General features: G+C 60.7%; 191 protein-coding genes, 3 tRNA genes, 1 other RNA gene, 2 pseudogenes and 1 riboswitch (1 of these 198 running past the window's edge). Of the genes and pseudogenes, 83 read left to right on the plus strand and 114 right to left on the minus strand.

The features are described 5' to 3' along the window. On the plus strand, positions 1–3024 hold the 3' portion of the coding sequence (locus AC1Q9F_RS11725; protein ID WP_492619861.1) for a membrane-targeted effector domain-containing toxin. 1281 nt of this gene lie to the left of the window's left edge; only the last 3024 of its 4305 coding nucleotides appear in the window; the start codon falls outside the window, past its left edge; the stop codon is at positions 3022–3024. A 98-nt stretch (positions 3025–3122) separates the two neighbouring features. On the opposite strand, the gene guaA is transcribed toward AC1Q9F_RS11725, so the two are convergent. The 4 genes from guaA to AC1Q9F_RS11745 all read right to left on the minus strand — a co-directional run bounded on the left by guaA (position 3123) and on the right by AC1Q9F_RS11745 (position 7774). Continuing rightward, the gene (gene guaA, locus AC1Q9F_RS11730) at positions 3123–4700 is read right to left on the minus strand and encodes a glutamine-hydrolyzing GMP synthase (protein WP_492619860.1); all 1578 of its coding nucleotides are present in this window, start codon (positions 4698–4700) and stop codon (positions 3123–3125) included. A gap of 99 nt (positions 4701–4799) precedes the next feature. Next, a complete protein-coding gene (guaB, locus tag AC1Q9F_RS11735; RefSeq protein WP_011335798.1) occupies positions 4800–6269 on the minus strand; it encodes an IMP dehydrogenase in 1470 nt (489 codons plus the stop codon). 115 nt (positions 6270–6384) lie between these two features. Further along, a complete protein-coding gene (locus AC1Q9F_RS11740) occupies positions 6385–6933 on the minus strand; it encodes a hypothetical protein (protein WP_011335799.1) in 549 nt (182 codons plus the stop codon). Positions 6934–7006: 73 nt separating this feature from the next. Further along, positions 7007–7774, minus strand: a complete 768-nt coding sequence (locus tag AC1Q9F_RS11745; RefSeq protein ID WP_074691031.1) for a sulfite exporter TauE/SafE family protein — start codon at positions 7772–7774, stop codon at positions 7007–7009. 100 nt (positions 7775–7874) lie between these two features. On the opposite strand from AC1Q9F_RS11745, the gene AC1Q9F_RS11750 reads away from it, so the two are divergent. The 4 genes from AC1Q9F_RS11750 to leuA all read left to right on the plus strand — a co-directional run bounded on the left by AC1Q9F_RS11750 (position 7875) and on the right by leuA (position 13024). Then, entirely contained in the window at positions 7875–8762 is an 888-nt protein-coding gene (locus AC1Q9F_RS11750; RefSeq protein ID WP_492619859.1) for a LysR family transcriptional regulator, read from the plus strand. A gap of 10 nt (positions 8763–8772) precedes the next feature. Next, positions 8773–10152, plus strand: a complete 1380-nt coding sequence (gene xseA / locus AC1Q9F_RS11755) for an exodeoxyribonuclease VII large subunit (RefSeq protein ID WP_492619858.1) — start codon at positions 8773–8775, stop codon at positions 10150–10152. A 3-nt stretch (positions 10153–10155) separates the two neighbouring features. Further along, positions 10156–10977 (plus strand): peptidoglycan DD-metalloendopeptidase family protein, encoded by an 822-nt coding sequence (locus AC1Q9F_RS11760; protein WP_492619857.1) that lies wholly within the window; start codon positions 10156–10158, stop codon positions 10975–10977. A 367-nt stretch (positions 10978–11344) separates the two neighbouring features. Continuing rightward, entirely contained in the window at positions 11345–13024 is a 1680-nt protein-coding gene (gene leuA, locus AC1Q9F_RS11765) for a 2-isopropylmalate synthase (RefSeq protein WP_007956672.1), read from the plus strand. Positions 13025–13126: 102 nt separating this feature from the next. On the opposite strand, the gene AC1Q9F_RS11770 is transcribed toward leuA, so the two are convergent. From AC1Q9F_RS11770 to trmJ, 21 genes are all read right to left on the minus strand, one after another. After that, entirely contained in the window at positions 13127–13918 is a 792-nt protein-coding gene (locus AC1Q9F_RS11770) for an amidohydrolase (RefSeq protein ID WP_007956673.1), read from the minus strand. Next, positions 13906–15054 (minus strand): pyridoxal phosphate-dependent aminotransferase, encoded by a 1149-nt coding sequence (locus tag AC1Q9F_RS11775; protein WP_492619856.1) that lies wholly within the window; start codon positions 15052–15054, stop codon positions 13906–13908. Before AC1Q9F_RS11775 ends, AC1Q9F_RS11770 begins: the two co-directional genes overlap by 13 nt. 117 nt (positions 15055–15171) lie before the next feature. After that, positions 15172–16644: a ribosome biogenesis GTPase Der gene (der, locus tag AC1Q9F_RS11780; RefSeq protein ID WP_007956675.1), complete on the minus strand. Its 1473-nt coding sequence runs from the start codon at positions 16642–16644 to the stop codon at positions 15172–15174. A 136-nt stretch (positions 16645–16780) separates the two neighbouring features. Continuing rightward, positions 16781–17932, minus strand: a complete 1152-nt coding sequence (bamB, locus tag AC1Q9F_RS11785; protein ID WP_039765728.1) for an outer membrane protein assembly factor BamB — start codon at positions 17930–17932, stop codon at positions 16781–16783. Beyond that, a complete protein-coding gene (locus AC1Q9F_RS11790) occupies positions 17925–18566 on the minus strand; it encodes a tetratricopeptide repeat protein (protein WP_007956678.1) in 642 nt (213 codons plus the stop codon). Before AC1Q9F_RS11790 ends, bamB begins: the two co-directional genes overlap by 8 nt. Positions 18567–18607: 41 nt before the next feature. Continuing rightward, on the minus strand, positions 18608–19897 hold the full coding sequence (gene hisS / locus AC1Q9F_RS11795; RefSeq protein ID WP_492619855.1) for a histidine--tRNA ligase: 1290 nt from the start codon (positions 19895–19897) through the stop codon (positions 18608–18610). Positions 19898–19919: 22 nt separating this feature from the next. After that, positions 19920–21029, minus strand: coding sequence for a flavodoxin-dependent (E)-4-hydroxy-3-methylbut-2-enyl-diphosphate synthase (ispG, locus tag AC1Q9F_RS11800; RefSeq protein ID WP_007956680.1), 1110 nt, complete (start codon positions 21027–21029; stop codon positions 19920–19922). Positions 21030–21032: 3 nt separating this feature from the next. Continuing rightward, positions 21033–22091: a RodZ domain-containing protein gene (locus tag AC1Q9F_RS11805; protein ID WP_492619854.1), complete on the minus strand. Its 1059-nt coding sequence runs from the start codon at positions 22089–22091 to the stop codon at positions 21033–21035. Continuing rightward, positions 22091–22849 (minus strand): type IV pilus biogenesis/stability protein PilW, encoded by a 759-nt coding sequence (pilW, locus tag AC1Q9F_RS11810; RefSeq protein ID WP_007956682.1) that lies wholly within the window; start codon positions 22847–22849, stop codon positions 22091–22093. The genes AC1Q9F_RS11805 and pilW overlap by 1 nt, the downstream gene beginning before the upstream one ends. Positions 22850–22861: 12 nt before the next feature. Continuing rightward, on the minus strand, positions 22862–24010 hold the full coding sequence (rlmN, locus tag AC1Q9F_RS11815; RefSeq protein WP_007956683.1) for a dual-specificity RNA methyltransferase RlmN: 1149 nt from the start codon (positions 24008–24010) through the stop codon (positions 22862–22864). A 28-nt stretch (positions 24011–24038) separates the two neighbouring features. Then, positions 24039–24464, minus strand: coding sequence for a nucleoside-diphosphate kinase (gene ndk / locus AC1Q9F_RS11820; RefSeq protein ID WP_007916882.1), 426 nt, complete (start codon positions 24462–24464; stop codon positions 24039–24041). Between the two features lie 88 nt (positions 24465–24552). Then, positions 24553–24753 (minus strand): Fe-S cluster assembly protein IscX, encoded by a 201-nt coding sequence (iscX, locus tag AC1Q9F_RS11825; RefSeq protein ID WP_492619853.1) that lies wholly within the window; start codon positions 24751–24753, stop codon positions 24553–24555. Positions 24754–24767: 14 nt separating this feature from the next. After that, positions 24768–25109 carry an ISC system 2Fe-2S type ferredoxin gene (gene fdx / locus AC1Q9F_RS11830; protein ID WP_007956685.1) on the minus strand — a complete coding sequence of 114 codons (342 nt, stop codon included), beginning with the start codon at positions 25107–25109 and terminating at the stop codon, positions 24768–24770. Further along, positions 25109–26974 (minus strand): Fe-S protein assembly chaperone HscA, encoded by a 1866-nt coding sequence (hscA, locus tag AC1Q9F_RS11835; protein ID WP_492619852.1) that lies wholly within the window; start codon positions 26972–26974, stop codon positions 25109–25111. Before hscA ends, fdx begins: the two co-directional genes overlap by 1 nt. A 51-nt stretch (positions 26975–27025) precedes the next feature. Continuing rightward, positions 27026–27547: a co-chaperone HscB gene (gene hscB / locus AC1Q9F_RS11840; RefSeq protein ID WP_492619851.1), complete on the minus strand. Its 522-nt coding sequence runs from the start codon at positions 27545–27547 to the stop codon at positions 27026–27028. 8 nt (positions 27548–27555) lie between these two features. Next, positions 27556–27879 (minus strand): iron-sulfur cluster assembly protein IscA, encoded by a 324-nt coding sequence (iscA, locus tag AC1Q9F_RS11845; RefSeq protein ID WP_003227904.1) that lies wholly within the window; start codon positions 27877–27879, stop codon positions 27556–27558. A 28-nt stretch (positions 27880–27907) separates the two neighbouring features. Further along, a complete protein-coding gene (gene iscU / locus AC1Q9F_RS11850; RefSeq protein WP_003227907.1) occupies positions 27908–28294 on the minus strand; it encodes a Fe-S cluster assembly scaffold IscU in 387 nt (128 codons plus the stop codon). Between the two features lie 101 nt (positions 28295–28395). Continuing rightward, on the minus strand, positions 28396–29610 hold the full coding sequence (locus AC1Q9F_RS11855) for an IscS subfamily cysteine desulfurase (protein WP_007956689.1): 1215 nt from the start codon (positions 29608–29610) through the stop codon (positions 28396–28398). Between the two features lie 50 nt (positions 29611–29660). Beyond that, positions 29661–30152, minus strand: coding sequence for a Fe-S cluster assembly transcriptional regulator IscR (gene iscR / locus AC1Q9F_RS11860; RefSeq protein WP_007956690.1), 492 nt, complete (start codon positions 30150–30152; stop codon positions 29661–29663). 168 nt (positions 30153–30320) lie between these two features. Beyond that, positions 30321–31097, minus strand: a complete 777-nt coding sequence (gene cysE / locus AC1Q9F_RS11865) for a serine O-acetyltransferase (RefSeq protein ID WP_007956691.1) — start codon at positions 31095–31097, stop codon at positions 30321–30323. A 2-nt stretch (positions 31098–31099) separates the two neighbouring features. Next, on the minus strand, positions 31100–31870 hold the full coding sequence (trmJ, locus tag AC1Q9F_RS11870) for a tRNA (cytosine(32)/uridine(32)-2'-O)-methyltransferase TrmJ (RefSeq protein ID WP_007956692.1): 771 nt from the start codon (positions 31868–31870) through the stop codon (positions 31100–31102). A gap of 145 nt (positions 31871–32015) precedes the next feature. Between trmJ and suhB the strand changes: the two genes are divergently transcribed. Next, positions 32016–32834, plus strand: a complete 819-nt coding sequence (gene suhB / locus AC1Q9F_RS11875; RefSeq protein ID WP_007941397.1) for a type III secretion system regulator SuhB — start codon at positions 32016–32018, stop codon at positions 32832–32834. Between the two features lie 98 nt (positions 32835–32932). Here suhB and AC1Q9F_RS11880 read toward each other — a convergent pair whose 3' ends face one another. The 6 genes from AC1Q9F_RS11880 to queA form a co-directional block, all read right to left on the minus strand. Then, on the minus strand, positions 32933–33481 hold the full coding sequence (locus tag AC1Q9F_RS11880) for a glycine zipper 2TM domain-containing protein (protein ID WP_007956693.1): 549 nt from the start codon (positions 33479–33481) through the stop codon (positions 32933–32935). A 120-nt stretch (positions 33482–33601) separates the two neighbouring features. Beyond that, entirely contained in the window at positions 33602–34516 is a 915-nt protein-coding gene (secF, locus tag AC1Q9F_RS11885; RefSeq protein ID WP_007956694.1) for a protein translocase subunit SecF, read from the minus strand. A 9-nt stretch (positions 34517–34525) separates the two neighbouring features. Continuing rightward, a complete protein-coding gene (secD, locus tag AC1Q9F_RS11890) occupies positions 34526–36394 on the minus strand; it encodes a protein translocase subunit SecD (RefSeq protein ID WP_007956695.1) in 1869 nt (622 codons plus the stop codon). A gap of 64 nt (positions 36395–36458) precedes the next feature. Continuing rightward, positions 36459–36794, minus strand: coding sequence for a preprotein translocase subunit YajC (yajC, locus tag AC1Q9F_RS11895; RefSeq protein WP_007956696.1), 336 nt, complete (start codon positions 36792–36794; stop codon positions 36459–36461). A gap of 43 nt (positions 36795–36837) precedes the next feature. Continuing rightward, entirely contained in the window at positions 36838–37953 is a 1116-nt protein-coding gene (tgt, locus tag AC1Q9F_RS11900) for a tRNA guanosine(34) transglycosylase Tgt (protein ID WP_161794909.1), read from the minus strand. Positions 37954–37967: 14 nt separating this feature from the next. Then, entirely contained in the window at positions 37968–39017 is a 1050-nt protein-coding gene (queA, locus tag AC1Q9F_RS11905) for a tRNA preQ1(34) S-adenosylmethionine ribosyltransferase-isomerase QueA (RefSeq protein ID WP_492619850.1), read from the minus strand. 108 nt (positions 39018–39125) lie between these two features. Between queA and AC1Q9F_RS11910 the strand changes: the two genes are divergently transcribed. The 3 genes from AC1Q9F_RS11910 to AC1Q9F_RS11920 all read left to right on the plus strand — a co-directional run bounded on the left by AC1Q9F_RS11910 (position 39126) and on the right by AC1Q9F_RS11920 (position 40109). Continuing rightward, positions 39126–39210, plus strand: a tRNA-Leu gene (locus AC1Q9F_RS11910). 93 nt (positions 39211–39303) lie between these two features. After that, a complete protein-coding gene (locus tag AC1Q9F_RS11915) occupies positions 39304–39633 on the plus strand; it encodes a hypothetical protein (protein ID WP_007956700.1) in 330 nt (109 codons plus the stop codon). A 110-nt stretch (positions 39634–39743) separates the two neighbouring features. After that, the gene (locus AC1Q9F_RS11920) at positions 39744–40109 is read left to right on the plus strand and encodes a hypothetical protein (RefSeq protein WP_492619849.1); all 366 of its coding nucleotides are present in this window, start codon (positions 39744–39746) and stop codon (positions 40107–40109) included. A gap of 24 nt (positions 40110–40133) precedes the next feature. On the opposite strand, the gene AC1Q9F_RS11925 is transcribed toward AC1Q9F_RS11920, so the two are convergent. Next, a complete protein-coding gene (locus AC1Q9F_RS11925) occupies positions 40134–40883 on the minus strand; it encodes a hypothetical protein (protein ID WP_492619848.1) in 750 nt (249 codons plus the stop codon). A gap of 118 nt (positions 40884–41001) precedes the next feature. Between AC1Q9F_RS11925 and AC1Q9F_RS11930 the strand changes: the two genes are divergently transcribed. The 5 genes from AC1Q9F_RS11930 to AC1Q9F_RS11950 all read left to right on the plus strand — a co-directional run bounded on the left by AC1Q9F_RS11930 (position 41002) and on the right by AC1Q9F_RS11950 (position 44931). After that, on the plus strand, positions 41002–41355 hold the full coding sequence (locus tag AC1Q9F_RS11930) for a hypothetical protein (protein WP_064383933.1): 354 nt from the start codon (positions 41002–41004) through the stop codon (positions 41353–41355). Positions 41356–41488: 133 nt separating this feature from the next. Further along, positions 41489–42235, plus strand: coding sequence for a hypothetical protein (locus AC1Q9F_RS11935; protein ID WP_375747846.1), 747 nt, complete (start codon positions 41489–41491; stop codon positions 42233–42235). Between the two features lie 71 nt (positions 42236–42306). After that, positions 42307–44226 carry an alkaline phosphatase D family protein gene (locus AC1Q9F_RS11940; protein ID WP_492619847.1) on the plus strand — a complete coding sequence of 640 codons (1920 nt, stop codon included), beginning with the start codon at positions 42307–42309 and terminating at the stop codon, positions 44224–44226. Positions 44227–44425: 199 nt separating this feature from the next. Next, a complete protein-coding gene (locus AC1Q9F_RS11945; RefSeq protein WP_039765667.1) occupies positions 44426–44680 on the plus strand; it encodes a type II toxin-antitoxin system Phd/YefM family antitoxin in 255 nt (84 codons plus the stop codon). Then, positions 44677–44931: a Txe/YoeB family addiction module toxin gene (locus tag AC1Q9F_RS11950; RefSeq protein ID WP_492619846.1), complete on the plus strand. Its 255-nt coding sequence runs from the start codon at positions 44677–44679 to the stop codon at positions 44929–44931. Before AC1Q9F_RS11945 ends, AC1Q9F_RS11950 begins: the two co-directional genes overlap by 4 nt. 8 nt (positions 44932–44939) lie before the next feature. Here the strand turns inward: AC1Q9F_RS11950 and AC1Q9F_RS11955 are convergent, their stop codons facing one another. Beyond that, positions 44940–46112 (minus strand): aspartate aminotransferase family protein, encoded by a 1173-nt coding sequence (locus AC1Q9F_RS11955; RefSeq protein ID WP_492619845.1) that lies wholly within the window; start codon positions 46110–46112, stop codon positions 44940–44942. Between the two features lie 102 nt (positions 46113–46214). Here AC1Q9F_RS11955 and AC1Q9F_RS11960 point away from each other — a divergent pair, with 102 nt between their 5' ends. The 4 genes from AC1Q9F_RS11960 (at position 46215) to AC1Q9F_RS11975 (ending at position 49036) form a co-directional block, all read left to right on the plus strand. Further along, a complete protein-coding gene (locus AC1Q9F_RS11960; RefSeq protein ID WP_064599264.1) occupies positions 46215–47120 on the plus strand; it encodes a LysR family transcriptional regulator in 906 nt (301 codons plus the stop codon). Positions 47121–47165: 45 nt separating this feature from the next. Further along, on the plus strand, positions 47166–47570 hold the full coding sequence (locus AC1Q9F_RS11965) for a GNAT family N-acetyltransferase (RefSeq protein ID WP_492619844.1): 405 nt from the start codon (positions 47166–47168) through the stop codon (positions 47568–47570). A 63-nt stretch (positions 47571–47633) separates the two neighbouring features. Further along, positions 47634–48158, plus strand: coding sequence for a hypothetical protein (locus tag AC1Q9F_RS11970; RefSeq protein WP_492619843.1), 525 nt, complete (start codon positions 47634–47636; stop codon positions 48156–48158). A gap of 173 nt (positions 48159–48331) precedes the next feature. Next, a complete protein-coding gene (locus tag AC1Q9F_RS11975) occupies positions 48332–49036 on the plus strand; it encodes a hypothetical protein (RefSeq protein ID WP_492619842.1) in 705 nt (234 codons plus the stop codon). Positions 49037–49105: 69 nt separating this feature from the next. Here the strand turns inward: AC1Q9F_RS11975 and AC1Q9F_RS11980 are convergent, their stop codons facing one another. The 9 genes from AC1Q9F_RS11980 to hmpA form a co-directional block, all read right to left on the minus strand. Then, positions 49106–49597 (minus strand): RidA family protein, encoded by a 492-nt coding sequence (locus tag AC1Q9F_RS11980; RefSeq protein WP_007956714.1) that lies wholly within the window; start codon positions 49595–49597, stop codon positions 49106–49108. 230 nt (positions 49598–49827) lie between these two features. After that, positions 49828–50715 carry a heme o synthase gene (gene cyoE, locus AC1Q9F_RS11985; protein ID WP_007956716.1) on the minus strand — a complete coding sequence of 296 codons (888 nt, stop codon included), beginning with the start codon at positions 50713–50715 and terminating at the stop codon, positions 49828–49830. A gap of 10 nt (positions 50716–50725) precedes the next feature. After that, a complete protein-coding gene (gene cyoD, locus AC1Q9F_RS11990; protein WP_007956718.1) occupies positions 50726–51061 on the minus strand; it encodes a cytochrome o ubiquinol oxidase subunit IV in 336 nt (111 codons plus the stop codon). Then, positions 51061–51687 carry a cytochrome o ubiquinol oxidase subunit III gene (locus tag AC1Q9F_RS11995; RefSeq protein WP_007956720.1) on the minus strand — a complete coding sequence of 209 codons (627 nt, stop codon included), beginning with the start codon at positions 51685–51687 and terminating at the stop codon, positions 51061–51063. The genes cyoD and AC1Q9F_RS11995 overlap by 1 nt, the downstream gene beginning before the upstream one ends. A gap of 3 nt (positions 51688–51690) precedes the next feature. Then, the gene (gene cyoB, locus AC1Q9F_RS12000) at positions 51691–53721 is read right to left on the minus strand and encodes a cytochrome o ubiquinol oxidase subunit I (protein WP_007956721.1); all 2031 of its coding nucleotides are present in this window, start codon (positions 53719–53721) and stop codon (positions 51691–51693) included. Between the two features lie 3 nt (positions 53722–53724). After that, entirely contained in the window at positions 53725–54666 is a 942-nt protein-coding gene (gene cyoA / locus AC1Q9F_RS12005; RefSeq protein WP_085606895.1) for a ubiquinol oxidase subunit II, read from the minus strand. Positions 54667–55490: 824 nt separating this feature from the next. Beyond that, complete coding sequence (locus AC1Q9F_RS12010) at positions 55491–56000, minus strand: disulfide bond formation protein B (protein ID WP_025109264.1); 510 nt, start codon at positions 55998–56000, stop codon at positions 55491–55493. 25 nt (positions 56001–56025) lie between these two features. Further along, positions 56026–56586, minus strand: coding sequence for an ester cyclase (locus AC1Q9F_RS12015; RefSeq protein WP_492619841.1), 561 nt, complete (start codon positions 56584–56586; stop codon positions 56026–56028). A gap of 220 nt (positions 56587–56806) precedes the next feature. Next, the gene (gene hmpA, locus AC1Q9F_RS12020) at positions 56807–57988 is read right to left on the minus strand and encodes an NO-inducible flavohemoprotein (protein WP_221535354.1); all 1182 of its coding nucleotides are present in this window, start codon (positions 57986–57988) and stop codon (positions 56807–56809) included. 163 nt (positions 57989–58151) lie between these two features. Between hmpA and norR the strand changes: the two genes are divergently transcribed. The 5 genes from norR to AC1Q9F_RS12045 all read left to right on the plus strand — a co-directional run bounded on the left by norR (position 58152) and on the right by AC1Q9F_RS12045 (position 62434). Next, on the plus strand, positions 58152–59705 hold the full coding sequence (gene norR, locus AC1Q9F_RS12025) for a nitric oxide reductase transcriptional regulator NorR (protein ID WP_492619840.1): 1554 nt from the start codon (positions 58152–58154) through the stop codon (positions 59703–59705). A 124-nt stretch (positions 59706–59829) separates the two neighbouring features. Next, the gene (locus tag AC1Q9F_RS12030; protein ID WP_492619839.1) at positions 59830–60732 is read left to right on the plus strand and encodes a chemotaxis protein CheV; all 903 of its coding nucleotides are present in this window, start codon (positions 59830–59832) and stop codon (positions 60730–60732) included. Between the two features lie 27 nt (positions 60733–60759). Beyond that, positions 60760–61218 (plus strand): GNAT family N-acetyltransferase, encoded by a 459-nt coding sequence (locus AC1Q9F_RS12035; RefSeq protein WP_492620019.1) that lies wholly within the window; start codon positions 60760–60762, stop codon positions 61216–61218. 61 nt (positions 61219–61279) lie between these two features. Further along, positions 61280–61597, plus strand: coding sequence for a hypothetical protein (locus tag AC1Q9F_RS12040; protein ID WP_039765638.1), 318 nt, complete (start codon positions 61280–61282; stop codon positions 61595–61597). Positions 61598–61684: 87 nt separating this feature from the next. Then, complete coding sequence (locus AC1Q9F_RS12045; RefSeq protein ID WP_492619838.1) at positions 61685–62434, plus strand: YkgJ family cysteine cluster protein; 750 nt, start codon at positions 61685–61687, stop codon at positions 62432–62434. Here the strand turns inward: AC1Q9F_RS12045 and AC1Q9F_RS12050 are convergent. From AC1Q9F_RS12050 to AC1Q9F_RS12060, 3 genes and pseudogenes are all read right to left on the minus strand, one after another. Beyond that, a complete protein-coding gene (locus AC1Q9F_RS12050; protein ID WP_492620018.1) occupies positions 62431–63495 on the minus strand; it encodes a methyl-accepting chemotaxis protein in 1065 nt (354 codons plus the stop codon). The genes AC1Q9F_RS12045 and AC1Q9F_RS12050 overlap by 4 nt on opposite strands. Before the next feature lie 243 nt (positions 63496–63738). Beyond that, positions 63739–64020, minus strand: a pseudogene (locus AC1Q9F_RS12055) (PAS domain-containing protein); the annotation flags it as partial. A gap of 147 nt (positions 64021–64167) precedes the next feature. Continuing rightward, positions 64168–64395: a hypothetical protein gene (locus AC1Q9F_RS12060; RefSeq protein WP_039765632.1), complete on the minus strand. Its 228-nt coding sequence runs from the start codon at positions 64393–64395 to the stop codon at positions 64168–64170. Between the two features lie 725 nt (positions 64396–65120). On the opposite strand from AC1Q9F_RS12060, the gene AC1Q9F_RS12065 reads away from it, so the two are divergent. The 7 genes from AC1Q9F_RS12065 to AC1Q9F_RS12095 all read left to right on the plus strand — a co-directional run bounded on the left by AC1Q9F_RS12065 (position 65121) and on the right by AC1Q9F_RS12095 (position 75025). After that, positions 65121–66281 (plus strand): efflux RND transporter periplasmic adaptor subunit, encoded by a 1161-nt coding sequence (locus tag AC1Q9F_RS12065; protein WP_492619837.1) that lies wholly within the window; start codon positions 65121–65123, stop codon positions 66279–66281. Next, positions 66278–69379, plus strand: a complete 3102-nt coding sequence (locus AC1Q9F_RS12070; protein WP_492619836.1) for a multidrug efflux RND transporter permease subunit — start codon at positions 66278–66280, stop codon at positions 69377–69379. The genes AC1Q9F_RS12065 and AC1Q9F_RS12070 overlap by 4 nt, the downstream gene beginning before the upstream one ends. 8 nt (positions 69380–69387) lie before the next feature. Beyond that, positions 69388–70065, plus strand: coding sequence for a heavy metal response regulator transcription factor (locus tag AC1Q9F_RS12075; RefSeq protein WP_003228008.1), 678 nt, complete (start codon positions 69388–69390; stop codon positions 70063–70065). Continuing rightward, positions 70055–71419, plus strand: coding sequence for a heavy metal sensor histidine kinase (locus AC1Q9F_RS12080; protein WP_007956745.1), 1365 nt, complete (start codon positions 70055–70057; stop codon positions 71417–71419). Before AC1Q9F_RS12075 ends, AC1Q9F_RS12080 begins: the two co-directional genes overlap by 11 nt. A gap of 258 nt (positions 71420–71677) precedes the next feature. After that, on the plus strand, positions 71678–71899 hold the full coding sequence (locus tag AC1Q9F_RS12085) for a hypothetical protein (protein ID WP_127799824.1): 222 nt from the start codon (positions 71678–71680) through the stop codon (positions 71897–71899). 195 nt (positions 71900–72094) lie between these two features. Further along, positions 72095–73411: an OprD family porin gene (locus AC1Q9F_RS12090; protein WP_492619835.1), complete on the plus strand. Its 1317-nt coding sequence runs from the start codon at positions 72095–72097 to the stop codon at positions 73409–73411. A 108-nt stretch (positions 73412–73519) separates the two neighbouring features. Beyond that, the gene (locus AC1Q9F_RS12095; protein ID WP_492619834.1) at positions 73520–75025 is read left to right on the plus strand and encodes a sensor domain-containing diguanylate cyclase; all 1506 of its coding nucleotides are present in this window, start codon (positions 73520–73522) and stop codon (positions 75023–75025) included. Between the two features lie 61 nt (positions 75026–75086). Here AC1Q9F_RS12095 and lpxC read toward each other — a convergent pair whose 3' ends face one another. The 18 genes from lpxC to rsmI form a co-directional block, all read right to left on the minus strand. Next, positions 75087–75998, minus strand: coding sequence for a UDP-3-O-acyl-N-acetylglucosamine deacetylase (gene lpxC, locus AC1Q9F_RS12100; RefSeq protein ID WP_007956752.1), 912 nt, complete (start codon positions 75996–75998; stop codon positions 75087–75089). Between the two features lie 112 nt (positions 75999–76110). Further along, positions 76111–77307 carry a cell division protein FtsZ gene (gene ftsZ / locus AC1Q9F_RS12105; RefSeq protein WP_007956754.1) on the minus strand — a complete coding sequence of 399 codons (1197 nt, stop codon included), beginning with the start codon at positions 77305–77307 and terminating at the stop codon, positions 76111–76113. A gap of 67 nt (positions 77308–77374) precedes the next feature. Then, entirely contained in the window at positions 77375–78634 is a 1260-nt protein-coding gene (gene ftsA / locus AC1Q9F_RS12110) for a cell division protein FtsA (protein ID WP_127799830.1), read from the minus strand. Between the two features lie 15 nt (positions 78635–78649). Next, positions 78650–79516, minus strand: a complete 867-nt coding sequence (locus tag AC1Q9F_RS12115; RefSeq protein WP_007956757.1) for a cell division protein FtsQ/DivIB — start codon at positions 79514–79516, stop codon at positions 78650–78652. A 4-nt stretch (positions 79517–79520) separates the two neighbouring features. Then, positions 79521–80495: a D-alanine--D-alanine ligase gene (locus AC1Q9F_RS12120; RefSeq protein WP_492619833.1), complete on the minus strand. Its 975-nt coding sequence runs from the start codon at positions 80493–80495 to the stop codon at positions 79521–79523. Next, positions 80492–81952, minus strand: coding sequence for a UDP-N-acetylmuramate--L-alanine ligase (murC, locus tag AC1Q9F_RS12125; RefSeq protein WP_207983891.1), 1461 nt, complete (start codon positions 81950–81952; stop codon positions 80492–80494). Before murC ends, AC1Q9F_RS12120 begins: the two co-directional genes overlap by 4 nt. Then, complete coding sequence (gene murG, locus AC1Q9F_RS12130) at positions 81945–83015, minus strand: undecaprenyldiphospho-muramoylpentapeptide beta-N-acetylglucosaminyltransferase (RefSeq protein ID WP_492619832.1); 1071 nt, start codon at positions 83013–83015, stop codon at positions 81945–81947. Before murG ends, murC begins: the two co-directional genes overlap by 8 nt. Then, positions 83005–84222: a putative lipid II flippase FtsW gene (ftsW, locus tag AC1Q9F_RS12135; protein WP_007956765.1), complete on the minus strand. Its 1218-nt coding sequence runs from the start codon at positions 84220–84222 to the stop codon at positions 83005–83007. Before ftsW ends, murG begins: the two co-directional genes overlap by 11 nt. Next, entirely contained in the window at positions 84219–85565 is a 1347-nt protein-coding gene (gene murD, locus AC1Q9F_RS12140; protein ID WP_492619831.1) for a UDP-N-acetylmuramoyl-L-alanine--D-glutamate ligase, read from the minus strand. Before murD ends, ftsW begins: the two co-directional genes overlap by 4 nt. A gap of 5 nt (positions 85566–85570) precedes the next feature. Further along, the gene (gene mraY / locus AC1Q9F_RS12145; RefSeq protein ID WP_007956769.1) at positions 85571–86653 is read right to left on the minus strand and encodes a phospho-N-acetylmuramoyl-pentapeptide-transferase; all 1083 of its coding nucleotides are present in this window, start codon (positions 86651–86653) and stop codon (positions 85571–85573) included. Next, positions 86653–88020 carry a UDP-N-acetylmuramoyl-tripeptide--D-alanyl-D-alanine ligase gene (locus AC1Q9F_RS12150; protein ID WP_492619830.1) on the minus strand — a complete coding sequence of 456 codons (1368 nt, stop codon included), beginning with the start codon at positions 88018–88020 and terminating at the stop codon, positions 86653–86655. Before AC1Q9F_RS12150 ends, mraY begins: the two co-directional genes overlap by 1 nt. Beyond that, a complete protein-coding gene (locus tag AC1Q9F_RS12155) occupies positions 88013–89476 on the minus strand; it encodes a UDP-N-acetylmuramoyl-L-alanyl-D-glutamate--2,6-diaminopimelate ligase (protein ID WP_085701785.1) in 1464 nt (487 codons plus the stop codon). The genes AC1Q9F_RS12150 and AC1Q9F_RS12155 overlap by 8 nt, the downstream gene beginning before the upstream one ends. Then, on the minus strand, positions 89476–91215 hold the full coding sequence (locus AC1Q9F_RS12160; protein ID WP_170929382.1) for a peptidoglycan D,D-transpeptidase FtsI family protein: 1740 nt from the start codon (positions 91213–91215) through the stop codon (positions 89476–89478). The genes AC1Q9F_RS12155 and AC1Q9F_RS12160 overlap by 1 nt, the downstream gene beginning before the upstream one ends. Beyond that, positions 91215–91508 carry a cell division protein FtsL gene (gene ftsL, locus AC1Q9F_RS12165; RefSeq protein WP_007956777.1) on the minus strand — a complete coding sequence of 98 codons (294 nt, stop codon included), beginning with the start codon at positions 91506–91508 and terminating at the stop codon, positions 91215–91217. Before ftsL ends, AC1Q9F_RS12160 begins: the two co-directional genes overlap by 1 nt. After that, a complete protein-coding gene (gene rsmH, locus AC1Q9F_RS12170; protein WP_492619829.1) occupies positions 91505–92452 on the minus strand; it encodes a 16S rRNA (cytosine(1402)-N(4))-methyltransferase RsmH in 948 nt (315 codons plus the stop codon). Before rsmH ends, ftsL begins: the two co-directional genes overlap by 4 nt. After that, positions 92449–92904 carry a division/cell wall cluster transcriptional repressor MraZ gene (mraZ, locus tag AC1Q9F_RS12175; RefSeq protein ID WP_007917012.1) on the minus strand — a complete coding sequence of 152 codons (456 nt, stop codon included), beginning with the start codon at positions 92902–92904 and terminating at the stop codon, positions 92449–92451. Before mraZ ends, rsmH begins: the two co-directional genes overlap by 4 nt. Positions 92905–93307: 403 nt before the next feature. Continuing rightward, an RNA gene (gene rnpB / locus AC1Q9F_RS12180) (RNase P RNA component class A) lies at positions 93308–93661 on the minus strand. A gap of 73 nt (positions 93662–93734) precedes the next feature. Then, the gene (gene rsmI, locus AC1Q9F_RS12185; RefSeq protein WP_074690999.1) at positions 93735–94640 is read right to left on the minus strand and encodes a 16S rRNA (cytidine(1402)-2'-O)-methyltransferase; all 906 of its coding nucleotides are present in this window, start codon (positions 94638–94640) and stop codon (positions 93735–93737) included. A gap of 177 nt (positions 94641–94817) precedes the next feature. Here rsmI and AC1Q9F_RS12190 point away from each other — a divergent pair, with 177 nt between their 5' ends. From AC1Q9F_RS12190 to AC1Q9F_RS12205, 4 genes are all read left to right on the plus strand, one after another. After that, complete coding sequence (locus AC1Q9F_RS12190) at positions 94818–96629, plus strand: penicillin-binding protein activator (RefSeq protein ID WP_492619828.1); 1812 nt, start codon at positions 94818–94820, stop codon at positions 96627–96629. Continuing rightward, positions 96629–96991 (plus strand): YraN family protein, encoded by a 363-nt coding sequence (locus tag AC1Q9F_RS12195; protein ID WP_207983895.1) that lies wholly within the window; start codon positions 96629–96631, stop codon positions 96989–96991. The genes AC1Q9F_RS12190 and AC1Q9F_RS12195 overlap by 1 nt, the downstream gene beginning before the upstream one ends. A gap of 102 nt (positions 96992–97093) precedes the next feature. Beyond that, a complete protein-coding gene (locus AC1Q9F_RS12200) occupies positions 97094–97687 on the plus strand; it encodes a phosphoheptose isomerase (RefSeq protein ID WP_007928463.1) in 594 nt (197 codons plus the stop codon). Continuing rightward, positions 97684–98262, plus strand: coding sequence for a BON domain-containing protein (locus AC1Q9F_RS12205; protein ID WP_179693783.1), 579 nt, complete (start codon positions 97684–97686; stop codon positions 98260–98262). Before AC1Q9F_RS12200 ends, AC1Q9F_RS12205 begins: the two co-directional genes overlap by 4 nt. Before the next feature lie 51 nt (positions 98263–98313). Here AC1Q9F_RS12205 and AC1Q9F_RS12210 read toward each other — a convergent pair whose 3' ends face one another. The 7 genes from AC1Q9F_RS12210 to rplM form a co-directional block, all read right to left on the minus strand. Beyond that, positions 98314–98727: a ClpXP protease specificity-enhancing factor gene (locus tag AC1Q9F_RS12210; RefSeq protein WP_007956787.1), complete on the minus strand. Its 414-nt coding sequence runs from the start codon at positions 98725–98727 to the stop codon at positions 98314–98316. Between the two features lie 16 nt (positions 98728–98743). Next, a complete protein-coding gene (locus tag AC1Q9F_RS12215) occupies positions 98744–99361 on the minus strand; it encodes a glutathione S-transferase N-terminal domain-containing protein (RefSeq protein WP_011335872.1) in 618 nt (205 codons plus the stop codon). A 146-nt stretch (positions 99362–99507) separates the two neighbouring features. After that, complete coding sequence (locus tag AC1Q9F_RS12220; protein WP_007956790.1) at positions 99508–100290, minus strand: cytochrome c1; 783 nt, start codon at positions 100288–100290, stop codon at positions 99508–99510. Next, positions 100290–101501 (minus strand): cytochrome b, encoded by a 1212-nt coding sequence (locus tag AC1Q9F_RS12225; protein ID WP_007956792.1) that lies wholly within the window; start codon positions 101499–101501, stop codon positions 100290–100292. The genes AC1Q9F_RS12220 and AC1Q9F_RS12225 overlap by 1 nt, the downstream gene beginning before the upstream one ends. Next, a complete protein-coding gene (petA, locus tag AC1Q9F_RS12230) occupies positions 101501–102094 on the minus strand; it encodes a ubiquinol-cytochrome c reductase iron-sulfur subunit (protein ID WP_007917031.1) in 594 nt (197 codons plus the stop codon). The genes AC1Q9F_RS12225 and petA overlap by 1 nt, the downstream gene beginning before the upstream one ends. 268 nt (positions 102095–102362) lie before the next feature. Further along, positions 102363–102755 carry a 30S ribosomal protein S9 gene (rpsI, locus tag AC1Q9F_RS12235; protein WP_007956794.1) on the minus strand — a complete coding sequence of 131 codons (393 nt, stop codon included), beginning with the start codon at positions 102753–102755 and terminating at the stop codon, positions 102363–102365. A 14-nt stretch (positions 102756–102769) separates the two neighbouring features. Next, positions 102770–103198, minus strand: a complete 429-nt coding sequence (rplM, locus tag AC1Q9F_RS12240; protein WP_003228062.1) for a 50S ribosomal protein L13 — start codon at positions 103196–103198, stop codon at positions 102770–102772. 244 nt (positions 103199–103442) lie between these two features. Here rplM and AC1Q9F_RS12245 point away from each other — a divergent pair, with 244 nt between their 5' ends. Continuing rightward, positions 103443–104483, plus strand: coding sequence for an NADP(H)-dependent aldo-keto reductase (locus tag AC1Q9F_RS12245; protein ID WP_492619827.1), 1041 nt, complete (start codon positions 103443–103445; stop codon positions 104481–104483). 108 nt (positions 104484–104591) lie between these two features. Here AC1Q9F_RS12245 and AC1Q9F_RS12250 read toward each other — a convergent pair whose 3' ends face one another. Continuing rightward, on the minus strand, positions 104592–105728 hold the full coding sequence (locus AC1Q9F_RS12250) for an acyl-CoA dehydrogenase family protein (RefSeq protein WP_007956797.1): 1137 nt from the start codon (positions 105726–105728) through the stop codon (positions 104592–104594). Positions 105729–105974: 246 nt separating this feature from the next. On the opposite strand from AC1Q9F_RS12250, the gene AC1Q9F_RS12255 reads away from it, so the two are divergent. Then, complete coding sequence (locus AC1Q9F_RS12255) at positions 105975–106871, plus strand: GlxA family transcriptional regulator (protein ID WP_170929381.1); 897 nt, start codon at positions 105975–105977, stop codon at positions 106869–106871. Positions 106872–106933: 62 nt separating this feature from the next. Here AC1Q9F_RS12255 and zapE read toward each other — a convergent pair whose 3' ends face one another. The 3 genes from zapE to AC1Q9F_RS12270 form a co-directional block, all read right to left on the minus strand. Continuing rightward, positions 106934–108028 (minus strand): cell division protein ZapE, encoded by a 1095-nt coding sequence (zapE, locus tag AC1Q9F_RS12260; RefSeq protein WP_085606932.1) that lies wholly within the window; start codon positions 108026–108028, stop codon positions 106934–106936. 90 nt (positions 108029–108118) lie between these two features. Further along, positions 108119–109474: a tryptophan--tRNA ligase gene (locus tag AC1Q9F_RS12265; RefSeq protein ID WP_207983897.1), complete on the minus strand. Its 1356-nt coding sequence runs from the start codon at positions 109472–109474 to the stop codon at positions 108119–108121. Positions 109475–109498: 24 nt separating this feature from the next. Next, positions 109499–110128 carry an alpha/beta hydrolase gene (locus AC1Q9F_RS12270; RefSeq protein WP_492620017.1) on the minus strand — a complete coding sequence of 210 codons (630 nt, stop codon included), beginning with the start codon at positions 110126–110128 and terminating at the stop codon, positions 109499–109501. Between the two features lie 144 nt (positions 110129–110272). On the opposite strand from AC1Q9F_RS12270, the gene AC1Q9F_RS12275 reads away from it, so the two are divergent. Continuing rightward, on the plus strand, positions 110273–110707 hold the full coding sequence (locus tag AC1Q9F_RS12275; RefSeq protein ID WP_007956803.1) for a Z-ring associated ZapG family protein: 435 nt from the start codon (positions 110273–110275) through the stop codon (positions 110705–110707). 67 nt (positions 110708–110774) lie between these two features. Here AC1Q9F_RS12275 and AC1Q9F_RS12280 read toward each other — a convergent pair whose 3' ends face one another. From AC1Q9F_RS12280 to AC1Q9F_RS12310, 7 genes are all read right to left on the minus strand, one after another. Continuing rightward, positions 110775–111506 carry a YiaD family glycine zipper/OmpA-like lipoprotein gene (locus tag AC1Q9F_RS12280; protein ID WP_007956806.1) on the minus strand — a complete coding sequence of 244 codons (732 nt, stop codon included), beginning with the start codon at positions 111504–111506 and terminating at the stop codon, positions 110775–110777. A gap of 114 nt (positions 111507–111620) precedes the next feature. Next, positions 111621–112265, minus strand: a complete 645-nt coding sequence (locus AC1Q9F_RS12285) for an MBL fold metallo-hydrolase (protein WP_085745362.1) — start codon at positions 112263–112265, stop codon at positions 111621–111623. Positions 112266–112366: 101 nt separating this feature from the next. After that, positions 112367–115102 carry a winged helix-turn-helix domain-containing protein gene (locus tag AC1Q9F_RS12290; protein ID WP_492619826.1) on the minus strand — a complete coding sequence of 912 codons (2736 nt, stop codon included), beginning with the start codon at positions 115100–115102 and terminating at the stop codon, positions 112367–112369. A gap of 187 nt (positions 115103–115289) precedes the next feature. Next, positions 115290–116654 carry a DUF1329 domain-containing protein gene (locus tag AC1Q9F_RS12295; RefSeq protein WP_085606942.1) on the minus strand — a complete coding sequence of 455 codons (1365 nt, stop codon included), beginning with the start codon at positions 116652–116654 and terminating at the stop codon, positions 115290–115292. 26 nt (positions 116655–116680) lie between these two features. Further along, positions 116681–118570, minus strand: a complete 1890-nt coding sequence (locus AC1Q9F_RS12300) for a DUF1302 domain-containing protein (RefSeq protein WP_207983899.1) — start codon at positions 118568–118570, stop codon at positions 116681–116683. 336 nt (positions 118571–118906) lie between these two features. Continuing rightward, positions 118907–120589, minus strand: coding sequence for a fatty acid--CoA ligase (locus AC1Q9F_RS12305; RefSeq protein ID WP_085606947.1), 1683 nt, complete (start codon positions 120587–120589; stop codon positions 118907–118909). Between the two features lie 147 nt (positions 120590–120736). Further along, positions 120737–121921 (minus strand): MFS transporter, encoded by a 1185-nt coding sequence (locus tag AC1Q9F_RS12310; protein ID WP_492619825.1) that lies wholly within the window; start codon positions 121919–121921, stop codon positions 120737–120739. Between the two features lie 84 nt (positions 121922–122005). Here AC1Q9F_RS12310 and AC1Q9F_RS12315 point away from each other — a divergent pair, with 84 nt between their 5' ends. Then, positions 122006–122779, plus strand: a complete 774-nt coding sequence (locus AC1Q9F_RS12315) for an AraC family transcriptional regulator (RefSeq protein ID WP_492619824.1) — start codon at positions 122006–122008, stop codon at positions 122777–122779. Here the strand turns inward: AC1Q9F_RS12315 and AC1Q9F_RS12320 are convergent. Next, positions 122763–123392 carry a LysE family translocator gene (locus AC1Q9F_RS12320; RefSeq protein WP_492619823.1) on the minus strand — a complete coding sequence of 210 codons (630 nt, stop codon included), beginning with the start codon at positions 123390–123392 and terminating at the stop codon, positions 122763–122765. The two genes, AC1Q9F_RS12315 and AC1Q9F_RS12320, sit on opposite strands and share 17 nt — an antisense overlap. Positions 123393–123483: 91 nt before the next feature. On the opposite strand from AC1Q9F_RS12320, the gene AC1Q9F_RS12325 reads away from it, so the two are divergent. The 3 genes from AC1Q9F_RS12325 to AC1Q9F_RS12335 all read left to right on the plus strand — a co-directional run bounded on the left by AC1Q9F_RS12325 (position 123484) and on the right by AC1Q9F_RS12335 (position 126317). Further along, positions 123484–124449 (plus strand): 2-hydroxyacid dehydrogenase, encoded by a 966-nt coding sequence (locus AC1Q9F_RS12325; protein WP_207983903.1) that lies wholly within the window; start codon positions 123484–123486, stop codon positions 124447–124449. 33 nt (positions 124450–124482) lie between these two features. Beyond that, on the plus strand, positions 124483–125481 hold the full coding sequence (locus tag AC1Q9F_RS12330) for a methyltransferase (protein ID WP_207983904.1): 999 nt from the start codon (positions 124483–124485) through the stop codon (positions 125479–125481). A gap of 39 nt (positions 125482–125520) precedes the next feature. Then, a riboswitch (yybP-ykoY riboswitch) is annotated at positions 125521–125645 on the plus strand. Between the two features lie 87 nt (positions 125646–125732). Beyond that, positions 125733–126317 carry a TMEM165/GDT1 family protein gene (locus AC1Q9F_RS12335; RefSeq protein ID WP_007956837.1) on the plus strand — a complete coding sequence of 195 codons (585 nt, stop codon included), beginning with the start codon at positions 125733–125735 and terminating at the stop codon, positions 126315–126317. Between the two features lie 44 nt (positions 126318–126361). Here AC1Q9F_RS12335 and AC1Q9F_RS12340 read toward each other — a convergent pair whose 3' ends face one another. Next, positions 126362–127180: a M48 family metallopeptidase gene (locus tag AC1Q9F_RS12340; RefSeq protein WP_207983905.1), complete on the minus strand. Its 819-nt coding sequence runs from the start codon at positions 127178–127180 to the stop codon at positions 126362–126364. A 263-nt stretch (positions 127181–127443) separates the two neighbouring features. Here AC1Q9F_RS12340 and AC1Q9F_RS12345 point away from each other — a divergent pair, with 263 nt between their 5' ends. Beyond that, positions 127444–129585, plus strand: a complete 2142-nt coding sequence (locus AC1Q9F_RS12345; protein ID WP_492634781.1) for a methyl-accepting chemotaxis protein — start codon at positions 127444–127446, stop codon at positions 129583–129585. 4 nt (positions 129586–129589) lie between these two features. Here AC1Q9F_RS12345 and AC1Q9F_RS12350 read toward each other — a convergent pair whose 3' ends face one another. The 3 genes from AC1Q9F_RS12350 to AC1Q9F_RS12360 are packed head-to-tail and all read right to left on the minus strand — an operon-like array spanning position 129590 to position 130702. After that, on the minus strand, positions 129590–130213 hold the full coding sequence (locus AC1Q9F_RS12350; RefSeq protein ID WP_007951669.1) for an SOS response-associated peptidase: 624 nt from the start codon (positions 130211–130213) through the stop codon (positions 129590–129592). 36 nt (positions 130214–130249) lie between these two features. Continuing rightward, positions 130250–130510, minus strand: coding sequence for a putative signal transducing protein (locus tag AC1Q9F_RS12355; protein ID WP_011335895.1), 261 nt, complete (start codon positions 130508–130510; stop codon positions 130250–130252). A gap of 9 nt (positions 130511–130519) precedes the next feature. Next, entirely contained in the window at positions 130520–130702 is a 183-nt protein-coding gene (locus AC1Q9F_RS12360) for a CPXCG motif-containing cysteine-rich protein (RefSeq protein WP_007951671.1), read from the minus strand. A 142-nt stretch (positions 130703–130844) separates the two neighbouring features. Here AC1Q9F_RS12360 and AC1Q9F_RS12365 point away from each other — a divergent pair, with 142 nt between their 5' ends. Then, positions 130845–132008, plus strand: a complete 1164-nt coding sequence (locus tag AC1Q9F_RS12365; protein ID WP_492619822.1) for a 1-acyl-sn-glycerol-3-phosphate acyltransferase — start codon at positions 130845–130847, stop codon at positions 132006–132008. Positions 132009–132057: 49 nt separating this feature from the next. Here AC1Q9F_RS12365 and AC1Q9F_RS12370 read toward each other — a convergent pair whose 3' ends face one another. Continuing rightward, a complete protein-coding gene (locus AC1Q9F_RS12370; protein ID WP_085745372.1) occupies positions 132058–132336 on the minus strand; it encodes a hypothetical protein in 279 nt (92 codons plus the stop codon). Positions 132337–132530: 194 nt separating this feature from the next. Here AC1Q9F_RS12370 and AC1Q9F_RS12375 point away from each other — a divergent pair, with 194 nt between their 5' ends. After that, a complete protein-coding gene (locus AC1Q9F_RS12375) occupies positions 132531–132737 on the plus strand; it encodes a hypothetical protein (RefSeq protein ID WP_039766399.1) in 207 nt (68 codons plus the stop codon). Positions 132738–132793: 56 nt separating this feature from the next. Here AC1Q9F_RS12375 and AC1Q9F_RS12380 read toward each other — a convergent pair whose 3' ends face one another. Next, positions 132794–133378 (minus strand): YajG family lipoprotein, encoded by a 585-nt coding sequence (locus AC1Q9F_RS12380; protein ID WP_011335900.1) that lies wholly within the window; start codon positions 133376–133378, stop codon positions 132794–132796. Between the two features lie 190 nt (positions 133379–133568). Between AC1Q9F_RS12380 and AC1Q9F_RS12385 the strand changes: the two genes are divergently transcribed. Both AC1Q9F_RS12385 and mqo read left to right on the plus strand, forming a co-directional pair. Continuing rightward, positions 133569–133802, plus strand: coding sequence for a hypothetical protein (locus AC1Q9F_RS12385; RefSeq protein ID WP_039766297.1), 234 nt, complete (start codon positions 133569–133571; stop codon positions 133800–133802). 701 nt (positions 133803–134503) lie between these two features. Further along, positions 134504–136012, plus strand: a complete 1509-nt coding sequence (mqo, locus tag AC1Q9F_RS12390) for a malate dehydrogenase (quinone) (protein ID WP_115079176.1) — start codon at positions 134504–134506, stop codon at positions 136010–136012. Between the two features lie 75 nt (positions 136013–136087). Here the strand turns inward: mqo and AC1Q9F_RS12395 are convergent, their stop codons facing one another. From AC1Q9F_RS12395 to AC1Q9F_RS12410, 4 genes are all read right to left on the minus strand, one after another. Continuing rightward, complete coding sequence (locus tag AC1Q9F_RS12395; RefSeq protein ID WP_492619821.1) at positions 136088–136375, minus strand: PA4642 family protein; 288 nt, start codon at positions 136373–136375, stop codon at positions 136088–136090. Between the two features lie 63 nt (positions 136376–136438). Further along, entirely contained in the window at positions 136439–136918 is a 480-nt protein-coding gene (locus AC1Q9F_RS12400) for a hypothetical protein (RefSeq protein ID WP_207983908.1), read from the minus strand. A 116-nt stretch (positions 136919–137034) separates the two neighbouring features. After that, positions 137035–137508 carry a WbuC family cupin fold metalloprotein gene (locus tag AC1Q9F_RS12405; RefSeq protein ID WP_492619820.1) on the minus strand — a complete coding sequence of 158 codons (474 nt, stop codon included), beginning with the start codon at positions 137506–137508 and terminating at the stop codon, positions 137035–137037. A 3-nt stretch (positions 137509–137511) separates the two neighbouring features. Continuing rightward, the gene (locus AC1Q9F_RS12410) at positions 137512–138069 is read right to left on the minus strand and encodes a hypoxanthine-guanine phosphoribosyltransferase (RefSeq protein WP_007951681.1); all 558 of its coding nucleotides are present in this window, start codon (positions 138067–138069) and stop codon (positions 137512–137514) included. Positions 138070–138234: 165 nt separating this feature from the next. On the opposite strand from AC1Q9F_RS12410, the gene upp reads away from it, so the two are divergent. Together upp and AC1Q9F_RS12420 are read left to right on the plus strand one after the other, a co-directional pair. Then, positions 138235–138873, plus strand: a complete 639-nt coding sequence (upp, locus tag AC1Q9F_RS12415) for a uracil phosphoribosyltransferase (RefSeq protein WP_007951682.1) — start codon at positions 138235–138237, stop codon at positions 138871–138873. Positions 138874–138875: 2 nt separating this feature from the next. Beyond that, positions 138876–140150 (plus strand): uracil-xanthine permease family protein, encoded by a 1275-nt coding sequence (locus AC1Q9F_RS12420; protein ID WP_007951684.1) that lies wholly within the window; start codon positions 138876–138878, stop codon positions 140148–140150. Between the two features lie 158 nt (positions 140151–140308). On the opposite strand, the gene hemH is transcribed toward AC1Q9F_RS12420, so the two are convergent. Both hemH and AC1Q9F_RS12430 read right to left on the minus strand, forming a co-directional pair. Beyond that, positions 140309–141331: a ferrochelatase gene (gene hemH / locus AC1Q9F_RS12425; RefSeq protein WP_492619819.1), complete on the minus strand. Its 1023-nt coding sequence runs from the start codon at positions 141329–141331 to the stop codon at positions 140309–140311. 13 nt (positions 141332–141344) lie between these two features. Beyond that, a complete protein-coding gene (locus AC1Q9F_RS12430) occupies positions 141345–142247 on the minus strand; it encodes a TIGR01777 family oxidoreductase (RefSeq protein WP_492619818.1) in 903 nt (300 codons plus the stop codon). 197 nt (positions 142248–142444) lie between these two features. Here AC1Q9F_RS12430 and AC1Q9F_RS12435 point away from each other — a divergent pair, with 197 nt between their 5' ends. The 12 genes from AC1Q9F_RS12435 to AC1Q9F_RS12490 all read left to right on the plus strand — a co-directional run bounded on the left by AC1Q9F_RS12435 (position 142445) and on the right by AC1Q9F_RS12490 (position 152470). Next, positions 142445–143431, plus strand: a complete 987-nt coding sequence (locus AC1Q9F_RS12435) for an NAD(P)/FAD-dependent oxidoreductase (RefSeq protein WP_007951687.1) — start codon at positions 142445–142447, stop codon at positions 143429–143431. Continuing rightward, entirely contained in the window at positions 143428–143643 is a 216-nt protein-coding gene (locus AC1Q9F_RS12440; protein ID WP_207983913.1) for a TIGR02450 family Trp-rich protein, read from the plus strand. Before AC1Q9F_RS12435 ends, AC1Q9F_RS12440 begins: the two co-directional genes overlap by 4 nt. A 110-nt stretch (positions 143644–143753) precedes the next feature. Beyond that, positions 143754–144713: a YbgA family protein gene (locus AC1Q9F_RS12445; protein ID WP_492619817.1), complete on the plus strand. Its 960-nt coding sequence runs from the start codon at positions 143754–143756 to the stop codon at positions 144711–144713. After that, entirely contained in the window at positions 144713–145654 is a 942-nt protein-coding gene (locus tag AC1Q9F_RS12450; protein WP_492619816.1) for a MerR family transcriptional regulator, read from the plus strand. Before AC1Q9F_RS12445 ends, AC1Q9F_RS12450 begins: the two co-directional genes overlap by 1 nt. Positions 145655–145674: 20 nt before the next feature. Next, a complete protein-coding gene (gene phrB / locus AC1Q9F_RS12455) occupies positions 145675–147120 on the plus strand; it encodes a deoxyribodipyrimidine photo-lyase (RefSeq protein ID WP_492620016.1) in 1446 nt (481 codons plus the stop codon). Then, on the plus strand, positions 147113–147535 hold the full coding sequence (locus AC1Q9F_RS12460; RefSeq protein WP_492619815.1) for a nuclear transport factor 2 family protein: 423 nt from the start codon (positions 147113–147115) through the stop codon (positions 147533–147535). The genes phrB and AC1Q9F_RS12460 overlap by 8 nt, the downstream gene beginning before the upstream one ends. After that, positions 147532–148314 carry an SDR family NAD(P)-dependent oxidoreductase gene (locus AC1Q9F_RS12465; RefSeq protein ID WP_207983917.1) on the plus strand — a complete coding sequence of 261 codons (783 nt, stop codon included), beginning with the start codon at positions 147532–147534 and terminating at the stop codon, positions 148312–148314. The genes AC1Q9F_RS12460 and AC1Q9F_RS12465 overlap by 4 nt, the downstream gene beginning before the upstream one ends. Beyond that, complete coding sequence (locus tag AC1Q9F_RS12470) at positions 148311–149558, plus strand: NAD(P)/FAD-dependent oxidoreductase (RefSeq protein WP_492619814.1); 1248 nt, start codon at positions 148311–148313, stop codon at positions 149556–149558. Before AC1Q9F_RS12465 ends, AC1Q9F_RS12470 begins: the two co-directional genes overlap by 4 nt. Next, positions 149555–150370 (plus strand): DUF1365 domain-containing protein, encoded by an 816-nt coding sequence (locus tag AC1Q9F_RS12475; RefSeq protein WP_492619813.1) that lies wholly within the window; start codon positions 149555–149557, stop codon positions 150368–150370. The genes AC1Q9F_RS12470 and AC1Q9F_RS12475 overlap by 4 nt, the downstream gene beginning before the upstream one ends. Then, positions 150357–151628, plus strand: a complete 1272-nt coding sequence (locus AC1Q9F_RS12480; RefSeq protein ID WP_207983920.1) for an SAM-dependent methyltransferase — start codon at positions 150357–150359, stop codon at positions 151626–151628. Before AC1Q9F_RS12475 ends, AC1Q9F_RS12480 begins: the two co-directional genes overlap by 14 nt. Next, on the plus strand, positions 151621–152112 hold the full coding sequence (locus tag AC1Q9F_RS12485) for a DUF2878 domain-containing protein (RefSeq protein WP_207983921.1): 492 nt from the start codon (positions 151621–151623) through the stop codon (positions 152110–152112). Before AC1Q9F_RS12480 ends, AC1Q9F_RS12485 begins: the two co-directional genes overlap by 8 nt. Before the next feature lie 52 nt (positions 152113–152164). Beyond that, on the plus strand, positions 152165–152470 hold the full coding sequence (locus tag AC1Q9F_RS12490) for a YkgJ family cysteine cluster protein (RefSeq protein ID WP_492619812.1): 306 nt from the start codon (positions 152165–152167) through the stop codon (positions 152468–152470). Between the two features lie 40 nt (positions 152471–152510). Here AC1Q9F_RS12490 and AC1Q9F_RS12495 read toward each other — a convergent pair whose 3' ends face one another. The 6 genes from AC1Q9F_RS12495 to hemA all read right to left on the minus strand — a co-directional run bounded on the left by AC1Q9F_RS12495 (position 152511) and on the right by hemA (position 157871). Continuing rightward, positions 152511–153029, minus strand: coding sequence for an acyloxyacyl hydrolase (locus tag AC1Q9F_RS12495; RefSeq protein ID WP_492619811.1), 519 nt, complete (start codon positions 153027–153029; stop codon positions 152511–152513). 112 nt (positions 153030–153141) lie between these two features. Next, positions 153142–153933: a glutamate racemase gene (gene murI / locus AC1Q9F_RS12500; protein ID WP_492619810.1), complete on the minus strand. Its 792-nt coding sequence runs from the start codon at positions 153931–153933 to the stop codon at positions 153142–153144. Then, entirely contained in the window at positions 153926–154681 is a 756-nt protein-coding gene (locus tag AC1Q9F_RS12505) for a molybdopterin-synthase adenylyltransferase MoeB (RefSeq protein ID WP_492619809.1), read from the minus strand. Before AC1Q9F_RS12505 ends, murI begins: the two co-directional genes overlap by 8 nt. Then, positions 154675–155505 carry a peptide chain release factor N(5)-glutamine methyltransferase gene (gene prmC, locus AC1Q9F_RS12510; RefSeq protein WP_492619808.1) on the minus strand — a complete coding sequence of 277 codons (831 nt, stop codon included), beginning with the start codon at positions 155503–155505 and terminating at the stop codon, positions 154675–154677. Before prmC ends, AC1Q9F_RS12505 begins: the two co-directional genes overlap by 7 nt. Beyond that, complete coding sequence (gene prfA, locus AC1Q9F_RS12515; protein WP_007951714.1) at positions 155506–156588, minus strand: peptide chain release factor 1; 1083 nt, start codon at positions 156586–156588, stop codon at positions 155506–155508. Next, positions 156585–157871, minus strand: a complete 1287-nt coding sequence (gene hemA / locus AC1Q9F_RS12520; protein WP_007951716.1) for a glutamyl-tRNA reductase — start codon at positions 157869–157871, stop codon at positions 156585–156587. The genes prfA and hemA overlap by 4 nt, the downstream gene beginning before the upstream one ends. Before the next feature lie 182 nt (positions 157872–158053). On the opposite strand from hemA, the gene AC1Q9F_RS12525 reads away from it, so the two are divergent. From AC1Q9F_RS12525 to ychF, 8 genes are all read left to right on the plus strand, one after another. Next, complete coding sequence (locus AC1Q9F_RS12525; protein WP_007951720.1) at positions 158054–159778, plus strand: tetratricopeptide repeat protein; 1725 nt, start codon at positions 158054–158056, stop codon at positions 159776–159778. A 3-nt stretch (positions 159779–159781) separates the two neighbouring features. Further along, positions 159782–160399: a lipoprotein insertase outer membrane protein LolB gene (lolB, locus tag AC1Q9F_RS12530; protein ID WP_007951721.1), complete on the plus strand. Its 618-nt coding sequence runs from the start codon at positions 159782–159784 to the stop codon at positions 160397–160399. A gap of 3 nt (positions 160400–160402) precedes the next feature. After that, entirely contained in the window at positions 160403–161254 is an 852-nt protein-coding gene (ispE, locus tag AC1Q9F_RS12535) for a 4-(cytidine 5'-diphospho)-2-C-methyl-D-erythritol kinase (protein WP_492619807.1), read from the plus strand. A gap of 37 nt (positions 161255–161291) precedes the next feature. Continuing rightward, positions 161292–161366, plus strand: a tRNA-Gln gene (locus AC1Q9F_RS12540). 47 nt (positions 161367–161413) lie between these two features. Further along, positions 161414–162355, plus strand: a complete 942-nt coding sequence (locus AC1Q9F_RS12545; protein WP_003171603.1) for a ribose-phosphate pyrophosphokinase — start codon at positions 161414–161416, stop codon at positions 162353–162355. Positions 162356–162496: 141 nt separating this feature from the next. Beyond that, a complete protein-coding gene (locus AC1Q9F_RS12550; protein WP_007951725.1) occupies positions 162497–163099 on the plus strand; it encodes a 50S ribosomal protein L25/general stress protein Ctc in 603 nt (200 codons plus the stop codon). Between the two features lie 171 nt (positions 163100–163270). Beyond that, positions 163271–163855, plus strand: a complete 585-nt coding sequence (gene pth, locus AC1Q9F_RS12555; protein ID WP_207983928.1) for an aminoacyl-tRNA hydrolase — start codon at positions 163271–163273, stop codon at positions 163853–163855. Between the two features lie 22 nt (positions 163856–163877). After that, positions 163878–164978, plus strand: coding sequence for a redox-regulated ATPase YchF (ychF, locus tag AC1Q9F_RS12560; RefSeq protein WP_007951727.1), 1101 nt, complete (start codon positions 163878–163880; stop codon positions 164976–164978). Positions 164979–165041: 63 nt separating this feature from the next. Here the strand turns inward: ychF and AC1Q9F_RS12565 are convergent, their stop codons facing one another. Further along, positions 165042–166259: an MFS transporter gene (locus tag AC1Q9F_RS12565; RefSeq protein WP_221616184.1), complete on the minus strand. Its 1218-nt coding sequence runs from the start codon at positions 166257–166259 to the stop codon at positions 165042–165044. Between the two features lie 333 nt (positions 166260–166592). Between AC1Q9F_RS12565 and AC1Q9F_RS12570 the strand changes: the two genes are divergently transcribed. The 5 genes from AC1Q9F_RS12570 to AC1Q9F_RS12590 all read left to right on the plus strand — a co-directional run bounded on the left by AC1Q9F_RS12570 (position 166593) and on the right by AC1Q9F_RS12590 (position 170850). After that, complete coding sequence (locus AC1Q9F_RS12570; RefSeq protein ID WP_492619806.1) at positions 166593–168650, plus strand: methyl-accepting chemotaxis protein; 2058 nt, start codon at positions 166593–166595, stop codon at positions 168648–168650. A 115-nt stretch (positions 168651–168765) separates the two neighbouring features. Then, positions 168766–168842: transfer RNA gene (locus tag AC1Q9F_RS12575), tRNA-Met, on the plus strand. Between the two features lie 224 nt (positions 168843–169066). Next, positions 169067–170314 (plus strand): S-type pyocin domain-containing protein, encoded by a 1248-nt coding sequence (locus tag AC1Q9F_RS12580; RefSeq protein WP_492619805.1) that lies wholly within the window; start codon positions 169067–169069, stop codon positions 170312–170314. Positions 170315–170323: 9 nt separating this feature from the next. Beyond that, positions 170324–170593: a bacteriocin immunity protein gene (locus tag AC1Q9F_RS12585; protein ID WP_492619804.1), complete on the plus strand. Its 270-nt coding sequence runs from the start codon at positions 170324–170326 to the stop codon at positions 170591–170593. Then, a complete protein-coding gene (locus AC1Q9F_RS12590; protein ID WP_492619803.1) occupies positions 170590–170850 on the plus strand; it encodes a bacteriocin immunity protein in 261 nt (86 codons plus the stop codon). Before AC1Q9F_RS12585 ends, AC1Q9F_RS12590 begins: the two co-directional genes overlap by 4 nt. Before the next feature lie 78 nt (positions 170851–170928). On the opposite strand, the gene AC1Q9F_RS12595 is transcribed toward AC1Q9F_RS12590, so the two are convergent. Further along, positions 170929–172035 carry a DUF2817 domain-containing protein gene (locus AC1Q9F_RS12595; protein ID WP_492619802.1) on the minus strand — a complete coding sequence of 369 codons (1107 nt, stop codon included), beginning with the start codon at positions 172033–172035 and terminating at the stop codon, positions 170929–170931. A 155-nt stretch (positions 172036–172190) separates the two neighbouring features. Between AC1Q9F_RS12595 and ggt the strand changes: the two genes are divergently transcribed. Next, positions 172191–174023: a gamma-glutamyltransferase gene (gene ggt, locus AC1Q9F_RS12600; protein ID WP_492619801.1), complete on the plus strand. Its 1833-nt coding sequence runs from the start codon at positions 172191–172193 to the stop codon at positions 174021–174023. Positions 174024–174110: 87 nt separating this feature from the next. Here the strand turns inward: ggt and AC1Q9F_RS12605 are convergent, their stop codons facing one another. From AC1Q9F_RS12605 to AC1Q9F_RS12630, 6 genes and pseudogenes are all read right to left on the minus strand, one after another. Beyond that, positions 174111–174332 carry a helix-turn-helix domain-containing protein gene (locus AC1Q9F_RS12605; protein WP_207983932.1) on the minus strand — a complete coding sequence of 74 codons (222 nt, stop codon included), beginning with the start codon at positions 174330–174332 and terminating at the stop codon, positions 174111–174113. Positions 174333–174339: 7 nt separating this feature from the next. Continuing rightward, a complete protein-coding gene (locus AC1Q9F_RS12610) occupies positions 174340–174900 on the minus strand; it encodes a DUF2975 domain-containing protein (RefSeq protein WP_492619800.1) in 561 nt (186 codons plus the stop codon). A gap of 93 nt (positions 174901–174993) precedes the next feature. Then, a complete protein-coding gene (locus AC1Q9F_RS12615) occupies positions 174994–175593 on the minus strand; it encodes a flavin reductase family protein (protein WP_085609284.1) in 600 nt (199 codons plus the stop codon). Positions 175594–175680: 87 nt separating this feature from the next. After that, positions 175681–176112: a methyl-accepting chemotaxis protein gene (locus AC1Q9F_RS12620; protein ID WP_236676451.1), complete on the minus strand. Its 432-nt coding sequence runs from the start codon at positions 176110–176112 to the stop codon at positions 175681–175683. A gap of 156 nt (positions 176113–176268) precedes the next feature. Continuing rightward, positions 176269–176997: pseudogene (locus tag AC1Q9F_RS12625) on the minus strand (PAS domain-containing protein); the annotation flags it as partial. A 117-nt stretch (positions 176998–177114) separates the two neighbouring features. Beyond that, complete coding sequence (locus tag AC1Q9F_RS12630) at positions 177115–178428, minus strand: MFS transporter (protein WP_492619799.1); 1314 nt, start codon at positions 178426–178428, stop codon at positions 177115–177117. 199 nt (positions 178429–178627) lie between these two features. On the opposite strand from AC1Q9F_RS12630, the gene AC1Q9F_RS12635 reads away from it, so the two are divergent. From AC1Q9F_RS12635 to AC1Q9F_RS12655, 5 genes are all read left to right on the plus strand, one after another. Further along, on the plus strand, positions 178628–180046 hold the full coding sequence (locus tag AC1Q9F_RS12635) for a short-chain fatty acid transporter (protein WP_492619798.1): 1419 nt from the start codon (positions 178628–178630) through the stop codon (positions 180044–180046). A 211-nt stretch (positions 180047–180257) separates the two neighbouring features. Then, positions 180258–181955 (plus strand): molecular chaperone HscC, encoded by a 1698-nt coding sequence (locus AC1Q9F_RS12640; protein ID WP_492619797.1) that lies wholly within the window; start codon positions 180258–180260, stop codon positions 181953–181955. 11 nt (positions 181956–181966) lie between these two features. Then, positions 181967–183694, plus strand: a complete 1728-nt coding sequence (locus AC1Q9F_RS12645; protein WP_492619796.1) for a J domain-containing protein — start codon at positions 181967–181969, stop codon at positions 183692–183694. A gap of 61 nt (positions 183695–183755) precedes the next feature. After that, the gene (locus tag AC1Q9F_RS12650; RefSeq protein ID WP_492619795.1) at positions 183756–184928 is read left to right on the plus strand and encodes a hypothetical protein; all 1173 of its coding nucleotides are present in this window, start codon (positions 183756–183758) and stop codon (positions 184926–184928) included. Between the two features lie 180 nt (positions 184929–185108). Further along, complete coding sequence (locus AC1Q9F_RS12655; RefSeq protein WP_492619794.1) at positions 185109–185636, plus strand: SET domain-containing protein; 528 nt, start codon at positions 185109–185111, stop codon at positions 185634–185636. Between the two features lie 8 nt (positions 185637–185644). Here the strand turns inward: AC1Q9F_RS12655 and can are convergent, their stop codons facing one another. Continuing rightward, the gene (gene can / locus AC1Q9F_RS12660; protein ID WP_007951756.1) at positions 185645–186289 is read right to left on the minus strand and encodes a carbonate dehydratase; all 645 of its coding nucleotides are present in this window, start codon (positions 186287–186289) and stop codon (positions 185645–185647) included. A 142-nt stretch (positions 186290–186431) separates the two neighbouring features. On the opposite strand from can, the gene AC1Q9F_RS12665 reads away from it, so the two are divergent. Continuing rightward, positions 186432–186836 carry a serine kinase/phosphatase gene (locus AC1Q9F_RS12665; RefSeq protein WP_179693732.1) on the plus strand — a complete coding sequence of 135 codons (405 nt, stop codon included), beginning with the start codon at positions 186432–186434 and terminating at the stop codon, positions 186834–186836. 15 nt (positions 186837–186851) lie between these two features. On the opposite strand, the gene rimI is transcribed toward AC1Q9F_RS12665, so the two are convergent. Together rimI and AC1Q9F_RS12675 are read right to left on the minus strand one after the other, a co-directional pair. Further along, positions 186852–187304: a ribosomal protein S18-alanine N-acetyltransferase gene (gene rimI / locus AC1Q9F_RS12670; RefSeq protein WP_007951758.1), complete on the minus strand. Its 453-nt coding sequence runs from the start codon at positions 187302–187304 to the stop codon at positions 186852–186854. Further along, positions 187297–188043: an energy transducer TonB gene (locus AC1Q9F_RS12675; RefSeq protein ID WP_492620015.1), complete on the minus strand. Its 747-nt coding sequence runs from the start codon at positions 188041–188043 to the stop codon at positions 187297–187299. Before AC1Q9F_RS12675 ends, rimI begins: the two co-directional genes overlap by 8 nt. Positions 188044–188274: 231 nt before the next feature. Here AC1Q9F_RS12675 and mksB point away from each other — a divergent pair, with 231 nt between their 5' ends. From mksB to mksF, 3 genes are read left to right on the plus strand one after another with little or no spacing between them, the layout of a single operon-like run. Next, positions 188275–189555 carry an Mks condensin complex protein MksB gene (mksB, locus tag AC1Q9F_RS12680; protein WP_207983941.1) on the plus strand — a complete coding sequence of 427 codons (1281 nt, stop codon included), beginning with the start codon at positions 188275–188277 and terminating at the stop codon, positions 189553–189555. Beyond that, the gene (mksE, locus tag AC1Q9F_RS12685) at positions 189545–190246 is read left to right on the plus strand and encodes an Mks condensin complex protein MksE (RefSeq protein WP_007951764.1); all 702 of its coding nucleotides are present in this window, start codon (positions 189545–189547) and stop codon (positions 190244–190246) included. The genes mksB and mksE overlap by 11 nt, the downstream gene beginning before the upstream one ends. Beyond that, complete coding sequence (gene mksF / locus AC1Q9F_RS12690) at positions 190243–193083, plus strand: Mks condensin complex protein MksF (RefSeq protein ID WP_007951766.1); 2841 nt, start codon at positions 190243–190245, stop codon at positions 193081–193083. Before mksE ends, mksF begins: the two co-directional genes overlap by 4 nt. Positions 193084–193152: 69 nt before the next feature. On the opposite strand, the gene AC1Q9F_RS12695 is transcribed toward mksF, so the two are convergent. Genes AC1Q9F_RS12695 through AC1Q9F_RS12705 form a run of 3 tightly spaced genes read right to left on the minus strand, consistent with a single transcriptional unit; the run spans position 193153 to position 196718 of the window. Continuing rightward, positions 193153–195456, minus strand: coding sequence for a PqiB family protein (locus AC1Q9F_RS12695; RefSeq protein ID WP_207983943.1), 2304 nt, complete (start codon positions 195454–195456; stop codon positions 193153–193155). Next, positions 195449–196072, minus strand: coding sequence for a paraquat-inducible protein A (locus tag AC1Q9F_RS12700; RefSeq protein ID WP_492619793.1), 624 nt, complete (start codon positions 196070–196072; stop codon positions 195449–195451). The genes AC1Q9F_RS12695 and AC1Q9F_RS12700 overlap by 8 nt, the downstream gene beginning before the upstream one ends. Then, positions 196059–196718 carry a paraquat-inducible protein A gene (locus tag AC1Q9F_RS12705; RefSeq protein WP_492620014.1) on the minus strand — a complete coding sequence of 220 codons (660 nt, stop codon included), beginning with the start codon at positions 196716–196718 and terminating at the stop codon, positions 196059–196061. Before AC1Q9F_RS12705 ends, AC1Q9F_RS12700 begins: the two co-directional genes overlap by 14 nt. Between the last annotated feature and the right edge of the window lie 151 nt (positions 196719–196869).

The following is a 196869-nucleotide window of genomic DNA, read 5'->3' on the forward strand; positions in this document are numbered from 1 at the left end:
TTGCAGATTGATCAGGCGGTCAATGGCAAGACACCCGGTGAACGCAAGTCTGCAGTGACGGGCGCCATCTTCGCGACCATCGATACCCTTTTCAACGCCACCTTCCTCAAGGGCGGTGGCCGTCTGCCGGAAATAGCCGAGGCCAGCACGGTCTTCGCACCGGAAGAAAAACTCGCCGAAGCGGCGATTGCCCGCACCCCGCTGCCCCCGTTGGAGGAAATTGCCCCGACACGCATCCTGCCCGTGCAGCCCGAGGACTTCCTTGCTTCATTCAAGACTGAAATCACCGAAGGCACCCGCGTTGAAACCGGCGACCCCAAATTGCAGGAGATCATCCTGGCCGCTTCGGGCAAGCGTTACATTTACATGCGCCGCGCAGGAAGCGACGGCTTTTATCAGGTGCGTTATGTCGAGCAGTTACGCGGCTGGGTGATCATTGATCCGAGTAACCCTTTCTCGTATTACCGCAATGTCCCGATACGCTTGAACGAAGCGCTCAGGTGGGAACCGGTGGCCCGCCCCGGACTCAAGGGTGGCATGAAAATTTTCGGCAAGTGGCCCTTCGGACACACGGCCGACCCACTGCCAGAAGTGGAGATGCAACCACTGACGTACGATGTGCCGCAAGCATCGCGATCGGCGCTGCAACCCGTTGCCGAAGCTCAGGTCGATGATTTCCCGCTGGATCCACAGGACAGCAGCGACCGTTTCTATCAAGACTTCAAAACCCTGCGTCGCGGGCTCTACGACGATGCCATCAACGCCTATGCCGCCACCGAATTTCCCCCGCGTCCGGCCGTCCCACTCTTCAAACCCACGACGCCTTTTGCCGAAATGACCAAGCGCCTGTTCAAGGACGGCACCGGCCTGGGAATCGGTCAGGACAGTTCTGCCATCGGTGCTCGACAGGCCCTTGTCGACAATCTCAAAGCGCTGAACAAACAGAAGGTCAGAACCCTTTACCTGGATCACTTGCTCACGGATTTCCATCAAGCGGATCTGGATGTTTTTCACCAGAGCGGCAAGATGCCGCCGGCTCTGGAGCGGTACCTGAAGGCTTTGGATGCGCGGTTCAAAACCGACCCTGCCGGACCTTATTCCTACACCGAGCTGGTAAAAGGCGCACAGAAGAATCACATCCGCGTACAAGCGATCGACAGCATGGCGACCCGGCGCTTTCCACGGATGGAAGGTACTACCGAAGCCAGCAGCCGAAAAATGATGAATTACTACTCGGACACTGTGATTCAGGCCGACCAGGCCGCACGCGGTGTTCATCGCTGGATCGCACTGGTCGATGAGGCCCGCGCCAGCAGCTTCGACAAGGTTGCCGGGCTGAGTGAGCTGGAAGGTGCGGTGGCATTACGCGTCGATGAAAGTGCTGTGGGTCAGGCTCAGGGGCTTACAGCTGACCCGGGCAAAAAAGTCAAAGACATCTTGGGACGTCCCTTCGACGAATTGAAAAGCGATCTTCGCCTGCAACTGAGCGCACCGCCCGCGACGGCAACAGCTCGCTCGCTTGAAGAAGCGCTGCCCAGGCGCGGCATGTTCATGGTGCAGGAGCCCTCCACCCTTGTTCACCGCAGTGGCAATGGCAGTCTGGTGCGTACACCGATCCAGCAGGACAGCGCCGGTTTCTCCATCCTCCGGCCGAAATGGTCAGCCGTCAGCGGGCGTCACTTCGACAGCCTGCATGAACTGTTGCAAGCCATAGAACATGAAGGCCTCACGCAGGTACACGTGCGTATTGATCCCACCGCTACGCTCGGTCAACTGCCAGACATTCAGCCGTCCATCCCGGCGATTGAAGCGCCACCCGCCCCGGATTTGACGATCAAGGATCCACCCCGCTTCACCTCGCCGTATGAGATTGCGGTGCAGGCCCGGGCCGAACTGAAAAACGTGGCGCGTGGCAATGACGCCTCTCTGTTGAACGACTCCGTTGCGTCATGGGGCGGCAATTCGCCCCTCGATACATTCAAGATGCTGCGAAAACAACTGCATGAAGCGGCAGTGCGTTTCTATGCCGAACTGCACCTCCCCGTGCGCCCATCAATGGATTCGCTGACAGCAGGGCTGTCGGGACAAACATTCATCGAGCGGGTATTCACGGATTTTCGCGGTCTGGTCATTGGCGAAAGCCATGCCGACATCGGCAGCAAGCAGTGGCTGATCGACAATATGCAAACCCTGGCCAACAAGGGCGTGAAGACCCTCTACTCCGAACACTTGCTCACGGATTTCCACCAGCCCGCACTGGATAATTACGCCAGGACGTCGGTCATGCCGCGGGATCTGGAGAACTATCTGATTCAGCTAGACAGTGGTCACATGACCGATCCGCTGCAACGCTACACCTTTCTCAATCTGGTCAAGGAAGCCAATCGCAACGGGATACGCGTTCAGGCCATCGACTGCCTGGCCAGTTATCGGGTTGAAGGAATGAGAACGGCGGATCCGTCGGCACGCCAGAGAATCATGAACTACTACGCTCACACCGTGATCGAGGCTGACCAGGGGGCTCGCGGACCGCATAACTGGGTGGCACTGATGGGGAACTCCCACTCGAACACGTTCGAAGGCGTTGCCGGTGTCAGCGAGCTGGAAGGCGTCGTCGGTCTGCGCGCCGAAGATGTCGCTGAAGGTCAATCCGGCGGTATCGAAGCGGATCCCGGTAAAAGTCTTGCCGATCAAATGGGCAAGAACCAGGCATTCGTAAAAGGTGACCTGCGCCTGCAAGTCGAAACACCATGGTACGCCCGGACGACCTCGGAGATCGAACAGCTGCTTTCCCGACCGGGTCTGTACACCTTGAAAAAGGAACTGCGGGAAACCTTTCTGGTACATCGCAACCGCGCCAATGCGATTGTACGCACGGGTATCCACTTCGAATCCGACCGCGTTTTCATCGAACGCCCCGAATGGCCCAGCGTCCATGAAAAACGCTTCGCCAGTATCAAGGCGCTGCTCAAGGCGCTTGATGAGCGTGGGATGAAACTGGCGGGCTGGTCCAGACCTTTGTAAGCAGCCGTTGAACGCCAGAAACAGAAAAGCCGCGTGAAACATTGTTTCACGCGGCTTTTTGTTGGTTCAGACTTCAAGCCATCATGGCTTGCGCAGGATCACTCCCACTCAATGGTCGCCGGCGGCTTGCTCGACACGTCGTAAGTCACGCGCGAGATGCCTTCGATTTCATTGATGATGCGGCCGGAGACGGTTTCCAGCAGTTCATAAGGCAGGTGCGCCCAACGTGCGGTCATGAAGTCGATGGTTTCCACGGCACGCAGGGCCACGACCCAGGCGTAACGACGGCCGTCGCCGACCACGCCAACCGATTTCACTGGCTGGAACACTACGAAGGCCTGGCTGACCTTGTGGTACCAGTCGGCCTTGCGCAGTTCTTCGATGAAGATGTGGTCGGCGCGACGCAGCAGGTCGGCGTATTCCTTCTTCACTTCACCGAGGATCCGCACGCCCAGGCCCGGGCCCGGGAACGGGTGACGGTAGACCATGTCGTACGGCAGGCCCAGTTCCAGGCCCAGACGACGGACTTCGTCCTTGAACAGTTCGCGCAGTGGCTCGACCAGTTTCAGGTTCATCTCTTCCGGCAGGCCGCCTACATTGTGGTGCGACTTGATCACGTGGGCCTTGCCGCTTTTCGCGCCAGCCGATTCGATCACGTCCGGGTAGATGGTGCCCTGAGCCAGGTACTTGATGTTGTCCAGCTTGCAGGATTCGGCATCGAAGACGTCGATGAAGGTACGGCCGATGATCTTGCGCTTCTTCTCTGGATCGGCTTCGCCGGCCAGGTTGTTCAGGAACTGGTCTTCAGCGTTGGCGCGGATCACCTTGACGCCCATGTTCTCGGCGAACATGGCCATCACCTGCTCGCCTTCGTGCAGACGCAGCAGGCCGTTGTCGACGAAGACGCAGGTCAGCTGGTCGCCGATGGCCTTGTGCAGCAGTGCCGCAACCACCGAGGAGTCCACACCGCCGGACAGCCCCAGCAGCACGTTGTCGGTACCGACTTGTGCGCGGATGTTGGCGATGGCGTCTTCGGCGATCTTCGACGGAGTCCACAGGGCTTCGCAGCCGCAGATGTCGAGAACGAAACGCGACAGGATGCGACCGCCCTGCTTGGTGTGGGTCACTTCCGGGTGGAACTGCACGCCGTAGTAAGCGCGCTCGTCGTTGAACATGCCGGCAATCGGGCAGCTCGGAGTGCTGGCCAGGATGTGGAAGTCTTCCGGCATCCTGGTGACCTTGTCACCGTGGCTCATCCATACGTCGAGGCCGAACAGGCCGTCGGCGTCGATGTGGTCTTCGATGCCGTCGAGCAGACGGCTCTTGCCGACCACGTCAACGCGGGCATAACCGAACTCACGCAGTTCGGAGCCTTCAACCTTGCCGCCCAGTTGCTCGGCCATTGTCTGCATGCCGTAGCAGATACCGAAGACCGGTACGCCCAGGTCGAACACCGCTTGCGGGCAGCGCGGGCTGTTGGCTTCGTGCACGGACTCGGGACCGCCGGCGAGGATCACGCCTTTTGGCGCAAATTCGCGGATCGCATCTTCGTCCATGTCGAACGGGTGCAGTTCGCAGTACACACCGATCTCGCGCACGCGGCGGGCGATCAGTTGGGTGTATTGCGAACCGAAGTCGAGGATCAGGATGCGGTGAGCGTGAATGTCGAGGGCCATGATTCAGTCTCGTCTAAGTAATTCAGAAACAGTCTTGATTCAGAAACGACTCGGGGCTGAATAAAACAGCCCCGGTCATTTAACGTTTTGCTTGAAGCCTCAACCTACGCGGTAGTTTGGCGCTTCCTTGGTGATCTGCACGTCGTGAACGTGGGATTCGGCCATGCCGGCACCGGTGATCCGCACGAACTCAGGCTTGGTGCGCATTTCTTCGATGTTGGCGCTGCCGGTGTAACCCATCGAGGAACGCAGACCGCCCATCAACTGGTGAATGATCGCGCTCAGGGTGCCCTTGTAAGGAACACGGCCTTCGATGCCTTCCGGAACCAGTTTCTCGGCGCCTGCCGAGGAGTCCTGGAAGTAACGGTCGGAAGAACCTTGAGCCTGGGACATGGCGCCCAGCGAACCCATGCCGCGATAAGCCTTGTACGAACGGCCCTGGAACAGTTCGATCTCGCCCGGCGCTTCTTCGGTACCGGCAAACATCGAGCCCATCATCACGCAGGAAGCACCGGCAACGATGGCCTTGGACAGGTCACCGGAGAAACGGATGCCGCCGTCGGCGATCAACGGAACACCGGTGCCTTCGAGGGCAGCGGCGACGTTGGCGATGGCACTGATTTGCGGAACGCCGACACCGGCGACGATACGGGTGGTGCAGATCGAGCCAGGGCCGATACCGACCTTGACCGCGTCGGCGCCAGCTTCGGCCAGGGCCTTGGCGGCTGCGCCGGTGGCGATGTTGCCGCCGATCACCTGCACTTCAGGGAAATTCTCTTTGACCCAGCGAACGCGGTCGATCACGCCTTTGGAGTGACCGTGAGCGGTGTCGACCACCACCACGTCCACACCGGCATTGACCAGGGCTGCAACGCGGTCACCAGTGTCTTTACCGGTACCGACCGCAGCGCCGACGCGCAGACGACCTTGGTCGTCCTTGCTGGCCAGCGGGTAGGCCTTGGCTTTTTCGATGTCTTTGACGGTCATCATGCCTTTGAGGGCAAACTTGTCGTCGACGATCAGGACTTTTTCCAGGCGGTGCTTGTGCAGCAGCTCGCGGACTTCGTTCTTGTCGGCGCCTTCGCGAACAGTGACCAGACGCTCTTTCGGCGTCATCACTTCACGAACGGTGGCGTCCAGACGGGTTTCGAAACGCACGTCACGGGAGGTGACGATGCCGACCAGGTCGCCATCGTGCAGGACCGGAACGCCGGAAATGTTGTGCATGCGGGTCAGTTCGAACAGATCACGAACCGTGGCGTCAGCCTCGATGGTGATTGGGTCCTTGACCACACCGGCTTCGAACTTCTTGACCTTGCGAACTTCGGCAGCTTGCTGCTCGATGGTCATGTTCTTGTGGATAATGCCGATGCCACCTTCCTGAGCCATGGCGATTGCCAGACGGGCTTCGGTGACGGTGTCCATGGCGGCAGAAACCAGAGGAATGTTCAGCTCGATGCCACGGGTAAGGCGGGTCTTCAGACTGACTTCGTTAGGAAGCACCTCGGAATAACCGGGCACTAGGAGAATGTCGTCGAAGGTCAGAGCTTCTTGGCTGATACGCAGCATCGCGGGGGCTCCCGAGCGGGAAAATGGAAGCGCGCCATTATACTCAGACACCCTACCGGGCTCAATGTAAAACTTGTCTTATATCAATGTTGCTGATGTACGGGAAAAACGCCCCCTACAACTCGACCTTGACCCAGCTCACCGGTTGATCCAGCCAGTCGGCGAATTCGTCGATGAAACTCTGCTTGAACCCCGCCTCCAGCCAGTTGTTGAAGATGAAACCGAGGTTGGAAAACCCGCATTCCTGCAAATACAGAAAACCGTTGATGTCGTCTTCGTGCCCGCATTCAGGACAGGTGAAGTTGTCGGTGCGACCCGGCATCCAGTCTTCCAGACTTTCGAACAACGCTTCGCCGATCTCCTGACGGCATTCGGCACAACCGGCTTCTTCGAGAAAACCCTTGGCCGGGGTGTAGATGCAGCGCTTGGTGATGACCTCCAGCCCATTGATCGGCTCACCGAACGGCAGCGCCTCGGGGTGCAGCACCACTGCGCGGGCACCATCGGCGATGGCGTAGGCCATGCGATTGCCGGTACGTCCGCAGGTGCTCAGTTCTTCCTTGACGATGTTCTTGCGCACCAGCCAGCGCAGGATCGCCCGGGCCCGGGGCTCGTGCACCGGCAGGTTGGAGATTTTCGGGACGATGATGCTCTGGGAATTCATGGTGCAAGCCTGCTGCGTCAAAGGATGTTCTGCGACGAACGCGGCCGGCAGCTTAATCCCTGACAAAATCCGGTCAAGTGCTTAAATAGCGGCCGATCAGCGCAATCCCGCTTGCCAGCACCAGCCAGGTCACCAGCCGCACGAAGGCCTCGCGGGACAGGCGCATGGTCAAGCGCCGTCCGACCCACAAGCCCAGCGCCATCGCCGGCAACAGGCACAGTGCAAGCATCAACAAGGGTAGCTCGGCATACACCCCGGCGATGGCGAACAGGCTCAAACGCACCACTGTGCTGCAACTGATCAGCGCACTTTGCGTGGCCCGGGCTGCGTCCTTGGGCAGTCGGCTGTTGAGATAGATTGCATAAAGAAAGCCACCACTGCCGAACAACGCCCCGAACAGCCCGCCCACGGTGCCCATCGGTAACGCCCACCCGGCAGACAACTGCGCCGGCCGCGCCTTGATCCACAAGCTGTAGATCGCATAGGCACTGATGAACAAACCCATCAGCAGCAGCAAAAGATCGGACTTGAGGTTCAGCAGGAAAATCACCCCCAACGTGCACCCCACCGCCATGCACGGCAACAGCCGCAGCAATTCCGGTTTCGCCACATCCCGCCGCGACGGCAGCAGATTGCCGAACGCCGCGACGAAATCCAGCAGCACCAGCAACGGCACGATTTTCGACAGCGGCATGAACAGAATCAGAATCGGCCCCGCCACCAGCGCCGTACCGAAACCGGCAATCCCGAACACGATGTACGCCAGCGCGATGGCCAGCCCGATCACCACCCAGCCCTGCGCGCCCCACGACCATTCGCTCAACAACCCCGCCACACTCATTCGCCCGCTTCCTATATAAGCCTGCGATGACTTTAGCCAGCGCCGAGGGTTGCGACTAATATCATCGAAACCGCCAAGCCATCTCGAAAAGGCATGCCTCGTGCTTTCAACCCGTCAATTGCGTTACTTCGTCGAAATCGCCGAGAGCGGCAGCTTCAGCGCTGCGGCCGAACGCCTGTTCATTGCCCAGTCGGCGCTGAGCCGGCAGATCAAGGACATGGAAGCTCGCCTGCAAACGCCGTTGTTCGAACGCACCGCGCGCCAGCCCCGGCTCACCGCCGCTGGCGAAGCGTTCCTGCCCCGGGCGAGAAACCTGCTGAATGAATTGAACAAGGCCAGCACTTTGGCCACGGAAATCGGCCAGGGCCAGCGCGGTACTTTGCGCGTGTGTCACTCGAGTACCGTGCCGATCAGCGGCCGATTGTTACGCGACATGAGCGAGTACCTGGAGCAGCAACCCGGGGTTTCGCTGGACATCGGCACGCTCTCCTCGGAAGCACAACTTGAAGAACTGGCCGAGGGCCGCCTCGATATTGGCCTTCTGCGTCTGCCGGTACTGCGTCAACGCGAGGGTGTTCAGATTGTGCCGCTCTACACCGAACGTTTGCTGCTAGCAGTGCCGGCGGATCATCGACTGGCGTTGGCGGAGGCAGTCGATCTGGCGCAATTGAAGGACGAAGCGTTCATCTCCATCCCGCACCCGCAGCGCGGCGGGCTGAGTTATTTGTGCGCCGACCTGTGCATGCGTCACGGCTTTTTCCCTCAGGCTGCGCGGGTGATGTCGCGCAAAACCACGCAATTGCAGTTGATCCAGGCCGGATTCGGCATCGCTCTGCTGCCGGAATCAGTGCAGGACATCGCGCCCGCTGGTGTGAGATTTCTGCCGCTGACCGGCGATTGCCAGAGCACCGTCGCCCTCGCTTCTCGGCAAAATCCCACACCTCTGGTGCAACACTTCCTCCAGACATTCACCGGCGAATGCCTTTAAACTGCGCCCCATGATTAAAGATCCCTTTGCAAGACTCGGCCTGGACCGCGAAGTCCTGACCGTCAGCCAGCTCAACGGCCGCGCGCGGGTGTTGCTCGAAGACGTGTTCAGCAACATCTGGGTCGAAGGCGAAATCTCCAACCTCGCCCGCCCGGCGTCCGGCCACGTGTATTTCACGCTCAAGGACAGCGGGGCGCAGGTGCGTTGCGCGCTGTTCCGGCAGAATGCTGCGCGCGTGCGTCAGGCGCTGAAGGATGGCCTGGCGGTCAAGGTGCGCGGCAAGGTCTCGCTGTTCGAAGGGCGTGGCGACTATCAGCTGATCCTCGACACCGTGGAGCCTGCCGGTGACGGTGCCCTGCGCCTGGCCTTCGATGCCTTGAAGGAAAAGCTCAGCGCCGAAGGCCTGTTCAGTGCCGAGCACAAAGTGCCGCTGCCGGCGCACCCGCAGCGCATCGGCATCATCAGTTCGCCGACCGGCGCGGTGATCCGCGACATCATCAGCGTGTTCCGCCGCCGCGCGCCGCAGGTACAGCTGACGCTTATTCCGACCGCAGTTCAGGGCCGCGAAGCCACCGCGCAGATCGTCCGCGCCCTGAAACTGGCGGATGCCCGTGGTTTCGACGCGCTGATCCTGGCGCGCGGCGGCGGCTCGCTGGAAGACCTCTGGTGCTTCAACGAAGAGGCCGTGGCCCGTGCGGTGGATGCCTGCGTCACGCCAATTGTCAGCGCGGTCGGCCATGAAACCGATGTGTCGATCAGCGACTTCGTCGCTGACGTGCGCGCACCGACGCCGTCCGCCGCTGCTGAACTGCTTGCCCCGGATTCCAGCCACCTGATCCGGCAGGTCGAAAGCCTGCATCGCCGGTTGGTGATGCGCATGCGTGACCGACTGATGCGCGATCGCCTGCGCCTTGAAGGCATGACCCGCCGCCTGCGCCATCCTGGCGAGCGTCTGCGCCAGCAGGCACAGCGTCTGGATGATCTGGACATGCGCATGCGCCGCGCCTTCGAGCGCCAGCTCAATACCCGCCGCGAACGCCTGATTCGTCTGGAAACCCGCCTCGCAGGGCAACATCCGGGACGCCAGTTGGCCTTGTTGCGCCAGCGCCTCGACAGCCTCGCCGAACGCCTGCCACGCGCCATTAACGAAGGCCTGAAACGCCGCCGTTTACAACTGCAAAGCCAGATGCAGACCCTGCACGTGGTCAGCCCGCTGGCGACTCTCGGCCGTGGCTACAGCATTCTGCTGGATGAACGCGGCAACGCGATCCGCAACGCCGCGCAGACCCACACCGGCCAGCGCCTCAAGGCCAGACTGGGCGAAGGCGAACTGCAAGTGCGCGTCGAGGACAACCACCTGACGCCCGTCACCCTTTCTTTACTGGACTGATCCATGCCGCGTTTTCTTGCTCCATTGCTGTTGCTGTGCCTGACCTTCAACGCCCACGCCGACAGTTACATTACCCGTCTGCTGAACAAACCGGTGCCGGGCGGCGTGGCTGTCGTCGATCTGGGGACCGCTGTGCAAGCGCCGAAAGCCACTTATCAGGGCAAACCGGTGCTGGTGGTCAAGGAACAGAACAATTGGCTGGCGATTGTCGGCGTTCCGTTGACCGTCAAACCCGGCACCCAGCAGATCAGCAGTGGCGGCAAGAATCTGAACTTCACCGTCGGCAACAAGAAATACCCGGAACAGCACATCACCCTGAAGAACACGCAGCAGGTCAATCCAAACCCAGCAAACCTGAAGCGCATCGAGGGCGAACTGGCCGAACAGATCAAGGCCTATCGCAGCTTCAGCCCGAATACCCCGAGCAATCTGCTGCTGGACAAACCGGTCAACGGACCGCTGTCGAGCAAGTTCGGCGTGCGCCGTTTCTTCAACGGTGAAGAGCGCAATCCGCACGCAGGTCTGGACTTCGCGGTGCCGGCCGGCACGCCGATCAAGACTCCGGCGGCCGGCAAGGTAATCCTGATCGGCAACTACTTCTTCAATGGCAACACGGTGTTCGTCGACCACGGCCAGGGCTTCATCAGCATGTTCTGTCACATGTCGAAGATCGATGTGCAGAACGGCCAGCAACTGGCGCGCGGCGCGGTGGTTGGCAAGGTGGGGGCCACAGGTCGGGCGACCGGGCCGCACATGCACTGGAACGTCAGCCTGAACGACGCGCGGGTCGATCCGGCGATTTTCATTGGGGCTTTCCAGCCCTGATTTGCGAGTGAGGCGACTGGCCTCATCGCGAGCAAGCTCGCTCCCACAGAGATTGCGCACGACGAACGGACTGCGCAATCTCTGCAAACATTCACTTTGATTCAGAGAATAAAATCTCGGAAAAAACCGCTTTCCGGGTATTCCTCTCAATTTTTTTCGACTGCTTGCCATCCTCTCCCCCCGCGGTTAGGGTTGAAGGCATGAAAACCTCTCACACCCTCATTCAGCTTCGCCAGCACCGCAGCCTGTGCCTCGTCAGCGCACGACTGCCGGGCTGAATCGCTGCGCCTCGTCCCACGCTTTTCCAAGAACGTTCGTTCCACCGGCAGGCCGCCTCTTTTCGGCCCAGACAATAAGGAATTTCCCGATGAGCATGCTCAAAGACCCGTCTTCGAAATACCGCGCGTTTCCTGTGATCAATCTGCCGGATCGCACCTGGCCGTCGAAAACCATCGATGCCGCGCCGATCTGGTGCAGCTCCGACCTGCGTGACGGCAACCAGTCGTTGATCGAGCCGATGGACGCGGTGAAAAAGCTGCGCTTCTGGAAAACCCTGGTGCAAGTGGGCGTGAAGGAAATCGAGGCGTCGTTCCCGGCCGCCTCGCAAACCGACTTCGACTTCGTGCGTACCTTGATCGAGGACGGCCACATCCCGGACGACACCACCATTCAGGTGCTGACCCAGGGCCGTGAAGACCTGATCGAGCGCACCTTCGAATCCCTGCGCGGGGCGAAGAAAGCCATCGTTCACCTGTACAACGCCACCTCCCCTTCTTTCCGTCGCATCGTCTTCAATCAGGACAAGGACGGGATCAAGGCCATCGCCGTGAACGCCGCCAAGCTGTTCGTCAAATACGCCGCCATGCAGCCGGATACCGAGTGGACCTTCGAATACTCGCCGGAAACCTTCAGCGCCACCGAGCTGGAGTTCGCCAAGGAAGTCTGTGACGCGGTGATCGAGGTCTGGAACCCGACGCCTGAGCACAAGATCATCCTCAACCTGCCGGCCACCGTTGAATGCGCGACCCCGAACGTCTACGCCGACCAGATCGAGTGGTTCCACCGCAACATCAACCGTCGTGACAGCGTGATCATCAGCCTGCATACCCACAACGACCGTGGCACCGGCGTGGCCGCCACCGAGCTGGGCCTGATGGCCGGCGCCGACCGCGTCGAAGGTTGCCTGTTCGGCAACGGCGAGCGTACCGGCAACGTCGACCTCGTGACTGTGGCACTGAACATGTACACCCAAGGCCTCGACCCACAACTGGACTTCTCCGACATCGACGGCGTGCGCAAGGTCGTCGAAGAGTGCAACCAGATCCAGGTTCACCCGCGTCACCCGTACGTTGGCGACCTGGTGCACACCGCGTTCTCCGGCTCCCACCAGGACGCGATCCGCAAGGGCTTCGCCCAGCAGAAATCCGACGCACTGTGGGAAGTACCGTACTTGCCGATCGACCCGGCCGACATCGGCCGCAGCTACGAGGCGGTGATCCGCGTCAACAGCCAGTCGGGCAAGGGCGGCATCGCCTACTTGCTGGAACAGGAATACGGCATCAGCTTGCCACGTCGCATGCAGATCGAATTCAGCCAGGTCGTGCAGCGTGAAACCGACCGCCTGGGTCTGGAGATGACCGCGCAGCAAATCCACGCACTGCTGCACAGCGAATACCTGCAAGCCAACACCCCGTACGCGCTGGTCAGCCATCGCCTGCAAGAAGAAAACGGCAACAGCGCCGTTGAAGTGGAAGTGGCGAGCAAGGGTCAGGGCGAAACCAACCTGCACTGGCGCGGCAAGGGCAACGGCGCGCTGGAAGCGCTGGTGGCCGGTCTGCCGATTCCGGTGGAGATCATGGACTACAACGAACACGCCATCGGCGCGGGCACCAACGCCAAGGCGGCGGCCTACATCGAATTGCGTGTGAACGGCGAACGTGCGGTGCACGGCGTGGGCATCGATGAAAACATCACCACCGCCAGCTTCAAGGCCCTGTTTAGCGCGCTGAATCGTTCGCTGAGCCAGCCGGAAGCGAAAGCGGCGTAACTGACCGCTGCAATGCAAAAGGCCCCGAGGTTTGCACCTCGGGGCCTTTTTACTTTCTAGCTGATCGTTCCCGCGTGGGAACGATCTAGGTGATCTGGGCTATCAAGTGAACTCGAAGGTGTCCGCATCCAGATTCGCCGGGAACCGCTCGCGGTAAGCGGCCAGCGAAGCCGCTTCCAGAACCACCTTGAACACCCCGTCAGCCTCCCCCGCCGCCAGCAAACTCTCGCCCTGGAAATCCAGCACCTGACTGTCGCCGGTATACGCGAAACCTTTGCCATCAGTGCCAACGCGGTTGACCGCCGCCACATAGCACAGGTTTTCGATCGCCCGGGCCGGCAGCAACCGGTTCCAGTGCTGACGCCGCGCACCCGGCCAGTTGGCGGTGTACAGCAGCAGATCTGTGTCTTGGGCATCACGGCTCCACACCGGGAAGCGCAAGTCGTAGCAGATCAGCGGACGCACCCGCCAGCCTTTGAGCTCGAACTGCACCTGGCGCTCGCCGGGAGTGTAGTGGTTGTGCTCGCCGGCCATGCGGAACAGGTGACGCTTGTCGTAATGCAGCACTTCGCCGTCCGGCCGCGCCCACAGCAAGCGATTGCGGTGGCTGCCGTCGGCGGCCTGGATGATCACGCTGCCCGTGACGACAGCATTCAGCTTCGCCGCCTGGGCTCGCAGCCATTTGCTGGTCGGGCCGTTTTCTGCTTCGGCCAGGGTTTCGGACTCCATGGAGAATCCGGTGGTGAACATTTCCGGCAGGATGATCAGATCCGCACCGCGCGCCTGCTCCAGCAAGGCGTCGAAATGCTCCAGATTGGCCTGACGATCATGCCAGGCCAGGCTTGTCTGGATCAGCGCCAGATTGAGATCGGGCAACGCACTCAGATCTCGCATAGTTTGGCCGCCGCTTCCCGCAGCGTCTCCTCACGTTTGGCAAAGCACAGGCGCACCAGGCGCTGGCCTTCGGGTGGATTCTGGTAGAACACCGACACCGGAATACTCGCTACGCCATGCTCGCGGGTCATCCACATCGCCATCTCGACATCGTTAAGGTCGGGGCGAATCTGCGAGTAATCGACCAGCTGGAAATAGGTGCCGGTGACGCGGGTGAAACTGAATCGCGACGGCGCGAGCAAATCACAGAACAGATCGCGCTTGGCCTGATAGAAGCCCGGCAGCTCTTCGACATGTTCCGGATGCTCGGCCATGTAATCGGCCAAAGCGAACTGCAACGGCGTCACGCCACAGAAGCTGACGTATTGATGCACCTTGCGCAGCTCCGCCGTCAGGGCCGGCGGCGCCACGACGTAGCCGGTTTTCCAGCCGGTGACGTGATAGGTCTTGCCGAACGAGCTGACCACGAATGCGCGCTGATACAGCTCTTCATGGGCCAGCACGCTGACGTGCGGCACACCGTCGAACACCAAGTGTTCGTAGACTTCGTCGCTGATCACGTAGATGTCGCGGTCGCGAATCAACGCAGCCAACTGATCCAGCTCGGTACGGCTGATCAGCGCACCGCTCGGGTTGTGCGGGGTGTTGAGGATGATCATCCGCGTGCGCGGGCTCAGGGCTGCGCTGAGTTTGTCGAAGTCGATGGAGAAATCTTTCAGCCCAAGTTGCACATGCACGCAGCGTCCGCCGGCCAACTCTACTGCTGGCTCGTAGCTGTCGTAGGCCGGGTCGAACACGATGACTTCGTCGCCGCTGTGGATAACCGCCTGAATCGCACAGAAGATTGCCTGGGTCGCGCCCGGGGTCACTGTCACTTCAGTGTCTACATCGACGTTGGCGCCATAACTGCGGGCGATTTTCGCCGCGATCTGCTGGCGCAACGCCGGCAGGCCGGTCATGGGCGAATACTGGTTATGGCCGCTGGCGATGTGTCGACCGACCGCGTCGCGCAGTGCCTGCGGGCCGTCGAAATCGGGAAAACCCTGGGAAAGGTTGATCGCTCCGGTCTGCGCCGCGAGCTGAGACATCTGCGTGAAAATAGTGATGCCGACATTCGGCAGCTTGCTGGTGATCATCGGGGTTCCCTGCTCTGCCCCGGCTCTGACGACGGCGCGGGAGAGCCCGAGGATAGCCCATCCGGCGCCCATAAAAAAAGGGCGCCAAACGGCGCCCTTCTCTCTGTTCGCAACGACTTACTTCTTGTCGCGACGCTTCTTGCTGGCCTTCTTGTTGTGCGACATCAAACGACGCTTCTTGTTGACCTGGCGGTCGGTCAGCGTGTTCTTGTTGCCTTCGTACGGGTTCTCGCCGCCCTTGAACTCGATACGGATCGGCGTACCGACCAGTTTGAGCACACGGCGGTAAGTGTTTTCCAGATAGCGCACGTACGACTTCGGCACTTTCTCGATCTGGTTACCGTGGATCACGATGATCGGCGGGTTCGCACCACCCAGGTGAGCGTAGCGCAGCTTGATCCGGCGGCTGTTGACCATCGGCGGTTGGTGCTCGCTGACCGCGTCTTCGAGAATCTGCGTCAGGCGGCTGGTCGGCCAGCGGGTGACCGCGGACTTGAACGAGTTCTGCACCGAGGCGTAGAGGTTGCCCACGCCAGTACCGTGCAGTGCCGAGATGAAGTGGATATCGGCGAAGTCAACGAAGAACAACCGACGCTGCAACTCGACCTTCACGAAGTCGCGCTCGCTCGGCGTCATGCCGTCCCACTTGTTGATCGCGATGACCAACGCACGACCCGCCTCGAGGGCGAAGCCCAGCAGGTTGAGGTCGTGATCGACCACGCCTTCGCGGGCGTCCATCACGAAGATCACCACGTTGGCGTCTTTGATCGCCTGCAGGGTTTTGACCACGGAGAATTTTTCGACTTCTTCGTGGATCTTGCCGCGCTTGCGCACACCAGCGGTGTCGATCAGCGTGTACTTCTCGTCGTTACGCTCGAACGGGATGTAGATACTGTCGCGGGTGGTGCCGGGCTGGTCATAGACGATTACCCGGTCTTCACCGAGCATGCGGTTGACCAGGGTCGACTTGCCGACGTTCGGACGGCCGATGATGGCGATCTTGATCCCGTCTTTTTCGCTCGGGCCAGGAATGCGCTTGGCTTCCTCGCCTTCGGCGACCACTTCTTCCTCTTCACCTTCGGCCGGTTCGTCATCATCGCGCGGGAAATCGCTCAGTGCGGCTTCCAGCAATTGCGTGATGCCGCGACCGTGGGCGCCGGCGATCGGAATCGCGTGGCCCATGCCCAGCGGGGCGAATTCGGCGCGGGCCATTTCCGGGTCGATGTTGTCGACCTTGTTGGCCACCACGTGGGAACGCTTGTTACGTTTGCGCAAGTGTTCGGCGATCATCTGGTCGGCGGCGGTGAAACCGGCCTTGGCATCTACCAGGAACAGAACGACATCCGCTTCTTCGATGGCCAGCAGCGACTGCTCGGCCATTTTTTCGTCCATACCATGCTCGTCACCGGAGATACCGCCGGTGTCGATCAGAATGTAGGAACGCCCTTGCCACTTGGCCTCACCGTACTGGCGATCACGGGTCAGACCGGACAAGTCGCCGACGATGGCGTCGCGAGTCCTGGTCAGGCGGTTGAACAAGGTGGACTTGCCGACGTTCGGTCGGCCCACCAGGGCGATTACGGGAACCATGCGGCTCTCCACTTCGTTATTTCAGAAAATACAAAAGCCGCTGCGAGGCAGCGGCTGGTGCTCGGGGCAACACCCGTGGGTGCTGCAAACCCTGCAGAAGCAAGGCCGCCTGGGGAGTTAACCCCAAGCATAGTTGTTACTTGATGGTCAGGGCTTCCAGTTTGCCGCTGTTGCCATACACATAAATCGTGTCACCCACCACCAGCGGACGGGCACGCAGGCCGTCGCTGTCGATGCGCTCGCGGCCGACGAAACGACCGTCCACCTGACTCAGCAGGTGCAGGTAACCTTCCAGGTCACCGACTGCAACGTAGCTGGAGAACACTTCCGGCGCCGACAGTTGACGACGGGCCAGCGAGTCGTTGCTCCACAGTGCTGTGGTGGAACGCTCGTCGACGCCTTCAACGGTGCCCGACGACAGGCTTACGTAGACGTTGCCGAAACCCTGGGCAACACCGGCATAGCTCGACGCGTCGCGCTGCCAGAGTTGACGGCCGCTTTCCAGATCCAGTGCCGCAACGCGACCCTGATAGCTGGCAACGTACAAGGTACCGCCGGACAGCAGCAGACCGCCGTCAATGTCGACCACGCGCTCCAGTTCCGAACGACCTTGTGGAATCGCGATCCGCTGTTCCCAGACCGGCACGCCGTTGGAAATGTCGAGAGCGACCACTTTACCGGTCGACAGGCCTGCCACCGCGAGACGGTTGGTGACGATCGGTGCGCTGGTGCCGCGCAGGGTCAGTACGGCCGGAGTGCTGTCATACACCCAGCGCTGGTTGCCGGTGGACGCGTCCAGACCGATCAGACGATCGTCCTGAGTTTGTACCACCACCACGTCACCGTTGTTGGCCGGTGGCGCGAGGACTTCGCTGTTGACGCGCGAGCGCCACTTCTCTTCGCCGTTGATGGCGTCGAGGGCAACGACTTCACCGCGCAGGGTGCCGACCATGACCAGACCGTAACCCACGCCAACGGCGCCGGACACAGGCAGTTCGAGGTCTTTCTTCCATTTCACGTCGCCGTTGCCACGATCCAGGCCCATCACGATACCGGTCACGTCGGCCGCGTAGATGGTGTCACCGTCGATCGCCGGCACCAGCATGTTGTACGTTTCGCCCTGACCGTCACCGATCGAGCGGCTCCACTGCTTGTGCAGGACCACTTCTTCTTTGAAGTCGGTCAGCTCGGCCGGTGGCAGTTCTTTTTTGCTGTTGCTGCTGCAACCCGCGGCCAGAATGGCCAGAGCCAGCAATGCTGCATGCTTCCAACGGATCACGTCACGCATCCCCTTTGGCCAGGTCGTCCAGCTTGATTTGAAGGCCACCGACCGCCGCTTCATCCGACAGTGCCGCCTTGGCTTTTTGATACGCCGCGTTCGCTTCGTCGGTACGGCCCAGCTGTACCAGCAGGTCGCCCTTGAGTTCTTCGCGAGTGGCCAGGAACGACTTGTCGGCATCGCCTTCGAGCAGTTTCAGGGCTTCATCGGCCTTGTTCTGTGCGCCCAGTACCTGCGCCAGACGCTGACGGGCGATTTCGCCCAGCGCCGGGTTGGCCGGTTTGGCAACGATGGCCTTGAGTTCGGTTGCTGCGTCATCCAGCTTGCCGCTGTCGACCGCTACCTTGGCCACGAACAGGCTGCCGTACTGCGCGTAAGCAGAACCGCCGAATTCGCTGTTCAGCTTGCCGGCCAGATCCGCAACGCGCGCGGCGTCAGGCTTGCCATCCGGGGTCAGCGTGGTTTCCAGCAATTGCTGATAGAGCACCGAGGCGCCTTGCGACTGGTTGCTCTGATACTTGTGAAAAGCCTGCCAGCCGAACACGATGACCAGCGCCAACAGGCCGCCAGTGACCAGAGGTTTGCCGTTGCGTGTCCACCAGTCCTTCAAATCCGCCAACTGTTCGTCTTCGGTACTCGACACCCCAATACTCCTTAATCGCTAAATCGGCTGTTTAGACAGCTTCAACCCTGCACGACGCAGGTGGCCAGGTGTGCAGCGAGCGCATCCCAGGCAATGCTTTGTTGTTCGCCCTGGCCACGCAGGGGTTTGAAACCTATCACTTGCTGGGCCATTTCGTCGTCACCGAGGATCAGTGCGTACAGCGCACCGCTCTTGTCGGCTTTCTTGAACTGGCTCTTGAAGCTGCCGGCGCCGGCATTGACTTGCAGGCGCAGGTTGGGCAGTTGGTCGCGTACACGCTCGGCCAGGGCCAGACCGGCCAGCTCCGCTTCTTCGCCGAAGGCGCAGAGATAGACGTCGACCTGACGGGAGATTTCTTCCGGGATCTGCTCCAGGGTTTCCAGCAGCAGCACCAGACGCTCGATGCCCATGGCGAAACCGACGCCCGGGGTCGGCTTGCCGCCCATCTGCTCGACCAGACCGTCATAGCGCCCACCCGCGCAGACGGTGCCCTGGGCGCCAAGCTTGTCGGTGACCCATTCGAATACGGTTTTGCTGTAGTAATCCAGACCACGCACCAGTTTCGGGTTGAGCACGTAAGGAATGCCGACGGCATCCAGACGGGCCTTCAGGCCTTCGAAGTGGGCACGGGATTCATCATCCAGGTAGTCGGCCATCTTCGGCGCATCGACCAGCACGGCCTGGGTTTCGGCATTTTTGGTGTCGAGCACGCGCAGCGGGTTGGTTTTCAGGCGACGCTGGCTGTCTTCGTCCAGTTTGTCGTGGTGCGCCGAGAGGTACTCGACCAGCGCTTCACGATAACGGCCGCGAGACTCGCTGGTGCCGAGGCTGTTGAGTTCGAGCTTGACCGCATCGCGGATGCCCAGCTCGCCCCACAGGCGCCAGGTCAGCACGATCAGTTCGGCGTCGATGTCCGGACCGTCGAGGTTGAACACTTCCAGACCGATCTGGTGGAACTGGCGATAACGGCCTTTCTGTGGACGCTCGTGACGGAACATCGGGCCGATGTACCAGAGTTTCTGCACCTGGCCACCGCCGGTGATGCCGTGCTCGAGCACCGCACGCACGCACGCGGCCGTACCTTCCGGGCGCAGGGTCAGGGAGTCGCCGTTGCGGTCTTCGAAGGTGTACATCTCTTTTTCGACGATGTCGGTCACTTCACCGATCGAGCGCTTGAACAGCTCGGTGAACTCGACGATCGGCATGCGGATCTGCTTGTAACCGTAGTTATCCAGCAGACGCGAAACGGTGCCTTCGAAATAACGCCATACCGGCGTCTGTTCCGGCAGGATGTCGTTCATGCCACGAATGGCTTGCAGAGACTTGCTCACAGAAATTCCTTAATTCGTTCGATCAGCCGCGCGCGATAACCGCTGCGTCAGCTTCGACCTTCTCGGCCGCTTTCTCGCGGATCAGCTTTTCCAGCTCGTCCACCAGATTGTCATTCGTCAGTTTCTGCGACGGCTTGCCGTCGATGTAAATCAGGTTTGGCGTGCCGCCGGTCAAGCCGATATGGGCTTCCTTGGCTTCGCCGGGGCCGTTGACCACGCAACCGATCACCGCGACATCCAGCGGCACCAGCAGGTCTTCAAGGCGCCCTTCCAGTTCGTTCATGGTCTTGACCACATCGAAGTTCTGCCGCGAGCAGCTCGGGCAGGCGATGAAGTTGATGCCACGGGAACGCAGATGCAAAGACTTGAGAATGTCGTAACCGACCTTCACTTCCTCGACCGGGTCGGCCGCCAGCGAGATGCGGATAGTATCGCCAATCCCCTCGGCGAGCAGCATACCTAGGCCCACGGCGGATTTCACTGTACCGGAGCGCAATCCACCGGCTTCGGTGATGCCCAGGTGCAGCGGCTGGACGATTTCCTTGGCCAGCAGACGGTAGGCTTCAACGGCCATGAACACGTCGGAAGCCTTCACGCTGACCTTGAAGTCCTGGAAATTCAGGCGTTCGAGGTGTTCGACGTGACGCAGGGCGGACTCGACCAGCGCGGCCGGCGTCGGCTCGCCGTATTTCTTTTGCAGGTCTTTTTCCAGCGAGCCGGCGTTGACGCCGATACGGATCGGGATCCCGCGGTCACGGGCGGCATCGACCACCGCACGCACGCGGTCTTCGCGACCGATGTTGCCCGGGTTGATGCGCAGGCAGTCCACACCCAGTTCGGCCACGCGCAGAGCGATCTTGTAGTCGAAATGAATGTCGGCAACCAACGGCACCTTGACCAGTTGCTTGATCTTGCCGAACGCCTCGGCGGCGTCCATGTCCGGCACCGAAACGCGGACGATGTCGACGCCAGCGGCTTCCAGACGGTTGATCTGTGCGACGGTGGCAGCGACGTCATTGGTGTCGCTGTTGGTCATGCTCTGCACAGCGATAGGGGCATCGCCGCCCACGGGCACATTACCGACCCAGATCTTGCGCGATTCGCGACGTTTGATTGGAGATTCGCCGTGCATGACTTATTGACCCAACTTCAGGCGAGCGGTCTCGCCACTGGTGAACGGAGCGACATCGACCGGCTGGCCGTTGTAGCTGACCTGCGCGCCACGGGCAACGCCCAGACGCACGGCAAACGGAGGCTTGCCGACGACAGACAGGCTGTCGCCCTTACGCTTGAGGCCGCTGTACAGCACCTTGCCGCTGCCATCGGTCACTTGAGTCCAGCAATCGGCGATGAACTGCACCTGAACCTGGCCTTGACCTGCAACCGGAGTGACTGGCGTTGTCGGCGCGGGTGCAGCGACGGCCGGGGCTGCCGGGGCAGTGACGGTCGGAGCAGGCGTGGCCGGAGCGGCAGGTGCTGGAGTTGCAGGAGCAGCAACCACAGGCGCTGGCGTATGAGCCGGTGCAGCCGGAGTCGCGGCTGGCGCAGCAGGTGCCGGAGCAACCGGTGCGGTCGCTGGCGCTGTGGCCTCGGTCTCGGCACCGGTCGATTCAGCCGTAGTTTCCGATTGAGGCAGCGCCAGAGCGGTCGAGCCCTCGGCTTCACCTTCCGCGACGGCCTGGTCTTCCGGCTCGTCCAGCGGATGAATCTGGGTGGTGCCGTCGGCGCCTTCGACTTCGACGTGCTCCGGAGTCAGGCCAATCAGGTCCTTGGTACGCAGCGAGGTCTGATCCTGCCACCAGACGAAACCGCCGCCGATGACCGCGATCAGCAGCAACAGGCTGACGATCCGCAAAATGGTGTGGGAAACCCGTACCGGCTCTTCGATGCGGCCCAGTGCGTGGACGTTGCTGCCCTGGGAATCGGTGCCGGTGGACTGATCGAATTGCTGGACCAGAACGGTCTGATCCATGCCGAGCAATTTGGCGTACGCGCGAATGTAGCCGCGAGCGAAAGTATGCCCGGGCAACTTGTCGAATGCGCCGGCTTCAAGATTGCTCAGGGAAGTCACGGTGAGGTTGAGCTTGAGGGCCACTTCGGCCAGCGACCAGCCATTGCTTTCGCGGGCCTGGCGCAGGGTCTCACCGGGGTTAACGCGATTCGCTGCTACAACTTCGGGATGCGCCGCTTTCATCATTGCTCCGACAGGTATTGCTGATATTCCGGCGTACCGGGATAGAGTCGTTTTAATTGCAGGCCCGCACTGGCGGCCTTGTCGCGATCTTCAAATACTTTTGCCAACCGAACGGCGAGCAACAGACTACGTGCATTTTGCTCGGAGAGCTGGCTGAAACGGTCGTAATAGTCACGCGCGGGCACATAATGCCTGTCTTCGAATGACAACTCAGCCATTTCCAGCAATGCGCGTGGCTGCTGGCGGTTCAAACGCAGCGCCTTTTCCAGTTGCTGCTGCGCCAGATCACGCTGCCCGAGCTTCGCCGCCGTCATCCCGAGGTTCTCGAACACCCGCGAACGCTCAGGATACAGGGTATCGGCGGCCGCCTGTTCAAAACGCTCGTAGGCTTCCTTGTAACGCTGTTCTTCGTAGAGAAAACTGCCGTAGTTGTTGAGGATGCGCGCATCGGCGGGACGGGAGGACAAGGCTTTGCGGAAGTGTTCGTCAGCAAGCGCAGGTTCCATTTCGGCCTGGAATACCAGCCCCAGCGCGGCATTGGCGTCGGGATCCGAACCGTCCAGTTCCAGCGCCTTCTTCAGTGGAACCTTGGCCCGCTCGGTCATGCCCTGCTGCAAGTATCCCAGTCCCAGCTGCACGTAGGCAGCCCGCGCTTCGTCACGGCCCTTGCTGGTCTTCATCGGGTTGTAATCGCCCGACAGGACACAACCAGCACACAGGCTGGCCAACAGCAACAGCAGCGCAAAGCGCAGGGACATAGAGATCCTCTCTTAGTTAGTGTTCGCGGCGTTCTGCGCCAGATCGCTGTCGGCGCTCAATTCGCGCACGGCGATGTAACGTTCGCTGCGACGGGTGCGATCCAGCACCTGCCCTACCAATTGACCACAAGCCGCGTCGATGTCTTCACCACGGGTGGTGCGCACGGTGACGTTGAAACCGGCCTGGTGAAGCTGATCCTGGAACCGGCGGATGGCGTTGTTGCTCGGCCGCTCGTACCCGGAATGCGGGAACGGGTTGAACGGAATCAGGTTGATCTTGCATGGAATGTTCTTCAGCAACTCGATCATTTCCACGGCGTGCTCAAGCTTGTCGTTGACGTCCTTGAGCAAGGTGTACTCGATGGTCAGCACGCGCTTCTCGCCCAGTTCGGACATGTAGCGCTGGCACGACTCAAGCAGCATCTTAAGCGGATATTTCTTGTTGATCGGCACCAATTGGTTACGCAATGCGTCATTCGGTGCATGCAGGGACAACGCCAGGGATACGTCGATGTGCTTGGCCAGCTCATCGATCATCGGCACCACACCCGACGTGGACAGGGTCACGCGGCGCTTGGAGATCCCGTAGCCCAGGTCATCCATCATCAGATGCATGGCGGCCACGACGTTGTCGAAGTTCAGCAGCGGTTCGCCCATGCCCATCATCACCACGTTGGTGATGGCGCGATCGATGGTAGCCGGAACACTGCCGAAGGATTTGTTGGCAATCCACACCTGACCGATGACTTCGGCGGCGGTGAGGTTGCTGTTGAAGCCTTGCTTGCCGGTGGAGCAGAAACTGCAGTCCAGGGCACAGCCTGCCTGGGACGAAACGCACAGAGTGCCGCGTTTGCCCTGGGGAATGTAAACGGTCTCGACGCAGCTGCCGGACGCCACGCGCACCACCCACTTGCGGGTGCCGTCGCTGGAAATGTCCTCGCTGACCACTTCGGGACCACGGACCTCAGCAACAGCCTTGAGCTTTTCGCGCAAGGCCTTGCTGACGTTCGTCATGGCGTCGAAATCATCGACGCCAAAGTGGTGAATCCATTTCATTACCTGACCGGCACGGAAACGCTTCTCCCCGATTGAGTCGAAGAATTTTTCCATTTCCGGCTGGGTCAGACCCAGCAGGTTGGTTTTAACAGTCGATGTAGTCATGGATTCACCTTCACTCTTAAGCCAATGCTTAGCGAGTGGTTACTTCAGTAGCTGCGAAGAAGTACGAGATTTCACGAGCAGCAGCGGCTTCGGAGTCCGAACCGTGTACAGCGTTGGCGTCGATGGAATCAGCGAAGTCAGCACGGATGGTGCCGGCAGCAGCTTCTTTAGGGTTGGTAGCGCCCATCAGCTCACGGTTCAGAGCGATGGCGTTTTCGCCTTCCAGAACCTGAACAACAACAGGACCGGAGATCATGAAGGCAACCAGGTCGCCGAAGAAGCCACGAGCGCTGTGCTCAGCGTAGAAGCCTTCGGCTTCGGCTTTGGACAGTTGCTTCAGTTTCGAAGCTACAACGCGCAGGCCGGCTTTTTCGAAACGAGTGGTGATCTCGCCGATCACGTTTTTAGCAACGGCGTCAGGCTTGATGATGGAGAAAGTACGTTGAACAGCCATGGTGTAACTCCAGAAACGGTAATTTGCGAAAAATTAAACCCGCGAATTATACGCGGGTTCTTGGGTATTGCCTAACCTGCGAGGACGATCAGTCTACTTCTTCGATCCAGAGGGCCTGAACCGCTTCCAACACCTTCTCGCCAACACGGCCAGAGTTGTTATCAAAGTCGGGAAGTTCCATGATCCATCGCTGCAAGTCGACGAAATTGACAGAAAGCGGATCGACATCCGGCTTGGCTTCGGCCAGCTCTTCTGCAATACGTTGAACATCATTCCAACCGTAGCTCATGACAGTCTTACCAGTCAGTGCGGCGCTTCGGCCGCATGGTTAAGCGAATATTTCGGAATTTCGACGGTGATGTCTTCTTCACCGACGATCGCCTGGCAAGCCAGGCGCGACTGGGCTTCCAGACCCCAGGCACGATCAAGGAAATCTTCCTCCAACTCGTCGGCTTCTTCCAGCGAGTCAAAACCCTCGCGGATGATGCAGTGACAAGTGGTGCAGGCGCAGACGCCGCCGCAGGCGCTTTCCATCTCGATATGGTGTTCGTGAGCCAGTTCGAGGATCGACGTGCCGGGCGCAGCGTCAACGACCATGCCTTCAGGGCAGAACTTCTCGTGTGGCAGAAAAATGACCTGCGGCATCAGATATCCTCGATTTCATTCAGATTGCGCCCCGACAGAGCGGCTTTCACCGTCTGATCCATACGACGGGCTGCAAAAGCATCGGTCACTTGCGACAGACGCTTGGTCTGCTGCTCGATGGCATAACCATCAGTGCCTTTCATCAGTTCGGTCAGTTCCTGCACCTGCAGATCGATGACCATGCGCTCTTCGGCGTCGAGCAAACGCTCGCCATCCGCCTCAAGAGCGCCCTGCACCGCTTCGATCAGGCGCTGGGCATCGACTTGCTGCTCGCGAAGAACGCGGGCCACTTTGTCGTCATTGGCGTGCTGGAACGAATCTTTCAGCATCTTGGCGATTTCGCCGTCAGTCAGGCCATAGGACGGCTTGACCTGAATGCTGGCTTCAACGCCCGAACCCAGCTCACGGGCAGAGACGCTGAGCAGACCGTCGGCATCGACCTGAAAGGTCACACGAATTTTCGCCGCACCGGCCACCATCGCCGGGATGCCGCGCAATTCGAAGCGAGCCAGAGAGCGGCAATCGCTGATCAGCTCACGCTCGCCCTGCAATACGTGGATCGCCATGGCCGACTGGCCGTCTTTATAAGTGGTGAAGTCCTGGGCGCGAGCGACGGGGATGGTGGTGTTGCGCGGAATCACCTTCTCCATCAGACCGCCCATGGTTTCCAGCCCCAGGGACAGCGGAATCACGTCGAGCAGCAACAGTTCGCCGCCATCGCGCTTGTTGCCAGCCAGCGTATCGGCCTGGATCGCGGCACCGATGGCCACCACTTGATCCGGGTCGATTTCGGTCAGCGGCTGACGACCGAAGGCTTCGGCGACGGCTTCACGAACACGCGGAACGCGGGTGGAACCACCGACCATGACCACGGCGTGCACGTCTTCCAGCTCGACGCCGGAATCGCGGACGGCGCGGCGGCAGGCTTTCAGACTGCGGGCGACCATTGGTTCGATTAGCGTATCGAAGGCTTCGCGGGTCAGCTGTGCTTTCCAGTCGCCGTAGGCAACTTCAACACTGTCTGCATCTGTAAGGGCTTCTTTGGCGGCGCAGGCAGTTTGCAGCAGGCTGCGCTGTGCGCCTGGATCGAGGTCGGCGGACAAACCGGCGCTCTCGATGATCCAGCCGGCAATCGCGTGATCGAAGTCATCGCCACCCAACGCACTGTCGCCGCCAGTGGCCAAGACTTCGAAGACACCGCCAGTGAGGCGCAGAATCGAAATATCGAAGGTGCCGCCACCCAGATCGTAAATCGCGACCAGGCCTTCGGCATGTTGATCCAGACCGTATGCCACTGCCGCTGCCGTCGGCTCGTTGAGCAGACGCAACACATTCAGACCGGCAAGTTTCGCCGCGTCCTTCGTCGCCTGACGCTGAGCATCGTCGAAATACGCCGGAACAGTGATCACCGCGCCCACCAGCTCACCGCCAAGGGTGGCTTCAGCGCGTTGACGCAATACTTTCAGGATATCGGCGGAGACTTCGACCGGGCTTTTCGGCCCCTGCACGGTGTCGATGAACGGCATGTGCGATTCGCCGCCGACAAAGCGGTACGGCAACTGATCGCCCAATTGCTTGACGTCGGACAGACCACGACCCATCAGGCGCTTGACCGACAGCACGGTATTCAGGGGATCGGAGGACGCAGCCAGTTTGGCTGATTCGCCGACTTCGACGCGATCGGCGTGATAACGCACGGCGGAAGGCAGGATAACCCGCCCTTCGGCATCGGCCAGCGGCTCGGAAAGACCACTGCGCAACGCAGCGACCAGCGAATTGGTAGTACCCAAGTCAATCCCCACAGCCAGACGACGCTGGTGCGGTTGAGGACTTTGGCCGGGTTCGGCGATCTGCAGTAGGGCCATCGTGATCAGGACTTATCTGTATATCAGGCGTGCGACCGGAGCGGCACTGGGTTAATCGTCGAGGCGCTCTTCTAACTGGCGCACTTCGTAGGTGAGCTTGTCGAGGAACTGCATGCGCCGCATCAGGCGTTCGGCCTGCTCGCGTTGCGCTGCATCATCCCAACAGGCTGCGAAGCTTTCATTGAGCTCTTCCTGGGCGGTTTTCAGGCGACGCTTGAAAGCCGCGACACCCTCCAGGTCGGCACTGTCCTGCAGATCTTCGAGCTCTTCGCGCCATTGCATCTGTTGCAGAAGAAACTCGGGATCGTGGACGGTGACTTCCATCGGCACTTCATGCCCGCTGATGGTCAGCAGGTAGCGCGCACGCTGGGCCGGACTCTTGAGCGTCTGGTAGGCATCGTTGAGCCGCGCAGACTGCTCGAGCGCCGACCGCTGCTCGCGCTCGGAAGCATCGGCAAAGCGGTCAGGATGAACGCCGCGCGCCAGCTCGCGATAGCGCGTGGCCAACTGCTCGAGATCCAGACGGAAGCCCGGTTGCAGCTCGAATAAAGCGAAATGACAAGGAATACCCACGACAAGCCTCAGATGTTGAAGCTTTCGCCGCAGCCACATTCACCGCGTACGTTGGGGTTGTTGAACTTGAAGCCTTCGTTCAACCCTTCCTTGACGAAATCGAGCTCGGTGCCGTCGAGGTAGGCCAGGCTTTTCGGGTCGATGATCACTTTTTCGCCGTGACTCTCGAACACCTGATCTTCTGCAACCACCTCGTCGACAAACTCCAGCACGTAGGCAAGGCCGGAACAGCCCGTGGTGCGAACACCCAGACGAATCCCTTCACCCTTGCCGCGCCCGTCGAGGGAGCGTCGCACGTGTCGAGCAGCCGCTTCTGTCATGCTGATAGCCATCGTTGACTCCTTACTCGTCGCCCAATGCTTAGATCAAGCCTTTCTTCTGCTTGTAATCGCGAACGGCGGCCTTGATGGCGTCTTCAGCGAGAACCGAGCAGTGGATTTTCACTGGCGGCAGGGCCAGTTCTTCAGCCAGCTGAGTGTTCTTGATGGTTTCAGCTTCGTCCAGGGTCTTGCCCTTCATCCACTCGGTGGCGAGGGAGCTGGAGGCGATAGCCGAACCGCAGCCGTAGGTCTTGAACTTGGCGTCTTCGATAACGCCTTGATCGTTGACCTTGATTTGCAGACGCATTACGTCGCCGCACGCCGGAGCGCCGACCATGCCGGTGCCGACATCAGGATCTTCCGCGTTCATCTTGCCGACGTTGCGCGGGTTTTCGTAGTGGTCGATGACCTTTTCGCTGTAAGCCATGATTCTCAATCCTCACTCATCAGGGCCGCTCTTGAGACCCTGCAACTGCGCTGCGTAAACCGCCGCGTCGCTACAGGATCTGTATCCGGCGGCTTCTATATTTAGTGTGCCGCCCACTCGATCTTCGAGATATCGACGCCGTCTTTGTACATGTCCCACAGCGGCGACAGAGCGCGCAGCTTGGTAACGGCCTCGCAGACTTTCTGCGCGGCGTAGTCGATTTCTTCTTCGGTGGTGAAACGGCCGAAGGTGAAACGGATCGAGCTGTGTGCCAGTTCGTCGTTGCGGCCCAGGGCGCGCAGTACGTACGAAGGCTCAAGCGACGCCGAGGTGCAGGCCGAACCGGACGATACCGCCAGATCCTTGAGCGCCATGATCAGCGACTCGCCTTCAACGTAGTTGAAGCTCAGGTTCAGGTTGTGCGGAACGCGGGCGGTCAGGCTGCCGTTGACGTACAGCTCTTCCAGGTGCTCGACCTGCTTGTAGAAACGGTCGCTCAACGCCTTGATGCGGACGTTTTCGGCAGCCATGTCTTCCTTGGCCACACGGAACGCTTCGCCCATGCCGACGATTTGGTGAGTCGCCAGGGTGCCGGAACGCATGCCGCGCTCGTGACCGCCGCCGTGCATGGTCGCTTCGATGCGCACACGCGGCTTGCGGCTGACGTACAGCGCTCCGATGCCTTTAGGGCCGTAGGTCTTGTGGGCGGAGAACGACATCATGTCGACTTTCAGTTTCTGCAGGTCGATTTCGACCTTGCCGGTGGACTGAGCGGCGTCGACGTGGAACAGGATGCCCTTCGAACGAAGCAGCTCGCCGATGGCGGCGATGTCGTTGACGGTGCCGATTTCGTTGTTCACGTGCATTACCGACACCAGGATGGTGTCTTCGCGCAGCGCGGCTTCGATCATGGCCGGGGTGATCAGGCCATCTTCGGTAGGATCGAGGTAGGTGACTTCGAAACCTTCACGCTCCAGCTGGCGCATGGTGTCGAGGACAGCCTTGTGCTCGATCTTGGAGGTGATCAGGTGTTTGCCCTTGGAGGCGTAGAAATGTGCCGCACCCTTGATTGCCAGGTTGTCGGACTCGGTGGCACCGGAGGTCCAGACGATTTCACGCGGGTCGGCGTTGACCAGATCGGCCACCTGACGACGGGCGTTTTCGACGGACTCTTCGGCTTTCCAGCCGAACACGTGGGAACGGGACGCCGGGTTACCGAAGTTTCCGTCGACCAGCAGGCATTCACTCATTTTTTGCGCAACGCGCGGATCGACCGGGGTGGTCGCAGAGTAATCAAGGTAAATCGGCAATTTCATGGACTATCTCCTAAATCAGGCTGGCTGGCGTGCCGCTAGCTCTCTGGCTGTCATTCGACGGCGGACGCTTCAATCTTGTCCAGGCGCGGCGCCTTGCCATTGCAACGACGCTGATCCTGACGCTGGGCCACTTCCTGCACCTCACGGCGAGTTACGAGGTCGGCCAAGCTGATACCGCTGAGAAATTCGTGAATCTGCAGGCTCAGGTCGCACCACAGGTGATGGGTCAGGCAGGTGTCACCGGAGTGGCAGTCGCCTTGGCCCTGGCATTTTGTTGCATCGACCGATTCGTTCACCGCATCGATCACCTGAGCCACCTGGATGCCCTGCATGTCGCGGGACAACTGGTAGCCACCGCCCGGACCGCGAACACTGGAAACCAGGTTACTGCGGCGCAGCTTGGCGAAAAGCTGTTCGAGATAGGACAGGGAGATGCCTTGGCGCTCGGAGATATCGGCCAGGGACACCGGCCCGTGTTGCGCGTGCAACGCCAGGTCAAGCATGGCGGTCACGGCGTATCGGCCTTTTGTAGTCAGTCGCATGGACAATTACCACGGAGTTCGGAATGGGCGGGAGTATGCAATTCCCGAGCATTTAAGTCAACTATAAGACCTAGTGCTTTAGTCGGGTTTACCCGCAAAAGAGCGCGCGAATGATAGCAGGGTCTGCGGCCTAATGGCACACCGGTCGGCAGCAGCCCTGCAAGTACATCAATGGAGCTTGGATTCGTCCTTGCCCTTGACGCAGGCGAAGTCTTCTTCACGCAGCTCAGGCAGATCTTTCGCACAATAATTACTGCCCAGATCCTTCAGCGCGCCGCACATTCCCTCCAGACGTCCGTCCACCGCTTGCAGGTGATCGAGCAACTGGCCGATGGCGCGCGCCACCGGATCGGGCATGTCTTCGCTGACGCCGTAGGCGTCGAAGCCGATCTTCTCGGCCATCGCCTTGCGCTTGGCGTCGGCCTCATCATCGGACTTGACGATGATCCGGCCCGGAATCCCCACCACAGTGGCGCCCGGAGGCACTTCTTTGGTGACCACAGCATTGGAACCGACCTTGGCGCCGGCACCCACAGTGAACGGACCGAGCACTTTCGCGCCCGCCCCCACTACAACGCCATCGCCGAGGGTCGGGTGACGCTTGCCCTTGTTCCAGCTGGTACCACCCAGGGTCACGCCCTGATAGATCGTCACGTCATCGCCGATTTCTGCGGTTTCGCCGATCACGATGCCCATGCCGTGGTCGATGAAGAAGCGTCGACCGACCTTGGCGCCCGGATGAATCTCGATTCCGGTCAGCCAGCGACCGAAGTTCGACACCAGCCGCGCCAGCCATTTCAGATCATTGCGCCAGAGCATGCCGGCCAATCGATGAATCCAGATTGCATGCATGCCGGGGTAGCAGGTCAGGACTTCAAAAGCGTTACGCGCCGCCGGGTCTCGGTGGAATACGCTCTGGATATCTTCACGCAAACGCTCGAACATCATTAATCCTTCCGCTTAAGGAGCTCGCCACGGGCCGCTTTCTGGGTTTCCGTGAGGATGCCACGCAAAATATTCATTTCCGCCCGGCTGACCGAGCTGCGTCCGTACAACCGGCGCAGGCGCGCCATCAAGTGCCGCGGCTTTTCCGGATCAAGGAATTCGATGGCCACCAAGGTCTGCTCCAAGTGTTCATAGAACCGCTCCAGCTCATCCATGGTCGCAAGCTCTGCGCTTTTCACGGAGGCCACTTCTTCCTTCTCGATCTTGGTCGGCTGGCCTTGTGCAGCCAGCCACGCCATGCGCACTTCATAACTCAACACCTGCACCGCCGCCCCGAGGTTCAGCGAGCTGAACTCAGGATCGGAGGGGATGTGCACGTGATAGTGACATCGCTGCAGCTCGTCGTTGGTCAGGCCGGAATCTTCACGACCGAACACCAACGCGATTTCCGCGCCCTGCCCCGCCTCCTCGACCACTTTGGTCCCGCACTCGCGCGGGTCCAGCAATGGCCAGGGGATGCGTCGGTCACGGGCACTGGTGCCGAGCACCAGATTGCAACCGACCAGGGCGTCTTCCAAGGTGGCGACGACTTGCGCGTTTTCAAGGATGTCACCGGCACCGGAAGCACGGGCATCGGCTTCGTGATGCGGAAAGACTCGCGGATCAACCAGCACCAGACGCGACAGGCCCATGTTTTTCATGGCGCGCGCGGTCCCGCCGATGTTTCCCGGATGGCTGGTATTGACCAGGACGACACGAATATTTTGCAGCACGGCGGGCGCTCTCGGACTCGGCAAAGGGGTGCAAATCTTACAGAACAGCCTACCGTTAAGCTATGAAAGCGAACAGCGACCTTCACCTGAAGAAAAGTTCTGATAGAATGCGCGGCTTTCTTTAACAACCTTAGGTGACACATCCATGCAGCCCATGCTGAATATCGCGCTGCGCGCCGCCCGCAGCGCCAGTGAACTGATCTTCCGCTCCATCGAGCGCCTGGATACCATCAAGGTCGACGAAAAAGACGCCAAGGATTACGTATCCGAGGTTGATCGCGCCGCCGAACAGAAAATCATCGACGCCCTGCGCAAGGCTTACCCGAATCACTCGATCATGGGTGAAGAGACCGGCCTGCACGCCGGCACCGGCATCGAAGGCGAAGAATACCTGTGGATCATCGATCCGCTGGACGGCACCACCAACTTCCTGCGCGGCATTCCTCACTTCGCTGTCAGCATTGCCTGCAAATACCGTGGTCGCCTGGAACACGCCGTTGTTCTGGATCCGGTTCGCCAGGAAGAATTCACTGCCAGCCGTGGTCGCGGCGCTCAACTGAACGGTCGTCGCCTGCGTGTCAGCGGTCGTACCAGCCTGGACGGCGCTCTGCTCGGTACCGGTTTCCCGTTCCGTGACGACCAGATGGACAACCTCGACAACTACCTGGGCATGTTCCGCGCCCTGGTTGGCCAGACTGCCGGCATCCGTCGCGCCGGTTCGGCGAGCCTGGACTTGGCTTACGTGGCCGCTGGCCGTTTCGACGCGTTCTGGGAGTCGGGCCTGTCCGAGTGGGACATGGCTGCTGGCGCCCTGCTGATTCAGGAAGCAGGCGGTCTGGTGAGCGACTTCACCGGCGGTCACGACTTCCTTGAAAAAGGCCACGTCGTTGCCGGCAACACCAAATGCTTCAAGGCAGTTCTGACGGCGATCCAGCCGCACCTGCCGGCCTCGCTGAAGCGCTAAGCGTTTCGCGAAACCCAAAAAAAACACCCTTCGGGGTGTTTTTTTATGGGCATGAAAAAGCACCCCGAAGGGTGCTTTTCTTATAAGCCATCAACCAGTTACTGGCCTGGCTCGTTCTGCGACAGGATCAGCTTGCCTTCCTTGTCGACCGGAATCTGGTTGCCCGGATCACGATCCATCCGCACCTTGCCTTCCTTGCCGTCCAGCGAATACCGGACGTCATAGCCCACAACCTTGTCGCTGATGTCATTCACGGTGTTACAGCGAGTCTGGGTCGTGGTGTAGGTATCACGCTCCTGCATACCCTCCTGAACCTTGTTACCGGCGTAACCACCACCGACCGCACCGGCCACCGTGGCAATCTTCTTGCCGGTGCCGCCGCCGATCTGGTTACCCAGCAGACCACCTGCCAGCGCACCGACCACGGTGCCGGCGATCTGGTGTTGATCTTTCACCGGCGCCTGCCGGGTCACCGTCACATCCTTGCACACTTCACGTGGAGTCTTGATCTGTGTTTTGACCGGCTCTACGGCCAGCACTTGCGCATACTCAGGGCCGCTTTTAACCAGGCTGTAGGTGGCAACAGCACCCCCGGCAGTCACACCGACAGCACCCAATACCGCACCAACCAGCAACGACTTGTTCACATGAACCTCCTGACCATCACATGCGGGACGCGCCCGCGCTTCTCCCAGCCTTGGAGCAAAAAAAAAGACGCGAGTTCAACTCGCGTCTTTTTTGACTGACGGCCGGGGAAACGATGGCCGTTATGGACGGTCGTCGACTTCCTTCTCGGTGTTGACCGGCGGAATCAGGTCCTCGGTCGACAGGTTCAGCCAGATCAGCACCACGTTGGCGATGTAGATCGACGAGTAGGTACCCGCCAGAACACCCACCAGCAGCGCCAGGGAGAAGCCGTACAGGTTGTCACCGCCGAAGAACAGCAGCGCCGCGATCGCCAGCAAGGTCGAAACCGAGGTCGCGATGGTCCGCAGCAGGGTCTGCGTGGTCGAGATGTTGATGTTCTCGATCAGCGTCGCCTTGCGCAATACGCGGAAGTTCTCACGCACCCGGTCGAACACGACGATGGTGTCGTTCAACGAGTAACCGATGATCGCCAGTACCGCCGCCAGCACCGTCAGGTCGAAGGTGATCTGGAAGAACGAGAGGATACCCACGGTCACGATCACGTCGTGAATCAGCGACACGATGGCGCCGACCGCAAACTTCCACTGAAAGCGGAAAGCCAGGTAGATCAGGATGCCGCCGAGCGCCAGCAGCATGCCCATGCCGCCTTGGTCGCGCAGTTCTTCACCGACCTGCGGGCCGACGAACTCGACGCGCTTGACGGTCGCCGGGTTGTCGCCGCCGACCTTCTGCAGCGCTTCCGCCACCTGATGGCCCAGCTGCGGGTCTTCACCCGGCATGCGCACCAGCAGATCGGTGGTCGCGCCGAAGTTCTGCACGACGGCTTCGTGATAACCGGAAGAAACCAGTTGCTCGCGCACCTTGGTGACATCGGCCGGACGCTCGTAGGTCAGCTCGATGAGCGTACCGCCGGTGAAGTCCAGACCCCAGTTCATGCCCTTGTGGAACACACTGAAGATTGCCAGCAAGGTCAGGAATACAGTGACGCCGAACGCAAAGTTGCGGACGCCCATGAAGTTGATTGTACGTAACATGGCAGCCCCTTAAATCCACAACTTCTTGAAGTCACGACCGCCGAAGATCAGGTTGACCATCGCGCGGGTGACCATGATGGCCGTGAACATCGAGGTCAGAACCCCGAGGGACATGGTTACTGCGAAGCCCTTCACCGGGCCGGTGCCCATGGCGAAAAGGATGCCGCCGACCAGCAAGGTGGTCAGGTTGGCGTCGAGAATCGCAGTGAATGCCCGACCGAAGCCTTCGTTGATTGCACGCTGCACAGTCATGCCGGCGGCGATCTCTTCACGAATCCGCGAGAAGATCAGTACGTTGGCGTCGACCGCCATACCCATGGTCAACACGATACCGGCGATACCCGGCAGGGTGAGCGTTGCGCCCAGCAGCGACATCAGCGCCAGCAGCAGCACCATGTTCACCGCCAGAGCAACGGTGGCGATCAGGCCGAAGAAACGGTAGATGGCGATGATGAACAGCGAGACGAACAGCATGCCCCACAGCGATGCATCGATACCCTTGGTGATGTTGTCCGCACCCAGGCTCGGGCCGATGGTGCGTTCTTCAGCGAAGTACATCGGAGCAGCCAGACCACCGGCACGCAGCAGCAGCGCCAGTTCGGACGACTCGCCCTGGCCGTTCAGGCCGGTGATACGGAACTGAGCACCCAGCGGCGACTGAATGGTCGCCAGGCTGATGATCTTCTTCTCTTCCTTGAAGGTCTGCACCGCGACGTCTTTCTCGACGCCATCGACCACTTGCTTGGTGTAAGTGGTGACAGGGCGCTGCTCGATGAAGATCACCGCCATGCTGCGACCGACGTTGCTGCGGGTCGCGCGGCTCATCAGCTCGCCACCGTGGCCATCCAGACGGATGTTCACTTCAGGGGTGCCGTGCTCGCCGAAACCGGCCTTGGCGTCAGTCACCTGGTCACCGGTGATGATCAGGCCACGCTCGATTTGTGCAGGAGGACGCTTGCCTTCGCGGAATTCGAAGGTCTCGGAAGTGGCTTTCGAAGCGCCCGGCTCTGCAGCCAGACGGAACTCCAGGTTGGCCGTCTTGCCGAGGATACGCTTGGCTTCGGCAGTGTCCTGCACGCCCGGCAGCTCAACCACGATACGGTTGGCGCCCTGACGCTGGACGATCGGTTCGGCAACACCCAGCTCGTTGACGCGGTTACGTACCGTGGTCAGGTTCTGCTTGATGGAGTATTCACGGATTTCCGCCAGCTTGGCCGGGGTCATCGCCAGACGCAGCACCGGTTGACCGTTGAGGTCGGCCGGAACAATGTCGAAATCGTTGAAATTCTTGCGGATCAGCGCACGGGCCTGTTCGCGAGAGTCAGCATCGCTGAAGCCCAGCTGAATGGCGCCATTGAGTTGCGGCAGGCTGCGATAACGCAGTTTCTCTTTGCGCAACAGGCTCTTGACGTCGCCTTCGTAGACTTTCAGGCGAGCGTCGAGGGCTTTGTCCATGTCCACTTCCAGCAGGAAGTGCACACCACCGGACAAGTCCAGACCCAGCTTCATCGGGTGCGCGGCCACGCTGCGCAGCCATTGCGGGGTGGTTTGTGCCAGGTTCAGCGCGACGACGTAGTCATCACCCAATGCCTTGCGGACAACGTCCTTGGCCGGCAGCTGGTCTTCAGCCTTGGTCAGACGGATCAGACCGCCCTTGCCGTTCGCAGCCAGGCTCGAAGCCTTGACGTTGATCCCGGATTCCTTGAGCGCGGTGCTCACGCGATCCAGATCGGCCTGATTGACCTGCAGGGCCGTGCTGGCGCCGCTGATCTGAATGGCCGGGTCATCGGGGTATAGATTCGGAGCGGAATAAATCAGACCGATCGCCAGCACCGCCAGGATCAGAATGTATTTCCACAGAGGATATTTGTTCAGCATCACGCCGCCCGTTATGAACGCGGGGCGCCTTGCGCGCCCCGTCGATTGAGTAGAAGTTGGAACCTTAGATCGCTTTCAGCGTGCCTTTTGGCAGCGTGGCGGCGATGGCGCCCTTCTGGAACTTCATTTCCACGGTGTCGGAAACTTCCAGAACCACGAAGTCATCGGCCACTTTGGTGATCTTGCCGGCGATGCCGCCGGTGGTGACCACTTCGTCGCCCTTCTGCAGGCTGCTCAGCAGGTTCTTCTGCTCTTTGGCGCGCTTGGCCTGTGGACGCCAGATCATCAGGTAGAAGATGACCAGGAAACCGACCAGGAAAATCCACTCGAAGCCGCCGCCCATAGGCGCTGCAGCCGGTGCAGCCGCGTCAGCCATGGCATTAGAGATAAAAAAGCTCATTTAGCACTCCAGTTGCAAATGTTGAATCTTGGGGTCAGAAAACTCAGTCCAAAGGCGGAACGGGAAGCCCGCGTTTGGCGTAGAAGGCATCGACAAAGGCGGCCAATGTACCCTGTTGAATAGCCTCGCGCAAACCAGCCATCAGCACCTGATAATGGCGCAAATTGTGGATGGTATTGAGCATGCTGCCGAGCATTTCGCCGCACTTGTCCAGATGATGCAGATAAGCGCGGGAGAAGTTCTGGCAGGTATAGCAATCGCAGGTCGGATCCAGCGGCGAATCATCATGGCGATGGAACGCGTTACGGATCTTCAGCACGCCTGTATCAATGAACAGATGCCCGTTGCGGGCATTACGGGTTGGCATCACGCAATCGAACATGTCCACACCGCGGCGCACACCCTCAACCAGATCTTCCGGTTTGCCAACGCCCATAAGGTAACGAGGTTTGTCAGCCGGCATCATGCCCGGCAGGTAGTCCAGCACCTTGATCATTTCGTGCTTGGGCTCGCCCACCGACAGACCGCCGATGGCCAGGCCGTCGAAACCGATCTTGTCCAGGCCTTCCAGCGAGCGCATGCGCAGGTCCTGGTGCATGCCGCCCTGAACGATGCCGAACAGCGCCGCCGTGTTGTCGCCATGGGCATTCTTCGAACGCTGAGCCCAACGCAGCGACAGCTCCATGGATACACGGGCAACGTCTTCGTCAGCCGGGTACGGCGTGCATTCGTCGAAGATCATCACGATGTCCGAGCCCAGATCACGCTGGACCTGCATCGACTCTTCCGGGCCCATGAACACTTTCGAGCCGTCGACCGGGGAGGCGAAGGTCACGCCCTCCTCCTTGATCTTGCGCATGGCGCCGAGGCTGAACACCTGGAAACCGCCGGAGTCGGTCAGGATCGGGCCTTTCCACTGCATGAAATCGTGCAGGTCGCCGTGTTCCTTGATCACTTCGGTACCCGGGCGCAGCCACAGGTGGAAAGTGTTGCCCAGAATGATCTCCGCGCCCGTGGCGACGATGTCACGCGGCAACATGCCCTTGACCGTGCCGTAGGTGCCCACCGGCATGAAGGCCGGGGTCTCGACGGTGCCACGAGGGAAGGTCAGACGACCACGACGAGCCTTGCCATCGGTGGCAAGCAACTCGAAAGACATACGACAGGTGCGACTCATACGGATTCCTCTGGGCCGCGGGGAGCGGGATTACGGGTGATGAACATCGCATCACCGTAGCTGAAAAAGCGGTATCCGTTATCGACCGCGGCTTTATAGGCAGCCATGGTTTCCGGATAACCGGCGAATGCCGAAACCAGCATCAACAGCGTGGATTCAGGCAAATGGAAATTGGTGACCAAGGCATCGACCACATGGAACGGCCGGCCCGGGAAGATAAAGATGTCGGTGTCGCCGCTGAACGGCTTGAGCACGCCATCGCGGGCGGCGCTTTCCAGCGAGCGCACGCTGGTGGTGCCGACAGCAATCACTCGACCGCCGCGTTCACGGCAAGCGGCGACTGCATCGACCACGTCCTGACTGACTTCCAGCCACTCGCTGTGCATGTGGTGATCTTCGATCTTCTCGACGCGCACCGGCTGGAACGTGCCGGCGCCGACGTGCAGTGTGACGAACGCAGTCTCGACGCCCTTGGCGGCGATCGCTTCCATCAGCGTCTGATCGAAATGCAGGCCCGCGGTCGGTGCCGCCACCGCGCCGAGTTTCTCGGCATACACGGTCTGATAGCGCTCGCGATCCGAACCTTCGTCCGGGCGGTCTATATAAGGAGGCAACGGCATGTGCCCGACGCGATCGAGCAGCAGCAGCACTTCTTCGGCAAACCCCAGCTCGAACAGCGCATCGTGACGCGCCAGCATCTCGGCTTCGCCGCCGCCGTCGATCAGGATCTTCGAACCCGGTTTCGGCGACTTGCTGGAACGCACATGGGCCAGCACGCGGTGGGAATCCAGCACGCGTTCGATGAGGATTTCCAGCTTGCCGCCGGACTCTTTCTGCCCGAACAGGCGCGCCGGAATCACCCGGGTATTGTTGAACACCATCAGATCGCCGGGGCGCAAATGCTCCAGCAGATCAGTGAATTGACGGTGTGCCAGGGCGCCGCTGACCCCATCCAGGGTCAACAGGCGACTACCGCGACGCTCGGCCAAAGGATGGCGGGCAATCAGCGAATCAGGAAGCTCGAAGGTAAAGTCAGCAACGCGCATGATGGGGTTCGTCTAGCAGGGCCGGAAAGTCTAGCGGAAATATCGAAAATTGACCATGAAACGTGATTGACCAACGGTAGGCACCTCTCTATACTTCGCCGCCATTGAGCCCTGATGGCGGAATTGGTAGACGCGGCGGATTCAAAATCCGTTTTCGAAAGGAGTGGGAGTTCGAGTCTCCCTCGGGGCACCAAAATTAAGAAAGGTCTTGCTTAGCAAGGCCTTTTTTTTCGTCTGCCGGAAAGTGCCGCTGGCTCTCCGGCGAGATCTCACACAGGTTCACTCCATGGAAACGTCACTGGAAACCGTTGCCCTGTTCTCCCTCAAACTCGCGTACGAGGAAGAAGGCCTGAGCCCGATTCTGCGGGATGACATGGTCATGGGCGACTATCAGAAAGACGTGTTCGAATTGCTGGTGCGCCGGGGTGATGTCGAGACGATCCAGTTCAAAATGAACGAATGCCTGGCGCTGGCGATGGATGCGTTGGGTGGCGTCGAGAAACCGTTGGGGCGGGAACTGCACAAGTTGTCGACAGACTTCAGTCAGGCGCAGTCGCTGGAGCAGCTGGATCAGCCGCTCCTCGCGCTCAAGGGTTACTTGAAGGACATTCTTTAAGCTACGCAGATGAAGCAAGTGGCGCGCAGCTTCTATTTTGATATCTTGCCGTCCACTCGCTAGAGGCCTGTCAACCGCCTCTGTTATCGCGCACTCGGGAATAAACCAAAATGGATGCTGTGTTGTGCTTGCTGGTGATGGCTGGAACCTGGTTATGGGTGGTGAAGCAACGAGGTGAGTGGAACCTGCTGCTTGCCAACCTTGCCGGCGCCGGAAGTGGCGTGGTTACCGGCATTGTGTTCACGCTGATTTACGACGCAGTCATTGGTACGTCGATGGCGACATCCAATCTGAATCGCAGTCTGGTGGTGTTCATCACGAGCGCGGGCGTTCTGGCGGGGGTATGGCTGTGGATTGCCAATCGCCGTCAACCCGAACATCCGGTTGCACGTCAGTTGCTCGGCGCGGTGTGTGGCTTGGCCGCTGGCATGGCGACCCTGCTGTTTCTGGCGGTGAATTATTTCCCCCACTCGTGACTGGACGGCGTGACTGTTTGGCAGTCAGCGCCGAGCCTTCAACACCCGAATATCCGTCGCGAACCCATCGGCACCGACAATCTTCTTCCAGCCCACATACTGAAACTCGCCCCGCTCATCGATGTAATCGCCCTTCTCCACCGACCTGCCGCCGACAATCGCCACGCGCTTTTCCTCACCACACCCGCCATCCGACGGCCGAACGGTGTAGATCACATACGGCTTCACATATTGCGTGGCGCGAAAGTGTTGGCCGCAGACTTCATCGACGGTAATCAACATGGTTTTCAGGCGTGCTTCGCCGTCCATGTCTTCGTGAAGTTTGAGGAAGGAGATTTCGCCGACATCGCTGTAGCCGAGTGAACGGGCGCGTTGGTATTCGGGGGAGTTCTGGTGGGCGATGCGGCCTTGTTCGGCGGCCTGGTTCATTCTGTCGGCGAACTCGGCTTTGCCACGGGCGATCATCGCATCGGCCTCGGCCGCCACGTTTTCGCATTGAGCGAATTCCCCGGAGGCGAGGTATTGGGGAGGCAGGTTTGGGCGGTGCTCATTCATGCTCCCCTGGCTGTTCTCCAGATCGCCCGTCACCTCAAAGGCGCCAGGCACGCGACCGCTTTGGACGTCGGCCATTTTTTCCTGCATTCGCTGACAGTTGGCGAGGTAATACCTCCAGCTGTTTTCCGGGTGCTCTTTCCAGGCGGCGAATGCCGGCGTCATGGCGCAGGCGAAAGTGATTGCGCACAGCAGGCGTAGAGCAGGGGCGACTTTTGACATGAGTAGTCCATTACAGGAATCAGGAAAGTGGCGCGAAGCTACTATTTTGCTATCTTGCCGTCCACTGTCGGCCCGGGAGCCATGGGCCTGACGAAACTGATTCAAAAGGAGGGGTGCGATGGATGCAGCGTTTTGTCTTTTAGCCTGGGTGGCCATGTGGGTGTGGGTGGTCAAACATCGTGGCACCTGGAACCTGTTCCTCGCCAACCTGCTGGGCGCTGCCAGCGGCATGCTGGTAGGTCTGGTGGTCTCGGAGTTCTACATCGGTCTGTTCGGGTCGAGCCGACCGCACGTAACCGGTCTGACGACCACATTGCTGGAAATGATGACGACCGCCGCGGCGCTGGTCGGCGTATGGATGCTGGTCGCCCGACGCTCGCAAGTCGAGCCCCTGATTGCGCGGCAGCTGCTGGCAGGCCTTTGCGGCACAGTGGCCGGCATTACCGCTCTGGCGTTTTTTGCGCTCAAGTGATCTGTATCGACACGGCGTGTGAAGGTTCTTGTGGCGCCAGAAATCTATTTTGATATCTTGCCGCCCATCTTTCAGTGCTCGTCATCGGAACGGCGCTGATATCCGGCTTCAGCAGGTTTAAGGAAAGGATCGAATGGAGTTTCTGCGTTTTCTGGCATTTGTCGCGGCCTGGGGTTTCATGTGGCGCTGGGTGGTGAAAAACCGCGGCAGCTGGAATCTGTTTTACGCCAACCTGGTCGGTGTCGCGGGCGGTTTCATTGTTTCAATGGTGGTGCTGGCGATCACTTTTTCACTGTTCCCGTCGGCGCATCGCTACGAAGCCGCGCAGACTGAAAACGTCGTGGCGCAGCAGGAAGCCGAGCCGACCTCGCTGCTGCCGGAAGCCGAAGCGGTTGCAAGCCCTGCTGCGCTGAAAGACGCGCCGGTGTTCGCCGCTATCGAGCCGGACAACAAACCCTCTCCGGCGGATTCCGCGCTGCTGCCGAACTACGCCAGTCGTGCGCCGAAGACGATGTCGGTGCAAACCGTGATTGACCAGAGTGACGATGAGGGGCGCAAGGCCCTGACGGCGCTGAGCAAAAAACTGCGCGCCGACGCCCAGGGCGACAAGTCGATGCTCGCGTATGTCATGTGCAGCCCGTTCGTGACCAGCACTTTGCGCTTCCCTGCGTCTGCCCGGTTTGCCGACAGCAAAAGCCTGACGCCGCAACGCTTCAAGGATCAGGTCTACACCTTCAGCAACACCGTCACCGCGCGGAACATGAATGGCGACGATGTGACGTACCGCTTCGACTGCTCCGTACAGGAACAGCCAAGAGTCGACGCGACACCTGCCGAATGGCGCCTGTTGGCACTGAAGCTGGAAAAAGCGGGCTCTTAAGCCTGGTTTAAGGGTTCGAGGCGCCGGCTGCGCTATCATCGCCGGCCTGTGCGCCTTGAGCTTTTCCCCCGATGCCTCCGACACCTGATGACCCGAGCCCCTTGCCTGCTGTTCTGGCCGGGCCACTGCTGCGCCGACTGGAACCGACGCGCGTAGTGCTTTGGCTGATCGGCAGCCGCGAGCTGTCGTTGACCTTGCGCCTGCAAGGCGTAGGAGACATTCCACTGGATGCCGGGAAATGCACGGTCATCCCTGTGGGTATCCGGGCGTTTGTTCACCTGATCGATGTTCCGCTGGAAACCGCCCTGCCCTGCGACACCCGCATCGACTACGACCTGTTGATCGATGGCCAGCAGCCGATCGCCGATTGGGCGCCACACCTGCTCTACGACAACGCGACCAGCCCGAACTTCGTCCTGCGTTCGCGCATCGACCAGTTGCTCCACGGTTCCTGTCGCAAGCCCCATCATCCGGCCGCCGACGGCCTGCTCTGCGTTGAACGGTTGCTGGCCGCCGAAACCGACCCGCAGCAACGCCCCGCCCTGCTGATGATGAGCGGCGATCAGGTTTACGCCGACGACGTTGCCGGCCCGATGTTGCGGGCGATTCATGCCTTGATCGAGCGCCTCGGCCTGTTCGGTGAGCACCTCGAAGGCGCGGTGGTCAACGACAGCGCCAAGCTCTACGAACATCCGGCCAGCTACTACCATCGTGCGGATTTGCTGCCGGCACTCGAGAGCAACGAGACCCTGCGCGAGCGTTTCTTCGGCGGCGCACGCAAGCCGATTTTCACCAGCAGCAGCGCCGACAATCACCTTGTGACATTCGCCGAAGTCATGGCCATGTATTTGCTGGTGTGGTCACCAACCCCTTGGGCACTGGTCAATCCGCAGCCGCCGACACTGACGCCGGAACGCCTCAAGCGCTATGCCCTTGAACAAACCCGCATCGACGGTTTCAAGGCCGGCCTCGGCCAGGTGGCCCGGGCATTGGCGCACTTACCGAGCCTGATGATTTTCGATGACCACGACATCACCGACGACTGGAACCTGTCCGCGCAATGGGAGGAAACGGCCTACGGCCACCCGTTCTCCAAACGCATCATCGGCAACGCGCTGATCGCCTACATGTTGTGTCAGGGCTGGGGCAACAATCCGGATGCATTCAGCGCAGTGCTGGAGAAAACCCGAGGACTGAGCGCCAGCGGTGACGACCGCTATCTCGACGCTCCCGTGCAGGACGGATTGATTGAGGAACTGCTGCGCTTTCAGCAGTGGCATTTCGTATTGCCGACCAGCCCGGCGCTGGTGGTGCTCGACACCCGCACCCGACGCTGGCGCAGCGAAATGGCGCTCAAGCAACCGTCGGGTTTGCTGGACTGGGAAGCCTTGAGCGAACTGCAGCAGGAACTGCTCGACCACCCTTCGGCGATCATCGTTTCGCCGGCACCGATCTTCGGTGTGAAGCTGATCGAAACCGTGCAGCGAGTGTTCAGCTGGTGCGGTTATCCACTGCTGGTGGACGCGGAAAACTGGATGGCTCATCGCGGCGCAGCTCAGGTGATCCTGAACATTTTCCGACACTCGCGTACACCGGGCAGTTACGTGGTGCTGTCAGGCGACGTGCATTATTCCTTCGTCTACGAAGTCCTGATCCGACACCGCAAGGCCGGCCCGCGCATCTGGCAAATCACCAGCAGCGGCATCAAGAACGAGTTCCCGCCTACCCTGCTGGAATGGTTCGACCGCCTCAACCGCTGGCTCTATTCACCGCGCTCGCCGCTCAACTGGCTGACCAAACGCCGTCGCATGCGCATCGTCCCGTACGTGCCGGAACACGCCGAAGCGGGTGAACGGCTGTGGAATTCGGCGGGGATCGGTCAGGTGTTTTTCAATCAACAGGGGCAACCGAAAGACATCATCCAGCACAACTCGAACGGCGCACCGAAGACCCGGATGCTGGCGCCGGATTTGTCGGATTATCCTGATTAGAAAAATCTCACGTAGAGAGTGAGAGGGATGGCAGGCTCGTCGGAATCAGCTTACAGAAGACCCAGAAACGTCTCGACGAGACTTCGGTGATACTCAGCACACCGCAGGCAGCCCGTCTGTGGCACAACCACTGATAGGTATCGCCTTGTCATCCTGTACTCATTTCTGTACGTTCCTTGCATCAAGCGAGGACTACAACATGGACACTATCAACTACACCACAGCCCGTGCGCACTTGGCTGAAACCATGGATCGCGTGAATGAAGACTGCGCCCCACTTCTGGTAACCCGCCAAAAAGGCGAGCCTGTAGTGATGATGTCTCTGGCCGAATACAACGCGCTGGAAGAAACGGCCTATCTGCTGCGTTCTCCGGCCAATGCCGAGCGCTTGATCAAATCGATTGGCGAAATGCGCGCTGGAAAAGCCAAAGTCAGGCAACTGATTGAAGAATGAAAATCCAGTTCACGCCAACGGGCTGGGAAGACTACTTATGGTTTCAACAAAACGATAAGGCCGGTCTCAAACGAATCAATCTTCTGATCAAAGCGATCCAGCGCCAACCCTTTGAAGGCTTGGGTAAACCGGAGCCGCTCAAGCACAACATGAGCGGCTTCTGGTCGCGGCGGGTAACTGCCGAGCACCGCCTGGTCTATGCAATCGTAGACGGCGAAATCTGCGTCATAACTTGCAGATTTCACTATTGACCGAGGGATTAGACATGGCTCAGGAAACGGCCAACCCCCCTGACAATCATCCCCACCTCCCGCTCATCAATCGTCAGCGGCGGCAGCAGCCGGATCGTCTTGCCGCGAGTGACGTTGATCAGCAGTCCATGATCCCGCGCGGCAATCAGTGTCAGGTCGCGGATCGGCTGTTTGAGTTCAATGCCGATCATCAGCCCTTGCCCACGAATCTCCAGCACATTCGGATTGTCCGCCAGCTCTGCGCGCAAGCGGGTCAGCAGGCGCTCGCCCTGGACCCTGGCATTTTCCAGCAGGCCCTGTTCCTCGATGATCTCGAGCACGGTGCAACCCACCCGGCACGCCAGAGGATTGCCGCAGAAGGTGCTGCCGTGGCTGCCCGGGGTGAACAGATCCGCCGCCCGGCCCCGTGCCAGGCAGGCGCCGATCGGCACGCCGTTGCCCAGGCCCTTGGCGAGGGTCATGACGTCGGGAACGATGCCTTCGTGCTGAAACGCGAACCAGCGGCCGGTGCGACCGATGCCGGTCTGGATTTCGTCGAGCATCAGCAGCCAGGCGTGGCGGTTGCACAACTCACGCAGGGCCTTGAGGTAGCCGGGCGGTGCCAGTTGCACGCCGCTTTCACCCTGGATCGGCTCGACCAGAATCGCCACGATCCGCTGGCCATGCTTGCGCTGCACCTGCTCCAGCGCTTGAAGATCGCCGAACGGCACTTTGACGAAATCCCCCGGCAAGTCATTGAAACCCAGGCGCACCGCCGGGCCATCGCTGACGGACAAGGTGCCGAGGGTACGGCCATGAAACGCGTTGGCCATCACCACCACCAGCGGCTGTTCGATGCCTTTGCGCCAGCCGTACAGACGCGCCAGTTTCAGCGCGGTTTCGTTGGCCTCGGCACCGGAGTTGTTGAAGAATGCCCGCTCCATCCCCGCCAGCCGCGTCAGCTTCTGCGCCAGCGACTGTTGCCAGTCGATGCTGTAGAGATTGGAGGTGTGCAGCAACAATCCCGCCTGCTCGCTGATCGCCGACACGATGCGTGGGTGCGAATGACCGACATTGGTCACCGCCACGCCCGCCACCGCATCCAGGTATTCGCGGCCCGCCTGATCCCAGAGTCGGGTGCCCAGGCCTTTGATGAAGCTCAAGTCCAGCGGTTGGTAGGTGTTCATCAGGGCGGCGGTCATGTCGGCAAACTCCAGCGAGGTGAGAGGTGCTGGCAGTATGGTTATCCACCTGAACTGGATAAACTCGGCAAAACTTCAATCATTTAAAAGCCGGGCTTGATAATGGATTTGTTCCAGTCGATGAGCGTGTACGTCAAGGTTGTGGAGTCCGGCAGCATGACGGCGGCCGCGCTGCAGTGCGAAATGTCCACGACCATGGTGGGCAATCACCTGCGGGCACTGGAGCAACGGCTCGGTGTGCAACTGTTGCAACGCACCACCCGCCGCCAGCGATTGACCGAGTTCGGCAGCGTTTACTACCAGCGTTGCCTGGAAGTGTTAGGTCTGGTCGCCGATTCGGAACGCCTCGCCGAGCAAACGCTTGATGAACCGCGCGGCATCCTGCGGGTTACTGCGCCGCTGACCTTTGGCGTTGAACGTCTGGCCCCGGCGCTCAGTGAGTTTTCCCTGCAATGTCCGCAGGTCAAACTCGACGTGATCCTGACCAACCGCCGTCCGGATCTGCTGGAAAGCGGTCTCGACGTGGCCTTCCGACTGGGCCACTTCGACCAGTCCAACCTGATCGCCCGCCCGCTGATCGACTACACCCTGACCGTCTGCGCCTCCCCGGAATACGTGGCCCGACGCGGCATGCCGCTCACGCCTGAAGAGCTGCGTCAGCACGACTGCCTATCCTTCGCCTACCCCGCCGGTGACGACTGGCAATCGGTCGAAAAACAATGGCGCCTCAGCGGCCCGGACGGTGACATCATGGTCGACGTCAAAGGCCCGATGCTGATCAACAGCTCCGCCGGCCTGCATCAGGCCGCGCGCACCGGCATGGGCATCGTGATGCTGCCCGATGCACTGGTGGAACAGGACCTGCGCGACGGCCGACTGGTCGTCGTAATGCCGGACTACCAGCCGCCGAATCGCCCGATGCACCTGCTCTACGCGCCGGATCGCTATCGGCTGCCTAAACTGCGTCGCTTTGTCGAGTTCGCCATGCAGATGTGGGGCAGACCGTAGGCAACACGACTACTGTTGGAAATACACCAGGGACGGGATCAACGAATGAACAAAGACATTTCAATACGCGACCTCATGCCCACGGAAGTGGAGGCGGCAAGGCAGTTTCTGGAGGCGATCGGTTGGGGACATCGCACCGGCACCGCCGAACATTTCGCACAACTCATCCAGAACTCCCAACGCACTGCCGTTGCATTGAGCGGCCAGCAGATTGTCGGTTTCGCCCGTGGCATCACCGATGGTTTGTCCAACGGTTACCTGTCGATGGTCGTGGTCGACGGGCAACATCGGCGCGCGGGCATCGGGCGGGCGCTGGTCGAACATGTAATGGGCGACAACACCGACATTACCTGGGTCCTGCGTGCCGGGCGCGAAGGCGCGGAAGCATTCTTTGCCAGCCTGGGATTTGAAACATCGGTGATCGCGATGGAGCGTTTGCGGCTGAAATAGCCGACGGTTACTGTGACCCCGGCTATGCTCCACCCTCCTCCTTTTCAGCATGGATGCTGCGCAATGCTCACGATTCTGCAAAACACTCCGATCCGGGTTTACCTGATTTTTCTGCTGCTGGTTTATTTCGGCATCAAGGCGTTCTCTCCCCGCCGCGAAAGCCGTGCCTCGATGCTGATTACACCGCCGGCGTTTTTGGCGTGGTCGCTGTACTCCCTGAACCTGACGATCAACCCGGCCTTGTTTTTCAGCACCTGGTTCGGCGCGCTGTTGCTGGGAGGTCTCTCGGCCTGGCTGGTGTTTTCCCGCCGAGGCGTGGCGCTCGACGACTCCGCGACAGGGCTGATCATGCCGGGCACCGTGAAAATCCTGATCATGTACCTGATGTTCTTTTTCGCGAACTACTACTTCGGCTACCAGAATGACGTGAATCCGGAGCGTTCCGCGTCCCCGGACATGTTGCTGCTCAAGTCCGGCATTTCGGGTTTCATGTGCGGCCTGATCAGTACCCGTTCGTTGAAGCTCTACTGGACACTGCGTGGCCTAGCGTCCCGGCGGTTGCCGGTAAATGCCGTCGCCAATGAATAACGCAGGGCGCACGCGGTGCCTGGTTGCCCATCACAAATCATCCGGATAAATAATCGGCACCGCCGGCCCCTTGCTCCGTGACAACGCCGTCTCGCTCCCCTAAATTAGTCGGCCTGAAAAAGCCCCCAGCGCTTTCTCGTCTCATCTCAAGTTAAAAAAGTAGTGAAATTTCAATGTCCGATTTCAACACCGCTGAATCCGTAGTCACTCTGTCGTCCAAAGCGGAATACGAAAACTCCATCAATCTTTCACAACACATCCCACAGGCGAAGATCATCAGCGAGATGGTGCTGGACGCGTTCCAGTCGAGCCGCGAGAGCGATCAGATCCGCGAACTGCGCGCCGCGATCCGTCAGGCCCACGACCGCTTCGATGACGACCAGGCCTATGAGCTGATGGGCGAACTCAAGCGCCTGAAGGACGCCGAAGCCGCCGACATTGCCGCCCTCGAAGACCTCAGCAGCAAATTCCCGATCAGCCGCATCCTTTCCAGCTTCAAGGACGATCCGGCGTTCCAGGAAATCGTCTACGGCCTGGCCCTCAAGGTTCTGAACCAGACTCACCAAGCGATCAGCAGCCCGAGCGGCGGCAAGAGCAAGGCCGCACGCGCCAAGAAAGACGTCGAAGTGTTCAGCATCAGCAAGGACGGCATCAGCGTGACCCTGCCGCTGCGCACACCGCGTTCGCGCCTGAGCGTGGATCGCGAGGCGCTGGAGTTCCTCGGCTTCACCTTCGTCGGTGAAGGCGAAGAGGCGGAAATCGAAGGCGAAACCTTCGTCGACAACGCCGGCACCGAGCACGCGATCAACCGCAAAAACATCATCACCGCGCTGCAACAGCAGACCGCGTTTGATGGCTACAGCATCGCCGCCCAGTAATACCGGCGCCGACGAAAAAGCCCCGCTCTGACATTCAGGCGGGGCTTTTTGTTGTCCGGTGATCGGCGGTTATGCCGATGGGTGCACGGCGGCAATCATGTCGACTTCGATGGCTGCATTTTTCGGCAACTGATAGACGCCAACGGTGGTGCGGGTGTGTCGCCCGACATCGCCCAACACATAACTGAACACATCCGAAGCGCCATTGGCGACTTCACTGAGGTCGACGAAATCCGGCGTGGATTTCACGTACACCGTGACCCGCAACAACGACCTGACCTTGTCCAGCGAACCGACTGCATCGACGATAAAGGCCAGACAACGCATCGCGCTGATGCTCGCCGCGGCCTGCGCATCCTTGAGCGTCAGCTCCTGCCCCACCCGCCCCGGATACTGAATCTTGCCCTCGGTGCGCGGCACCATGCCGCTGATGTAGATCTCATCGTGATGACGGATCAACGGCGCGTAATTGCCACCCACCGTGTTTTCGCCATTGATGTCGTAATTCAGCTCTTTTGCCAGGGCAATGAAGCGCTCGTCGCAGGTCATCCTCTCAGTCATTTCGCCCAGCCTCTTGATCGATGCATGTAGTTGGATCCGAATCTAGGGCTTTTGCCTACCGACCGCAACCTGTCGATTTCTAGCTAGTCGTTTCGGGGGAATGGCTGAATACCGCATCTTTTTGGGAGAGAGTCTGTTCGCGACAAAGGACGTCGTTTCTCCATCATTCGGGCAACAAAAAACCCCGCTCATCTCTCGATGAACGGGGTTTCTCGTACAACGTTCGAACCCTACGGCGCGTACGTCAGCAGCAGCTCGGTCGGCACCTTGAAGTCCAGGGACATCATGACGCTCAACGCGGTGATGGTGAAGATCGAGAACACGAACAGCTTGCGTGCCCAGACCGTGTCATCCACCGCCTTGTAGCCGGTCCAGGCCATGTACAGCCAGTACATGCCCATGGCCGCGGCGACGGCGAGGTAGCTCATGCCGGCGTAACCGCTGAAGGTCAGCATCAAGGTCGCCACGAGGAAGGCCAGGATGTAGATCAGGATGTGCTTCTTGGCCACCTGGATTCCGCGCTTCACTGGCAGTACCGGAATCGATGCGGCCAGGTAATCGTTGAAGCGGAAGATCGCGATGGCGTAGGAATGCGGCATCTGCCACAGGCTGAACATCACCAGCAGGGTCAGCGCGGCCATGTCGAAGCTGTTGGTCACGGCCACGTAACCGATCACCGGCGGCATGGCGCCCGACAGACTGCCCACCAGCGTGCCGTGAACCGACTTGCGCTTGAGGTACAGGCTGTAGAAGCCGACGTAGATGATGAAGCCGATCACGGCGAACAGGGCAGCCAACGGGTTGGCCACCTTGTACAGCAACGCAACGCCGGCGACACCCAGGACGGTCGCATAGACCAGGGCCAGTTTCAGGGAGATCAAGCCCTGGACCAGCACCCGGTTCTTGGTGCGTTCCATCTTCAGGTCGATGTCGCGGTCGATGCAGTTGTTGAACACGCAACCGGAGGCCACAACCAGGGAAGTGCCGATCATGGCTGCCAGAAACACGGCCAGATCGACATGCCCTTTCGAGGCCAGGAAGAACCCGCCTGCCACAGAAAGCACGTTACCGAAAATGATCCCCGGTTTGGTGATTTGGATAAAGTGCTTGAGCGACATCGGGTTTACCTCACTTCGCCATCATGTAGGTGTGGATGCTGAACATGATCCACAGCGACAGACCGACCAGCAGCACGATCACGATGGCCGTAAAGACGAACGCAATCACGTTGTTACGTTGAGCAATGGAACGGTCCAGATGCAGGAAGTAATACAGGTGAACGATCACCTGAATCACGGCGAACAGCAGGACGATTGCCAGCGTCGTCGACTTCGGCAGGGTCGGGAACATCACCAGGCCGAACGGGATGACGGTCAGGATTACCGACAGGATGAAGCCGATGGCGTACGACTTGACGCTGCCGTGGCCAGCATCATGGCTGTCATGGGAGTGTGCATTAGCCATTACAGGGTCCCCATCAGGTAAACAACGGTGAATACGCAGATCCACACCACGTCCAGGAAGTGCCAGAACAGGCTCAGGCAGCTCAGACGGGTCTTGTTGGTCGCCGTCAGGCCGTGCTTGTTGACCTGGTACATCATGATGCCCATCCAGATCAGACCGGCGGACACGTGCAGACCGTGGGTACCGACCAGCGTGAAGAACGCCGACAGGAAGCCCGAACGGCTAGGACCGAAGCCCTCGGAGATCAGCAGGTGGAACTCGTTGATCTCCATGGCGATGAAGCCTGCGCCGAGCAGGAAGGTCATGAACAACCAGCCCAGAACCTGCTGCTTCTTACCTTTGTACAACGCCAGCATGGCGAAGCCGTAGGTGATCGAACTGAACAACAGCAGAGCGGTTTCGCCCAGCACGTATGGCAGTTCGAAGATGTCGTGGCCCGACGGGCCACCGGCGACGTTGTTTACCAGTACCGCGTACACCGCGAAGATCGACGCAAACAGAATGCAGTCGGTCATCAGGTAGAGCCAGAAACCGTATACGGTCATCTCGCCCGAGTCGTGGTGATGGTCATCGTGCCCATGGTCATGACCATGGGCGTGTCCAGCATTGGTCACTAAGTTCGACATTGTTTAAGCCTGTTCCAACTTGGTTTCAACACGGGTTGCGGAAGCAGGGATCTTCCCGGCCGCTACCAGACGCTTGTGCTGCTCGGCTTCGATGCGCTCGATTGTTTCAACCGGCACCATGTAGCCCTGATCGTCACGTGCTGCGTGGATCACGAAGTAGATGACAGTGCCGGCCAGGCTGGCGATCGCCAACCACCAGATGTGCCAGATCATCGCGAAACCGAACACGGTCAGCAGTGCGCCCATCACCACGCCAGTGGCGGTGTTGTTCGGCATGTGGATCGGTTCGTACTTGGCCGGAGCCTTGTACGCAGTACCGTTTTCCTTGGCCTCGGTGAACGGATCGATGCAGTCTGCTTTTGGCAGTACAGCGAAGTTGTAGAACGGAGGTGGCGACGAGGTCGACCATTCCAGGGTATGGGCATTCCACGGGTCACCGTGTTCGCACATGTTTTCCGGCTTGTTGCGGTCACGCACCGACACGTACAGCTGGATCAGCTGGCAGGCGATACCGACAGCGATCATCACCGCACCGAACATGGCAACGTACAGGTACGGTACCCACTCAGGGTTGGTGGTGGCGTTCAGACGACGGGTCATGCCCATGAAGCCCAGAGCGTAGAGCGGCATGAACGCGACGAAGAAGCCCGAGATCCAGAACCAGAACGCTGCTTTACCCCAGCCTTCGTGCAGCTTGAAGCCGAACGCTTTCGGGAAGTAGAAGCCGAAACCTGCGATGTAGCCGAATACCGCGCCGCCGATGATCACGTTGTGGAAGTGAGCGATCACGAACAGGCTGTTGTGCAGAACGAAGTCAGCACCCGGGATGGCCAGCAGTACGCCGGTCATGCCGCCGATGGCGAAGGTCACCATGAAGCCCAGGGTCCACAGAACCTGGCTGGTGAAGCGCAGACGGCCCTGGTAGATGGTGAACAGCCAGTTGAACAGTTTCACACCCGTCGGGATGGAAATCAGCATCGTCGCCAGACCGAAGAAGGCGTTGACGCTGGCACCCGAACCCATGGTGAAGAAGTGGTGCAGCCAAACCATGAAGCCCAGTACCGAGATCGCGCCCGAGGCGTAGATCATCGAGTGGTGGCCGAACAGTTTCTTGCCGGTGAAGGCCGAGATGACTTCCGAGAAAATGCCGAATGCCGGCAGGATCAGGATGTAAACCTCAGGGTGGCCCCATGCCCAGAACAGGTTGACGTACATCATTGGATTGCCACCAAGTTCATTGGTGAAAATGTGGAAATCCATGTAGCGGTCAAGGGTCAGCAGTGCCAGGGTAGCGGTCAGGATCGGGAACGAAGCCACGATCAGAACGTTTGCCCAGGTGCAGGTCCAGGTGAAGATCGGCATGTCCATCAGTTTCATGCCAGGGGTACGCATTTTCAGCACGGTCGCGAGGAAGTTAACCCCGGTTAACGTTGTACCCAGACCCGATAGCTGTAGCGCCCAGATGTAGTAGTCCATCCCCACGCCAGGGCTGTATTGCAGACCCGACAGCGGTGGATAGGCAACCCAGCCGGTCTTGGCGAATTCGCCGACGCCCAGGGACAGGTTGATCAGCACGACGCCGGACACCAGCAGCCAGAAGCTCAGGGAGTTCAGGAACGGGAACGCAACGTCACGCGCGCCGATCTGCAGCGGCACTGCAAGGTTCATCAGGCCGGTGAAGAATGGCATCGCCATGAAGATGATCATGATCACACCGTGAGCGGTGAAGATCTGGTCATAGTGTTCAGGTGGCAGGTAGCCAGGCGAACCCTCGGTGGCCATGGCCAGCTGGGTACGCATCATGATGGCGTCGGCAAAACCGCGCAGCAGCATGACCATGGCGACGATGATGTACATCACGCCGATTTTCTTGTGGTCGACCGAAGTCAGCCACTCGGTCCACAGGTAAGTCCACTTCTTGAAGTAGGTGATTGCAGCGAACAACGCCAGACCACCGAGCGCGATCATCGAGATGGTGACCATCACGATCGGCTCGTGGAAAGGGATCGCTTCCCAACTTAATTTACCAAACATCGTTTACTCCTCTGCCCCGGCAGCTGAATGCGAATTCGAGTCCATATCCGTTGCCGCCACTTCTTTCTCTTTCTTCTCGTGCTTCAGCGGCTTGCCCGGTTTCATGCCTTCGTACTTGTCGACGATGGTCTGGAACAGGTTCGGCGTGACCGAGGAGTAGAGCTCGACTGGATTGTTCTGGCTTGGCTTGGCAAGGGCTGCGTATTCAGCTGGTTCAAGCTGTTTAGGTGCCTTTTTGACTTCACTTACCCAGGCGTCGAAATCTTCCTGAGAAGTTGCGATCGCTTTGAATTTCATACCGGTGAAACCAGCGCCGCTGTAGTTGGCGGAGATACCGTCCATTTCAGCGTTGCGGTCAGCGATCAGGTGCAGCTTGGTGGTCATGCCCGCCATCGCGTAGATCTGGCCGCCCAGGCCCGGGATGAAGAACGAGTTCATCACCGCGTCCGAAGTGATCCGGAAGTTAACTGGCGTGTGCGCCGGGAATACGATCTTGTTGACCGTGGCGATGCCTTGTTCCGGGTAGATGAACAGCCACTTCCAGTCCAGCGCGACCACTTCGATGGTCACAGGCTTGACGTCGGATTCGATCGGACGATACGGATCCAGCGAGTGGGTCGACTTGTAGGTGATGTAACCCAGGGCAATGATGATCAGGACCGGGATGGTCCAGACTGCCACTTCGATCTTGGTCGAGTGCGACCATTTCGGGGTGTAGACGGCGTTCTTGTTGGAGGCGCGGTACTTCCAGGCGAACAGGAAGGTCATGACGATGACCGGCACAACGACCAACAGCATCAGCAGCGTGGCGGTGATGATCAGGTTGCGCTGTTCCAGGCCGACCTGGCCCGTTGGATTGAGCAAGGTCATGTTGCAGCCTCCCAGCAACAACGTGCCGAGCAGCGGCACTAGGCCTAGTAATCTGGGGTACCTGTTTTTACTCATCTCACGACCTCTAAAGCAGCTTGCGCAATGCAGTTGGGTTTTGATCGCCAACACTTCACCCTGCCAAGGGTTGGCATTTTCTTTGGATTGAATAAGGGCCGCCCGTCGCGCGTCAGACGCTCGACAAAACCTGGGACAGCGGTCAGTTCTTATTCGAATTCGTGGTCAAAGGCCTTGTTACAGACCAATTCCATTTGGTGCGGAAAGTTGGAAGGCACCGACACCTGGGTGTCTCGCAAGCCTCTCGGCTGCTCGACACCCGACTTCCTGCTCGCCTCCTTAATAAAGGCTGAACAGTGCCGGGAATTCAGTGCGGGCGATTGTAGATAGGTAGCGCCCTATACACCATGTCTTATCCCGAAATAATTTTTATCGCTCTGAGCAACAATCCATCACCGTTTTTGCAAAAGTTCCGCATGTTATCGAAATCGATTCTCAACAAAAACACCAAAAAATGTAGGTCTATCGGCCTCAGTTCAGACAGCTCCGAGGGCTTTTTCCCACGGCGCGATCCGCGCAAAGCCCGATATGCCAAGGCTTTTGGCCATCTGCCGGAGTCTGTTAAAACTGCCTGATCCGGCACACGCGTGCAAAAACCGAAAAACGCTGAAACAGACCAATCCTTTTTTGTAACAGCACTCCAATCCGGATCTGTTAAACGCGCTGCGATAGGGCGTGTGTGACAACATGTCGCACACCTGTCGCACCCTTCCTTGCCATTCGTCACGGTGTTTTCACACAGACCCTGAAATGCAAAACGCCTCGATCTGCGTCACCGCAAATCGAGGCGTTTATTTTATCGGCGCAGCCGCCGAAAAGTTGATTCAGCGCAACGCTTTTCGGTTGCGCGAGGTCAGCAGCGGCACCAGGATCACCACCAGCACGAAGGCCACCAGCGCCCATTGCGCCAGCGACAGGCCGAGGATCGGCGGGTACGGCGTCGAGCAGAAACCGTCGACCTGAAAGCCCAGCGGGAAGATCTTCGCCAGCGGCAAATCGTCGACGATCGGCTGCAGCACATCGATGCCGCAGCTCACGGCCGGGTAGAACTGGGTGTACACGTGATGCCCGGCGACACCGGCCCCGGCAATCGCGCAGATCACCACCAGCACTTCGAACACGGTGATGCTACGGCGGGTGCGCATGGCCGCACCGATGAACGCGAACAGCGCGATCAACAGCAAGGCATAGCGCTGCAGGATGCACAGCGGGCATGGCGCCTCGCCCAGCACGATCTGCATGTACAGCGCGCCGCCGATCAGCGCCAGGCAGATGATGCCCAGCAGCACCAGAAAGCGCCGCTCACGTCCCAATCGAATCGTTTCCTCGCTCATCGCGTTTCCCTTTCATGTCCATGGTTCAGCTGGCCGGCGGCTGCGCTTGCAGTTGCGCCATCAGGCTGATGTTGTCTTCGATATGCCAATTGGCCGCGATGCGACCGTTGTCGATCTGATAGATATCGGTTGCCCGGAAGTCTACACGCTGCCCCTGCCCTTTGAGAGCCTTGAACGTACCGGTGAAATGCCCGCGAAAGTGCAGATGCACCACCACGCGATCACCGGCAACGATCATTTGTTGGATCTCGCAGCTCAAGTCCGGCACCGCCGTGCGAAAGAACTTCGACGCCAGCAGCGGTCCCGTCGGCCCTTGCACCCGGCCTTCCGGAGGGGTTTTGTCGACGAACTGCGGCGACAGGGCTGCAGTGGCCAACGCCTCTTCGCCCGTGTTCCAGAAACTGCCATAACGCCGCGCCGCCAACTCCATCGCATCACGCTGAACCTTGGGCAGGCTCTGATCGACGATCAGGGTCTGGGGTTCGATCAAGGCGGATTCGGCGAACGCGAACGGACTGGACAGCAAGGCAACCGACAGGCCCAACGTGGCCAGGCTGAAACGACGGGAAGAGGCGAAGTGCGACATGGGGGCGATCCTGATCATGTAAACGAACGAGCGCCTATCATCAGCATCGGGGAATAAACGATAAACCGGTTAAGAAACGATTAACCTTTAAACAGAATTTAAGAATCAGGACCGCGCCGCCGCCCTTTCGCGAGCAAGCTCGCTCCCACATTGGATCTGTGTCGCACACAAATCCTGTGGGAGCGAGCTTGCTCGCGATTGAAGGCGACTCGGTTACGGATTATTCCAGAGCAGCAGCCGGCCCGAAGAACTCGTAACGGCTCTGTTTCTCAGGCACACCCAGCGCCTTCAGGTGACGCTTGATCGCCCCCATGAAACCTTTCGGCCCCAGGAAGTAAGCGTCCACATCACGCTCCGCCGGCAGCCACTCGCCCAGTTGCTCCTCGCTCAGCAACCCGACCTTGTCCGCCGCCGGGCTCACGCCGTCATCTTCGGCGTAGCAATAGAAGCGCTTGAGCTGCGGATGACGCGCGGCCAGACCATCAATCCAGTCACGGAACGCGTGCACGCTGCCGTTGCGCGCACTGTGGATGAAGTACACCGGACGCTCGGTTTCCAGCGCTGCTTCCAGCATCGCCAGCGTCGGAGTGATGCCGACGCCGCCGCTGATCAGCACCAGCGGTTTGTCACTGGCAGTCAACGTGAATTCGCCCGATGGCGGGAACAGCTGGATGCTCGCACCGACGTGCAGCTGATCGTGCAGGTAATTGGAGGCACGGCCGCCCGGTTCGCGTTTGACGCTGATGCGGTACTGGCCTTTGTTTGCCAAGGCCGACAGCGAGTAGTTGCGGCGGATTTCTTCGCCGTCGAGGATCAGCTTCATGCCGATGTACTGGCCTGGCTCGGCTGCGAGAATCGGGCCCTTGTCCGCCGGTTCGAAGTAGAACGAAATGATTTCCGCGCTCTCCTCGACCTTGGCCGCGACGATGAATTCCCGCGCCCCGCGCCAGCCGCCGACGGCTTGTTCTTTCTGGTCATAGATGGCGGTTTCGGCGCCGATCAGGATATCGGCCAGTTGACCGTAGGCTGCACCCCAGGCGCTCATCACTTCCGGGGTGGCGATTTCTTCGCCGAGTACTTCGGAAATGGCGCGCAGCAGGCAGGTGCCGACGATCGGGTAGTGTTCCGGCAGGATCTGCAAGGCTACGTGCTTGTTGATGATCTTGGCCACCAGATCGCCCAGCTGGTCGAGTTGATCGATGTGACGGGCGTACATCAACACGCCGTTGGCCAGGGCGCGGGGCTGGTCACCGCTGGCCTGATGGGCCTGGTTGAACAGCGGGCGGACTTCCGGGTACTCGGAGAGCATCATGCGGTAGAAATGGGTGATCAGCGCTTCACCGCCGCTTTCCAGCAGAGGCACAGTGGATTTGACGATGGCACGATCCTGGACGCTAAGCATAAGGGTGACTCCTGAGCTTTCTCTAAAAGTGCCTTATGTATTCCAGTAATCGTGCCAACTATTTTTTCCATACAAATCAATGAGTTGAAATTTATGTAGTCAGATCGACACAAGCACCTTTATAGTCGCTTCGACTACAACGCGTCTCTTTGACTACAAGCCTATGTCCGCCAAATCCCTGCTGACCGCCCTGCTCCCACTGGTTTCCGACCTGTCCCGCGAATTGCCCGAAGGCGAGCGCTACCGACGGCTGCTCGAAGCCATGCGCGCCCTGCTGCCGTGCGATGCCGCTGCGCTGCTGCGCCTCGACGGCGAATGGCTGGTGCCGCTGGCCGTGGACGGCTTGAGCACCGACACCCTCGGCCGCCGCTTCAAGGTCAGCGAACACCCGCGTTTCGAAGTGCTGCTGGCCGGCGAAGGGCCGACCCGTTTCGCCGCTGACAGCGATTTGCCCGATCCGTATGACGGATTGGTCGACGGCCTCGACGATCACCTCGAAGTTCACGATTGCCTCGGTTGTCCGTTGTTCGTCGATGAAAAACTCTGGGGCCTGATCACCCTCGACGCCCTCGATCCGGAGCGTTTCGAGCCGATCGAACTCGACGCCTTGCAAGCCTTCGCCAGCCTCGCCTCGGCCACGGTGAACGCCGCAGAACGCATCGAACGCCTGGCGATTCGTGCCGAAGACGAACACCAGCGCGCCGAGGTTTATCGTCAGGCCAGCGGCCAGCAGAACCGCGAAATGATCGGTCAGAGCAAGGCGCATAAACGGTTGGTGGAAGAAATCAATCTGGTCGGCGGCAGCGACCTGACCGTGCTGATCACCGGGGAAACCGGGGTCGGCAAGGAACTGGTGGCCCAGGCCATCCACGCTGCCTCCAAGCGCGCCGACAAACCGATCATCAGCCTCAACTGCGCGGCCCTGCCGGACACCCTGGTGGAAAGCGAACTGTTCGGCCACGTGCGCGGCGCCTTCACCGGCGCCACCAGCGACCGGCGCGGCAAGTTCGAACTGGCCAACGGCGGCACGCTGTTTCTCGATGAAGTCGGCGAGTTGTCGCTGACCGTCCAGGCCAAGCTGTTACGGGTATTGCAGAGCGGTCAGTTGCAACGTCTGGGTTCGGACAAGGAACATCAGGTGGATGTGCGCCTGATCGCCGCGACCAACCGCGACCTGGCCGAAGAAGTACGCAGCGGCCGCTACCGCGCCGACTTTTACCATCGCCTCAGCGTCTACCCGTTGCGGGTGCCGGCGCTGCGTGACCGGGGGCGCGATGTGCTGCTGCTCAGCGGTTATTTCCTGGAACAGAACCGCTCGCGCATGGGCCTGAACAGCCTGCGCCTGAACAGCGATGCCCAGGAGGCGCTGCTGGCCTACACCTGGCCGGGCAACGTGCGGGAACTGGAGCATTTGATTGGACGCAGTGCCCTGAAGGCGCTGGGAAACTGTAAGGTGCGGCCGAAGATTCTCAGCCTGAGCGCCATGGATCTCGATCTGCCGCGTGAGGTTGTGGATAACTCGCCGGTGCCGTCCGAAGCGACTGCCGCCCTGCCATTGATCAGCGGTGACCTGCGTGCAGCCACCGAGCAGTATCAGCGGCATTTGATCAGCGCGGCGCTTGAGCGTAACCGGGACAACTGGGCCAGTGCCGCGCGTGAGCTGGGGCTGGACCGGGCGAATCTGGGGCGGATGGCGAAGCGGTTGGGGATGAAATAGAAGTCCCGCCGTCGGATTGGCGCCAGAATCCCTAAAGCCTGCCGGTTACAAGTCGATAACCCGGCATCGATACCTGCTGGCGATCCGTGCGGTCGCCGCTCACCTTTTTCCACAGAAGGTTTTTATGTCTTCCAACAAAGCCCGCGCAGATTCACTTTCGCTTCTGCTGTTTACCTTGCGCAGCGGCAAGCTGATGGCGATCAACCTGCTGAAGGTCAGTGAAATCATCCCCTGCCCGCCGCTGACCAAGCTGCCGGAGTCGCACCCGCACGTCAAAGGCATCGCCACCCTGCGCGGTGCTTCGCTGTCGGTGATAGACCTGAGCCGCGCCATCGGCGAGCGTCCGCTGGAAGACCCGAATGGCGGCTGCCTGATCGTCACCGACGTCAGCCGTTCGAAGCAGGGCCTGCACGTGCAGGCGGTGAGCAAGATCGTGCATTGTCTGACCACCGACATCAAACCGCCGCCGTTCGGCTCCGGCGGCTCCCGCGCCTACATCACTGGCGTGACCTCGGTCGACGGTACGCTGGTGCAGGTGCTGGACATCGAGAAAGTCATCCACGGCATCGCCCCGGCGCAGATCGAAATGGTCCCGACCGAGCTGAGCATGGAAGACGCCGAAGTGCTGGGCAGCGCGCGGATCCTGGTGGTCGACGACAGCCAGGTGGCGCTACAGCAATCGGTGCACACCCTGCGCAACCTCGGCCTGCAATGCCACACCGCGCGCAGCGCCAAGGAAGCCATCGACTGCCTGCTGGACCTGCAAGGCACGGCGCAGCAGATCAATCTGATCGTCTCCGACATCGAAATGTCCGAGATGGACGGCTACGCTTTCACCCGCACCCTGCGCGAGACCCCGGACTTCGCCCACCTCTACGTGCTGCTGCACACCTCGCTGGACAGCGCGATGAACAGCGAAAAGGCCCGCCTCGCCGGCGCCAACGGCGTGCTGACCAAGTTCTCCTCGCCCGAGCTGACCCACTGCCTGATCGAAGCGGCCAAACACGTCGCTGCCCAGGGTTACTGAGTCTTGAGCGATACGTTCTGCTTTCTGATGCGGCGCGACCTGAGCCAGGACGTGCCGGCCATCGAATGGCCGAACGGCATCGAACTCACGACCTACAGCGCCGAACACGCATCCGCCGTGCATGAACTGATGCAGATCGGCTACCGCGAAGGCGGTGGTCGGGTGCCGGCGCTGGACGTCTGGCAACAACAGTTCGAAAACGATCCGGAATACGACCCGGCACTGAGTTTCATCGCCAGCGATGCCGACGGCGTCATCGGCGTGGCGCAATGCTGGACCAGTTCCTACATCAAGAATCTTGTGGTGCATCCTCGGGCCCAAGGACGGGGATTGGGTCGGGCGTTGCTGCTTCATGCGTTCAAGGCGTTTCGGGATCGCCGCGAAGGGTTTGTCGACCTGAAGGTGCTGGAAGACAACCGGCGAGCGCAGCGTTTGTACGAAATGTCTGGAATGTATGTGGTTCGCCGGGAATTGGTGCCGGACTGACAAACTAAAATCCTGCGGCATACTCCAACCTTGGCGATCAACTTCCAGGGATGCCCGAACCATGAAACGCCTCGCCCTCTCCGTGCTTTGCCTCATCGCCCCGTTGGCCCACGCCTCCAGCCCCGATGCCTGGGCGGCCTACGACAAAGCCGTGCTCGCCAGTTGCACCAAGGCCAGCGGCCTGAAAAACGCCAAACCGGTCGGTAACGCCGCGCAATTCGATGACCGCGTCGGCTACACCGCGCTGTTGCTGCAAGGCCAGTACCCGCAAAAACACATGAAGGGCCAGCAAGGCACCGAGCTGTGCCTGTACAACAAAAAATCGAAAACCGCGTTCGTCACCGAATGGGACTCGATCCGCCCGACCGCCAAACCCTGAGCGCATGGCGCACAACTTGCTTCACTCCGGGCCTGTACGGCGGCTTTATGTCGCCGATTCACACCCTGATTGAAGATTGCCCGCTCAATGAATACGACCTTTTCCTGCGTAGGTTGCGGCAAATGCTGCACCGATCACCATGTGCCCCTGACCCTGGCCGAAGCCCGCATGTGGGCGGCTGACGGCGGTCAGGTGATCGTGCTGGTGGAGGCGTTTCTTGCCAACGGCTTGGGCCTGCCGGAACAGCAGCGCGAACATGCGCAACGGCGTTCGGCGGTGGTGCGCAGCGGAATGTCCGACGCCCATGTGGCAATCACCTTCGCCGCCTACAACGTCGGCCCCTGCCGGAATCTTGACGAAGACAAGCTGTGCCGCATCTACGAGCGCCGGCCGCTGGTGTGCCGTATCTATCCCGCCGAAATCAATCCGCACATCCCGCTCAACCCTGCGGCCAAGGACTGCCCGCCGGAGTCATGGGAACAGGGGCCAGACCTGATCGTCGGTAGCGAACTGGTGGATCAGGAACTGGTGACGCTGATCCAGCGCTCCCGTCAGGCGGATCGCGATGACATCCGGATCAAGGATGCGATCTGCGGATTGCTCGGCATCCGCACCACCGCGCTCAAGGGCGATGGGTTCACCGCGTACCTGCCGGACATGGGCGCGTTTGCCTCGGTGATCGATCAGGTCACGGCGCAGCCATTGAGCGAAGCTTCCAGCGAATGGCTGTTCCATGTCTCCGGCGACGACATCGCCGGGCAAGTACGGGCGGCCGGGGCACAAGTGGTGTCCGAACCGCCGCAGACCTACGCGTTCATCTCACTGCGAGCGGCCTAAGCGCCCTGCCGCCGCCCCCAGAACTCCCGCGCCAGCGAACGCAAATCCCCTGCCAGCCCCGCCACATCCTGTGAGTTGAGCTGGCTCTGGCGCCCTTCATCCACCGTCAGTTCACACGCCGTGCGAATACTGACGATGTTGCGGTTGATGTCCTCACTCACCGCGCTCTGCTCCTCAACCGCCGCCGCAATCTGCAGACTCATCTCGGTGATCTGCTCGACCCGCCCGCTGATCCCGTCCAGGGCCCGGGCCGCGCGCTGGGCCTGCTCGACGCTGTTATCCACATGCTCGCTGCTCTGCTGCATCACCAGCACCGCATCCCGCGCGCCGTTTTGCAGGGTGCTGATCATCCGCTGAATCTCATTGGTCGATTGCTGAGTGCGCTGAGCCAGCCCCCGCACCTCATCGGCCACCACCGCAAACCCGCGCCCGGCATCCCCGGCCCGTGCCGCTTCGATCGCGGCGTTGAGCGCCAGCAGATTGGTCTGCTCGGCGATGCTGCGAATCACCTCCAGCACCCCGGAAATCTCGCTGCTGTGCCCTTCGAGCTGATGAATCACCTCAGTCGCCCGCCCCAACTCCTCGGCCAGCCGCAACACCGCACTGCGACTCTCGCCGACCAACAGATGCCCCTCACGGGTTTCCGTCCCCGCCATATCCGCCGCCACCGACGCCTGCTGCGCATGGCTGGCGACCTCCGCGACACTGGCCGCCATCTGATGAATCGCCGCCGCCACCTGATCGGTTTCCGCCTGCTGCGCCAACGTGCTGGAATGACTGCTATGCAGATGATCCACCAGTTGCGCCGCATGCCCGGCCAGCCGTTGCGACGCATCGCCGATCCGCCCGACCACCGCGCCGACCTGCGCTTCAAGCATCTGCAATGCAAACTCGATCTGCCCGAACTGATCCCGCCGCCCGGTATAAATGCCCTGACTCAACGGGTTGTCGGCAATCACCCGCGCACGCTCGGTCAGACGTTCCAGCGGCCGCAATAACCAACCCACGCCCAGCGCACACGCACCACTGCCGGCCACCAGCGCAGCGGCCTCGATGCCCATGGACTCCGGCCGCAGCCAGGCTTCAATCCCCAGCACCACCGCCAGCACCGAACTGGTCAACGCCATGATCTTCGCCCGCAAACTCAGGCTCGGCAGCCGCTGCCAACGCGCCACCCGCCCCTCGCGCAACTGCGCATACGCCCGCTCCGCCGCCGCAATCTGCCGCGCATCCGGCCGCGTACGCACCGACTGATACTCCACCGCCGCACCGTTCTGCGTGACCGGCGTGACATAGGCACTGACCCAGTAGTGATCACCGTTTTTGCAACGATTCTTCACCAGCCCCATCCACGACCGCCCGCGCTTGAGCGTCTGCCACATATGGGCAAACGCCTGCACCGGCATGTCCGGATGACGCAGCAGATTGTGCGGCGCACCCAGCAGCTCGTCGCGGCTGTAACCGCTGATCTTGATGAAGTCGTCGTTGGCGTAGGTGATCGCGCTGGTCAGATCGGTGGTCGAGAGAATGTTCGCATCCGGCGCAACATCGACATTGCGCCCGGTCACCGGGAGATTGATCTTCATGGAAAGCGCGCTCGTTTTATTGGAAAGAGTCGGCAGGGCTGCTGACTCTAAGCGCACTAACTGGTTAAACGTTGATCTGGCTCAGGAACTGAGCAATTAGCCATCACTGTGACCGAAAATCACAGCGACGGCCGAGGCGGGAATGAATCAGCGCTTGCCCATCGAACGGCGAGTGCCCGAAGGCGCCACACCCGGAATCTTGGCGTGACGATCACCGTCCTTGCCCTTGAACTGCGGCTGCTTCGCCGCTTTGGCAGCCGCCAGCTCACCTGGTTTGAACGGAAACTTGAACGCAGGAATGGTCGGCTTGGATTCACCGGCCTCGGCCAGCTCAGCCGGGACATCGCTCACAGCGTTGTCGATTGGGGAAGTCATGAAAGCTCCGCGAAGCAAAAAGTCCGGCCCGGTGGACGAGCCGCGAAAGCGCGCAGTATACCTGCGTGTGTGGAGTTTAAAGAGTCCCAAAAAGGGTACGACCAGTGCCTTTTTGGAACAGGTCGACTAACGGATCACGTCTCCCACAACCCAAAAGCACTACAGCAACAAACGGTACACCCAACACATTTCCAAACATCCGAAAATGGAACGCGGAGCGTCCCGGGCTGCGTTCCCACGCGGAGCGTGGGAACGATCAATCAAAAGCAGTCCGCATTCGCTTCTCGCTTCTCGCTTCCCACCACTCAACACAATGAGCGTTAGCTCGAGTACCGCTCTTGACGTGCCGGCCCCGTCGGAAGGCTGAGTGGAGGGATTTATCCGGGGGTGGGAGCGCAGCGACCGTGCGGCGCAGCCGCATGCATCGAGAGGAGGTGCAGCGAAGCAAACCGTAGGCGATGCCCCCGGATGAATCCCGCAACGAAGGAACGCCGAGCCACAGCGAGGCGCCGAACGCAGGGGCCCAGACCTTTTGGTTACTTTTGGGGCGTTTGCCAAAAGTGACCCGCCGTAAGGGCGGAACCATAAGCGGCCGTTACCGCAGCAACGGATATACACCCAAGAAAACTGACAGCCGCGACAGCTAGCCGTCACCCTCCTGACCCCCAAACAAGTTTATAAAGAACCAACCTGCCCAAACCCCGTCCCCCTGGCGCCCCACAAGCATGCAAATCCAGAAGAAAAAGGCCCTGCTCGCCACCCTGCTGATCGCCCTCGCAGCCGCCGGCCTGTGGTATGCGATAAAACCCGCACCGGCCAAACTTGCCGCCCCGACTGCGATCCCGGTCAGGGTCGTCGCCGTCAGCGAAAAAGACGTCCCCCGCTACACCAGCGGCATCGGCTCGGTCCTCTCGCTGCACAGCGTCGTGGTGCGCCCACAGATCGACGGCATCCTCACCAAACTCCTGGTCAAGGAAGGTCAGTTAGTGAAACAAGGCGACCTGCTCGCCACCATCGACGACCGCTCGATCCGCGCCAGCCTCGATCAGGCCCGCGCGCAACTGGGCGAAAGCCAGGCACAACTGCAAGTCGCCCTGGTCAACCTCAAGCGCTACAAACTGCTCAGCGTCGACGACGGCGTATCGAAGCAGACCTACGACCAGCAACAGGCACTGGTCAACCAGCTCAAGGCCACCGCCCAAGGCAATCAGGCCTCGATTGACGCGGCACAGGTACAACTTTCCTACACCCAGATTCGCTCTCCGGTCACCGGCCGCGTCGGGATTCGCACGGTCGACGAAGGCAACTTCCTGCGCATGACCGACACCCAGGGTCTGTTCACCGTGACCCAGATCGACCCGATCGCCGTCGAGTTTTCCCTGCCCCAGCAAATGCTGCCGACCCTGCAAGGCCTGATCAGCGATCCGCAGCGCGCCCAGGTCAAGGCCTACATCGGCGCCGACACCGACGGCGAAACCGGCAACCTGCTCGGCGAAGGTCACCTGACCCTGATCGACAACCAGATCAACGCCAACACTGGCACCATCCGCGCCAAGGCCGAATTCGACAACCCGAACCAGAAACTCTGGCCGGGCCTGCTGGTAACGGTAAAGATTCAGACGGCAATGGATAAAGATGCGCTGGTGGTCCCGCCCACCGTCGTACAACGCGGTCTCGATCAGCACTTCGTGTACCGGGTCAACGGCGACAAGGTTGAAGCGGTGCAGGTGCAAATGGTTTATCAGGGCAGCGGTCAAGACATCATCAAGGGCGTGAAGCCCGGCGACGTTTTGGTCAGTGATGGCCAGTCGCGGCTCAAGCCCGGTTCGACCGTGCAGGTCATGAGCGAACCGCCGCAGGTGGTGCAAGCGGAGCCCAAACCATGAAGCAGCACAAAGGCGTTTCGACCTGGTGCATCGATCACCCGGTGGCGACGATTCTGCTGACCATCGCGCTGGTGCTGGTCGGGGTGATTGCCTTCCCGCGCCTGCCGATTGCCCCGCTGCCGGAAGCGGAATTTCCTACGATTCAAGTCTCAGCACAGTTACCCGGCGCCAGCCCCGACACCATGGCCTCGTCCGTGGCCACGCCGCTGGAGGTGCAATTCAGCGCCATCCCCGGCATGACCCAGATGACCTCCAGCAGTGCGCTGGGCTCCAGCCTGCTGACCCTGCAATTCACCCTCGACAAGAGCATCGACACCGCCGCCCAGGAAGTGCAGGCAGCGATCAACACCGCCGCCGGCAAACTGCCGAAAGACATGCCGACCCTGCCGACCTGGAAGAAGGTCAACCCGGCCGACAGCCCGGTGCTGATCCTCAGCGTCAGTTCGACGCAAATGCCCGGCACCGAGCTCAGCGACCTTGTGGAAACCCTGCTCGCGCGTCAGATCAGTCAGATTGACGGCGTAGGCCAGATCAACATCACCGGTCAGCAACGTCCGGCAATCCGCGTGCAAGCTTCGGCCGACAAACTGGCGGCCATCGGCCTGACCCTCGCCGACATTCGTGTGGCGATCCAGCAGACCAGCCTCAACCTCGCCAAAGGTGCGCTGTACGGCGATTCGAGCATTTCCACGCTGTCGACCAACGATCAGCTGTTCCACCCCGAGGAATACAGCCAGCTCATTGTTTCCTACAAGGACGGTGCCCCGGTTCACCTCAAGGATGTCGCCAAAGTCGTCAACGGTTCGGAAGATGCCTACGTGCAGGCCTGGGCCGGTGATCGACCGGGCGTGAACCTGGTGATCTCCCGCCAGCCCGGCGCCAACATCGTCGAAACCGTGGACCGGATTCAGGCCGCCCTGCCCGGTCTCGAAGCCATGCTGCCGGCCTCGGTGCAGGTCAAGACCCTGATCGACCGCACCCAGACCATCCGCGCCTCGCTGCATGAAGTGGAAATCACCCTGCTGATCGCGATCCTGCTGGTGGTGGCGGTGATGGCGCTGTTCCTGCGCCAGCTGTCGGCGACGATGATCGTCTCGGCGGTGCTAGGCGTGTCGCTGACCGCCAGTTTCGCCCTGATGTACCTGCTCGGTTTCAGCCTGAACAACCTGACCCTCGTTGCCATCGTGGTGGCGGTGGGTTTCGTGGTCGACGATGCGATCGTGGTGGTGGAAAACATTCACCGCCACCTCGAGGCCGGCGACAGCATGCGCGACGCCGCGATCAAGGGCGCCGGCGAGATCGGTTTCACCGTGGTGTCGATCAGTTTCTCGCTGGTGGCGGCGTTCATTCCGCTGCTGTTCATGGGCGGTGTGGTCGGGCGTCTGTTCAAGGAATTCGCCCTGACGGCCACCTCGACCATCATGATTTCCGTCGTGGTATCCCTGACGCTAGCGCCAACGCTGGCAGCGCTGTTCATGCGCAAACCGGTGCATCACGCCCATGACAAACCGGGCTTCAGCGAACGGCTGCTCGGCTGGTATGAAAAAGGCCTGCGCCGCGCCCTCGCCCACCAGAAACTGATGATCGGCGTGTTCGGCATTTCCGTCGCGCTGGCGATTGGCGGCTACGTGTTTATCCCCAAGGGTTTCTTCCCGGTGCAGGACACCGGTTTCGTCCTTGGCACCACCGAAGCCGCTGCAGACATTTCCTACAGCGACATGGTGAAAAAACACCTGGCAATGGCCGAAATCGTCGCCGCCGACCCGGCCGTCCAGGCGTTTTCCCACTCGGTGGGCGTGTCCGGCAGCAACCAGACCATCGCCAACGGCCGCTTCTGGATCGCTCTGAAAAAACGCGGTGACCGCGATGTTTCGGCTAGCCAGTTCATCGACCGCATCCGTCCGCAACTGATGAAAGTCCCCGGCATCGTCCTTTACCTGCGCGCCGGCCAGGACATCAACCTCAGCTCCGGCCCGAGCCGTGCGCAGTATCAATACGTGCTCAAGAGCAATGACGGGCCGACCCTCGCCACCTGGACCCAGAAACTCACCGAAAAGCTGCGCAGCATCCCGGCGTTCCGTGACATTTCCAACGACCTGCAACTGGGCGGCAGCATCACTCACATCAGCATCGACCGCAGCGCTGCTGCGCGTTTCGGCCTGACGGCGAGTGATGTCGACGAGGCGCTGTACGACGCCTTCGGGCAGCGGCAGATCAACGAGTTCCAGACCCAGGTCAACCAGTACAACGTGATTCTGGAACTGGACACCGCGCAGCGCGGCAAGGCCGAAAGCCTCAACTATTTCTACCTGCGCTCGCCGCTGAGCGGGGAAATGGTGCCACTGTCGGCGCTGGCCCGGTTCGATGCACCAACCATCGGCCCGCTGTCGATTGCCCACGACGGCATGTTCCCGGCCGCCAACCTGTCGTTCAACCTGGCGCCCGGCGTGGCGCTGGGTGATGCGGTGATCCTGCTCAACCAGGCCAAGGCCGAGATCGGCATGCCGACCGCGATCAGCGGCAACTTCCAGGGTGCGGCGCAGGCGTTCCAGAGTTCATTGAAAAGTCAGCCGTGGCTGATTCTGGCGGCACTGGTGGCCGTGTACATCATCCTTGGCGTGCTCTACGAGAGTTTCGTCCATCCGCTGACGATCATTTCGACCTTGCCGGCGGCGGGTCTCGGCGCGGTGATCATGCTGTGGATCTGCGGCCAGGACTTTTCGATCATGGCGCTGATCGGGCTGGTGCTGCTGATCGGTATCGTCAAGAAGAACGGCATCCTGATGATCGACTTCGCGCTTGAAGCGCAGCGTCATCGCGGGTTGTCGCCGCAGGATGCGATTTTCGAGGCGTGTATCACGCGGTTCCGGCCGATCATCATGACCACCCTCGCCGCCCTGCTCGGCGCACTGCCGCTGATGCTCGGCTACGGCACCGGTGCCGAACTGCGCCAGCCATTGGGGATCGCGGTTGTGGGCGGCCTGCTGGTCAGCCAGATGCTGACGCTGTTCACCACGCCGGTCATATACTTGTGGCTTGAGCGGCTGTTCCACAAGCCCAAACCTGCGCCCATCGCGGCGCTGGCAATGACAGACTGAGGCGGGTCATGCGCGTTCTGATTATCGAAGACGAAGAGAAAACCGCGGACTACCTGCACCGCGGCCTGACGGAACAGGGTTACACCGTGGATCTGGCCCGCGACGGCGTCGAGGGCCTGCATCTGGCGCTGGAAAGCGACTACGCGGTGATCGTCCTCGACGTGATGCTGCCGGGCCTCGACGGCTTCGGCGTGCTGCGCGCGTTGCGTGCGCGCAAGCAGACGCCGGTGATCATGCTCACCGCCCGCGAGCGTGTCGAAGACCGGATCCGCGGTCTGCGCGACGGCGCCGACGATTACCTCGGCAAACCGTTCTCCTTCCTCGAACTGGTGGCGCGCCTGCAAGCACTGACCCGGCGCAGTGGCGGCCATGAACCGGTGCAAGTGAGCATCGCCGACCTGTGGATTGACCTGATCAGCCGCAAGGCCACCCGCGCCGGCACCCGGCTGGATCTGACCGCGAAGGAGTTTTCGCTGCTCAGCGTGCTAGCCCGGCGTCAGGGCGAAATCCTCTCGAAAACCGCGATTGCCGAGATGGTCTGGGACATCAATTTCGACAGCGACGCCAACGTGGTCGAAGTCGCGATCAAGCGCCTGCGAGCCAAGCTCGACGGGCCGTTCGACGAGAAACTGCTGCACACGATCCGCGGCATGGGTTATGTGCTGGAGAGCCGTGGTGTCCAGTAATTCCATCGCCCTGCGCCTGAGCGGGATGTTCACGCTAGTGGCGCTGCTGGTGTTCCTGTTGATCGGCGGCGCGCTGTATCAACAAGTGGACAAAGGCCTCGGCCTGCTGCCGGAAGCGGAACTCGATGCGCGTTACAGCGTGCTGGAATCCGCGCTCAACCGCTATGGCACCCCCGAGCATTGGGTGAAGATCAACGCCAAGCTCAAGCTACTCGGCGAAGAAGACAAGCGCATCCGCTTCTGGGTGGTCAGCGGCAATCCAGGCTACGAATTCGGCGAGCCGGATGCCTTGATCCGCGCGTTTGCCCAAGGCCCGCTGGGCATGCGCGACCTGCAACTGCCCGACCATCCCTATCCGCTCAAAGTGCTGCTCACCGAACTGCCGGCCAAGGATCAGCGCCCGCCGCTGCGCTTCATGATCGGCATCGACACCGAGACCTTTCACCAGACCCAGCATCAGTTGCTGATTGCGCTGGTCAGTCTGGCGGTGATCGGCGTGCTGCTGGCCTCGGCCTTGGGTTACTGGGTGGCGCGGATCGGCCTCAAGCCGCTGATCAAACTGTCCCACGAAGCCCAGCGTCTGGCGCCGCCGTTGCGGGCCGGACGCCTGCGTCTGTCGCCGTTGCCGCCGGAATTGGAGCAGTTTGTCGACTCGTTCAACTCGACGCTGGAGCGGGTTGAACAGGCTTATTCGCGGCTGGAATCGTTCAACGCCGACGTTGCCCATGAGCTGCGCTCGCCGCTGACCAACCTGATCGGCCAGACCCAGGTCGCCCTCACTCGCGGACGCTCTGCCGAGCATTATTTCGAAGTGCTGCAATCCAACCTCGAAGAACTGGAACGCCTGCGCTCGATCATCAACGACATGCTGTTCCTGGCTAGCGCCGATCAGGGCAGCAAGGCCACCAAACTGACCTCGACCTCGCTGGCCGATGAAGTGGCGACCACCCTCGAATACCTCGATTTCATCCTCGAAGATGCGCAAGTCCAGGTTCGGGTAAGCGGCGACGCGCAGGTGCAGATCGAGATCGCCCATCTGCGCCGGGCCTTGATCAATCTGCTGAGCAACGCGGTGCAACACACCGCACCGGGACAGGTGATCGAAGTGCAGATCGCGGTCGAGGACCATCAGGTCAGCATCGGCGTGGCCAACCCCGGTTCGCCGATTGCCAGCGAGCATTTGCCGCGGTTGTTCGAGCGCTTCTACCGGGTCGATGCTTCGCGCAGCAACAGCGGCAACAACCATGGGTTGGGCCTGGCGATCGTCAAGGCGATTGCGCTGATGCACGGCGGCGATGTGTTTGTGCGCAGTGATCGCGGGATGAACACTTTCGGGATCCACCTCCCGGTCTGACCCCTCTCCCGATCGTTCCCACGTCGAGGCGTCGAACCGTCCGCGTGGGAATGCAGCCCGGGACGCTCCGCGTTCCATTCCAAAGTCGAACACAGAGCTTCCATCAAGGTGTTCCCACGCCGAGTCCGGGAATGATCACCTGTTGATCTTTGCTTCTGCTGTAACAGTCATTTATGAAAATCACGCTGTTTCCCAACGCCCGGCAACCTTATCTTTGCCCGCACCAAACAGCACTTGCCAAGCAAGAAGGTTTTCAAGATGTCCAACAGTATGGGTATTGCCAGCGCTTTCGTTTTGTCCTCATTGATCCTGTCGCCGATGGCGATGGCTGAAGAATCGCAGTCGTTCGTAGCGCAAAACGCCGCTCGCGCTCACGCATTCGAACAGCATCAGGCAGAAGTGATGGCCAAGGCTCAAGACGCCACGCAAGCCCCTCAGGCCGCAACTTCCCAGACTCAGGCTTCAGAGAAAGACAGCTGAGGCGCGCACCGCTCCGTTTCCCTCGACGCGGTTGTTTGGCTCTTCCCGTTCAACCGTCGTCCTTGCAGGCCGCTGATTTTCAGCGGCCTTTTTTCGTTGTGGTCTGTAAGCTGTCCGGTTCGTCTTTAACAATTAGAAACATCCCGCACCTCAAGACATTGAAGTGTCAGTTGACCCCAAGGAGCTTTACCGCACGTGCGTTACCCAGTTCGCTTCACCCCGCTGTTCATTGCAATTGCCGCAACGATTGCCCCCGCCGCCCACGCTGCCGAAGCCGAGCAACAAGGATTCGTCGAAGGCGCGAGCCTCAACCTCAACGCCCGCAACTACTACATGAACCGCAACCGTCTGCAGCAGACGGATGACAACATCGAGTGGGGCCAGGGTTTCCTCGGCAAATTCGAGTCGGGCTACACCGAAGGCACGATCGGCTTCGGCATCGATGCGCACGCCATGCTCGGTCTGAAACTCGACGGCGGTGGCGGCACCGACAACTCCAGCATCCTGCCGGTCAGTGACGGCAGCGGCAAAGCGCCGGGCTCGTTCTCCACGGCGGGCGGCACCTTGAAGATGCGTGCATTCGATACCGAGCTGAAGGCCGGCGACCTGTTCCTCGCCAACCCGGTGATCGCCGGTGGCGAGACGCGCATGCTGCCGCAGACCTTTCGCGGCCTCAGCCTGACCAACCACAGCTTCGACGGCTGGATGATCGAAGGCGGCCAGGCCAGTTTCACCAAGCCCTACAACCAGAGCGGCCACAAACGCATCGGCACCTCTTATGGCACCTTCGCCGACGGCGACAAGAGCCAGCACCTGAACTGGGCCGGCGTTGCCTTTAGTGGCGTCGAAGGCCTGACCAGCAGCCTGTATGCCTCCGAACTGAAGGACATCTGGAACCAGTACTACTACGACCTCGACTACACCTGGGCGCTGAACGATCTGGTGACCCTAAACCCGGGCCTGCACTTCTATCACACGCAGGACACCGGCGACGCGCTGCTGGGCAACATCGACAACAACACCTATAGCCTGCATTTCACCGTCGGCATCGGCAGCCACAGCGTTACCGCCGCGTATCAGCGGGTCAACGGCAACACACCGTTCGATTACATCAGCCAGGGTGACAGCGTTTACCTCGACAACTCGCAGCAGTACTCGGACTTCAACGGCCCGAACGAGCGCTCGTGGAAACTCAAGTACGCCTACGACTTCGCCGGCGTCGGCCTGCCGGGCCTGACCTCGTCGCTGTCCTATTCGCGCGGTACGCTGGACCTGACCAAGGTCGATCCGGACAGCAAGGGTTACGCCTCGTGGTACAGCGCCGAAGGCCGCAACGCCAAGCACTGGGAGCGCGACATCGACCTCAAGTACGTGGTGCAAAGCGGTCAGGCCAAGGACCTGGCGGTACGCCTGCAATGGGCGACCAACCGTGGCGGCAACGGTTACGGCGCGCTGGATACGGACACAGATGAATACCGTGTGATCATCGACTACCCGATCAACGTCTTCTAAGATCGGCGCTACAGTAAAAGGCCAGCCTGATGCGCTGGCCTTTTTCTTGCCTGTGGCAGCGAAGCGGGTACAACTACGCTTACAAGAATCCCTTACCGAAACCGAACCATGATCGCGAGCCGCACCCCTACCGTTCCCGGCACGACCGGACGCTCCGAGCTGCTGCTGATCCTCGGCAGCCTGCTGAGCGTGATCGCGATTGTGTGCATCGTCACGTTCCTGCTGATCCGCGAACACGCCAACGCTCAGGAATCGGCCACCCGCGGCGCCACCACCATCGCCCAGCTGATCGACGCCGACGTGCTGCGCACCGTCGAGCTGTATGACCTGACGCTGCAAGGGCTGATCGCCGCCGCCCAGCGTGACGACCTGAAAGACGTGTCGCCGCAGATCCGCCATCTGGCGCTGTTCGATCGCTCCACTACGGCGCGCTTCAAGGGCGACATCCTGTTGCTCGACAAGTATGGCGACGTGATTGCCGACTCCTCGCGGGTCGATCCACTGCCGGGCAATTTCGCCGACCGCGACTACTTCCTCGCCCACGCCTTCAAGCGCGACTCCGGCATGTTCATCAGCCGTCCGTTCAAACCCCGTTGCGACTGCGATGACGCGGATCAGTGGCGAATCAGTTTCAGCCGGCGCATCTCTTCGGACACCGGCGAGTTTCTGGGCGTGGCCGTGGCGTCGATGAAACTCGATTACTTCGATCAACTGTTCAACAGCCTCGACATCGGCGTCGACAGCACCCTCAACATCATCAACAACGATGGCATCCTGCTGGCACAGAAGCCTTATCTGCAGAGCGATTCGATCGGCAAGAGCTTTGCCGCCCGGCCCAATGTGGTGCGGATCCTGCGCGACAACAACGGCAATGGCAGTTTCAACAGCATTTCGAGCATGGATTATCAGCAACGGCTGTACACCTATTCGCGGGTCGGCAATCTCCCACTGACGGTGATCGTTGCCCTGTCCAGCGAAGAAGTGTTCGGCGCGTGGCGACGCACGGCGATCCTGATCAGCGGCGCCACCGGCGTGCTGTGTGCCGGCCTGCTGTGGCTGACCTGGCTGTTGGCCCGGGAGCTGCGCCTGCGCCAGCGGGCCGAACGCGAACTGGCGCAACTGGCGGCGACCGATGCCCTGACCGGGGTCGCCAACCGTCGGATGCTCGATCAGTCACTACGCCACGAGTGGTTTCGTGCCCAGCGCTCGGGCAAGCCACTGTCATTGCTGATGATCGACGCCGACCACTTCAAGGCCTTCAACGATCGCCACGGGCATCAAGGCGGGGATCAGGCGTTGCGTGAACTGGCGAGGGTAATCACCGCCAATGTGCGGCGTCCGGCGGATCTGGTGGCACGGTATGGCGGTGAGGAGTTTTCGGTGATTCTCGCGGAAACCGACAGCGTCGGGGCGCAGCAGATCGCCGAGCACATCCGTGCAGCGGTGGAACAACTGCCAAGCGTCAATGAAGACCAGTCACCGATGACCGTGAGCATCGGCATCAGCACCTGGACGGCGGCGAGCGAAATCAGCCTGGAACAGCTGTTGTTCGCGGCGGACAGGGCGTTGTATCAGGCCAAGGAAGGTGGGCGAAACCGGGTCGTCGTGGCCTGAGAACAGGCATAAAAAAAGGCCACCCAAAGGTGGCCTTCAAAAAACTAGAGAGGTTTTTTACTTACACCGCCGCAACCGGGCGCATGTAAGAGATTGGTGCAGTGCTGGCATCTTCGAACGTCACGACTTCCCAGGCATCTTTCTGCTCAATCAACTTGCGCAGCAGCTGGTTGTTCAGTGCGTGGCCGGACTTGAAGCCCTTGAACTCACCAATCAGGCTGTTGCCCAGCAGGTACAGGTCGCCAATCGCATCGAGGATCTTGTGCTTCACGAATTCGTCTTCATAGCGAAGGCCGTCTTCGTTCAGTACGCCATCGGCATCGACCACGATCGCGTTTTCCACGCTGCCGCCGAGTGCGAGGTTGTGCTTGCGCAGGTACTCGATGTCACTCATGAAACCGAAAGTACGGGCGCGGCTGACTTCTTTTACGAACGAAGTGCTGGAAAAATCCACGCTTGCACTTTGGGTGCGGTCCCGGAAAACCGGGTGATCGAAATCGATCTCGAAGCTCACCTTGAACCCTTCGAAAGGGACGAAAGTGGCGCGCTTGTCGCCGTCTTCCACTGTCACTTCACGCAGGATGCGGATGAATTTCTTGGCGGCGTCCTGTTCTTCCAGGCCAGCCGATTGAATCAGGAATACGAAAGGTCCTGCGCTGCCATCCATGATCGGGACTTCAGACGCGGAGAGCTCGACGTAGGCGTTATCGATGCCCAGGCCAGCCATGGCCGAGAGCAGGTGCTCCACCGTGTCTACCTTCACGTCACCGTTGACCAGCGTCGTCGACATGGTTGTCTCGCCGACGTTGGCCGCGCGAGCCGGTATCTCGACAACCGGATCGAGATCGGCACGACGAAAGACGATCCCGGTATCGACAGGTGCAGGCTTGAGGGTCAGGTAAACCTTCTCCCCGGAGTGCAGACCTACACCGGTGGCACGGATAATATTTTTCAGTGTGCGTTGTTTAATCATGGCATGGGCCGCTTCAGCGCAAATTGCGAACTGGTATCAACAAAGGCTGGCGATGATAGCAGACCGAGCCTTTGCTGAACACCAATCACCTGAATACCCCTGATACATTTCATCAATCGGCCTGACGACGCAGGAAAGCCGGGATGTCCAGGTAGTCCAGGTCATCTTGCGGATTCATCTTCGCGGCAGTCGCAGCACCGGCCTGAGCCTGGTTGCGCATGACGGTCGGACGGTCCAGGTCACGGTAGTTTACCGCTGGCTGTTCCTGACGAGCGGGTGCCGGTTGCTGCACTTGAGCAGCCGCCATCGAGGTGTGAACGGTGTTGTCGATGACCTTCACAGGCTTCTCGATTTTCGCGCCCAGACCGGTGGCAACCACGGTCACGTGCAGTTCGTCGCGCATGTCCGGATCGATAACGGTACCGACCTTGACCATCGCGTGCTCGGAAGCGAAGGCTTCGATGATCGAACCCACGTCGGAGTACTCACCCAGGGACAGGTCAGGACCGGCAGTGATGTTCACCAGGATGCCGCGTGCGCCTTGCAGGTTCACGTCTTCCAGCAGCGGGTTGCGGATGGCCGCTTCGGTCGCTTCACGTGCACGGTTCGGACCGCTGGCGCAGCCAGTGCCCATCATCGCCATGCCCATTTCGCTCATCACGGTGCGTACGTCGGCGAAGTCGACGTTGATCATGCCCGGACGCTTGATGATGTCGGAGATACCGCGAACGGCGCCGGCCAGTACATCGTCAGCCTTGGCGAAAGCCGACAGCAGGCTTGCGTCCTTGCCGAGGATGGTCAGCAGTTTTTCGTTCGGAATGGTGATCAGCGAGTCGACGCTTTCCGAGAGCATGCGGATGCCTTCGTCGGCGATCTGCATACGCTTGCGGCCTTCGAACGGGAACGGACGGGTCACGACCGCAACGGTCAGGATGCCCATTTCCTTGGCCACTTCGGCGATGATCGGCGCAGCACCGGTACCGGTACCGCCGCCCATGCCGGTGGTGATGAACACCATGTTGGTGCCGGCCAGCACTTCAGCAATGCGCTCGCGATCTTCCAGCGCAGCCTGACGACCGACTTCCGGGTTGGCGCCGGCGCCCAGGCCTTTGGTCACGCCGGTGCCCAGTTGCAGAATGGTGCGCGCGCCGATGTTTTTCAGCGCTTGAGCATCGGTGTTGGCGCAGATGAATTCCACGCCTTCGATGTTGCTCTTGACCATGTGGTTGACAGCGTTGCCGCCGCCACCGCCAACACCGATAACTTTGATTACCGGGCTTGCGGGGATGTTGTCTACGAGTTCGAACATTTTCCCTCTCCTTACATTCTCTAGTTTTTTCGCCTACTGCTGTTTGTTGCGGTGCTGCGGTAAAGCGTTAGAAGTTGCCTTGAACCCACTTCTTCAAACGGTCCAGCAACGGCGCCTGCGGCTCATCGTTGCTGTAGCTGTCGCGGCTGCCGATGCCCGAGAACGAGATCCCGTCGGACTGCTTCTGCAGGCCGTACATCAACAAGCCAACGCCAGTGGAATAAATCGGGTTGCGTACCACGTCATCCAGACCTTTCACGCCATGCGGCACGCCCAGGCGGACCGGCATATGGAAGATTTCTTCGGCCAGCTCGGTGGCGCCTTCCATCTTCGAGGTACCACCGGTCAGTACGATGCCGGCCGGGATCAGGTCTTCGTAGCCGCTGCGACGCAGCTCGGCCTGGATCAGGGTGAACAGTTCGTCGTAACGCGGCTCGACCACCTCGGCCAGTGCCTGACGGGACAGTTCGCGCGGCGGACGGTCGCCGACGCTCGGCACCTTGATGGTCTCGCCGGCACCGGCCAGTTTGGCCAGGGCGCAGGCGTAGCGGATCTTGATCTCTTCGGCGTACTGGGTCGGGGTGCGCAACGCCATGGCGATGTCGTTGGTCACCTGATCGCCTGCGATCGGGATCACGGCCGTGTGGCGGATCGCGCCTTCGGTGAAGATCGCGATGTCGGTGGTGCCGCCGCCGATGTCGACCAGGCACACGCCCAGCTCTTTTTCGTCGTCGGTCAGGACCGAGTAGGCCGAGGCCAGTTGCTCGAGAATGATGTCGTCGATTTCCAGACCGCAGCGGCGCACACATTTTTCAATGTTCTGTGCGGCATTGACGGCGCAGGTGACCACGTGAACCTTGGCTTCCAGACGCACGCCGGACATGCCCAGCGGCTCGCGCACGCCTTCCTGGTTATCGATCACGTAATCCTGCGGCAGGGTGTGCAGCACACGCTGGTCGGCCGGGATCGCCACGGCCTGGGCAGCGTCGAGTACGCGCTCCAGGTCCGCCGCGCTGACTTCGCGATCACGGATCGCGACGATGCCGTGGGAGTTCAGGCTGCGGATGTGATTGCCCGCCACGCCGACGAACGCCGAGTGAATGCGGCAACCCGCCATCAACTGGGCTTCCTCGATCGCGCGCTGGATCGACTGCACGGTGGACTCGATGTTGACCACCACGCCTTTTTTCAGGCCGCGGGACGGATGAGTGCCGATCCCGACGATATCGAGCGTGCCGTCGTCCGCAACCTCGCCGACCAGCGCCACCACTTTGGAGGTGCCGATATCGAGACCGACGATCATTTTGCCGCTTTGCACGTTTGCCATGGGTCCTGCCTCTTCTTAATTCTTTGCGACAGCGGGTTGGGCTGTCGTCGGCGCTACTGGTTCCCGCCAGCCAACAGCGAGGCCGTTGGCATAGCGCAGATCGATGCGCGCAATGTTCGTAATCTGTTCTTTGAGCGTCTTGTCATAGATGGCAATGAAGCGGCGCATCTTTTCCACCAGGTTGCCGCGTCCCAGCAGCAGCTCGATCCCGGGGCCGGAACTGCCGGCACCGGTGGTCAGGAACCAGCTGCCGCGTTCACGCAGCTCGAGCCGCGCAATCGAGAAGCCCAATGGCCGAAGCATCTGGCTCAGCACCTGGTATTGCTGCATCACTTGCTGCTGGGCCCGCTGCGGACCGAACAGCTGCGGCAGGTGTTCGTAGTTCGCCAGTTCCTTGGGCGTGAACGCCTGGCCCTGGTTGTTGAGCAACGACTCGTCGCCCCAGCGGGCCACCGGCAGTTGCTCTTCGAGGCGGATCACCACCTGGTCCGGCCACACCCGACGTACTTCGGCGTGGGCGATCCACGGCATCTGCTCAAGCTCCGTGCGCATGCTCGCCAGGTCGATGGTGAAGAAGCTCGACGCCACGTACGGGGCGATCCGCTGCTGCACCGCTTGCTGGCTGATGTAACTCAGGTCGCCCTGCACGGCGATCTTGGTGATCGGCCGGTCGGCGTACGGCAGCAAACGCTGTGCGCCTTCGTAAGTGCCGAAGCCCAGGGCCACCAGCAGAACCGGCCAGAACAGACCTTTCAAAAAGCCGAAGTTGGCTTTTGGCAGGCGCGCGGACATCGGCTCTTTGGCCACCATTCGGCTGGCACCCCGCGGCACCGGCTTGCGGCCGGGTGCAGGTGGCTGATGTCTGAGCTGTGCGCCTTGCATGGTCTTAACCTCGCGCCTCTTTATTGCCATCGGCATCGACACTGGCGGCCAGAATGGCCAGGACCAGCTGCTGGAAATCCAGACCGGCCGCTTTCGCCGCCATCGGTACCAGGCTGTGATCGGTCATGCCAGGAGCGGTGTTGACTTCCAGAAACCAGAATTTGCCGTCGGCGTCCTGCATCACGTCCGCCCTGCCCCAACCGGCGATCCCCAGCGCCTCGCAGGCTTGCGCCGTGAGGTCCATGAGCTCTTTTTCCTTGGCGGCATCGAGCCCGCACGGAATCCGATACTGGGTATCGTTGGCGATGTACTTGGCGTCGTAGTCGTAGAACGTGTGTGGCGTACCCAGGGCGATAGGAGGCAACACCTGGTCACGCAGGGTGGCGATGGTGAACTCCGGACCGTGGATCCATTGCTCGACCAACACTTGTGAATCGTAGGTACTGGCCGCTTTCCATGCGTCGATCAACTCGGACGCAGAACTCACTTTGGCCATCCCGATACTTGAACCTTCATGCGCCGGTTTGACGATCAAAGGGAAGCCCAGTTCCGTCGCTGCGGAAATACAATCGGCCTCGCTGCGCAGCACGGCGTGACGCGGCGTCGGAATCCCGAGCGTGTGCCAGACCTGCTTGGTGCGCAGTTTGTCCATCGCCAGTGCCGAAGCCAGGATGCCGCTGCCGGTGTATGGAATGCCGGCCACTTCGAGCAGGCCCTGCATGCTGCCGTCTTCACCGCCACGACCGTGGAGGATGATGAACGCGCGGTCGATCTTTTCACTCAGCAGGCGCTGCAGAATGTCGGCGCCGACGTCGATGCCGAACGCGTCCACACCGGCGCTTTGCAGCGCAGCGAGCACGGCGTTGCCGGACTTCAGCGAGACTTCACGCTCGGCACTCAGGCCACCGAACAGCACGGCCACACGGCCGAAATCCTTCGGGGCGATGGTGGAGAACAGATTGGCGTAGGCAGCAGTCATTTCAACTTCCCCTCGACCGAGGCCGCCACGGCACCGGCGAACAACTCGCTTTTCAACAGTTTCGGTGCGAGACCGCCGATATCACCGGCGCCCTGGCACAGCAGAATGTCGCCGGCACGCAGCAGCGGCTTGACCAGCGGCGCCAGATCGACACCGCGCTCGATGTAGATCGGGTCGAGCTGACCACGCTGGCGGATGCTGTTGCACAGCTTGCGGCTGTCGGCGCCCGGGATCGGCTCTTCGCCGGCCGGATAGACTTCCATCAGCAGCAGCACGTTGGCGTCGGCCAGTACATTGACAAAATCGTCGTACAGGTCGCGGGTGCGGCTGTAGCGGTGCGGCTGGTAAACCATCACCAAACGGCGCTCAGGCCAGCCACCTCGCACGGCCTTGATCACGGCCGCGACTTCGGTCGGGTGGTGACCGTAGTCATCGACCAGCATCACGTTGCCGCCGTCCACCGGCAGTTCGCCGTAGACCTGGAAGCGCCGGCCGACACCCTGGAACCCGGACAGGCCCTGGACGATGGCTTCGTCGCTGACGCCTTCGTCGGTGGAGATGCAGATGGTGGCCAGCGCGTTGAGCACGTTGTGGTTGCCCGGCATGTTCACGGACACATCCAGCGGCTCGCGATCAGGACGCAGCACGGTGAAGAAGGTCTGCATGCCCTGCTGGCGAACATTGATCGCACGCACGTCGGCTTCTTCGCTGAAGCCATAGGTAACGACCGGACGTTTGACCTGCGGCAGGATTTCACGCACCACCGGGTCGTCCAGGCACACCACTGCCAGACCGTAGAACGGCAGGTTGTGCAGGAACTCGACGAAGGTTTTCTTCAGTTTGTTGAAGTCGCCGTCGTAGGTCGCCATGTGGTCGGCGTCGATGTTGGTGACCACGGCGACCAGCGGTTGCAGGTGCAGGAAGCTTGCGTCGCTTTCATCGGCTTCAGCGATCAGGTAACGGCTGGTGCCGAGCTGGGCATTGGTGCCCGCGGCGTTCAGACGGCCACCGATGACGAAGGTCGGATCCAGGCCACCGGCCGCGAACACCGAAGCGATCAGACTGGTGGTGGTGGTCTTGCCGTGAGTACCGGCGACGGCGATGCCGTGGCGGTAGCGCATCAGTTCGGCAAGCATTTCGGCACGCGGCACCACCGGGATGCGGCGCTCAAGGGCAGTCGCCACTTCCGGGTTGGAAGTGTTGACGGCGCTCGACACCACCAGCACATCGGCGGCCGCGGCGTTCTCGGCACGGTGGCCGATGAAGATCTGTGCACCGAACGATTCCAGACGCTCGGTTACCGGCGAAGCCTTGAGGTCGGAACCGGATACGGCGTAACCCAGGTTCAGCAACACTTCGGCAATACCGCACATGCCCACGCCGCCGATCCCGACGAAGTGGATGCGACGGATGCGGCGCATTTCCGGTTGCGGCATGGCTTTCTGATTCTCAACCATGGGCCACCTCCAGACAGGTATCGACCACGCTACGGGTGGCTTCGGGTTTTGCCAGACGGCGGGCCGCTTGGGCCATTTCTTCGAGTCGTTGCGGTTGCATCAAGACCTCTGTCAGGCGCGCGGCAAGGTCCGCGGCACCAGTCGTTCTTTGTGGCATCAGGAAGGCAGCGCCTTCACGGGCCAAATAATCGGCGTTGCGGGTCTGGTGATCGTCGATCGCATGGGGCAACGGCACCAGCATCGAGGGCAGACCGGCGGCAGCCAGTTCGCTGATGGTCAATGCGCCGGCGCGGCACACCACCAGGTCAGCCCAGCCATAGGCCTGGGCCATGTCTTTGATGAACGGCTGCACCTGCGCATCCACGCCGGCGGCGCGGTAGCGCTCTGCAGTCACTTCATCGTGGTTTCTGCCAGCCTGATGGAACACTTCCGGACGCAAGTCGGCAGCGACGTGTGCCAGGGCTTCAGGCAGCAACTTGTTCAACGGCTCTGCGCCCAGGCTTCCGCCCAGGATCAGCAAACGCGCCTTGCGTCCGGCCAGGGCCGGGCGCGGTGTTTCGAGGAACAGCTCGCTGCGCACCGGGTTACCGGTGGTACGGCGGCTGTCCGACAGGGTAAAGGTGTCGGGGAAGGCTTCACACACCCGGGCGGCGAACGGCACCAGCAACCGATTGGCGGTGCCGGCCACGGCGTTCTGCTCATGAACGATCACCGGCACGCCGGCCAGTTTGGCGGCAAGACCACCGGGACCGGTCACGTAGCCGCCGAATCCGACCACGCACACCGGACGCAAGCGGCGAATGATCGCCCGCGCCTGCCACACCGATTTCAGCAACATGAACGGCGCCTTGAGCAGCGACAGCTTGCCCTTGCCACGCAGGCCAGTGGCGTTGATGCGGTGCAATTCAAGACCCGCCGCCGGCACCAGATCGTTCTCGATCCCGCGCGGCGTGCCGAGCCAGTGCACGGTGTAGCCGCGCGCCTGGAATTCGCGGGCACAGGCCAGTGCCGGGAACACGTGGCCACCGGTGCCGCCGGCCATGATCAATACGTTAGCGCCCATGGTTCGGCTCCTCGGCGAAGTCGCTCTCATGGAATTCCATCTCTTCACTGCCCAGGTGGGTCCGACTCTCCCACTCGATCCTCAGCAACAGGCCAAGGCAGGCGCAGCAGATCACCAGGGAACTGCCGCCATAACTGAGGAACGGCAAGGTCAGGCCCTTGGTCGGCAGCAGGCCGACGTTCACGCCGATGTTGATCAGGAACTGGCCGATCCACAGGAACGACAGCCCGTAGGCAACATAAGCGGCAAAAAACTGTTTGGCTTTCTCGGCCCACAGACCGATGTACATGCCGCGAATACACACGAACACGAACAGTGCCACGGTGCACAGCGAGCCCACCGCGCCGAGCTCCTCGGCCAGGACCGAGAACACGAAGTCGGTGTGGGCTTCCGGCAGGTAGAACTGTTTCTGCACGCTGTTGCCCAGGCCAACGCCCAGCCATTCACCGCGACCGAATGCGATCAAGGCTTGCGACAATTGATAACCGGCACCGAACTGGTCGGCCCATGGGTCGGCGAAGTTGGTCAGACGCGCCATCCGGTACGGCTGCATCTGAATCAGCAACACCACCGCACCGACGGCCAGCACCACCATCAGCGAGAAACGGAACAGCCCGACCCCGCCGAGGAACAGCATCGCCGCCGCAGCACCCATCATCACGACGGTGGCACCGAAGTCCGGCTCCATCAGCAACAGGCCCGCCATCGGCAGCAGCACGATGAACGGCTTGAAGAAGCCCATCCAGCTCTCGCGCACTTCTTTCTGACGACGCACCAGATAACCGGCGAGGTAGATCACCACGAACACCTTGGCGATCTCGGAGGGCTGAACGTTGAAGAAGCTGAAACCGATCCAGCGCATCGAACCGTTCACCTCACGACCGATCCCCGGGATGATCACCATTACCAGCAGGCCGAACGCGCCGATCAGCATCAGCCAGCCCAGCCGCTGCCAGGTGGCGATCGGAATCATCATGGTGACGACGCACGCGCCCAGGCCCAGCACCACGTAGATCAGGTGACGGGTCATGTAATAAAGAGCACTGCCCGACTGCGCCGCGCCGACTTCTGTCGATGCCGAAGCGATCATGATCAGGCCCAGACCGAGCAACGCCAGGCAACCGGCGAGCATCGGGAAGTCGAGGTCGATTCCGCGTCCGGTGATCAGCGGCGACGGGTATGGCTTGATGATGTTTCTCAAGCTCATGCCAGATCCTCCACGGCGCGGACGAACTGGTGACCACGGTCTTCGTAATTCTTGAACATGTCGAAACTGGCGCAGGCCGGCGACAGCAGCACCACGTCACCCGGCTGGGCGGCGGCACGGCATTGTTCGACCGCGTCGATCAACGAAGTGGCGCGAATCAGCGGCACGGCATCGCCGATGGCCTCGCCGATCTTGTCGGAGTCGCGGCCCATCAGGATCACGGCGCGGCAATGAGTTGCAACCGGATCGCGCAGGTCCTTGAATTCGGCACCCTTGCCGTCGCCACCGGCGATCAGCACGACCTTGCCGTCGATGTCCGCACCCAGGCCTTCGATGGCGGCCAGTGCAGCGCCGACGTTGGTGGCTTTGGAATCGTTGTAGTAACCGACGCCGTCCAGATCACGCACCCACTGGCAACGGTGTTCGAGACCCGCGAAGGTGCGCAGCGCTGCCAGCATGGCGTCGAACGGCAGTCCGACCGCGTGGCCGAGCGCCAGCGCCGCCAGGGCGTTGGACTGGTTGTGGGCGCCGCGAATCTTCAGTTCACGCACCGGCATCAGGTTCTGGAATTCGAAGGCCAGGTATTTCTCGCCATTCTCTTCGCGCAGGCCGAATGCCTTGAAATCGGGTTTGGTCAGGCCGAAGGTCCAGCACGGCTGGCCCTCGCCCATCAGCGGACGGGTCAATGCGTCCTGACGGTTGACCACGAACTGCTTGGCGCCACGGAAGATCCGGTGCTTGGCCAGGTGATAGGCCGGCAGACCGCTGTAGCGGTCCATGTGGTCTTCGCTGATGTTGAGCACGGTCGCCACTTCGGCGTTGAGCTGGTCGGTGGTTTCCAGCTGGAAGCTCGACAGCTCCATCACGTACAGCTCGACGTCATCGCTGAGCAGATCCAGCGCCGGCGTACCGAGGTTGCCGCCCACGGCCACACGTTTGCCGGCCGCAGCCGCCATCTCGCCGACCAGGGTGGTGACGGTGCTTTTTGCGTTGGAACCGCTGATGGCCACGATCGGCGCCTTCGCGTTACGCGCGAACAGCTCGATGTCGCCGGACAGCTTCACGCCACGGGCCGCGGCGGCTTGCAGGGCCGGGGTCGCCAGCGCCAGGCCGGGGCTCACGTAGAGCTCGTCGGCACGGCACAGGAATTCGACGTCCAGCTCGCCACAACGCACTTCCACGTGCGGATAGTCACGCTGGAGCGTGGCCAGTTCCGGTGGATTTTCCCGCGTGTCGGCCACAGCAAACGCCACGCCCCGGTTCGCCAGGAAGCGAACCAGGGACATGCCGCTCTTGCCGAGGCCGACAACGATGCGGAAGTGGTCAGAAGCGATCAGAGACACTCGTTCTACCTCAGCTTCAGGGTGGCAAGGCCGATCAGCACGAGAATCACGGTGATGATCCAGAAACGGACGATCACGCGCGGCTCGGGCCAGCCCTTGAGTTCAAAGTGGTGGTGAATCGGTGCCATGCGGAACACACGGCGACCGGTCAGCTTAAAGGACGCAACCTGAATGACGACTGACAGGGTTTCCATCACGAACACGCCGCCCATGATGAACAGGACGATTTCCTGACGGACGATCACCGCGATGGTGCCCAGGGCAGCGCCCAGCGCCAGTGCGCCGACGTCACCCATGAAAACTTGCGCAGGGTAAGTGTTGAACCACAGGAAGCCCAGGCCGGCACCGATCAGCGCGCCACAGAACACGATCAGCTCGCCTGCGCCCGGTACGTAAGGGATCAGCAGGTATTCAGCGAATTTCACGTTACCCGACAGGTAGCAGAAAATGCCCAGACCACCGCCGACCATCACTGTCGGCATGATCGCCAGACCGTCGAGGCCGTCGGTCAGGTTGACCGCGTTGCTCGAACCGACGATCACGAAATACGTCAGCACGATGAAACCCGCGCCCAGCGGAATGCTGTAGTCCTTGAGCATCGGCAGGATCAGGGTGGTTTCCACCGGAGTGCTGGCAGTCATATAAAGGAAGATCGCCGCGCCGAGGCCGAACACCGACTGCCAGAAATACTTCCAGCGACTCGGCAGACCACGGGAGTTCTTCTCGATCACCTTGCGATAGTCGTCGACCCAGCCGATGGCGCCGAACAGCAGGGTTACCAGCAACACGACCCACACATAACGATTGCTCAGGTCAGCCCACAGCAGGGTGCTGACACCGATCGAAGACAGAATCAGCGCGCCGCCCATGGTCGGCGTACCGGATTTGGACAGGTGCGATTGCGGGCCGTCGTTACGAACCGACTGACCGATCTGACGGTTCTGCAGGGTGCGGATCATCCACGGGCCGTAGCACAGCGACAGGACCAGCGCGGTCAGCACACCGAGGATCCCGCGCAGGGTCAGGTACTGGAAGACCGCGAAGCCTTTGTAGAACTGTTGCAGATACTCCGCTAGCAGCAGCAGCATTAATGTTTCTCCAGACTGGACCCGCACAGGGCCGCAACGATGTTTTCCATCGCTGCGCTGCGCGAACCCTTGATCAAAATGGTGGTGTTTGTGTCCTGCTCGGCGCCGAGGGCCTGGATCAGTTCGGCTTGTGTGCCGAAGTGATGCGCCTCTTCACCGAATGCGTTCACGGCGTGGACCATGTTCGGCCCGACGGCGTAAAGCGCGGAAACCTTGCCCCGGGCGTATTCGCCCACGTCGCGGTGCCCCTGCTCCGCCCAGTCGCCCAACTCGCCGATATCCCCGAGCACCAGGACGGTGCGGCCGGAAAAGCCGGCGAGTATATCAACGGCCGCGCACATCGAGGTGGGGTTCGCGTTGTAAGTGTCATCGATCACGCGCATGCCGTTTTTCGCCAGCTGCGCGACGGTGCGACCCTTGACCGGTTGTACCGCGCCAAGCCCGGTGGCGATGCCGAACAGCGACACGCCCAGTGCGTGAGCGGCAGCGGCGGCGGCCATGGCGTTGGCGACGTTGTGGGTGCCGAGCAGGTTCAGTTGAACCCGTTCCACACCTTCAGGACTGTGCAGGTTGAACGCCGGGCAGCCACGGGCATCGGTGGCCAGGTCGCTGGCGTAAAAATCCGCCTGAGTGTTGCTCAGGGCAAACGTCAGCACCTTGCGCGCGCCGGCGCGGGTCTTCCAGATGCCAAACGCCTTGTCATCGAGATTCAGCACCGCGACGCCGTCGGCCGCCAGCCCTTCGATGATTTCGCCCTTGGCTTCGACGATTTTCTCCGGCCCGCCGAACTCACCGACGTGGGCGGTCCCGGCGTTGTTGAGGATCGCGACGTGCGGCTTGGTCAGCCCTACGGTGTAAGCGATTTCACCCAGACGCGAGGCACCCAGTTCGATCACTGCCGCGCTGTGTTCCGGGGCGAGTTCGAGCAGGGTCAGCGGTACGCCGAGGTCGTTGTTCAGGTTGCCACGGGTCGCGTGCACCGAACCGCGCGTGCGCAGGATGCTCGCGAGCATTTCCTTGACCGTGGTCTTGCCGCTGGAACCGGTAACGGCCGCGACCGGTTTGGTGAACGCGGCACGGTTCAACGCACCCAACTGACCGAGGGCCTGGCGGGTGTCCTTGACCAGCAATTGCGGCAGCGTGCTATCGGCGACTTCGCGCTCGACCAATGCCGCAACGGCGCCTTTGGCGGCGACTTCATTCAGATAGTCATGACCGTCGAAACGCGGGCCGGTCAGGGCGATAAACAGTTGGCCAGCCTTGATCGCGCGGCTGTCGATGCTCACGCCGTCAAAACTGGCGTCGGCGCTGATCAGACGGGCGTCGAGCGCGTTGGTCAGTTGGCTGAGTTTCAGGGCCTTAAGCATGGGCCACCTCCCACGCGGTCAAGGCGTGATCCGCCTCGACCAGATCGGAAAATGCATGGCGCTCGCCGTTGATTTCCTGATAGTCCTCGTGACCTTTGCCGGCCAGGACAATCACGTCATCCGCTGAAGCGCCGGCGATCAGTTGCGCGATGGCCTGGCCACGGCCGGCCACGAACGTCACCTTGTCCACAGCCGTGAAACCGGCGCGGATGTCATCGAAAATTACCGCTGGATCTTCGGTGCGCGGATTGTCATCGGTGACCAGCACGCGGTCGGCCAGACGCTCAACCACTTCGGCCATCAGCGGACGCTTGCCGCGATCGCGATCACCGCCGCAGCCGAACAGGCACAGCAGTTGACCTTTGACGTGCGGGCGTAACGCGGTCAGTACTTTTTCCAGCGCGTCCGGGGTGTGGGCGTAATCGACCACCACCAGCGGCTGGGTGCCGCCGCCGAGACGCTGCATGCGTCCGGCCGGGCCTTCGAGTTTCGGCAACACCTTTAGAATTTCGTCGAGCGCGTAGTCGAGACCGAGCAAAGCGCCGACGGCGGCCAGTACGTTGCTCAGGTTGAAACGACCGAGCAGCGTGCTGCGCAGATGGTGCTCGCCCTGCGGCGTCACCAGCGTGGCGCGCACGCCATGATCGTCGAACTGCGCTTCACGCACATAGAGATAGGCGCTGCTGTCGAGCAGGCTGTAAGTGATCAGCCGCGACTCACGTTTTTCAGCGGCCAGTTGCCGGCCGAAATCGTCGTCGAGGTTGACCACGCGGCACTTCAGGTCATTCCAGGCGAACAGCCGGGCCTTCGCCTCGGCGTACGCTTCCATGGTGCCGTGGTAATCGAGGTGATCGCGGGACAGGTTGGTCATCACCGCCACGTCGAACGCCAGCGCGGTAACCCGGCCCTGATCAAGACCGTGGGACGAGACTTCCATGGCCACGGCTTTGGCGCCGGCCTTTTTCAGGTCGCCCAGGGTCGCCTGCATGGCAATCGGATTCGGTGTGGTGTGCAGGCCGCTTTGCAGCGAGCCGTGGAAACCGGAGCCGAGAGTGCCGACGATGCCGCAATGTTGACCAAGCAGGTCCAGCGCCTGCGCCACCAGTTGGGTCACGCTGGTCTTGCCGTTGGTGCCGGTCACGCCGATCAGGTTCAGGTGATGGCTTGGCTCACCGTAAAAACGCCCGGCGATGTCCGACAGCTGCGCTGCCAGGCCTTTGACCGGAATCAGCGGCACTTCGGTGATCGGCAGCACAGTAGCGCCTTCCACTTCATAAGCCACGGCAGCAGCACCGCGCTGCAAGGCGTCGGCAATGTGCGCACGCCCGTCGAACTTCCCGCCCGGCACCGCGAGGAACAGGTCACCCGCGCGTACGTTGCGACTGTCGAGCGCCAGTTCACGGATCAACAGATCGTGGCCGGCGTGGGGGAAAATCTTGTTCAGACTCAGAGACATCAGCCGCGCCCTCCATTGGCTTTCAGCGGAACGGCCGGGGTGGCGTTGGCCTGTTGTGTGGTCGGCAGGTTGTCCGGGGTGACGTTCATCAGGCGCAGGGTGCCCGACATCACGCGACTGAACACCGGCGCCGAGACCAGACCACCGAAGTAACCGGCCTTGGTCGGCTCATCGATCACCACGACGATTGCATAACGTGGATCGCTCATCGGGCCGAAACCGGCGAACAGCGAGCGGTAAGAGTTTTCGGCGTAGCCCTTGGTGCCGACCGACGTTTTACGCGCGGTACCGGATTTGCCACCCACGTGATACGCCGGCACCTGCGCACGGAACACGCCGCGCGGGGCTTCGATCACTTGTTGCAGCATACCTTGCATGGTTTTCGCAACGGCTTCCGGCAGCACCTGAGTGGTCTGCGGCGCCTTGTCGGTTTTGATCAGGGTCAGCGGTGCGAGGCGACCGTTGTTGGCCAGCGCCGAGAACGCGTGCACCAGCTGAATTGCAGTCACCGAAATACCGTAGCCGTACGACAGCGTCGCGGTCTCGGCCTTGCGCCACTCGCGGTAGTTCGGCAGGTTGCCGACACGTTCGCCCGGGAAGCCGAGGCCGGTGTCCTGGCCGAGGCCGACTTTCTGTGCGAGGCGGAAAATGGTTTCGCCGCCGATATCGAACGCGACCTTACTCATGCCGACGTTACTGGAATTGATCAGAATGCCGGTCAGGTCGAGTACCGGACCTTCGGTCTTCGATACGTCCTTGATCGTGTATTTGCCGATCTGCAGGGAGCCCGGATACACCTCGACGGTGTCGCTCGGTTTCCAGCGGCCGGTTTCGATCGCGGCGCTCATCGAGATCGCTTTCATGGTCGAACCGGGCTCGAACACGTCGATCATCGCGCGGTTACGCATCATCGCCGGTTGCAGGTTGCGACGGTTGTTCGGGTTGTAGGTCGGCTGGTTGACCATCGCGAGAATCTCGCCGGTCTTCACGTCCATGATCACCAGACTGCCGGCCTTGGCGCCGTTCTCGATGATCGCGTTGCGCAGCTCGCGGTTGGCCAGGTATTGCAGGCGCAGGTCAATCGACAACGCCAAGGGCTTGCCGGCCTTGGCGTTTTTGGTGACCTGGACATCCTTGATCAGCCGTCCGCGCCGATCCTTGATGACTTGCCGCTTGCCGGGCACGCCGGCCAGCCATTCATCGTAGGCCAGTTCGACGCCTTCACGACCGTGGTCATCGATGTCGGTGAACCCGACCATGTGCGCCGTCACTTCACCGGCCGGGTAGAACCGGCGGAATTCTTCGATACCGTAGACGCCCGGCACTTTCAGGTCGAGCACGGCCTGGCCCTGCTCGGGAGTCAATCCGCGCACCAGATAAATGAATTCTTTGTTGGCCTGGGCTTCGAGACGTTCGGCCAGGGCTTTCGGATCCTGCCCCAGCGCGGCGGCCAGTGCCGGCCACTTCTCTTTGGCGGTCTGCATTTCCTTGGCGTTCGCCCAGAGCGTGGTCACCGGGGTACTTACGGCCAGAGGCTCGCCGTTACGGTCGGTGATCAGGCCACGGTGAGCCGGAATCGGAATGTGCCGAAGACTGCGCGCGTCGCCCTGGCCTTTGAGGAAGTCGCGGTCAACCACTTGCAAGTCAATGATGCGCCAGCAAATGGCCGCGACCATCACGCCGAGCAGTGCCACCATCAGACGGAAACGCCACGGGAAGAGCGCGCCTTCGAGTTTCATCATGGCGCCACCATCTTCACGTCAGCCGCGCCGGGGATGTGCATCTTCAGTTGTTCGGTGGCCAGCACTTCGATCCGGCTGTGGGCGGTCCAGGTGCTTTGCTCCAGGATCAGGCGCCCCCACTCGGCCTGCGCCTTGTCGCGCACGCTCAGTTCGTTGTACAGGGTGTTGAGCAACTGCCGGTTCCAGTGGGCGCTGTAAGACACGCCGATGGCCGACACGAGCACGCCGATGAACAGCAGCAGCATGAAAAAGCTGCCGCCGGGCAGTGGCTTGGCGAAAAGCTTGCTCACCGCAGCTTCTCCGCGACGCGCATGACGGCGCTACGGGAACGTGGGTTGGCTTTGAGTTCGGCGTCGGAGGCCGTCTGCGCTTTGCCATGGACTTTGATTTTCGGTTCGAACGCAACGTGGCGAACCGGCAGGTTGCGCGGCAGGTTGTCGGCTTCGCCTTTCACCAGCTTGCGCATGAACAGTTTGACGATACGGTCTTCCAGCGAGTGGAAGCTGATCACGACCAGACGACCGCCCACTTCCAGGCATTCGAGCGCGGCTTCAAGACCCGTTTCCAGATCGCCCAGTTCATTGTTGACGTGAATGCGCAGGCCCTGGAAAGCGCGGGTTGCCGGGTTTTTGCCCTTTTCCCACGCCGGGTTGGCGACTTTCAGGACTTCGGCCAGATCGGCGGTGCGTTCGAACGGCGTGATGTCACGGCGTTCGGCCACGGCACGGGCCATGCGACCGGAGAAACGTTCTTCGCCGTATTCCTTGAACACACGGGCGATTTCTTCCACCGGCGCGGTGTTGACGAACTCGGCGGCGCTGATGCCACGGGACGGATCCATGCGCATGTCCAGCGGGCCATCGTTGAGGAAACTGAAGCCGCGCTCGGCATCATCGAGCTGCGGCGAAGACACGCCCAGATCCAGCAGAATGCCGCTGACCTTGCCGGCCAGACCCTGTTCGGCAACCACCGAGCCAAGCTCGGCAAAGCTGCGCTGCACAACGACAAAGCGGCCGTCTTCGGCCGCTAGCGTTTGCCCGGTGGCAATCGCTTGAGGATCCTTGTCGAATCCGATGAGCCGACCATCCGACCCGAGCTTGCTCAGGATCAACCGGCTGTGCCCGCCGCGCCCGAACGTGCCGTCCAGATAGCAGCCATCAGGACGTACGGCGAGAGCCTCGACGGCTTCGTCAAGCAGTACGGTGATGTGGTTAAAGCCGCTATCAATAGTCACAGGATCAGATCACGCAGTTCGTCAGGCATGGCGCCCGGTTGTTGTATGGCAGCCAGGTCGGCGGCAGAAACCGCGTTCCAGGCATCTTCGTCCCACAGTTGGAACTTGTTCAGTTGGCCCACCAGCATCGCGCGCTTGTCGAGCTTCGCGTATTCGCGCAGGCGCGGAGGCACCAGGAAACGACCACTGCCGTCGAGTTCGAGGTCAACGGCATTACCAATCAATAAACGTTGCAGACGACGGTTCTCTTCGCGAAGCGAAGGAAGCGCGCGCAACTTGGTTTCAATAATTTCCCACTCATCGAGCGGGTAGACACACAAACATGGATCAACGGCATCAATGGTCACGATCAACTGGCCGGAACTGCGCGAATCGAGCTCGTCACGGTACCGGCTCGGCATGGCGAGACGGCCCTTTGCGTCGAGACTGATAGCGTTAGCTCCGCGAAACACGTCTGCGTTTCTCCAATTTTTATCGTTTTGAGCTCAAAAAACCCACTTCATGCCACTTTCCGCCACTTGCGCACACTATAGGAATGCGCCCACCACACCGTCAAGGCGCGGATTAAAGGAAAACCCTTACAGAACGGAGATTTAGGAGCATAAAAGGAGGAGCAACGAGAATCTGGCGGATGCTTTTATCCAATAACTTGAAGCAGCACTGAAAGCTGCGCTCGAAAGTTAAAGTAATTTGTTAAGAGTAAGATTTTTTCGGTATTACAAAAGCGCTTCTGCTGTTGATTGAAGCAAGGTGGGAAATGGCTATTACTGCGTTTGCCGCTGCCGGATTTCCAGCGCAGGCCTGCTGATAATAAACAGCCCTGTCGCCTTTAATTCAAGCAGGGAAAAGAAAAAGGTGGAGAGTCGATCTGTAAGCCGGGTTCTGTCTTGAACAGTCATTCGTCTACGATGGCCATCACTGGACATCTTTAGCAACCTACCCGGTCCCAGCGCGGGCCACGCCTTGGGACCCTATTTGGTCTTGCTCCAAGTGGGGTTTACCTAGCCACGAACTGTTGCCAGACGTGCGGTGCGCTCTTACCGCACCTTTTCACCCTTACCGGCGCCGAAGCGCTTAGGCGGTTATTTTCTGTGGCACTTTCCGTAGGCTCACGCCTCCCAGGCATTACCTGGCACTTCGCCCTATGGAGCCCGGACTTTCCTCCCCCCCCTAATTTTCATAGAGGGCAGCGACTGTCCGATCGACTCTCCGCCGCGCAGGTTAACGGCAGAGCGGCCGAAGAACAAGCGCTAATAGCCCGCAAACCGGTCTGCGCGACGGGTTACGCGTCTTTTTGCTGATCCAGCGCCACCTGATACAGCACGTTTTTGCGCTCACCGGTAATTTGCGCCGCCAGAGCCGCCGCACGCTTGAGCGGCATCTCTTCCAGCAACAGGTTAAGGATACGCATCGCCTCGCTGCTGACGGCATCTTCAGACTCCGGCGCGGTCCAGCCCGCCACCACCACGACGCATTCGCCGCGCTGCTGATTGCTGTCGGCCTCGACGAATGCCCGCAACTCGCTCAGCGGCAATCCCTTGAGCGTTTCAAAGGTCTTGGTGATTTCACGGGCGAGCAATGCAGGACGATCAGCGCCGAACACCGCCTCCATATCCTGCAGGCATTCCAGAATACGGTGCGGCGCCTCGTAGAAAATCAGCGTGCGCGGCTCTTCCTTGATCGCTTCCAGGCGCGCCTTGCGACCCACGGCCTTGGCCGGCAGAAAGCCTTCGAAGATAAAACGGTCGGACGGCAGACCGGCAGCCGACAACGCTGCGATCAATGCGCACGCACCTGGCACCGGCACCACATTGATCCCGGCGGCACGGGCCTGACGCACGAGGTGATAACCCGGATCGGAAATCAGCGGCGTACCGGCATCGGAAATCAGTGCCACGTTGTCGCCCGCCAACAGACGGGTAATGAAGCGACTGCCCTCATCCCGCTCGTTGTGTTCATGACACGCCGCCAGCGGCGTGGAGATGCCAAAGTGCTGCATCAGGCGCTGGGAGTGGCGCGTATCTTCGGCGGCGATCAGCGCCACCTCGCGCAGGATCTTCAACGCCCGGGCGCTGATGTCATCCAGGTTGCCGATGGGCGTCGCCACCACATAAAGCGAGCCCGCAGCGGAATTCAAAGGACCTGGAGCAGTCAAAGCGCACACCTCATGATCGGTAAAAGCCGCCATTGTAGCGCGTCGTGCGCCGGTCGACGCGTCCGGGTCGGACACGGTTTGTCGCACCATTGTGAGGCTGCGCACTCTTTGTATCAGCTAAATTGACGGTTTCACGCCAGTAACATCGCGCCCCGGCCAGTGCTTGGGTACAATTCGACGCTAATTTGATCGAGTATCAGGAACACTTACATGATCGCTTGCCTGCGGCTGTTCACTGCCCTCTGCCTCGCTGCCTTGCTGGCGGCTTGCGCCAGCTCCCCTTCCTCCAGCCTTGGCGAACTTCCACGGACCCCGGATGCCACCATTGAGCAACTGCTCGAACAGGCTGCCCAGGCCAAATCGCCGGACAAGGCCGCACTGCTGCGCCTGAGCGCAGCAGACATGGCGTACCGCCAGGGCAATGCCGGACAGTCCGCACAGATCCTGCAGCAAGTGCCGATGGAGCAACTTCAGCCAGGCCAGCAGGCATTCGCCAGCACACTGTCGGCCGAACTGGCCATGGCCCGCAATCAGCCGAAAGCCGCGCTGACTGCGTTGAGCCATCCAAGTCTGCAACGCCTGAGCGAAATGTCGGTACCGCTGCAAGTTCGCGCCGGCACCGTTCACGCCCGCGCCCTTGAAGCCGACGGCCAGACCCTGGCGGCCGCCCGCGAGCGCATCTTCATCGCGCCGATGCTGGAAGGAGAAGCCGCCAGCAAGAACCATGAAGCGATCTGGACCCTGATTGCGTCGCTACCGGCCGATCAACTGCAAGCGAACACCACCGATGACCTCGGCGGCTGGATGAGCCTGGCCCTGGCAGTGAAAACCGCCGGCACTCTGGAACAACAGCAAGCCGCCATCGACAACTGGCGCAACCAGCATCCGAAACACCCAGCCGCAATCAACCTGCCGCTACCCCTGACCAAACTCAAGGAGCTGGCCAGCCAGCCCCTGAGCAAGATCGCCCTGCTGTTGCCACAGGACGGCCAACTGGCCTCGGTCGGCAAGGCCCTGCGTGACGGCTTCATGGCCGCGCACTACCAGGCTCAGCAAGCCGGCCAGAAACCACCGGCCATCGAGTTCTACGACAGCTCGAAACTGACCAACCTCGACGAGTTCTACCGCAAGGCCCAGGCCGATGGCGTGCAACTGGTCGTCGGCCCGTTGGAGAAGCCACTGGTCAAACAGCTGAGCACTCGCCCGCAACTGCCAATCACCACCCTCGCCCTGAACTACAGCGAAGGCGACCAAGGCCCGGCGCAGCTGTTCCAGTTCGGTCTGGCCGCTGAAGACGAAGCCCGCGAAGTCTCCCGCCGCGCCCGTGCCGACGGCCTGCATCGCGCCGCCATCATGGTGCCGAAAGGCGAATGGGGCGACCGCGTCCTGCGCGCGTTCAGCCAGGACTGGCAAGCCAACGGCGGCAGCATTGTCGCAACCGAACGCGTCGACCAGCCGGTGCAACTGGCCCAGCAGATCGCCGACATGTTCCAGCTGCGTCAGAGCGAAGCTCGCGCCAAGAGCCTGCAGAATGCTGCCGGCACCAACGTTGCCGCTCAGCCTTCGCGTCGCCAGGACATCGAATTCATCTTCCTTGCCGCCACCCCGCAGCAGGCGCAACAGATCAAGCCGACCCTGAACTTCCAGTACGCCGGCGACGTGCCGGTCTATGCGACCTCCCACGTGTTCAGCGCCAGCGGCGACGTCAATCAGTACAACGACATGAACGGCGTGCGCTTCTGCGAAACCCCGTGGCTGCTGGAGACCAGCGATCCGCTGCGCCAGCAGGTCACCGCGCAATGGCCACAAGCCGCCGGCAGCCTCGGCCGCCTGTACGCAATGGGCGTCGATGCTTATCGCCTGGCGCCACGCCTGGATCAGCTCAAGGCATTGCCGGACAGCCGCATCGAAGGTCAGTCGGGCAGCCTGGGCATGACTCAGTCCCAGCGCGTGGTGCGTCAGTTGCCATGGGCGCAGTTCGTCAGCGGCCAGATCCAGCGCCTGCCGGACACTCCACGCTGATGCCCGACAGGTCACACCTGCAAAGCGGCAAGGATGCCGAGCGCCATGCGCTCGAGCATCTGCAACACCAGGGTCTGCGCCTGCTGGCGCAGAACTGGTTATGCAAACGCGGTGAGCTTGATCTGGTCATGCTTGATGGCGATACAGTAGTATTCGTCGAAGTCCGTTACCGAAAGAACACTCAATGGGGTGGCGCACTCGACAGCATCGATGGGCGCAAACGGCAGAAACTGATTTTCGCCGCACAGTATTTTCTTCAGCGCGAGTCGCGTTGGGCCAATTCCCCCTGCCGCTTCGACGTGGTGGCCATCGACAGCCACCAGGGTCAGCTGAACTGGTTGCAGAATGCGTTCGACAGTTGACCGCCTGCTCCGACCCGGACACTTTCACTCAACACTTTTGCTCTTTGCTTTGCGGGCTGCACATTCACGTGCCGGACAGCCGCGCTAATTAAGGTCACACAGATGGACATGCAATCCCGAATTCGCCAGCTTTTCCAGGCCAGCATCGACACCAAGCAACAGGCGATGGACGTACTTGCACCGCACATCGAGCAAGCCAGCCAGGTAATGGTCAACGCCCTGCTCAACGAGGGCAAAATGCTCTCGTGCGGTAACGGCGGCTCGGCCGGCGATGCCCAGCACTTCTCCTCGGAACTGCTCAACCGTTTCGAGCGTGAGCGCCCTAGCCTGCCGGCGATCGCGCTGACCACCGACAGCTCGACCATCACCTCGATCGCCAACGACTACAGCTACAACGAAGTGTTCTCCAAGCAGATCCGCGCACTCGGCCAGCCGGGTGACGTATTGCTGGCCATTTCGACCAGCGGCAACTCGGCGAACATTATTCAGGCGATCCAGGCCGCACATGATCGCGAAATGATTGTCGTAGCATTGACCGGACGCGATGGCGGCGGCATGGCTTCGCTGCTGCTGCCCGAAGACGTCGAGATTCGCGTACCGGCCAACGTCACCGCACGTATTCAGGAAGTCCACTTGCTGGCGATCCATTGCCTTTGCGATCTGATCGACAGCCAACTGTTCGGGAGTGAAGAATGACCCCTAATCGCCTTGGCCTTCTGGCCTTGACCCTGTGCCTCGGCATCAGCGGCTGCACCTCGGTGGTGAATGCCAGCCGTGAAGCGCCGATCGAAGACGATCGTGGCACCCGCACTTTCGGCAGCAAGATCGATGACTCGCTGATCGAAACCAAAGTCGGCGTCAACGTGGCCAAGGCCGATCCGGCCCTGGACAACGACTCGCACATCGTCGTCACCAGCTTCAACGGCGTCGTACTGCTGGCCGGCCAGACCCCGCGCGCAGACCTCAAGGAGAAGGCCGAACAGGCCGCTGCCAACGTGCAGCGCGTGAAAAAGGTCCATAACGAACTGCAAGTGATTGCGCCTTCAGGCTTCGTTGCCCGCCAGAACGATGCCTGGCTGACCACCAAGATCAAGACCCAGATGCTCGCCGATGCCAGCATTCCCGGCTCGCGCATCAAGGTCGTGACCGAGAACGGCATCGTTTACCTGCTGGGCCTGCTGACCAAACAGGAAGCCGCCCAGGCGACCAACCTGGTTCAGGGCGTCTCCGGCGTGCAGAAGATTGTGAAGCTGTTCGAATACATCGACTGACCCGCAAAACGCAGGCACAAAAAAGGCGATCCAACCGGATCGCCTTTTTTATTACTTCACCACTTTCAGGCTTGGCCGGCCGCTTGGGCGCGGCGGCTCGCTGTCCGGTGGCGGAACATCGTCATCCTGCTCGATCTCGTCTTCGTCATCCATCGGCGACTCCAGATCGAACACCATGCCCTGACCGTTTTCCCGGGCGTAGATCCCCAGGATTGCAGCAATCGGCACGTACAGACTGTGCGGGACACCACCGAAGCGACCTTCGAAGGTCACAACGTCGTTGTCCATGTGCAAGTGCCGCACGGCACTTGGCGAAATGTTCAGGACAATCTGCCCGTCACTGGCAAATCCCTGTGGCACCTGCACCGCCGGGTACTCGGAATTGACCAGCATGTGCGGGGTGCAATCGTTATCCACAATCCACTCGTAGAGCGCGCGGACCAGATAAGGTCGACTGGAGTTCATAGCGGCTCCTTAAGCCTTAGCGCATGTCGCGTTCGACACCAGACAGACTCGCCTGGAAAGCCTCACGCGCAAACTGACGCTCCATATAATCAAGCAGCGGCTTGGCGGGCCGCGGCAGTTCTATACCCAGAATCGGCAAACGCCAGAGTATTGGCAATAGGCAGCAATCCACCAGACTTTGTTCCTCACTGAGGAAAAACGGCTTGTCGGCAAACAGCGGCGACACGCCCGTCAGGCTTTCGCGCAATTCCTTGCGCGCCACGGCCCGGGCCGCTTCCTTGGTGCGCGAATCCAGAATCAGATCCACCAGACCACACCAGTCGCGCTGAATGCGGTGAATCAGCAGACGGCTGTTGGCACGCGCCACCGGGTACACGGGCATCAATGGCGGATGCGGGTAACGCTCATCCAGGTATTCCATCACCACGGTCGACTCCCACAACGCCAGGTCACGATCGACCAGCGTGGGCAGACTGCCGTAAGGGTTCACTTCAATCAGTTTAGGCGGCTGACGACCAGCCTCCACAAAAATGATTTCGGCGCTGACACCCTTCTCTGCAAGCACGATGCGCACTCGGTGGGAATAGTGGTCGGCGGGGTCGGAGTAACAGGCCAACCGATTGGTCACGCCCATGGCGATCCTCCTCGCTTGTTGAAATAGTCGGAGCCGGAAAAACGCGCGCGCCCAGAGGGCGCCTCCCGCACCGCTGGCGAACCAGGCGTTGCGTTTTCAGAGGCGCCCTTGGGCGCGCGCGATTAACAGCAATTGCTTGAAGCGTATCAGTGCACGTCTTTCCAGTATTCACGCTTGAGCAGGTAGGCGAACACAAAGAAGAACGCCAGGTACAGCAAGACGTAAGTACCGATGCGCTGATGTTGCAGCTTAACCGGGTTAGCCGAGTAAGCCAGGAAGGTTACCAGATTCTTGACCTTCTCATCGAACTGCTCTTCGTTGAGGGTTCCGGTTTTCGGCACGATGGTCAACTGATCGCACGCTTCATGAGTCAGAGGCGTACCGGTCAGCGGGTCATATTGCTTCTTGCCGTCTTCGACGATCTGTACCTGTTTGCAACCTACGACCTGACGACCTTGCAGGCCGACCAGCACGTTAGGCATGCCGACGTTCGGGAAGACCTTGTTGTTCACGCCCCATGGACGTGCAGGATCTTCGTAAAACGACTTGAGGTAACCGTAAAGCCAGTCGGTGCCGCGAACACGAGCCACCAGCGTCAGGTCCGGCGGCGCTGCGCCGAACCAGGTCTTGGCGTCGGCCGGCTGCATGCCGATGTTCATGTGATCGCCGATCTTGGCGCCGGTGAACACCAGTTTTTCCAGCATCAGTTCGTGCGGAACCCCGAGGTCATCGGCCACACGCTCGTAACGCTGAAACTTGGCACTGTGGCAACCCATGCAATAGTTGGCGAAAGTACGCGCACCATCCTGCAAGGCAGCCTTGTCGGAAACGTCGATGTCGACCTTTTCCAGTTCCGGACCACCGTGTTCGGCCGCGAAAGACAGCACTGGCAGAGCAGCAAAAATCAGAGCAAAAAATAACTTTTTCATCAGCCAGTCACCCTTTCCGGAACCGGTTTGGTCTTCTCGAGCCTGGTGTAGAACGGCATCAGAATGAAGTAGGCGAAGTACAGGAAGGTGCAGACCTGCGACAGCAGCGTACGACCTGGCGTCGGGGCCAGAACGCCCAGAATGCCGAGGATCACGAACGAAATGCAGAACACCACCAGCCAGATTTTGCTCATCCAGCCTTTGTAGCGCATCGACTTGACCGGGCTGCGGTCGAGCCACGGCAGGACGAACAGCACCGCAATCGCCGCACCCATGGCGATAACGCCCATGAGCTTGTCAGGGACCGCACGCAAGATTGCGTAGAACGGTGTGAAGTACCAGACCGGTGCAATGTGCTCTGGGGTCTTGAACGGGTTGGCTTGCTCGAAGTTAGGCTTTTCGAGGAAGTAACCGCCCATTTCCGGGAAGAAGAACACAATGAAGCAGAAGATGAACAGGAACACCACGACGCCGACGATATCTTTCACGGTGTAGTACGGGTGGAAGGCGATGCCGTCCAGCGGGATACCGTTTTCGTCTTTGTGCTTCTTGATGTCCACGCCGTCCGGGTTGTTCGAACCGACTTCGTGCAGCGCCAGGATGTGCAGCACCACCAGACCGAGAATCACGATCGGCAGCGCAACCACGTGCAGGGCGAAGAAGCGGTTCAGGGTGATCCCGGAAATCAGGTAGTCACCACGGATCCACTGGGTCAGGTCGTTGCCGATGACCGGAATCGCACCGAACAGCGAGATGATCACCTGGGCGCCCCAGTAAGACATCTGACCCCACGGCAGCAGGTAACCCATGAAGGCTTCGGCCATCAGCGCCAGGTAGATCAGCATGCCGAAGACCCACACAAGCTCGCGCGGTTTCTGGTACGAACCGTAGAGCAGGCCACGGAACATGTGCAGATACACCACGATGAAGAACGCCGAAGCCCCGGTGGAGTGCAGCAGACGCAGGATCGAACCGTACTCGACGTCGCGCATGATGTATTCGACGGAAGCGAACGCTTCTTCCGCCGACGGGGTGTAGCTCATGGTCAGCCAGACACCGGTGACGATCTGGTTGACCAGAACGAGCAGCGCCAGCGAGCCGAAGAAGTAGAAGAAGTTGAAGTTTTTTGGAGCGTAATACTTGCTGAGATGGTCTTCCCACATTTTGGTGGCGGGAAAGCGTGCATCAACCCAATCCATGAACTTGCTCATCACGCTTTCTCCGTATCGACGCCAATGACAATCAGGTCATCGGTCTCATAGGAATGCGGGGGTACTGGCAGGTTCAAAGGCGCAGGTTGCGACTTGTAGACGCGGCCAGCCAGATCGTAGTGGGAACCGTGGCAAGGGCAGAAATAGCCGCCTACCCAGTCTTTGCCCAGATCCGCGGGTGCCACTTCGGGACGGAAGGTCGGTGAGCAACCCAGGTGAGTGCAGATCCCGATCAGCAGGAGGATTTCCGGCTTGATCGAACGCACTTCAGGGTCGACATAAGTGGGTTGCGTGGAGTTTTTGGAGGTCGGATCGGAGAGCTGGCCCTCGATCTTCTTGAGATTCCCCAGGATTTCCTCGGTACGGCGGACAATGAACACCGGCTGGCCGCGCCATTCAGCAATCATCTGCTGCCCTGGCTCGATTTTGCTGACATTCACTTTCACCGGTGCTCCGGCAGCCTTCGCCTTGGCACTGGGAAACCATGACCCCACGAACGGGACCGCAGCCCCCACCGCTCCTGCAGCACCCACCACGGATGTGGCTGCTACCAAGAAGCGACGCCGGCCTGCATTCACGCCGTCATTGCTCATTCAGTCCTCTCCCATCAGCTTTGTGGCCTGTTAAATCAGGCGTCTACTAAATTGAAACTATGTACTTATAAAAATTTTGCCGAATGGTAATGAAAACCCCCAATTCTGACAAGGTAATTACCCGGAGGGCTGGCCCTCAAGCCTTGTAGTATAGGGGGTCTACGAATGTGGCAAGTTGTCACAGCGCAATTATTCAAGAAATCGCACGCATAAAAAAACGCCCGGTTCCGTGAGGAATCGGGCGTTCTTTTTGAACGTGGAAGCGAAATTAACGCTTCGAGTACTGCGGACGCTTACGCGCTTTACGCAGACCAACTTTCTTACGTTCAACTTCACGGGCGTCGCGAGTAACGAAGCCAGCTTTGCGCAGAGCGCTACGCAGGGTTTCGTCGTAGTCCATCAGAGCGCGAGTGATGCCGTGGCGGATTGCGCCAGCTTGACCACTTACACCACCACCGATGACGGTGACGTAGATGTCGAACTTCTCGACAGTCTCAGTCAGTTCCAGCGGCTGACGAACTACCATGCGGGCAGTTTCGCGACCGAAGAACGTGTCCAGGGAGCGGTTGTTGATGGAGATGTTACCAGTACCCGGACGCAGGAAAACGCGTGCGGTTGCGGTCTTGCGACGGCCAGTGCCGTAATTTTGAGTCGCCGACATAATGAACTATTCCGTTAAATCTTCAGTTCTTGGGGCTGCTGAGCAGTATGAGGGTGTGCAGCGCCCGCATAGACTTTCAGCTTACGGTACATGTCGCGACCCAGTGGGTTTTTAGGCAGCATGCCTTTAACCGCGGTCTCGATCACGCGCTCAGGGGCCTTGGCGATCAGCTTTTCAAAGTTGATCGACTTGATGCCGCCCGGGAAACCGGAGTGGGAGTAGTACATTTTGTCAGTGGTTTTAGCACCGGTAACACGGATCTGCTCAGCGTTGATTACGACGATGTAGTCGCCGGTGTCAACGTGAGGAGTGTACTCAGGCTTGTGCTTGCCACGCAGACGGCTCGCGATTTCGGTGGCCAGACGACCCAGGGTCTGACCAGCAGCGTCGACGACAAACCAGTCGCGCTTTACTGTTTCCGGTTTAGCAGTAAAAGTTTTCATTCTTTATAGCCTCAGGGGCCGCCTGTAAATAAGACGGCGGATCTTACTGAATAGTGCGTACTTTGACAAGTCAAAGGCAGCCGGATACAGACGCTTTCGGGGGCTCGGGTCGGCGCGTCCGTTCAACGGCAAGATTCTTCGGCGGCGGCGCATCACTTCCACTGCAGAAAGAGGTCGGCAATTATGCAGATTGCGAAAAAAATTTCAACCTGCTTTTATGCTTGTTTTGCCCAAGGAGCACCCGATGGACTATCGCCAGCTAGGCCGTACCGACCTGAATGTGAGTGCAATCTGCCTCGGCACCATGACCTGGGGCGAGCAAAACACTGAAGCTGAAGCCTTCGCCCAGATCGAACGGGCAAGAGAGGCCGGGATCAATTTCCTCGACACCGCCGAGATGTACCCGGTGCCACCGAAAGCCGAAACCTACGCCACCACCGAGCGCTACATCGGCAATTACTTCAAGAGCCGCGGCGACCGCGCCGACTGGATCCTCGCCAGCAAGATCGCCGGCCCCGGCAACACCATCGACTACATCCGCGACAAGAATCTGCGCCACAACCGTCAGCACATCACCGAAGCCGTGGACGCCAGCCTCAAGCGCCTGCAGACCGACTACATCGATCTGTATCAATTGCACTGGCCGGAGCGCAGCACCAACTTTTTCGGACAACTGGGCTACAAGCACCAGACCGAAGCCAACCTGACGCCGCTCGAAGACACTCTCGAAGCCCTCGATGAGCAAGTGAAGGCCGGCAAGATCCGCCACATCGGTCTGTCCAACGAAACGCCGTGGGGCACCATGCGTTTTCTCGCCCTGGCCGAAGCCCGTGGCTGGCCGCGCGCCGTGTCGATCCAGAACCCGTACAACCTGCTCAACCGCAGTTTCGAGATCGGCCTGGCGGAAATCGCCATCCGCGAGCAATGCGGCCTGCTCGCTTATTCGCCGCTGGCGTTCGGTTTCCTGTCGGGCAAGTACGAAGGTGGGGCGCGTCCGCCGAAAGGCCGCCTGAGCCTCTACAGCCGCTTCAGCCGCTATTTCAACCCGCAATCGGAAGCGGCATGCAGCCGTTACGTCGCACTGGCCCGTGAACACGGTCTGGATCCGGCGCAAATGGCCCTGGCGTTTGTGAATCAGCAACCGTTCGTCACCAGCAACATCATCGGGGCGACGACGCTGGAGCAACTGGACAGCAACATCGCCAGCTACGAGTTGAAACTGTCGAAGGAAGTGCTGGAAGGGATCGAAGCGATTCACAAGGATCATCCAAACCCAGCGCCGTAACCCAGGACGATGATCGTTCCCGCGCTCTGTGGACTGCACCCCAAAGCGGACGCAGAGCGTCCATGGCGGCATTCCCACGCAGAGCGTGGGTACGATCACACGCTCGGATCAAAGCGACCGCGCAATGATCTCCTTCATGATTTCATTGGTGCCGGCATAGATCCGCTGCACCCGCGCATCCGCCCAGGCTCGCGCCACCGGGTATTCCCACATGAAACCGTAGCCACCATGCAGTTGCACGCACTCGTCGAGCACCTTACATTGCAGGTCGGTGCCCCAGTACTTGGCCATCGCCGCCGTCGGCACATCAAGCTTGCCTTGCAGATGCAACTCCAGGCAGCGGTCGACGAACACCCGGCCGATTTGAATCTCGGTGGCCATTTCAGCCAGTTTGAAGCGGGTATTCTGGAAGTCGGCAATCGACTTGCCGAACGCCTTGCGCTCGCGGGTGTAATCCAGCGTCCATTGCAGCGCCGCCTCGGCTGAAGCCAGACCGCCAATCGCCACGGTCAGACGCTCCTGCGGCAGTTCCTGCATCAGATAGGCAAATCCCGCCCCGGCCTGACCCAGCAGGTTTTCTTTCGGTACTCGCACGTCCTGGAAGAACAATTCCGACGTGTCCTGAGCCTTCATTCCGACCTTCTCCAGGCGCTTGCCCTTGTCGAAGCCCGGCGTGTTCGCCTCCACCAGAAACAGGCTGGTGCCCTTGGCGCCGGCCTTGGGATCGGTCTTGGCGACGACGATCACCAGATCCGCCAGGAAGCCATTGGTGATAAAGGTTTTCGAGCCGTTGATCACATACTCATCGCCATCCAGCACCGCCGTGGTCTTGACCCCTTGCAGGTCGGAACCGGCGCCCGGCTCGGTCATGGCGATCGCGGTGACCATCTCGCCGGACACCAGTTTCGGCAGGTACTTCTGCTTCAGCGCCTCGCTGCCGTAATGCAGGATGTACGGCGCGACGATGTCCGAATGCAGCGAGAAACCGATGCCGGTCAGACCCAGCCGCCCTACTTCTTCGATCACGACCGCACTGTAAAGAAAGTCCGCCCCCAACCCGCCGTACTCCTCCGGCAGATGCGAGCAAAGCATCCCCGCCTCCCCCGCCTTGTTCCACAGTTTGCGGTCGATGTAGCCTTGTTTTTCCCATTGCCCATGGAACGGCACGGCCTCTTTTTCGAGGAATGTTCGTACGCTGTCGCGGAACAATTCGTGCTCGGAGCTGAACAGGGTTCTGGGAATCATGCGTCACCTTTTCTTTATTGTTGGAGGGATCAGACCTTCAGAGACTAAGCCTCGCTTCCGATACAGGACACTGGACACATCCGACAAAAAATAAGACGATCCAGCCGTCTGGTGACCACTTTCCCTTATAAAAACAAAAGTTGAATTATGTCCAAGCAAGTCTCCACGCCCTTGCGGCGCGTCAGCATCCTGGCGATCGACCGGGTTTTCGCTTCCACCCTCATGCAAGCCAAGGATTTCTTCCATCTGGCCAGCCTGCGTTACGGCAAACAACTGGGCCACGGCCTGACTCCGGCGTTCGAAACCCGCCTGGTCAGCCCCGACGGCAAACCGGTGAACAGCTTCAGTGACGTGGTCATGCCGGTGGACGGCGGCCTGGAAAACGCCGACGTCATCATCCTCCCGGCGTTCTGGGACGATTTCGATACGCTGTGCCAACGTTATCCACAAATCCTGCCATGGCTGCGTGAACAGCACGCCCGGGGCGCCGTGCTCTGCGGCGAAGCCACCGGGGTGTTCTGGCTGGCCGAGGCCGGATTGCTCAACGGCAAGGAGGCGACCACCTACTGGCGCTTCTTCAATGCCTTCGCCGAGCGCTTTCCGCAGGTCTATCTGAATCAGGACAAGCACCTGACCGACGCCGACAACCTGTATTGCGCCGGCGGCACCACCTCGGCCTGCGATCTCTACATTTACCTGATCGAGCGCTTCTGCGGCGCCAATGTGGCCCAGGCGGTGGCCCGCGACATTCTCTATGAAGTGCAACGCAGCTATGCACCGGGCCGCATCGGTTTCGGCGGCCAGAAGCTGCATCAGGACGTGATCATCCTGCAGATCCAGCACTGGCTCGAAGAGCATTTCGCCGACAAGTTCCGCTTCGAGGACGTGGCCCGCGAGCACGGCATGAGCATCCGCAACTTCATGCGCCGCTTCCAGACCGCCACCGGCGACAAGCCGCTGCACTATCTGCAACGGCTGCGCATCGAGACCGCCAAAGGCTTGCTTTCCGGCAGCCGCAAGAGCATCAAGACCATCAGCTACGAAGTCGGCTACGACGATGCGAGCTTCTTCGCACGGCTGTTCCGCCAGCACACCGAACTGTCGCCGAACCAGTACCGGCAGCAGTTCCAGCAAGCTGCCTGACGATTCGACCAGACACAAAAAAGGGCCTGCATCTGCAGGCCCTTTTTGTTTGCCGAATCCGCTTAAGGCTTGTGTGCCCGGGACAGGAATTCGTGGGATTGCATCTCCAGCAGACGGCTGAGGGTACGCTGGAACTCGAACGTCAGGCGTCCGCCGGTGTACAGGTCTTTCAACTCGACTTCGGCAGAAATGATCAGTTTGACGTTACGGTCGTAGAACTCGTCGACCATGTTGATGAAGCGGCGGGCGATGTCGTCGGTGGTGACGCTCATCTGCTCCACGCCACTGAGCAGCACGGCGTGGAAGATCTTGCCCAGTTCGATGTAGTCGTTCTGGCTGCGCGGGCCGTCGCACAGTTCGCGGAAATCGAACCAGGCCACGTCATCGCAAGTACGCAGGGCGCGGATTTCGCGGTTCTCGATGATCAGCACATCGTTTTCCACCGCCGCCGTGCATTCCGGCGTCAGTGCGCGGAAGCTCTTGCGCAGGCTTTCGTGAGCGGCTTCGTCGAGCGGGAAGTGGAACAGCTCCGCTTGTTCGAGGTGGCGCAGACGGTAATCGACACCGCTGTCGACGTTGACGATCTCGGTGTTCTGCTTGATCAGCGCGATGGCCGGCAGGAAGCGCGCTCGTTGCAGGCCGTCCTTGTAAAGGCCGTCCGGCACGATGTTCGAAGTGGCGACCAGGGTCACGCCGTTCTTGAACAGTTCTTCCATCAGCGTGCCGAGGATCATGGCGTCGGTGATGTCGGAGACGAAGAATTCATCGAAGCAGATGACTCGCGATTCAGTCGCGAAGCGCTTGGCGATGATGGTCAGCGGGTTTTTCTCGCCGCCGAGGGTTTTCATCTCTTCGTGCACACGCTTCATGAAGCGGTGGAAGTGAGTGCGGGTCTTTTCCTTGAATGGCAGAGCTTCGAAGAAGGTGTCCACCAGGTAAGTCTTGCCGCGACCCACGCCGCCCCAGAAATACAGACCCTTGACCGGCGTCTGATCCTTTTTGCCAAACAGCTTGCCCAGCAAACCCGGCTTGTTCTGCTCGGCCGCGATCAGATCGTCGTACAGGCGTTGCAGATGACGCACGGCAGTTTCCTGCGCCGCATCATGGAAGAAGTCCGGGCGTTTCAGATCAGCTTGATATCGTTCTAGGGGCGTCATAATTCGTTAGCAAGGCAACAAAAACGGGCCGTCACTGTAGCGATGGCCCGTGGGAATGGCAATCGGCCCTTGGTCGGGCCGGCCCGTTGATTATTCCTGAACCGGTGTCAGAGCGATCCGCAAGGCCTCGATAGCCGCATCTCGCGCAGCCACGTCGGCGAACGCCGGGCTGTCGCCGACACACTCGCCTTCCAGCCAGACGCTGAAGCTCAGGTCTTCGCTGCGCACATCCAGCGCCTGACCCGATTGCAGCTGCTTGGTCACCTGACCGGCGGTTTTACCGTCGGCGAAGTTGCGCGACAGCAGCAGTTGCTCGCCGTCGGCCGCCAGCAGACGGAAACGGAAGCTGCCGTCGTCTTCACGGAAGCTGACGAAACGTGCAGCCTTCGCGGCTTTCTTCTTGGTGGTCGCGGCCACCTGAACCTGATTGACGAAGGAGCGCAAGCCGACCGCTTCACGCAGCTCGTTGAGGAACGGCGTCGCCACCGCACGGGCCTTCTTGGCGCCGTGTTGCAGGATGTCTTCCAGATCTGCCGGGCGTTCGATCAACTGGTGATAACGCTCGCGGGATTCGCCCAGCTCGTTGTCGAGCAGCTGGAACAGACGGTTCTTCGCCTCGCCCCAACCCAGACCGCCCAGCAGTTCGCTGCGGAATTCGTCAGCCTGCGCCGGCGTGGAGAAAGCCTGGAACAGGGTGAACAGGTGCGAGTTGTCTGGATCTTTCGCTTCGCCCGGCGCGCGGGAGTCGGTAACGATGCGCGAAATCGCGTCCTTCATTTCCTTGGCGCTGGAGAACAGCGGAATGGTGTTGTCGTAGCTCTTGGACATCTTGCGACCGTCCAGGCCCGGCAACGTGGCCACGCTTTCCTCGATCAGCGCTTCGGGCATGGTGAAGAATTCCTTGCCCTGGCCGAACAGGTGGTTGAAGCGCTGGCCGATATCACGGGCCATTTCCACGTGCTGGATCTGGTCGCGACCGACCGGCACCTTGTGCGCGTTGAACATCAGAATGTCCGCCGCCATCAGCACCGGATAGCTGTACAAGCCCATGGTGATACCGGCATCCGGGTCTTCGCCGGTCTCGACGTTCTTGTCCACCGAAGCCTTGTAGGCGTGGGCGCGGTTGAGCAGGCCCTTGGCGGCGACGCAGGTCAGCAGCCAGGTCAGCTCGGGGATTTCCGGGATGTCGGACTGACGGTAGAAGGTCACACGATCCACATCCAGACCACCGGCCAGCCAGGTCGCGGCGATTTCCAGACGCGAGCGCTGGATGCGCAGCGGGTCATCGCACTTGATCAGGGCGTGATAGTCAGCCAGGAAGTAGAACGAATCGGCATTGCTGTCGCGGCTGGCGAGAATCGCCGGGCGGATGGCGCCGGCGTAGTTGCCCAGGTGCGGGGTGCCGGTGGTGGTGATGCCGGTGAGGATGCGGGTACGGTTCGTCATGGGTAATCGCTTGTCAGACTGCAATCAATTCGAGAGACGCGGCAGGATCAGATCCTTGAGATCGGTCAGCTTGCCATGAAAAAAGTGTCCGCATTCTGCCACTTTCAGCAGCTCATGGGGGCGCTGGAGTTTTTCAGACCAGTCGTAGACCAGCTGCGGCTCGATCACTTCGTCGGTTTCCGGCTGGATCACAGTCGACTCGCCCTGCTGCGGCAGTTGATCCTGATCGCCCAGACGCATCACCGCCGGCGCGACCATGAACAGGTGCTTGAGCGTGATGCCTTGGGCTTCGAGTCGACCGCCGAGACTTGCGGCAACAAATCCACCGAAGGAGAAACCGAACAGGGTCAGCGGCAGATCCGGGTGTTTTTCCAGCAGCCATGCGGCGGCGGCCTGGGCGTCGTCGACTTCACCAGTGCCCATGTCATGGGAGCCTTCGCTGGCACCGACGCCGCGATAGTTGAAGCGCAAGGTGATCAGGCCCGCGTCGCGCGCGGTGCGCTGCAGGGTCGAGACGACCTTGTTGAGCATGGTGCCGCCCTGCACCGGGTTCGGGTGGCAGATCAGCGCGATGCCGCGGGGCTGCTCGTTGTCCAGATACAAAGACTCAAGTTGCCCCACCGGGCCATCAATCACTACAGGGGTTTCACGCATCAGCAAGGAAGGAACTCCGTGACCTCGAATCGGGTCGACTCGTCTAGCAAATTGTCTGTGCCAGTCTATTGCGAGTGAATCGCGGTATACAGCGCAGGTTCGAGCCGTTAACGTAAAGCAAAGCCGTTTATAGAGGAAGGACTCGTGGAACACTCGCTCTTAGTTTGGTTGTTACCGACTCTTGCCCTGGTTGTGGGTGTCGCCATTGGTTTCCTGATCGCTCGCGTTGCGCCGAACGCCGCGCCTAGCCGCACGCAGCGTCAACTGGATGATATTCAGGAACGTTTCGACAGTTATCAGAACGAAGTGGTGACCCACTTCAACAGCACCGCCAATCTGGTCAAGAAACTGACCCAGAGCTATCAGGAAGTGCAGGACCACCTCGCCGAGGGCGCCAACCGCCTGGCCCTGGACGAGCAGACCCGTCAACGCTTGCTCGCCTCGCTGCACGCCGACGCGGCACAGGCCCCACGGGAACGCCTGACGCCACCACGGGATCAGGAACCGCCGCGTGACTACGCGCCGAAGACCCCGAACTCGCCGGGCATGCTCGACGAGCATTACGGCCTGAAGAAGTAATCAGCCTTCGCGCCAACAAAAAGCCCCCGGACAATCACTTGTCCGGGGGCTTTTTTGTACCTGACGGTTACGGGTACTGCTGAACAGTGCCCGGCTGCTGCTGACCACCGTACTGCTGGCCCGGGATCGCCTTGAGGTTGACCTCAACGCGGCGGTTCTGCGCCCGGCCGTTGACGTCACCGTTGCTGGCGATCGGATTATCCGGGCCGGCACCGCGGGCGCTCAGGTTGGCACCGCTGACACCTTGCGAGGTCAGGTAGGTGGCCACGCTCTGCGCACGACGCTGGGACAGGTCCATGTTGTGCTGACGGCTGCCGGTGCTGTCGGTGTAGCCGACGATTTCGATCTGATTCTGGTTGAACTCTTTGAGCGAGTTGGCCAGGTTGTTCAGCGGCTGATAGAAGCTGGAAGCGATGTTCGCCGAATCGGTGGCGAAAGTGATGTTGCCAGGCATGATCAGCTTGATCTGGTCGCCCTGACGCTGCACTTCAACCCCGGTGTTGGCCATGCTGGCGCGCAGTTTTTTCTCCTGCTGGTCGGCGTAGTAGCCGTAACCGGCGGCCGAGGCACCGACGACGGCTGCGCCGATCAGCGCACCCTTGCCGCGGTTGTTGTGGTCGATGGCGGCACCGGCCAGCGCGCCGGCCAGCGCACCGAGGCCACCGTACTTGGCGGTTTTGCTCATGCCCTGGGAGCCACCGTCGGCCTGACCCTGATTGTCATACGGGTTGGGCGAGGCGCAGCCGGACAAAACGGCCACGGCAGTAGCGACAATAATCAAACGACGCGTGGTGAACATGGAGTGCTCCTACATTTTGCATTCTGTGGTGCAGCGGCCATTGGCAACTGGCCCGTGCGGGCGTTGGATCATGACAATGCACAAAAATTCCGCCGGACACCCGTGACAAAATGTTTAGGCACGCACAAACGGGTTCTCGCGCATCTCATCCCCCAGACGCGTATCCGGACCATGCCCGGCCACAACGGTTGCGTCTTCATCCAGGGTGTACAGCCGCTGCTTGATCGATCGCACGATGGTCGCCTGATCGCCGCCCCACAAATCCGTGCGCCCTACTCCGCGACGAAACAACGTGTCGCCGGCAATCAACAGCTTAGCCTCGGAAAACCAGAAGCTCATGGAACCTGGCGTATGCCCCGGCGTGTGCAGCGCCACGCCACAGCCGCAGGCCAGTTCTTCATCGTCGCTCAACCAGCGATCGGGAGACGGCACCGGGGTGTAAGGCACGCCGAACATCTGGCATTGCATCTCGAGGTTGTCCCACAAAAACTGGTCTTCCTTGTGCAAATGCAAGGTGGCGCCGGTCTTTTCCTTCATTTGCCCGGAAGCCAGGAAGTGATCGAGGTGCGCGTGAGTGTGAATGATGCTGACCACTTTCAGACCGAGGGCATCGAGCCGGGCCATGATCAGGTCAGGGTTGCCGCCCGGATCGACGACGATGGCTTTCTTGGTGATCGGGTCGCCGATGATCGTGCAATTGCACTGGAGCGGGCCGACGGGGAAGGTTTCGCGGATGAGCGCGGGATTTGCAGCGGTCATGGGAGATCCTGAACAGACATTGAAGACAATGCGCAGAGGCTTTTTTCCGCCATTTTACGTTGTTGGCTTGCCGGATGCCGAACCCGCGCGAAACAGGAGACTCAGCTCAATACCCCCAACTCCTTCGCCCGCGCCACCGCCTGTGTGCGCCGCTCCACACCCAGCTTGCTGTTGATGTGACTGGCATGGGTTTTCACGGTGTGCAGCGAGATGAACAGTTGATCGCTGATTTCCTGGTTGGAGCAACCCTGGGCGATCAGACGCAGTACCGCCAGTTCGCGGCTGCTGAGCTGTTCGGTAGCAGCAGATTCCACAGTGGGGCGAGCCTGGGCCTGAGGGAATTGCTCAAGCAATTGCTGACCGACGACTGTCGGTGCAGTCAGTGACAGTTGTCCGCGCAACCAGTCCGCATGTTCCTTGACCAGCACATCGAAGGGTTGCAGGACGCCGCCGGCCGCGGCTTCCAGCGCCTGATTCAACGCCTTGCGCGCTTCAGGCTCGCGCCCACCCGCCAACAGCAGCGCCACTTTTTGCGTCAGTGCCATCACGCTGAGCAGTTGTCGCCCGGTTTGCTGGCCGTTCTCCAGCAACACGTTCAGCCGCCCTTCGGCGAGCATCGGTTGTCCCTGGATGACGTCCAGCAACGCCTGTTGCAGTTCGACGTGCAACGGCAACTGCGGATGAAACTCCGGTGGGGCTGCCGCGCGTTCACCGGTGTAGGTCTGGCCCAGTCGTGCCAGCCAGGCTTCGGCCAGATCGATACGCCCCTGAGACAGCCACAGCTCACATTTGACCAGGGTGATCATCGCCAGATAGTAGATCGGCGGGACGTCCCAGATGTGCATCAGGCGTTCGGCTTCGGCCAGCTCGGCGAAGGCCTTGGCAAAGTCACCGCTGCTGCCGTCAAGCCGGGCGATCACGCAGTGGCCGATCAATACGCTGATATCGCGACAAGCCCTTGCTTCAGCCAGGCCTGCCTGCAATCGCGCCCTTGCCGCCTGCGGCTGCAATCGCATGGCCAACAGAAAGCCCTCATACAGCGTCAGTCGCGCACGCACGGCGTACAAACGCTGCGCGGACAATCCGCGCAAGCGCTCCAGCCCTTGGCGCACTTCATCGAGCGCACGCAGGATTTCGCCGCGCGCCTGCAGGACGCGCGCACGATCGTAATGTGCCAGCGCCTCGAACAAGGGATTGCCGACCCGCTGCGCCAGTTCAAGCGATTCACGGTTCAAGCCCCGCGCACGCCACAGATCGCCGTCGGCAATTGCCAGGTTGGACAAGGTCGACAGGCACATCAGGCGCTGGCCGTAACGCTTGGCCGGCAGGCTCTCCAGTGCCTCGCTGCAATACTCGATGGTCTGCTCGCGATGGCCTCGCCCACGGGCGATGATGCCCTTGAGCGCCAGCCATTGGGCCAGCATGGATTTCTGTGCGGTGGCCGAAGGTGCCGGCAGAAACCGGCTCAGATGACTGGCGAGCTCTTCGGCCGCATCGAGCTGACAAGCCAGCCCCAACGCCCAGCTGTACAACACGATCAGGCGCGGGGTGCTGATCAGCAGGCTGTCGGGCAAGTCCATTTTCCAGCGCAGCAGCATGCCGACGTTCTGCTCGGCGAGCAGTTGTTCCTCGGACAGGTTCTGTACCAGATTGGCCGCGACGTCCAGATGCCCTGCGCGCAGTGCCTGCTCGACAGCTTCATCCAGCAGGCCCTGGGCATTGAACCAGCGACAGGCGCGCAGATGCAGCGTGGCGGCGGGGACCAGTGCCTTGGTGATAGGCCGGCTGCGCAACAGATCGGAAAACAGGTGGTGATAACGATACCAGTGCCCGTGCTCGTCCAGCGGCACCAGGAACACCTGATGCGCCAGCAGGAAACGCAGGATTTCAGCGCTGTCATGGGCTTCGCGCACCGCGTCGCACAGTTCGCTGCAAAAGCGTTCCTGCGGTGCGGTGTCATAAAGAAACGCCTGGACCTCGGCGGGCAGGCAATCGATGACTTCTTCCAGCAGATATTCGCGGATCAGCCCTTCCCCGCCGTTCAACGCTTGCGGCAGGGCCGATTCAGTGCCGGCTTCAGCAATCGCCAGCAGCCAGAAACGCAGCCCGGCCACCCAGCCTTCGCTACGCTGGATCAGGTTTTCCAGCGCCTCTCCACGCAGGGAACTGCTGTGACGATCGAGCAGTGCCAGGGCTTCGTCGTGGGTCAGGCGCAGATCCTGTTCGTGCAGTTCCAGCAACTGGCGCGACAGGCGCAGACGGGCCAGATGCCAGTCCGGCCGCTGCCGGCTGGTGACCATGACCACCAGGCCGTCCGGTAAGTGATTGAGGAAAAATTGCAGGCAGCGGTCGAGCACCGGCCCCTGGGCAAGATGGTAATCATCCAGTACCAACAGCAGTGGTGCCGTCGGTTGCAGATGCAGCGCCAGTTCATCCAAAAGGCCATCAAGCCATTCTTCGAAAGCAAACGGCTGATGGCGTTGACGCATTTTCAACAGCCCCAGTGCCCGGCTGCCCAGTTGTGGAAAGTAATCCTGCAGGCCTTCGAGCAGGCGCTCAAGAAACCGCCCCGGATCGTTGTCTCTCGGGCTCAGGCCCAGCCACAGACTTTGCCAGTGCGCCGGCAGACTCTGGCAGAACTCCACCGCCAGCGAGCTTTTGCCGAACCCGGCCGGAGCGCTGACCAGCAACAGGCGCCCTCCGAGTCCGGCGCTCAGACGCTCGCACAAACGGGGTCGCAGCACGTAGCCGTCGGGTAGCGGCGGACGGAAAAAACGTCCGTCCAGTGCCGCGACGGCAACGCTTGCAGGGCCCGGAAGTGGGGACAGATCAGTCATGGCCGGCTCTTGTTTGTAGGGCTGTTGGCGGCGTAGCAGATGCCCGCAGACTAGCCTTAAACGGAGCGGTTATGAAGGTCGTTGCTACAAATGGCTACAAAAAGTCTACGGAAAAAGCGACAGGCAAAAAAACGCCCCGAACCGGTCGGGGCGTTTTCACGAGGATGCGGCCTCGGTTTACAGCAGCTTAGCGAATACCGTCCTGGCGCAGGGCGGCCGGCGAGAAGTCGCTGATGGTGGCGGTGAAACCAAAGTCGTAAGCCCGGCTTTCTTCGTTCTTCATGCCCAGTGCCAGATAACGACCGGACTGCAGATCGTAGAGCGTTTCCAGGGTGTACCACGGCACCTGAACGTTGTAGTAGTCCTGGGCGTGAGCTTCCGCCACGCGCCACAGCTGGTTGCGACCGTCGTAGTGATCGATCACGGCCGCTTGCCAGGTGTCTTCGTCGATGAAGAAGTCACGCTTGGCGTAGATGTGACGCTGACCTTCCTTCAGGGTCGCAGTCACGTGCCAGACGCGACGCAGTTCATAACGCGCCAGATCCTGGTTGATGTGCCCGGCCTTGATGATGTCGGCGTACTTGAGCTTCGGATCGTCGAGCTTGTAGCTGTCGGAGGCGATGTACATCTCTTGTTTGCCGACCAGTTTCCAGTCGTAACGATCCGGAGCACCGTTGAACATGTCCAGGTTGTCGGAAGTACGCAGGCCGTCCGCCGCGGTACCCGGGCCGTCATACGACACTTGCGGTGCGCGACGTACACGACGCTGACCGGCGTTGTAGACCCACGCCGAACGCGGTTCCTTCACCTGATCGAGGGTCTCGTGTACCAGCAGTACACCACCGGCCAGACGTGCCGGCGCGGTCACTTTCTGCTTGAAGTAGAACAGGATATTGCCCGGGTTCGCCGGATCGTAATCCTTCATCCGGTCACGGAACACGAACTGATCCTGGAAGTACACCAGGCTGAACGAGCCGTTCGGTTGCGGCGTGGCCTGGGTCACCAGACGGGTCACGCTGCCGCCGCGATAACGGGTGATGTGGTTCCAGATCACTTCCACGCCGGTTTTCGGAATCGGGAACGGCACGGCGGTATCGAAGTTTTCCAGACCGTTGCCGCCTTGCACCAGATTCGTAGTGGTGGCGTTTTTCTTGATGGCGGCAAATACCGAATCCGGCACGGTTGCACCGCGGTGGGATGGGTAGACCGGCATCTTGAAGGTGTCAGGGTAACGTTGGAACATCGCGTACTGACCCGGTGCAAGCTTGGCCTTGTACTGGTCGACGTTCTGCTTGGTGATGGTGAACAGCGGTTTTTCACTGGCGTACGGATCAGACAGGAAACCCTTGCTGTCGACGGTTCCGGCATTCTTCGGCATCGGTTTCCAGGCCGGGATCGAGCCGTCGGCGTTACCGGCCATCTCGGCGCCCATCGGGGTCAGGCTCTTGCCCAGCTTGTCCGCTTCGGCGGCAGGCACCGCCGCCATGACGCCGGTCGCCAGCAGCGACAGGCCCAGAACACCGGCGTGGAACAGACTCTTTGTTATTTTCATAAATTCGTTCGTCCTGAATGCAGTGCTTAGAAGTTCACGCCAAGGCTGAGCGCCACGAAGTCGCGGTCATCCACAGTGGTGTACTTGCCGTCGAAGAAGTTGGTGTAGGCCAGGCTCGCGGTGTAGGTGTTCTGGTACTCGGCATCGACGCCCAGGCTCACCGCCTTGCGACCTTCCTCGAAGTTGCCGCCAGGGCCTGGCGAGTAGCCGCTGACGTCGTGGGACCAGGCCACGTTCGGCTTGAGGTTCACGCCGGCGAACACGTCGTTGTATTCCCAGATGGCGCGACCGCGATAACCCCAGGACACTGACGTGGTGAAACCGTCATTGTTGCAGTTGCGGCTACGGTTGTTCTGCGGGGAACCGGGCCCGGCGCCATTGATGGTGCCGTTGTTGAGGATGTTGACGCAGGTGTTGGTACCGCCGGTGGCTGGTAATTCGCCCGGGCCGAAGACCGGATCGCGGCCATAGCGTTTGTCGGATCGGCTCTCCAGACCGCCCACGTAAGTCGCGCCCACTTCACCCACCAGTGTCAGACGGCTCGCGCCCATGACCTGATCGAAGAAGTGCGTGAAGGTGGTCTGCAGTTGGGTGATTTCCTTGCGCTCGTAACCGTGCAGATCCTGGCCTGGCACGCCGTCGAGCAGCGATGCGTTCGCAAACGTGCCGCCCAAGGGACGCACACCGGCGAACAGGATGTCGGTGGAGTTCAGTTGTACCGGCGCATTCGGACGGTAGCTGATTTCACCGCTCCAGGCCGTGCCGGTAGGCAGGGTGGTGGAGAAGCTCAGACCGTACAGGCGGATGTCTTCAGGATACTCGACGAAGTAGTTCGAGTTGCCTGCAACCAGCAGCGGCCCCAGGGCCCGGAATGCTGCCGGCAATGCCGCCACGCCGTTGTAGACCGATTGCGGTGCACCCGTGGCGCTGAAGATCGGCGCACGGCTGTGATAGTTCATGAAGTAGGCACCGAACTCGGTGTCCAGTGGTTCGAACATGTATTTGAGGGACGCGCCCCACTGGCCGCTGTCCCGGGCATCCCGATCAGGCCCGCGACGTACCAGCACGCCTTCCTCGTTGACGTCGACGCCGTTGGCAGCCAATGGCCCCAGGGCAATGGCCGGAATCTGCGAACGCTTGTTCAGCACGCGCAGGTTGTCGGTGCAGCCGTCGGCGATGATGTCCGGCTGGGAGAAGAAGGTGCCGCAGTTGTCGACGACGGTCTGGTCCCACTCAAGCTGGTAAAAGGCTTCGGCGGACAGGTTTTCGGTCAGGCTCTGGGACACGTAGAACATGTTGACCGGGATCAGGCCTTCCTTGATCTCGGCACCCGGACGACGGAACGCGGACACGTCGATCGGGTTGATCGAGTTGATGCCGCCGCCGATGAAGGTACTTTCACCCCAGCTCACCACCTGTTTGCCCAGGCGCACGGAGCCCGGCTGATCGGCGATCGAATAGTTGTGGTAGACGAAGGCATCGAGGATCTGACCGCCGGCGGACTTGGCGCCTTCCTTGCGGTTGCTGTCGCTGATGTCCTTGAACGGACGACTTTCGTCCTTGAGTTCGAAGTCGTACCAGTATTTGCCACGGACGAACACACCGGTGTCGCCGTATTTCAGTTCGAGGTCATGGATGCCCTTGAAGATCTTCGAGAAGGTTTCACCGCTCTTGAAGTTCAGGTGGCCATCATCGGAGGTCTGGGACAGACCGTGACCGCCGTTGTTGACGCCGATGAGATTCTTGTTCGGGCTCTGGGTGGACCAGCTGGCACCGATCGACAGGGAGGAGTCGAACTGGCCTTCGATTTCACCGACGTTGAAACTGACGCCGAATGCGGGCCCGGCGAGCGAAGAAGCAAGACTGACGGCCAGAGGCAGCTTTGCCCGGCGCCAGAACTGGTTTACTGAGGTCATCGACGCTACTCCATGTGCATTATTGTTATGGCAGTGAGTACTTTTAAAAACGCCTGAGGGACCGGGCGCCAGAGGCTTCCCGAAATCGCTTCAATGTTGCATCGCCCCGTTTGTGCGTGTGCCCCGTTCTTAAAAATCCTTGAGCGGACTATAGCCAGCAGGTGGTACTGCTTGATCCCTCTAAAGTGTGATTTGCAGCTGCCGGCCACTCTGGAACAGTCCTTTCGCCAGTCCGACGCATGTCGGCACGGCAAGGATGGCTGAAAATTTCGATTTCACAAGCCAAGCGCTTGCTTGGTGGGTCTGGCGCGCCGTTTTCGGCGCGCCAGGGGATGCTCAGAGCGTCGAGAGGAAGGTGCTGTTGTTGGCCTGCCATTCAGTGATGTCGAGGCGGATGCGCTTCTTGTCGAGCTTGCCGACACTGGTCTTGGGAATTTCAGTAACAAGCGCGATCTGGCTCGGGATCGCCCACTTGCTCAAGTGCCCCAGTTCAACGAATGGCTTGAGGTGTTCCTTGAGCTCGCGCGCCCCGATGGCGTGCCCTTCACGGACCACCAGCAAGGCAAACGGGCGCTCGCCCCACTGCGGATCGGCGATGCCCACCACTGCTACTTCACGTACCGCGACGTGACGACTGATCAGGTCTTCGAGGTCCAACGAGGAGATCCACTCGCCGCCGGTCTTGATCACGTCCTTGATGCGGTCGCGGATGTCGATCACGCCCATGCTGTCCAGCGTGGCGACGTCGCCGGTGTGCAGCCAGCCGCCAGCCCACAGCTCGGCGCCCTTTTGCGGTTCGTTGAAATAACCCTCAGTCAGCCATGGTGCGCGTAGCACCAGTTCGCCCTGGGTCTCGCCGTCCGCCGGGAGGAAATTGCCCTCGGTGTCGACAATCGCGGCTTCGACCAATGGCCCCGGCACGCCGGCCTTGATCCGGTAGGTGGTGCGCTCGTCTTCGGTGCCTGCCATCAATTCATCGTTGAGGTGCGCGCACGAGACCAGCGGCCCGGTTTCCGACATCCCGTAAGCGGCCGTCAGTTGAATGCCCTTGCTCTTGGCCGTTTCGTACAGCGTGCGATTGAGCGCACTGCCGCCGATGACGATTTTCCAGCCGCCAAAATCGGTGCCTTGCGCGCCCTTGGCGTTGAGCACCATCTGCAGGATGGTCGGCACGCAATGGGAGAACGTGACCTTCTCCTTGCGCCACAGCTCGACCAGGAATTCCGGGTCGTAACGCCCCGGATAAACCTGCTTGAGCCCGAGCATGGTCGCCACATACGGCAGGCCCCACGCATGCACGTGGAACATCGGCGTGATCGGCATGTACACGTCGTTGGTGCCCAGCAGCCGCACGCTGTCGATGGCGCCCATGATGGTCGACACGCCCATGGTGTGCAGCACCAGTTGCCGATGGGTGAAGTACACACCTTTCGGATTGCCGGTGGTGCCCGTGGTGTAGAACGTGGTGGCGACCGAGTTTTCGTCGAAATCCTGGAAGTCGTACTGCGGACTCGCGGCCGCCAGCAGTTGCTCGTACTCGCCCACCAGGTTCGGCAGATCGGCGGTTTTTTCCGGCAGATCGGTCAGCAGCAGGGTTTTCTCCACCGTGGTCAGGTGCGGCGCGATGGCCTGGTACAGCCCGACAAACTCGCTGTTGACCAGCACGAAGCGGTCCTCGGCGTGGTTCATGGTGTAGAGGATCTGCTCCGGCGACAGACGCACGTTGATGGTGTGAATCACCGCGCCGATCATCGGGATCGCAAACATGCACTCCAGGTAGCGATGGCTGTCCCAGTCCATCACCGCCACGGTGTCACCGGCCTTCACGCCGGCCGCCGTCAGTACGTTGGCCAGTCGCGCGACCCGCTCGATCAGGGTCGGGTAGCTGTAGCGCAGCTGGTCACGGTAGATGATCTCGCGGGTTTTCTCGTAACGGGCGCCCGACATCAGCAGCCGTTTAATCAGCAGTGGATACTGGTACGCCCCTTCGGCGGGCGGAATAACGCGAGTCTGCAACATAAGAATCCCTTTTCTGACTGCACGGTGTTGGCTTTGGAGTTTCGTACTCTAAAACCCTTATACGTCAGCCAAATCAGCCAAAGGAATGATTTGCAGAGCCGTACAAATGCTAGCTTTGCGCCAGCATTTGCCGGGATTCGTCACCGCTCAGGCCGTTTGCCCTACAGCCGCTTCAGAAGGTGTGCGTGGGAAAACCACCGCAGCGAGGAAAGTCAAAGCGCCAAAACCCGCCAGAATCAGGTAGAGCCCTACAAAACCATGGCGCGGTTCGAGATAGGAAATCAGCGGAATCGCCGTCGCACTGGCACCGAACGATAAACAGTAACGCAAGGCAAACACCCGGGACTGCCATTGCGGCGCGACGAAGTTGGCGACCATCGAATCGTTCACCGTCACTTGGCCGAACACCACGAACATGAACGCCGCCCCGACCGCGATCACCGCCCAGCCATCGACATAAGCCAGCGCGAACAGCAACGGCGCCTGGCACAAGGTCAGCGCGATAAACGGCCATTTCAGGCTGACGCGGTGCAACACCCGACCGATGCTCAGCTGGGCAATCGCACCGAACGCATACGCCAGGCTGACCACCACACCGAGGGTTTGCGGCGACGCGAACAGGTCATGCAAGCGATCCTGAAACAGTTTTGGATAAGTCATGGTGGTGGCGTTGAACACCACCCCGCCGGTGGCCGTGGCCAGCGCCAGCACGCCGAACACCATGACCATCGAAATGCGCTGGCCGCCGGCACCCTTGAGCGCGGTGTGCGGGCGCTTGGGAATCGGCTCCTCGCGCACCTGCAAGGCAAAACCGATCCCCAGCACGATCGCCACGACACCCGGGATCAGGAACGCCGAGCGCCAGCCAAACTGCGCCACCAGCAGCCCGGTAATCAGCGCGGAGAACGCCACGCCGAGGTTGCCCCACATGCCGTTGATACCGATCTCGCGCCCGCGATTCTGCGCATAGGCCACCAGCATCGCCGTGCCGACCGGGTGATAGATCGCGGCAAAAATGCCGATCAGGGTCAGGCCGATGACCAGCATCGTCGGGCTGTTACTGAAGCCGGTGAAGATCGCCGAGGCACCGATGCCGAAGAAAAACACCAGCATCATCTGCCGCCGGCTCCAGTGATCCCCCAGCCAACCGGCCGGTAGCGAACACGCACCGAACGCGATGAAGCCACCCAGCGACAGGCCGATCAGCGCGGCGTAGTCGAGGGCGAAGGCCTGGGTCATGCCAAGCACGGCGGCGGGAAAAATCAGCATGAACATGTGATCGATCACATGGGCGGCGTTGATGTAGCGAATGACGTTTCTGGACTGGTTCATGACGGCACGCTTTACGTTGTAGTGAGCGCTCATGCTAAGTTGGCCGGAAAGCGCATTCCTGCCAACCAAGTCATCGAATCCGACATGTTGATCAGCCATTTCGAACACGGACCGGTCAGTGCCTATCCCCGGGACTATCTGGACGGCTCGCACCAGCCGCAGCACCTGCATCGCGAGGCGCAATTGCTCTATGCCGTGAGCGGGGTGATGCGGGTGGTCACAGCGCAAGGTGCCTGGGTGCTTCCGCCCAGTCGCGCGGTGTGGATTCCACCCGAGGTCGCCCACGAGATTTTCATGTCCGGCGATGTGCAGATGCGTTCACTGTTCATCGCCCCCGAGCTGGCGCCGGCCAGCCTGCGCAACTGCTGTGTGCTGGCGGTGACGCCATTGCTGCGCGAACTGATCCTGCGTGCGGTGCAGGGCCCGCCGCATGCCGACAATCCGCTGATCCAGCAACTGATGCTGGAAGAACTCGCCAGTCTCGAAAACCTGCCACTGCATATTCCGATGCCCACTGACCGGCGCCTGCAAGGCATTTGCCTGGCGCTGTTGCGCACGCCGGATCATCCCAACACCCTGGAAGACTGGGCGCAGCAAGTCGGCGCCAGCTCACGCACGTTGGCGCGGCTGTTCCAGCAACAACTGAAGATGAATTTCAATGCCTGGCGCCAGCAATTGCGCCTGATGGAAGCCCTGCCCCGCCTGCTCGCCGGGGACAGCGTGCAGAGCGTGGCGCGGGATCTGGGTTACGGCAGTGCGCGGGCGTTCAGCGCGATGTTTCGCCGTTTGCTCGGGGACAATCCCCGGGAATACCTCAACGCCCTGAATCAGCTCCGCTCGATCAATGCATCTCGGTGAACGCGAGTTTCACGCCGATGGCGATCAGCACCGCGCCCATGGTGCGGTCGAACCAGTGGCCCATGCGAGCGAAACCGGCACGCACGCGCTGCTGGCTGAACAACATGGCGACCAGGCAGAACCAGGTGGCGGTCGCAACGGCGAGATAAATGCCGTAACCGGCCTGGACTGTCAGCGGGGTGTGCGGGTTGATCACCACGGTAAACAGCGACAGGAAGAACAGCGTGGCTTTCGGGTTCAGGCCGTTGGTCACGAAACCCGAAGTGAACGCGCCACGGGCAGTGCGTTCGCCGGCCTCTTTGTGCAGATCATCGGTCACGGTTTTCGCCGGTTGCGCGCGCAGGGCCTTGTAGCCGATGTACAGCAGGTACGCGGCCGCCGCCCATTTCAAGGCGTTGAACAGCACGATCGATTGGGAAACGATCAGGCCGATCCCCAGCAGCGAATAACCGACGTGCAGGAAAATCGCCGTGCCCACGCCCAGCGCGGTCCAGGTCCCGGCACGTCGACCATGGGTCACGCTTTCGCGTACCACCACGGCGAAATCAGGACCGGGGCTGGCGACGGCCAGCAGGTGGATCAGGGCAACGGTCAAGAATTCGGTCCAGTACATGGGGGCTCCTTTCGGCCAAGCGTAACGTTTTGTTTCATCTGGTAGGCTCGGCAGATTACGCCTTCCCTTCAAAGCACAACAGGTACAGTTGATGACGAACGCCCACCGCGCCGTATTCCTCGATCACCCGTCGCTGGATCTTGGCGATCTCGATCTGAGCCCTTTGCGTGACTGCTTCGGCGATCTGCAACTGTTCGCCCAGACGCTGCCTGCGCAAGTGAGCGAGCGCCTGCAAGGGGCGACCGTGGCGATCAGCAACAAGATCCTGATCGACGCCGCCACCATGGCCGCCAACCCACAGTTGAAGCTGATCCTGATCACCGCCACCGGGACCAACAACGTCGATCTGGCCGCCGCCCGCGCCCACGGCATCACCGTGTGCAACTGTCAGGGTTACGGCACGCCGTCGGTGGCGCAGCACACGATCATGCTGTTGCTCAACCTCGCCACGCGTCTGGCCGATTATCAAAAAGCCGTCGGTGAAGGTCGCTGGCAGCAGGCGAAACAGTTCTGCCTGCTGGATTACCCGATCGTCGAACTGGAAGGCAAAACCCTCGGCTTGCTTGGACACGGCGAACTCGGCGGCGCGGTCGCGCGTCTGGCCGAAGCCTTCGGCATGCGCGTGCTGCTGGGGCAGATTCCGGGGCGCCCGGCCCGTCCGGATCGATTGCCGCTGGAAGAACTGTTGCCACAGATCGACGCCCTCACCCTGCACTGCCCGCTCAACGAACACACCCGGCATTTCATCGGTGCTCGCGAACTCGCCTCGATGAAACCCGGCGCTTTCGTGGTCAACACCGCCCGTGGCGGACTGATTGACGAACAGGCCCTGGCCGACGCCTTGCGCAGCGGTCATCTGGGCGGCGCGGCCACCGATGTGCTGAGCGTCGAGCCGCCGACCAACGGCAACCCGCTGCTGGCTGCCGACATCCCGCGCCTGATCGTCACCCCGCATAACGCCTGGGGCAGCCGCGAAGCGCGGCAGAGGATCGTTGGCCAACTGGTCGAAAACACCCAGGCGTTCTACAGCGGTAAGGCGCTGCGGGTCGTCAGTTGATAAACTGCGGCACTTTTTTTCACAGGAGCAGTTATGGATCCGCGCAGTGAAGTACTGCTTCGTCAGGCCGAGTTATTCCAGGGTTCGGTGTTGCTGGCCGGTTTGCCTGCCGATGATCTGCTGGGGCGGCTGCCCGATGCGTTTGGCTGGTGCTGGCACGCCGGCGATCAGGCCGCGCTCGATGCGCGTTTCGAAGGGCGCAGCCATTTTGGCGTGAACGTGCCGGAGCGCGAATTCACCAACGCCGTGGTATTCCTGCCCAAGGCCAAGGACCTGACCGATTACATCCTCAACGCCGTGGCTTCGCGCCTGGCCGGACGTGAAGTCTATCTGGTCGGGGAAAAACGCAGCGGTATCGAAGGCGCTTCCAAACAGCTCAACCCGTTCGGCAAGCCGCGCAAGCTCGACAGCGCGCGCCATTGCCAGCTGTGGCAAGTGACCGTGGCCAACGCCCCGGAAGCCAAACCGCTGGAAAGCCTGGCGCAGACCTACGAACTGCCGCTGGCCGAAGGCCCGTTGAAGGTCATCAGCCTGCCGGGCGTGTTCAGCCACGGCCGACTGGATCGCGGCAGCGCCCTGCTGCTGGAGCACCTGGACAAACTGCCGAGCGGTCATCTGCTGGACTTCGGTTGCGGCGCCGGCGTACTCGGTGCGGCGGTCAAGCGTCGTTACCCGCACAATCAGGTCACGTTGCTCGACGTTGATGCCTTCGCTGCTGCCAGCAGCCGGTTGACCCTGGCGGCCAACGGTCTGGAAGCCGAGGTGCTGACCGGTGACGGAATCGATGCGGCACCGATGGGTTTGAACGCGATTCTGAGCAACCCGCCGTTCCATGTCGGCGTGCACACCGATTATTTTGCCACCGAGAACTTGCTGCGAAAAGCGGCCAAACATCTGAAAAATGGCGGCGAACTTCGCCTGGTCGCCAACAGCTTCCTGAAGTACCAACCGTTGATCGAAGAGCATCTCGGGATCTGCGCGATCAAGGCCGAAGGCAATGGTTTCCGGATTTACCGGGCCAAGCGCGGCTGAAAATTAGCACTTGCCGAATGGATTCTGCCTAGGCAGAATCCGCTCCGTCCTAGGGGAGTAGTCTCCCACGAGCGCCAAGCTCGTCCGGCATACGTCAACATACTTGATCCTCAGATCATGGCGTATGCGACCCAAGCGTCCGCACCAGACGGATCGCAGGGTTTGACAAGACCTATGACACGCACACCTTACCCGGGGCGGGAAGGCTGTACGTGTCATAGCCGTGTCGACCCGCCCCTTAGGAAATCCTGATGCTGGACTCGTTACTCGTTCCCACCGCAATCGTTGCCTTGGCCGAAATCGGCGACAAGACGCAACTGCTCGCGCTGATTCTCGCCGCTCGCTTCCGCAAACCCTGGCCGATCATTGCCGGCATCGTCGCTGCGACCCTGGCCAACCACGCGGCAGCCGGTGCGGTCGGCGCCTGGTTCGGCAGTTTCTTCTCCGATTCGGTCCTGCACTGGATTCTTGCCGCGAGCTTCGCCGCCACCGCCCTGTGGACGCTGGTGCCGGACAAGATGGACGACGATGAAGCCAGCACTGCCCGCAAGTTCGGGCCATTCCTGACCACGCTGATTGCGTTCTTCCTCGCGGAGATCGGTGACAAGACCCAGATCGCTACGGTGATGCTGGCAGCGCAGTACCCGGAGCTGTGGCTGGTGATCATCGGTACAACGGCGGGCATGCTGATCGCCAACGTGCCGGTGGTATTGGCGGGTAATTTTGCAGCAGAAAAACTGCCGCTGACCCTGATCCGTCGACTGGCGGCCTCGGCGTTCCTGATCCTGGCTATCGTCGCGGTGTACAAGGCGATGCAGAGCAGCGGCTGGGTTTGATCCGGCAGATCGCTCCCGCACCGAGTGCGGGAGCGATCATGGTTTCAGGACTTGGGCGCTTTCTCGTAAAGCGGCATGACTTTCGGAATGGCCGCTTCCAGCGAAGCGATCCGGCTGGCCGAAGCCGGGTGAGTACTCATGAACTCAGGCGGGCCCCCTTCGGACGCCTTGCTCATTTTGTTCCACAAGGTGATGGCGGCATTCGGGTTGTAGCCGGCACGAGCTGCCAGTTCCAGACCGATCAGGTCAGCCTCGTTTTCGTTGGCGCGGCTGTTGGGCAGCGTCATGCCGTAGTTGGCCACGGTGTCGGCCAGCGCCAGGCTGTCCTGACCCAGGCCGAGCAACGCACCGGCGCCCTGCTTGGCCATTTCGATGCCGTAGGCCTTGGACATTGCTTCACGACCGTGCTCGCGCAGGGCGTGGGCGATTTCATGGCCCATGACCGCGGCGATTTCATCGTCAGTAAGTTTCAGGCTGTCGATCAGCCCGGTGTAGAAAATGATCTTGCCGCCAGGACCGCAGTTGGCGTTGAGCTCGTCGCTCTTGATCAGGTTCACTTCCCATTTCCACTGCGCCGAATCCGGCCGGAAATTCGGTGCCTGGGCGATCAGCCGGTTGGCGATGGCCTGAATGCGTTTGGCATCGTTGCTGGTCTTGTCCAGCACGCCTTTGCTGGACGCCTCGCCCACGGTCTTCTGATAGGACTGGGCATACATCTGGTCGACCTCTTGCGAGGACAGCATGCTGAACATGTACTGCTTGCGCTCCACGCCCACGGCACCGCCGCTGGTGGTGTTGACCGACTGACAACCGGCCAGCAACAGCGCTGCGCTCAGTGCACTTACAACCAATGTCTTGTTCATTCAAAAGCTCCCTGAAAACCTGCCGCGTATCCTAGGCGGGTAATTGTATCGACGCCAGATACAACGGACGTGTTGCACCTGTTTTCAGAACACTCCCGTCAGCCCTGTAGGAAAAAATTCACATCCAGCGCCAAGCCCTCTGCAACTGCGTCGTGCACTGATCCATTTGCGACATTCGGCTTCAATTGCACGCACTTTGCCTCATGGCGCAATAGTGGCTGCCGATACAGCAGCGCAGACGTCCTCTCGCGTGCGGAGCTCCCATGAAGTTCAAGTCGATCCAGTTTTCCGTGGCCGCCCTGGCTGGCGCCATCGTACTCAGCGTGGTCGCCGCGCTGGTGCTGTACGCGCTATTCTCCGGTGCCCGCACCCAGGAAATGGTCCAGCAAAGGACCCAGGCCCAGTTCGAACAAGTGATCGAACAGCGCCTGACATCGCTGGCGCAGACCCAGGTCAGCCAGATCCAGCGTGAACTGGAAGCGCCGCTGCTGATCGCCGGCGGACTGGTACGCGTCAACGCCCTGCTCGGCACGCCGGGCGCCGATGGCCAGCCGCGACTGACCGTCAGCCGTGAGCAGTTGATCAGCCTGATCAAGGAAAACGTCGAGAAAAATCCGAAGATTCTTGGCACCTACATCGGTTGGGAAAAGAACGCACTGGATCACAACGATGCAACCTACGTCGGCACCAGCGTGGTCGGCATCGACGCCGCCAACGGGCGATTCCTGCCGTGGTGGTTCCGCAACGACGACGGCACCCTCGGCCTGGACAAACTGGTGGACGTCGACGACCAGAAAGTCCTGTCCACCGGCGTGCGCGCCAGCGAGTACTACCTGTGCTCGAAGGAAACCAAAAAATCCTGCGTGATCGATCCCGCCCCGTACAAGGTCGGCGACAAGATCGTCATGCTCGCCTCCTTTATTGAACCGATCATGCTCAACGGCGCCTTCCAGGGCATCGTCGGCGCCGACCTGTCGGTGAACTTCATCCAGGAAATGCTCCTGGGCGCCAACCAGAAACTGTACAGCGGCGCCGGACAGATGGCCCTGATCGGCGGCAACGGCCGGATCGTCGCCTACACCAAGGATCCGAGCAAATTCGGCGAGAAAGTCAGCGACATTCTCGACGCCCAGCAGATTGCCAACATGGCCAAGCTCAAGCGCGGCGAAGTGACTTACACCGTCAATAAAGAGCAAGGCCGGATCGAGTTGTACCTGCCGTTCGGCATCGGCCAGACCGACGCGCGCTGGACACTGATGCTGCAACTGCCGCTCGACGCGGTAATGGCCGACCTGCAAAAGCTGCAAGGCGACCTCGACGCCCAGCGCAAATCCGACACCTTCGGCATGGCCATGGTCGGCCTGATCATCGCCGGTCTCGGCTTGCTGGTGATCTGGCTGGTGGGCCACGGCATCGCTCGCCCACTGAAGCAAATGGTGACCATGCTCGACGACATTGCCCAGGGCGAAGGCGACCTGACCCGTCGCTTGACCAGTGATCGCAATGACGAACTCGGCTCCATCGCCAAAGGCTTCAATACCTTCCTCGCCAAGTTGCAGGGGATGATCACGCAGGTAGTGTCGTCGGTACAGAGCGTCAGCGATTCCTCGGAGCACACGGCGGACATCGCGATCCGGACCAATATCGGCATTCAGAAGCAGATGGCCGAGATCGATCAGGTGGCCACCGCCGTGCAGGAAATGACCGCCACCGCGCAAGACGTGGCACGCAACGCGACCCAGGCCGCGCAAGCCGCCAGCCACGCCGATCAGGCCGCCAGTCAGGGCATGCAGATCGTGCGCGACACCTCCAACTCGATCGGCGTACTGGCCGTGGAAATCGGCAAGGCCGTGGACGTTGTTCAGACCCTGGCCAAGGACAGCGAAAACATCAACGCGATCCTTATCGCCATTCGCGGAATCGCCGAGCAGACCAACCTGCTGGCCCTCAACGCGGCGATCGAAGCGGCCCGCGCCGGTGAACAAGGACGTGGTTTTGCGGTGGTGGCCGACGAGGTGCGCAACCTGGCGCAGAAAACCCAGAAGGCCACCGAAGAAATCCAGAGCATGATCCAGCAACTGCAACAGGGCACCCGCGATGTGGTGCGGGTCATGGAGGACAGCCAGAATCGTACCGACGAAAGCGTGCAGCACGCGGCCAAGGCAGCGGAGGCGCTGGAGACCATTACTCAGGCGGTATCGGTGATCAACGACATGAACACCCAGATCGCCAGCGCCGCCGAGGAGCAGAGCGCGGTGGCCGACGACATCAACCGCAACGTGATCAATATCGGTCAGGTGGCAAACGAAGTGGCGGGGGGTGCGGATGAGTCGAGTTCGGCGAGTGCGGATCTGACCAAACTGGCGGAGCAGCAACGGCGGTTGATCAATCAGTTCAAGGTCTGACCGATCAGGCCGGGGTCAGGCACTCCGGCCCGTTGAGCTTCGGATCATTGACCAGGTTCGCCAGCACCCGCTCGCGCAAGGCGGCGGGTTCGCTGGCGAGCAAACCCTGCAGAACATGCAACGGCGTTTCAGGATCAAGCCACGCCGCCTGCCCCGCCTCATCAAGAATCAACGGCCGGCGCTGACTGGCCGCAGGCTGCGTGATCACCGCCGTGCTCAGCCAGACCTGCTCCTGCACCGGATACGCTTCCCAGATCGCCGCAAAAAACAACGAAGCACCTTCACCCGGCGTCAGCCAGTACGGGCGCTTGCGCGTAGTGCCGCGCCATTCGTAGAAACCGTTGGCCGGCAGCAGGCAACGACGCAGGCGCAGGGCTTCGCGGAACATCGGCTGTTCGGCAACGGTTTCGGCCCGGGCGTGGGCCGGCGTGCGCGACATGTCGGTCAGCCATGGCGGTGTCAGCCCCCAACGGGCACGGGCCAGCGTGCGCTGGCCATCGGGTTCGGCGCGCAGCATCAACACCGAATCGTTGGGGGAAATGTTCCACTGCGCCTGCTGATCGGCAGGAAAACCTGGCAGGTTCGCGAAATCGCGGTTCCAGCGAAACAGGGCATAACGTCCACACATGGGGCAGCACGACTCACAAATAAAACGAACGCCAGCCTAACAGACCAGCGTCCCGGGATAGCTGTCCGGTTCATCGCCGGGCAGCGGCAGCGCGGCATTGTACGCACTGATCAGCTCGCGGGCGTATTCGGCCTGGTCGTTATCGACCGACAGGCCCAACAGGCCGAAGATCGGCAACTCCCCCGTGCCGCCCAGCAGATCGCGCCCGACCAGATGCGCCTCGATGCCTTCGCTGGCGAGCATGCCCTTGAGCATCTCGCCTTCCATCAGGTTTTCCGGCTCGTAGATTCGCTGCATGGGCGCGCCTCACTCGTTTTCGCTGAAGACTTCCAGAAACCAGTCCTCTCCATGGACCTGCAACACAAAGGTGATCGGCCGACAACACACCTGACAGTCTTCAATATAGGTCTGGTCGCCACCGGAGAGATCCACGGTCGTCTCGACCTCTTCACCACAATACGGACATTCATATACTGCGCTTTCCAGCATCGCGGTCTCCCGGGTGACTTGTGCGTATAATCGCCGGTCTATTTGCAGGGCTATTTTTGTCTGGCTACTTTTTCAGACCGTGCCCCGTTGGTTTTCGATCAAAACCTTTACTTACCCTAGCCGTTTCCAACAAGAGAGCATGATGGGCGAATTCGATGCCATCCGACCTTACGACGACAGCGAAGTACCTGCGGTACTGGCGCGACTGCTCGGCGACAAGGCGTTTCTAGATATCCTCACCCACTTCCGCTTCCCGCGTTTTGCCGGTGCCTTCGGCTGGATGCTCAAACCACTTATAGCCCATCGGCTGCGTCGTGAGTTTGCCGACGTGACCTCCGTGGCCACTTTGCAGGACAAGGTCGAGTTCTACGTCGACCACACCATCGAGCGTGCCACCGACGGCGTGACCTACACCGGTGTCGAGCAATTCAAGTCCGGCAGCGCTTATCTGTTCATCGCCAACCACCGCGACATCGTGATGGACCCGGCCTTCGTCAACTACGCCGTGTACCACGCCGGCCTGCCGACGCCGCGCATCGCGATTGGCGACAACCTGCTGCAAAAGCCGTTCGTCAGCGACCTGATGCGTTTGAACAAGAGCTTCATCGTTCATCGCTCGATCACCGGGCGCCGCGAGAAAATGGCCGCCTATCAACTGCTGTCGGCGTACATCAACCACTCGATCCGCAACGACTGCGCCTCGATCTGGATCGCCCAGGCCGAAGGCCGCGCGAAGGACGGTGACGACCGTACCGAGTCGGCGATCCTCAAGATGTTCCACATGAGCCGCAAGGACGAGCCGTTCGGCGAAGTCATTCAGTCGCTGAACCTGACTCCGGTGTCGATCAGCTACGAATACGACCCGTGCGACCAGGCCAAGGCCCGCGAGCTGTACATCCGCGCCACCACCGGCACCTACAGCAAGGCGCCGGGCGAGGATGACGTGAGCATCGCCAAGGGAATCACCGGCTACAAGGGCCGGGTGCACGTGAACTTCGCCGCACCGATCACCGAGCTGTTCGAAGACACCAAGCAATTGGCGGTCGAGATGGACAAGCAGATTCTCGGCGGCTACCGGTTGTTCCCGGTGCATTACCTGGCGTACGCGCAGTGGGCCGATGCCGATCCTCAACTGAACGTGCCGAAAGCTGCCAAAGTGTTCGGTGCCGAGGAACTGGCCAAGGCCCAGGAAGAATGGCAGAACCGTCTGGACGCCTGCCCGCAAGAGCATCGTCCGTATCTGGTGCTGCAATATGCGACGCCGGTGCGCAATCAGTACCGGGTCAAGGCTGGTTTACCGCTGTAAGCGGTGTCGGCCAGATACAAGAACGGCGCCTTCGGGCGCCGTTTTTCGTTCAGAAGCGGGTACTGATCCAGGACACCAGCAACGCCAGACCCAGGCAGGCAAAACCGAAGCGGTAGAAAAAGCGATTCATGCGCAAGGTCGCCCAATCGAGCACCGGCTCCTGATCCGGCTGGTGCTGACGCTGGGCCGCGATACTGGCCATCGCCCGTTGTTCACGGCGGCGGGTCGCATGCAGCAGCCAACTGCCGGGGAAGGCCAACAGCAGGGCCAGCAGGTTGATCAGTTTGGCGGGATGGGCGGTAAACAGCGTCATCAAGTGCAGCGACATCACAGACCTCAATCTAAACCAGGTATGGCGAACGCCAGACCGACGACCGCGACGCGGATTCTACCGAAACCCTCCCCCACTGCCCTAGCCTTTGCGACAAATAACCCATCAATCGACCGATGGCTGTCCTGTGTCACGGCATCGTCATTTGTTTCAGTCACCCTGCGCGCCTCGAAACCGACACGGAACGCGACATGCTTCACGCTGAAAACCAGGATCGCCTGTACCTCATCTCCCCGTCCGACGAACAGCAAACCCTCGTCGGCAGCCTGGCCTTCAATGTTCAGGACCGCCACTGGCTGGTGTATTGCGCCCTCGGCGGGCACCAGCATGCGGACTTGCCCGAGACCGACCTGCTGACCGGCGTCAGCGTCCTCGACTTCTATTCACAAGCCGCCTGAACGAAAAAAGCCCGGGGCCATCACTGGCCCCGGGCTTTTTCACATCAACCGAACACTTACTCGGCGAGGACCTGACCCACGGTCGGATCCTTGAACAGACGGGTCAGCGCATCGCTCAGCACATCGCTGACCAGTTTGGTGTTGGTTTCCTGGTTCGGCGCCATGCCGAAACGCTGGTCCAGCGAAGCGCCGTAACGACCGCTGTAGCGACGGTTGCCGCTCTGCACGTCGGAACGGAAGGTCGCGCCGATGGTGGCCTCGGTCACGTACATGCCTTCTTTCGGCGACTGGTATTTCAGTTCAGTCAGGGTCACGGTCAGCTGTGGAGCATTCATCGCGCCGTTGGACGGGGTGAAGCCCAGCAGACGCACGGCCGCTTCGGCCTGGGCCTGCAACTTCGGCAGAATCTGCTCGCGCTGCACGGTAATGGCGCTGGTTTCCGGGTACAGGCCGCCACGGGTGCCGAGGGTTGGCGACGGACGACCGTCAACTACGCGGACGACGACAGGCTGGCCATGGCCGACCGGTGCCAGCTGAGTGGTCAGCTTCGGTTCCGGGCTCAGTTGTTGCGGGCTGTGGGCGCAGCCAACCAGGGTCAAACTGGTCACAGTGATCAAACCGAACAACAGGCGTTGCAACATGCTCTTCTCTCCAGAATCAGGCACAGACAGGCCGGCAGTATAGCGGTGGGCCACTGCGGGTCACCAGCACTGAAATCTCTGACAAATCCGGCACAAAGCGGTTCCTGTCACACATTCGTCACCCCCCATACACGTTCGTTTCACGTTCCTTTGACAATCTTCGCCACAGATCCCCAGAAGGAACACTGCCATGCGCTATCTGATCTCGTTGTTCGCACCACGTCCGCTGCACCGCAGCTTCGCCCTGCTCGATCGCAACGGCCATTGCCAGGCTTTCAAACAGTGCAGCCTGCAACCGATGGGTGACGGCTGGGTGGAAATCGAGGAAATCCGCCTCAACTGGCTGCACCAGCCACTGCCTGCCAGCGCCCGGGTCGAACAGCAGCGCCCACGCGCACGTGCTCAGGCGATGTTGAGCATCTGACCGGATGCCTAATAAAAGTCATTAAACTCGACCAACTCCCCGCATTTCTTCGATACAATCTCCCCCCGATTATAAGGACGTCTCCTGATCGGGCCCCGCAATAGCGTCAATGCGCTTGCATTGGCATCCAAATCGCCCACAGAGAGCCGCCCACACAGATCGAGTGAAGCTGGCGTGCTTGCTGTTTCCCTGGCAAATCCCGCTTTTCGCGAATCTGCAGAGCTGTCATGACGCTCGGCCACTGAGTTGTTTGCCCCTTCGGGCACGGTGCCAGCCCCGGACAGCCCTTTTTGAGGTTCACGTCTTCAAAAGAGCGTGAAAAAAACGGGTTTTCACAACTTCACAAGAGTGTGGCGAGCAAATGAATAGTTTTGCGTCTGAACATGCACCATTAGCGTCTGAAACAGCCCAACGACACAGGAACGGGAACGCCTCGAATACCGGAGCCTGAAGCCTGTCCGCTACGGATTTGGTTGCACAAACGGATGTCTCGACCATAAGTCGAATTGCCAGCCCCGTGCCGAAATGAGTTCATATGACTCTTGAAAGCCAGGCCGCACGCATCCGTCGAAGTTGCGAAAAATTGCGAAGATTCGGACATGGCACACCTGACCAAGGATACCCGGGGCTCCACTGACCTGCCCTGGACGCCTGGCAGCCATGCCGACAATTTGGTGCTGCAGATTTTGGAGACGCGTTAAATGGCGCATAACGAAGCAGTCGACGTAGTTCTGGTTGGGGCCGGCATCATGAGTGCCACCCTCGCAGTACTGCTCAAAGAGCTCGACCCGGCGATCAAGCTGGAAGTCGTCGAGCTGATGGATTCCGGTGCCGCGGAGAGTTCCAACCCATGGAACAACGCCGGTACCGGCCACGCCGGCCTGTGCGAGCTGAACTATACGCCGCAGGCTGCCGACGGCACCGTCGACATCAAAAAAGCCGTGCACATCAACACCCAGTTCGAGGTGTCGAAGCAGTTCTGGTCGTACCTGACCAAGAAAGGCACGTTCGGCTCGTGCAAATCCTTCATCAGCCCGGTGCCGCACCTGAGCTACGTCGAAGGCGAAAAAGGCGTTTCATTCCTCAAGGAACGCTTCAACGTGCTGCACAAGCACCACGCCTTCGCCGATATGGAATACACCGAAGACAAGGCGAAGATGGCCGAGTGGATGCCGCTGATGATGCCGGGTCGTCCGAAAGACCAGGTGCTCGCCGCCACCCGCGTGATCAACGGCACCGACGTCAACTTCGGCGCCCTGACCAATCAGTTGCTCAAGCACCTGACCAGTGCACCCGATGCCCAGGTCAAGTACTGCAAGCGCGTGACCGGCCTCAAGCGTAATGCCAACGGCTGGACCGTCAGCATCAAGGACGTCAACAGCGGCAGCAGCCGTGAAGTCGACGCCAAATTCGTGTTCCTCGGCGCCGGTGGCGCGGCCCTGCCGCTGCTGCAAGCTTCGGGCATCGAAGAAAGCAAAGGCTTCGGCGGCTTCCCGATCAGCGGCCAGTGGCTGCGTTGCGACAACCCGGAAGTGGTCAAGCATCACCAGGCCAAGGTTTACAGCCAGGCCGCCGTGGGTTCGCCACCGATGTCCGTGCCGCACCTGGACACCCGCGTGGTCGACGGCAAGAAATCCCTGCTGTTCGGGCCATACGCCGGTTTCACCACCAAGTTCCTCAAGCACGGCTCCTTCATGGACCTGCCGATGTCGGTTCGCGCCGGCAACATCGGGCCGATGCTGGCCGTGGCGAAAAACAACATGGACCTGACCAAGTACCTGGTCAGCGAAGTGATGCAGTCGATGGAACAGCGCCTGGAATCCCTGCGCCGTTTCTACCCGGAGGCGAAAGCCGAAGACTGGCGCCTGGAAGTGGCCGGCCAACGGGTACAGATCATCAAGAAAGACCCGAAAAAAGGCGGCATCCTGCAGTTCGGTACCGAACTGGTGGCTGCGAAGGACGGCTCCCTCGCCGCCCTGCTCGGCGCTTCGCCAGGCGCTTCGGTGACCGTCTCGATCATGCTGGAACTGATCGAGAAGTGCTTCCCGGCCAAGGCCAAGGGTGAGTGGGCTGCCAAACTGGCGGAAATCTTCCCGGCCCGTGAAAAGGTCCTGGAAACCGACGCTGCGCTGTATCGCAAGATCAACACGCAGAACAACGTCGCGCTGGAACTGGTTGAAGCCAGCAACGAGACCGAAAGCTACGCTTGATTCGGCTCCATGAAAAACGCCCCGCACTCGGTGAGTGCGGGGCGTTTTTTTATGCCTGTGGAAAACTTCGGGCGATCAGCCGCGTGCTTTCTCGATCAGCTCGATGTATTCCGGGGCGTTGCGCTGATCGCAGATCTGGTCGACGAAGGTCTTGCCGTGCTCGTCCTTGCCGTCCACGTCATAGCCGGCTGCAACGAAGAACGTCAGGAAACGCTCGAAATCGTCGATGCGCAGGCCACGGTAAGCCTTGACCAGTTTGTGCAGCGACGGCGAGGTGGCGTCGACCGGCTCAAAATCGAGGAACAGCTTGATCTGCTCATCGCCGATCTCGTCACCAATCACTTGCTTCTTATCTTTACGCATTGCCGACTCCAGCTCGCAGACATTTCACGGGGCGGGCAGTTTACCCCTGCGCAGGCACAAGGCTCAACGCGAGCGCGTGCTGCCGGTGTGCAAATCGGCCCAGATATGGCCATTGGCGTAGGTCAGGAACTGGCAATACACGGTGTCGTTGCGCAACAGATCGATCACCACCCGGTACTGCGCCAGCGGGTAGAAGAGCGTCAGGGTCTTGCTCTTGTCGTCATACACCGGTTTTTTCAGGCTTTTGCTTTCGCCATCGAAGTTGACCAGCACCTGATTGATCGTCGCGCCCTTGTTCAGGGATTTGCCCTTGAGGCGGATCATCAGCGGCGAGGTGACCGGAATCGGCTGCTGACTGGACTGGCGCTGGGCGCCGACTACCACGGAATAGTCGGTGACCTGCAACAGTTGCTGCTGCTCGGGTTCGGCATCGCGCAGGGTCAGGTCGTCCGGTGGCAGGAATTGACTGTGCATCGGGGCAGCGGCCAGGGGCAGGCTGAGGGTCAGCAACAGGGCGGCGCAGCTGCGGATCAAGAGACTCATGACAGGCTCCGGAGGGGGCGGGGCCGAGCACTCTAGCACGGGTTTTACAGGGTTCTGTAAAGCAAAAGGCGCAAGCTTCGCCTACGGGCGCTTGCGCCTTTTCATTGCGGATTCGCTCAGTCGAACTGCGCGTGCATCCAGGCCTGATACTCCGCAACCCCGGCTTCGCCTTCGCGTGGCGCCCAGTGCGCAAGCTCGCCCTCTCCAACCGGGCGATAGGGTCCGGCCTTGCACTCGAACATCAGGCTGTCGGCTTCCAGAACGACCAGGCCGTGGAATACCCCGATCGGCAGATCCACCCCAAGGCACTCGCCACCGGCCTGCAAGACCTGCTTTTTCACCACCGCACCGGTTTCGTCAAAGATCAGCAAACCGAGCTTGCCTTTGAGTACCAGCAAGGTTTCCGCCTTGTTGTCACCCAAATGACGGTGAGGCGGAATGTAGGTGTCCGGTTGCAGCCCTACCGCCATGCGGTGGCAGGCTTCCTCCATCTGATGGAAGTTGTGGTGCTGACGCCCGCGAGGACTGGCCGCGGCTTTCTCGGCCAACTCGGCAAACAGCGTTTGATCAAGAAAGCCCGGCTTGTTCATTGATTACATTCCTTTGACGGCGAAAATTCCGTTGGCGTTGCGCCAGTAGCCTTTGTAGTCCATACCGTAACCGAAGATGTAACGGTCGATGCACGGCAGACCGACGAAGTCGGCTTTGAGGTCAGGACGTGCCTTGCGGTCGTGGTCCTTGTCGATCAGTACGGCGGTGTGCACTTTGCGCGCGCCGGCGTGACGGCAGAAGTCGATGATCGCGCCCAGGGTGTGACCTTCGTCGAGGATGTCGTCGATGATCAGCACGTCACGGTCGATGAACGAGACTTCCGGCTTGGCTTTCCAGAACAGGTCGCCGCCGCTGGTTTCGTTGCGATAGCGGGTGGCGTGCAGGTAGGACGCTTCCAGCGGGAACTGCAGATGAGTCAGCAGTTTGCCGGAGAAAATCAGACCACCGTTCATCACGCAGAACACCACCGGGTTGCTGTCGGCCAGTTGTTCGTTGATTTGTGCACCGACGCGGGCAATGGCAGCCTCGACTTCAGCTTCGGTGTACAGGCAGTCAGCCTCTCGCATGATTTGACGGATATGCTCGAGATCAGCGGACATGGCGCTCTCCAAGGGGGGTCTGTTTCGGAAAAGCGGGCAAAGGTACGCATCCCGCACGGCCGAATCAAGCATTTGTGGACTAACGTACTGTATGTCCTATAGGACATCACCCTCGGATAGATTAATCTAGGCCGGTTTTTTTGCCCGCCGCCGGAGCCTTTCCCCATGTCCATCCAAGAGATCCGCCATCCGCTGATCCGTCACAAACTTGGCCTTATGCGCCGTGCAGACATCAGCACCAAGAATTTCCGTGAGCTCGCTCAGGAAGTCGGTGCCCTGTTGACCTATGAAGCTACAAAAGACCTGCCGCTGGAAACCTACGATATCGAAGGTTGGTGCGGCACTGTGTCGGTCGAGAAAATCGCCGGCAAGAAGATTACCGTCGTACCGATCCTGCGTGCCGGCATCGGCATGCTCGAAGGCGTGCTCAGCCTGATCCCGGGCGCCAAGGTCAGCGCCGTCGGCGTCGCCCGTAACGAAGAAACCCTGCAGGCCCACACCTATCTGGAAAAACTGGTTCCGGAAATCGACGAACGCCTGGCGATGATCATCGACCCGATGCTCGCCACCGGCAGCTCCATGGTTGCGACCATCGACCTGCTGAAGAAGGCCGGTTGCAAGGACATCCGCGCGATGGTGCTGGTTGCCGCGCCGGAAGGCATTGCCGCTGTCGAGAAAGCTCACCCGGACGTGATCATCTACACCGCGTCCATCGATCAGAAACTCAACGAGCACGGTTACATCATTCCTGGGCTTGGCGACGCCGGTGACAAGATCTTCGGCACCAAGCAGAAGGACGCGTAAGCATGCAGCAAGAGTTCAACGATCCGCTCTGGCGCACGGTGCTGTCCGGCGCACAGATGCTGTTCGTGGCTTTCGGCGCCCTGGTGCTGATGCCACTGATCACGGGCCTGGACCCGAACGTGGCACTGTTTACCGCAGGTCTGGGCACGATTCTGTTCCAGATCGTCACCGGACGTCAGGTGCCGGTGTTCCTGGCATCGAGCTTCGCCTTCATCACCCCGATCATTCTCGCCAAGGGCCAGTTCGGCCTCGCCGCGACCATGGGCGGCGTGATGGCGGCCGGTTTCGTCTACACCTTCCTCGGCCTGGCCGTGAAGATCAAAGGCACCGGTTTCATTGACCGACTGCTGCCGCCAGTCGTAATTGGCCCGGTGATCATCTCCATCGGCCTGGCCATGGCGCCGATTGCCGCGAACATGGCGATGGGCAAGGCCGGCGACGGTTCCGAGCTGATCCACTACCAGACCGCAATGATGATCTCGATGCCGGCGCTGCTGACCACGCTGATCGTGGCGGTGTTCGGCAAAGGCATTTTCCGTCTGGTGCCGATCATTTCCGGCGTGTTGGTGGGTTTCGCCATGTCCTTTTATTTCGGTGTCGTCGACACCGCGAAGATTGCGGCGGCCCCATGGTTTGCACTTCCTCATTTCACCGCGCCGGAGTTCAACTGGCAGGCGATCCTGTTCATCGTCCCGGTAGCTTTGGCCCCGGCCATCGAACACATCGGCGGCGTGATTGCAGTCGGCAGCGTGACCGGTCGTGACTACCTGAAGAAGCCTGGCCTGCATCGCACTCTGCTGGGTGACGGCATCGCCACCACGGCAGCCGGCCTGTTCGGCGGCCCGCCCAACACGACCTACGCGGAAGTGACTGGCGCGGTGATGCTGACCAAGAACTACAACCCGAAAATCATGACCTGGGCGGCGATCTTCGCCATCACCCTGGCGTTCATCGGCAAGTTCGGCGCCCTGCTGCAAAGCATTCCGGTGCCGGTGATGGGCGGGATTCTGTGCCTGCTGTTCGGTTCGATCGCGGCGGTGGGGATGAACACCCTGATCCGTCACAAGATCGACCTGGGCGAGGCGCGCAATCTGGTGATTGTTTCGGTGACGCTGGTGTTCGGTATCGGCGGAGTGCTGGTCGGCACCGGCACAGGCCCGGATGACTTCGGCCTCAAAGGCATCGCGCTGTGCGCGGTGGTGGCGATTGCGCTGAACCTGATCCTGCCGGGCAACGACAGCTGGAAACACAAGAAGGCGGATGAGCCGCTGATCTAAGCCTTGGCTTCAAGATCGTTCTCACGCGGATCACCCCACACTGATCGTTCCCACGCTCTGCGTGGGAATGCCTCTGGGGACGCTCCGCGTCCAGTGACGCGGAGCGTCACGGTTGCATTCCCACGCGGAGCGTGGGAACGATCAATCATCGACGATCATCAAAGGGCCAGTGGCGCCCGTTCACACAATGTTGCCAACGCCTTCGCCCATTGCGGGTCGTCATTCAGGCACGGCACCAGCACCAGCTCCTCTCCCCCCGCCTCGCGGAACTGTTCCTTGCCGCGATCGCCGATCTCTTCCAGGGTCTCGATGCAATCGGCAACAAACGCCGGGCACATCACCAGAATCTTCTTCACGCCGCTCTTGGCCAATTCATCCAGCCGCGCTTCGGTGTAGGGCTCGATCCACTTCGCCCGGCCCAGCCGCGACTGAAACGACACCGACCATTTGCCGTCAGGAATGCCCATGCGTTTGGCAAACTCGGCTGCCGTGCGCAGGCACTGGCCGCGATAACACGTAGCAACCACCTCCGGCGGTGCACCGGCGCAGCAATCGCCGCCACCCTCGAAACTGTGCCCCGGGTTGAGTTTTTTCAGATGCCGCTCCGGCAAGCCGTGGAAGCTCAGCAACAAGTGATCGTAATCCTGTTGCAAATGCGGTTTGGCGCTCGCCACCAGGGCGTCGAGGTATTCCGGCTGATCGTAGAACGGTTGCAACACCGACAGCTGCACATCGAGCGTCTTCTCGCGCACCACCCGCCTGGCTTCTTCAATCACCGTAGTGGTGGTGCTGTCGGCGAACTGTGGATAAAGCGGCGCGAGGGTGATGCGCTTATGCCCCGCCGCGACCAGCTTCAACAGGCTGGTCTCGATCGACGGCTCGCCGTAACGCATGGCCAGCTCAACCGGGCCGTGAGTCCACTGCGCCTTCATCTGCTGTTGCAGGCGACGACTGAGCACCACCAGCGGCGAACCTTCGTCCCACCAGATCGAGGCGTAGGCATGGGCCGACTGCTCCGGGCGCTTGATCAGGATCAGCGACACCAGCAAACGCCGCACCGGCCACGGCAGGTCGATCACGTACGGGTCCATCAGGAATTGATTGAGGTAGCTGCGCACGTCGGCCACCGAAGTGGAGGCCGGCGAACCCAGATTGACCAGAAGCAAGGCGTGATCGGTCATGCAACGTCCTATTTCAGAGGCGGCCGGAAAGATCGTCCAGGGCCGCGCGTAAATCCGTGAACCGGAAAGTGAATCCCGCTTCCAGCAAGCGTTTCGGCGTGGCCTTTTGGCCACCCAGCAACAGCAATGACATCTCGCCGAGCCCCACCTTCAACGCGAGGGCCGGCATCGGCATGAACGCCGGGCGGTGCAGCAAGCTGCCCAGCGTCTTGGCGAATTCGCGATTGCGCACAGGTTTCGGCGCGCACGCATTATAAGGACCGCTCGCCTGATTGCGGTGCAGAAGAAAATCAATCAGGGCGATTTGGTCGTCGATATGAATCCACGGCATCCACTGCCGACCGTTGCCCAAAGGCCCGCCCAGCCCGAGCTTGAACGGCAGCAGCAGGCGCGACAAAAAACCACCCTCGGCCGACAGCACCAGGCCGGTGCGCACCAGTACCACCCGAATATCCATCGCTTCGGCGCGTTGCGCGGTTTCCTCCCAGGCGATGCACAACTGGCTGGCGAAATCGTCGATCACCGGCGGCGAGTCTTCGGTCAACTCGCGCTCGCCGCCGTCACCGTACCAACCCACGGCCGAACCCGAGATCAGCAGCGACGGTTTCTGCCCGCGTTTCTCCAGCCACGCCAGCAACGATTCGGTCAGCGTGATCCGGCTGCTCCACAACAACGCCTTGCGCCGATGGGTCCACGGCCGGTCGGCAATCGGCGCGCCGGCGAGGTTGACGATCACGTCGACCGGCTCGTCGCCCAGGTCCTCCAGACGCGCGATTCCACGCACCTGGGCGCCACAGATGTTCGCGACTTTTTCCGGACGACGACTCCAGACCGTCAGGCGATGCCCCTGCCCGGACCAGTGCCGGCAAAGCTGACGTCCGATCAATCCAGTACCGCCGGTCAGCAATATGTGCATGACTTCTACCTCGCGTGGCGTTTTACCCCGATCACTAGTCTATTTTTATAAACAGGGATCTTTTCAATCGGGCAGGCTCTATTGTTTAACCATAGGCCAAGCTGTCAGAACGAGAACGCTGGAAGTTATACCAAAAAACAAAATTGTACAGGTTTCATCCACGGCGTAGTCTGTACAGAAAGGTAAACGAGGCCCCTATGACTGTACCTATCGCAATCATTGGCACCGGCATCGCCGGACTCTCCGCCGCCCAGGCCCTGACGGATGCCGGGCATACCGTTCAGTTGTTCGATAAAAGCCGCGGCAGCGGCGGGCGCATGTCGAGCAAGCGCAGCGACGCCGGCTCGCTGGACATGGGCGCGCAATACTTTACCGCCCGTGACCGACGCTTCGTCACCGAAGTCCAGCGCTGGCAAAGCAAAGGCTGGGTCGCCGAATGGGCACCGCAGCTCTACACCTTTCATGGCGGACAATTGAACCTGTCGCCGGACGAACAGACCCGCTGGGTCGGCACGCCGCGCATGAGCGCCATCACCCGGGGCCTGCTCGATGGACTGGAAGTGCATTTCGCCTGCCGGATCACCGAGGTCTATCGCGGTGAAGAACACTGGCACCTGCAGGACGCCGAAGGCTTCACCCACGGGCCGTTCAGCCATGTCGTCATCGCCACGCCAGCGCCTCAGGCCACCGCCCTGCTGGCCGCCGCGCCGAAACTTGCCGGCGCCGCCGCCGGGGTGAAAATGGACCCGACCTGGGCCGTCGCCCTCGCCTTCGACACCCCGCTGGATACGCCGATCGAAGGCTGCTTCGTCCAGGACAGCGCCCTCGACTGGCTGGCCCGCAACCGCAGCAAACCGGGACGCGACACCACGTGCGACACCTGGGTCCTGCACGCCACCAGTGCCTGGAGCCGGCAGCACATCGACCTGCCCAAGGAAGCGGTGATCGAACAATTGCACGGCGCCTTCGCCGAATTGCTGCACAGCGCCATGCCAGCCCCGACCTTCAGCCTCGCCCACCGCTGGCTCTATGCCCGTCCGGCCAGCAGCCATGAATGGGGCACCCTGGCCGACGCCGATCTGGGCCTGTACGCCTGTGGCGACTGGTGCCTGTCGGGTCGGGTCGAAGGCGCGTGGCTCAGTGGTCAGGAGGCTGCAAGACGCTTGCACGAACACCTGCAGTGAACCGCATCAATCCGCGCAAATTGCTGCTGTCGAAATGGACAGCAGCCCACCCGCAAAACCGTGAAAAGCATTTTCTGGTGACCGAACTCTTCCGCGACGAGGACGGCACGGTGCTGGAAATCGAGTTGCAGGCAGTGCTGACCCGGCGTACCGAGCAATGCGACTGGCAAACCCTGCAAGATGATTCACGCTGGAAAATGGGCTGGCTCTGAAAACCTTAAAAACTTGTACAAACAATTTGACTTGTACACCTTTGAATCTATGCTGAAAGAATGTTGTACAGATCTATTCCTCTGTACAGGTTCAGATTCGAGGTTGCTGCATGTCCGACTCATCGACGTCCCCGCCGAAAATCGCCATCAGCGCCTGCCTGATGGGCGCCGAAGTGCGCTACAACGGTGGGCACAAGGAGTCGCGGCTGTGTACCCGCACCCTCAGCGAGCATTTCGAATTCGTCCCGGTGTGCCCGGAAGTCGCGATCGGCCTCGGCATCCCCCGCGAGCCGATCCGTCTGGTCGGTGACCCGGAACAACCCGAAGCCCTCGGCACCGTCGACCGGGAGATCAATGTCACCGGGCCGCTGGCGGAATACGGTCAGAAAATGGCCGCCGAGCTGAACGACATCTGCGGCTACATCTTCATGCAGCAATCGCCGTCGTGCGGGCTGGAGCGGGTCAAGGTCTATCACCCCAACGGCGCGCCACTGGGTAACGGTCGCGGGATCTACGCCCAGGCGTTCTGTGCGGCGCACCCTGAATTGCCGGTGGAAGAAGCCGGGCGCCTGAACGATCCGGTGCTGCGGGAAAACTTCATCACCCGGGTGTTCGCCTACAGCGACTGGCAGCACGTTCTGCGCAAAGGCCTGAGCCGCCGCGCGCTCACCGACTTCCACTCGCGCTACAAATACCTGCTGATGGCCCACAACCCGGTGCAATACAAGGCGCTGGGCAATCTGCTGGGCAACATGGGCCGGCTCGATCCCGAAGAACTCGGCCCGCGCTATTTCAGTGAATTGATGGCGGCGCTGAAAAAATGCGCCACCCGCCGCACGCACAGCAATGTCCTGCAGCACATCAGTGGTTACCTGAAACAGGTCATCACCCCCGAAGACAAACAGGAAGTGCAGCACATCATCGGCCAGTACCGACACGGCATCGTGCCGTTGGTAGTGCCGCTGACGCTGCTCAAACATCACTTTCGCCTCCACCCGGATCCCTACATTGCGCAGCAGGTGTACCTGCAACCGCATCCGGAAAACCTCAGCCTGCGAAACGCCATTTGATGAACGACTCACCCGACACCAGCGCCCGTGAAGACCTCGGCGCCGACTTCAAGAAAGCCCTCGACGAAGGCTGGCTGCCGATCCGCGAAGTCGCGCGCCAGACCGGCGTGAATGCCGTCACCCTGCGCGCCTGGGAAAGACGCTACGGGCTGATCGTTCCGCAGCGCACGCCCAAGGGCCATCGTCTGTACAGCGCCGAGCATGTGCAACGCATTCAGAACATCCTCACCTGGCTCAACCGCGGCGTTGCGGTCAGCCAGGTCAAACCGCTGCTCGACACGGCGCAAGCTTTAAACGAACCGGTGGAAGACGAATGGCATCCGCTGCGCCAGGCCGCCCTGCTGGCGGTCACGCACCTGAACGAGCGCAGCCTCGACGACAGCATCAACCAGGCGATGGCGCTGTACCCGCCGCGCACACTTTGCGAGCAATTGTTGCTGCCGCTGCTGAGCGATCTCGAACAGCGCTGGCAGGGCCAGTTCGGCGCGCAGATGGAGCGTGTGTTCTTTTTTGCCTGGTTACGCAGCAAATTCGGCGCACGCATCTACCATAACAATCGTCAGTTGCGCACCGCGCCGCTGCTGCTGATCAATCAGTCGGATTTGCCGCTGGAACCGCATCTGTGGCTCTGCGCCTGGCTGATCAGCAGCGCCGATTGCCCGGTGCAGGTGTTCGACTGGCCGCTGCCGGCCGGAGAGCTGGCGCTGGCAACCGATACCCTGCAAGCCCGTGGCGTACTGCTGTATTCCAGCAAAGCCCTGAGCCTTGCACAGCTACCGAAACTGTTGAATGGCGTCAGCTGCCCAAAACTGATTGCCGGACCCACGGTGTGCATTCACCACGCCGAGTTGTCCGCAAAGACTTCCGATTTCGCTGATCTGCTCCTGGCCGAAGACCCTCTTTCGGCGCATCGGGTGCTCATTGAGCGTGGATTGATTTAATGATTCAGACAGAGACCGACATGCAATTGATCTGGCTGCGCAGCGACCTGCGCCAACACGACAACACCGCCCTCGCGGCCGCCGCCGAGCGTGGCCCGACCGTGGCTGTGTACCTGTTGAGCCCGCTGCAATGGCAGGAACATGACGACGCGCCGTGCAAGATCGATTTCTGGCTGCGCAATTTGCGCGAGTTGAGCAAAAGCCTGGGTGCCCTGAACATCCCGCTCCTGATCCGCACCGCGCCTCACTGGGATCAGGCACCCGCCGTGCTGCTCGAACTGTGCCGGCAACTGAAGATCAAGGCCGTACACGTCAACGAGGAATACGGCATCAACGAAAGCCGTCGCGACGAGGCAGTTGCCGAGGCGTTGCAAGCCGAAGGCATATCCTTCCACAGCTACCTCGATCAATTGCTGTTCAAACCCGGCAGCGTACTGACCAAAACCGGCACTTACTTTCAGGTGTTCAGCCAGTTTCGCAAGGTCTGCTACGAACGCCTGCACCGCTCGATGCCGTCGCTGAAACAGGCGCCGGGCAAACAGTCAGCGCTGAACATCGCCAGCGACACCGTTCCAGCAGCTATCAAAGGATTCCCGACACCCGGCGACTCACTGCGTGCTCTGTGGCCCGCCGGTGAAGCCGAGGCCCGGCGGCGCCTCGACACGTTCGCCGATGCGCAGATCGACTACTACAAGAGCGAACGCGACTTCCCGGCCAAACCCGGCACCAGCCAGCTCTCGGCCTATCTGGCCGCCGGTGTGATCTCGCCACGCCAATGCCTGCACGCCGCCCTGCAAAGCAATCAGGGCGAATTCGAAAGCGGCAAGGTCGGGGCTGTCACCTGGATCAACGAGTTGCTGTGGCGCGAATTCTACAAACACATCCTCGTCGGTTACCCACGGGTTTCACGCCATCGCGCATTCCGCCCGGAAACCGAAGCCCTGGCTTGGCGCGACGCCCCGCAGGATCTGGCCGCCTGGCAAGAGGCCCGCACCGGCTTGCCGATCATCGACGCGGCCATGCGCCAACTGCTGGAAACCGGCTGGATGCACAACCGTCTGCGGATGGTGGTGGCGATGTTTCTGACCAAGAACCTGCTGATCGACTGGCGCGAAGGCGAGCGCTTTTTCATGCGCCACCTGATCGACGGCGACCTGGCGGCGAACAACGGCGGCTGGCAGTGGAGTTCCTCGACCGGCACCGATTCGGCGCCGTACTTCCGCATTTTCAACCCGGTCAGTCAGTCGGAAAAGTTCGACAGCGAAGGCCTGTTCATCAAGCACTGGCTGCCGGAACTGGCCGGCCTGAACAAGAAAGAACTCCACAACCCGGCCAGTGCTGGCGGGCTGTTCGGCGTGGCGGACTATCCGGCGCCGATCGTCAATCTGAGCGCATCACGGGAACGGGCGCTGACAGCGTTCAAGAACCTGCCGTCACGCGCCTCTCAAGGAGTGAGCGATGAGTGAATTTCTGCGCAGTTTCGCCCAGCGGTTCGCACAGTTGAACAAAGACAACTTGCGAAATCTGGACGAACTGTACAGCGAAGACATTCATTTCACCGATCCACTACACGAAGTGCAGGGGCTGACGAACCTGCGCGCTTACTTCAGTGAGTTATACGCCAACGTCAACGAACTGCGCTTCGATTTCCACGGCTTCGACCAGATCAGCGACGGCGAAGGCTATCTGCGTTGGGTCATGAGCTACCGCCACCCGCGTCTGAGCGGTGGGCAACTGATCCGCGTCGCGGGCTGCTCGCACCTGCTCTGGAGCGACAAGGTTTACCGCCACCGGGATTACTTCGATGCCGGAGCGCTGCTTTATGAACATTTACCCGTATTGGGCCGAGTGATTGCCTGGCTGAAAAGGAGATTGGGATGAGTCGTACAGCTCCACGGCGTTATTGGCTGACCGGTGCCAGCAGTGGCATCGGTGCGGCATTGGCAGAAGAGATCCTCAAGACCGGTGCGCACCTGGCGGTCAGTTCCCGTCAGGTCGCACCGCTCAAAGTGCTGTCGCAACGTTATCCGGGACAGGTGCTGGTGGTACCCGGCGATCTGACCAACAGTCAGACCGTGCGTGAGATCGGCGAACAGATCGCTGCGGACTGGGGATCGCTCGATACGGTAATCCTCAACGCGGGCACCTGCGAATACGTCGATGCCCGTCAGTTTGACGCCTCGATCATCGAATACGTGGTGCGCACCAACCTGCTCGCCAGCAGCTATTGCATCGAAGCCGCCCTGCCCTTGTTGCGCAAAGGCACGGCACCGCATCTGGTGGGCATGGCCAGCTCGGTGACCTATGTGCCGTTGCCTCGCGCCGAAGCCTATGGTGCGTCGAAGGCCGGGCTGCGTTATCTGTTCGAATCCTTGCGCATCGACCTGGCGGACGAAGGCATTGAAGTCACGGTGATCAGCCCCGGTTTCGTCGACACGCCGCTGACCGCCAAAAATGATTTTCCGATGCCGCTCGCCTGGCCTGTGGATAAAGCCGCGCGGCATATCTTCGCCAAGCTGAAGGATCGACCGCTCGAAATCGCTTTCCCGGCGTTGTTCATGGCGGTCCTGTGGCCCCTGTCGAAAATGCCCGCGCGCGTACAACTGGCGATTGGCAAACGCATGGTGCGCAGCAATCCGCCGCTCAGGGATGCAACATGAAAATCGCCATCGTCGGCAGCGGCATCGCCGGTTTGACCTGTGCGTATCTGCTCGCTCGCCGACATGACATCACCGTGTTCGAAGCCGACGCCCGGGTCGGCGGTCATACGCACACGGTGCCGGTGACCGTGGACGGGCGCGAGTACGCGGTGGACACCGGGTTCATCGTGTTCAACGACTGGACGTATCCGAACTTCATTCGTTTGCTCGGCCAGTTGGGTGTGGCGTTCAAGCCAACCGAGATGAGTTTTTCGGTCAACGATCCGGACACCGGTCTGGAATACAACGGCAATAATCTGAACAGCCTGTTCGCCCAGCGCAGCAATCTGTTGTCCCCCGGATTCTGGGGCATGTTGCGCGACATCCTGCGGTTCAATAAAGAGACCCGGCGCGACCTTGCCGAACAGCGAATAGCCACCGACACCACCCTCGACGATTACCTCAAGGCCGGCGGTTACGGCGAGCGTTTCATCCTGCATTACATCGTGCCGATGGGCGCGGCGATCTGGTCGATGCCGATGGCCGAGATGCTCAATTTTCCCTTGCAGTTCTTCGTGCGTTTTTTCGAGAACCACGGGTTGCTCTCGATCAGCAATCGGCCGCAGTGGCAGGTGCTCGAGGATGGCTCCAGCGCCTACATCGCGCCGCTGACGGAGTCGTTCAAGGAGCGCATCCGCCTGAACTGCCCGGTGGGCCGGATCGATCGCGACGCACACGGCGTGGTTATCCACAGCCCGGCCGGCATCGAACGTTTCGACAAAGTGGTGCTGGCCTGCCATAGCGACCAGGCGCTGCGATTGCTGGGCAATCCAGGTCATGCCGAACGGGAAATCCTCGGTGCCCTGCCCTACGCCGACAACGAAGTGGTGCTGCACACCGACACCCGCCTGCTGCCCGCACGCAAACGGGCCTGGGCCAGCTGGAATTATCGCCTCGGCGGCGCCGGTCATACCCAGGCCGCCGTGACCTACGACATGAACATCCTGCAAGGCATCCAGAGCGACACCACATTCTGCGTCAGCCTCAACCAGAGCGCCGGGATCAGCCCGTCCAAAGTGCTCGCGCGCTTCAGCTACGCCCACCCGCAATTCAGCCTTGCAGCGGTGGCGGCACAACAGCGCTGGGCCGAAATCGACGGCGTGCAACACACGCATTATTGCGGCGCCTATTGGGCCAACGGTTTCCATGAGGACGGCGTGGTCAGCGCTTTGCGCGTGGCCGCATCCTTCGGGGAAAGCCTGTGAACAGCGCGCTCTATAGTGGCTGGATCGCCCATCGGCGATTTGCCCCGCGCCGTCATGAATTCCGTTACCGGATCGGCATGCTGTACCTCGATCTGGCCGAACAGGAGGCGGTGCTGGGCCTGTCCCGATTGGCGGGTTCCAGTCGCTTTGCGCCGTTTTCATTTCGCGAAACCGACTACCTGAAAACCTTCACCGGCCGCGGCGTGCGCCTGAGCGATGCGGTGTGCCAGTTGGTGGGCGAAGCCCTGGGCCATGAGCCGCAAGGTTCGATCTGCCTGCTGACCCAGCCGCGCAGCTGGGGCCTGTCGTTCAACCCGGTGAGTTTTTTCTATTGCCACGAGGCCGACGGCCAACTGGCGGCGATTCTCTGCGAAGTCAGCAACACCCCGTGGCGCGAGCGTTTTCACTACGTGCTGCCGGCCCGAGCACCGACCAACCTGCAGGACTTTCACCAGCACTTTGCCGTGGCCAAGGCGTTTCATGTCTCGCCGTTCCTGCCGCCGGATCTGGAATACCGCATGAGTTTCAGCCCTGCCGCGCAGATCCTGGGCGTACACATGGCCGACTGGCAAGGCGAGCAAAAACTGTTCGACGCCACCCTCGACCTGCGACGCGAACCCCTTGATCGGCGCCACTTGCATCGACACCTGTGGCGTTTTCCCTGGATGACCGCCAAGACCGCGCTGGCGATCTATTGGCAGGCGCTGCGCCTGTTGCTCAAGCGCACGCCGGTGTTTGCCCACCAGCGCGCCGACGACCGCTTTCGAACCGCCACCGCACCTCCCGAGGAACGCCACCATGAAATCCACTAGCGTTTCCGCCAAGGCCAGCCTGCTCAGCCCCCACGGCCTGAGCGGCTCGCTGCTGCGCCGGGGAGTACTGCGCCAGCTGGAGCAGCTCAAACAGGGCCAACTGATCGTCATCGAGGACGGCGAACGCCACGTCTTCGGCACGCCGGGCAGCGCGTTGGTGGGGGAAATTCAGGTCATGGATCCGGCTGCCTGGGGCCTGGTCGCCGGCAATGGCTCGATCGGCGCCGGTGAGGCTTTCATTCATGGCTACTGGCGCTCGCCGGATCTCACGGCCGTGGTGCGGGTCTTCGTCAGCAACCTTGAAGTGCTCGACGGAATGGAAGGTGGCCTGGCCAGGCTCGGTCGCCCGCTGGTGCGCGGGCTGCACTGGCTCAACCGCAATACGCGCAAGGGTTCGCAGAAAAACATCGCCGCCCACTACGACCTCGGCAATGACCTGTTCGAGCAGTTTCTCGACCCGACCATGATGTATTCGGCCGCCCAGTTTCTCAGCCCCGATGACAGCCTGGAGCAAGCGCAACTGAACAAACTGGAGCGGATCTGCCAGAAACTCGCGCTCAAGCCCGGCGACCATCTGCTGGAAATCGGCACCGGCTGGGGCAGCATGGCGCTTTACGCGGCGCAGCATTACGGCTGCAAAGTCACCACCACCACGCTGTCGAAGGAGCAGTTCGCCTTCACCGCCGCCCGCATCGAACGCCTCGGCTTGCAGGATCAGGTGACGCTGTTGCTGAAGGACTACCGCGACCTCACCGGCCAGTACGACAAGCTGGTGTCGATCGAGATGATCGAAGCGGTCGGCCACCGTTTCTTGCCGACCTACTTCAAACAGTGCGCGCACTTGCTCAAGAGCAACGGCCTGATGCTGCTGCAAGCGATCACCATCCGCGAACAACGTTACGAGCAGGCGCGTCGTGGCGTGGACTTCATCCAGCGTTACATTTTCCCCGGCGGCGCCCTGCCCTGCGTGCAGAAAATGCTCGAGATCGTCAGCCGCGACACCGACATGAACCTGTTGCACATGGAGGATTTCGGCCTGCACTACGCTCGCACCCTGCGTCTGTGGCACGAGAACTTTCGGCATGCTCAGGGGCGCCTGACCGAGCTGGGCTATGACGATTACTTCCTCAGGTTGTGGGAGTTTTACCTGTGTTATTGCGAGGGCGGATTCCTCGAACGCACCATCGGCACCGCGCAACTGTTGCTGGCCAAACCGGCGGCGATGACCGCGCCTTTGCTGGGCCGGTTCGATGCTTGAGCGGTTGGCCAACGCGGTGCTGTTCCAGATCGGCTGGCTGGCCTGTGTGCTCGGCGGCAACAGTTTGTGGTTGCTGATGGCGCTGGCGGTGCTGGTGATTCATCTGCGCTGGATCAGCAGTTGGGCGCAGGAAGGCCGGTTGATCCTCAGTGTGGTGATCATCGGCACGGCGGTGGACAGCGTGATGCGCGGCCTCGGGGTTTTCGAGTTCAAGGACCTGTCGCCGCTGATTCCGCTGTGGCTGATGTTGCTCTGGGCGTTGTTTGCCACGACGTTGCGCCATTGCCTGCAATGGAGCGCGAGGCCGTGGTGGCTGGCCAGCCTGCTTGGCGCGGCGGGTGGCGCGCTGTCCTATGGCGCTGGCGGACGACTGGCCGGCGTGCAATTTCCCTTCGGAGAGCTTGCGACCCTGATCGGCATCGCACTGCTGTGGGCGTTGCTGTTTCCGCTGCTGCACCAATTGTCCCGACGGCTGGCGAGCTAAACGCCTGTCAGGCCTTTCACACGGTCACCGACCACTGCCGTACACTGGCGCCATGAAAACCATTCCCCATCGGCAAATCGCCGAGCCCGAGGTCACGTGCTCGACCTGTGCAGCCTGCTGCTGCCAGCTTGAAGTGATGCTGATCACCGACACCGGCGTACCCGAGCGTTTTATCGATACCGACGATTGGGGTGGTGAGGTGATGCAGCGTCTGGACGACGGCTGGTGTGCGGCGCTGGATCGCGACACGATGATGTGCACGATCTACGAGAAGCGTCCGCTGATCTGCCGCGAATTTGAAATGGGCGCACCGGAATGCATCGACGAACGCCAGGGGATTTCCACGGCGTATCGCTGAATACAAAAAAGGAGCGCCAGGCGCTCCTTTTTCATAGGGGTTACAACGGCATCGTGTAATGCAGCGAGTAGCTTTCGACCCCGTCGTTGTCGCTGCTCAGGCCGGCGTTGGAATAGTGCGTCGCACGGATCCCGACCTCATGCCCGCCATTGAAGCGCAGGCCGAAACCGAAACGGTCTTCAAACTGGAAGGCGCCACCCAGCTTGTTGTCTTCGTACTCGGTGTTGGAGAACAGCGCCACGCCGATCCCCGCTTCGACATACGGTTTGACCGACTGACCGGCAAACTCGTAAACAAACACCGGCGAGAACGACAGACTGTCGTTGCTGGAGGTCTTGTCGCCTTCCCAGTAAGTGTATGCACCGCTCCAGTAACCGGTCAGGCGACCGACATCACTTTGCAGCCAACTCTTGTCCCAGTCGAAATTCATGCCCAAGCGATAAGTCATCGTCGAATCGCTGGTAGCACCCACTGCAAACTCGACGCCAGCAGCTTGTGCAGTAAAACTTTGCCCCATCAGTGCAGCCGCAATCGCGGCCAAGCAGAATAGTCGCTTCACGTTGAAACTTCCTTTTCCGGAACGATCGTTTGGTTTTCTAGGTCACTCTGCGCTATAGAAATCTGCGCTTGGTCAGAAGTTCAGCTGACTTTTTAGATATTTCACATTTTTTTTACAAGGTGAATTTTTCGACGTCGCCATCGGCTTGGCCCAGCAGGACCAGGGTCTTGCGCAAAGACGCAGGATCGGCGCTGGTCCAGAATCTGACCGGGCGGTTCGGACCTTCGGCGAGCAGATCACGCTCGGCCAGCAGCCGCTGCAATTGGCGTGCTACCGCCGCGCCCGTATCGATCAGGCTGATGCTCTCGGGGATCATCGACTTGAGCATCGGCTTGAGAAACGGGTAGTGGGTGCAGCCCAGAATGATCGTGTCGCAACCGTTGGCCAGAAGCGGATCGACGTAGTGCTTGAGCAATGCACGCAGCTCGGCGCTGTGCAGATCGCCGATTTCAATCCGCTCGACCAGTCCGGGGCACGGTTGAGTGATGACCCGCACATCCGTGGCAAAACGATCGAGCAGCGCTGCAAACTTCGCACTTTGCAAGGTGCCGGTGGTGGCGAGTACGCCCACCACGCCGCTGCGGGTGGCGGCGGCGGCCGGTTTGACCGCCGGCTCCATGCCGACAATCGGCCACTCGGGAAAGTCCCGGCGAAGATCGGCGACGCCGGCCACGGTCGCGGTGTTGCACGCGATCACCAGCGCCTTGGCACCCTGCTCGCGGAAAAAACCGGCCATCACGCTGCAACGCTGGCGGATGAATTCCGGGGTTTTCTCGCCATAAGGAATGTGGCCGCAATCGCCGAGGTACAGCAGCGATTCATTCGGTAGCAGTTGCTGGATTTCCGCCAGCACCGACAGACCGCCGACGCCGGAATCGAAGACGGCAATCGGCGCTTCACGCATGCTGCAAACCACAGACGCTGCAACCCGGGTCGCGCTTGACCCGCAGCTCACGGAAACGCGAGCCCAGTGCATCGATCAACAGCAGACGCCCCACCAGTGGCTCGCCAAAACCCGCCAATAACTTCAGGGCTTCCAGCGCTTGCAGGCTGCCGACCAGACCGACCAGCGGCCCGACCACGCCGGCTTCGCTGCAAGTCAGTTCAGCTTCGCTGCCGTGACCGTACAGGCAGTGGTAGCACGGGCTCTCGGCGCGACGTGGGTCGAACACCGAGAGTTGCCCTTCGAGGCGGATCGCGGCGCCGCTGACCAAGGGCTTGCGCGCCGCCACGCACGCGGCGTTGACCGCTTCGCGGGTGGAGAAATTGTCCGAGCAGTCGAGCACCAGATCCACCACCGCCACGGCTGCGGCGAGGGAATCCTCGTCCAGCGCCTGACGATGGGGCACCAGTCGGATTTCAGGGTTGATCGCGCTCAGGCGCTTGAGCGCCGAATCGACTTTGGTCATGCCGACGCTGTCGGTGTCGTGGATGATCTGGCGTTGCAGGTTGGTCAGGTCGACCGTGTCGAAATCCGCCAGGTGCAATTCACCGACACCCGCCGCCGCCAGGTACAACGCCACCGGCGCACCGAGACCGCCGAGGCCGACGATCAATACCCGGCTGTCCTTGAGCTTCAACTGGCCATCGATGTCGATGTGTTGCAGCAGGATCTGCCGACTGTAGCGCAACAATTCCTGATCATTCAGCACGGCAGGCGCCCCAGGCTGATCCGTTGATGGCCGCCCAGGTCGGTGCGGCTGTGGACTTCTTCGAAACCTTGCGTCAGCAGCAGATCGCGCACGGCTTCGGCTTGATCATAGCCGTGTTCGAGCATCAGCCAGCCACCGGCTTCCAGATGGGCCGGCGCCTGGGCGATGATCAGACGAAGATCGTCGAGCCCGTCGATGCCGGCCACCAAGGCGCTTTCCGGCTCGAAGCGCACATCACCTTCCACCAGATGCGGATCGGCCGCGCGGATATACGGCGGGTTGCTGATGATCAGCTCAAAACGCTTGCCTTCGAGGGCGCTGAACCAGTGGCTGCTCAGCACCGTGGCGTTGTTCAGATGCAGGCGCTGGCGATTGCGCTCGGCCAGGGCCACGGCTTCCAGCACACGATCCACGGCGGTGACTTTCCACGCCGGGCGCTCGCTGGCCAGGGCCAGGGCAATCGCCCCGCTGCCGGTGCCGAGGTCGAGCACTTTGGCCGGGGTCGCCGGCAACGCTTCCAGCGCGGCTTCCACCAGCAGTTCGGTGTCCGGACGCGGGATCAGCGTGTGCGGCGCGACTTCCAGATCCAGCTTCCAGAAACCCTGCTGACCCAGAATGTAGGCCACCGGCTCGCCGCTGCGACGACGTTGCAGGTACTCGGCAAAAACCAGAGCGGCTTCGCTGGGCACGATGCGCTCGGGCCAGGTATGGAGAAAACTGCGCGACTTGCCCAGCGCGGCGGCCAGGAGCAATTCGGCATCCAGACGCGCGGTGGGCGAGTCCGGCAGTTCGGCGGCGCGCAACAGGCTGGCGATGATGGTCATTTACTCACCTATCGCTGCGAGTTGGTCGGCCTGGTATTCGGCCAGCAACGGCTCGATTACCGCTTCGACGCCACCGGCGAGGATTTCATCGAGGGAATACAGGGTCAGGTTGACGCGGTGGTCGGTGACCCGGCCCTGGGCAAAGTTGTAGGTGCGGATACGCTCGGAGCGGTCACCGGAACCCACCAGCAATTTACGTTCGCTGGCGATGGCGTTGGCCGCCGCAGCCGTCTGCTGGTCGTTGAGCTTGGCCGCCAACCAGGCCATCGCACGGGCACGGTTCTTGTGCTGGGAACGTTCTTCCTGGCACTCGACAACGGTCCCGGTCGGGATGTGGGTGATGCGGATCGCCGAATCGGTGGTGTTGACGTGCTGACCACCGGCCCCGGAGGAGCGGTAAGTGTCGACGCGCAAATCCGCCGGGTTGATCTCGATGGCTTCACGCTCGTCCGGCTCGGGCAATACCGCCACGGTGCAGGCCGAGGTGTGGATACGGCCCTGGGATTCGGTGGCGGGTACACGCTGTACGCGGTGCGCGCCGGATTCGAATTTCAGCTTGCCGTAAACATTGTCGCCTTCGATGCGGGCGATGACTTCTTTATAGCCGCCGTGTTCGCCTTCGTTTTCCGAGAGGATCTCCACGCGCCAGCCACGGCGTTCGGCGTAACGCGAGTACATGCGGAACAGGTCGCCGGAAAAGATCGCCGCCTCGTCGCCACCGGTGCCGGCGCGGATTTCGAGAAAGACGTTGCGCCCGTCGTTGGGATCCTTGGGCAGCAACATGCGTTGCAGGTCGGATTCCAGCGTGATCAGCAGTTCCTTTGCTTCGCGGACTTCTTCCACGGCCATTTCACGCATGTCCGGGTCGCTGTCCTTGAGCAGCGCCTGCGCGCCTTCAAGATCGCTTTGTACGCCGAGCAGCTTTTTATAGCCTTGTACCACCGGCTCAAGTTCGGCGTATTCCTTGGAATAGGCGCGGAATTTGGTCTGGTCGGAAATGACTTCGCCGTCGCCGAGCAGCGCGGTCAGTTCCTCGAAACGGTCCTGGAGAATGTCCAGCTTATTGAGCAGTGACGCTTTCATTGCGGTTTTTTATCCGAAAAGCTATCCGGTGAGCCCTCGAGGGCAAAGAGTTCCTGAGCCATGGCCAGCGCATCGAGGCGGCCTTCGGCAGAAAGCTTTTTCAACTGCACGCTCGGGGCGTGCAGGAGTTTGTTGGTCAGGCCACGGGCCAGTTGGCCGAGCACGTCTTCGGCGTTGCCGCCGTTGGCCAGCAGGCGCAGGGCCTTTTGCAGTTCTTCGTCGCGCAGGCGTTCGCTCTGTTGACGATAGGCCTTGAGCACATCGACCGCCGCCAGCTCGCGCAGGCGCACCATGAAATCGTCGGCGCCGACCGAAACCATCTCTTCTGCAGCCTGCGCTGCGCCCTGACGGCTCTTGAGGTTTTCGGCGACCACTTCGTGCAGATCGTCGACGCTATAGAGGTAAACGTCGTCGAGTTCGCCGACTTCTGGCTCGATGTCACGGGGAACGGCGATGTCGACCATGAAGATCGGCTTGTGCTTACGCAGCTTCAGGGCGCTTTCCACCGCGCCCTTGCCGAGGATCGGCAACTGACTGGCGGTAGAACTGATGACGATGTCGCTGCGCACCAGTTCGGCCGGAATATCCGAGAGCAACACCGCGTGGGCACCGAACTGCTCGGCCAGCAGGCTGGCGCGCTCCAGGGTCCGGTTGGCGACCACGATGCGCTTGACCCCGAGCTCATGCAGATGGCGGGCGACCAGAGTGATGGTCTCACCGGCGCCGATCAGCAAGGCCTGGCTGCGTTGCAAATCACTGAAAATCTGTTTGGCCAGGCTGACGGCGGCAAACGCCACGGACACCGGGTTTTCACCGATGGCGGTGTCGGTACGGACTTGCTTGGCGGCGTTGAAGGTCGCCTGGAACAGTCGCCCGAGCAGCGGCCCGATGGTGCCGGCCTCGCGGGCCACGGCGTAGGCCGATTTCATCTGGCCGAGAATCTGCGGCTCACCCAGCACCAGCGAGTCGAGCCCGGAGGCGACGCGCATCATGTGACGAACTGCCGCATCATCTTCATGCACATAAGCACTCGCGCGCAGCTCATCGAGGCTTAAATGGTGATAGTCGGCCAGCCAGCGCAGCACGATATCGGCCGAAAGCTGATCCTGTTCTATATACAGCTCACTGCGATTGCAGGTGGAGAGGATCGCAGCTTCGCGGCTGTCGGTGAGTCGGCAGAGCTGCTGCAAGGCCTCCACCAGCTGCTCAGGGGTAAAGGCCACGCGCTCGCGGACGTCTACTGAAGCAGTCTTGTGGTTGATACCGAGTGCAAGGAAGGCCATTCAAGGTCGCTGATGGTGACGTGAAGCCGGCAATTGTCCTACTTCGTCAGATTCAGAACAACTACCGCTGACTATTGTCCCAATTGTCGGCCCCTATAATGGCCACAATCGAGACTCGGTTATGTTTGGCCGAAGGCTTGTGTCATGATGATCCGACCGCAGGTTAGTCGTCCTCTTCCTATATGAATAGATCTTCCGCGTTGCTCCTCGCTTTTGTCTTCCTCAGCGGCTGCCAGGCCTTGGCCCCCGTTTCGCAGGACGGTGCCTCACCGGTCGAAGACACCACGCCGGCCCCTGAAAAGCCCAAGGTTTACAGCTCGTTCAGCCAGGAAACGGTGTTCAGCCTGCTGAGCGCCGAGCTCGCTGGCCAGCGCAATCGTTTCGACATTGCCCTGGACAACTACGTGACCCAGGCCATCAACACCCAGGATCCGGGCGTTTCCGAGCGGGCCTTCCGCATCGCCGAGTATCTGGGCGCCGATCAGCCGGCCCTCGATACCGCGCTGATCTGGGCAAAAAACGCCCCGGACGACCTCGAAGCGCAACGCGCCGCCGCCGTGCAACTGGCTCGTGCCGGGCGTTATGACGACTCGATGGTCTACATGGAGAAAGTCCTGCAGGGCAAAGGCGACACCCATTTCGACTTCCTCGCGCTGTCGGCCGCCGACACCGATCAGGAAACCCGCAACGGCCTGATGAAAAGCTTCGACCGCCTGTTGCAGCGTCACCCGAACAACAATCAGCTGATTTTCGGCAAGGCCCTGCTGATGCAGCAGGATGGCGACACCCAAGGTGCGCTGACCCTGCTCGAAGACAATCCGCCGGAAGACGGCGAGATCGCCCCGATCCTGCTGCGTGCACGCCTGCTGCAAGGGCTGAACCGTGGCGACGAAGCGCTGCCGCTGCTGCAAAAAAGCATCAAAAAGTATCCGGACGACAAGCGCCTGCGCCTGACTTACGCGCGGATGCTGGTAGAACAGGACCGGATGGACGACGCCAAGGTCGAGTTCTCCACCCTGGTTCAGCAATACCCGGAAGACGACGAACTGCGTTACTCCCTCGCGCTGGTCTGTCTGGAAGCCAAAGCCTGGGACGAGGCCAAAGGTTATCTGGAAGACCTGATCGCCCGGGAAAGCCATGTCGACTCGGCGCACCTGAACCTGGGCCGCATCGCTGAAGAACGCAATGACCCGCAAGGCGCGCTCATCGAGTACGCCCAGGTCGGCCCGGGCAACGACTATCTGCCGGCGCAACTGCGTCAGGCCGATATTCTGATGAACAACGGCAAGACCGCCGAAGCCCAGAGCAAACTGGCCGCCGAGCGTGACGAGCAGCCGGATTACGCGATCCAGCTGTACCTGATCGAAGCCGAAACCCTGTCCGCCAACAACCAGGGCGACAAAGCCTGGAAAGTCCTGCAACAAGCGTTGCAGCAATATCCGGACGATCTGAACCTGCTTTACACCCGCGCGATGCAGGCGGAAAAACGCAATGACCTGGCGCAGATGGAAAAAGACCTGCGCCTGATCATCAAGCGCGATCCGGACAACGCCATGGCCCTCAACGCCCTCGGCTACACCCTGTCCGACCGCACCACCCGCTACGCTGAAGCCAAGGCGCTGATCGAGCAGGCTCACCAGATCAACCCGGAAGACCCGGCGGTGCTCGACAGCCTCGGCTGGGTGAACTTCCGCATGGGCAATCTGGAAGACGCCGAGAAATACCTGCGTCAGGCCCTCGAGCGCTTCCCCGATCACGAAGTCGCCGCGCACCTGGGCGAAGTGCTGTGGGCCAAGGGCAAGCAGCGCGAAGCGAAACAAATCTGGGGCAAGTTCCTCAAGGACCAGCCTGACAGCACCATCCTGCGCAGCACCATCAAGCGCCTGACCGGATCCGAGACTCTTTAACTCATGTTTTTGCGCCACGTCATAGTTTTCAGCTTCATCGCCCTGCTCGCCGGTTGCGCGGGCTTCGGCGCCCGTGAATCGGTCGAAGGCCACGGCAATCCGGCACAGTGGGCCGCGAACAAACAACACCTGACCGGCCTCGACGGCTGGCAGATCGACGGCAAGATCGGCATCCGCGCCCCGAAAGACTCGGGCAGCGGCACGCTGTTCTGGCTGCAACGTCAGGATTACTACGACATCCGCCTGTCCGGCCCGCTGGGTCGTGGCGCGGCGCGACTGACCGGCCGCCCGGGCGCGGTGTCGCTGGAAGTGGCGAATCAGGGCCGTTATGAAGCGCCGACTCCGGAAGCATTGGTCGAAGAGCAACTGGGCTGGAAATTGCCGGTCTCACATCTGGCCTGGTGGGTTCGCGGCCTCCCGGCGCCGGACAGCAAAAGCCGTCTGACCCTGGACGGCAACAGCCGCCTGGCCAATCTGGATCAGGATGGCTGGCAGGTCGAATACCTCAGCTATGCCGAACAGAACGGTTACTGGCTGCCCGAGCGGATCAAGCTGCACGGCACCGATCTGGACGTGACGCTGGTGATCAAGACCTGGCAACCGCGCAAATTGGGGCAATAACGCATGACCGCTCCACGCCTCACTTTGCCTTCGCCGGCCAAACTCAATTTGATGCTGCATATTCTCGGTCGTCGTGAAGACGGTTATCACGAGTTGCAGACGCTTTTTCAGTTCCTCGACTACGGCGACGAAATCACTTTCGCCGTGCGTGACGATGGCGTGATCCGCCTGCACACCGAATTCGACGGCGTGCCCCACGAAAGCAACCTGATCGTGCGCGCGGCGAAGAAACTGCAGGAACAATCCGGCTGCTCGCTCGGCATCGATATCTGGATCGACAAGATCCTGCCGATGGGCGGCGGCATCGGTGGCGGCAGTTCGAACGCGGCCACCACCCTGCTCGGCCTCAATCATTTGTGGCAACTGGGTTGGGATGAAGATCGCCTGGCTGCACTGGGCCTGACACTGGGTGCCGACGTGCCGGTGTTCGTGCGTGGCCATGCGGCTTTCGCCGAAGGTGTCGGCGAGAAACTGACCCCGGTCGAGCCCGCCGAACCGTGGTATGTCGTGCTCGTCCCGCAAGTCTCTGTTAGTACGGCAGAAATTTTTTCAGATCCATTGTTGACACGTAACACGCCGCCCATTAAAGTGCGCCCCGTTCCCGAGGGAAACAGTCGAAATGACTGCTTGCCGGTGGTATCGAGGCGTTATCCAGAAGTACGTAACGCATTGAATTTGTTAGGTAATTTTACCGAAGCAAAACTCACCGGAACTGGAAGTTGTGTGTTTGGGGGCTTCCCAAGCAAAGCTGAAGCTGATAAAGTCTCGGCCCTTCTGACAGAGTCCCTTACAGGGTTTGTAGCGAAAGGAAGCAACGTTTCGATGTTGCATCGCAAGCTGCAAAGTCTGCTCTAAAGGAACCAAGTGCCCGGCACTTGCAAGCAACAGATACAGGGGCGTCGCCAAGCGGTAAGGCAGCAGGTTTTGATCCTGCCATGCGTTGGTTCGAATCCAGCCGCCCCTGCCATTTTCCTATACTCATCCAGGTATACCCTCAGCCTTCAGGTACTGCGCGTGTCCAAGATGATGGTCTTTACGGGGAACGCTAACCCCGATCTGGCTCGGCGTGTCGTACGTCAGCTGCATATCCCTCTCGGTGACATCTCTGTCGGTAAATTCTCCGACGGCGAAATTACAGCCGAGATCAATGAAAACGTTCGTGGTAAAGACGTCTTCATTATTCAGCCGACTTGCGCTCCGACCAACGATAACCTGATGGAACTGGTAGTGATGGCTGATGCCTTCCGCCGCTCCTCGGCTACTCGTATCACTGCTGTTATTCCTTATTTTGGTTATGCCCGTCAGGATCGCCGTCCGCGTTCCGCACGTGTGGCTATCAGCGCGAAAGTCGTTGCTGACATGCTCACCGTAGTCGGCATCGACCGTGTTCTCACGGTTGATCTGCATGCTGACCAGATTCAGGGTTTCTTCGATATTCCGGTAGATAACATCTACGGCTCCCCGGTTCTGGTGGATGACATCGAAGATCAGCGCTTCGAGAACCTGATGATCGTGTCCCCGGACATTGGTGGCGTCGTGCGTGCACGTGCCGTTGCCAAATCCTTGGGCGTGGATCTCGGGATCATCGACAAACGCCGTGAGAAAGCCAATCACTCTGAAGTGATGCATATCATCGGTGATGTCGAAGGGCGTACCTGCATTCTGGTCGATGACATGGTCGATACCGCCGGCACTCTGTGCCACGCGGCCAAGGCCCTGAAAGAGCATGGCGCAGCCAAGGTCTTTGCCTACTGCACACACCCTGTGCTGTCGGGTCGGGCCATCGAGAATATCGAAAATTCCGTGCTGGACGAGCTGGTGGTCACTAACACCATCCCGCTGTCCGCTGCAGCACAAGCCTGTGCACGTATCCGTCAACTGGATATCGCACCGGTTGTTGCCGAAGCGGTTCGCCGCATCAGCAATGAAGAATCGATCAGCGCGATGTTCCGTTAAGGGCCCTGCCCTTCTCGAAATGTCTCGTTGACGAAAAGCGCCCCGCCCCGGCATTCCTGCCGGGGCGGGGCTTTTTTGCCCATACCGTGTTCGGCGCTGGTCGCAAACGCCACTCGGTCATGGCTATTTTGGAGATACAAAATGAACGATTTTACTCTGAATGCTGAAGCGCGTTCCGACCTGGGGAAAGGTGCGAGCCGCCGCCTGCGTCGTCTCGCCGCCCTGGTTCCAGCTGTTGTTTACGGTGGCGACAAAGCCCCTGAATCCATCAGCATGCTGGCCAAAGAAGTTGCCAAACTGCTCGAAAACGAAGCTGCCTACAGCCACGTTATCGAACTGAACGTTGGTGGCACCAAGCAAAACGTGATCATCAAGGCTCTGCAGCGTCACCCGGCCAAAGGCCACGTGATGCACGCTGACTTCGTACGCGTTGTAGCTGGCCAGAAACTGACCGCTATCGTTCCTGTGCACTTCATCAACGAAGCTGCTCCAGTGAAGAAAGGCGGCGAAATCTCGCACGTTGTTGCCGAGATCGAAGTTTCCTGCCTGCCAAAAGATCTGCCTGAGTTCATCGAAGTCGACCTGGCTAACGCTGAAATCGGCACCATCGTTCACCTGTCGGACCTCAAAGCTCCTAAAGGTGTCGAGTTCGTTGCTCTGGCACACGGCGATGACAAGGCTGTTGCCAACGTCCACGCTCCACGTGTTGCTCCAGAAGCTACCGAAGAAGGCGCAGCAGAGTAATTCACTCTGTCATGCCTGAGTGAGCAGGTAACATCGCGGACTGGAACGTAGCGAGAAAGCGGGCGGGAACGCGGAGTTTACATCCATGGTAAATGAGCATTTTTCGTCCACTTTCGCCGCCTTCCAGGATCGCGGCGATGTTATCCACCACTCAAAGGAAGGGCCCCTATCGTGACTGCCATCAAACTGATCGTTGGCCTGGGAAATCCAGGCGCTGAATACGAGCAGACCCGGCATAACGCAGGGGCCCTTTTTGTTGAGCGCATCGCCCACGCACAGAACGTGAGTCTCGTGGCCGATCGCAAGTATTTCGGCCTGACCGGGCGTTTTTCGCATCAGGGTCAGGATGTTCGTCTGCTGATTCCCACCACCTACATGAACCGCAGCGGCCAGGCCGTGGCGGCACTCGCCGGTTTCTTCCGCATCAAGCCTGAAGAGATCCTGGTGGCGCACGACGAACTCGATCTGCCTCCGGGCGTCGCCAAACTCAAAGTCGGCGGCGGCCATGGCGGTCACAACGGGTTGCGCGACATCATTGCGCAATTGGGCAATCAGAATACGTTCCACCGCCTGCGGCTTGGCATCGGCCACCCGGGCGTCGCCAGTATGGTTTCAAATTTCGTCCTGGGTCGTGCGCCACGCGCCGAACAGGAAAAACTCGATGCCAGCATCGACTTTGCCCTCGGCGTGCTGCCGGATATCCTCGCCGGTGAATGGAACCGCGCGATGAAAAACCTGCACAGCCAGAAGGCCTGACTCTAATCCGAGGGGAAACACCATGGGATTCAATTGCGGCATCGTCGGCCTGCCTAACGTCGGCAAGTCCACCCTGTTTAACGCCCTGACCAAATCCGGGATCGCGGCCGAGAACTTCCCCTTCTGCACCATCGAGCCGAACAGCGGCATCGTGCCGATGCCGGATCCGCGTCTGGACGCTCTGGCGGCCATCGTCAATCCGAAGCGCATCCTGCCGACCACCATGGAATTCGTCGACATCGCAGGCCTGGTTGCCGGCGCGTCGAAAGGTGAAGGCCTGGGCAACAAGTTCCTGGCCAACATCCGCGAAACCGACGCGATCGCTCACGTCGTGCGCTGCTTCGAAGACGAGAACGTGATCCACGTTTCCAACAGCGTCGACCCGAAGCGCGACATCGAAATCATCGACCTGGAACTGATCTTCGCCGACCTCGACAGCTGCGAGAAGCAACTGCAGAAAGTCGCGCGCAACGCCAAGGGTGGTGACAAGGACGCAGTGGCCCAGAAGGCCCTGCTGGAGCAGTTGATCCCGCACTTCAGCGAAGGCAAGCCTGCACGCAGCCTGATGAAGAACATGAGCGCAGACGAAAAAGCGATCATCAAGGGCTTCCACCTGCTGACCACCAAGCCGGTCATGTACATCGCCAACGTCGCTGAAGACGGTTTCGAGAACAACCCGCACCTGGACGTGGTCAAGGCCATTGCCGAAGAAGAAGGCGCCATGGTCGTTCCGGTCTGCAACAAGATCGAAGCAGAAATCGCCGAGCTGGATGACGGCGAAGAGAAGGACATGTTCCTCGAGGCCCTGGGCCTGGAAGAGCCTGGCCTGAACCGCGTGATCCGCGCCGGCTACGAAATGCTACACCTGCAGACCTACTTCACCGCCGGTGTCGAAGAAGTCCGCGCCTGGACCGTCCGCGTCGGTGCCACCGCACCGCAAGCCGCTGGCGTGATCCACACCGACTTCGAGAAAGGCTTCATCCGCGCCGAAGTGATCGCCTACAACGACTTCATCCAGTACAAGGGCGAAGCAGGCACCAAGGAAGCCGGTAAATGGCGTCTGGAAGGCAAGGACTACATCGTCAAAGATGGCGACGTGATGCACTTCCGCTTCAACGTGTAAAAGCTGCACCCATGAAAAAGCCGCGTTTGATACGCGGCTTTTTTGTGCCTGAAATTCAGACCGTCAGGCCTTTTTGGTTCTCGGCAGGAAGATCGCCAGCACCCCGAACAGCGGCAGGAACGAGCACAGGAAGTACACGTACTCGATGCCGTGAATATCCGCCAAATGCCCGAGCAACGCAGCACCAATCCCGCCAAAGCCGAACATCAGACCGAAGAACACCCCGGCAATCATCCCGACATTGCCCGGCACCAATTCCTGTGCGTAGACCACGATCGCCGAGAACGCCGAAGCGAGGATGAAGCCGATCACTACGCTCAGGACGCTGGTCCAGAACAGGTCGACATGCGGCATCAGCAGGGTGAACGGTGCCACGCCGAGGATCGAAAACCAGATCACCGCCTTGCGCCCGATCTTGTCGCCAATCGGCCCGCCGAAGAACGTACCCGCCGCCACCGCGCCGAGGAACAGGAACAGATGCAGCTGGGAACTGGCCACCGACAGGTCGAACTTCTCGATCAGGTAGAACGTGAAGTAACTGGTCAGGCTGGCCATGTAGAAATACTTGGAGAACACCAGCAACCCGAGCACCACCAACGCGCTGATCACCCTGCCCTTCGACAGTCCATGAGTGGCGGCCTGGCCGGCCTTGAGCTTGAACAGGTTCAGGTGATGGGCATACCAGCGGCTGATGCGATAGAGCACGAACAGCGCAAACACCGCGAACAGTCCGAACCAGGCCACGTTGCCCTGGCCGAAAGGAATGATGATCGCCGCTGCCAGCAACGGGCCGAATGCCGAACCGGCGTTACCACCGACCTGGAACGTCGATTGCGCCAGACCGAAACGTCCGCCCGACGCCAGACGCGCGATACGAGAAGCTTCAGGGTGGAAGGTCGAAGAGCCGATACCGATCAACGCCGCTGCCAGCAGAATCAATGGGAAACTGCCAACCATCGACATCATCACGATACCGATCAGCGTGCACACGGAACCGGCCGGCAGCAGCCACGGTTTCGGATGCCGGTCGGTGTGATAACCGACCCACGGCTGCAACAGCGAAGCGGTCAACTGAAAGGTCAGGGTAATCAGGCCGACTTGGGTGAAGCTCAGGCCATAGTTGGCCTTGAGCATCGGATAGATCGACGGCAGCACTGACTGGATCAGGTCGTTGATCAAATGCGCCAGCGCCACCGCGCCGATGATGCGCATCACCAAAGGGCTGCTTTGTGGAGGAGCGGACGCCGAGGCAGCGGCGGTCTGAACGTTGCTGATAGCCATGGGAGTTTCCGGACTGCAGATGGGTGCACGCGGGCAGGTGCGTCAATGTGCCATTTTTCGGTGAGCCAGCGCCATCCCCTTAGCCAGCTAACGAACTATTCAGTCGTCGCGCCACAAGTGATAGCGCAACGCCATGGTCTGAATCTTGCCTTGCTTATCCGCTTGAACGCGGCGCCCTTACAAAGGGCATCGAGAATGGGAAGTTTCGCTACAGAGCCGGCCTACAGAGCGGGCAAGGGTGAACTTTCGAGGCCTTTTAGCAGGGCACCAATCCCGGTCGCAACGACCGCGATGCACGCCGATGGTGCGTGGTGTCCAGAGGAGTCATGGGGCATGCAGGCTTTTTTATCACCGGGGATCGGATTGCTGGGGCGGTTTGGCTTCGCGCGTAAATTCCAGTTGTTGTTTCTGCTGTTTATCCTGCCATTGGCCGGTAGCCTGTTGATGATCGGCCAGGACTATCGCGACAAACTCAACCTGATCGCTGGCGAACGTGCCGGTGTGCGGCAGTTGCTCGCCCTCGATGCACTGGACAACCTGCTCGCCGCCCAGCGCGATCGCGCCGCCCGCTGGCGCGCCACGGAAACCAACCGCCAGCCGACGCCCGCCACCCTTGCGGCCATGGCCGCCTTCGATGGCGTACAACCTGCCGTCGCCCAAGCCACGCTGGAGTTGGGCAATGCCTTGCAAGCCGAAGGCGCGGAAGGTGAAACCCTGACCCGCTATCAGGCCCTGCAAGCCGCGCTCAATGGCTTGGACTCGAAAAGCCTTTCCGGTGTCGGTTGGTGGCCGGACGGTTACGACCGCTTCACCAACGCTCTCAGCGCGCTGCAAGCCTTGCGCGAGCAGATCGCGATGGACAACCGTCTGATCCTTGCACCGTGGCTGGAAACCTATCTGCTGACGCAGATTTCCACCCAGCACGCACCGGACCTGATCGAACGCGTCGGTCGGCTGGCAGCCGTCGGCCAGGCGTCTGTGGTTTCCGGTCAGTTCACCCTGCAAAGCCGTCTGCAGCTGCGCGATCTGCGCAGTCGCATCGGCGATGCCCGCGAGCAGTTGGTGAAAACCGCGAGCCTGCTCGAAGCGCGTCTGCCGCCGGCCCTGCAAGGCTGGGCCGGGCAATATCACGACAGCCTTAAACAGCTGGACGCCGGGTTGAAAGTGCTGGATGACGGCGTGTTCGGCGGCAGCATCAATCTCAAGCCTGAAGAGTTCGAGCGCACTCTCGATGCCCTGCTCGGCAATCTCGCCACGCTGCGCCAGCAATCGCTGGTGTCGCTGGATCAGCGGCTGGATGACTACCACGGATCGGCGATTCGTCAGTTCATCATTGTCGCGGCGGTGTTCGGTTTCCTGTTACTGGCGGCGCTGTATCTGTTCGTCTGCCTGCAAGCCTCGATCCGCCGCAGCGCCAGCGGCATCACGCTGCTGGCCGAGGCGCTGCGCGACGGCAATCTGAGCCTGCAGGTGCCGGTCGTGGGTCGCGATGAACTGGCCTCGATCAGCACCGCACTCAACGTGGCCGTGGTGCAATTGCGCACCAGCCTGCTGGGTGTCGATCACGAGACTTCGCAACTGAGCAACGCCGTGCGCAGCCTCAACGATCACTCCAGCGGCGCTCTCAGCGAGGTCGAAGCGCAGCAATTGCAGATCAGCCAGATCGCCGCAGCGGCCACGCAACTGGCGGCGACGTCTCAAGGTGTGGCGCAGAGTTGCGAACAGGCTTCCGGCAGCGCCCAGCACACCCGGCGTATCGCTGCCGACAGCAGCCGTGACAGTCAACGGACCACGGCGAGCATTCAGCAGCTCAATCAGCGCCTGAACGAAACTGCCGCAGCGCTCGGCCGGGTCAGCGAGCAAGGGCAGCAGATTCAACTGGTGGTCGACACCATTCGCGGCGTCGCCGAGCAGACCAACCTGCTCGCACTCAATGCCGCTATCGAGGCCGCTCGGGCCGGGGAACAAGGTCGCGGTTTTGCCGTGGTGGCCGACGAGGTGCGCAGCCTGTCGCAACGTACGCAATCGTCCACGGCGCAGATTGCCGGAACGGTCGACAGCCTGCGCAATACGGTCAATGAAGCCGTGAGCCTGATGGAGGCTGCGTGCGGCCAGGCGCAATCGGACGCGGAAGCGGTCACGGGGCTTGGCGAACGCCTGGGGGAAATCGCCAGCGCCGTGCAGAGCGTCACCGACACCCTCGCACAGATCGCCACGGCAGTCGAAGAACAGGCGAGCACCGCCGATGAGGTCAGCGGCAATATCCAGCAGGTGGATCAGGCGGCGGTTCGCCTGCTCGAAGGCGCGCGGGCTGTGAATCTCGCAGCGGATACCTTGAGCCAGGGCAGCCATGCCTTGAGTGCCAACACCGGAAGATTTCAGCTGCGTTGAAAGCCCCTCCCGCCCCGATTTTCGGCGCGGGAGGATAAGCGGTTGAAAATAAGAAGAAATATTTTGAATTTACGCTTGACGCTTTTCCATTTCAGGGGAATAATGCGCGCCACTTGGCTACATAGCTCAGTTGGTTAGAGCATAGCATTCATAATGCTGGGGTCCGGGGTTCAAGTCCCTGTGTAGCCACCAAGTACTAAAAACGGCTTACCGAAAGGTAGGCCGTTTTTTTATGCCTCGAGAAAAGTGGCCTCCTCTGCAGACCAGCCAGATTCCGTAGGAACAGGGTGCGAAAAGCGTAAGAAGAGGATTTTTCGTTCGTTCAGGCACCTGCATCCCTACCAGTCGATTTGATCGCCATCCCCACAGACCCACAAGCTCCCCTGTCTCGATCCAACGACAGACAGGGAGTTGTCATGGACCTGGACCAAGACCTTTTCGATGATATCTGGCGCCGGAAGCTTCCGAACGGCGGAGCCTCATGGGCCGCCTGGAATCCGCCCCGAGAGCCCGAACCCGTCTACGTCCCGACAGACGAATGGCCATCCCCAAAACCTCGCGACGATCTGGTTTTTGCCAAGTCCTGCACGCCGGGCAACTGGTGCCGGACGGATGCGGGCACTACACCTGAGCCCGTCTCTCACTTCGGCAAAGTCATGGTGGCAGGCGCCATGCGCATTCCCGCTGCCAGTTACGCCGCAGCGAAGGCAATCGGCGCCGATCTGGCGTTGGGGCGCATGGCCGGTGGTGGAATCCTGCAGCAGCGCCTCAATTGGGCAATCCGTGGTGCGGGAGGCCCGGCCAGCGTGTTCATCCTCGGGATGCTCCCGACCCGAATGGGCGACGGCACGCTTCATACCGACGAACAGCTACGCAGCATGAGCCGCGCCACCACTCGCGTGCGCTTCCAGTTCCGGCGTGATGTCGAAGGGGTCATGCAGGTCTACGGCATCCACACCGGCGTCTCGGGCGACGACTCCGTGCGTACCGTAAAAGTCGAGTGGAACAACGACAAGACCGCCATGGAGGCGAAGCTCAACGGCATCACGATTTTGTGGACGCCGCAACGCGGGCCGCTGGGATCGATGCCGCCGCTGGTTCATCCGGAGCACGGCGAAGCACTGAGCACGATCCTCGTGCATCCGATTCCCGAGAACACCGACAGCCAGATAGAGGGCTTGCCCGGCGAAGACATCACCGCCGAGGATTGTATTCTGGTGTTTCCGGCGGAGACCGGGCTGAAGTCGTTGTATGTGGTGTTTTCGAAACCGGCGAGATTGACGCCGGGGACAGTGACAGGGGTTGGTGAGGATGTTTCCGGTGTATGGCTTGACCATGCCCGGGGGGGATCTGGTGCGCCAATCCCAACCAGCATTGCCGATTCGCTAAGAGGGCGTGAATATTCCAGCTTTGATTCATTCAGGCGCGCCTTCTGGGCCGAAGCATCAAAAGATACCAGGCTAGCCGGGCAACTCAGCGAAGATAGCCTGGAGCGTATGCGCAACGGAAAGGCGCCTCGCGCCCGATTAGCTGATGCGGCTGGTAAGAGAATCTCTCACGAAATTCATCATGTGGAACTGATATCTCAAGGCGGCGAGGTCTATAACGTTGACAACCTGAGGGTCCACACTCCTAAAAATCACGTCGAAATACACCAGGATTGAGGCAACTGCATGAGCGACCCCTTCATCAAAAGCAATTTCTCTGATTACACCGAACAAGACTTCGTTGAGTTCATTGACGAGATCAGAAAGGAAGACAAGGCACCTACAGATGACCGTGCAGATATTCTATTGCTGCACTTCAACAAGATCGTTGGGCATCCGAGCAAGATAGATCTTATCTACTACCCAGAGCCAGGTGCTGACACGTCGTCCTCTGGCATAGCCCGTACAATCGCGACATGGCATGAAGCAAACGGACTTCCTGGCTTCAAGAAGTGAAGATCTATGAAAAAAACATTTCTGACTACACAGAAGCCGAGTTCATTGAGTTTCTGAACTCCGTGCTGGCGGCCAATACAAGTCCTGATGAAATACTTGATCCTTTACTTTTTGAGTTTGAACGTCTCAGTGAGCACCCGGCAGGATCTGACTTGATCTACTGGCTAGAGGATGGCGCGCAATGCACTCCCGAAGGCATCACAGAAATTGTGAAAAAGTGGCGTGCTGCCAACGGGCTGCCAGGCTTCAAGCAGTAAACATCAGCCCCCCCCGCAGTCCAACCACTGCACATCTCCAGGCAGTCAAAACGGCTTACCGAAAGGCGAACCGTTTGTTTATGCCTCGCCCTCTAACGCCCTGAGCCCTTTCGCCCAGATCTGCCGCGTGCGCAAACCGACCATCGCCCGCCAGTCCGGGTCGGCGGGATAGAACTGCTCCAGCAGATTCAGTTTGATCTCGCGCCCCGTCGCATCCAGCGGATCGCCATGCAGATGCAGCCAGTGATCGTCGCGCAGGTAACGATGCACGTCCGGCCCCGGATAAGTCCCGCACTCGATCACGAACGGCATCAGCTGTACTTTCGGTAAAGCGTTGAGCAGTGCCTGCGAGGTGTACCCGGTGGCAGTCGCGGCAACTCCGGTTTCACTCAAGGTTTCGGCACCGGTGTGTAGCGTGTAGAGCCACGGGCCGTAAATCGATTGCGCCTTTGCCAGCGCCGGATAAGGCGCCTGGGTAATCGTCAGCAGCATCGGATGCCCGTACTCGCCGGCGCCGGTGTGCAGGTCGAAACACATCACGGTTTCAGCACCGGCCAGATGATTCTCGATGATTGAATGCAACGTGCGATTCGACCAACCCGGCGCGAGTCCGCCAAAGAACAATCCGTCGGGATGAGTGTGCTGACCGCCCTCGACAATCGACATGACAGCCGGCCAGCCGTGCTCGGCAATTTGCGCATCCAGCAACGCATCAGCTTTTTGTCGCTCGGGGCCATTCAAATCGGTGCAGGCGTAAATTTCATGGAGCGCCGCGTAAGCGCGGTTGTCCGGAAGCAGTCGGTTGAAATCCAGGTGATTGCGGTTGAGGTCGATGTTGTCTTCGTTGACTCGTCGCAGCCACGCCGTGCCCCACGGGTTGATCAGGTGAATCACCACCACCGCGACATCCTTCGGCAGCGAGTCCGGCGTGAAATGCTTCAGCCAGTCGATCTGGCACTCCGAACCGTAATAGCCCTCAACCCCGTGGGTGCCGCTGAGCGCCACCAGGCGCCGTTTGGCCGATGGATCCCCCAGCACCGCCACATCGGTACTCAAAGACTCGCCAAACGGCCCATTGAGCGGATGCGCGTACGAGGAGAGCGTTGCACCCGCAACCTTCGCGGCGGCAAGAAAGCGCTCGTGTTGTTCGCGATAGCTGGGCTGGGTCGGAAACTCGTTGTGCATGGCGGCCTCTTGTTGATTGTTCTGGCTTCACGTTTGCCCATGACCCTACAGAAAATCCGCCAAGGCATGAAGGACAAAGAGACCTCCGGTTTGCGTCGTACACGGTCGGTCGATACAGTCCGTCAGACTTTTATCCCACGGACGGAGAGCCCCGCGTGTTTCCAGCCCTGCCCCTGAACCGTTTTCGCCTGCCCGCCCTGACGCTGATCGTCAGCGCCATCGCCCTCACGGCCTGCAACGCACCGCCCTCCTCGACCTTGCCGCTGGCACCGGAAGCCGCCTCCGGTTACCGCACCGGCCTGCAAGCCAGCCACGCCGAAAAACACATGGCCGCCGCTGCCAATCCGCTGGCCACCGAGGCCGGTCGCGAGATGTTGCGTCAGGGTGGTTCAGCCATCGATGCCGCCATCGCAATGCAAGCCGTGTTGACCCTGGTCGAACCGCAATCCTCCGGGATCGGTGGCGGCGCGATGATCGTGCTGTGGGACGGTAAACAGGTGCGCACCTACGACGGGCGCGAAACCGCACCGGCCGGCGCAACCGAGAAGCTGTTTCTCCAGGCCGACGGCAAACCGATGCCGTTCCCGCAGGCGCAGATCGGTGGACGCTCCGTCGGTACGCCGGGTGTGATGCGTGCATTGGAGCTGGCGCACAAAAAGCACGGCCGCTTGCCGTGGGCAACATTGTTCGAGCCGGCGATCAAACTGGCCGAGCAGGGTTTTGCGATCTCCCCGCGCCTGCATTCGCTGCTGGAATCCGACCCGGTGATTCGCCGCTCGCCGGACATGGCCAAGTACTTTCTGAACAGCGATGGCAGCGTCAAAGCCGTCGGCACTCGCTTGCAGAATCCGGCGCTGGCCGCCGTGCTCAAACGCATCGCCAACGAAGGTGCGGACGCACTCTACAAAGGCCCGATCGCCGAAGAGATCGTGGCCAAGGTTCAGGGCCACGCCAACCCCGGCAGCCTGTCGCTGAACGACCTTCAGCACTATCAGGCCAAGGAGCGCGCGCCACTGTGCACCGACTACAAGCGCTGGCAGGTTTGCGGAATGCCGCCGCCATCATCGGGCGGGATTGCGATAGCGCAGATTCTCGGCACCTTGCAGGCGATGGAAACCCGCGATCCGCGTCTGGCCCTGACGCCGCTCAAACCTGTGAAGACCGATGAGCCCGCCGGAATCGAACCTGCGCCGCAAGCCGTGCACCTGATCGCCGAAGCCGAGCGCCTGGCCTACGCCGACCGCGCGCAATACGTAGCCGATACCGACTTCGTGCCGGTGCCGGTCAAGGGCCTGGTCGATCCGGGTTACCTGGCCAGCCGCGCCAGCCTGATCGGCGAACGCAGCATGGGCACCGCCAAACCCGGCACACCGCCGGGCGTGCAGGTCGCCTACGCGCCGGATCGCTCGCCGCTGCGCATTTCCACCTCGCAAGTGGTGGCCGTGGATGACTTCGGTGGCGCCGTGTCGATGACCACCACCATCGAAGCCGCGTTCGGCTCGCACCTGATGGTTCAGGGCTTCCTCCTCAACAATCAGATGACCGATTTCTCGTTCATCCCCGAAGAGAACGGACAGAAAGTCGCCAACCGCGTGGAGCCCGGCAAACGCCCGCGCTCATCGATGGCGCCGACCCTGATCTTCGACCGCAACAGTGGCGAGTTCGTCGCCACCGTCGGCTCTCCGGGCGGCTCGCAGATCATCGAATACGTGGCCAAAACCACCGTCGGCCTGCTCGACTGGAACCTCGACCCGCAAAGCGCCATCAGCCTGCCCAACTTCGGCAGCCGCAACGGCCCGACGGAGCTGGAACAAGGCCAGTTCAGCCCGGCGCTGATCCAGGCACTCAAGGACAAGGGCCACACCGTCAACGAAATCGACATGACCAGCGGTACCCAGGCCATCGTGCGGGTCAAGGATGCTCAGGGGAAGGCAACGCTGTCAGGTGGGGCGGATCCTCGGCGTGAAGGGGTAGCGTTGGGGGATTGAATCAGCACTGCCAACTGAAAAAGGCTTACCGAGAGGTAAGCCTTTTTTGTATGTCCGTGAATCCGATTCCAGCGACAACCGAACCCCTCAGGCGTCACCCTCCTCCTCCACCACCCGAACCAGCAGATCCCCGGGCTGACAGTTGAGGTACTCGCAGATGGCATCCAGGGTCGCCAGTCGCAGCCCTTTGACCTTGCCCTGTTTGAGCAGCGACAGGTTGGCCTCGGTGATGCCGATGGCGGCTGCAAGGTCTTTGGATTTGACCTTGCGCAGCGCGAGCATCACATCCAGTTGAATCACGATAGGCATGAGGACCTCAAATAAACGTACGGTTTTCCCGATCCACTTCGCTGGCCTGCGCCAGAATCCGCGCGATGATCGAAATGCACGCGGCCAGAAACAACGCGACGAACGAGGCAGCCGTGATGCTCAGGGTAAACAGCCGCTCACCAATTGGTGCGTTCTGGGTGACCCACAGGCTGAGCATCGGCTCACAGAGGAAATCCAGCAGCACCCAGATCGCCACCACTCGCCCGACCTTGCCCAGATGCTCCGCTGTTTCCCGGGCGAAATACTCACCTCGTGCATAGCTCTGAAACAACCGGCGCAAATGGTTCAGGCCCGACGCCAGCGCCAGCAGGGGAATGCTCGACAGCACGATCCCGCCCAGCTTCTGCCACCACGGAAACAGCGTGGCGGTGTCGGCCATGTGTGACAGCTGGCGCTCGGTCAGCGCAAATCCCAGCCCCCAGCCTTCCTTTTCCGCCAACGGTGGGTAAGCCCATATGACAGCATTGAGCAGCAGCATCACGACGATCAGGATCAACGTTATCGTCGCCATGCGCCGACTGAATTGCACGAGCCCGTGGGTGGTCATGGGAAAGCCTCACAAGAATGAATGAGAGCGCCACCCTAACGATTAAAATTATCGAATAACAATAATTAATTGCTGCAAAACATTAACAATCCGTCAGGCATCCAGACTTTTACCGACCACCGGATCACCGATCTTCAGAAAGTTGCCACCGGCCACGTGATGCAGCGTGCGCAGCTCATCGTGCCCTTCAAAATGCCAGCGTCCATCGCTGAACACCCGCGAATCAGCCTGCGCCGCGATCACCTCGGCCAGGAACAGATCGTACTGTTCGTGATTGCGCGGCTCCGGCAACAACCGGCATTCGAGCCAGGCCACGCAACCGTCCAGCATCGGTGCCTCGACCTGCTCGCCTGCGAAGCTCTGCAAGCCGTACGCCTGGAACTTGTCCTGACCTTGATCGCGATTGATTTCCAGGCCTGACGTCGAGCCGACGGTCTGCACGATGTCAGCCTGATTCACACAAGGAACGTTGAGCACGAAGGTGCCCGAGGCTTCGAGCAGTTGCCGGGTCCAGGTGGATTTGTCGAGGACCACCGCGACTTTTGGCGGTTCGAAATCCAGCGGCATGGCCCACGCAGCGGCCATGATGTTGCGCTGCCCGTCATGGGCGGCGCTGACCAGCACGGTCGGCCCGTGATTGAGCAGGCGGTAGGCTTTGTTCAGGGGAACCGGGCGACGGAAGGACTCGCTCATGGGATCTGCTCCGGGAAAAAGAGCCGATTGTAGCGGGATAAAAACAACGAAGGGATGGCCGTGAACCATCCCTTCGCCTGGCAGGCATCAGTTGGATAACTGGTTGGCGAACTGGCCGACTGCATCCACCACTTTTTGCGCGCCGTCCTGGATCTCGACGATCACCGTACCGGCCTCCGCCGCCAGCGCCAGCCCTTGTTCGGCCTGTTGCTTGCCGTCGGTCATCAGGGCCACGGCGTTGCGCGCCATGTCCTGGTTCTGGCGCACCACGCCGACGATTTCTTCGGTCGCCTGGCTGGTGCGCGAAGCCAGTTGCCGTACTTCGTCGGCCACCACCGCAAAGCCTCGGCCCTGCTCACCGGCACGAGCGGCTTCGATGGCCGCGTTGAGCGCCAGCAGGTTGGTCTGTTCGGCAATGCCGCTGATGGTCTTGACGATGGTGCCGATCACCTGGGATTGCTCGTTCAGCGCCTCGATGCCTTCGCCGGCGGTCTGCATGTGCTTCGACAGATCGCGCATCACGTTGACCGCTTCAGTCACCACACGAGTGCCACGCTGGGCGGTGCTGTCGGTTTGCAGGGACGTGCTGTAGGCGATGTTGGCGGCGTCGGCGACGGCCTGTTCCTGATTGACCTGATCGGTAATCACGGTGGCGAACTTCACCACTTTGTAGAGCTTTTCGTTGGCGTCGAGCACCGGGTTGTAGGACGCCTCCAGCCAGACGGTCCGACCATGGCTGTCGACCCGCTTGAAACGGCCGGCGACAAATTCGCCGTTGTTCAGGCGGCGCCAGAAGTTCTGGTACTCAGCACTGTTGTACTCCTCCGGCTCGCAGAACTGGCGGTGATGTTTGCCCTTGATCTGCGCCAGGCTGTAACCCATGCCTTGCAGGAAGCGTTCGTTGGCGCTCAGCACGTTTCCGCTGAGGTCGAACTCGATCACGGCAGTCGAACGCACCAGCGCGCCGATCAGGTTTTCGTGTTCGCGGGAGGCCTCGATGGTGCGGGTCAGGTCGCTGGAGAAAATCGAGAAATGCTTGATCCGGCCATCCGACGACCGCACCGGCTGCACGATCGAACGCAACCACGCCTCTTCGCCGTTACCGCGGGAAAGACGCACAGCACCGGCGAAATGCTCGCCACGGGTCAAGGCGGCCTTGAAACGGTGGTGAAACTCGTCGGATTTCACATGGGCCGGCACAATGTCTTCGATAGCGCGGCCGATCAGGTCGTGGCTTTTGTAGAGCATTTCGCTGAGGAAATTCTGGTTGACCGACTGAATCCGTCCGTCGGGCTCAAGGGTGAGCACCAGCATCTCGCTTTCCAGGCTCTCCTTCACTTGCAGAAGGCTGGAGAGTTCTTCACGAAGAGCCGCCAGCTCTTGCTTCAGGCGTTTGTTGAACATGGGAAAGCACCGATGGACTGGATGGATAGCGGGTATGCAGCCTAACCATCGGCCTTGGAAATCTTTTCTGAAGAGCGCTTGAGGCTTGTCCTACAAAAATAGTTACGCCTCGACAACTCAGGCGGTGCCGGCCACCGGACACTGTTCTGCGCGCGGCATCCGCGAGCCGAAATACGCCGCACTGACGACACCCACCACGCCCATCACCGCGCAGAACATCACGCAGATCCACGGACTCCACGGCATCAGACCGATCAACAGCAACGGTGTGACACTGGCCCAGGCGGCGTAGGCAATGTTGTAGGTGAAGGAGATCCCGGAAACGCGGATGCGCGCCGGGAACAGGCTGACCATCACCGACGGCACCGCACCGACCACGCCACAGCACAACCCGGCGATGGCGTAGGCCAGACCGACCCAATCCCCGCCGCTGATCAGGCAGGTGTAAAGCAGGCCGATGCCCAGCGGCAGCAGCAGGCTGTAGAGCATGACCGTGCGCCAGGCGCCGATACGATCGACCAGCCGGCCGGCGATCACGCAGCCGATGTTCAGGAAAACAATGCCCAGCGCGCTCAGCGCGAAGGTGTGGCCGGCGGTCATGCCGAAGGTTTTTTGCATCATGGTCGGGGTGATGACCACGAACACCACCACCGCCGAGGTCAGCACGCAGGTCAGGAGCATCGCCGGCAACATGGCCAGGCGATGATCTCGCAGCACGGTGCGCAGCGGCAGCTCGACCCGCGCCTCGCGCTGCGCTTCCATGGCCATGAACACCGGGGTTTCGCTCAGCCAGCGGCGCAACCAGACGCCGATCACGCCGAACACACCGCCGAGCAGGAACGGATAACGCCACGCGTAATCCAGCACTTCGGCCGGGGTGAACACTTGCGCCAGAAAAGTCGCGGTCAATGCGCCGATCAGATAACCGAAGGTCAGCCCGGCCTGCAGAAAACCCAACGCATACCCGCGATGGCCGGCCGGCGCGTGCTCGGCCACGAACACCCAGGCACTCGGCACTTCACCGCCCACCGCCGCGCCTTGCAGGATGCGCAGCGCCAGCAGCAGCAACGGTGCGAAATAACCGATCTGTGCATAAGTCGGCATGATCCCGATCAGCAGGCATGGCAGCGCCATCATCAGGATGCTCAGGCTGAAAACCTTCTTGCGCCCCAGCCGGTCGGCGAAATGCGCCATCAGGATTCCGCCCAGCGGGCGCGCCAGATAGCCGGTGACGAAGATCCCGAAGCTTTGCAGCAGGCGCAGCCACTCGGGCATTTCCGGCGGGAAGAACAGCTGGCTGAGGGTCAGGGCGAAGAACACGAAAATGATGAAATCGTAGATCTCCAGCGCCCCGCCCAGGGCCGCAAGGCCGAGGGTCTTGTAGTCGGAACGGCTGAACGGCGCCGGTCGGGCAGTGGAATGGGCAGTCATGGCAAAGAACTCTGGCAGGCAAAAAACCAAGGCGCCCATGGTCTACGCAAACGGGCCGCCGGACAACCCGTTAGACCATAGTCTGATTCGGCAAAACACGGTCACAAAAATCCGCCGGTTGATTTACTGTTGGCACCTGTCCAGACGGGCCGGCCAAGCCCCGAAGACCACAATAAACATAAAAATCCGAGGTACTCCCGTGGCCGTTGATATCGAAGATAGCCGCTCTGCGCGCTTTGCCTTGCGCTGTTCAAGTTTCGCCGAACGCTGGTTTCCCGACTCCTGGGTATTCGCCGCGCTGGCGGTGATCATCGTCGCGCTGGCGACCCTGGCCATGGGTGCCAAACCCACCGACGCCGCCATGGCCTTCGGGGACGGATTCTGGAGCCTGATCCCGTTCACCATGCAGATGGCCTTCGTGGTGATCGGCGGTTATGTCGTGGCCAGTTCACCGCCCGCCGTAAAGCTGATCGATCGCCTGGCGCGGATCCCGAAAAACGGTCGCTCTGCAGTGGCGTGGGTCGCGCTGATCTCGATGGTCGCGTCCTTGTTGAACTGGGGCCTGTCGCTGGTATTCGGCGGTCTGCTGGTGCGCGCCCTCGCCCGCCGCACCGACCTGAAAATGGACTATCGCGCCGCCGGCGCCGCCGCCTACCTTGGCCTCGGCGCCGTGTGGGCGCTGGGCCTGTCGTCGTCTGCCGCGCAGTTGCAGGCCAACCCGGCCAGCCTACCGCCGTCGATTCTGTCGATCACCGGGGTGATTCCGTTCACCCAGACGATTTTCCTCTGGCAGTCGGGAGTGATGCTGCTGGCGCTGATCGTGATTTCGATCATCATCGCCTATGCCACCGCACCCGGCCCGAACTCGGCGCGTGACGCCAAGGCCTGCGGCATCGACCCGGCCTTCAACCTGCCGCCGCTGCAACCGCGCACCCGCCCTGGCGAATGGCTGGAACACAGCCCGCTGCTGATCATCCTGCTGGTGCTGCTGGCGGCCGGATGGCTGTTCCACGAGTTCTCGACCAAACCGGCGATCACCGCCATTTCAGGGCTCAACACCTACAACTTCCTGTTCATCATGCTCGGCGCGTTGCTGCACTGGCGCCCGCGCAGTTTCCTCGATGCGGTGTCCCGCGCCGTGCCGACCACCACCGGGGTGCTGATCCAGTTCCCGCTGTACGGCTCGATCGCCGCGCTGATGACCACGGTCAAGGGCACTGACGCCCAGACCCTGGCCCATCACATCTCGACGTTCTTCGTCAGCATCGCGTCCCACGACACCTATGCGCTGCTGATGGGCGTGTACTCGGCGATTCTCGGTTTCTTCATTCCGTCCGGCGGCGGCAAGTGGATCATCGAGGCGCCGTACGTGATGCAGGTGGCCAACGATCTCAACTATCACCTCGGCTGGGCGGTGCAGATCTACAACGCCGCCGAAGCCCTGCCGAACTTGATCAATCCGTTCTACATGCTGCCACTGCTGGGCGTGCTGGGGCTGAAGGCGCGGGATCTGATCGGTTTCTCGTTCGTGCAATTACTGGTGCACACGCCGTTGGTATTGGTGCTGCTGTGGGCGCTGGGCACGACGCTTTCGTACTTGCCGCCGGCCATGCCTTAAACGATGACCACAGGGCGCCGGCTCCGGCGCCCTGTCTTTCCCTTCGACCCCTTCGACAAAAAGCGACCCGAACGATCCCTCCTGCGGTTGCCTGTCGCAAATAATGGCTCAGAGCCATCATCTTTCTTTACCGCGCCACTGCCTCGGTAATATTCTTGCGCGCCCAATATCTGTTTCATTTTTTGTCTGAGCGCAAAGGGAGTTCGTTGCAATGATCGTCGGGATTGACCTGGGAACCACCAACAGCCTTGTTGCCGTATGGCGCGGCGATGCCACTGAGTTGGTGCCTAACGCCCTGGGGCAGTTCCTGACACCCAGCGTGGTGGGCCTGGACGATCAGGGCCGGATTCTGGTCGGTCAAGCTGCGCGTGAGCGTCTGCACACCCATCCGCGCCTGACCGCGTCGCTGTTCAAGCGCCATATGGGCAGTGCGACGGAGGTCTACCTCGGGGATAAAAAATTCCGTCCGGAAGAGCTGTCGGCGCTGGTGCTCAAGAGCCTGAAAGAAGACGTCGAGCGCACCTACGGGCAGACCGTCACGGAAGCCGTGATCAGTGTTCCAGCCTATTTCAGCGACGCCCAGCGCAAGGCCACGCGCATTGCCGGTGAACTGGCGGGACTCAAAGTCGAAAAGCTGATCAACGAACCCACCGCCGCCGCACTCGCCTACGGCCTGCACCAACGGGACAAGGAAACTTCGTTCCTGGTGTTCGATCTGGGCGGCGGTACGTTCGACGTGTCGATTCTCGAACTCTTCGAGGGGGTCATGGAGGTGCGCGCCAGCGCCGGTGACAACTTCCTCGGCGGCGAGGATTTCGACAACGTGCTGCTCGAGCACTTTATCGATCAGCATCGCAACGTGTCGGACTTCCCCGAGCGCTCTACCATCCTCCAGCCGCTGCGCCGCGAGGCAGAACGTGTGCGCCGTGCATTGGGCCAGGACGCCAGCGCCGAATTCAGATTGCAGGTCGGCGAAAAGCAATGGACCCAGACCATCACCCAGACGCAGATGGCGACGCTGTACATGCCGCTGCTCGAACGCCTGCGCGCGCCGATCGAACGAGCCCTGCGCGATGCTCGCATCCGCGTCAGCGACCTCGATGAAATTCTGCTGGTCGGCGGCACCACCCGCATGCCGCTGGTGCGCAAACTGGCTGCCGGGCTGTTCGGCCGCTTCCCGTCGATCAGCCTCGATCCGGATCAGGTGGTTGCTCAAGGCGCCGCCATTCAGGCAGCGCTCAAGGCCCGTTCGGCCGCGCTGGAAGAAGTGGTGCTCACCGATGTCTGCTCCTACACGCTGGGGATCGAGACCTCCACGCAGGTCGGTCGCCAGTATGAAAGCGGGCATTACCTGCCGATCATCGAGCGCAACAGCATCGTCCCGGTCAGCCGGGTGAAAACCGTGCAGACCCTTCACGACAATCAGGAACAGGTGGTCGTGAAAATCTTTCAGGGCGAAAGCCGCTTGGTCAAAGACAACGTCGCGCTCGGCCAACTGGACATCAAGGTGCCCAAGCGCAAGGCCGGCGAAGTCGAGCTGGATGTGCGCTTCACCTACGACAACAACGGCTTGCTCGAAGCCCAGGTCAGCATTCCCCTGACCGGTCAGCAACATTCGCTGGTCATCGAAAACAACCCCGGCGTGTTGACGCCCGAGGAAATCCAGCAACGTCTGCAAGCCTTGGCGCAACTGAAGATCCATCCGCGCGAGCAACAGGTGAACACCCTGCTCAGTGCTCGGCTGGAACGTCTGTATCAGGAAAGCCTGGGCGACCTGCGCGATCAGATCGGCTACTGGGCCAAGCAATTCCAGCAGGCGCTGGATTCCCAGGACGAGCGGCAGATCCGTGAAACCCGTACCGAACTGAGCAAGCAGTTGAGTGCCCTCGACCGTAACCCCTGGCAGTAAGGAAGCACGACATGGAATGCTGGTCTGTCCTGCAACTGCCCGAAGACGCCGGGCTGCGTGATATCAAGCGCAGTTACGCGCGGCTGCTGAAAGTCTTTCGGCCCGATGAAGATGCAGCAGGCTTTCAGCGCCTGCGCGAGGCCTATGAGCGTGCACTGTCGATTGCCCAGTGGCGCCTTGAAAACGAGGAGAGCGAGGAGCACGGCGACGTCATGCTCGCTCCGGGGATCGCCGCGCTGGCGGTACAAGAGCAGTCCATGGTTCAGCCACTGCAGAAGACCGGGACCGATGCGTGGGATTACCCTGCGGCGCTATTCGAACCGGTGACCCCGGCCGCACCCGAAGCACCGATCGAGTCGCAGACTTTGCGGGTACAGCCCCTGAATCCGGAGCCTCTTAACCTGGAGCCCGAGCAGCCGACTGCCGACCCAGCCATTGAAGCCGCATCGCAATTGCTGAACGGCCTCTCGGACACCAATCTGGACGAGCGCTGGGAGCAAGCGCGCCAACAGAATTGTGCGCAAGCGTTCCAGACACTGTTGCTGACGTTGTGCTTCGATCAGCCCGCGCTGCGCCTTTCGATTGCCCGATGGGCGGTGCAGCACCTCGGCTGGCTGGGCCCGTGGCAGGAGATCGTCATCGGCGACGGGCAGCGCAGCATTCTCGCCAACGAGTTGCTGACGGATTACCGGCAATCGCTGGAAACGCTCCTCGCCTCGCAAAACGAGCGCGAATTTCTCGCGCTGCTCAAGTCTTACACGGCCCAACCCTGGCTCCAGGTGTTCGACCGCCGGGAACACTGGCAGCAGATCATTCTGCAATTGCTGCAGGACACAGAGTGGAGCGTGCCGCTGTTCGACCGCGTCTCCCAATTGTTTGGCTGGGACGACACCAAGGGCATTCATCCGCAACCGGACTGGCTCTGGCAGGCGCTGATCGAACGCTGCAACCAGGAAAGCCTCTACGACACCCTGTGCGCCCGGGCCGAAGATCAGCGCAACGGGTCGCCCGACGCTCTGGCCGCGCGGATGCTGATCAGCCCGATGAAGCCGCGGCAACAGAAAGACATGACCGACCGGTTCATTCCGGCTGACTGGCAGGCCTGTCAGCAGTTGTCGGAAACCCTCAAGTGGCGCTTCCCCGACCTGCTCGCCCGCCTGCCGTACGCCGATGTTTTCTACTGGCGACGGTTTCTGCCGCGCTACATCGCCGCCGAAACCTGGTTGCGGTCATGGGCCGCGATTGCGCTGGCGCTGTGGCTGTTTTATCTGCCTGCCGAGCACAAGACCACGGCGATGAGCATCGTCATTCCCCTGGCCTTCGCCTGCGTTCCTGTCTGGTTTTTCCGGATCGGCTTGAGTTATTGGTTTCTGATCAGCGCCCATTTGATCGTTCAGGATCTGTGGTTGACCGAAAGAATCATTCCACGCCGATGGAACCCTGATACCCGCTGGCTCGTGCTGCGCCATGGCGTACCGCAAGCCGTCATGATCCTGCTGTTCTCGGTCATGCTCGGTGGGCTGGGAGCCTTCACCTATATCGGGGTGATCCTGATCGGGCTCTGGCACAAGCGGCGCATCGGTACGCTCGACCCGGAGTTCAGCGACAAGCACCCGTGGCTGACCGCGCTGCACTGGGCGCATTTCAGCCCGCTGCAACTGTTGTTTCTGCTGGTCATGACCGGGGTGATTCTCGCCAGTCAGCTTGGTTATTCGCTGAAACACCTGTTCCCCGGCTAGGCTAGACGCGGGCCGGATTGCCCTCCTCCAAGGTTTTACCCTCGCTGAAAAGGATCTGAGCATGTTGAAACTCGCAGGCCTCACCCTCGCGGCGCTCACGTTGAGCGCCGCGGCCCACGCCGATGTCGACCTGAAACTGGGCAGCACCGAGCGCGTCACCCGCCTCTTCGCCTACCCCAACAATTGCAGCGTGATCTGCTTTCGCAACTGGACGCTGGAGCAGACCGTCGCCCATTACCTGAGCCAGAGCGTGCAGCGCGACGGCTACACCAACGCCAAAGTGCTGGTAAAAAACGACAACGATCAGCTCTATGCCGAAATCAGCGGCGTACCGAAGGGCTATGACAAACCTCTGACCGCCTTGCTGGACGCCGGCGACCTGGCCTACAACGGCGCCAGCAAACTCAATGCCGACGGCAAATGGGCGTACAGCTGGTACCTGTTCCTGCCACTTGGCATGGCCCTGGAAAACCGCAAGAGTGTCGAGCTGCTGCACTTCCCGCCGGACTACTCGCTGACCCAGGCCCAGGATTACCTGCGCTCGAACACCACCGACCGCTGGGCCGCGCTGCTGACCGACAATGGCATCCCCGCCGACCAGACGCCGGCCTACCAGACCATCATCGACATCGCCCCGATCGCCGCGCCCGCCAGCGCCGGCAAGGATCTGGAGGGCGTGTACGACTACTTCAAGGATTACCAGACCACCATGGTCAAGCAGGTCAGCCAGAACGCCAGCGGCGCCGTGCTGCCGATGGTTGCCTTTGGTGCGCCGGTGCGTAACTGGATCAAGCAGCAATACGGTGCGACCGTGAATGTACTGGGCCTGGCGACCATCAGCCCGAGCGCGGGCGTGAATGTGCCGGTGCTGGGTTCCAACCACCCGAGCTACATCTGGTACGCCGCCGACCCGAGCAACTACACCGGCGACGATGCCCAGGCCAAGGCCGATGCGGCGGGTCTGAAGGTGATGGGACAAGACTTGAGCGCTGCCTGCTGGCAGGCCGGGATGGGCAGCAAACCAGGCACCGATCCGAAGACACTGCTCAACAGCTGCACCCAGACCTGGCAAGTGACGCAGAAAGCCAAGACCTGCGAGCTGTTCTACACCACGATCCGCAACGAGACCGTGGCGCAGGCGGACAAGACTTGCTCGACCACACCGGTCAAATCCCAGCTGCAACAGCTGAAAAGCCCATTGCCGGACATGGCCGCGCCCGCTGCCCACCTCTGAGCAATCGGACGTTCTTCCCGTGTCAGCCTTGGCTGACCCGGGAAAGCGTCTATTTCGCCTGTCAGATCTGACAGTAGACCGTTAGTGTGATTTGCGGGATCTTGGATCCAATCATCGTGTTGCATGACTGGCAGGACGTCAGTCGATGGAAATTGCGACAACGAGCCAACAGGGACCGTTATGAACACTTACGCACTACCGGGTAAACCGGCACGCGATACCGAGGGCATTTATCCTTTTGCCGGGCTCCCCGTGCGCATGGGATTTCCGTCAAAACGTGATTTCGAGATTGTTCACGATCCCGAAGGTGTGGCTACCGCTGTCATAGCGTGCCGGGCATTCCTGCGTATCACCCGAATGTGCCGGGTTTCAGGCCAGTTGCTGCCCTATCGCTGTCGGCAGACCCGGCAATTGCTGGCCGGCATCCACCTCTACGATCCGCGCTTTTGCGGCGCGTTCGAGCATTGCTGCGACCCGAATACCTTTCTCGACATGAGCGAGTTATGGGTGTGGGCCCTGCGCGATATTCTGGAGGGTGAAAGGCTGACCATCGATTACACCGCCACCGAAGACAAACTGCTGCGGCAGTTCGCCTGCGGTTGCGGGTCCTCGCGCTGCCGAGGGTGGATCACCGGTTACGATGAATCACCCAATCTCGAAGGTCAGCGCTATTTGCTGAGCTGGCGGCGCCGGCAAGGTTTACGCTGAACGATCGATCAAGGCGCGCCAACCGGACGCAAACGGTATTGCGGCGGCAATTGCTCGAAACCGCTGATCGTGGTGTTCAGGCTCTTCCAGCGACCATCCTTGATGCCGTAGATGCAGCCGTGGATCGACAGGCTCTGCCCGCGATGCCAGGCGTTCTGGATGATGCTGGTGTGGGCGACGTTGGCCACTTGCTGGATCACGTTGAGCTCGCACAGACGGTCGACCTGCTCTTCTTCGGTCGGCAGCTTGGCCAGTTCTTCGCGCTTTTCGTAGTACAGGTCACGGATCGAACGCAGCCAGCCATCGATCAGGCCGAACTGGCGATCCTGCATCGACGCCCGCACACCGCCGCAACCGTAGTGCCCGGTCACCAGAATATGTTTGACCTTGAGCACGTCCACCGCGTACTGGATCACCGACAGGCAGTTGAGGTCAGTGTGCAGCACCACGTTGGCAACGTTGCGGTGAACGAACAGATCGCCCGGCAGCATGCCGACGATTTCGTTGGCCGGCACCCGTGCGTCGGAGCAGCCGATCCACAGATATTCCGGCGTCTGCTGACGGGCCAGCTTGGCGAAGAAATCCGGGTCTTCCTTGGTAATCGCGTCAGCCCAACGCTCGTTGTTATCAATCAGGTCTTGTAAGTCGTGCATGCTGTAAGGCCTCAAGAAAGATGCGCTGGTATGACTGTCGACCGCCCGTCGGGGTCACGCCGGGATCGTGGGTGATTTGCTTTGAATTTCTCGGGGCCCCGGTGAGTCCACCTCAGTAAGGCCCACAGTATGAGGAATTGCCATGACTGATTCACGACGTCCCTACGATGCGGTGCAACCGGAGCCCATCGATGATAACGAAGACCGCATGGGTTCGGTGCATGAGCTGGATTTCGACGACGAACAGCCCAGCGCGAAGATCGGCGACGAACTGCCCGAGCGCGAACGCGAGCAACTGATGCCCCGTGACCGCGTACGCGAAGCCGGTTTTACCGGGGCATCAACCGCCGATCACGAGCCTACCGATGATGACCTGAGCCCGGAAACCCTGATTCATGAAGATGGCGCCCGGGATGCTCATGAGGTCGGCGAAGGCAATCAGGCTGATTGGGATCTGAGCGTGGTCGACGAGGACGATATCGGCGGCGGCAACGGGCTGGATGAAGCGGAACTGGCGCGCCGCGATCCGCTGGATCGCAAGCGCTGAGGGCACCTGCCGCGATCAGTCGACGAGCGTGCAGGCCATGACCACGGCATCTTCACGCCCGCCGACCGCCGGGTAGTAATCCCGGCGCCGACCGATCTCGTTGAAGCCATAGCGCTCGTAGAGGCGAAAGGCCGACGTGTTGCTGTCGCGCACTTCCAGGAAACATTCCCGGGCATCGGCGGCGTAGGCGCGGGACATCAGGTATTCGAGCAGGGTCAGCCCCAGCCCGCGACCCTGGTTTTCCGGCTTGACCGTGATGTTGAGCAGGTGCGCCTCATCGAGAATGATCTGCACCACCCCGTGGCCCACCTGCTGCTCACCTTCGAACATCAGCCAGATCTGGTACTTGCCCAGGCCGTCGAGAAAAATCCCGCGGGTCCACGGATGGCTGTACGCGGCGAATTCAATCTTCAGCACAGCGTCCAGATCCGCCTCGGTCATCGGGCGAAACGATACAGCGTCACTCATTCGATTCTTTCCAGCGCGCCATCAGCCGACGCATGGCTTGCCACACGGCGGCCTTGCGCTGTGGCTCTTCCATCAACAATTCCAGCCCCGGCACGGCCCACGCCAGGCCAAGACCCTCGATTTGCAATTCACTGTTGAACGCTTCGGCATCCGCCTCACCGGCAAAGCGCACCGCCGGCAGGCCGATCAGCCACAGACAGGCGCACGGCGCCGCCTCCATCTGCACCGACAGGAAACCCTGGACGAAATCCCGGGCCGCTTCAGGGCCCTGATCCATCGTGCCGCGGTTCAGCCAAGGCCAGCGCACCGGCTCACCGACAATCTGCGGCGCGTCCGGCAGACCGGCGGCACGCAGCATGTCCTTGAGCAACAGATAAGCAGGATCGCGCGACTGGAAGGCTTCGCCTGTGGGTAACTCCACCAGCAGCAGGCAACGGCCGGCGCGCAGCAATTGCAGGGCAAAGCGCGGTGGCGGCACCGGCGCCGGCTTGGCAACCACAGGTGTTTCGTCGACTTCTTCGACCGGTTTGGCGCCCGTGCGGGTACTGGCCAGCGAAGGTCGCGGAACCTCGATCTTCGGCCGTTCGACCGCACGCGCGGCCGGCTGCACCGGCGCTTCGGCGGGAGCCGTCGGCATTACCGGTGCGGCAATCTCGGGCTCGGGCATGTCCAGCAACTCGGGCCGCGACGGCGCGGCAAAGGGCAATTCGGTGCGCGGCAGCCAGTTGACCACCTGCATGGCGTTCAAATAGGCGCGGCGGCGGGACTCGATTAGCAAGGGTCGGCCACTTGTGGATAACTGAAGTGCGCTGATTCTACCGCCCTTCGCTCAAGATCGCGCGCTGTTGATCGATAGTCTTGACCGATACCTTGACGCAAAGAAAAGCGACAGCCCGTCCCGAGAGTGAATCGCATCCTTCGTGATGCAGTACAATCGCGGCTTTTAATCGCCAACCAGCCGGCCATTCCGATGATCGAACCCAAGCGCGTCTTGCGCGCCCTCGCTGAACACTGGGCACTTCTGGAGCCACTGTGCGAGCACTTCGACCAGGGCACCCTGAGCCTCAACGAACTGCGCACGCAACTGGCCGCCCAGCAACTGGATAGCACGCCGCAGGACATCACCAGCCTGCTCGACGTGTGGATCCGCCTCGACATTCTGGTTCCCGTGGCGAAAAGCCCGAACCGTTTCGAGCTGAACGCGCAGATTCACGATTTCCTCGCCTACCTGCGCCGCGAGCACCGTCTGGGCCTGTGCCTGGAGATCGAAGCCTATCTGCGTCACCTTGAGCGTCTGGCCGGTTACATTCAGGATGCATTCGACGTCCGCGACGGCAATGATCTTGCCCGTCAGCTGCGCCTGCTCGACATGCGCGTGCGAGACGTTCTGAAAAAACTCGATAACGACGAACAGGCGCTGGTGGCCGTGGCCGAACGGGCCAAGACCAGCGACCGGCAGATTCCGCTGCGTCAGCGTTACGCCGAAGTACTGGCGACCTGGGACGAATACGTCGAGCCGATGATCGATCTGGTGAACGCCGACGGCGCCTTCGAGCAAGGCGTGCGCAAGGTCGAAACCGTGCTGCTGAAGATGCTCAGCGAACAGCAGCGCCTCGGCCATCTGGTCGATGACGACATGCTGCTGCGCACCCACGCGCGCATCCTCGAAATGCAGACCAGCGCCCAGTTGACCCTGCGTCACGCCCGTGAACTGCTGCTGCCGCTGCGTGAAGAAGCCCGTCGGCACAACGCCGTGACCCGTGGTGCCGCGCTGGCGCTGGCCGCGATCCGCCGCAAAGGCATCGACGCCGTACCGCAAGCCGCGATGCCGTTGTTCACCCGGCCGCAAAGCACCTTTCTCGGCAGCGCCAGTCAGGTTGAGGCCTACGTCTACGCCCTGGCCCGTTTCGAGCCGAAACCGGCGCGTTTCCCCAAGGCGCACAAATCGCAGAAGACTGGCGATGCCCCGCGTGCACCGCGCACCGTGCGCGAAATGGTCGACCGTTGCGAAGAATCCCTGCCGATGCCGGACCTGATGACCTGGCTGCTGGAGCAGGAGCCGGACGGCGCTACCGACGAATTGCTTTACTGGTTCTCGCGCCTGTCGCGGGAAAAACGCTTCAAGCGCGAGCGTCTGGAACGCCGCGAATACCACACTCACGAGCACCAGGTCAGCCTGCGCTCCTTCGCCCTGCTCTCGGCCGGCGACGCCGCCGCCGAGGATTCTGCGAGCATCCCCAATGCATCTTGATCTTTCCGAACTGTCGCAACTCGCGCCGATCTTCCGCGAGCTGTTCAAGGGCTACCACGTCAGCCGCCGCGACCCGGAGCTGTACGCGCAACTGTCGAACTTCCAGGACCAGTACCGCACGCTGTTCAAGGCGCTGGGGTTCGAACTGGTCTGCGACACCCGTGGTTTCTACTACTTCGTGCCAGACATGGCCGCAGCGGCGGTGAACAAGACCGCTCAGCGCCTGGCGCTGTTCACCTTCATCCTCGTCGAGCATCTGGCCGATCAGGGCCGCGACCCGATCGCCGTGCTCGACGGCGGCAGCCTCGGCCGCGAAGAACTGCCGTCGCTGCTGGAAAAGTACCGCGACCTGTTCATCCAGGCCGAAGTGCAGACCGTTGAAGAGCTCGAAGAAAAAATCATGCGCCGCATGACCCAGCTCGGTTTCGCCAGCGAAGAAAACGGCGTGTATCGTTTCCTGCCGCCGATGCACCGTTTCCTCGACGTCTGCCTGTCGGTTCAGCAAGACCGCGATCTGGCAGCCAGCGTGCACAGCGTTCTGCCGCTGCCGGCACCGGTGCTGATCGACGAAGCCGCCGAGGCCAAATTCCTCGCCACCGACGATCCACTCGATCTCTCCGAGTTTGAAGAAGAGAGCGAAGAAGACGCACTGGCCAGAGCCATTGCCGAAGAACAGGAGTCCGACGCATGAGCCAGGAACGCTACGGCATCCGCCGCTTTGCTCTTTTGAACACCGCCGGTTACAGCCTCGGCCTGTTCCCGCTGGAAGAACCGCTGTCGGTCTACGGCGCGAACAACCTTGGTAAGTCGGCGTCGATCAACGCCTTGCAGTTCCCGATCCTGGCGCGCATGTCGGACATGAGCTTCGGCAAGTACAGCCTGGAACAATCCCGGCGCTTCTACTTTGCCTCCGACACCAGCTACATCCTCGTCGAAGTGAACCTGCCCCACGGTCCGCACGTGATCGGCGTGGTCGGTCGCGGCCCGGGCGGTGGTTTCGGTCACCAGTTCTTTGCCTATGCCGGCAAGCTCGATCTGGCGCATTACCAGAAAAACGACACCTGCCTGCGGCAGAAAGAACTGTTCAGCAACCTTGAGAAAGAAGGTCTGAAAGCCTACGAACTCAAGCCCGATGAGCTGCGTCGCTTGCTGGTTGGCGGTCACACGTCGATCCCGCTGGATCTGACGCTGATCCCGCTGCGCTCCACCAGCGAGCAGAGCCTGAAGACTTTCCGCGCGCTGTTCATCAACCTGCTGCACATGCGCGAAATCACCGCAGCCAAGCTCAAGCAGCTGTTCCTCGATGCCTTCGAACACAGCCTGCGTTCCGGCAGCGTTGATTACATCGCCGCGTGCGAAGAAGCCTTCCGCGACGTGCGTCGCATGGAACAGGACTACAACTCGCTGGTAGCTGCCGGTCCGCTGGTCGAAGCCTTGGCCAACGGCGTGAAACAGCGCGATGTGCTGCGCGGCAAACTGCATCGCCTGTCGCCGTTGCTCGACTCGTTGCTCGGCACCTGGTCGGACTACGCCACAGCGCGCAAGGAAGAACTGACGATTCAGGCCGAACACTACCGTCGCGAGCAGGACGATCTGCAAAACGATCAGCGTGGCGGCACCCAGGAGCTGATGCGTCTGGAACGGGAAATCTCCGGCATCCAGCGCTGGCTCGGCGAATTGTCCGTTCTGAAGAACCGCTTCGCGCTGGTCGATGACGTCAAGGTTCTGGAGCAACAACTGCTGGCGGCCAAGGACGCTCACGACGAACTGGCCGGTGCGCTGGCGCAGTCTCGTCAGTTCAGTGCCGAGGATCTCGAAGAACGTCTTCGCGATCTGGAAAAACGCCTGAAGTCGGTGAAGCAGCAACTCGATCACGCCGACAACAATAGCTACGCCCGTCTGCGTGAAGAATTCTCGCAGCAGGACGTCGAGCGCCTGATGCGCCTGTTCAACAGCGCGCTGTTCAGCCTGCCGCTGGGCGAACACGGCATCACCCTCGACGAGAACGGCGAGTGGGTGAAGTCCGTGGAGCTGATTCTCGACGGCTTCAAGGGCGAGCGTTTCGAAGTGCCTGGCCTGTCGATCGACATCTCGCACATCGAGCCGCCGGCTCTGCAAGCGCTGGCTGACCGTGCCGCGTTGCGCGATCAGAAAGAGCGTCTGGAAAAAGAGCTCAAGCAACTCAAGACCCAGCAAGCCGTGGCCGCCGACCGCGCTGCGAGCAAGACCCAGACCGAAGCGCTGTACCAGCAGGTGCTGGATGCGCAGAAAGCTTTGGAAGATTTCCGTCGCACTCAGACCCTGAGCGCCGAAGAAGGCGACAAGCTCGAGCAACTGGCGCAAATGGAAGCCGCGCAGGACGAACTCAAGCGCTCCAGCGATGCGTTCACCGAGCGCGTCCAGCAACTGTCGGCCAAGCTGCAACTGGTCGGCCGGCAGATTGCCGACATGGAAGCCAAGCAGCGCACCCTCGACGATGCCCTGCGTCGCCGTCAGCTGTTGCCGGCAGACCTGCCGTTCGGCACGCCGTTCATGGATCCGGTCGACGATTCGATGGACAACCTGCTGCCGCTGCTCAACGACTATCAGGACAGCTGGCAAGGCCTGCTGCGTGCCGATGGCCAGATCGAGGCGCTGTATGCACAGGTGCGCCTGAAAGGCGTGGCCAAGTTCGACAGCGAAGACGACATGGAGCGTCGTCTGTCGTTGCTGATCAACGCTTACGCGCACCGCACCGACGAAGCCCTGACCCTGGGCAAGGCCCGTCGCGCAGCCGTGACCGATATCGCGCGGACCCTGCGCAACATCCGCAGCGACTACGACAGCCTCGAGCACCAACTGGCGTTGTTCAACCGCGAGATCAACAAGCGTCAGGTGTCCAACCTGCAGAGCTTCCGTATCGTGCTTGCGCCGAACAAGGAAGCGCTCAAGCACATCGACCAGATCATCCACAGCGCCGGTCAGTACGAAGAAGGCGAAACCCTCTCGGTGTTCGACCTGAGCCAAAGCGCGGAACAGGACAACAAGAACGAAGAGGCCAAGGAATATCTGGCGCGGCTGGTGGCGGCGAACCACAACCAGCTCGGCCTCAAGGACTTGTTCGAACTGGCGTTCGAGATCACCAAGGTCAACGGCCAGCCGGTTATCCACACCGACATCGACGGCGCGGCGTCCAACGGCACCACGATGACCATCAAGGCGCTGACCAACATGTACTTGTTGCTGCACTTGATGGACCGCGACCTGGCCGGTCGCGTACGTCTGCCGTACTACCTCGATGAGGCGGCGGACATCGACGAGAAGAACCAGGCTGCGCTGCTGGAAACCAGCCTGCAACTGGGCTTCGTGCCGATTCTGGCGAGTGTGAAGCCGCAGGTCTGCGCCAGTGTAGCCATCGACCTGGAAGGCGGCAGCGGCCCGGCCGGCATCTACATCGACGAGGCGGACTGGAAGTACATCCGTCGCCACGATGTGGTGAAGGCCACCGTCAATGTCGAAGCGGACGAGCCGGAGCTGGATGCGGTTTGATGCGTAACTGACGGGCACAAAAAAGGGCCGCGATCCATTGGATCGCGGCCCTTTTTCATGGGCTCTCGATTATTTACCGAGGGGGATTTTCGGTGCCCAGTTCAGCCATTCTTCTTCGAACTTGTCGAACAGTGGGAAGGTTTGTTCGGCGCGGGCTGGATTACCCATCTTCTCGCCGTCCGGTGTGGCGAAAGCGATGCCGCCCTGAATCACTGTCTCAAGCGACTCTGTGCGTACAGTCACGCCTTTGAACAGGCCGATGTCGAAGCCGACGCCGCTGGTGTTCCAGAAACGGCTGCCGCTGCGCACCAGTGGCGCGTACTTCGGTTCGATCAGGATGTGCACCAACACGCGATCCGCTGTCTGGCCCAGTTCGTAACCGGTGACTTTGCCCACGGTAATCTCGCGGTAAGTGACCGGCACACCCGGTTTAAGCGAGCCACGACGGGCAGCGCTCAGTACCAGACTCAAGCCAGCCTCTTGCTTGGTCACCTCTGGCGCATTGGCCAGGGCCACGAAGCTCTTCTGCGGGCCGAGGTTCTTGGCCGCCGGTTGCACTTCGATGTACTGGCCGGTAACCAGGGTCTCCAGGTTCGAAGTCTTGATCAGCCCCAATTCCGGTTTGACCACCCAGAACTGACTGCCGACTCGAGCAATCTTTTCCGGCACTTCAGTGATGCGCGCGGTGAGGATCACCGATTGCAGATCATCGGTCAGGTCGACACTTTCGATCTTGCCGACGTCCAGGCCTTTGAAGCGAACCGGGGTACCGCTGCGCAGACCGTCCGCGCGATCGACCTTGATGGTAACGACGGCACCTTTTTGATTCGCTTCATCGTGGTTGGCGAACAGACGGAAACGTGGAATGCGTTTTTGCAGCGGTGCCTTGGCTTGCGGCGTTTCGAAGGCGATGCCGCCGGCCATCAGGGTCTGCAACGATTCACTCTTGACCTGAATACCGCCAGTCAACCCGCCGGTCAGCGTGACGCCGCTGACGTTCCAGAACCGGGTCGAGGCGTTGACCAGGTTTTCATATTCCTTCTCGATGTGGACGCCGATCACCAGTTGTTTGCGGGTCTTGGAGAACTGATAGCTCTGCACCGAACCGACCTTGACCTGCTTGTAGAGGATCGGACTGCCGACATCGATCGAGCCGAGGGTATCGGTGAACAACACCAGGTGCAGGCCGGGAGCGCGCAGATCCAGCGGCGGCGCTTTTGGCCGGGCTTCGAATTCACGCTGCGGAGCGCCGCCCTTGTCGCCCGGGCGTACGGCGATGTAGTTACCTTTTACCAACGCTTCCAGACCAGTGATGCCGGCCAGGGAGATCGATGGTTTGACCACCCAGAATTGCGTGCCGGTCACCAGATAGTCTTCGGCGAGCGGATCAAGGGTCAGTTCGGCGGTCGCGCTGGACAGATCCGGATCGATCTTCAGCGCTTTCAGGTTACCCACCTGAATGCCCTTGTACATCACCGGAGTACGCCCAGCCTGCAGACCTTCGAAATCGCTGAGTTTGACCTTCACCCGGATGCCGGCGGCGGCCGCATCGAAGTCTTCGTAGAGACGGAACGGCAGACTTGGATCGGTGGGTGGGCTGTCCTTGCGGTTCTCCGGGGTGGCGAAGGCAATACCGCCGGCGACGATACTGGCCAGGGATTCGCTGCGCACTTTCACGCCGGACAGGTTGGCGTCGATGCTGATGCCGCTGGCGTTCCAGAAACGGGTGTGTTTGCGCACCAGTTTGGCGTAGGTCGGTTCGATGAACACCTTGAGCTCGACCGTGCTCTGGTCTTCCGACAGCACGTAACTTTTGATCTGACCGACTTTGATCTGCTTGTAGAACACGGGGCTGCCGCGATTCAGCGAACCGAGGCGATCGGCCTTGATCGTCAGGTGCAGACCAGGTTGCGAATCCGATAGCGGAGGTTCTTCGGCCAAGGCCTTGAACTTGCGGGTCGGCTCGCCTTCACCGGGACTGATTGCCACGTAGTTACCCGATACCAGGGTTTCCAGGCCGGTGATCCCGGCCAAGGTCACGCTCGGCTTGACCAGCCAGAAACGGGTGCTGGTCTTCAGATACTGATCGACATCCTTGTTCATTTCGATGGTCGCGATGACACCTTTGGAGTTGCCTTCATCATCGAGCTTGAGGGCTTTCACCTTTCCGACCGGCATGCCTTTGTAGACCACTTCGGTCTTGTTGGCCTGAATACCTTCACCGCTTTCAAACCGCACCTGAATCTCGATGCCGGTTTCGGTGTAGGCACGCCAGCCGAGCCAGCCGCCGATAATCAGGGCAATCAGGGGCAACACCCAGATGGCAGACCAGTTCGAAGCCGGTCGGGTTTTCGCTACAGGCAAATCAGTCATGGTCGGCGTCCGACTCCGTGTTATCCCAAATCAGTCGGGGATCGAAAGTGACAGCGGCGAGCATCGTCAGAATCACCACACTGGCGAAGGCGATGGCGCCAAGATTGGCTTCGACACTGGCAAGCCGGCCGAAGTTGACGACCGCCACCAGAATGGCGATCACGAAAATATCGAGCATCGACCAGCGGCCGATGAACTCGATGAAGCGGTACATCCAGATCCGTTGACGGGCGGACAACGGCTGGCGGCGTTGTACAGAAAACAGCAACAGCGCGATGCCCACCAGTTTGAAGGTCGGCACCAGGATGCTGGCGATGAACACCACGGCGGCGATTGGAATCATGCCGTGCTGCATCAGCTGGATGACGCCGGACATGATCGTGCTCGGATCACCCTGGCCCAGAGAGCTGACGGTCATGATCGGCAGCACGTTGGCCGGGATGTAGATAATCGCGGCCGTGATCAGCAGCGCCCAGGTTCGCGCGAGGCTATTGGGTCGCCGGGCGTGAACCAGCGCACCGCATCGGGTGCAGGTCTGCACATCGCTGTCGGCATCCTGCCTGTTCAGTTCGTGGCATTCGGTACAGATCAGAATGCCTGCATCAATCGCCCGCATGGACATCTTCTCCTGATAACGCCTGCCAGATCTGGTGCGGCGACATCACCACTTCGAGCCAGACCTGAACCAGTAACAAGCCGATGAAACACGCCAGACCAAGGCCCACGGTGATAGCCGCCATGTCCGCCAGTTTGACGATCGCGACCAGGACGCCCATGAGGTAGACCTCGAGCATGCCCCAGTCTTTGAGGTGGTGATAAATGCGGTAGAGCAGCAAGCCATTACTGCGTCCGATGTTGAAACGGATCGTCAGTAACACGATCAGCTGACACAGCAGTTTCAACAGTGGAATCGCCATGCTGCAAAGGAATACGACAACCGAAACACCGCACATATCGGTGTTGAACAGACCGATCACACCGCTCCAGACCGTGTCCTGCGACGATTGTCCGAGAACATTGAGCTGCATGATGGGTAAAAAGTTCGCCGGCACGTAGAGCAGCAGTGCGGCAATGACCAGGGCGAGACTGCGCTGCACCACGTTATGACGGTGAGCGTAGAGTTCGTAACCGCAGCGTGGGCAGAGGGCTTTTTCGCCGTGAGCAAGCTTAGGCTTGCGCATCAGCAGATCGCACTCATGGCAGGCCACCAAGTCATCCAGCGGTAAATCTGACAGCCCGGGGGCGTCAACCGAATCTGACATAAGGGCTCTGGCTCCGAAAAAGTTGGGATCTATTCTAGTGTTCTGATTCGAAAATAACTGTGCAAATTTGTTCGCTGACGCGAGCAAAAACTTTCCTGCGGGCAAAACAAAACCCCAACTGCTTTCGCAATTGGGGTTTCGGAATTTAATC

It is taken from the genome of Pseudomonas sp. GW823-FHT04A03, from assembly GCF_058796615.1.

Excerpts from the sequence above, each read along its gene's own strand:
- guaA (WP_492619860.1), bottom strand. The coding sequence starts at position 4,700 with ATGGCCCTCGACATTCACGCTCACCGCATCCTGATCCTCGACTTCGGT.
- guaB (WP_011335798.1), bottom strand. The coding sequence starts at position 6,269 with ATGCTGCGTATCAGCCAAGAAGCTCTGACCTTCGACGACATTCTCCTA.
- AC1Q9F_RS11740 (WP_011335799.1), bottom strand. The coding sequence starts at position 6,933 with ATGAATTCCCAGAGCATCATCGTCCCGAAAATCTCCAACCTGCCGGTG.
- AC1Q9F_RS11745 (WP_074691031.1), bottom strand. The coding sequence starts at position 7,774 with ATGAGTGTGGCGGGGTTGTTGAGCGAATGGTCGTGGGGCGCGCAGGGC.
- xseA (WP_492619858.1), top strand. The coding sequence starts at position 8,773 with ATGATTAAAGATCCCTTTGCAAGACTCGGCCTGGACCGCGAAGTCCTG.
- AC1Q9F_RS11760 (WP_492619857.1), top strand. The coding sequence starts at position 10,156 with ATGCCGCGTTTTCTTGCTCCATTGCTGTTGCTGTGCCTGACCTTCAAC.
- leuA (WP_007956672.1), top strand. The coding sequence starts at position 11,345 with ATGAGCATGCTCAAAGACCCGTCTTCGAAATACCGCGCGTTTCCTGTG.
- AC1Q9F_RS11770 (WP_007956673.1), bottom strand. The coding sequence starts at position 13,918 with ATGCGAGATCTGAGTGCGTTGCCCGATCTCAATCTGGCGCTGATCCAG.
- AC1Q9F_RS11775 (WP_492619856.1), bottom strand. The coding sequence starts at position 15,054 with ATGATCACCAGCAAGCTGCCGAATGTCGGCATCACTATTTTCACGCAG.
- der (WP_007956675.1), bottom strand. The coding sequence starts at position 16,644 with ATGGTTCCCGTAATCGCCCTGGTGGGCCGACCGAACGTCGGCAAGTCC.
- bamB (WP_039765728.1), bottom strand. The coding sequence starts at position 17,932 with ATGCGTGACGTGATCCGTTGGAAGCATGCAGCATTGCTGGCTCTGGCC.
- ispG (WP_007956680.1), bottom strand. The coding sequence starts at position 21,029 with ATGCACGGCGAATCTCCAATCAAACGTCGCGAATCGCGCAAGATCTGG.
- AC1Q9F_RS11805 (WP_492619854.1), bottom strand. The coding sequence starts at position 22,091 with ATGAAAGCGGCGCATCCCGAAGTTGTAGCAGCGAATCGCGTTAACCCC.
- pilW (WP_007956682.1), bottom strand. The coding sequence starts at position 22,849 with ATGTCCCTGCGCTTTGCGCTGCTGTTGCTGTTGGCCAGCCTGTGTGCT.
- rlmN (WP_007956683.1), bottom strand. The coding sequence starts at position 24,010 with ATGACTACATCGACTGTTAAAACCAACCTGCTGGGTCTGACCCAGCCG.
- ndk (WP_007916882.1), bottom strand. The coding sequence starts at position 24,464 with ATGGCTGTTCAACGTACTTTCTCCATCATCAAGCCTGACGCCGTTGCT.
- iscX (WP_492619853.1), bottom strand. The coding sequence starts at position 24,753 with ATGAGCTACGGTTGGAATGATGTTCAACGTATTGCAGAAGAGCTGGCC.
- fdx (WP_007956685.1), bottom strand. The coding sequence starts at position 25,109 with ATGCCGCAGGTCATTTTTCTGCCACACGAGAAGTTCTGCCCTGAAGGC.
- hscA (WP_492619852.1), bottom strand. The coding sequence starts at position 26,974 with ATGGCCCTACTGCAGATCGCCGAACCCGGCCAAAGTCCTCAACCGCAC.
- iscA (WP_003227904.1), bottom strand. The coding sequence starts at position 27,879 with ATGGCTATCAGCATGACAGAAGCGGCTGCTCGACACGTGCGACGCTCC.
- iscU (WP_003227907.1), bottom strand. The coding sequence starts at position 28,294 with ATGGCTTACAGCGAAAAGGTCATCGACCACTACGAAAACCCGCGCAAC.
- AC1Q9F_RS11855 (WP_007956689.1), bottom strand. The coding sequence starts at position 29,610 with ATGAAATTGCCGATTTACCTTGATTACTCTGCGACCACCCCGGTCGAT.
- iscR (WP_007956690.1), bottom strand. The coding sequence starts at position 30,152 with ATGCGACTGACTACAAAAGGCCGATACGCCGTGACCGCCATGCTTGAC.
- cysE (WP_007956691.1), bottom strand. The coding sequence starts at position 31,097 with ATGTTCGAGCGTTTGCGTGAAGATATCCAGAGCGTATTCCACCGAGAC.
- suhB (WP_007941397.1), top strand. The coding sequence starts at position 32,016 with ATGCAGCCCATGCTGAATATCGCGCTGCGCGCCGCCCGCAGCGCCAGT.
- secF (WP_007956694.1), bottom strand. The coding sequence starts at position 34,516 with ATGTTACGTACAATCAACTTCATGGGCGTCCGCAACTTTGCGTTCGGC.
- secD (WP_007956695.1), bottom strand. The coding sequence starts at position 36,394 with ATGCTGAACAAATATCCTCTGTGGAAATACATTCTGATCCTGGCGGTG.
- yajC (WP_007956696.1), bottom strand. The coding sequence starts at position 36,794 with ATGAGCTTTTTTATCTCTAATGCCATGGCTGACGCGGCTGCACCGGCT.
- tgt (WP_161794909.1), bottom strand. The coding sequence starts at position 37,953 with ATGTCTTTCGAGTTGCTTGCCACCGATGGCAAGGCTCGTCGTGGTCGT.
- queA (WP_492619850.1), bottom strand. The coding sequence starts at position 39,017 with ATGCGCGTTGCTGACTTTACCTTCGAGCTTCCTGATTCGCTGATTGCC.
- AC1Q9F_RS11915 (WP_007956700.1), top strand. The coding sequence starts at position 39,304 with ATGGAAACGTCACTGGAAACCGTTGCCCTGTTCTCCCTCAAACTCGCG.
- AC1Q9F_RS11920 (WP_492619849.1), top strand. The coding sequence starts at position 39,744 with ATGGATGCTGTGTTGTGCTTGCTGGTGATGGCTGGAACCTGGTTATGG.
- AC1Q9F_RS11925 (WP_492619848.1), bottom strand. The coding sequence starts at position 40,883 with ATGTCAAAAGTCGCCCCTGCTCTACGCCTGCTGTGCGCAATCACTTTC.
- AC1Q9F_RS11930 (WP_064383933.1), top strand. The coding sequence starts at position 41,002 with ATGGATGCAGCGTTTTGTCTTTTAGCCTGGGTGGCCATGTGGGTGTGG.
- AC1Q9F_RS11935 (WP_375747846.1), top strand. The coding sequence starts at position 41,489 with ATGGAGTTTCTGCGTTTTCTGGCATTTGTCGCGGCCTGGGGTTTCATG.
- AC1Q9F_RS11940 (WP_492619847.1), top strand. The coding sequence starts at position 42,307 with ATGCCTCCGACACCTGATGACCCGAGCCCCTTGCCTGCTGTTCTGGCC.
- AC1Q9F_RS11945 (WP_039765667.1), top strand. The coding sequence starts at position 44,426 with ATGGACACTATCAACTACACCACAGCCCGTGCGCACTTGGCTGAAACC.
- AC1Q9F_RS11950 (WP_492619846.1), top strand. The coding sequence starts at position 44,677 with ATGAAAATCCAGTTCACGCCAACGGGCTGGGAAGACTACTTATGGTTT.
- AC1Q9F_RS11955 (WP_492619845.1), bottom strand. The coding sequence starts at position 46,112 with ATGACCGCCGCCCTGATGAACACCTACCAACCGCTGGACTTGAGCTTC.
- AC1Q9F_RS11960 (WP_064599264.1), top strand. The coding sequence starts at position 46,215 with ATGGATTTGTTCCAGTCGATGAGCGTGTACGTCAAGGTTGTGGAGTCC.
- AC1Q9F_RS11965 (WP_492619844.1), top strand. The coding sequence starts at position 47,166 with ATGAACAAAGACATTTCAATACGCGACCTCATGCCCACGGAAGTGGAG.
- AC1Q9F_RS11970 (WP_492619843.1), top strand. The coding sequence starts at position 47,634 with ATGCTCACGATTCTGCAAAACACTCCGATCCGGGTTTACCTGATTTTT.
- AC1Q9F_RS11975 (WP_492619842.1), top strand. The coding sequence starts at position 48,332 with ATGTCCGATTTCAACACCGCTGAATCCGTAGTCACTCTGTCGTCCAAA.
- AC1Q9F_RS11980 (WP_007956714.1), bottom strand. The coding sequence starts at position 49,597 with ATGACTGAGAGGATGACCTGCGACGAGCGCTTCATTGCCCTGGCAAAA.
- cyoE (WP_007956716.1), bottom strand. The coding sequence starts at position 50,715 with ATGTCGCTCAAGCACTTTATCCAAATCACCAAACCGGGGATCATTTTC.
- cyoD (WP_007956718.1), bottom strand. The coding sequence starts at position 51,061 with ATGGCTAATGCACACTCCCATGACAGCCATGATGCTGGCCACGGCAGC.
- AC1Q9F_RS11995 (WP_007956720.1), bottom strand. The coding sequence starts at position 51,687 with ATGTCGAACTTAGTGACCAATGCTGGACACGCCCATGGTCATGACCAT.
- cyoB (WP_007956721.1), bottom strand. The coding sequence starts at position 53,721 with ATGTTTGGTAAATTAAGTTGGGAAGCGATCCCTTTCCACGAGCCGATC.
- cyoA (WP_085606895.1), bottom strand. The coding sequence starts at position 54,666 with ATGAGTAAAAACAGGTACCCCAGATTACTAGGCCTAGTGCCGCTGCTC.
- AC1Q9F_RS12010 (WP_025109264.1), bottom strand. The coding sequence starts at position 56,000 with ATGAGCGAGGAAACGATTCGATTGGGACGTGAGCGGCGCTTTCTGGTG.
- AC1Q9F_RS12015 (WP_492619841.1), bottom strand. The coding sequence starts at position 56,586 with ATGTCGCACTTCGCCTCTTCCCGTCGTTTCAGCCTGGCCACGTTGGGC.
- hmpA (WP_221535354.1), bottom strand. The coding sequence starts at position 57,988 with ATGCTTAGCGTCCAGGATCGTGCCATCGTCAAATCCACTGTGCCTCTG.
- norR (WP_492619840.1), top strand. The coding sequence starts at position 58,152 with ATGTCCGCCAAATCCCTGCTGACCGCCCTGCTCCCACTGGTTTCCGAC.
- AC1Q9F_RS12030 (WP_492619839.1), top strand. The coding sequence starts at position 59,830 with ATGTCTTCCAACAAAGCCCGCGCAGATTCACTTTCGCTTCTGCTGTTT.
- AC1Q9F_RS12035 (WP_492620019.1), top strand. The coding sequence starts at position 60,760 with ATGCGGCGCGACCTGAGCCAGGACGTGCCGGCCATCGAATGGCCGAAC.
- AC1Q9F_RS12040 (WP_039765638.1), top strand. The coding sequence starts at position 61,280 with ATGAAACGCCTCGCCCTCTCCGTGCTTTGCCTCATCGCCCCGTTGGCC.
- AC1Q9F_RS12045 (WP_492619838.1), top strand. The coding sequence starts at position 61,685 with ATGAATACGACCTTTTCCTGCGTAGGTTGCGGCAAATGCTGCACCGAT.
- AC1Q9F_RS12050 (WP_492620018.1), bottom strand. The coding sequence starts at position 63,495 with ATGGGCATCGAGGCCGCTGCGCTGGTGGCCGGCAGTGGTGCGTGTGCG.
- AC1Q9F_RS12060 (WP_039765632.1), bottom strand. The coding sequence starts at position 64,395 with ATGACTTCCCCAATCGACAACGCTGTGAGCGATGTCCCGGCTGAGCTG.
- AC1Q9F_RS12065 (WP_492619837.1), top strand. The coding sequence starts at position 65,121 with ATGCAAATCCAGAAGAAAAAGGCCCTGCTCGCCACCCTGCTGATCGCC.
- AC1Q9F_RS12070 (WP_492619836.1), top strand. The coding sequence starts at position 66,278 with ATGAAGCAGCACAAAGGCGTTTCGACCTGGTGCATCGATCACCCGGTG.
- AC1Q9F_RS12075 (WP_003228008.1), top strand. The coding sequence starts at position 69,388 with ATGCGCGTTCTGATTATCGAAGACGAAGAGAAAACCGCGGACTACCTG.
- AC1Q9F_RS12085 (WP_127799824.1), top strand. The coding sequence starts at position 71,678 with ATGTCCAACAGTATGGGTATTGCCAGCGCTTTCGTTTTGTCCTCATTG.
- AC1Q9F_RS12095 (WP_492619834.1), top strand. The coding sequence starts at position 73,520 with ATGATCGCGAGCCGCACCCCTACCGTTCCCGGCACGACCGGACGCTCC.
- lpxC (WP_007956752.1), bottom strand. The coding sequence starts at position 75,998 with ATGATTAAACAACGCACACTGAAAAATATTATCCGTGCCACCGGTGTA.
- ftsZ (WP_007956754.1), bottom strand. The coding sequence starts at position 77,307 with ATGTTCGAACTCGTAGACAACATCCCCGCAAGCCCGGTAATCAAAGTT.
- ftsA (WP_127799830.1), bottom strand. The coding sequence starts at position 78,634 with ATGGCAAACGTGCAAAGCGGCAAAATGATCGTCGGTCTCGATATCGGC.
- AC1Q9F_RS12115 (WP_007956757.1), bottom strand. The coding sequence starts at position 79,516 with ATGCAAGGCGCACAGCTCAGACATCAGCCACCTGCACCCGGCCGCAAG.
- AC1Q9F_RS12120 (WP_492619833.1), bottom strand. The coding sequence starts at position 80,495 with ATGACTGCTGCCTACGCCAATCTGTTCTCCACCATCGCCCCGAAGGAT.
- murC (WP_207983891.1), bottom strand. The coding sequence starts at position 81,952 with ATGGTTGAGAATCAGAAAGCCATGCCGCAACCGGAAATGCGCCGCATC.
- murG (WP_492619832.1), bottom strand. The coding sequence starts at position 83,015 with ATGGGCGCTAACGTATTGATCATGGCCGGCGGCACCGGTGGCCACGTG.
- ftsW (WP_007956765.1), bottom strand. The coding sequence starts at position 84,222 with ATGAGCTTGAGAAACATCATCAAGCCATACCCGTCGCCGCTGATCACC.
- mraY (WP_007956769.1), bottom strand. The coding sequence starts at position 86,653 with ATGCTGCTGCTGCTAGCGGAGTATCTGCAACAGTTCTACAAAGGCTTC.
- AC1Q9F_RS12150 (WP_492619830.1), bottom strand. The coding sequence starts at position 88,020 with ATGCTTAAGGCCCTGAAACTCAGCCAACTGACCAACGCGCTCGACGCC.
- AC1Q9F_RS12155 (WP_085701785.1), bottom strand. The coding sequence starts at position 89,476 with ATGTCTCTGAGTCTGAACAAGATTTTCCCCCACGCCGGCCACGATCTG.
- AC1Q9F_RS12160 (WP_170929382.1), bottom strand. The coding sequence starts at position 91,215 with ATGAAACTCGAAGGCGCGCTCTTCCCGTGGCGTTTCCGTCTGATGGTG.
- rsmI (WP_074690999.1), bottom strand. The coding sequence starts at position 94,640 with ATGGCGGCTTTTACCGATCATGAGGTGTGCGCTTTGACTGCTCCAGGT.
- AC1Q9F_RS12190 (WP_492619828.1), top strand. The coding sequence starts at position 94,818 with ATGATCGCTTGCCTGCGGCTGTTCACTGCCCTCTGCCTCGCTGCCTTG.
- AC1Q9F_RS12195 (WP_207983895.1), top strand. The coding sequence starts at position 96,629 with ATGCCCGACAGGTCACACCTGCAAAGCGGCAAGGATGCCGAGCGCCAT.
- AC1Q9F_RS12200 (WP_007928463.1), top strand. The coding sequence starts at position 97,094 with ATGGACATGCAATCCCGAATTCGCCAGCTTTTCCAGGCCAGCATCGAC.
- AC1Q9F_RS12205 (WP_179693783.1), top strand. The coding sequence starts at position 97,684 with ATGACCCCTAATCGCCTTGGCCTTCTGGCCTTGACCCTGTGCCTCGGC.
- AC1Q9F_RS12210 (WP_007956787.1), bottom strand. The coding sequence starts at position 98,727 with ATGAACTCCAGTCGACCTTATCTGGTCCGCGCGCTCTACGAGTGGATT.
- AC1Q9F_RS12215 (WP_011335872.1), bottom strand. The coding sequence starts at position 99,361 with ATGGGCGTGACCAATCGGTTGGCCTGTTACTCCGACCCCGCCGACCAC.
- AC1Q9F_RS12220 (WP_007956790.1), bottom strand. The coding sequence starts at position 100,290 with ATGAAAAAGTTATTTTTTGCTCTGATTTTTGCTGCTCTGCCAGTGCTG.
- AC1Q9F_RS12225 (WP_007956792.1), bottom strand. The coding sequence starts at position 101,501 with ATGAGCAAGTTCATGGATTGGGTTGATGCACGCTTTCCCGCCACCAAA.
- petA (WP_007917031.1), bottom strand. The coding sequence starts at position 102,094 with ATGAGCAATGACGGCGTGAATGCAGGCCGGCGTCGCTTCTTGGTAGCA.
- rpsI (WP_007956794.1), bottom strand. The coding sequence starts at position 102,755 with ATGTCGGCGACTCAAAATTACGGCACTGGCCGTCGCAAGACCGCAACC.
- rplM (WP_003228062.1), bottom strand. The coding sequence starts at position 103,198 with ATGAAAACTTTTACTGCTAAACCGGAAACAGTAAAGCGCGACTGGTTT.
- AC1Q9F_RS12245 (WP_492619827.1), top strand. The coding sequence starts at position 103,443 with ATGGACTATCGCCAGCTAGGCCGTACCGACCTGAATGTGAGTGCAATC.
- AC1Q9F_RS12250 (WP_007956797.1), bottom strand. The coding sequence starts at position 105,728 with ATGATTCCCAGAACCCTGTTCAGCTCCGAGCACGAATTGTTCCGCGAC.
- zapE (WP_085606932.1), bottom strand. The coding sequence starts at position 108,028 with ATGACGCCCCTAGAACGATATCAAGCTGATCTGAAACGCCCGGACTTC.
- AC1Q9F_RS12265 (WP_207983897.1), bottom strand. The coding sequence starts at position 109,474 with ATGACGAACCGTACCCGCATCCTCACCGGCATCACCACCACCGGCACC.
- AC1Q9F_RS12270 (WP_492620017.1), bottom strand. The coding sequence starts at position 110,128 with ATGCGTGAAACCCCTGTAGTGATTGATGGCCCGGTGGGGCAACTTGAG.
- AC1Q9F_RS12280 (WP_007956806.1), bottom strand. The coding sequence starts at position 111,506 with ATGTTCACCACGCGTCGTTTGATTATTGTCGCTACTGCCGTGGCCGTT.
- AC1Q9F_RS12285 (WP_085745362.1), bottom strand. The coding sequence starts at position 112,265 with ATGACCGCTGCAAATCCCGCGCTCATCCGCGAAACCTTCCCCGTCGGC.
- AC1Q9F_RS12290 (WP_492619826.1), bottom strand. The coding sequence starts at position 115,102 with ATGACTGATCTGTCCCCACTTCCGGGCCCTGCAAGCGTTGCCGTCGCG.
- AC1Q9F_RS12295 (WP_085606942.1), bottom strand. The coding sequence starts at position 116,654 with ATGAAAATAACAAAGAGTCTGTTCCACGCCGGTGTTCTGGGCCTGTCG.
- AC1Q9F_RS12300 (WP_207983899.1), bottom strand. The coding sequence starts at position 118,570 with ATGACCTCAGTAAACCAGTTCTGGCGCCGGGCAAAGCTGCCTCTGGCC.
- AC1Q9F_RS12305 (WP_085606947.1), bottom strand. The coding sequence starts at position 120,589 with ATGTTGCAGACTCGCGTTATTCCGCCCGCCGAAGGGGCGTACCAGTAT.
- AC1Q9F_RS12310 (WP_492619825.1), bottom strand. The coding sequence starts at position 121,921 with ATGAACCAGTCCAGAAACGTCATTCGCTACATCAACGCCGCCCATGTG.
- AC1Q9F_RS12315 (WP_492619824.1), top strand. The coding sequence starts at position 122,006 with ATGTTGATCAGCCATTTCGAACACGGACCGGTCAGTGCCTATCCCCGG.
- AC1Q9F_RS12320 (WP_492619823.1), bottom strand. The coding sequence starts at position 123,392 with ATGTACTGGACCGAATTCTTGACCGTTGCCCTGATCCACCTGCTGGCC.
- AC1Q9F_RS12325 (WP_207983903.1), top strand. The coding sequence starts at position 123,484 with ATGACGAACGCCCACCGCGCCGTATTCCTCGATCACCCGTCGCTGGAT.
- AC1Q9F_RS12330 (WP_207983904.1), top strand. The coding sequence starts at position 124,483 with ATGGATCCGCGCAGTGAAGTACTGCTTCGTCAGGCCGAGTTATTCCAG.
- AC1Q9F_RS12335 (WP_007956837.1), top strand. The coding sequence starts at position 125,733 with ATGCTGGACTCGTTACTCGTTCCCACCGCAATCGTTGCCTTGGCCGAA.
- AC1Q9F_RS12340 (WP_207983905.1), bottom strand. The coding sequence starts at position 127,180 with ATGAACAAGACATTGGTTGTAAGTGCACTGAGCGCAGCGCTGTTGCTG.
- AC1Q9F_RS12345 (WP_492634781.1), top strand. The coding sequence starts at position 127,444 with ATGAAGTTCAAGTCGATCCAGTTTTCCGTGGCCGCCCTGGCTGGCGCC.
- AC1Q9F_RS12350 (WP_007951669.1), bottom strand. The coding sequence starts at position 130,213 with ATGTGTGGACGTTATGCCCTGTTTCGCTGGAACCGCGATTTCGCGAAC.
- AC1Q9F_RS12355 (WP_011335895.1), bottom strand. The coding sequence starts at position 130,510 with ATGCAGCGAATCTACGAGCCGGAAAACCTGATGGAAGGCGAGATGCTC.
- AC1Q9F_RS12360 (WP_007951671.1), bottom strand. The coding sequence starts at position 130,702 with ATGCTGGAAAGCGCAGTATATGAATGTCCGTATTGTGGTGAAGAGGTC.
- AC1Q9F_RS12365 (WP_492619822.1), top strand. The coding sequence starts at position 130,845 with ATGGGCGAATTCGATGCCATCCGACCTTACGACGACAGCGAAGTACCT.
- AC1Q9F_RS12370 (WP_085745372.1), bottom strand. The coding sequence starts at position 132,336 with ATGTCGCTGCACTTGATGACGCTGTTTACCGCCCATCCCGCCAAACTG.
- AC1Q9F_RS12375 (WP_039766399.1), top strand. The coding sequence starts at position 132,531 with ATGCTTCACGCTGAAAACCAGGATCGCCTGTACCTCATCTCCCCGTCC.
- AC1Q9F_RS12380 (WP_011335900.1), bottom strand. The coding sequence starts at position 133,378 with ATGTTGCAACGCCTGTTGTTCGGTTTGATCACTGTGACCAGTTTGACC.
- AC1Q9F_RS12385 (WP_039766297.1), top strand. The coding sequence starts at position 133,569 with ATGCGCTATCTGATCTCGTTGTTCGCACCACGTCCGCTGCACCGCAGC.
- mqo (WP_115079176.1), top strand. The coding sequence starts at position 134,504 with ATGGCGCATAACGAAGCAGTCGACGTAGTTCTGGTTGGGGCCGGCATC.
- AC1Q9F_RS12395 (WP_492619821.1), bottom strand. The coding sequence starts at position 136,375 with ATGCGTAAAGATAAGAAGCAAGTGATTGGTGACGAGATCGGCGATGAG.
- AC1Q9F_RS12400 (WP_207983908.1), bottom strand. The coding sequence starts at position 136,918 with ATGAGTCTCTTGATCCGCAGCTGCGCCGCCCTGTTGCTGACCCTCAGC.
- AC1Q9F_RS12405 (WP_492619820.1), bottom strand. The coding sequence starts at position 137,508 with ATGAACAAGCCGGGCTTTCTTGATCAAACGCTGTTTGCCGAGTTGGCC.
- AC1Q9F_RS12410 (WP_007951681.1), bottom strand. The coding sequence starts at position 138,069 with ATGTCCGCTGATCTCGAGCATATCCGTCAAATCATGCGAGAGGCTGAC.
- upp (WP_007951682.1), top strand. The coding sequence starts at position 138,235 with ATGTCCATCCAAGAGATCCGCCATCCGCTGATCCGTCACAAACTTGGC.
- AC1Q9F_RS12420 (WP_007951684.1), top strand. The coding sequence starts at position 138,876 with ATGCAGCAAGAGTTCAACGATCCGCTCTGGCGCACGGTGCTGTCCGGC.
- hemH (WP_492619819.1), bottom strand. The coding sequence starts at position 141,331 with ATGACCGATCACGCCTTGCTTCTGGTCAATCTGGGTTCGCCGGCCTCC.
- AC1Q9F_RS12430 (WP_492619818.1), bottom strand. The coding sequence starts at position 142,247 with ATGCACATATTGCTGACCGGCGGTACTGGATTGATCGGACGTCAGCTT.
- AC1Q9F_RS12435 (WP_007951687.1), top strand. The coding sequence starts at position 142,445 with ATGACTGTACCTATCGCAATCATTGGCACCGGCATCGCCGGACTCTCC.
- AC1Q9F_RS12445 (WP_492619817.1), top strand. The coding sequence starts at position 143,754 with ATGTCCGACTCATCGACGTCCCCGCCGAAAATCGCCATCAGCGCCTGC.
- AC1Q9F_RS12450 (WP_492619816.1), top strand. The coding sequence starts at position 144,713 with ATGAACGACTCACCCGACACCAGCGCCCGTGAAGACCTCGGCGCCGAC.
- phrB (WP_492620016.1), top strand. The coding sequence starts at position 145,675 with ATGCAATTGATCTGGCTGCGCAGCGACCTGCGCCAACACGACAACACC.
- AC1Q9F_RS12460 (WP_492619815.1), top strand. The coding sequence starts at position 147,113 with ATGAGTGAATTTCTGCGCAGTTTCGCCCAGCGGTTCGCACAGTTGAAC.
- AC1Q9F_RS12465 (WP_207983917.1), top strand. The coding sequence starts at position 147,532 with ATGAGTCGTACAGCTCCACGGCGTTATTGGCTGACCGGTGCCAGCAGT.
- AC1Q9F_RS12470 (WP_492619814.1), top strand. The coding sequence starts at position 148,311 with ATGAAAATCGCCATCGTCGGCAGCGGCATCGCCGGTTTGACCTGTGCG.
- AC1Q9F_RS12480 (WP_207983920.1), top strand. The coding sequence starts at position 150,357 with ATGAAATCCACTAGCGTTTCCGCCAAGGCCAGCCTGCTCAGCCCCCAC.
- AC1Q9F_RS12485 (WP_207983921.1), top strand. The coding sequence starts at position 151,621 with ATGCTTGAGCGGTTGGCCAACGCGGTGCTGTTCCAGATCGGCTGGCTG.
- AC1Q9F_RS12490 (WP_492619812.1), top strand. The coding sequence starts at position 152,165 with ATGAAAACCATTCCCCATCGGCAAATCGCCGAGCCCGAGGTCACGTGC.
- murI (WP_492619810.1), bottom strand. The coding sequence starts at position 153,933 with ATGCGTGAAGCGCCGATTGCCGTCTTCGATTCCGGCGTCGGCGGTCTG.
- prmC (WP_492619808.1), bottom strand. The coding sequence starts at position 155,505 with ATGACCATCATCGCCAGCCTGTTGCGCGCCGCCGAACTGCCGGACTCG.
- prfA (WP_007951714.1), bottom strand. The coding sequence starts at position 156,588 with ATGAAAGCGTCACTGCTCAATAAGCTGGACATTCTCCAGGACCGTTTC.
- hemA (WP_007951716.1), bottom strand. The coding sequence starts at position 157,871 with ATGGCCTTCCTTGCACTCGGTATCAACCACAAGACTGCTTCAGTAGAC.
- AC1Q9F_RS12525 (WP_007951720.1), top strand. The coding sequence starts at position 158,054 with ATGAATAGATCTTCCGCGTTGCTCCTCGCTTTTGTCTTCCTCAGCGGC.
- lolB (WP_007951721.1), top strand. The coding sequence starts at position 159,782 with ATGTTTTTGCGCCACGTCATAGTTTTCAGCTTCATCGCCCTGCTCGCC.
- ispE (WP_492619807.1), top strand. The coding sequence starts at position 160,403 with ATGACCGCTCCACGCCTCACTTTGCCTTCGCCGGCCAAACTCAATTTG.
- AC1Q9F_RS12550 (WP_007951725.1), top strand. The coding sequence starts at position 162,497 with ATGAACGATTTTACTCTGAATGCTGAAGCGCGTTCCGACCTGGGGAAA.
- ychF (WP_007951727.1), top strand. The coding sequence starts at position 163,878 with ATGGGATTCAATTGCGGCATCGTCGGCCTGCCTAACGTCGGCAAGTCC.
- AC1Q9F_RS12565 (WP_221616184.1), bottom strand. The coding sequence starts at position 166,259 with ATGGCTATCAGCAACGTTCAGACCGCCGCTGCCTCGGCGTCCGCTCCT.
- AC1Q9F_RS12570 (WP_492619806.1), top strand. The coding sequence starts at position 166,593 with ATGCAGGCTTTTTTATCACCGGGGATCGGATTGCTGGGGCGGTTTGGC.
- AC1Q9F_RS12580 (WP_492619805.1), top strand. The coding sequence starts at position 169,067 with ATGGACCTGGACCAAGACCTTTTCGATGATATCTGGCGCCGGAAGCTT.
- AC1Q9F_RS12585 (WP_492619804.1), top strand. The coding sequence starts at position 170,324 with ATGAGCGACCCCTTCATCAAAAGCAATTTCTCTGATTACACCGAACAA.
- AC1Q9F_RS12595 (WP_492619802.1), bottom strand. The coding sequence starts at position 172,035 with ATGCACAACGAGTTTCCGACCCAGCCCAGCTATCGCGAACAACACGAG.
- AC1Q9F_RS12605 (WP_207983932.1), bottom strand. The coding sequence starts at position 174,332 with ATGCCTATCGTGATTCAACTGGATGTGATGCTCGCGCTGCGCAAGGTC.
- AC1Q9F_RS12610 (WP_492619800.1), bottom strand. The coding sequence starts at position 174,900 with ATGACCACCCACGGGCTCGTGCAATTCAGTCGGCGCATGGCGACGATA.
- AC1Q9F_RS12615 (WP_085609284.1), bottom strand. The coding sequence starts at position 175,593 with ATGAGCGAGTCCTTCCGTCGCCCGGTTCCCCTGAACAAAGCCTACCGC.
- AC1Q9F_RS12620 (WP_236676451.1), bottom strand. The coding sequence starts at position 176,112 with ATGCGCGATCTGTCGAAGCACATGCAGACCGCCGGCGAAGGCATCGAG.
- AC1Q9F_RS12630 (WP_492619799.1), bottom strand. The coding sequence starts at position 178,428 with ATGACTGCCCATTCCACTGCCCGACCGGCGCCGTTCAGCCGTTCCGAC.
- AC1Q9F_RS12640 (WP_492619797.1), top strand. The coding sequence starts at position 180,258 with ATGATCGTCGGGATTGACCTGGGAACCACCAACAGCCTTGTTGCCGTA.
- AC1Q9F_RS12645 (WP_492619796.1), top strand. The coding sequence starts at position 181,967 with ATGGAATGCTGGTCTGTCCTGCAACTGCCCGAAGACGCCGGGCTGCGT.
- AC1Q9F_RS12650 (WP_492619795.1), top strand. The coding sequence starts at position 183,756 with ATGTTGAAACTCGCAGGCCTCACCCTCGCGGCGCTCACGTTGAGCGCC.
- AC1Q9F_RS12655 (WP_492619794.1), top strand. The coding sequence starts at position 185,109 with ATGAACACTTACGCACTACCGGGTAAACCGGCACGCGATACCGAGGGC.
- can (WP_007951756.1), bottom strand. The coding sequence starts at position 186,289 with ATGCACGACTTACAAGACCTGATTGATAACAACGAGCGTTGGGCTGAC.
- AC1Q9F_RS12665 (WP_179693732.1), top strand. The coding sequence starts at position 186,432 with ATGACTGATTCACGACGTCCCTACGATGCGGTGCAACCGGAGCCCATC.
- rimI (WP_007951758.1), bottom strand. The coding sequence starts at position 187,304 with ATGAGTGACGCTGTATCGTTTCGCCCGATGACCGAGGCGGATCTGGAC.
- AC1Q9F_RS12675 (WP_492620015.1), bottom strand. The coding sequence starts at position 188,043 with ATGCAGGTGGTCAACTGGCTGCCGCGCACCGAATTGCCCTTTGCCGCG.
- mksB (WP_207983941.1), top strand. The coding sequence starts at position 188,275 with ATGATCGAACCCAAGCGCGTCTTGCGCGCCCTCGCTGAACACTGGGCA.
- mksE (WP_007951764.1), top strand. The coding sequence starts at position 189,545 with ATGCATCTTGATCTTTCCGAACTGTCGCAACTCGCGCCGATCTTCCGC.
- mksF (WP_007951766.1), top strand. The coding sequence starts at position 190,243 with ATGAGCCAGGAACGCTACGGCATCCGCCGCTTTGCTCTTTTGAACACC.
- AC1Q9F_RS12695 (WP_207983943.1), bottom strand. The coding sequence starts at position 195,456 with ATGACTGATTTGCCTGTAGCGAAAACCCGACCGGCTTCGAACTGGTCT.
- AC1Q9F_RS12700 (WP_492619793.1), bottom strand. The coding sequence starts at position 196,072 with ATGCGGGCGATTGATGCAGGCATTCTGATCTGTACCGAATGCCACGAA.
- AC1Q9F_RS12705 (WP_492620014.1), bottom strand. The coding sequence starts at position 196,718 with ATGTCAGATTCGGTTGACGCCCCCGGGCTGTCAGATTTACCGCTGGAT.